The organism is Mycobacterium sp. IDUB_3 (genome assembly GCF_055419585.1).
The window spans coordinates 4163233-4389260 of the sequence record NZ_JBVAXZ010000001.1; the positions used below are offsets into that span (position 1 = coordinate 4163233).

General features: G+C 68.6%; 212 protein-coding genes, 3 pseudogenes and 1 riboswitch (2 of these 216 only partly in view). Of the genes and pseudogenes, 120 read left to right on the top strand and 95 right to left on the bottom strand.

What is annotated here, in order from left to right; all coding sequences use genetic code 11:
• A protein-coding gene (locus ACZYVJ_RS19425) for a hypothetical protein (RefSeq protein ID WP_463832510.1) crosses the window boundary here: on the top strand, positions 1-1208 show its 3' portion. The gene continues 175 nt to the left of window position 1, outside the view; 1208 of the gene's 1383 nt are visible here — the last part of the coding sequence; the start codon falls outside the window, past its left edge; it ends in the stop codon at positions 1206-1208.
• 3 nt (positions 1209-1211) lie between these two features.
• Here the strand turns inward: ACZYVJ_RS19425 and ACZYVJ_RS19430 are convergent, their stop codons facing one another.
• The 4 genes from ACZYVJ_RS19430 to ACZYVJ_RS19445 all read right to left on the bottom strand — a co-directional run bounded on the left by ACZYVJ_RS19430 (position 1212) and on the right by ACZYVJ_RS19445 (position 3782).
• On the bottom strand, positions 1212-2255 hold the full coding sequence (locus ACZYVJ_RS19430) for an LLM class F420-dependent oxidoreductase (RefSeq protein WP_463832511.1): 1044 nt from the start codon (positions 2253-2255) through the stop codon (positions 1212-1214).
• Between the two features lie 38 nt (positions 2256-2293).
• Positions 2294-2644, bottom strand: a complete 351-nt coding sequence (locus ACZYVJ_RS19435) for an ester cyclase (RefSeq protein ID WP_463832512.1) — start codon at positions 2642-2644, stop codon at positions 2294-2296.
• A gap of 21 nt (positions 2645-2665) precedes the next feature.
• Positions 2666-3505 (bottom strand): hypothetical protein, encoded by an 840-nt coding sequence (locus ACZYVJ_RS19440; protein ID WP_463832513.1) that lies wholly within the window; start codon positions 3503-3505, stop codon positions 2666-2668.
• Between the two features lie 82 nt (positions 3506-3587).
• Positions 3588-3782, bottom strand: coding sequence for an Rv1535 family protein (locus tag ACZYVJ_RS19445; protein ID WP_463832514.1), 195 nt, complete (start codon positions 3780-3782; stop codon positions 3588-3590).
• Between the two features lie 533 nt (positions 3783-4315).
• Here ACZYVJ_RS19445 and glmS point away from each other — a divergent pair.
• From glmS to ACZYVJ_RS19515, 14 genes are all read left to right on the top strand, one after another.
• Positions 4316-6202, top strand: coding sequence for a glutamine--fructose-6-phosphate transaminase (isomerizing) (gene glmS, locus ACZYVJ_RS19450; protein ID WP_463832515.1), 1887 nt, complete (start codon positions 4316-4318; stop codon positions 6200-6202).
• Between the two features lie 120 nt (positions 6203-6322).
• Entirely contained in the window at positions 6323-7246 is a 924-nt protein-coding gene (locus ACZYVJ_RS19455; protein WP_463832516.1) for a DUF4436 domain-containing protein, read from the top strand.
• A gap of 105 nt (positions 7247-7351) precedes the next feature.
• Positions 7352-8032, top strand: coding sequence for a rhomboid-like protein (locus ACZYVJ_RS19460; protein ID WP_463833065.1), 681 nt, complete (start codon positions 7352-7354; stop codon positions 8030-8032).
• A 126-nt stretch (positions 8033-8158) separates the two neighbouring features.
• Complete coding sequence (locus tag ACZYVJ_RS19465) at positions 8159-9580, top strand: NAD(P)H-hydrate dehydratase (protein ID WP_463832517.1); 1422 nt, start codon at positions 8159-8161, stop codon at positions 9578-9580.
• 14 nt (positions 9581-9594) lie between these two features.
• Positions 9595-10977, top strand: coding sequence for a glutamate decarboxylase (locus tag ACZYVJ_RS19470; protein ID WP_463832518.1), 1383 nt, complete (start codon positions 9595-9597; stop codon positions 10975-10977).
• 189 nt (positions 10978-11166) lie between these two features.
• Complete coding sequence (gene alr, locus ACZYVJ_RS19475; protein ID WP_463832520.1) at positions 11167-12333, top strand: alanine racemase; 1167 nt, start codon at positions 11167-11169, stop codon at positions 12331-12333.
• A gap of 52 nt (positions 12334-12385) precedes the next feature.
• Positions 12386-13435: an alpha/beta fold hydrolase gene (locus ACZYVJ_RS19480; protein WP_463833066.1), complete on the top strand. Its 1050-nt coding sequence runs from the start codon at positions 12386-12388 to the stop codon at positions 13433-13435.
• Positions 13428-13925 (top strand): tRNA (adenosine(37)-N6)-threonylcarbamoyltransferase complex ATPase subunit type 1 TsaE, encoded by a 498-nt coding sequence (tsaE, locus tag ACZYVJ_RS19485; protein ID WP_463832521.1) that lies wholly within the window; start codon positions 13428-13430, stop codon positions 13923-13925. The genes ACZYVJ_RS19480 and tsaE overlap by 8 nt, the downstream gene beginning before the upstream one ends.
• On the top strand, positions 13922-14545 hold the full coding sequence (tsaB, locus tag ACZYVJ_RS19490) for a tRNA (adenosine(37)-N6)-threonylcarbamoyltransferase complex dimerization subunit type 1 TsaB (RefSeq protein ID WP_463832522.1): 624 nt from the start codon (positions 13922-13924) through the stop codon (positions 14543-14545). The genes tsaE and tsaB overlap by 4 nt, the downstream gene beginning before the upstream one ends.
• Positions 14542-15033: a ribosomal protein S18-alanine N-acetyltransferase gene (rimI, locus tag ACZYVJ_RS19495; RefSeq protein ID WP_463832523.1), complete on the top strand. Its 492-nt coding sequence runs from the start codon at positions 14542-14544 to the stop codon at positions 15031-15033. Before tsaB ends, rimI begins: the two co-directional genes overlap by 4 nt.
• Positions 15030-16055 carry a tRNA (adenosine(37)-N6)-threonylcarbamoyltransferase complex transferase subunit TsaD gene (gene tsaD / locus ACZYVJ_RS19500; protein WP_463832524.1) on the top strand — a complete coding sequence of 342 codons (1026 nt, stop codon included), beginning with the start codon at positions 15030-15032 and terminating at the stop codon, positions 16053-16055. Before rimI ends, tsaD begins: the two co-directional genes overlap by 4 nt.
• 249 nt (positions 16056-16304) lie before the next feature.
• Positions 16305-16607 (top strand): co-chaperone GroES, encoded by a 303-nt coding sequence (groES, locus tag ACZYVJ_RS19505; protein WP_007773431.1) that lies wholly within the window; start codon positions 16305-16307, stop codon positions 16605-16607.
• Positions 16608-16687: 80 nt separating this feature from the next.
• Positions 16688-18307, top strand: a complete 1620-nt coding sequence (gene groL, locus ACZYVJ_RS19510; RefSeq protein WP_463832525.1) for a chaperonin GroEL — start codon at positions 16688-16690, stop codon at positions 18305-18307.
• A 54-nt stretch (positions 18308-18361) separates the two neighbouring features.
• The gene (locus tag ACZYVJ_RS19515; RefSeq protein ID WP_463832526.1) at positions 18362-19879 is read left to right on the top strand and encodes an adenylate/guanylate cyclase domain-containing protein; all 1518 of its coding nucleotides are present in this window, start codon (positions 18362-18364) and stop codon (positions 19877-19879) included.
• 2 nt (positions 19880-19881) lie between these two features.
• Here the strand turns inward: ACZYVJ_RS19515 and ACZYVJ_RS19520 are convergent, their stop codons facing one another.
• The gene (locus ACZYVJ_RS19520; protein ID WP_463832527.1) at positions 19882-20673 is read right to left on the bottom strand and encodes a TetR/AcrR family transcriptional regulator; all 792 of its coding nucleotides are present in this window, start codon (positions 20671-20673) and stop codon (positions 19882-19884) included.
• An 80-nt stretch (positions 20674-20753) separates the two neighbouring features.
• On the opposite strand from ACZYVJ_RS19520, the gene ACZYVJ_RS19525 reads away from it, so the two are divergent.
• Entirely contained in the window at positions 20754-21962 is a 1209-nt protein-coding gene (locus ACZYVJ_RS19525) for an FAD-dependent oxidoreductase (protein ID WP_463832528.1), read from the top strand.
• A 15-nt stretch (positions 21963-21977) separates the two neighbouring features.
• Here ACZYVJ_RS19525 and ACZYVJ_RS19530 read toward each other — a convergent pair whose 3' ends face one another.
• A complete protein-coding gene (locus ACZYVJ_RS19530) occupies positions 21978-22379 on the bottom strand; it encodes a hydrogenase (RefSeq protein WP_463832529.1) in 402 nt (133 codons plus the stop codon).
• Between the two features lie 88 nt (positions 22380-22467).
• On the opposite strand from ACZYVJ_RS19530, the gene ACZYVJ_RS19535 reads away from it, so the two are divergent.
• On the top strand, positions 22468-22890 hold the full coding sequence (locus ACZYVJ_RS19535; protein ID WP_463832530.1) for a Rid family hydrolase: 423 nt from the start codon (positions 22468-22470) through the stop codon (positions 22888-22890).
• Positions 22891-22962: 72 nt separating this feature from the next.
• Here the strand turns inward: ACZYVJ_RS19535 and ACZYVJ_RS19540 are convergent, their stop codons facing one another.
• From ACZYVJ_RS19540 to ACZYVJ_RS19560, 5 genes are all read right to left on the bottom strand, one after another.
• Positions 22963-23727 carry a superoxide dismutase family protein gene (locus ACZYVJ_RS19540; protein ID WP_463832531.1) on the bottom strand — a complete coding sequence of 255 codons (765 nt, stop codon included), beginning with the start codon at positions 23725-23727 and terminating at the stop codon, positions 22963-22965.
• A gap of 38 nt (positions 23728-23765) precedes the next feature.
• Positions 23766-23951, bottom strand: coding sequence for a hypothetical protein (locus tag ACZYVJ_RS19545; RefSeq protein ID WP_463832532.1), 186 nt, complete (start codon positions 23949-23951; stop codon positions 23766-23768).
• A 39-nt stretch (positions 23952-23990) separates the two neighbouring features.
• Positions 23991-24476, bottom strand: a complete 486-nt coding sequence (locus tag ACZYVJ_RS19550; protein ID WP_463832533.1) for a hemerythrin domain-containing protein — start codon at positions 24474-24476, stop codon at positions 23991-23993.
• The gene (locus ACZYVJ_RS19555; RefSeq protein WP_463833067.1) at positions 24473-25324 is read right to left on the bottom strand and encodes a Rieske (2Fe-2S) protein; all 852 of its coding nucleotides are present in this window, start codon (positions 25322-25324) and stop codon (positions 24473-24475) included. Before ACZYVJ_RS19555 ends, ACZYVJ_RS19550 begins: the two co-directional genes overlap by 4 nt.
• Before the next feature lie 210 nt (positions 25325-25534).
• On the bottom strand, positions 25535-25843 hold the full coding sequence (locus ACZYVJ_RS19560; protein WP_463832534.1) for a WhiB family transcriptional regulator: 309 nt from the start codon (positions 25841-25843) through the stop codon (positions 25535-25537).
• A gap of 359 nt (positions 25844-26202) precedes the next feature.
• On the opposite strand from ACZYVJ_RS19560, the gene ACZYVJ_RS19565 reads away from it, so the two are divergent.
• The 3 genes from ACZYVJ_RS19565 (at position 26203) to ACZYVJ_RS19575 (ending at position 28459) form a co-directional block, all read left to right on the top strand.
• The gene (locus ACZYVJ_RS19565) at positions 26203-27033 is read left to right on the top strand and encodes a hypothetical protein (protein ID WP_463832535.1); all 831 of its coding nucleotides are present in this window, start codon (positions 26203-26205) and stop codon (positions 27031-27033) included.
• 90 nt (positions 27034-27123) lie between these two features.
• Positions 27124-27702: a sigma-70 family RNA polymerase sigma factor gene (locus ACZYVJ_RS19570; protein WP_040630965.1), complete on the top strand. Its 579-nt coding sequence runs from the start codon at positions 27124-27126 to the stop codon at positions 27700-27702.
• Positions 27689-28459 (top strand): anti-sigma-D factor RsdA, encoded by a 771-nt coding sequence (locus ACZYVJ_RS19575; protein ID WP_463832536.1) that lies wholly within the window; start codon positions 27689-27691, stop codon positions 28457-28459. Before ACZYVJ_RS19570 ends, ACZYVJ_RS19575 begins: the two co-directional genes overlap by 14 nt.
• 1 nt (position 28460) lies before the next feature.
• On the opposite strand, the gene ACZYVJ_RS19580 is transcribed toward ACZYVJ_RS19575, so the two are convergent.
• On the bottom strand, positions 28461-28874 hold the full coding sequence (locus ACZYVJ_RS19580) for a DUF5319 domain-containing protein (protein WP_007773416.1): 414 nt from the start codon (positions 28872-28874) through the stop codon (positions 28461-28463).
• Between the two features lie 162 nt (positions 28875-29036).
• On the opposite strand from ACZYVJ_RS19580, the gene guaB reads away from it, so the two are divergent.
• Genes guaB through ACZYVJ_RS19595 form a run of 3 tightly spaced genes read left to right on the top strand, consistent with a single transcriptional unit; the run spans position 29037 to position 33558 of the window.
• On the top strand, positions 29037-30632 hold the full coding sequence (gene guaB, locus ACZYVJ_RS19585; protein WP_463832537.1) for an IMP dehydrogenase: 1596 nt from the start codon (positions 29037-29039) through the stop codon (positions 30630-30632).
• 7 nt (positions 30633-30639) lie between these two features.
• Positions 30640-31767 carry a GuaB3 family IMP dehydrogenase-related protein gene (locus tag ACZYVJ_RS19590; RefSeq protein WP_463832538.1) on the top strand — a complete coding sequence of 376 codons (1128 nt, stop codon included), beginning with the start codon at positions 30640-30642 and terminating at the stop codon, positions 31765-31767.
• Positions 31768-31815: 48 nt separating this feature from the next.
• Positions 31816-33558, top strand: coding sequence for a GMC family oxidoreductase N-terminal domain-containing protein (locus tag ACZYVJ_RS19595; protein ID WP_463832539.1), 1743 nt, complete (start codon positions 31816-31818; stop codon positions 33556-33558).
• Here ACZYVJ_RS19595 and ACZYVJ_RS19600 read toward each other — a convergent pair.
• Positions 33555-34457 (bottom strand): TauD/TfdA dioxygenase family protein, encoded by a 903-nt coding sequence (locus tag ACZYVJ_RS19600; RefSeq protein ID WP_463832540.1) that lies wholly within the window; start codon positions 34455-34457, stop codon positions 33555-33557. The two genes, ACZYVJ_RS19595 and ACZYVJ_RS19600, sit on opposite strands and share 4 nt — an antisense overlap.
• Positions 34458-34517: 60 nt before the next feature.
• Here ACZYVJ_RS19600 and ACZYVJ_RS19605 point away from each other — a divergent pair, with 60 nt between their 5' ends.
• On the top strand, positions 34518-35093 hold the full coding sequence (locus tag ACZYVJ_RS19605) for a TetR/AcrR family transcriptional regulator (protein ID WP_463832541.1): 576 nt from the start codon (positions 34518-34520) through the stop codon (positions 35091-35093).
• Here ACZYVJ_RS19605 and ACZYVJ_RS19610 read toward each other — a convergent pair.
• From ACZYVJ_RS19610 to ACZYVJ_RS19630, 5 genes are all read right to left on the bottom strand, one after another.
• Complete coding sequence (locus ACZYVJ_RS19610) at positions 35087-37465, bottom strand: glycoside hydrolase family 65 protein (RefSeq protein WP_463832542.1); 2379 nt, start codon at positions 37463-37465, stop codon at positions 35087-35089. The genes ACZYVJ_RS19605 and ACZYVJ_RS19610 overlap by 7 nt on opposite strands.
• Positions 37462-38211: a beta-phosphoglucomutase family hydrolase gene (locus tag ACZYVJ_RS19615; RefSeq protein WP_463832543.1), complete on the bottom strand. Its 750-nt coding sequence runs from the start codon at positions 38209-38211 to the stop codon at positions 37462-37464. Before ACZYVJ_RS19615 ends, ACZYVJ_RS19610 begins: the two co-directional genes overlap by 4 nt.
• A gap of 76 nt (positions 38212-38287) precedes the next feature.
• Entirely contained in the window at positions 38288-39100 is an 813-nt protein-coding gene (locus ACZYVJ_RS19620) for a class I SAM-dependent methyltransferase (protein ID WP_463832544.1), read from the bottom strand.
• A complete protein-coding gene (locus ACZYVJ_RS19625) occupies positions 39097-39927 on the bottom strand; it encodes a class I SAM-dependent methyltransferase (RefSeq protein ID WP_463832545.1) in 831 nt (276 codons plus the stop codon). The genes ACZYVJ_RS19620 and ACZYVJ_RS19625 overlap by 4 nt, the downstream gene beginning before the upstream one ends.
• Positions 39924-41453 (bottom strand): MFS transporter, encoded by a 1530-nt coding sequence (locus tag ACZYVJ_RS19630; protein ID WP_463832546.1) that lies wholly within the window; start codon positions 41451-41453, stop codon positions 39924-39926. The genes ACZYVJ_RS19625 and ACZYVJ_RS19630 overlap by 4 nt, the downstream gene beginning before the upstream one ends.
• Before the next feature lie 77 nt (positions 41454-41530).
• Between ACZYVJ_RS19630 and ACZYVJ_RS19635 the strand changes: the two genes are divergently transcribed.
• The 4 genes from ACZYVJ_RS19635 (at position 41531) to ACZYVJ_RS19650 (ending at position 46279) form a co-directional block, all read left to right on the top strand.
• On the top strand, positions 41531-42175 hold the full coding sequence (locus ACZYVJ_RS19635) for a winged helix-turn-helix transcriptional regulator (RefSeq protein ID WP_463832547.1): 645 nt from the start codon (positions 41531-41533) through the stop codon (positions 42173-42175).
• 45 nt (positions 42176-42220) lie between these two features.
• On the top strand, positions 42221-43813 hold the full coding sequence (gene guaA, locus ACZYVJ_RS19640; RefSeq protein ID WP_463832548.1) for a glutamine-hydrolyzing GMP synthase: 1593 nt from the start codon (positions 42221-42223) through the stop codon (positions 43811-43813).
• Between the two features lie 192 nt (positions 43814-44005).
• Positions 44006-44692, top strand: a complete 687-nt coding sequence (locus ACZYVJ_RS19645) for a hypothetical protein (protein WP_463832549.1) — start codon at positions 44006-44008, stop codon at positions 44690-44692.
• Between the two features lie 45 nt (positions 44693-44737).
• Positions 44738-46279 (top strand): DNA polymerase Y family protein, encoded by a 1542-nt coding sequence (locus ACZYVJ_RS19650; RefSeq protein ID WP_463832550.1) that lies wholly within the window; start codon positions 44738-44740, stop codon positions 46277-46279.
• Here the strand turns inward: ACZYVJ_RS19650 and ACZYVJ_RS19655 are convergent.
• The 4 genes from ACZYVJ_RS19655 to ACZYVJ_RS19670 all read right to left on the bottom strand — a co-directional run bounded on the left by ACZYVJ_RS19655 (position 46270) and on the right by ACZYVJ_RS19670 (position 50382).
• Positions 46270-47448, bottom strand: coding sequence for an alpha-hydroxy-acid oxidizing protein (locus tag ACZYVJ_RS19655; protein ID WP_463832551.1), 1179 nt, complete (start codon positions 47446-47448; stop codon positions 46270-46272). The genes ACZYVJ_RS19650 and ACZYVJ_RS19655 overlap by 10 nt on opposite strands.
• Positions 47449-47488: 40 nt before the next feature.
• A complete protein-coding gene (gene kasB / locus ACZYVJ_RS19660; protein WP_463832552.1) occupies positions 47489-48742 on the bottom strand; it encodes a 3-oxoacyl-ACP synthase KasB in 1254 nt (417 codons plus the stop codon).
• A gap of 156 nt (positions 48743-48898) precedes the next feature.
• A complete protein-coding gene (locus tag ACZYVJ_RS19665) occupies positions 48899-49351 on the bottom strand; it encodes a hypothetical protein (protein WP_463832553.1) in 453 nt (150 codons plus the stop codon).
• Positions 49348-50382, bottom strand: coding sequence for a nucleoside hydrolase (locus tag ACZYVJ_RS19670; protein ID WP_463832554.1), 1035 nt, complete (start codon positions 50380-50382; stop codon positions 49348-49350). Before ACZYVJ_RS19670 ends, ACZYVJ_RS19665 begins: the two co-directional genes overlap by 4 nt.
• Positions 50383-50421: 39 nt before the next feature.
• On the opposite strand from ACZYVJ_RS19670, the gene cmaA1 reads away from it, so the two are divergent.
• Entirely contained in the window at positions 50422-51309 is an 888-nt protein-coding gene (gene cmaA1, locus ACZYVJ_RS19675) for a cyclopropane mycolic acid synthase CmaA1 (protein WP_463832555.1), read from the top strand.
• On the opposite strand, the gene ACZYVJ_RS19680 is transcribed toward cmaA1, so the two are convergent.
• Both ACZYVJ_RS19680 and ACZYVJ_RS19685 read right to left on the bottom strand, forming a co-directional pair.
• Positions 51310-53316: an SDR family oxidoreductase gene (locus ACZYVJ_RS19680; RefSeq protein WP_463832556.1), complete on the bottom strand. Its 2007-nt coding sequence runs from the start codon at positions 53314-53316 to the stop codon at positions 51310-51312.
• A 56-nt stretch (positions 53317-53372) separates the two neighbouring features.
• On the bottom strand, positions 53373-54089 hold the full coding sequence (locus ACZYVJ_RS19685) for a histidine phosphatase family protein (protein WP_463832557.1): 717 nt from the start codon (positions 54087-54089) through the stop codon (positions 53373-53375).
• A 153-nt stretch (positions 54090-54242) separates the two neighbouring features.
• Here ACZYVJ_RS19685 and ACZYVJ_RS19690 point away from each other — a divergent pair, with 153 nt between their 5' ends.
• Positions 54243-55118 (top strand): MaoC/PaaZ C-terminal domain-containing protein, encoded by an 876-nt coding sequence (locus tag ACZYVJ_RS19690; protein ID WP_463832558.1) that lies wholly within the window; start codon positions 54243-54245, stop codon positions 55116-55118.
• On the opposite strand, the gene otsB is transcribed toward ACZYVJ_RS19690, so the two are convergent.
• Complete coding sequence (otsB, locus tag ACZYVJ_RS19695; RefSeq protein ID WP_463832559.1) at positions 55115-56278, bottom strand: trehalose-phosphatase; 1164 nt, start codon at positions 56276-56278, stop codon at positions 55115-55117. The genes ACZYVJ_RS19690 and otsB overlap by 4 nt on opposite strands.
• Positions 56279-56318: 40 nt before the next feature.
• Entirely contained in the window at positions 56319-57647 is a 1329-nt protein-coding gene (locus tag ACZYVJ_RS19700) for a wax ester/triacylglycerol synthase domain-containing protein (RefSeq protein ID WP_463832560.1), read from the bottom strand.
• Between the two features lie 168 nt (positions 57648-57815).
• Here ACZYVJ_RS19700 and ACZYVJ_RS19705 point away from each other — a divergent pair, with 168 nt between their 5' ends.
• Together ACZYVJ_RS19705 and ACZYVJ_RS19710 are read left to right on the top strand one after the other, a co-directional pair.
• Positions 57816-61112, top strand: a complete 3297-nt coding sequence (locus ACZYVJ_RS19705; RefSeq protein ID WP_463832561.1) for an error-prone DNA polymerase — start codon at positions 57816-57818, stop codon at positions 61110-61112.
• A gap of 17 nt (positions 61113-61129) precedes the next feature.
• Positions 61130-61774 carry a nitroreductase family protein gene (locus tag ACZYVJ_RS19710; protein WP_463832562.1) on the top strand — a complete coding sequence of 215 codons (645 nt, stop codon included), beginning with the start codon at positions 61130-61132 and terminating at the stop codon, positions 61772-61774.
• Here ACZYVJ_RS19710 and ACZYVJ_RS19715 read toward each other — a convergent pair whose 3' ends face one another.
• Positions 61775-62101, bottom strand: coding sequence for a YciI family protein (locus ACZYVJ_RS19715; RefSeq protein ID WP_463832563.1), 327 nt, complete (start codon positions 62099-62101; stop codon positions 61775-61777).
• A gap of 36 nt (positions 62102-62137) precedes the next feature.
• Positions 62138-62602 carry a tRNA (cytidine(34)-2'-O)-methyltransferase gene (locus tag ACZYVJ_RS19720; RefSeq protein WP_463832564.1) on the bottom strand — a complete coding sequence of 155 codons (465 nt, stop codon included), beginning with the start codon at positions 62600-62602 and terminating at the stop codon, positions 62138-62140.
• 18 nt (positions 62603-62620) lie between these two features.
• Here ACZYVJ_RS19720 and ACZYVJ_RS19725 point away from each other — a divergent pair, with 18 nt between their 5' ends.
• From ACZYVJ_RS19725 to ACZYVJ_RS19750, 6 genes are all read left to right on the top strand, one after another.
• Entirely contained in the window at positions 62621-63226 is a 606-nt protein-coding gene (locus ACZYVJ_RS19725; RefSeq protein WP_463832565.1) for a class I SAM-dependent methyltransferase, read from the top strand.
• A 255-nt stretch (positions 63227-63481) separates the two neighbouring features.
• Positions 63482-66289: a sensor histidine kinase gene (locus tag ACZYVJ_RS19730; protein WP_463832566.1), complete on the top strand. Its 2808-nt coding sequence runs from the start codon at positions 63482-63484 to the stop codon at positions 66287-66289.
• Positions 66289-66696, top strand: a complete 408-nt coding sequence (locus ACZYVJ_RS19735; protein WP_463832567.1) for a serine protease inhibitor — start codon at positions 66289-66291, stop codon at positions 66694-66696. The genes ACZYVJ_RS19730 and ACZYVJ_RS19735 overlap by 1 nt, the downstream gene beginning before the upstream one ends.
• 6 nt (positions 66697-66702) lie before the next feature.
• The gene (locus ACZYVJ_RS19740) at positions 66703-67077 is read left to right on the top strand and encodes a DUF742 domain-containing protein (protein WP_463832568.1); all 375 of its coding nucleotides are present in this window, start codon (positions 66703-66705) and stop codon (positions 67075-67077) included.
• Between the two features lies 1 nt (position 67078).
• Entirely contained in the window at positions 67079-67645 is a 567-nt protein-coding gene (locus ACZYVJ_RS19745) for a GTP-binding protein (RefSeq protein WP_463833068.1), read from the top strand.
• Positions 67642-68205: a pentapeptide repeat-containing protein gene (locus ACZYVJ_RS19750; RefSeq protein ID WP_463832569.1), complete on the top strand. Its 564-nt coding sequence runs from the start codon at positions 67642-67644 to the stop codon at positions 68203-68205. Before ACZYVJ_RS19745 ends, ACZYVJ_RS19750 begins: the two co-directional genes overlap by 4 nt.
• A gap of 19 nt (positions 68206-68224) precedes the next feature.
• On the opposite strand, the gene ACZYVJ_RS19755 is transcribed toward ACZYVJ_RS19750, so the two are convergent.
• From ACZYVJ_RS19755 to ACZYVJ_RS19765, 3 genes are read right to left on the bottom strand one after another with little or no spacing between them, the layout of a single operon-like run.
• A complete protein-coding gene (locus ACZYVJ_RS19755) occupies positions 68225-70789 on the bottom strand; it encodes an ATP-binding cassette domain-containing protein (protein WP_463832570.1) in 2565 nt (854 codons plus the stop codon).
• 36 nt (positions 70790-70825) lie between these two features.
• Entirely contained in the window at positions 70826-73468 is a 2643-nt protein-coding gene (locus ACZYVJ_RS19760; RefSeq protein WP_463832571.1) for an ATP-binding cassette domain-containing protein, read from the bottom strand.
• 43 nt (positions 73469-73511) lie between these two features.
• On the bottom strand, positions 73512-74717 hold the full coding sequence (locus tag ACZYVJ_RS19765) for an NADH:flavin oxidoreductase (protein ID WP_463832572.1): 1206 nt from the start codon (positions 74715-74717) through the stop codon (positions 73512-73514).
• A gap of 139 nt (positions 74718-74856) precedes the next feature.
• Between ACZYVJ_RS19765 and ACZYVJ_RS19770 the strand changes: the two genes are divergently transcribed.
• Together ACZYVJ_RS19770 and ACZYVJ_RS19775 are read left to right on the top strand one after the other, a co-directional pair.
• Positions 74857-75702: a bifunctional methylenetetrahydrofolate dehydrogenase/methenyltetrahydrofolate cyclohydrolase gene (locus ACZYVJ_RS19770; RefSeq protein WP_463832573.1), complete on the top strand. Its 846-nt coding sequence runs from the start codon at positions 74857-74859 to the stop codon at positions 75700-75702.
• A complete protein-coding gene (locus ACZYVJ_RS19775) occupies positions 75699-75980 on the top strand; it encodes a DUF3017 domain-containing protein (protein WP_463832574.1) in 282 nt (93 codons plus the stop codon). The genes ACZYVJ_RS19770 and ACZYVJ_RS19775 overlap by 4 nt, the downstream gene beginning before the upstream one ends.
• On the opposite strand, the gene ACZYVJ_RS19780 is transcribed toward ACZYVJ_RS19775, so the two are convergent.
• Positions 75977-76522: a DUF732 domain-containing protein gene (locus tag ACZYVJ_RS19780; protein ID WP_463832575.1), complete on the bottom strand. Its 546-nt coding sequence runs from the start codon at positions 76520-76522 to the stop codon at positions 75977-75979. The genes ACZYVJ_RS19775 and ACZYVJ_RS19780 overlap by 4 nt on opposite strands.
• A 258-nt stretch (positions 76523-76780) precedes the next feature.
• On the opposite strand from ACZYVJ_RS19780, the gene ACZYVJ_RS19785 reads away from it, so the two are divergent.
• Positions 76781-78238, top strand: coding sequence for an FAD-dependent oxidoreductase (locus ACZYVJ_RS19785; RefSeq protein WP_463832576.1), 1458 nt, complete (start codon positions 76781-76783; stop codon positions 78236-78238).
• A gap of 78 nt (positions 78239-78316) precedes the next feature.
• Entirely contained in the window at positions 78317-79681 is a 1365-nt protein-coding gene (locus ACZYVJ_RS19790; RefSeq protein ID WP_463832577.1) for an HNH endonuclease signature motif containing protein, read from the top strand.
• A 28-nt stretch (positions 79682-79709) separates the two neighbouring features.
• Here ACZYVJ_RS19790 and ACZYVJ_RS19795 read toward each other — a convergent pair whose 3' ends face one another.
• Genes ACZYVJ_RS19795 through ACZYVJ_RS19810 form a run of 4 tightly spaced genes read right to left on the bottom strand, consistent with a single transcriptional unit; the run spans position 79710 to position 83406 of the window.
• A complete protein-coding gene (locus ACZYVJ_RS19795) occupies positions 79710-80144 on the bottom strand; it encodes a VOC family protein (RefSeq protein ID WP_463832578.1) in 435 nt (144 codons plus the stop codon).
• Positions 80145-80146: 2 nt separating this feature from the next.
• Positions 80147-80878: a class I SAM-dependent methyltransferase gene (locus ACZYVJ_RS19800; RefSeq protein ID WP_463832579.1), complete on the bottom strand. Its 732-nt coding sequence runs from the start codon at positions 80876-80878 to the stop codon at positions 80147-80149.
• Positions 80879-80881: 3 nt separating this feature from the next.
• Positions 80882-82024 carry a homoserine O-acetyltransferase MetX gene (gene metX, locus ACZYVJ_RS19805; protein ID WP_463832580.1) on the bottom strand — a complete coding sequence of 381 codons (1143 nt, stop codon included), beginning with the start codon at positions 82022-82024 and terminating at the stop codon, positions 80882-80884.
• 11 nt (positions 82025-82035) lie between these two features.
• A complete protein-coding gene (locus ACZYVJ_RS19810; protein ID WP_463832581.1) occupies positions 82036-83406 on the bottom strand; it encodes a bifunctional o-acetylhomoserine/o-acetylserine sulfhydrylase in 1371 nt (456 codons plus the stop codon).
• 162 nt (positions 83407-83568) lie between these two features.
• Positions 83569-83691, bottom strand: a riboswitch (SAM riboswitch).
• A 152-nt stretch (positions 83692-83843) separates the two neighbouring features.
• Between ACZYVJ_RS19810 and ACZYVJ_RS19815 the strand changes: the two genes are divergently transcribed.
• Together ACZYVJ_RS19815 and ACZYVJ_RS19820 are read left to right on the top strand one after the other, a co-directional pair.
• The gene (locus tag ACZYVJ_RS19815; protein WP_463832582.1) at positions 83844-86078 is read left to right on the top strand and encodes an NADP-dependent isocitrate dehydrogenase; all 2235 of its coding nucleotides are present in this window, start codon (positions 83844-83846) and stop codon (positions 86076-86078) included.
• 27 nt (positions 86079-86105) lie between these two features.
• On the top strand, positions 86106-87335 hold the full coding sequence (locus tag ACZYVJ_RS19820; protein ID WP_463832583.1) for an NADP-dependent isocitrate dehydrogenase: 1230 nt from the start codon (positions 86106-86108) through the stop codon (positions 87333-87335).
• Here the strand turns inward: ACZYVJ_RS19820 and ACZYVJ_RS19825 are convergent.
• Positions 87328-88125, bottom strand: coding sequence for an alpha/beta fold hydrolase (locus tag ACZYVJ_RS19825; RefSeq protein WP_463833070.1), 798 nt, complete (start codon positions 88123-88125; stop codon positions 87328-87330). The genes ACZYVJ_RS19820 and ACZYVJ_RS19825 overlap by 8 nt on opposite strands.
• Positions 88126-88286: 161 nt before the next feature.
• On the opposite strand from ACZYVJ_RS19825, the gene trpS reads away from it, so the two are divergent.
• Together trpS and yhjD are read left to right on the top strand one after the other, a co-directional pair.
• Positions 88287-89306: a tryptophan--tRNA ligase gene (gene trpS, locus ACZYVJ_RS19830; RefSeq protein WP_463832584.1), complete on the top strand. Its 1020-nt coding sequence runs from the start codon at positions 88287-88289 to the stop codon at positions 89304-89306.
• Positions 89307-89332: 26 nt separating this feature from the next.
• Positions 89333-90370: an inner membrane protein YhjD gene (gene yhjD, locus ACZYVJ_RS19835; protein WP_463832585.1), complete on the top strand. Its 1038-nt coding sequence runs from the start codon at positions 89333-89335 to the stop codon at positions 90368-90370.
• Here yhjD and nagA read toward each other — a convergent pair.
• From nagA to dacB1, 3 genes are read right to left on the bottom strand one after another with little or no spacing between them, the layout of a single operon-like run.
• On the bottom strand, positions 90367-91491 hold the full coding sequence (nagA, locus tag ACZYVJ_RS19840; protein WP_463832586.1) for an N-acetylglucosamine-6-phosphate deacetylase: 1125 nt from the start codon (positions 91489-91491) through the stop codon (positions 90367-90369). The genes yhjD and nagA overlap by 4 nt on opposite strands.
• The gene (locus ACZYVJ_RS19845; RefSeq protein WP_463832587.1) at positions 91482-92834 is read right to left on the bottom strand and encodes a sugar porter family MFS transporter; all 1353 of its coding nucleotides are present in this window, start codon (positions 92832-92834) and stop codon (positions 91482-91484) included. Before ACZYVJ_RS19845 ends, nagA begins: the two co-directional genes overlap by 10 nt.
• Positions 92835-92839: 5 nt before the next feature.
• Complete coding sequence (dacB1, locus tag ACZYVJ_RS19850; RefSeq protein WP_463833071.1) at positions 92840-94009, bottom strand: D-alanyl-D-alanine carboxypeptidase DacB1; 1170 nt, start codon at positions 94007-94009, stop codon at positions 92840-92842.
• A 335-nt stretch (positions 94010-94344) separates the two neighbouring features.
• Between dacB1 and ACZYVJ_RS19855 the strand changes: the two genes are divergently transcribed.
• The gene (locus ACZYVJ_RS19855; protein ID WP_463832588.1) at positions 94345-94596 is read left to right on the top strand and encodes a hypothetical protein; all 252 of its coding nucleotides are present in this window, start codon (positions 94345-94347) and stop codon (positions 94594-94596) included.
• Here ACZYVJ_RS19855 and ACZYVJ_RS19860 read toward each other — a convergent pair.
• Complete coding sequence (locus ACZYVJ_RS19860; RefSeq protein ID WP_463832589.1) at positions 94571-95902, bottom strand: aspartate aminotransferase family protein; 1332 nt, start codon at positions 95900-95902, stop codon at positions 94571-94573. The genes ACZYVJ_RS19855 and ACZYVJ_RS19860 overlap by 26 nt on opposite strands.
• A gap of 32 nt (positions 95903-95934) precedes the next feature.
• On the opposite strand from ACZYVJ_RS19860, the gene ACZYVJ_RS19865 reads away from it, so the two are divergent.
• On the top strand, positions 95935-96849 hold the full coding sequence (locus ACZYVJ_RS19865; RefSeq protein ID WP_463832590.1) for a sigma-70 family RNA polymerase sigma factor: 915 nt from the start codon (positions 95935-95937) through the stop codon (positions 96847-96849).
• Here ACZYVJ_RS19865 and ACZYVJ_RS19870 read toward each other — a convergent pair.
• Positions 96821-97462 (bottom strand): annotated as a pseudogene (locus ACZYVJ_RS19870) (carboxymuconolactone decarboxylase family protein); the annotation flags it as partial. The gene ACZYVJ_RS19865 and the pseudogene ACZYVJ_RS19870 overlap by 29 nt on opposite strands.
• Before the next feature lie 121 nt (positions 97463-97583).
• Between ACZYVJ_RS19870 and ACZYVJ_RS19875 the strand changes: the two are divergent.
• Positions 97584-98057: a hypothetical protein gene (locus ACZYVJ_RS19875; RefSeq protein ID WP_463832591.1), complete on the top strand. Its 474-nt coding sequence runs from the start codon at positions 97584-97586 to the stop codon at positions 98055-98057.
• A gap of 27 nt (positions 98058-98084) precedes the next feature.
• Here ACZYVJ_RS19875 and ACZYVJ_RS19880 read toward each other — a convergent pair whose 3' ends face one another.
• Genes ACZYVJ_RS19880 through sdhC form a run of 4 tightly spaced genes read right to left on the bottom strand, consistent with a single transcriptional unit; the run spans position 98085 to position 101521 of the window.
• Positions 98085-98909, bottom strand: coding sequence for a succinate dehydrogenase iron-sulfur subunit (locus ACZYVJ_RS19880; protein ID WP_463832592.1), 825 nt, complete (start codon positions 98907-98909; stop codon positions 98085-98087).
• Positions 98909-100663 (bottom strand): succinate dehydrogenase flavoprotein subunit, encoded by a 1755-nt coding sequence (gene sdhA, locus ACZYVJ_RS19885; protein WP_463832593.1) that lies wholly within the window; start codon positions 100661-100663, stop codon positions 98909-98911. The genes ACZYVJ_RS19880 and sdhA overlap by 1 nt, the downstream gene beginning before the upstream one ends.
• A 52-nt stretch (positions 100664-100715) precedes the next feature.
• Positions 100716-101186: a succinate dehydrogenase hydrophobic membrane anchor subunit gene (locus tag ACZYVJ_RS19890; protein WP_463832594.1), complete on the bottom strand. Its 471-nt coding sequence runs from the start codon at positions 101184-101186 to the stop codon at positions 100716-100718.
• The gene (gene sdhC, locus ACZYVJ_RS19895) at positions 101183-101521 is read right to left on the bottom strand and encodes a succinate dehydrogenase, cytochrome b556 subunit (protein WP_064878689.1); all 339 of its coding nucleotides are present in this window, start codon (positions 101519-101521) and stop codon (positions 101183-101185) included. The genes ACZYVJ_RS19890 and sdhC overlap by 4 nt, the downstream gene beginning before the upstream one ends.
• A 259-nt stretch (positions 101522-101780) precedes the next feature.
• Here sdhC and ACZYVJ_RS19900 point away from each other — a divergent pair, with 259 nt between their 5' ends.
• Positions 101781-102182, top strand: a complete 402-nt coding sequence (locus ACZYVJ_RS19900) for a cytidine deaminase (protein ID WP_463832595.1) — start codon at positions 101781-101783, stop codon at positions 102180-102182.
• A 57-nt stretch (positions 102183-102239) separates the two neighbouring features.
• Here ACZYVJ_RS19900 and ACZYVJ_RS19905 read toward each other — a convergent pair whose 3' ends face one another.
• The gene (locus ACZYVJ_RS19905; RefSeq protein WP_463832597.1) at positions 102240-102482 is read right to left on the bottom strand and encodes a hypothetical protein; all 243 of its coding nucleotides are present in this window, start codon (positions 102480-102482) and stop codon (positions 102240-102242) included.
• On the opposite strand from ACZYVJ_RS19905, the gene ACZYVJ_RS19910 reads away from it, so the two are divergent.
• From ACZYVJ_RS19910 to ACZYVJ_RS19920, 3 genes are read left to right on the top strand one after another with little or no spacing between them, the layout of a single operon-like run.
• The gene (locus ACZYVJ_RS19910; protein ID WP_463832599.1) at positions 102466-103407 is read left to right on the top strand and encodes an alpha/beta fold hydrolase; all 942 of its coding nucleotides are present in this window, start codon (positions 102466-102468) and stop codon (positions 103405-103407) included. The genes ACZYVJ_RS19905 and ACZYVJ_RS19910 overlap by 17 nt on opposite strands.
• 15 nt (positions 103408-103422) lie before the next feature.
• Positions 103423-104709, top strand: coding sequence for a thymidine phosphorylase (locus ACZYVJ_RS19915; RefSeq protein ID WP_463832601.1), 1287 nt, complete (start codon positions 103423-103425; stop codon positions 104707-104709).
• A complete protein-coding gene (locus ACZYVJ_RS19920; RefSeq protein WP_463832602.1) occupies positions 104706-105794 on the top strand; it encodes an adenosine deaminase in 1089 nt (362 codons plus the stop codon). Before ACZYVJ_RS19915 ends, ACZYVJ_RS19920 begins: the two co-directional genes overlap by 4 nt.
• A 34-nt stretch (positions 105795-105828) precedes the next feature.
• Here ACZYVJ_RS19920 and ACZYVJ_RS19925 read toward each other — a convergent pair whose 3' ends face one another.
• On the bottom strand, positions 105829-107652 hold the full coding sequence (locus ACZYVJ_RS19925; RefSeq protein ID WP_463832603.1) for an alpha/beta fold hydrolase: 1824 nt from the start codon (positions 107650-107652) through the stop codon (positions 105829-105831).
• Positions 107652-108296, bottom strand: coding sequence for a TetR/AcrR family transcriptional regulator (locus tag ACZYVJ_RS19930; RefSeq protein ID WP_463832604.1), 645 nt, complete (start codon positions 108294-108296; stop codon positions 107652-107654). The genes ACZYVJ_RS19925 and ACZYVJ_RS19930 overlap by 1 nt, the downstream gene beginning before the upstream one ends.
• A gap of 88 nt (positions 108297-108384) precedes the next feature.
• On the opposite strand from ACZYVJ_RS19930, the gene ACZYVJ_RS19935 reads away from it, so the two are divergent.
• The gene (locus ACZYVJ_RS19935; protein ID WP_463832605.1) at positions 108385-109044 is read left to right on the top strand and encodes a polysaccharide deacetylase family protein; all 660 of its coding nucleotides are present in this window, start codon (positions 108385-108387) and stop codon (positions 109042-109044) included.
• Here the strand turns inward: ACZYVJ_RS19935 and ACZYVJ_RS19940 are convergent.
• Complete coding sequence (locus ACZYVJ_RS19940; RefSeq protein ID WP_463832606.1) at positions 109041-109706, bottom strand: GntR family transcriptional regulator; 666 nt, start codon at positions 109704-109706, stop codon at positions 109041-109043. The genes ACZYVJ_RS19935 and ACZYVJ_RS19940 overlap by 4 nt on opposite strands.
• A 145-nt stretch (positions 109707-109851) precedes the next feature.
• Between ACZYVJ_RS19940 and ACZYVJ_RS19945 the strand changes: the two genes are divergently transcribed.
• Together ACZYVJ_RS19945 and ACZYVJ_RS19950 are read left to right on the top strand one after the other, a co-directional pair.
• Entirely contained in the window at positions 109852-110877 is a 1026-nt protein-coding gene (locus ACZYVJ_RS19945; protein ID WP_463832607.1) for a cupin, read from the top strand.
• A 53-nt stretch (positions 110878-110930) separates the two neighbouring features.
• On the top strand, positions 110931-111938 hold the full coding sequence (locus ACZYVJ_RS19950; protein WP_463832608.1) for a VWA domain-containing protein: 1008 nt from the start codon (positions 110931-110933) through the stop codon (positions 111936-111938).
• 4 nt (positions 111939-111942) lie between these two features.
• On the opposite strand, the gene ACZYVJ_RS19955 is transcribed toward ACZYVJ_RS19950, so the two are convergent.
• The 3 genes from ACZYVJ_RS19955 to ACZYVJ_RS19965 all read right to left on the bottom strand — a co-directional run bounded on the left by ACZYVJ_RS19955 (position 111943) and on the right by ACZYVJ_RS19965 (position 115254).
• The gene (locus ACZYVJ_RS19955) at positions 111943-112926 is read right to left on the bottom strand and encodes a VWA domain-containing protein (protein WP_463832609.1); all 984 of its coding nucleotides are present in this window, start codon (positions 112924-112926) and stop codon (positions 111943-111945) included.
• 31 nt (positions 112927-112957) lie between these two features.
• Entirely contained in the window at positions 112958-114259 is a 1302-nt protein-coding gene (gene satS / locus ACZYVJ_RS19960) for a protein export chaperone SatS (RefSeq protein ID WP_463832610.1), read from the bottom strand.
• Positions 114260-114363: 104 nt separating this feature from the next.
• Positions 114364-115254 (bottom strand): alkaline phosphatase family protein, encoded by an 891-nt coding sequence (locus ACZYVJ_RS19965; RefSeq protein WP_463832612.1) that lies wholly within the window; start codon positions 115252-115254, stop codon positions 114364-114366.
• Between the two features lie 92 nt (positions 115255-115346).
• Between ACZYVJ_RS19965 and upp the strand changes: the two are divergent.
• Positions 115347-115964 (top strand): annotated as a pseudogene (gene upp / locus ACZYVJ_RS19970) (uracil phosphoribosyltransferase); the annotation flags it as partial.
• A gap of 7 nt (positions 115965-115971) precedes the next feature.
• Here the strand turns inward: upp and ACZYVJ_RS19975 are convergent.
• Together ACZYVJ_RS19975 and ACZYVJ_RS19980 are read right to left on the bottom strand one after the other, a co-directional pair.
• On the bottom strand, positions 115972-117552 hold the full coding sequence (locus tag ACZYVJ_RS19975; RefSeq protein ID WP_463832613.1) for a phospho-sugar mutase: 1581 nt from the start codon (positions 117550-117552) through the stop codon (positions 115972-115974).
• Between the two features lie 3 nt (positions 117553-117555).
• Positions 117556-118371 carry a purine-nucleoside phosphorylase gene (locus ACZYVJ_RS19980; RefSeq protein ID WP_463832614.1) on the bottom strand — a complete coding sequence of 272 codons (816 nt, stop codon included), beginning with the start codon at positions 118369-118371 and terminating at the stop codon, positions 117556-117558.
• Positions 118372-118484: 113 nt separating this feature from the next.
• Here ACZYVJ_RS19980 and ACZYVJ_RS19985 point away from each other — a divergent pair, with 113 nt between their 5' ends.
• From ACZYVJ_RS19985 to ACZYVJ_RS19995, 3 genes are read left to right on the top strand one after another with little or no spacing between them, the layout of a single operon-like run.
• Positions 118485-119099: a cutinase family protein gene (locus tag ACZYVJ_RS19985; RefSeq protein ID WP_463833072.1), complete on the top strand. Its 615-nt coding sequence runs from the start codon at positions 118485-118487 to the stop codon at positions 119097-119099.
• Positions 119100-119146: 47 nt separating this feature from the next.
• On the top strand, positions 119147-120337 hold the full coding sequence (locus ACZYVJ_RS19990) for a M20 family metallopeptidase (RefSeq protein WP_463832615.1): 1191 nt from the start codon (positions 119147-119149) through the stop codon (positions 120335-120337).
• Positions 120334-121512, top strand: a complete 1179-nt coding sequence (locus tag ACZYVJ_RS19995) for a M20 family metallopeptidase (RefSeq protein ID WP_463832616.1) — start codon at positions 120334-120336, stop codon at positions 121510-121512. The genes ACZYVJ_RS19990 and ACZYVJ_RS19995 overlap by 4 nt, the downstream gene beginning before the upstream one ends.
• On the opposite strand, the gene ACZYVJ_RS20000 is transcribed toward ACZYVJ_RS19995, so the two are convergent.
• Both ACZYVJ_RS20000 and ACZYVJ_RS20005 read right to left on the bottom strand, forming a co-directional pair.
• Entirely contained in the window at positions 121509-122327 is an 819-nt protein-coding gene (locus ACZYVJ_RS20000) for an alpha/beta hydrolase (protein ID WP_463833073.1), read from the bottom strand. The genes ACZYVJ_RS19995 and ACZYVJ_RS20000 overlap by 4 nt on opposite strands.
• A 202-nt stretch (positions 122328-122529) precedes the next feature.
• Positions 122530-123009, bottom strand: coding sequence for a gamma-glutamylcyclotransferase (locus ACZYVJ_RS20005; protein ID WP_463832617.1), 480 nt, complete (start codon positions 123007-123009; stop codon positions 122530-122532).
• Positions 123010-123091: 82 nt separating this feature from the next.
• Here ACZYVJ_RS20005 and ACZYVJ_RS20010 point away from each other — a divergent pair, with 82 nt between their 5' ends.
• The 3 genes from ACZYVJ_RS20010 to ACZYVJ_RS20020 all read left to right on the top strand — a co-directional run bounded on the left by ACZYVJ_RS20010 (position 123092) and on the right by ACZYVJ_RS20020 (position 127210).
• Entirely contained in the window at positions 123092-124522 is a 1431-nt protein-coding gene (locus ACZYVJ_RS20010; protein ID WP_463832618.1) for an NAD(P)H-quinone dehydrogenase, read from the top strand.
• Between the two features lie 73 nt (positions 124523-124595).
• Positions 124596-126353: a glycerol-3-phosphate dehydrogenase/oxidase gene (locus tag ACZYVJ_RS20015; protein ID WP_463832619.1), complete on the top strand. Its 1758-nt coding sequence runs from the start codon at positions 124596-124598 to the stop codon at positions 126351-126353.
• Positions 126350-127210, top strand: coding sequence for a pseudouridine synthase (locus ACZYVJ_RS20020; protein WP_463832620.1), 861 nt, complete (start codon positions 126350-126352; stop codon positions 127208-127210). Before ACZYVJ_RS20015 ends, ACZYVJ_RS20020 begins: the two co-directional genes overlap by 4 nt.
• A gap of 10 nt (positions 127211-127220) precedes the next feature.
• On the opposite strand, the gene ACZYVJ_RS20025 is transcribed toward ACZYVJ_RS20020, so the two are convergent.
• Positions 127221-127607 (bottom strand): helix-turn-helix domain-containing protein, encoded by a 387-nt coding sequence (locus ACZYVJ_RS20025; protein ID WP_463832621.1) that lies wholly within the window; start codon positions 127605-127607, stop codon positions 127221-127223.
• A 494-nt stretch (positions 127608-128101) separates the two neighbouring features.
• On the opposite strand from ACZYVJ_RS20025, the gene ACZYVJ_RS20030 reads away from it, so the two are divergent.
• The 6 genes from ACZYVJ_RS20030 (at position 128102) to ACZYVJ_RS20055 (ending at position 133828) form a co-directional block, all read left to right on the top strand.
• The gene (locus tag ACZYVJ_RS20030) at positions 128102-128476 is read left to right on the top strand and encodes a helix-turn-helix domain-containing protein (RefSeq protein ID WP_463833074.1); all 375 of its coding nucleotides are present in this window, start codon (positions 128102-128104) and stop codon (positions 128474-128476) included.
• 7 nt (positions 128477-128483) lie between these two features.
• Positions 128484-128972, top strand: coding sequence for a hypothetical protein (locus ACZYVJ_RS20035; RefSeq protein WP_463832622.1), 489 nt, complete (start codon positions 128484-128486; stop codon positions 128970-128972).
• Positions 128969-130240, top strand: coding sequence for a DUF6545 domain-containing protein (locus ACZYVJ_RS20040; RefSeq protein WP_463832623.1), 1272 nt, complete (start codon positions 128969-128971; stop codon positions 130238-130240). The genes ACZYVJ_RS20035 and ACZYVJ_RS20040 overlap by 4 nt, the downstream gene beginning before the upstream one ends.
• Positions 130241-130331: 91 nt before the next feature.
• Positions 130332-131138, top strand: a complete 807-nt coding sequence (locus ACZYVJ_RS20045) for an MBL fold metallo-hydrolase (protein WP_463832624.1) — start codon at positions 130332-130334, stop codon at positions 131136-131138.
• A gap of 209 nt (positions 131139-131347) precedes the next feature.
• Complete coding sequence (locus tag ACZYVJ_RS20050) at positions 131348-132490, top strand: PPE family protein (protein ID WP_463832625.1); 1143 nt, start codon at positions 131348-131350, stop codon at positions 132488-132490.
• Between the two features lie 168 nt (positions 132491-132658).
• The gene (locus tag ACZYVJ_RS20055) at positions 132659-133828 is read left to right on the top strand and encodes a PPE family protein (protein ID WP_463832626.1); all 1170 of its coding nucleotides are present in this window, start codon (positions 132659-132661) and stop codon (positions 133826-133828) included.
• Here ACZYVJ_RS20055 and ACZYVJ_RS20060 read toward each other — a convergent pair.
• On the bottom strand, positions 133759-134418 hold the full coding sequence (locus ACZYVJ_RS20060) for a DUF5994 family protein (protein ID WP_463832627.1): 660 nt from the start codon (positions 134416-134418) through the stop codon (positions 133759-133761). The two genes, ACZYVJ_RS20055 and ACZYVJ_RS20060, sit on opposite strands and share 70 nt — an antisense overlap.
• A gap of 145 nt (positions 134419-134563) precedes the next feature.
• Between ACZYVJ_RS20060 and ACZYVJ_RS20065 the strand changes: the two genes are divergently transcribed.
• Positions 134564-135562, top strand: a complete 999-nt coding sequence (locus ACZYVJ_RS20065) for a magnesium transporter CorA family protein (protein ID WP_463832628.1) — start codon at positions 134564-134566, stop codon at positions 135560-135562.
• Positions 135563-135573: 11 nt separating this feature from the next.
• Here ACZYVJ_RS20065 and ACZYVJ_RS20070 read toward each other — a convergent pair whose 3' ends face one another.
• Together ACZYVJ_RS20070 and ACZYVJ_RS20075 are read right to left on the bottom strand one after the other, a co-directional pair.
• The gene (locus tag ACZYVJ_RS20070) at positions 135574-135786 is read right to left on the bottom strand and encodes a hypothetical protein (RefSeq protein ID WP_463832629.1); all 213 of its coding nucleotides are present in this window, start codon (positions 135784-135786) and stop codon (positions 135574-135576) included.
• An 82-nt stretch (positions 135787-135868) separates the two neighbouring features.
• Positions 135869-136234: a DUF732 domain-containing protein gene (locus ACZYVJ_RS20075; RefSeq protein WP_463832630.1), complete on the bottom strand. Its 366-nt coding sequence runs from the start codon at positions 136232-136234 to the stop codon at positions 135869-135871.
• Between the two features lie 191 nt (positions 136235-136425).
• Between ACZYVJ_RS20075 and ACZYVJ_RS20080 the strand changes: the two genes are divergently transcribed.
• Positions 136426-137343, top strand: coding sequence for a CE1 family esterase (locus tag ACZYVJ_RS20080; RefSeq protein WP_463832631.1), 918 nt, complete (start codon positions 136426-136428; stop codon positions 137341-137343).
• 66 nt (positions 137344-137409) lie between these two features.
• On the opposite strand, the gene nei2 is transcribed toward ACZYVJ_RS20080, so the two are convergent.
• From nei2 to hglS, 5 genes are read right to left on the bottom strand one after another with little or no spacing between them, the layout of a single operon-like run.
• Positions 137410-138165 carry an endonuclease VIII Nei2 gene (gene nei2, locus ACZYVJ_RS20085; RefSeq protein ID WP_463832632.1) on the bottom strand — a complete coding sequence of 252 codons (756 nt, stop codon included), beginning with the start codon at positions 138163-138165 and terminating at the stop codon, positions 137410-137412.
• A 1-nt stretch (position 138166) separates the two neighbouring features.
• A complete protein-coding gene (locus tag ACZYVJ_RS20090) occupies positions 138167-142792 on the bottom strand; it encodes an ATP-dependent helicase (protein WP_463832633.1) in 4626 nt (1541 codons plus the stop codon).
• Positions 142793-142830: 38 nt separating this feature from the next.
• Positions 142831-143502, bottom strand: a complete 672-nt coding sequence (locus tag ACZYVJ_RS20095; protein ID WP_463832634.1) for a TetR/AcrR family transcriptional regulator — start codon at positions 143500-143502, stop codon at positions 142831-142833.
• Positions 143503-143548: 46 nt separating this feature from the next.
• Positions 143549-145078 (bottom strand): L-piperidine-6-carboxylate dehydrogenase, encoded by a 1530-nt coding sequence (amaB, locus tag ACZYVJ_RS20100; RefSeq protein WP_463832635.1) that lies wholly within the window; start codon positions 145076-145078, stop codon positions 143549-143551.
• On the bottom strand, positions 145075-146328 hold the full coding sequence (gene hglS / locus ACZYVJ_RS20105; protein WP_463832636.1) for a 2-oxoadipate dioxygenase/decarboxylase: 1254 nt from the start codon (positions 146326-146328) through the stop codon (positions 145075-145077). Before hglS ends, amaB begins: the two co-directional genes overlap by 4 nt.
• 30 nt (positions 146329-146358) lie before the next feature.
• Between hglS and ACZYVJ_RS20110 the strand changes: the two genes are divergently transcribed.
• From ACZYVJ_RS20110 to ACZYVJ_RS20135, 6 genes are all read left to right on the top strand, one after another.
• Positions 146359-146811, top strand: a complete 453-nt coding sequence (locus ACZYVJ_RS20110; protein ID WP_463832638.1) for an Lrp/AsnC family transcriptional regulator — start codon at positions 146359-146361, stop codon at positions 146809-146811.
• Between the two features lie 61 nt (positions 146812-146872).
• Positions 146873-148210 carry an L-lysine 6-transaminase gene (gene lat / locus ACZYVJ_RS20115; protein WP_463832639.1) on the top strand — a complete coding sequence of 446 codons (1338 nt, stop codon included), beginning with the start codon at positions 146873-146875 and terminating at the stop codon, positions 148208-148210.
• Positions 148211-148367: 157 nt separating this feature from the next.
• Entirely contained in the window at positions 148368-148751 is a 384-nt protein-coding gene (locus tag ACZYVJ_RS20120; RefSeq protein WP_463832641.1) for a hypothetical protein, read from the top strand.
• A 66-nt stretch (positions 148752-148817) separates the two neighbouring features.
• Positions 148818-149129 (top strand): protein UsfY, encoded by a 312-nt coding sequence (usfY, locus tag ACZYVJ_RS20125; protein WP_463832642.1) that lies wholly within the window; start codon positions 148818-148820, stop codon positions 149127-149129.
• A 437-nt stretch (positions 149130-149566) separates the two neighbouring features.
• Positions 149567-150004, top strand: coding sequence for an ATP-binding protein (locus tag ACZYVJ_RS20130; RefSeq protein ID WP_463832643.1), 438 nt, complete (start codon positions 149567-149569; stop codon positions 150002-150004).
• Positions 150001-150789 (top strand): RNA polymerase sigma factor SigF, encoded by a 789-nt coding sequence (locus tag ACZYVJ_RS20135; protein ID WP_463832644.1) that lies wholly within the window; start codon positions 150001-150003, stop codon positions 150787-150789. The genes ACZYVJ_RS20130 and ACZYVJ_RS20135 overlap by 4 nt, the downstream gene beginning before the upstream one ends.
• On the opposite strand, the gene ACZYVJ_RS20140 is transcribed toward ACZYVJ_RS20135, so the two are convergent.
• From ACZYVJ_RS20140 to ACZYVJ_RS20175, 8 genes are all read right to left on the bottom strand, one after another.
• Positions 150760-151176 carry an STAS domain-containing protein gene (locus ACZYVJ_RS20140; RefSeq protein WP_463832645.1) on the bottom strand — a complete coding sequence of 139 codons (417 nt, stop codon included), beginning with the start codon at positions 151174-151176 and terminating at the stop codon, positions 150760-150762. The two genes, ACZYVJ_RS20135 and ACZYVJ_RS20140, sit on opposite strands and share 30 nt — an antisense overlap.
• A 195-nt stretch (positions 151177-151371) precedes the next feature.
• A complete protein-coding gene (locus ACZYVJ_RS20145; RefSeq protein WP_463832646.1) occupies positions 151372-153168 on the bottom strand; it encodes an acetyl/propionyl/methylcrotonyl-CoA carboxylase subunit alpha in 1797 nt (598 codons plus the stop codon).
• A 134-nt stretch (positions 153169-153302) separates the two neighbouring features.
• Entirely contained in the window at positions 153303-153722 is a 420-nt protein-coding gene (locus tag ACZYVJ_RS20150; RefSeq protein WP_463832647.1) for a SufE family protein, read from the bottom strand.
• A 10-nt stretch (positions 153723-153732) separates the two neighbouring features.
• Positions 153733-154623: a sulfurtransferase gene (locus ACZYVJ_RS20155; protein ID WP_463832648.1), complete on the bottom strand. Its 891-nt coding sequence runs from the start codon at positions 154621-154623 to the stop codon at positions 153733-153735.
• A 38-nt stretch (positions 154624-154661) separates the two neighbouring features.
• Positions 154662-155153: a pyridoxamine 5'-phosphate oxidase family protein gene (locus ACZYVJ_RS20160; RefSeq protein WP_463832649.1), complete on the bottom strand. Its 492-nt coding sequence runs from the start codon at positions 155151-155153 to the stop codon at positions 154662-154664.
• Positions 155150-155812, bottom strand: a complete 663-nt coding sequence (locus tag ACZYVJ_RS20165; RefSeq protein WP_463832650.1) for a Maf family protein — start codon at positions 155810-155812, stop codon at positions 155150-155152. The genes ACZYVJ_RS20160 and ACZYVJ_RS20165 overlap by 4 nt, the downstream gene beginning before the upstream one ends.
• Complete coding sequence (locus tag ACZYVJ_RS20170) at positions 155809-156063, bottom strand: acyl-CoA carboxylase subunit epsilon (protein WP_463833075.1); 255 nt, start codon at positions 156061-156063, stop codon at positions 155809-155811. Before ACZYVJ_RS20170 ends, ACZYVJ_RS20165 begins: the two co-directional genes overlap by 4 nt.
• Before the next feature lie 76 nt (positions 156064-156139).
• Positions 156140-157780, bottom strand: coding sequence for an acyl-CoA carboxylase subunit beta (locus ACZYVJ_RS20175; protein WP_463832651.1), 1641 nt, complete (start codon positions 157778-157780; stop codon positions 156140-156142).
• Between the two features lie 35 nt (positions 157781-157815).
• On the opposite strand from ACZYVJ_RS20175, the gene ACZYVJ_RS20180 reads away from it, so the two are divergent.
• From ACZYVJ_RS20180 to ACZYVJ_RS20190, 3 genes are all read left to right on the top strand, one after another.
• A complete protein-coding gene (locus tag ACZYVJ_RS20180; RefSeq protein WP_463832652.1) occupies positions 157816-159384 on the top strand; it encodes an FAD-binding protein in 1569 nt (522 codons plus the stop codon).
• A gap of 17 nt (positions 159385-159401) precedes the next feature.
• Positions 159402-160226: a biotin--[acetyl-CoA-carboxylase] ligase gene (locus ACZYVJ_RS20185; protein WP_463832653.1), complete on the top strand. Its 825-nt coding sequence runs from the start codon at positions 159402-159404 to the stop codon at positions 160224-160226.
• A 98-nt stretch (positions 160227-160324) separates the two neighbouring features.
• Complete coding sequence (locus tag ACZYVJ_RS20190) at positions 160325-160843, top strand: PH domain-containing protein (protein WP_463832655.1); 519 nt, start codon at positions 160325-160327, stop codon at positions 160841-160843.
• Here ACZYVJ_RS20190 and ACZYVJ_RS20195 read toward each other — a convergent pair.
• Positions 160798-161457: a GtrA family protein gene (locus ACZYVJ_RS20195; RefSeq protein ID WP_463832656.1), complete on the bottom strand. Its 660-nt coding sequence runs from the start codon at positions 161455-161457 to the stop codon at positions 160798-160800. The genes ACZYVJ_RS20190 and ACZYVJ_RS20195 overlap by 46 nt on opposite strands.
• A 110-nt stretch (positions 161458-161567) precedes the next feature.
• Between ACZYVJ_RS20195 and ACZYVJ_RS20200 the strand changes: the two are divergent.
• The 8 genes and pseudogenes from ACZYVJ_RS20200 to ACZYVJ_RS20235 all read left to right on the top strand — a co-directional run bounded on the left by ACZYVJ_RS20200 (position 161568) and on the right by ACZYVJ_RS20235 (position 171520).
• Positions 161568-162912, top strand: a pseudogene (locus tag ACZYVJ_RS20200) (5-(carboxyamino)imidazole ribonucleotide synthase).
• Positions 162905-163417, top strand: coding sequence for a 5-(carboxyamino)imidazole ribonucleotide mutase (gene purE / locus ACZYVJ_RS20205; RefSeq protein WP_463832657.1), 513 nt, complete (start codon positions 162905-162907; stop codon positions 163415-163417). Before ACZYVJ_RS20200 ends, purE begins: the two are co-directional and overlap by 8 nt.
• A gap of 72 nt (positions 163418-163489) precedes the next feature.
• On the top strand, positions 163490-164659 hold the full coding sequence (locus tag ACZYVJ_RS20210) for an acyl-CoA dehydrogenase (RefSeq protein WP_463832658.1): 1170 nt from the start codon (positions 163490-163492) through the stop codon (positions 164657-164659).
• A gap of 212 nt (positions 164660-164871) precedes the next feature.
• On the top strand, positions 164872-166062 hold the full coding sequence (locus ACZYVJ_RS20215; protein ID WP_463832659.1) for a PP2C family protein-serine/threonine phosphatase: 1191 nt from the start codon (positions 164872-164874) through the stop codon (positions 166060-166062).
• Positions 166059-167660: a sensor histidine kinase gene (locus ACZYVJ_RS20220; protein ID WP_463832660.1), complete on the top strand. Its 1602-nt coding sequence runs from the start codon at positions 166059-166061 to the stop codon at positions 167658-167660. The genes ACZYVJ_RS20215 and ACZYVJ_RS20220 overlap by 4 nt, the downstream gene beginning before the upstream one ends.
• Positions 167657-168106: a response regulator gene (locus ACZYVJ_RS20225; protein WP_463832661.1), complete on the top strand. Its 450-nt coding sequence runs from the start codon at positions 167657-167659 to the stop codon at positions 168104-168106. The genes ACZYVJ_RS20220 and ACZYVJ_RS20225 overlap by 4 nt, the downstream gene beginning before the upstream one ends.
• 306 nt (positions 168107-168412) lie before the next feature.
• Positions 168413-169510 (top strand): phosphate ABC transporter substrate-binding protein PstS, encoded by a 1098-nt coding sequence (gene pstS / locus ACZYVJ_RS20230; RefSeq protein WP_463832662.1) that lies wholly within the window; start codon positions 168413-168415, stop codon positions 169508-169510.
• 21 nt (positions 169511-169531) lie between these two features.
• Positions 169532-171520 carry a serine/threonine-protein kinase PknD gene (locus tag ACZYVJ_RS20235; RefSeq protein ID WP_463832663.1) on the top strand — a complete coding sequence of 663 codons (1989 nt, stop codon included), beginning with the start codon at positions 169532-169534 and terminating at the stop codon, positions 171518-171520.
• A gap of 3 nt (positions 171521-171523) precedes the next feature.
• On the opposite strand, the gene ACZYVJ_RS20240 is transcribed toward ACZYVJ_RS20235, so the two are convergent.
• Both ACZYVJ_RS20240 and ACZYVJ_RS20245 read right to left on the bottom strand, forming a co-directional pair.
• Positions 171524-172729, bottom strand: a complete 1206-nt coding sequence (locus tag ACZYVJ_RS20240) for a CaiB/BaiF CoA transferase family protein (protein ID WP_463832665.1) — start codon at positions 172727-172729, stop codon at positions 171524-171526.
• A 13-nt stretch (positions 172730-172742) separates the two neighbouring features.
• Complete coding sequence (locus ACZYVJ_RS20245; protein ID WP_463832666.1) at positions 172743-173660, bottom strand: class I SAM-dependent methyltransferase; 918 nt, start codon at positions 173658-173660, stop codon at positions 172743-172745.
• Positions 173661-173798: 138 nt separating this feature from the next.
• Between ACZYVJ_RS20245 and ACZYVJ_RS20250 the strand changes: the two genes are divergently transcribed.
• The gene (locus ACZYVJ_RS20250; RefSeq protein ID WP_463832667.1) at positions 173799-174455 is read left to right on the top strand and encodes a cation efflux transmembrane domain-containing protein; all 657 of its coding nucleotides are present in this window, start codon (positions 173799-173801) and stop codon (positions 174453-174455) included.
• A gap of 4 nt (positions 174456-174459) precedes the next feature.
• Here ACZYVJ_RS20250 and ctpC read toward each other — a convergent pair whose 3' ends face one another.
• The 4 genes from ctpC to ACZYVJ_RS20270 form a co-directional block, all read right to left on the bottom strand.
• Complete coding sequence (gene ctpC, locus ACZYVJ_RS20255) at positions 174460-176691, bottom strand: manganese-exporting P-type ATPase CtpC (protein WP_463832668.1); 2232 nt, start codon at positions 176689-176691, stop codon at positions 174460-174462.
• Positions 176692-176701: 10 nt separating this feature from the next.
• Entirely contained in the window at positions 176702-176983 is a 282-nt protein-coding gene (locus tag ACZYVJ_RS20260) for a DUF1490 family protein (RefSeq protein WP_463832670.1), read from the bottom strand.
• 118 nt (positions 176984-177101) lie between these two features.
• Positions 177102-177818: a TIGR03089 family protein gene (locus ACZYVJ_RS20265; protein WP_463832671.1), complete on the bottom strand. Its 717-nt coding sequence runs from the start codon at positions 177816-177818 to the stop codon at positions 177102-177104.
• Positions 177806-179278 carry an LCP family protein gene (locus tag ACZYVJ_RS20270; protein ID WP_463832672.1) on the bottom strand — a complete coding sequence of 491 codons (1473 nt, stop codon included), beginning with the start codon at positions 179276-179278 and terminating at the stop codon, positions 177806-177808. The genes ACZYVJ_RS20265 and ACZYVJ_RS20270 overlap by 13 nt, the downstream gene beginning before the upstream one ends.
• Positions 179279-179376: 98 nt before the next feature.
• On the opposite strand from ACZYVJ_RS20270, the gene rfbD reads away from it, so the two are divergent.
• The 3 genes from rfbD to manB are packed head-to-tail and all read left to right on the top strand — an operon-like array spanning position 179377 to position 182258.
• A complete protein-coding gene (rfbD, locus tag ACZYVJ_RS20275; RefSeq protein WP_463832673.1) occupies positions 179377-180294 on the top strand; it encodes a dTDP-4-dehydrorhamnose reductase in 918 nt (305 codons plus the stop codon).
• Positions 180287-181177: a glycosyltransferase family 2 protein gene (locus tag ACZYVJ_RS20280; RefSeq protein ID WP_463832674.1), complete on the top strand. Its 891-nt coding sequence runs from the start codon at positions 180287-180289 to the stop codon at positions 181175-181177. The genes rfbD and ACZYVJ_RS20280 overlap by 8 nt, the downstream gene beginning before the upstream one ends.
• A gap of 1 nt (position 181178) precedes the next feature.
• On the top strand, positions 181179-182258 hold the full coding sequence (gene manB / locus ACZYVJ_RS20285) for a mannose-1-phosphate guanylyltransferase (RefSeq protein ID WP_463832675.1): 1080 nt from the start codon (positions 181179-181181) through the stop codon (positions 182256-182258).
• Between the two features lie 84 nt (positions 182259-182342).
• Here manB and ACZYVJ_RS20290 read toward each other — a convergent pair whose 3' ends face one another.
• The 4 genes from ACZYVJ_RS20290 to cofD are packed head-to-tail and all read right to left on the bottom strand — an operon-like array spanning position 182343 to position 186808.
• Complete coding sequence (locus ACZYVJ_RS20290) at positions 182343-182879, bottom strand: NUDIX hydrolase (RefSeq protein ID WP_463832676.1); 537 nt, start codon at positions 182877-182879, stop codon at positions 182343-182345.
• Complete coding sequence (locus tag ACZYVJ_RS20295) at positions 182876-184450, bottom strand: Eco57I restriction-modification methylase domain-containing protein (protein WP_463832677.1); 1575 nt, start codon at positions 184448-184450, stop codon at positions 182876-182878. Before ACZYVJ_RS20295 ends, ACZYVJ_RS20290 begins: the two co-directional genes overlap by 4 nt.
• A 10-nt stretch (positions 184451-184460) precedes the next feature.
• On the bottom strand, positions 184461-185810 hold the full coding sequence (locus tag ACZYVJ_RS20300) for a coenzyme F420-0:L-glutamate ligase (protein WP_463832678.1): 1350 nt from the start codon (positions 185808-185810) through the stop codon (positions 184461-184463).
• Positions 185807-186808, bottom strand: coding sequence for a 2-phospho-L-lactate transferase (gene cofD, locus ACZYVJ_RS20305; protein WP_463832679.1), 1002 nt, complete (start codon positions 186806-186808; stop codon positions 185807-185809). Before cofD ends, ACZYVJ_RS20300 begins: the two co-directional genes overlap by 4 nt.
• Before the next feature lie 391 nt (positions 186809-187199).
• On the opposite strand from cofD, the gene ACZYVJ_RS20310 reads away from it, so the two are divergent.
• Positions 187200-187538 carry a WhiB family transcriptional regulator gene (locus ACZYVJ_RS20310; RefSeq protein ID WP_463833076.1) on the top strand — a complete coding sequence of 113 codons (339 nt, stop codon included), beginning with the start codon at positions 187200-187202 and terminating at the stop codon, positions 187536-187538.
• Positions 187539-187607: 69 nt separating this feature from the next.
• Here ACZYVJ_RS20310 and ACZYVJ_RS20315 read toward each other — a convergent pair whose 3' ends face one another.
• The gene (locus ACZYVJ_RS20315; protein WP_463832681.1) at positions 187608-188030 is read right to left on the bottom strand and encodes a metallopeptidase family protein; all 423 of its coding nucleotides are present in this window, start codon (positions 188028-188030) and stop codon (positions 187608-187610) included.
• A 201-nt stretch (positions 188031-188231) separates the two neighbouring features.
• Between ACZYVJ_RS20315 and ACZYVJ_RS20320 the strand changes: the two genes are divergently transcribed.
• From ACZYVJ_RS20320 to manA, 4 genes are all read left to right on the top strand, one after another.
• Positions 188232-188666: a DUF3499 domain-containing protein gene (locus ACZYVJ_RS20320; protein WP_463832682.1), complete on the top strand. Its 435-nt coding sequence runs from the start codon at positions 188232-188234 to the stop codon at positions 188664-188666.
• 121 nt (positions 188667-188787) lie between these two features.
• Entirely contained in the window at positions 188788-190185 is a 1398-nt protein-coding gene (locus ACZYVJ_RS20325; protein ID WP_463832683.1) for a phosphomannomutase/phosphoglucomutase, read from the top strand.
• Positions 190182-191282 carry a TobH protein gene (locus ACZYVJ_RS20330; protein ID WP_463832684.1) on the top strand — a complete coding sequence of 367 codons (1101 nt, stop codon included), beginning with the start codon at positions 190182-190184 and terminating at the stop codon, positions 191280-191282. The genes ACZYVJ_RS20325 and ACZYVJ_RS20330 overlap by 4 nt, the downstream gene beginning before the upstream one ends.
• A gap of 8 nt (positions 191283-191290) precedes the next feature.
• A complete protein-coding gene (gene manA, locus ACZYVJ_RS20335) occupies positions 191291-192517 on the top strand; it encodes a mannose-6-phosphate isomerase, class I (protein WP_463832685.1) in 1227 nt (408 codons plus the stop codon).
• Here the strand turns inward: manA and ACZYVJ_RS20340 are convergent.
• Positions 192495-193919, bottom strand: coding sequence for an FAD-dependent oxidoreductase (locus tag ACZYVJ_RS20340; protein ID WP_463832686.1), 1425 nt, complete (start codon positions 193917-193919; stop codon positions 192495-192497). The genes manA and ACZYVJ_RS20340 overlap by 23 nt on opposite strands.
• A gap of 63 nt (positions 193920-193982) precedes the next feature.
• Between ACZYVJ_RS20340 and ACZYVJ_RS20345 the strand changes: the two genes are divergently transcribed.
• The 15 genes from ACZYVJ_RS20345 to ACZYVJ_RS20415 all read left to right on the top strand — a co-directional run bounded on the left by ACZYVJ_RS20345 (position 193983) and on the right by ACZYVJ_RS20415 (position 211104).
• Complete coding sequence (locus tag ACZYVJ_RS20345) at positions 193983-195500, top strand: amino acid permease (RefSeq protein WP_463832687.1); 1518 nt, start codon at positions 193983-193985, stop codon at positions 195498-195500.
• Positions 195501-195600: 100 nt separating this feature from the next.
• The gene (locus ACZYVJ_RS20350) at positions 195601-196851 is read left to right on the top strand and encodes an alkane 1-monooxygenase (protein WP_463832688.1); all 1251 of its coding nucleotides are present in this window, start codon (positions 195601-195603) and stop codon (positions 196849-196851) included.
• Positions 196848-197027 (top strand): rubredoxin, encoded by a 180-nt coding sequence (locus ACZYVJ_RS20355; protein WP_463832689.1) that lies wholly within the window; start codon positions 196848-196850, stop codon positions 197025-197027. The genes ACZYVJ_RS20350 and ACZYVJ_RS20355 overlap by 4 nt, the downstream gene beginning before the upstream one ends.
• Positions 197024-197209 (top strand): rubredoxin, encoded by a 186-nt coding sequence (locus ACZYVJ_RS20360; protein WP_463832691.1) that lies wholly within the window; start codon positions 197024-197026, stop codon positions 197207-197209. Before ACZYVJ_RS20355 ends, ACZYVJ_RS20360 begins: the two co-directional genes overlap by 4 nt.
• Positions 197210-197255: 46 nt before the next feature.
• On the top strand, positions 197256-197906 hold the full coding sequence (alkX, locus tag ACZYVJ_RS20365) for a TetR family transcriptional regulator AlkX (protein WP_463832692.1): 651 nt from the start codon (positions 197256-197258) through the stop codon (positions 197904-197906).
• A 111-nt stretch (positions 197907-198017) separates the two neighbouring features.
• Positions 198018-199490, top strand: a complete 1473-nt coding sequence (gene ahcY, locus ACZYVJ_RS20370) for an adenosylhomocysteinase (protein WP_463832693.1) — start codon at positions 198018-198020, stop codon at positions 199488-199490.
• Positions 199491-199548: 58 nt separating this feature from the next.
• Positions 199549-200205 (top strand): dTMP kinase, encoded by a 657-nt coding sequence (locus tag ACZYVJ_RS20375; RefSeq protein ID WP_463832694.1) that lies wholly within the window; start codon positions 199549-199551, stop codon positions 200203-200205.
• Between the two features lie 112 nt (positions 200206-200317).
• Positions 200318-201004: a two-component system response regulator MtrA gene (mtrA, locus tag ACZYVJ_RS20380; protein ID WP_007168097.1), complete on the top strand. Its 687-nt coding sequence runs from the start codon at positions 200318-200320 to the stop codon at positions 201002-201004.
• Between the two features lie 46 nt (positions 201005-201050).
• Positions 201051-202727 (top strand): MtrAB system histidine kinase MtrB, encoded by a 1677-nt coding sequence (gene mtrB, locus ACZYVJ_RS20385; protein ID WP_463832695.1) that lies wholly within the window; start codon positions 201051-201053, stop codon positions 202725-202727.
• Positions 202727-204481 (top strand): MtrAB system accessory lipoprotein LpqB, encoded by a 1755-nt coding sequence (gene lpqB, locus ACZYVJ_RS20390; protein ID WP_463832696.1) that lies wholly within the window; start codon positions 202727-202729, stop codon positions 204479-204481. The genes mtrB and lpqB overlap by 1 nt, the downstream gene beginning before the upstream one ends.
• Before the next feature lie 44 nt (positions 204482-204525).
• Entirely contained in the window at positions 204526-205158 is a 633-nt protein-coding gene (locus ACZYVJ_RS20395) for a ComF family protein (protein ID WP_463832697.1), read from the top strand.
• Between the two features lie 333 nt (positions 205159-205491).
• Positions 205492-206160 carry a ribosome hibernation-promoting factor, HPF/YfiA family gene (hpf, locus tag ACZYVJ_RS20400; protein ID WP_463833077.1) on the top strand — a complete coding sequence of 223 codons (669 nt, stop codon included), beginning with the start codon at positions 205492-205494 and terminating at the stop codon, positions 206158-206160.
• A gap of 147 nt (positions 206161-206307) precedes the next feature.
• Positions 206308-209136 carry a preprotein translocase subunit SecA gene (secA, locus tag ACZYVJ_RS20405; protein ID WP_463832698.1) on the top strand — a complete coding sequence of 943 codons (2829 nt, stop codon included), beginning with the start codon at positions 206308-206310 and terminating at the stop codon, positions 209134-209136.
• Between the two features lie 182 nt (positions 209137-209318).
• A complete protein-coding gene (locus ACZYVJ_RS20410; RefSeq protein WP_463832699.1) occupies positions 209319-210869 on the top strand; it encodes an HD domain-containing phosphohydrolase in 1551 nt (516 codons plus the stop codon).
• 67 nt (positions 210870-210936) lie between these two features.
• On the top strand, positions 210937-211104 hold the full coding sequence (locus tag ACZYVJ_RS20415) for a hypothetical protein (RefSeq protein ID WP_463832700.1): 168 nt from the start codon (positions 210937-210939) through the stop codon (positions 211102-211104).
• A 41-nt stretch (positions 211105-211145) separates the two neighbouring features.
• Here ACZYVJ_RS20415 and ACZYVJ_RS20420 read toward each other — a convergent pair whose 3' ends face one another.
• Positions 211146-212867, bottom strand: coding sequence for an ABC transporter ATP-binding protein/permease (locus ACZYVJ_RS20420; RefSeq protein ID WP_463832701.1), 1722 nt, complete (start codon positions 212865-212867; stop codon positions 211146-211148).
• Positions 212868-213055: 188 nt separating this feature from the next.
• Here ACZYVJ_RS20420 and mddA point away from each other — a divergent pair, with 188 nt between their 5' ends.
• From mddA to ACZYVJ_RS20435, 3 genes are read left to right on the top strand one after another with little or no spacing between them, the layout of a single operon-like run.
• A complete protein-coding gene (gene mddA, locus ACZYVJ_RS20425) occupies positions 213056-213823 on the top strand; it encodes a methanethiol S-methyltransferase (protein ID WP_463832702.1) in 768 nt (255 codons plus the stop codon).
• Between the two features lie 56 nt (positions 213824-213879).
• Positions 213880-214362: a cation:proton antiporter regulatory subunit gene (locus tag ACZYVJ_RS20430; RefSeq protein WP_463832703.1), complete on the top strand. Its 483-nt coding sequence runs from the start codon at positions 213880-213882 to the stop codon at positions 214360-214362.
• Positions 214363-214366: 4 nt separating this feature from the next.
• A complete protein-coding gene (locus ACZYVJ_RS20435; RefSeq protein ID WP_463832705.1) occupies positions 214367-215524 on the top strand; it encodes a cation:proton antiporter in 1158 nt (385 codons plus the stop codon).
• A gap of 13 nt (positions 215525-215537) precedes the next feature.
• Here the strand turns inward: ACZYVJ_RS20435 and ACZYVJ_RS20440 are convergent, their stop codons facing one another.
• Entirely contained in the window at positions 215538-216098 is a 561-nt protein-coding gene (locus ACZYVJ_RS20440; RefSeq protein ID WP_463832706.1) for an Rv3235 family protein, read from the bottom strand.
• 214 nt (positions 216099-216312) lie between these two features.
• On the opposite strand from ACZYVJ_RS20440, the gene ACZYVJ_RS20445 reads away from it, so the two are divergent.
• The 5 genes from ACZYVJ_RS20445 (at position 216313) to ACZYVJ_RS20465 (ending at position 221851) form a co-directional block, all read left to right on the top strand.
• The gene (locus ACZYVJ_RS20445) at positions 216313-217734 is read left to right on the top strand and encodes a WS/DGAT/MGAT family O-acyltransferase (RefSeq protein ID WP_463832707.1); all 1422 of its coding nucleotides are present in this window, start codon (positions 216313-216315) and stop codon (positions 217732-217734) included.
• Between the two features lie 41 nt (positions 217735-217775).
• Positions 217776-218636 (top strand): polyphosphate kinase 2, encoded by an 861-nt coding sequence (gene ppk2 / locus ACZYVJ_RS20450; RefSeq protein WP_463832708.1) that lies wholly within the window; start codon positions 217776-217778, stop codon positions 218634-218636.
• A gap of 6 nt (positions 218637-218642) precedes the next feature.
• Positions 218643-219173 (top strand): DUF6912 family protein, encoded by a 531-nt coding sequence (locus ACZYVJ_RS20455; protein WP_463832710.1) that lies wholly within the window; start codon positions 218643-218645, stop codon positions 219171-219173.
• 137 nt (positions 219174-219310) lie between these two features.
• Positions 219311-220471: a ferredoxin reductase gene (locus ACZYVJ_RS20460; RefSeq protein WP_463833078.1), complete on the top strand. Its 1161-nt coding sequence runs from the start codon at positions 219311-219313 to the stop codon at positions 220469-220471.
• Positions 220472-220567: 96 nt separating this feature from the next.
• Positions 220568-221851: a fatty acid desaturase family protein gene (locus tag ACZYVJ_RS20465; protein WP_463832712.1), complete on the top strand. Its 1284-nt coding sequence runs from the start codon at positions 220568-220570 to the stop codon at positions 221849-221851.
• Positions 221852-221858: 7 nt separating this feature from the next.
• On the opposite strand, the gene ACZYVJ_RS20470 is transcribed toward ACZYVJ_RS20465, so the two are convergent.
• The 6 genes from ACZYVJ_RS20470 to ACZYVJ_RS20495 all read right to left on the bottom strand — a co-directional run.
• The gene (locus ACZYVJ_RS20470) at positions 221859-222722 is read right to left on the bottom strand and encodes an ABC transporter substrate-binding protein (RefSeq protein ID WP_463832713.1); all 864 of its coding nucleotides are present in this window, start codon (positions 222720-222722) and stop codon (positions 221859-221861) included.
• A gap of 33 nt (positions 222723-222755) precedes the next feature.
• The gene (locus ACZYVJ_RS20475) at positions 222756-223499 is read right to left on the bottom strand and encodes an SDR family NAD(P)-dependent oxidoreductase (RefSeq protein WP_463832714.1); all 744 of its coding nucleotides are present in this window, start codon (positions 223497-223499) and stop codon (positions 222756-222758) included.
• A gap of 133 nt (positions 223500-223632) precedes the next feature.
• Complete coding sequence (locus ACZYVJ_RS20480) at positions 223633-224457, bottom strand: hypothetical protein (RefSeq protein WP_463832715.1); 825 nt, start codon at positions 224455-224457, stop codon at positions 223633-223635.
• The gene (locus ACZYVJ_RS20485; protein WP_463832717.1) at positions 224454-225062 is read right to left on the bottom strand and encodes a TetR/AcrR family transcriptional regulator; all 609 of its coding nucleotides are present in this window, start codon (positions 225060-225062) and stop codon (positions 224454-224456) included. Before ACZYVJ_RS20485 ends, ACZYVJ_RS20480 begins: the two co-directional genes overlap by 4 nt.
• Positions 225063-225202: 140 nt before the next feature.
• Complete coding sequence (locus ACZYVJ_RS20490) at positions 225203-225691, bottom strand: DUF302 domain-containing protein (protein WP_463832718.1); 489 nt, start codon at positions 225689-225691, stop codon at positions 225203-225205.
• Positions 225692-225695: 4 nt separating this feature from the next.
• Positions 225696-226028, bottom strand: the 3' portion of a protein-coding gene (locus ACZYVJ_RS20495; RefSeq protein ID WP_463832719.1) for a thiolase family protein. It continues 864 nt past the right edge of the window; the window shows 333 of its 1197 coding nt (coding positions 865-1197); the start codon falls outside the window, past its right edge — the gene reads right to left on this strand; its stop codon occupies positions 225696-225698.

The window sequence follows — 226028 nt, forward strand, 5'->3', positions numbered from 1 at the left end:
CGCTGGACCGCGACTGTGGCGAGCTGCGCGCGGCGGCCGTGCTGGCGGCCGAAGCGCTGCGGATGCAGCGGGCCCAGGTGGCCGAGCTGGCCGCGGCGTGGACGGGTCCGGGCGGGGATGCCGCGGTGCAGCTGTTGCAGCGGCACTGCGATACCGCGGACGCCATCGCGACCGAACTGCGCGCGGCGGCCCAACGATGCGAGTCGCTGCGCGACAACCTGTGGTATCTGGTCGATTCGGAGGTGGCGACCGCCGTTGCCGTCGACAATCGCGTTCGTGTTCAGCGGCCGGCGTGGCTGGCGGCCGCCGCCGCGGTCACCGCGGGGGGCCGGGACGGCGCGGCCGACGTGGTGCGCCAGCAGGTAATGCCCTACGTGGACAACGATATTCGCAATGACTGGCTGACGGCGATGCGGTCCGCCTCGGGCGGGGTCGAGACGTCCTACGCCATGGTCATCGACAAGATGACAGCCGTCCCGACAGCGCGCTTCGAATTTCCCGGCGACCTCGGGGCCGGCGATGCGCCGGTGCAGCTCGCACCGCCGGTGGCCCCCGCGCCCGTCCCGCTGGTAGCCCCCGCGCCCGTCCTGGCGGCGGATCCCGCGCCGACGTTGATGGCTGCCGCGCCCAGTCCGGTTGGTGCCGCGCCGGATTCGGTGACCCCTGCGGACTGGGGAGCCGCGCTCGGCGACGCAATGGGCATGCCTATGGGTGATTTGGGTGGTGGTCTCGGCGGAGGCGGCGGTCTGGGTAATGGTCTTGGCGGGGGCGGTGGGCTTCTCGGGCTGGCCGGCCGGATCGTCGATGTGGTGGGTGGGCTGATCGGATCGGCGGGCGACGGGCTGGACGGCGCGGGCGGGCTGGACGGCGAGGGCCCGTTGAACGGCGGTGACGACGTGTTCGACGAAAAGCCGTTCCATGCAGACGATCCCGAGGATACGGTCGCCGACAAGGCCGCGGATGATCCAGCCGATCCCGCCGAAGCCGACCAGGCCCAACCCGTAAACGAACCTCAGCCCGAGCCCGACGACGCGATCCAACAGGTCGGGGCCCCACCGCCGGTGGACACACCGCCGCTCGACACTCCAGCACCGGATGCGCCGGCCGCACCGCCCGCCGCTCCCGTCGCCGAACCGGCACCCGCGGCCGACCCGGAGAAAACGCCATGCGAGATTGCCGCCGACCAGCTTCCGCAGGCGGGGCAGTAACCGCTAGGCGGGCTTCAGCTTCAGGGCTTCCTCGACGAAGCGGACGGATTCGGCGCGGTCGGTGGACAGCGGGTTCAACAGCAGCGTGGTCACGCCGGCCTCGGCGAAGGCGGCCATGCGTTCGGCGACATATCCGGGCGGCCCGATCAGCGACATGCCGCGCACCAGCTCGTCGGGCACCGCGTCGATGGCCTCCTGCTTGCGGCCGGACAGGTACAGCTCCTGAATGCGGTCGGCGACCTCACCGAACCCGTAGCGCGTCGCCAGATTGTGGTAGAAATTGCGGCCTTTGGCGCCCATCCCACCGATGTAGAGGCCCAGCTGCGGCTTGACCCACGCCAGCCGCTCGTCGAGGTTCTCCCCGATGGCCAGCGACGCGTGCACCATCACGTCCAGCGGCCCCAGCGCGGGGTCACGCTTGGCGGCGCCGGCCGCCAGCGCCTCTCCCCAGATCGAGTCGGCCTTGTCCGGCAGGTAGAAGACGGGCTGCCAGCCCTCGGCGATCTCGGCGGTGAGCTCGACGTTCTTGGGGCCCAACGCGGCGATGCTCACCGGAATGCGTTCGCGCACGGGGTGATTGATGAGCTGCAGCGACTTGCCCAGGCCCGTTCCGCGATCCGCCGGTAACGGCAACTGATAGTGCTTGCCGTCGTATTGCACGCGTTCGCGGCGCCACACCTTGCGGCAGATCTCCACGATCTCGCGGGTGCGGCCGATCGGGGCGTCGAACGGAACGCCGTGGAACCCCTCGATCACCTGCGGCCCGGAGGTGCCGATGCCCAGGCGGAATCGCCCGTCGGACACGTAATCCAGCCCGGCGGCGGTCATCGCCAGCAGCGACGGCGTGCGGATGTAGATGGGCAGCACGCCGGACGCCAACTCGACGGTGTTCGTCCTGGCGGCCAGATAGCCCAGCTGGCTGATGGCGTCGAAGGCGTACGCCTCTGCCACCACCACGACCTCGATGCCGGACTTCTCGAGTTCGACCACGCGATCCACGGCCTCGTGAAAGCCGCCCGAATAATTCAGAGCGATCCCGATTCGCATCCATGACACTTACCACGCGGCCGCGCCGGCCGGGACGCTCAGCCCGCCGAAGTGCCCGTCCAGTACTCCGCGAACCGCTGGCCGTCGGCGGCCAGGCGAAGGATGTCGTTGCCGGTGAACGTGACCGGGCCGTCCGGGCCGAGCCCGGTGCCCACCCAGCGCCCGGCGACCAGGTCACCGTCGCGCAGCGGGCCGAGCTCGACGGCAAAGCTCAAGTCCGAGAACATGTTTCGGGTCTGCTCGATGACCTGCGCAAGTTCCTGGGGTCCACAGACCTCTCGGCCGGGCCAGTGACCCACGAAGTCGTCGGTGACGATCTCGGCCGCGATGGGCTGGCCGTTCCACAGTTCGATGATCCAGCGGTCGTAGAGCGCTTGCACGGTCGACATGAAAGGGCGAATACCCCTTCCTCACTTCAGCAGGGCGACGATCTTGTCTTCCAGGGGAATTGCCTCGGCCTCGGGGTCGATCGCGTCGGTGCCCGGCAGGTGCACGTCCGGGTCGGCGAAGTCGCGGTACTTCTTGTCGCCGCCCAGGGTGTAGAGCAGGTAGCCGGTCAGCAGCGCCCGAACCGAGCGCTGGGTGCGCCGGTGCTGACCGGGCAGCCCCAGCACCTTGGTCAGCCGCCGGCCCTCGACCAGTCCGCCGGATTCGGCCTTGCTGACGATGCGCAGCGTCGCCGCGTCCCACACGTCGGCGAGCGCCGATGCGTTGGAGTTGAGCGTTTTCGAATCGCCCGGGGCGGCGAAGATCACCCCGGGCACCTGCAGCGTCGCGGCCGGTTGCTGGGCCGGCGGGCTGGTGACGCTCGGGAAGATCGCGGCCACCGCCGCGGGCTTGGCCGGCATGCCGGCGGCGGCGAACACCGCCGCCGCGCCGCCGAAGCCGTGACCGGCCACGCCGAGCTTGGCCGGATGCACGCTGATCTTGCCGGGGCCCAGGCGCACGCCCGACACGATGTCCAGGGCGGTGCCCAAATCGAAGGCGAGGTTCAGCACCGAGGGGGCCACGCCGCGCTGGGTGTCGGGAGCGCCGGCCACGAGGCCCCACGACGCCAGATGCTCGAGCAGGTTCGAATAGCGGGCCGCGCCGGCCAGCCAGTCGTGGCCGAACGCCACGCCGGGCAGGTTCAGCCCCTGCTCCGGGGTGTACACCACGCCCGGTAGCCCGGCAAAGGCCAGGTCACCACGCAAAACCCGATGCGGACCACGGCGGCTGAGAGCGGCGACGAGCTTGCGGATGCGGGCCACGCGTTGACGTTAGCGCATCGCAATCTGGCGCCGGGGGAGAAGGAATACCGTTCGGCCCGGCCGCCGCGGGCGCGGGACCGAACTAACCCCTGACCTCGATGACACCCATCCGCCACAGCGCCGCATAGAGCTGGTGCAGCGGGATGGACACCAGCTGGGTGGAAATGTCCATCAAGGGGTTCCCGGAGCCGGCCGACGCCTGCGAGCGGGCCTTGGGGGTATGGGCCGGCGGCGCCAGGGGGGCGGGCACCACATCGTCGTAGCGAACTGCGGTCATGATTGCCTCCTCATGGCGCCCGGCGGGCGGTCCAGAAAGTTACGCATCTCAATACGACCCGTTGCACAATTCCCGGTTAACAACCACTGACGGGGAGAATTCATGGCGCGGCTAAAAACGTGGTCCCACGTAGCCAGAATATCTGGTCTATGCCCAATAATAGCCGGACCGTACATCGCTGACCACGGATTCGTAGCTGACACGCTGCGCATTCGTGATCGTGCGGGCTTCACGCAGCTCGTCCTTTCGCTGGATCCGGTCCTTTCCAGTCTTTGCTGATATTTCGAATGTAATGCGGCATGTCAGGTGGGTGTTGTTGCGACACGAAACCGTCGCAAATACATCAGGTGAAAAACATTTCCGTTGTTTATGACGATTGAGTGAATGACGGATGGTCCAGGACACCCGCCCGAGACGCGTCGGATGGAGAACCGGGGTAGGGGAAGGTCACAGCGGGCCTTTGCGCAGGTGGGCGGCCTGACCCCAACCGCGGAGTGCGGGGGTGGTGGCCCGCCTGCACTACCCTGTTCAGAATGTGCGGAATCGTCGGCTATGTCGGGCAGCAGCCCGCCTGTGAGGTCGTCATGGCCGCGCTGCGCCGGATGGAGTACCGGGGCTACGACTCGTCGGGCGTCGCCTTGGTCAACGGCAGTGGCCCCTCAGCAGGCACCCTGACGGTCAGCCGCCGTGCCGGCCGGCTGGCCAACCTGGAAGAGGCGGTCGCCGAGATGCCGGCATCGTCGCTCACCGGAACCACCGGCCTGGGCCACACCCGGTGGGCCACCCACGGACGTCCCACCGACCGCAACGCCCACCCGCACAGCGACGCCGCCGGCAAGATCGCGGTGGTCCACAACGGCATCATCGAGAACTACGCCGGCCTGCGCCACGAGCTGGAGGCCGAGGGCGTGGAATTCGCCAGCGACACCGACACCGAGGTGGCGGTGCACCTGGTGTCGCAGGCGTACCGGCACGGCCCCACCGCGGGCGATTTCGCCGCGTCGGTGCTCGCGGTGCTGCGCCGCCTGGACGGCCATTTCACGCTGGTGTTCGCCAACGCCGACGACCCCGGCACCATCGTCGCCGCCCGCCGCTCCACCCCGCTGGTGATCGGCATCGGCGACGGCGAGATGTTCGTCGGCTCCGACGTGGCGGCGTTCATCCCGCACACCCGCAACGCCATCGAACTCGGCCAGGACCAAGCCGTGGTGATCACCGCGAACAGCTACCGGATCACCGACTTCGACGGCAACGAGGACCTGGGGCCGGCGGCATACCGCGAGTTCCACATCGATTGGGACCTGGCCGCCGCGGAAAAGGGCGGCTACGAGTACTTCATGCTCAAGGAGATCGCCGAGCAGCCCGCCGCCGTGGCAGACACGCTGCTGGGGCACTTCGTCGACGGCCGGATCGTCCTCGACGAACAGCGGCTGTCCGATCAGGAACTCCGCGAGATCGACAAGGTGTTCGTGGTGGCCTGCGGCACCGCGTATCACTCCGGCCTGCTGGCGAAGTACGCGATCGAGCACTGGACGCGGCTGCCGGTCGAGGTCGAGCTGGCCAGCGAATTCCGCTACCGCGACCCGGTTCTGGACCGCAGCACCCTGGTGGTGGCCATCTCGCAGTCCGGTGAGACGGCGGACACCCTCGAAGCGGTCCGGCACGCCAAGGAGCAGAAGGCCAAGGTCCTGGCGATCTGCAACACCAACGGCTCGCAGATTCCGCGCGAATGCGACGCGGTGCTCTACACCCGCGCCGGTCCGGAGATCGGGGTGGCCTCGACCAAGACGTTCCTGGCGCAGATCACCGCCAATTATCTGGTCGGGCTGGCGCTGGCGCAGGCCCGCGGCACCAAGTACCCCGACGAGGTATGGCGTGAATACCACGAACTGGAAGCGATGCCCGACCTTGTCGCGCGGGTCATCGCGACGATCAAGCCGGTGGCCGCCCTGGCGTATCAATTCGCCCAGTCCCCGACGGTGCTTTTCCTGGGCCGCCATGTCGGATACCCGGTGGCGCTCGAAGGCGCGTTGAAGCTCAAGGAATTGGCGTACATGCACGCCGAGGGGTTCGCCGCCGGCGAGCTCAAGCACGGCCCCATCGCGCTGATCGAAGACGATCTGCCGGTCATCGTCATCATGCCGTCGCCCAAGGGGTCGGCCGTGCTGCACGCCAAGTTGCTGTCCAACATCCGCGAGATCCAGGCGCGCGGCGCGATCACCATCGTCATCGCCGAGGAAGGCGACGACACCGTGCGGCCCTACGCCGACCACCTGATCGAAATTCCCTCTGTGTCAACGCTTCTGCAGCCGCTGCTGTCGACCATCCCGCTTCAGGTGTTCGCGGCGTCGGTGGCGCAGGCCCGCGGTTACGACGTCGACAAGCCGCGAAACCTGGCCAAGTCCGTCACCGTCGAATAGGCGGGAAATAGCTTGCGCCGCTTCGCCCGGATACCCGGCGGACGCGCGGCCGATCCATTACATTGCCCTGGGACAGCTTTTGCGGCAGGTGGGTTGGGCTAAGTCCGTACGGGAGGAAGTATGCGGTCGGCCGGGACAAAATACGGCGTCGTGGGTCTTATCGTTCTCGTCCTCGCGGTATACGTGGTGGCGGTCGGGATGTACGCGCAAAGCGGCAACGGCCGGCATCTGGATGTGACCGCTCCATCCGTCGACGGAGACAAGCCGTCGGCGACGATCAACGTCGAAGACATCCAGTCCAACAACAGCGTGCTCGCCGTCAATCTGGCGTTCAATCCCGGATCGGCGTTGCTGGACCCGAAAACCCACCACCTCAAGGACGATCTCAGCCTGCGCGTCAGGTCCGCCGCCATGCCTGCCCGGCACACCTGGACCAAGGGCATGCTTCCCGGCCTGATGGCCGTCCCGCTGACCATCGCCGGCCAGATCGAGCGGTGGCCCTTCGATCAATACCGCTCGGGGCCGATCGAAGTCGAGATCTTCTACGGCCCTGACACCGACCGGGCGCCCGACCACGTGCCGATCACCTTTGTCGATCACCTTTCGGGGTGGCGGCTATCCGCCACCAGAAGCCAGGCGGACGGTCCATACCGGCTGAACGTGCATCGCTCGCTCAGCACCGCGGCGTTCGCGATCGTCATCCTCGGCGTGCTCATCACGATTGCGAGTCTGGCTCTGGTGGTCGCGATTCAGACGGCGCGCGATCGGCGGCCGTTTCAGCCGCCGATGACGACGTGGTACGCGGCCATGTTGTTCGCGGTGGTGCCACTGCGCAACGCGCTGCCCGGCTCGCCACCATTCGGCAGCTGGGTCGACATCACCGTCGTCATCTGGGTGCTGGTCGCGCTGGCGGTCTCGATGATTCTCTACATCGGCTGCTGGTGGCGGCATTTGAAACCGGTGGCCGCCCCCGCGCCGGCGGAACCCGCCCGCGCACCGGAACCCACCCCCGCACCGGAAGCCACCCCGGTACCGGCGAAGTAGCCGGTCGCCGGCGGCGTGTTTGCCGCCGAAGGTGTCCGGCGCCCCGCCCCGCGTGCGAAGGTTGATGTCGTGGTGCATCCATCGGTTCGCAGGCGAGTGCGCAGCATGACGCTGGTGGTGTGGCATTTCGTCACCAGCGCCCCGCTGACCTACGGCTGGCTGTTGGTGCTGATGGTCACGACGTTCATCCAGACCCATCTGACCGGCCGGGAGCTGCACTCGGTACTGCTGCACCGCTCCACCAACATTCACGAGTTGGGCAGCGACCCGCTCGGCGTCCTGTTCTCCAGCCTGCTGTGGATCGACGGCAAAAACTTCGAGCCTTACCTGCTGCTGTTCACCCTGTTTCTCGCGCCCGCCGAACACTGGCTGGGCCAGCTGCGCTGGCTCACTGTGGGATTGAGCTCGCACATCCTCGCCACCTACATCAGCGAAGGCATCCTCTACTTCGCGATCGAGGACCACGAGGCCCCACAGCGGCTGGTGCACGCGCGCGACATCGGGGTGAGTTATTTCCTGGTCGGCGTAATGGCCGTGCTGAGCTACCACATCGTCCGGCCGTGGCGCTGGGGATATCTCGGGGTGTTGTTCATCATCTTCGGTTTCCCACTGATCACGATGGGCAGCGAATTGAACTTCACCGCGATCGGGCACTTCACCTCGATCCTCATCGGCTTGTGCTTCTACCCGATGACGCGCACGAGCTCCAAACGCAGCAGCCCGTTGAGCCCCGCGGGCCTGCGGGCCATGGCGCGCCGCAACGTGCCGCCGGAGACCTCGACCTGATGCCGGCGCCAGCCGGCACCGAAAGACCCTGGGCGCCAAGCCACTCCGCGACGATGCCGGCCGCGGTGCGTGCCGGTGGGGCGAGCGCGGCTGTGCACCGCGACGCTGCCACGTAATCTGACTCTGATGCGGCATTACTATTCCGTAGACGCGATCCGCCAGGCCGAGGCGCCACTGCTGGCCAGCCTGCCCGACGGTGCGCTGATGCGGCGCGCCGCCTATGGGCTGGCCACCGAGATCATCGGCGAGTTAGCCGCCCGCACCGGCGGGGTAACCGGGCGACGTGTGTGCGCGGTCGTCGGCTCCGGAGACAACGGCGGTGACGCGCTGTGGGCAGCCACCTTCCTGCGTCGCCGCGGTGCGGCCGCCGACGCGATCCTGCTCAACCCGGAGCGCACCCACCGCAAGGGGCTGGCGGCGTTTCGGCAGGCAGGCGGTCGTATCGTCGAAAGTGTTTCGCCGACAACCGATCTCGTCATCGATGGCGTGGTGGGCATCTCCGGCTCCGGGGCGCTGCGACCCGCGGCGGCCGAGGTGTTCGCCGCGGTCGACGACGCGAGAATCCCGGTGATCGCCGTCGACATTCCCAGCGGCATCGACGCGGCAACGGGGGCGATCACCGGCCCCGCGGTGCACGCGGCGCTGACCGTCACCTTCGGTGGGCTCAAACCCGTGCACGCGCTGGGCGACTGCGGGCGGGTCAAGCTGATCGACATCGGGCTGAGCCTGCCCGAGACCGAGCTGTTGGGGTTCGAAGCGGCCGACGTGGCCGCCCGCTGGCCGGTGCCCGGGCCGCACGACGACAAGTACACCCAGGGCGTCACCGGCGTGATGGCCGGCTCGTCGACGTATCCGGGTGCGGCCGTGCTGTGCACCGGCGCCGCCGTCGCGGCGACCTCCGGCATGGTTCGCTACGCCGGCAGCGCGCACCGCGAGGTGCTGGCGGTGTGGCCCGAGGTGATCGCCTCGCCCACCCCCGCGGCGGCCGGGCGCGTGCAGTCCTGGGTCGTCGGGCCGGGGTTGGGCACCGACGACGTCGGGGCAGCGGCGCTGTGGTTCGCGCTGGAAACAGACCTGCCGGTGATCGTGGACGCCGACGGGCTGACCATCGTGGCGGCCCATCCCGAGCTGGTGGCCAACCGCACCGCGCCGACGGTGCTTACTCCGCACGCCGGTGAATTCGCCCGGCTGGCGGGTAATCCGCCCGGTGATGACCGGGTGGGTGCGTGCCGCAGGCTGGCGGACGCGTTCGGCGCCACGGTGCTGCTCAAGGGCAACGTCACGGTCATCGCCGACCCGGGCGGCCCGGTGTACCTCAATCCGGCGGGGCAGTCCTGGGCGGCCACCGCCGGCTCCGGTGACGTGTTGTCCGGCATGATCGGCGCGCTGCTGGCGTCGGGCCTGCCGCCGGTCGAGGCGGCCGCGGCGGCCGCGTTCGTGCACGCGCGGGCGGCGGCGTTGTCCGCCGCCGATCCCGGCCCGGGCAAAGCGCCCACCTCGGCATCGCGCATGGTGCCGCACATCCGGGCGGCTCTGGCCGCCCTCTAGGAAGGATTCTCCCAGTGCCCCACCACCCATCCCTGCCCGCCCATTCGATTGCGCCCGCCTATACCGGTCGCCTGTTCACCGCGCCCATACCGGCGTTGCGGATGCCCGACGAGTCGATGGACCCCGACGCGGCATACCGCTTCATCCACGACGAGCTGATGCTCGACGGCAGCTCGCGGCTCAACCTGGCCACGTTCGTGACGACGTGGATGGATCCCGAGGCCGGAAAGCTGATGGCCGAGACGTTCGACAAGAACATGATCGACAAAGACGAGTATCCGGCGACCGCGGCCATCGAACAGCGCTGCGTAAATATGGTCGCCGACCTATTCCATGCCGAAGGCCTGCGCGACGACGACCCGTCCAGCGCCTGCGGCGTGTCCACGATCGGGTCCAGCGAGGCCGTGATGCTGGGCGGTCTGGCGATGAAGTGGCGGTGGCGCGAGAAGGTCGGCAAGGACTGGAAGGGCCGCACCCCGAACATGGTGATGGGCTCCAACGTCCAGGTGGTATGGGAGAAGTTCTGCCGCTACTTCGACGTCGAACCGCGCTACCTGCCGATGGAGGAGGGGCGCTACGTCATCACGCCGGAGCAGGTTGTCGATGCCGTCGACGAGGACACCATCGGTGTGGTGGCGATCCTGGGCACCACCTACACCGGTGAGTTGGAGCCCGTCGCCGAGATCTGTGCGGCGCTGGACAAGCTGGCGGCCGGTGGCGGGGTGGACGTCCCGGTCCACGTAGACGCCGCCAGCGGGGGGTTCGTGGTGCCGTTCCTGCACCCCGAGGTGAAGTGGGACTTCCGGCTGCCCCGGGTGGTCTCGATCAACGTCAGCGGCCACAAGTACGGGCTGACCTACCCGGGCGTCGGGTTCGTGGTGTGGCGCAGCAAGGAGTACCTGCCCGAGGATCTGGTGTTCCATGTGAATTATCTGGGCGGCGACATGCCGACCTTCACGCTGAACTTCTCCCGCCCCGGCAACCAGGTCGTCGGCCAGTACTACAACTTCCTGCGGCTGGGCCGCGAGGGCTACACGCAGGTCATGCAGACGCTGTCGTCAACCGCGCGCTGGCTGGGTGAGCAGCTGCGGGTCGGGGACCACTGCGACCTGATCTCCGACGGCTCGGCGATCCCGGTGGTCAGCTTCCGGCTGCAGCGCGGTCTGGGCTACACCGAGTTCGACGTCTCCCACGAGCTGCGGACCTTCGGTTGGCAGGTGCCCGCCTACACCATGCCCGACAACGCCACCGACATCTCGGTGCTGCGCATCGTGGTGCGCGAGGGCTTGTCCGCCGACCTGGCCCGGGCCCTGCACGACGACGCCCGCACCGCGCTGGCCTCGCTGGACAAGCTCAAGCCGGGCGGTCACTACAGCGCCGAGCACTTCGCGCACTGAGCGGGCCCGTCGGCCGGGTTTAGTCACACCGTCCACCCGCGGCCGGGGCGCATGTGGCGGCTGTGACCACTGCGGCGACGCGAGCCCGGCTGTGTGCGGTCCGCCCGCCGTCGGCGAACGGTGTGTCCGACCGGTTCTGGGACAATGGCTGCTGCGAACTGACAGACACACGAGTGGAGCGCAACTTCCTTGGCCGTTACGCCGATATCCCTGACGCCGGGCGTCCTCGCCGAGGCCCTGGTCGACCTGGGCGCGATTGAGCACAACGTGCGGCTGCTGTGCGAGCAGGCCGTCGGCGCGCAGGTGATGGCCGTGGTCAAGGCCGACGGCTACGGGCACGGAGCTTCCCAGACGGCGCGCGCCGCGCTGGCGGCGGGGGCCACCGAGCTGGGTGTGGCCACCGTCGCCGAGGGGCTGGCGCTGCGCGCGGCCGGAATCACCGCGCCGGTGCTGGCCTGGCTGCACCCGCCCGGCATCGACTTCGGGCCCGCGCTGCTGGCCGACGTCCAGATCGCCGTGTCGTCGGAGCGTCAGCTCAACGAGCTGTTGGACGCGGCCCGCCGCACCGGCCGGACCGCGACGGTGACCGTCAAGGTCGACACCGGGCTGAACCGCAATGGGGTACCGCCGGGGCAATACCCCGCGATGCTGACCGCGCTGCGTAAGGCCGCCGCCGAGGAGGCCATCGTGCTGCGGGGCCTGATGTCGCACATGGTGTACGCCGACCAGCCCGCCAATCCCGTGAATAACCTTCAGGCCCAACGATTCAGCGACATGCTGGCCCAGGCGCGCGATCAGGGTGTGCGGTTCGACGTGGCGCACCTGTCGAACTCATCGGCCACCATGTCGCGTCCCGACCTGGCCTTCGACATGGTGCGCCCGGGCGTCGCGGTATACGGACTGAGTCCGGTCCCCGAGCGCGGCGACATGGGTCTGGTGCCGGCGATGACGGTGAAATGCAGTGTGGCGCTGGTGAAGTCGATTCGTGCGGGGGAGAGCGTGTCCTATGGCCACACCTGGACCGCGCAGCACGACACCAACCTCGCGCTGATCCCGGTCGGCTACGCCGACGGCGTCTTCCGGTCGCTGGGCGGCCGGCTGGAGGTGTTGATCAACGGCAGGCGGCGGCCGGGCGTCGGGCGGATCTGCATGGACCAGTTCGTCGTCGACCTCGGCCCGGGCCGCACCGACGTGGCCGAGGGCGACGAGGCGATCCTGTTCGGGCCGGGCACCAGTGGTGAGCCCACCGCGCAGGACTGGGCCGATCTGCTCGGCACCATCCACTACGAAGTGGTGACCAGCCCCCGCGGGCGGATCACCAGGACCTACCGCGAGGCGCAAACCGTTGAGTCGTGAGGAATCCCGCAGGCGCCGCAAGGGCAGGGCCTGGCTTGCGGGAGGCGCGGGGGTGACCGCCGTCGCCACCATCATCGGAGCCTCCGCCCGCCGGTCGATGACCCAGCGCGCCATGGTCGAAGACCCCTACGCCCATGAGGATTTCAATCGGCTCGAGGACGACGCCAGCCTGGTGGTGGCCACCCCCGACGGGATACCGCTGGCGGTCCGCGAGGCCGGCCCGGCCGACGCGCCGCTGACCTTGGTGTTCATCCACGGATTCTGCTTGCAGATGGGCGCCTTTCATTTTCAGCGCACGCGGTTGCCCGATCAGTTGGGCCCCGACGTGCGGATGGTCTTCTACGACCAGCGCGGGCACGGCAGGTCCGGCGAGGCCGACCCCGAAACCTACACGCTGACCCAGCTCGGTCGGGACCTGCAGACGGTGCTGAACGTGGTGGTGCCGCGCGGAATGATCGTGCTGGTGGGCCATTCGATGGGCGGCATGACGGTGTTGTCCCATGCCCGCCAGTTCCCCGAGCAGTACGGGCGCCGCATCGTGGGCGCCGCGCTGATTTCCTCGGCGGCCGAGGGCGTTTCGAGATCACCGCTCGGCGAGATCCTGAAAAACCCTGCGCTGGAAGCGGTCCGGGTCGCAGCCCGGTCTGCGCCGAAGCTGATGCACCGCGGCCGCAACGTGTCCCGCTCGTTGATCGGCCCGGTGTTACGGGCCGCCTCCTACAGCGACCTGCAGGTCAGCCGCAGCCTGGACGCATTCTCGCAGCGGATGATGAACAGCACCCCGATCCCCACCATGGTGGGCTTCCTCGACGCGCTGGAAAAGCATGACGAAACCGCCGGGCTGTGGACGCTGCTGCGCGTTCCGACGCTGATCGCCTGCGGGGACCACGACCTGCTCACCCCGGACGAGTATTCACGAAAGATGGCCGCCAGCCTGCCGCAGTCCGAGCTGGTGATCGTCGCCGGGGCCAGCCACCTGGCGCTGCTGGACAAGCCCGACGCCATCAACGGCGGACTGGTCCGACTGGTCAGGCGGGCCACCCCGACCAGGGCGGCGCTGCGGATACGACGGATGCGAGAAAGGTTGCGGCGTCGTGGTTAAGGTCAATGGCGGCACCGCGACGCTGGAGCGCGTCGAGGACACCATGGCGCTGGGGTCGCGGCTGGGGCAACACCTGCGGGCGGGTGACGTGGTGGTGCTGTCCGGTCCGCTCGGAGCCGGAAAGACCGTGCTGGCCAAGGGAATTGCCGCGGCAATGGATGTCGACGGGCCGGTCACCTCACCGTCCTACGTGTTGGCGCGGGTGCATCCGCCCCGGCGCCCCGGCGCCCCGACCATGATTCACGTCGACATGTACCGGCTGCTCGACCACACCGGCAACCAGGGCGCAGACCTGCTCGGTGAACTCGATTCGCTGGACTTGGACAGCGATCTCGACGACGCTGTGGTCGTGGTGGAATGGGGCGAGGGCCTGGTCGAGCGGCTCGCCGAGCGTCATCTGGACATCCGGCTGGAGCGCGTCACCGGATCCGACGTCCGGATCGCGACCTGGCAATGGGCCGACAACGCCGACACCGAGGACCATTCATGAGCATCATCCTTGCCCTCGACACCTCCACCCCGGCGGTGACGGCCGGCCTGGTGCGCCGTGCGGATCTGAGCGTGCTGGCCGAGCGGGTCACCGTCGACCCGCGGGCCCACGCTGAACGGCTCACTCCGAATGTCGTTGCGGCCCTGGCCGATGCGGGGCTGACGATGGCCGACCTGGACGCCGTCGTGGTGGGCTGCGGCCCGGGCCCGTTCACCGGCCTGCGGGCCGGGATGGCCACCGCCGCCGCCTACGGTCATGCGTTGGGCATCCCAGTGCGCGGCGTGTGCAGCCTGGACGCCATCGGCGTGCAAACCACCGGGGACGCGTTGGTGGTCACCGACGCCCGCCGCCGCGAGGTCTACTGGGCCCGCTACCGCGACGGCGTGCGCACCCACGGTCCCGCGGTCAGCGCCCCGGCCGACGTCGACCCGGGTACCGCCGCGGCCGTCGCCGGCTCACCCGACCACGCCGGCCTGTTCGGCCTGCCGGTGCGCGAGCCCAGCTGCCCTACACCGGCGGGATTGGTTGCGGCGGTGCCGGATTGGTCCGTCGCATCCGAGCCGTTGGTGGCCCTGTATCTGCGTCGGCCCGACGCCAAACCGTTGGCGGCACGCCAATGACCGCCCACAACGAGGCCGTCACCGTCGGCGGCCTGACCCGGGCCGACGCGCAGCGCTGCGCCGAGCTGGAGGCGCAGCTCTTCGACGGCGACGATCCCTGGCCCGCGGCGGCTTTCCACCGCGAATTGACCAGTGCGCACAACCATTACGTGGGCGCACGGATCGGCGAGACGCTGGTCGGCTACGCCGGTATCTCGCGGCTGGGCCGCAACCCGCCCTACGAGTACGAAGTGCACACCATCGGCGTGGATCCCGCACACCAGGGCCGGGGCATCGGACGCCGGCTGCTCGACGAGCTGCTGACCTTCGCCGACGGCGGTGCGGTGTACCTGGAGGTCCGCACCGACAATGCGCCGGCGATCGGGCTGTATACCAGCGTCGGGTTCGAGCAGATCGGTCTGCGCCGCCGCTACTACCGCGTCAGTGGCGCCGACGCGTACACGATGCGGCGGGTGGGGGCACCTCCCGCTTGCGGGGGAGCCCTGTGAAGACCATCCTGGCGATCGAAACCTCTTGCGATGAAACGGGAGTCGGCATCGCACGACTGGACGCCGACGGTACCGTGACGCTGCTGGCCGACGAGGTGGCGTCCAGCGTCGACGAACACGTGCGGTTCGGCGGCGTGGTACCCGAGATCGCCTCACGCGCGCACCTGGAGGCGTTGGGCCCCGCCATGCGCCGCGCGCTGTCGACCGCCGGCCTGGACAAGCCCGACGTCGTCGCGGCCACCATCGGGCCCGGGCTGGCCGGTGCCCTGCTGGTGGGAATCGCTGCGGCCAAAGCGTATTCGGCCGCCTGGGACGTGCCCTTCTACGCGGTGAACCACTTGGGCGGGCACCTGGCCGCCGACGTCTACGAGCACGGGCCGCTGCCCGAGTGTGTGGCGCTGCTGGTCTCCGGCGGCCACACCCACCTGTTGCACGTGCGCTCGCTCGGCGAGCCGATCGTCGAGCTGGGCAGCACCGTCGACGACGCCGCCGGCGAGGCCTACGACAAGGTGGCGCGGCTGCTCGGGCTGGGCTACCCGGGCGGCAGGGTGCTCGACGAGCTCGCCCGCACCGGAGACCCCAAAGCCACTGCCTTCCCACGCGGCATGACCGGGCCGCGCGACGACCCGTACGCGTTCAGCTTCTCCGGGCTGAAGACGGCCGTCGCGCGCTATCTGGAAAGCAACCCGGACGCCGTCAACGCCGACATCGCCGCCGGGTTCCAGGAAGCCGTCGCCGACGTGCTGACCAAAAAGGCGGTGCGCGCCGCCACCGCGCTGGGCGTGCAGACCCTGCTGATCGCCGGGGGAGTTGCCGCGAATTCGCGGTTGCGCGGACTGGCGGAGCAGCGCTGCACGGCGGCCGGGCTGACGCTGCGGATCCCCAGGCCGCGGCTGTGCACCGACAACGGGGCGATGATCGCGGCCTTCGCCGCGCACCTGGTGGCCGCCGGGGCGGCCCCCTCACCGCTGGACGCGCCCAGCGACCCGGGGCTGCCGGTGGTAAAAGCGCAGGTGAACTGACGTTCGCTGAGCGCGGACACCCCAACGGGGAAGAAGCAGCAGGGCGCCCTTGAGTGCTAGCACTCGCATGTATAGAGTGCTAGGTGGCAATCGGCCAAGCCCTGTGTCGGCACCCGCGACGACGGCGCTCGGGCACGGACGGATGCCGAACACCTGATAACTCGGACGGTTCGGGGTCAACCCGTGCCGGCCGTCAACTCCGGTCCGGGGATGTCCCGGACCCGACCCAAACACTGGAGGGCTCCAATCGTGGCGAAGGTGAAGATCAAGCCACTCGAGGACAAGATTCTCGTGCAGGCCAACGAGGCCGAGACCACGACCGCGTCTGGTCTGGTCATTCCTGACACCGCCAAGGAGAAGCCGCAGGAAGGCACCGTCGTCGCAGTCGGCCCCGGCCGGTGGGACGAAGACGGCGCGAAGCGCATCCCGCTGGACGTCTCGGAAGGCGACACCGTCATCTACAGCAAGTACGGCGGCACCGAGATCAAGTACGGCGGCGAGGAGTACCTGATCCTGTCGGCACGCGACGTGCTGGCTGTCGTCTCCAAGTAATAACCGTGTTCCGCCCCGGGGATCCCCGCGTCCTGCGCGGGTGATTTCCGGGGCGGCATGCGTTTGGCTGAAGGAGCCTGATGAGCAAGATCATTGAGTACGACGAGACAGCACGTCGCGCCATCGAGGCGGGCGTGAACACGCTCGCCGACGCGGTGCGGGTGACGCTCGGTCCCCGCGGTCGGCATGTGGTGCTGGCCAAGGCATTCGGCGGCCCGACGGTCACCAACGACGGCGTGACCGTCGCGCGTGAGATCGACCTGGAAGACCCGTTCGAGAACCTGGGCGCCCAGCTGGTGAAGTCGGTGGCGACCAAGACCAACGACGTCGCGGGCGACGGCACCACGACCGCGACCGTGCTGGCGCAGGCGCTGGTCAAGGGCGGCCTGCGGCTGGTCGCGGCCGGCGCCAACCCCATCGAACTCGGAGCGGGGATCAGCAAGGCCGCCGACGCGGTGTCCGAGGCGCTGCTGAAGGCGGCCACCCCGGTCTCCGGCAAGGAGGCGATCGCGCAGGTGGCGACCGTGTCCTCGCGCGACCAGCTGCTGGGTGAGCTGGTCGGCGAGGCGATGACCAAGGTCGGCACCGACGGCGTGGTGAGCGTCGAAGAATCCTCGACGCTGAGCACCGAGCTCGAATTCACCGAGGGCGTCGGGTTCGACAAGGGCTTCCTGTCGGCGTATTTCGTCACCGACTTCGACGCCCAGCAGGCCGTGCTGGACGACCCGGTGATCCTGCTGCACCAGGACAAGATCAGCTCGCTGCCCGACCTGCTGCCCCTGCTGGAGAAGGTCGCCGAATCGGGCAAGCCGCTGCTGATCATCGCCGAGGACATCGAGGGCGAGGCGCTGGCGACCCTGGTCGTCAACTCCATCCGCAAGACGCTCAAGGCCGTCGCGGTAAAGGCGCCGTTCTTCGGTGACCGCCGCAAGGCGTTCCTGGAGGACCTCGCGGTGGTGACCGGCGGCCAGGTGATCAACCCCGACGCGGGCCTGCTGCTGCGCGAGGTCGGCACGGACGTGCTGGGCTCGGCCCGACGCGTGGTGGTCAGCAAGGACGACACCGTCATCGTCGACGGCGGCGGCCCCAAGGATGCGGTGGCCAACCGCATCAAGCAGCTGCGCGCCGAGATCGAGGCGAGCGACTCCGACTGGGACCGGGAGAAGCTGCAGGAGCGGCTGGCCAAGCTGGCCGGCGGCGTGGCCGTGATCCAGGTGGGCGCGGCGACCGAGACCGCGCTCAAGGAGCGCAAGGAAAGCGTCGAAGACGCCGTCGCCGCGGCCAAGGCTGCGGTCGAGGAGGGCATCGTCGCGGGCGGCGGCTCGGCGCTGCTGCAGACCCGCAAGGCGCTGGAAAAGCTCCGCAAATCCCTGAGCGGCGATCAGGCGCTGGGCGTCAGCGTCTTCTCCGAGGCGTTGGCCGCGCCGCTGTACTGGATCGCCACCAACGCCGGGCTCGACGGCGCGGTCGCGGTGCACAAGGTGACCGAGCTGCCCAACGGCCACGGCCTGAACGCGGACAAGCTGACCTACGGCGACCTGATCGCCGACGGCGTCATCGACCCGGTCAAGGTCACCCGCTCGGCGGTGCTCAACGCGGCGTCGGTGGCCCGGATGGTGCTGACCACCGAGACGGCGATCGTCGAGAAGCCCGCCGCGGAGGCGGACGACCACGGTCACGGTCATCACCATCACCACTAGGTAGTGCCGACGAAACACCCCCGGGTTTATCCCCGGGGGTGTTTCGTTATCGGCATGGATCGCATCTGGCAAGCGGCGTGGGACCGGTACAAAACCAGGTATTCGTGGGCATGCTGGGCGCTCACGCTTGCCCTGGCACTCCCGGTTTATCTCGCCTGGTCGTTGGGCATTGTCGCTTTCGAGAGGTCTGATCACTACACCGAGGCGGCCGCCTTGACCGTGGTCGCCGTGCTCGCGTACCTGTTTGTGGTCGTAGTTCCCGGCGGAAGGGATCCCCGCATCATCGAGCGGTGGGCCGCTGGCGACGGCGTTGATCGAGAGAGCGCACTGCGCGCCACCTACAGCTTTGGCCGGAAGCTGATTGCCAGGGGGGTGGTGGTCACCTTTGTTTCGGTCGCTGCGCTGTTCGTGGGTGTTGGGATGATCGCCGGAGCGAGCGGGTCGCGGCTCATCCAGTACGCGATTCTGGGCGCCGTTGCCGGAACTGCAGGCCAGCTGATCACGGTGCACAGCTACGTCGAATCAACCTTGCGGCCCGCCAGGGCCGCGATCGCCTCGGATACGGAGGTCGGCGATTCACTGCCTCGCTCTCGCCCGGCGTTCGCCACGTGGACCAACGCGGCCATGCTTGCGGTGGGGTTCGCCTTTGCCGTCGCGGGCGCGATTCTGGGAGCTGTGTTAGACGTGGCCAGGCACGGACCCGCCCTCGCCATGGTGATCGGTGGCGTACTGGTGCTCGTAATCGGACCGTCGCTCTGGGCCGGGTATTCGCCACTGCTGCAACCCATTCGCGATCTCGCCGCAGGAACCGAGCGCGTTGCGGCCGGTGATTTCAGTCAACGCCTGCCGGTGGTGCAGGACGACGACCTCGGCGCGCTGGCGGCGTCGTTCAACCGCATGCAGGCGGGTCTGACTGAGCGGCAACGACTTCAGGCCGCGTTCGGGACCTACGTCGACCCGGCCCTGGCGGCACGGCTGCTCGAGCAGGGTGACGACGTCTTCACCGGCGAGCGCCGTGAGGTGACGGTGATGTTCGTCGACATCCGCGACTTCACCCCGTTCGCCGAGGCGAATAGTGCGGAGGATACGGTTGCGCGTCTCAACGCCCTATTCGAAATCGCGGTGCCGGCCGTCGTCGATGCCGGTGGGCATGTGAACAAATTCCTTGGTGACGGCGCCTTGGCGGTCTTCGGTGCCCCGAACGAACTGGCGAATCACGCCGACGCGGCGGTGAATACCGCTGTGCTGATTCACCGCCGTGTGGCTGAGCGATTCGGCGGTGAGCTTCGCATCGGCATCGGCATCAACACCGGCAAGGTGATCGCCGGGACCATCGGCGGCGGAAGCAAACTCGAATTCACGCTTATCGGTGACGCCGTCAACGTCGCCGCCCGCGTCGAACAGCTCACCAAGTCCACCGGTGATGCGATCCTTCTCACTCGACAGACCGTCGACGCGCTGAGTGATCGACCAATAAGCCTGATGGACAGGGGATTTCACGCCCTCAAGGGCAAGTCGGCCGAGGTACAGGTCTTCGGCATCGGCCCGGCGCGCCCACATCGCCTCAGCTGACGCTACGTCGCGACGGCACGCACGAACGCGTCGGCGAAGACGTCGCAGACGGTGTCGATGTCGGGCGGCGACCACGCGGGGACATTCGGCAAAGCCGGTCGGGTCAACACGTGAATCATGATGGGCCCCAGCAGTTGTTGGGCCAGTAACGGCATCGGCAACTCGCGGATGCGCCCGGCACGTATCTCGGCTTCGAACCAGCGGCCGAGGACAGCGAGCATCCGCGGGGGGCCGTAGGACGCCAGCGATTGCACGGCGGGGCTGGTCGGCCGTGCGAAGGCCTCGGCGAATATCGCCGGGGCCACTCGGGGTTCTCTGCCCAGCGCGCTCGCCACTGTCCGGTAGAAACCGCGCACCCTCTCCGACAGGTCGCCGACGGGACGCTCGAGGTATTCCTCGATGTCGCGGATCGGGCTGTGCTGCTCGAACACCGCGCGCATCAGCTCGTCGCGCCCGCCGAACACCGCGTGGAGGCTGTAGACCGAGCAGCCCGCGCGGGCCGCGACGGCTTCCAGCGTTGTTGCGGCGAGCCCGGATTCACCGATCAACGATGCGGCGGCAGCCACCGCCCGGATACGGACGGGGGGCAGCCCGCCAGGGTCGACTCCGGCGGCACGAATGGCGGCATTCAGGGCGGTGCGTGAGCCGCCGAAGCGGCGCAACAGGGTGCTGCGCGAGATCCCTGCCTCCACGGCGATTGATGCGACGGGAACGTCGGCCACATCTTTACCCAGCCTTTTCGCGACGCGTAGCGCGGCCTGAACCACTTGTGGCGTCGACACGTGTCGAGCCATTCCGCCTCCCTGGCCATCGTGATACGTTACTTGATGTAGTCTGCAATCGTATTCCATACTCCACGAGGAGTGCCAGAACGATGACGCAAGTGATGCAAACCCAGGTGTGTGTCGTCGGCGGCGGTCCCGCCGGCATGGTTCACGCCCTGCTGCTGGCGCGGGCCGGGATCCGGGTGGTGGTCCTGGAGAAGCACAACGACTTCCTGCGTGACTTCCGCGGCGACACCGTGCACCCGACCACCCTGCGAATCATGGACGAGTTGGGGTTCATCGACGAGTTCCTGCGGCTACCGCACACCAAGATCGACCGCGTCGCCTTCGACACCGATGGCTCGATTCGCACTTTCGGCAACTTCAAGGTGCTCAAGCGGCTCGGTTTCAGACAGCCCTATATCGCCATGATGCCGCAGTGGGACTTTCTCGACTTTCTCGCCGAAAAGGCTTCTGCCTACCCGGAATTCACCCTGGTCCGCAACGCTGAGGTCACCGAGCTGATCGTCGAGGGCGATCGGGTGGCCGGGGTGCGTACACCGAATCTGGAGGTGCGCGCCGAGCTGGTGATAGCCGCGGACGGACGCAAGTCCGCGGTGCGCGCGGCCGCGGGGCTGCAGACCGCCGAGGCACACTCCCCGATGGACGTGCTGTGGTTCCGGCTGAAATGGCGCCCCGGCGATCCTGAGGAACTGTTCGCGGTGCTGCGTAAGGGCCTGATGATGGCCATGATCTACCGGGGCGACTACTGGCAGATCGCCTATCTGATGCCGAAGGGATCGAACCCCCGGGACGGATCCTTGGAGGAATTCAAGGAGCGGATCGTCACCGCGCAACCGCGGCTGCGGGAACACGTCAACGACCTGAACTCGTGGGACGACACCAGCGAGCTCGACGTGCGGGTGGACCGGCTCGAGACGTGGTGGCGGACCGGCCTGTTGTGCATTGGTGATGCCGCGCACGCCATGTCGCCTGCGGGCGGGGTCGGCATCAACCTCGCCGTCGCCGATGCGGTGGCCGCCGCCAACATCCTGTGCGCCCCGCTGCGCGAAGGCCGACTGGCCGACAAAGATCTCGCGAAGGTGCAGCGGCGGCGCGAGCTGCCCACCAGGATCGTCCAGGCCTTCCAGGTGCTGATGCAAGACAACGCGATCGCGCCCTACTTGAGCGGTGACCTATCCCCGATCCGCGTGCCCAAGATCGTGGGTTTTGGTCCGCTGCAAGCGATTCCGCCGATTTTCGTCGGGCGCGGTTTCCGTCCCGAGCATGTCCGCACGCCGGACGTACACACGGGGTAGACGCGGGGGTCGTCCTCAGAGCCCGGCGATCACGATGCCGACGCCGACCAAGATCGCCAGGGACAGGGATATCAGCAAAAAGCTGACGAGCCCTTCTTTGCCGCCCGAGGCCTCGTGGTCGCCGGTCGCAATCGGCGCGAATCTGCGGCCGGCGCCCCATGCCGCCGCGAGCAGTGTCGCCAACCAGTTCGCGTAGCCGGCGTAAGCGACCAGTGCGATCGCCGCGGTCCCCCACGCGGGGGACAGGTGAAGGTGCGGCCACAGCAGGCCGAGCACCACCAAGAAGATGCCGTTGAGCAACGCCTCGAGGTGGCTCGACAGCGCCATGCGCGGATTCTTCAGCGCGGGCACGGCCAGCCCAGTGAGCAGCCCGAGCAGGAACAGGACCAACCCGAGCGTGAACAGCAGCGTCTGCATGTCAGCACAGTAGGGGCGTGCGGCGACGCCCGCGGCGGATTCGCGTCAAGCGAGTCCCCACCACGCCGTCGCGACAAAGATGGCACACATGGGTAAGCCGATATTTTCTGTCACTCCCGGCTATGGCGACCACCAGCTGCGGGAGTACCACTATTCACAGGTTGTTCGGTACGGGGACCGGCTGGAGACCGCCGGCCAAGGAGGTTGGGACGACCACTGGCGCTATCCCGAGTCGGTCCGCGACGAGGTCGTTCAGGCCTTCGACAACGTCGAACGGACATTGTCGACAGCTGGAGCCCGCTGGCGGGACGTCGTGCACGTGCACTCCTACCACCTGCCGGACGCAGATGGCCGGATCGGGCCCGAGCACCTGGACACCATGGTCCAACAGTTCCGCCGGCGCATGGGCGACCACGCACCCCTGTGGACGTGCATCGGCGTCGCCGCATTGGCGAGTCCGAAGATGCGCGTCGAGATCCAAGTCACCGCCGTCCTTGCGGACCACGACTGAGTGGAGTGGCAGGTGCGAAACACCCCCGGTCCCTTGCGGATCGGGGGTGTTCCCTTCATGGTGGCGTGTGCGTCAGCGTCCGGGCGGATTGTACGGCGGGGTCGTGACGGTCGTGGTCGGAGCGGACGTTGTGGTTGGGGTGCTGGTGACCGTGACGGTGCTGGTGCTGGTGCTCGTGCTCGTCGACGCCGGAGGCACGACGGTGGTGGTGGTGCTGGTCGTGACGCTGGTGGTCGCCGAGGTCGTCGATGACGACGCCGCGATCACGCCGCAGGCCAGCCGCTTGCCGGAATCAGCCGTGGGGGCGGTGCTGCCCAGGTTGTCCGCCGTCTGGTGAATGATCAGCGCGGTGCCCGAGCTGTTCCTCAGGTCGGCGGAGGTGAACGCGTTACTGGTGGTGACCAGCTTCGCCGAGCCGTCGGAGCGCACCTGCAAGGCGGTCAGGTCGCCGCTGGCGGGATAACTCGTGTGATCGGCCGCCTGATAGACGCTTCCGGCGGAATCGAAGTCTCCGGTCGAGCCCCCGTTCGGGGCTGACGAATTGGGCTCGCACTTGCCCACCGCGTGGATCTGCAGCCCGTGGAAACCGGGGCTAAGCACGTGATTCGGACCGGCCTCCACGGTCACCGTCGCGTAGCCGTTGGCGAATTCGAAGGTGGCGTTGGCGACCGGACTACCGTCGGGGGTCTTCAGCTGGGTGGTCAGCCGCTCGGCACCGGGCGTCGAGCTGGTCAGCGGCGAGGTGTTGGGCTGGCTGCTTTGCTGGTTCGAGCATGCGGCGAGCGGAGCGATGGTCGCGGTAAGCGCCGCGACCGCAAAGCATGCGGCCTTGTTCATTTGCGGTGCCTACCCACATTGGCCCGCGCCGAAACGACTTACTTGGCGGGTTTGCGCACGTCGTTGGCCAGGTCGCGGTAGTCCCAGACCAGGTCCACCACCTCTTGCGCGGCACGCCCCGCCGCGCCGGCGATGAGACCCACGATGCGCCCGAGATGCGTCGCCGTCGTGTTCACCGCTTCAAAGATGTTGTCAATAGCGCGATCTGACGCGTTGTCGGCCATCTGAGTTCCCCTCCGTTTAGGCGTCCCCGACGACTAAGCCTACCTGCTCAGCGAGCTCAGCAAGGCCTTGCGGCTTCGGACCCGGAGCCTGTTGATGGGCGACCTACGCAGCTCGGCGATGCGCTCCACCATTCGGTCTCCCAGCGCGTCGAGCATATTCTTGCTCAAATCTATTGGGGCCGGGCATAAGTCGCGTTCCTCCTCGCTGGCATGGGCGTCCAGCACGGTCACGAACGAGTGCCATTCGTCGGCGTAGTCGGGTGCCGCCGGCGGCGTGCGAAGGAGCACCGCCAGCTGATCCCACACCTGCCGGTGTTCGGCATGCGCGATGGCGACCAGCGTGCTGGCTGCCGCGACCGCCGGATAGAAAAGGTCGTCCTCGATGCGCATGTGGATGTCGAGTTCGATCAGCAGTTCATCGAGCGCCTGTTGCCGCTCGTAGGTATTCGGGGGTATGTCGGTAAGCTTCTTGCACAGACCTCGTAAGACGTCATGGTGCTCGAAAAGAACCTCGTAGGCGTTCATTTCGTCATCCCGTGTACTTCGACGAGCCCGTCGCGAATTCGCACCGGGTAATGCGGCAGCGCCGCGGTCGCCGGTCCGCGCAGCACCTCGCCCGATTGGCACGCGAACCTGGAACCATGCCAGGGGCAGACGATGCGACCGCGGTCGATCCACCCGTCGCTCATCGGCGCGCCGAGGTGCGGGCAATACTCACCGACCGCGACGATCTGCCCGTCGTTGCGATAGAGAACGACGCCGACGCCGTCGACCACGACCCGCTGCGGTTGGCCATCGAGCGCGGTGGCCGCCAGCACCGGCGTCCAGCGGTCGCCGGCCAGCCGCGCGCCGGAGCGGTCCACACCGATGCCCGATCCGAACACCAACGCCCCGCCGAGGTAGCCACTGCCCAGGGTCAGGCCATAGCCCAGTGCACTGCTCGCCATCGCGCGCCGATGACGGCCGCGGCGCCTATCCCTCCAGGACGCCGCATACAGCCCGGTTGCGATCGCGTTGAGCGCGCCGTGGACGAGACCGATGCGGCGCGACTCCTCGTGGGTGTGCTGCCAGTCCGTCGCCCCGGTGGCCGCGGCGCCGACGCTCCCCACGAGCGCGACGCCCAGGGCGAACCGTGCCCCGTCACGCAGCCGAGCGGCACTTCCGGGCAGGACGCTGGCTGCGTCCATCACGAGCGTCGTCGCCACCGCGCCGGTAGGCACCGACGTGAGCGCCGGGTGCAGCGGATGACCGAGCCAGGTGCCGTGCAGTGCGTTGCCGACCCGATCGCGGTAGCGTCCGGCGGCCGCGAACAGAAAGGTCAACGCGTGCTCGAGCCGGTAGCTGGGCCGATCCAGCCACGCCTGTCGCCCCAGGGTTGTCCGCACCGCAAGCCCGGCAGCGCGGATCCGATTTTCGAAATGCTGCCACCGATTCGCCACGGCGTCCCTCCGGTGTGTGCGAGAGCCGGCGGGACGCAACGGGCTGGACGCCGCGTCGACTGGGACCGCGACCCGACCGGCCTAGTCCATGACTAGGACACGGGATGGCACCGGGGATCGTTCAACCGCGGAGTCGACGGGTGACTAGGCCGAGCGGCGAATGGTGCGACCGCGCCCGATGTCACCCTTGAGCAGCAGGTCGCGTTCGGACTCCGACAGACCGCCCCAAACCCCGTAGGGCTCACCCACTTCGAGGGCGTGCGAGCGGCACTCCTGGATCACCGGACACTGCCGGCACATTTCCTTCGCGCGCTGCTCGCGTTGCATGCGGGCCCGGCCACGCTCGCCGTCGGGATGGAAGAACATCGATGAGTCAACGCCGCGGCACACGCCGTGCAGTTGCCAATTCCAGATGTCGGCGTTGGGTCCAGGTAGCTGTTCCGGCTGTGGCATTGGCTTGTTCCCTCTCTGCACCCCTCGGCCGAGGTCGGGTTCGTGAAAGCGGTTGGGTGCAACTTAAATTAAGTGGAGTGGGGTCACCGATGACTACCCGTCATGCGTAGACGTTAGGGGGGACGGTGAATTTCCGTCAATAGCCACTTAGCCCGACAAAATATGTGCTCGTTGGAGCAGAATTAACTTTACGTTCACCTCGAATGAAATTGCGAAACCCGTGCCGTGCTACCAGCCCGTTGGCCGAAACGAGATTTCCCAGCTCAGCGCGCGGGAGGGGGATAAGGCGAATTTATCCATGGGCTATAGTGATTAACGGTTCGGTAACATGAAGACCACAAAGTGTTTACTACATCATTGTGATTGAAACTCGTCACACTTCCTTGATTGGACGGCAGTTGGCCGACGCCGCCTTCGGGGAGCGGCCCGGCTGCTGGCCGCTGCCGTCGGCGACCACGCCGGCCCAGCTGTGGCTGCGTGCCGTCGCGGCCGGCGGACAGGGTCGCTACGGCGCCGCCTTCCGGGACCTTGCGGTACTGCGGCGCAGCGCGCCGGGCGGGCGGCTGGCCTCGTTGGCCATGAGCACGCACGGGTCGTTCCTGCGCCAACTCGGTTGGCACGCCCTGGCCCGGGGCTGGGACGGACGCGCCCTGGCGCTGGCCGGCGGCGACCCCGAGGCGGGAGCCGATGCCCTCATCGGCCTCGCCGCCGACGCGTTGGGCGTCGGGCGCTTCGCGGCCGCGGCCGCGCTGCTGGCGCGCGCCGACCCGCTAATGGCGCCGGCGAATTCCGAAACGCCGGTGCCCGACCGGCTGCCGGTGCGCCGGCGGTGGGTGGCCGCGGAGCTCGCGATGGCCCGCGGCGACGGCGACGCCGCCGTCCGGCACGCCGGCGAAGGCGTCGAGCTGGCGGCGGCCATGGCCGTCGCGTCGCCACGGCACCGGGTCAAGAGCGAAGTGGTGCTGGCCGCTGCGCTGTGTTGCGCGGGAAACCCCCAGCGCGCCCGCACGGTCGCCGACGCCGCGCTGGTGACCACCGGCCAATTAGGGCTGCTACCACTTCGTTGGGCGCTGGCCTGCTTGCTGATCGATATCGAAAGTGTCACGTTTCCAGCACATCAGCTGCACGAAATCCGCGATGTCTGCGCAGGCCAGGTGCGGCGCGCCGGTGGAACGTGGCGTTCCGCTTGAAACGGCCCTCGGCCCGTTATTGTCATTTCGTTAGTTAGCCCAGTTGGCCCGCGATGTGTCCGCTTCGTAACGTTGGAGATATCACCGTCGATGACAATTCCAGCAGGGGAACGTCTCGACGCTGTGGTCGCCCAAGCCGTCACCGGAGATCACAACGCATTGAGGGAGGTGCTGGAGACCATCCGTCCGATCGTCGTGCGATATTGCCGAGCGCGTGTCGGCACCGTCGATCGGGGTGGCCTGTCAGCGGACGACGTGGCACAGGAGGTGTGCTTGGCGACTATCACGGCGCTGCCGCGTTATCGCGATCGCGGGCGTCCATTCCTGGCCTTCCTGTACGGCATCGCGGCCCACAAGGTCGCCGACGCCCACCGGGCCGCCGGACGCGACCTCGCCTATCCCACCGAAACGATTCCCGATCGTTGGTCGAATGACGCGGGACCCGAACAGCTTGCGATTGAAGCCGATTCGGTGAGCCGGATGAGCGAATTGCTCGAGATCCTGCCCGCCAAGCAGCGCGAGATTTTGATCCTGCGCGTCGTCGTCGGGCTGTCCGCCGAGGAGACCGCGGCCGCGGTCGGCAGCACCACCGGGGCGGTCCGAGTCGCCCAGCACCGCGCGCTGTCGCGGCTGAAGTCCGAAATGATTGCGGCAGGTGACTGTGCCTGAATCCCTGGATGAATTCGCCCGCACCGACCTGCTGCTCGATGCGCTCGCCCAGCGCAGGCCGGTGGACGTCGAGGACCCCGAGGTCGACGTGCTGACCAACCTGCTGGAGGACTGGCGCGACGACCTGAGGTGGCCCCCGGCCAGCGCGCTGGTGACTCCCGAAGAGGCCGTCAACGCGTTGCGCACCGGATTGGCCGAGCGCCGCCGGAGCCATCGTGGTGACCTGGCGGTCGTCGGCTCGGTCGCCGCGGCGCTGATGGTGCTCAGCGGCTTTGGCGCCATGGTGGTCGAGGCCCGGCCCGGCGGCGCCCTGTACGGGTTGCACGCGATGTTCTTCGACCAGCCCCAGGTGCACGAAAAACAGGAGATGCTGGCCGCCAAGGCCGACCTGGCCAAGGTCCAGGAATCGATCGACCGGGGTCAGTGGGACCAGGCCAAGAATCAGCTGACCGAGGTGAGCAGCCTGGTGCAGTCGATCGACGACCCGGCCAGCAAACAAGACCTGATGAATCAGCTGAAGCTGTTGAACGCCAAGGTCGATGCGCGCGACCCGAACGCCACGCTGCCGGTCGCTTCGCCACCCGGGCCGGCCACCGCGATTCCGGCGGCGCCACCCGCCGCCTCGGTCGCGCCGGCGAAGGACGCGACACCGGCGCCGCTCAGTCCGCCGAGCCCGTCGCCGAGTCCGTCAGTGCGCAAGCACCATCATCACGGCCAGACGCCACCACCGGTGGCGCCGTTGACTCCGAATCAGTGAATCAGTGCCGGCGGTGGAAACCGTCGGCGTCTGACGTCGCTTCGTTGAGCGAGGCGTCGGCGTAGCCCCGGCAGTAATCCCACGTGACGTAGGCATCCGGCTCGGGGTCATAGGCGGGCTCGTGCGGACGCACGGTGCCGTCGATCAGCAGCTGCAGCAGGTTGGCGCGCAGCATGTCCCAGTCGTGGTAATGATCCTGCTGACATTCGTCGCAGCACACTACGAGTCCGCGAATACCCTTGTGCGCCAGCAGCGCTTCGTACACGGCCAGATCGGCGAGGTCGGCCTCGACGGCCATCCGCTCTTGCTGATCCAGGGGCTGGCCCGGCTCGACGGCTTCCAGCGCCGCCGACGGATCACAGGGGTCGTCGGCGAAAGGGTCGGGCGGCAAACCCGGTGGGAGGTGGTCGCGCACGCCTCTAGCCTACGCAGCCCGCCCGGGATAACGCCAGCAGGGAGCCGCCCCCGCCATGCTGGGCCGTTTGGTGCGCGCGGCGCGCCCGAGGAAGCGAACGACAGCGGCAGGCGAGCCGATAGGATGGGTTTCTCACGCCGCATCGTATGGAGGGCCCCACTGATGACCCGTGGCACGTCCCACCTGGAAGACAGCTCTGACCTCGTCGGCAGTGCGTATGTGCGGGTGGGTGGCCTGGTCGACGACCCGGTGCCCACCGGAGGCGACAACCCGCACAAGATCGCCATGCTCGGGCTGACGTTCGACGACGTGCTGCTGCTGCCCGCGGCCTCCGACGTCGTCCCGGCAACCGCGGACACCTCCAGCCAGCTCACCAAGAAGATCAGGCTCAAGGTGCCGCTGGTGAGTTCGGCGATGGACACCGTCACCGAGTCGCGGATGGCCATCGCGATGGCCCGGGCCGGCGGCATGGGCGTGCTGCACCGCAACCTGCCGGTCGCCGAACAGGCCGGGCAGGTGGAGATGGTCAAGCGCTCGGAGGCCGGCATGGTCACCGACCCGGTCACCTGCCGCCCGGACAACACCCTGGCCCAGGTCGACGCGATGTGCGCGCGGTTCCGGATCTCCGGCCTGCCGGTGGTCGACGAGTCGGGTGCGCTGGTCGGCATCATCACCAACCGCGACATGCGGTTCGAGGTCGACCAGACCCGCAAGGTCGCCGAGGTGATGACCAAGGCCCCGCTGATCACCGCGCAGGAGGGTGTGTCCGCCGACGCGGCGCTGGGCCTGTTGCGGCGCCACAAGATCGAGAAGCTGCCCATCGTCGACGGCCACGGACGGCTGACCGGTCTGATCACCGTCAAGGACTTCGTCAAGACCGAGCAACACCCGCTGGCCACCAAGGACAGCGACGGCAGGCTGCTGGTCGGCGCCGCCGTCGGCGTCGGCGGCGACGCCTGGGTGCGCGCGATGATGCTGGTCGACGCCGGAGTGGACGTGCTGATCGTGGACACCGCGCACGCGCACAACCGACTGGTGCTCGACATGGTCGGCAAACTCAAGGCCGAGGTGGGCGAGAAGGTCGAGGTGATCGGCGGCAACGTCGCCACCCGATCGGCGGCCGCGGCCCTGGTCGCCGCCGGCGCCGACGCGGTGAAGGTGGGCGTCGGGCCCGGCTCGATCTGCACCACCCGGGTGGTGGCCGGCGTCGGCGCACCACAGATCACGGCGATTCTGGAGGCGGTCGCGGCCTGTGGCCCGGCGGGCGTGCCGGTGATCGCCGACGGTGGCCTGCAGTACTCCGGCGACATCGCCAAGGCGCTGGCCGCCGGCGCGTCGACGGCCATGCTGGGTTCGCTGCTGGCGGGCACCGCCGAGGCCCCCGGCGAGCTGATCTTCGTCAACGGCAAGCAGTTCAAGAGCTACCGCGGGATGGGGTCGCTGGGAGCCATGGCCGGCCGGGGTTCGGGCAGCGGAAAGTCGTACTCCAAGGACCGCTACTTCGCCGACGACGCGCTCTCCGAAGACAAGTTGGTGCCGGAGGGCATCGAGGGCCGGGTGCCCTTCCGCGGCCCGCTATCCTCGGTGATCCACCAGCTGACCGGCGGCCTGCGCGCCGCGATGGGCTACACCGGCTCGCCGAGCATCGAGGCGCTGCAACAGGCGCAGTTCGTCCGGATCACCGCGGCGGGCCTGCGGGAAAGCCACCCGCACGACGTCGCCATGACGGTCGAAGCCCCCAACTACTACGCACGCTGAGGCCCACATGGTCGAAATCGGGATGGGCCGCGTCGCCCGTCGCAGCTATGAACTGAGCGAAGTCAGCATCGTGGCCTCCCGGCGCACCCGCTCGTCGCAGGACGTGTCGACCGCCTGGCAGCTGGACGCCTACCGGTTCGAGATCCCGGTGCTCGCTCATCCGACCGATGCGCTGGTCTCGCCGGAGTTCGCGATCGAGCTCGCCAAGCTCGGCGGCCTGGGCGTGCTCAACGGCGAGGGGCTGATCGGACGGCACGCCGACGTCGAGTCCAAGATCGCCCAGCTGGTCGAGGCCGCCAGCAAGGAACCCGAGCCGTCGGCGTCGATCCGGCTGCTGCAGGAGTTCCACGCGGCCCCGCTCAACCCGGACCTGCTGGGCGCCGCGGTCGCCAGGATCCGGGAAGCCGGGGTCACCACCGCGGTGCGGGTCAGCCCGCAGAACGCCCAGGCGCTGACGCCGGTTTTGGTACAGGCCGGCATCGACCTGCTGGTCATCCAGGGCACCATCATCTCGGCCGAGCGGGTGGCCAGCGACGGTGAACCGCTGAACCTCAAGACGTTCATCTCCGAGCTCGACGTGCCGGTGGTCGCCGGCGGCGTGCAAGACCACCGCACCGCGTTGCACCTGATGCGCACCGGCGCCGCCGGCGTCATCGTCGGCTACGGCGCGACCAGGGGGGTGACCACCAGCGACGAGGTGCTGGGGATCAGCGTGCCGATGGCCACCGCGATCGCCGATGCCGCCGCCGCGCGCCGCGAGTACCTGGACGAGACCGGCGGCCGCTACGTGCACGTGCTGGCCGACGGCGACATCCACACCTCCGGGGAGCTGGCCAAGGCGATCGCCTGTGGCGCCGACGCGGTGGTGCTGGGCACCCCACTCGCCGAGTCCGCCGAGGCGCTCGGCGAGGGCTGGTTCTGGCCGGCCGCCGCCGCGCACCCGTCGCTGCCGCGCGGGGCGCTGCTGCAGATCGCCGTCGGCGAGCGCCCGCCGCTGCACCAGGTGCTCAACGGCCCGTCCGACGACCCGTTCGGCAGCCTCAACCTGGTCGGCGGCCTGCGCCGGTCGATGGCCAAGGCCGGCTATTGCGACCTCAAGGAGTTCCAGAAGGTCGGCCTGACCGTCGGCAGCTAACCCGGAGGCCGCTGGCTTGTTACCCGTCGGTACGGCCATACTGGTGCGATGAAGCCGGATTACGACGTACTGATCATCGGTTCGGGTTTCGGGGGAAGCGTCAGCGCGTTGCGGCTGACCGAAAAGGGCTACCGCGTCGGCATATTGGAGGCAGGGCGGCGGTACTCCGACGAGGATTTCGCCGAGACGTCCTGGGATCTGCGTAAGTTTTTGTGGGCGCCGAAGCTGGGTTGCTACGGGATCCAGCGCATCCACCCGCTGAAGAATGTGTTGATCCTGGCCGGCGCCGGGGTGGGCGGCGGCTCGCTGAACTACGCCAACACGCTGTACGTGCCGCCCGATCCATTCTTCAACGACCCGCAGTGGAAGCACATCACCGACTGGCGCGACGAGCTGATGCCGCACTACGACCAGGCGCGACGGATGCTGGGCGTGGTGGAGAACCCGACCTTCACCGACGCCGACCGCATCGTCAAACAGGTCGCCGACGAGATGGGCTGCGGCGACACGTTCGTGCCGACACCGGTCGGGGTGTTCTTCGGCCCTGACGGCACCAAGGCCCCGGGCAAGACGGTGCCGGACCCCTACTTCGGTGGCGCGGGGCCGGAGCGCACCGGATGCCTGGAGTGTGGTTGCTGCATGACCGGCTGCCGCTACGGCGCCAAGAACACCCTGCTGAAGAACTACCTCGCTCTCGCGGAATCTGGTGGGGCGCAGGTGATTCCGATGACCACGGTGAAGCGTTTCGAGCAGCGTCCGGATGGGCTGTGGGAGGTCCGCACGGTGCGCACCGGAAGTTGGCTGCGCCGCGACCGGCGCACCTACACGGCGAAGCATGTGGTCCTGGCCGCGGGAACCTGGGGAACCCAGCACCTGCTGTTCAACATGCGCGATCAGGGTCTGCTGCCCCGGCTCTCGAATCGGCTGGGCATGCTCACCCGCACCAATTCCGAGTCCATCGTCGGCGCCGGGAAGCTCGAGGTCGACCCGAACCTCGACCTGACGCACGGGGTGGCGATCACGTCGTCGATCCACCCGACATCGGACACGCACATCGAACCGGTCCGCTATGGCAAGGGCTCCAACGCGATGGGGCTACTGCAGACGCTGATGACCGACGGGTCCGGCCCGGAGGGCACCGACGTGCCGCGCTGGAAGCAGCTGTTGGACCAGGCACGCGACGACCCGCGCCGCATGATGCGGTTGCTCAACGTCAGTCAGTGGAGCGAACGCACGCTGATCGCCCTGGTGATGCAGAACCTGGACAACTCGATCACCACTTACACCAAGCGCGGCAAGCTGGGCATCCGCTGGTACACCAGCAAACAGGGACACGGCGAGCCGAACCCGAGCTGGATTCCGGTCGGGAACCAAGTGACCCGGCGCATCGCCGGGAAAATCGACGCCGTGGCCGGCGGCACCTGGGGAGAGCTGTTCAACATCCCGCTGACCGCGCACTTCCTCGGCGGCGCCGTGATCGGCGACAACGCCGACCATGGGGTGATCGACCCGTATCACCGGGTCTACGGCTACCCGACGCTGTTCGTGGTCGACGGCGCGGCCATCTCGGCCAACCTGGGCGTCAACCCCTCGCTGTCGATCACCGCCCAGGCTGAGCGGGCCGCATCGTTGTGGCCGAACAACGGCGAGAACGATCAGCGCCCGATCCAGGGCCAGCCGTACCGCCGGCTGGAGCCGATCGCCCCGAATGCACCCGTGGTGCCTGCCGAGGCGCCCGGCGCGCTGCGCTGGCTGCCGATCAATCCGGTGCGCACCGCGGACGCCGGCTAGCTCGCAAGCACCTGCAGCGGTGCGCCGCTGACCGCCCGACTGCGTTCGCCGCGCACGTTGACCGGCACATCGCCCATCAAGGTGATGCGGTGCATCAGCCGGGGCTGGTCGTCGTAGTCGTCGATCGCCCGGTGCTGGGTCGCGCGGTTGTCCCACATCGCGACGTCACCGTGTGCCCAGTTCCAGCAAATAGTGTTCTCCGGCAACGTGATTCGGCGCTGCAGCAGTTCCAGCAGGGCGCTGGACTCGTGGCTGTCCAGGCCGACGAAGCCGCGCACGAAGTCACCCGCCAGCAGGGTGCGCTCACCGGTCTCCGGGTGCACCCGCACCACCGGATGCTCGGTGCGAAAGTCCGGCTTTTCGAAGGCCTGGCGAAACGACCGCTGCGTGTCGCTCATCGACAGCGCCGCCTCGGTGGTCACGTAGTCGTAGCGGTTGGTGTGTAGGGCCCAGAGATTTTCCACCAGAGGCTTGAGCGGCTCGGGCAGGTGCTCATAGGCCGCCACGGTCGACGCCCACAGCGTCGAGCCGCCATAGGTTGGCAGCTTGACCGCGCGCAGGATCGATGCCGCCGGATAGTTGGCGGCGAACGTCACGTCGGTGTGCCAGCGGTTGGCTTTGCCGTATTCGGAGTCGATCGGGGTGATCACCGGGGCGTGCCTGGCGACCAGGGCGCCGGCGGCCGGGTGGCCGATGGGCGTGCCCAGCAGCGCGGCGAACGCGAGCTGCTGCTCGTCGTCCAGCTGGTGCTGGTGACGGAAGAAGATCACCTTGTGGGCCAACAGCGCCCGGCGGATCGTCTCGACCGCGTCCTCGTCGAGGTCGCCGCCGAGGCGAACCCCGTCCACCCGGGCGCCGATCCGGCTGCCCAGCTTGGTGACGGTTATCTGACCTGTCATTTTCGTCGTCCTTGCTCAAAACGGGTGTAGTCATCTGACTACATTTGGTAGTGTAGTCAGATGACTACAACTTCCGCAACAGGCCGCGGGAAAATGCCCACCGGGCGCGCGGAAGTGGCCGCGGCGATCCTGGAGGCCGCCACCGACCTGTTCGCAGAGCGCGGTCCGGCCGCGACGTCCATCCGCGACATCGCCGCGCGATCCAACGTCAACCACGGGCTGGTGTTCCGCCACTTCGGCACCAAGGAGCAATTGGTCGGCGCCGTGCTCGACCACCTGGGCGCCAACCTGAGCGCCCTGCTGGGCACGGATGCGCCCGCGGCCGTGCTGCAGAGTTCGCTGGACCGACAGATGCGGGTGATGGCGCGCACCGTCCTCGACGGCTATCCGGCCGGTCAGCTACAGAAACGCTTTCCCAACATCGCCACCCTGCTCGACGGGGTGCGGCCGCTCTACGACGACGACGTCAAGGCCCGGCTCGCCGTCGCCAATGCCCTTGCACTGCAGTTCGGTTGGCGGCTGTTCGCGCCAATCCTGCGCTCTGCCACCGGGATCGAAGACCTGACGGATGACCAGATACGCGAAGCGACCGGCGCCGAGGTGCAGCGGATTCTGGGACCCGCCGACCCTCACTGATTCCGCACTGAATCCGCGATCAGGGCCCGCCGATGCAGCGGTTCGCGCCCCGGCGGTTGGTGCGGCGCCGGCAGGTGCGGCTTGCGGGTACGCACCGCGACGGTCGTCGTCGAGTCGGTGCTCAACTCGAGCTCTTGGCCGGAGTGGCGAATCTTCAGCTCGCCGCCCGGCCCGTCGCGCAGCGTGTAGGTGACGTCGTCGTGGTTGACGTCGACGGTGAGCCGGAAGTCCCGCCACCGCAACCGGAACCGTAGCCGCGAAATACCATCGGGCAGTTGGGGATCCAGCGACAGGATGCCCTCGTCGTCGCGCAGGCCGCCGAAGCCGGACACCAGCGCCGTCCAGGCACCCGCCAACGAGGCCATGTGCAGGCCGTCGCGGGTGTTGTGGTGCAGGTCGCGCAGATCGATCAGGGCGGCCTCATAGGCGTAGTCGTGGGCCAGCTCCAAATGCCCGACCTCGGCGCACATCACCGCCTGCGTGCAGGCCGACAGCGACGAATCGCGGACCATCCGCGGCTCGTAGTAGTCGACGTTGCGCGCCTTCTGCTCGAGCGTGAACGCGTGGCTTCGCCAATGCATGGCCAGCACCAGGTCGGCCTGCTTGATCACCTGCGCGGGGTACAGGCGCACGTACGGGTCGTGCAGCAGCAACGGGTAGGAGTGAGTCTCCCGGAAGTCCCACTCCGCCAAAGTGGTGAAGCCCTCGCACTGCTGATGGACCCCCAGCCCGTCGTCGTACGGGATGTTGGCGGCGTCGGCCGCATCGCGCCAGGCCGCCGCCTCCTCGGTGGTGACCCCCAGCGCCTTGGCCGCGTCGGGGTGGCGGTTGCAGGCGGCGGCGGCGACGTGCAGATTGTGCGCGGCCATCAGGTTGGTGAAGACGTTGTCCCGCACGATCGCCGTGTACTCGTCGGGGCCGGTGACACCGTCGAGGTGCCAGACGCCGTGCCGATCGTGATGGCCGAGCGACAGCCACAGCCGCGCGGTCTCGACCAGCAACTCCAGCCCGCAGTCGGCTTCCAGCTCGTCGTCGCCGGTGACGACGCGGTAGCGCTCGAAGGCCATCGCGATGTCGGCGTTGATGTGCCAAGCCGCCGTGCCGGCCGGCCAGTAGGCCGAGCACTCCTGCCCGCGAATGGTCCGCCACGGGAACGCGGCGCCCTCCAGTCCCAGTTCGGCCGCCCGCTCCTTGGCCAGGTCCAGGGTCGAGGCCCGCCAGCGCAGCGCGTCGGCCACCGTGTGCGGCGCGGTGTAGGTGAGCACCGGCAGCACGTACCCCTCGGTGTCCCAAAAGGCGTGGCCGTCATACCCGGTTCCGGTGAGCCCCTTGGCGGCGATCGCGCGGCGCTCGGCGCGGGCGCTGGCCTGCAACAGGTGGAAGAGGCCGAATCGCACGGCCTGCTGGGATTCCGGGTCGCCCTCGACCTCGACGTCGGCGCAGTCCCAGAAATTGTCCAGATACTTGCGTTGCGAATCAACCAGCCCCTGCCAGCCGGTATAGCGGGCGCTGTGCAGCGCGGCGGCGACCTGATCGCGCAGCGCCGGGCGCGAGCGCATGCTCGACCAGCCGTACGCCAGGTACTTGACGATGCGCAGCTTCTGTCCTTCGCGCAGCCCGCAGATCACGGTGGTGCGCGCCAGGTCGGCGCGGGAATCGGTGCCGACCTCGACGCGCCCCTCGACATCGACCTCATGGTCCATACCCGCGGCCATCATCAGCGCGCTGCTGCGCGTCCGGTGCATGAGAACCGCTCCGGTGTCGGTGTTTTCGTGGTCGACCGCTTCAAGCGGGTTCTCCATGATGGCCGACACCCGGGGGTCACCCGAGGTCTCCGGCTGGTCCTCGTTGGTGACCAGCTCGGACTGCACCGTCACCCGGACGAACTCGCCGACCGCCTCGACGGAGTACTCGATCGCGGCGACGCCGCGCTGGGCCAGCGACACCAGCCGGGTGGATATCACCCTGACCTCTTTGCCCGCGGGTGAGCGCCAGTGCGCGGTGCGGGTCAGCGTCCCGGCGCGCAGGTCCAGATCCCGCTCGTGGGAGAGCAATTCGCCGTAGCGGACGTCGAACGGCTCGTCCTCGACCAGCAGCCGGAGGATCTTGCCGTTGGTGACGTCGACGAGCGTCTGGCCGGCTTCGGGGTAGCCGTAACCGGCCTCGGCGTAGGGCAGCGGACGGATCTCGTAGAAGGAGTTCAGGTAGGTGCCCGGCAGGCCGTACGGCTCGCCCTCGTCGAGGTTGCCGCGCAGCCCGATGTGCCCGTTGGACAGGGTGAACAGGGATTCGGACTGGGCCAGCAGGTTGAGGTCGAGCTGGGTCTCGCGCACATGCCAGGGATCAACGGGGAACGATTCGTCGGTGATCATGACGCCAGCAGCTCGGCGAGGTCGGTGACCACCACGTCGGCGCCGTTGCGGCGTAAGTCCTCGGCTTGGCCCACTCGGTCGACGCCTACCACGAACCCGAAGTTACCGGCCCGGCCGGCTTCCACCCCCGACAAGGCGTCCTCGAACACGGCCGCGGCGTCGGCGGGGACGTCGAGCAGCTGCGCCCCGCGCAGGTAGGAGTCGGGGGCGGGTTTGCCGGCGATGTGTTCGTCGCGCAGGGTGATGCCGTCCACCCGCTGCTGCACGAACCGGTCCAGGCCGGTGATCTCGAGGACGTCGCGGGTGTTGGCGCTCGACGACACCACGGCGATGCCCAGCCCCGCGGCCGACACCGCCTCCAGGTAGCGCCGCGACCCGTCGAACACCTTGACGCCGTCTTCCTTCAAGACCTTCTGGAACATGTCGTTCTTGCGGTTGCCCAGGCCGTAGATCGTCTCGGCGTCGTCGGGATCGTCGGGGCTGCCGTCGGGCAGGTGGATGTCGCGGCTCTCCAAGAACGAGCGGACGCCATCCTCGCGCTTCTTGCCGTCGACGTATTCGCGGTAGTCGGCCGCCTGGTCGAAGGGAACGAACTTGTCGCCGGTGCGTTTGGCCCGGTCCGACAGGTAGGCGTCGAACATGGCCTTCCAGGCTTTGGTGTGCACACTGGCGGTGTCGGTGAGCACGCCGTCGAGGTCGAACAGGCAGGCACGCACTTTCTCGGGCAGACCCAGCGCTGAGCTCACCGGCGGTCCTCTCTGGTCTCGGGGGCTGATTAACCGATACCCACTCCACCATGTCGCCATGTGTGTCGCCAAGCGTTCAGCCGCCGATTGCCGTGGCGACGCCCTGGATCGCGCGCAGTCTGCCATCGGCCAGCGCCCGGGTGAGGTTCTCGGCCTTGCGGCCGAAGTCGGTGACGAACGCGTGCAGGCCCAGCGGTTGGGGCGGCTGGGCCAGCAACGCCTGCATCAGCGAGCTCGCGGTCTCGGTGAGGTCGTTCCAGTGCCGCACCGCGAACCCGGCGGAGCTGACCAGGGTGCGCAGCTCGTCGGGGGTCACCAGGTGGCTGTCGGTGGGTGCGTCGGCCCAGGGCAGCGGGAAGTCGAGGGTGTGACCGTCGCCAATGGTCAAGTCCCACAGCGCAAGCCGGCCTCCGGGCGTGAGGACGCGGCGGGCCTCGCCGTACAGACGAGCCTTGTCGGCCACGTTCATCTGGACGTGCTGACTGACCACCACTTCGACGCAGCCGCGGGGGAGCGGCAGTGCGGTGACGTCACCCTGTTCGACGGTGATCGAATCGTCCAGCCCGACAAGTCGATTGAGCCATCGGTGCGTGTCGCAGTACTCAGCGGTGAGATCGACGGCGGCGACCGCGCAGCCGTAGTGGTCGGCGAGGTAGCGGGCGGTGCCGCCGATCCCGCTGCCGGCGTCGAGAATGCGGCTTTCGCTGGTGATCCCGGCCAGCTCCAGCAACTGGGCGGTGGCGTAGCGGCCCATGGTGTGAAAGTCCTCCAGCGGCCCCAGGTCCGCGGGCGCCAGGTCGTCGACGTCCTTGCCTGCGTCGAGCAGGGCGCGCTCGATGCCGGGTCGCGACAGCCCGGTCGAGTACTGGTTTTCGATGGTGCCGCTCATTTCCGCACCTGCGCCCATGCGGTGATCATCGGGGGCATCGCGATGAGCGCGTTGACGGCGAGCGCCTCCTGACGGAATCGCGGCACGAATTCGTCGATGTCGGCGAGCTCGTCGATGGCGAAGCCCCCTTGTTCGGCGACGGGGGACACCAGCCGCCAGACTTCCGCGAGGTAGGCCAGGATGTCGGTGTCGGCGGGCGTGCCGATCGGCGTGCCGAGGGTCAGCCGCGGCGCGCCAAGGCCGGCGTCGGCGAAGATCGTGTGCAGCGTGGTGCCGAACCGCGGGCTGAGCCCCATGGCCTCGAAAGCGCGAACGATCCCCCCCGTCACCCGCCGGAACATCGGCGTGTCCGGAACGCCGTGCGCACCGGTGATGTCGTTCTCGGAGAACGCGACAACCCCGCCCGGGCGCACGAACGAGACGAGGTGGCGGACGGTGGCGGCCGGGTCGGGCAAATGCATCAGGATCAACCGGCCGATGACGGCGTCCACAGGTTCGTCCAGCGCGATCGCGTCGATCGCGGACTGCGTGAAATGCACCGTGGACAAGCCCTTTTCGGCGGCACGGGCGCGGGCGAGTTCGACCATCGCAGGTGCCGCATCGACGCCGAGAACGGTTCCGGTCGGCCCGACCAACCGAGCGGCGATGAACGACACGTCACCGGGCCCGGACCCGATGTCGAGCACCCGCATGCCCGGGCGCAGCCCGGCGAGCCGCAGCGCATGCTCGGTGTAGTCGTCGTACAGCTGCCCCTGCAGGAGGAGTCGCTGCACCTCCGCGTCGGCGTGGCCGAGAACGTATGTGCTGCCCTGTGGTGCGGTACTCATCGGAGTGTCCTTTCCTGTTGACGCGCCGGTTCCCTGGCTGGGAGAAGCCAGCCGACGACGATCGCCGCGCCCAGCGCGATGCCGGCGCACACCAGCGAGCTGACCCGCAGCCCGTCCAGGAACGCGCGATCGACCGCGGCGCGCACATGCCCGGCTTGCTGCGCGGGTAGATGCTGAATCACCGTGTGCGCCACGGCCATCGAATGGCGCATGGCATCGGCGGGCAGTCCCGTCAGTGCGGACGCACCGAGATGGCCCGAGTACACCGACGCGAAGATGCTGCCTGCGATGGCCACTCCGAGCGTGCCCCCGAGTTCGCGCGTGGTGTCGTTGACGGCCGAGCCGACCCCCGCTTTGTCGGCGGACAGCGATCCCATGATCGCCTCGGTGGCCGGCGAAAAGGTCAGGCCGAGGCCGCCGCCGAGCAGCAGCATCTGTGTGGCTATCTGGACATAGGGCGTCGCCCCATCGGCCGTGGACGCCCAAGCCAGACCGGCCGCGAACACGGCCAGGCCCGAGGCGACGACGGCGGTGGTGCCGATCCGTTCCACCAGCCGGGGCCCCAGGATGCTGGCCAGCGCGATCGAGGCGGCGACCGGCAGTAACCGCACGCCGGCCTGAAACGCCGTGTAGTCCTTGATGAATTGGAAGTACTGGGTGATGACGAAGATGAAGCCGAACAGCGTCAGGAACCCCGCCGTCACCGCCAGGCTGCCGCCGGAGAACCGGCGATTCGAAAAGACCGAGACGTCCAGCATCGGATGGGTGCTGCGCCGCTCCCAGCGCGCAAACGCGACGAGAAAGATTGCGGCGAAGGAGAATCCGGCCATGGTCCGGCCGTCGGTCCATCCCCAGGTGGGCGCCTCGATGACGGTGTAGACCAGCATGGTGATCCCGATCGCGGACAGGGTTAAGCCGGGCACGTCGACGCGCGGCGCTGCGGGGTCGCGCGAGCTCGGAACGAACAACGTGGCGCCGATGATGGCCAGCGCGGCGACCGGAATGTTCACCATGAAGATGGACCCCCACCAGAAGTGTTCGAGGAGCCAGCCGCCGCTGATCGGTCCCACGGCCACCCCGACGCCAACCATGGCCGCCCACAGCCCGATTGCCTTCGCCCGCGGCACCGGGTCGGTGAAGATATTGGTGATCAGTCCCAGCGTGGTCGGGAATATCACCGCCGCTCCCACCCCCATGGCCGCACGCGCCGCGATCAGCTGATCGGCGGAATTCGCCTGTGCCGCAACCGCAGACGTCAACGCGAACAGCGCTAGCCCGGAATTCAGCCAGCCTCGCCTGCCATAGCGGTCGGACAGGCTGCCCGCCGAGAGCAGCAGGCCGGACATCACCAGGGTGTAGGCATCGACGATCCATTGCAGTTGCGCGGTGTCGGCGCCGAGTTCACGCGACAGCGTGGGCAGCGCGATGTTGACGATGGTGGCGTCGACGCTGATCACGAAGACGCCGAGGCAGATGACCGCAAGCGCGGCAATGGGGTGATCTCGGAATGTCGGTTCGGTGCGCATGGACAAAACAGTAAATCTAGAAGACAAACAAATCAAGTAAGAAGTTGAAAAAGATGTCTAACGGCAGGTAGAGTGGCATGGTGGCGTCCCGCAGGAACTACAACCAGAACTGTCCGATCGCCCGCGGGCTCGATGTGCTGGGTGAGCGGTGGACCCTGCTGATCCTGCGGGAGCTGGTCGGCGGCGTGCGTCGCTACGGTGACCTGCGGGCCGAACTGCCCGGCATCGCAACCAATCTGCTCGCCGAAAGGCTCAAGGAGCTTCAGGACGCCAGGCTCGTTGACCGCAGCGACTTGCCGGCCCCGATCGGTCGCACCGTCTACACCCTCAGTGATCTGGGCTGGCAGCGCGTGCTGCCGATCCTGCAGAGCATCGCGTGGTTCGGGCTGGACCACCTGGACCCGATCGGCGATGGGCCGGCGTCCCCGCTCAACGGATTTCTGGCCGGAATCCTGCTGGGCTTCCATCCGGGTAGGGCCGCTGGAGTGGAAACTACATGCCGTGTCGAGATCGACGGTCGCCGTTTCGAATTCGCCGTCACGCAAGGCCGCCTCGGCGCGGCGCGCGGCGAGCCCGCGGTGACGATCACGGCCACGGCGGCGGACCTCGTCACCGCCCGGCTGGGGGCCGAGGAAGGCGAGCGCGACGCCGCCCTGCGGCGAATCGAGTTTCACGGCGACGCGGCGGCCGTCGGCGCGCTGCGTAGCGCATTTGCGCTGTAGCCCTGCGGGGCGGAGGCGACGCGGACAGCCACTAGACTCGCCTGCGTGGCCGACCCCACCGAAACTCTTGAAACCGATGCGTCCGGATCGCCGGCCCGACCGGTGCTCGTCGTGGACTTCGGCGCGCAGTATGCGCAGCTGATCGCCCGTCGCGTCCGCGAGGCGCGGGTGTTCTCCGAGGTGATCCCGCACACCACCACGGTCGAGGAGATCAAGGCCCGCGACCCGCTGGCGCTGGTGCTGTCCGGCGGGCCGTCCAGTGTCTACGCCGACGGCGCGCCCCAGATCGATCCGGCGCTGTTCGATCTCGGGGTGCCGGTGTTCGGCATCTGCTACGGGTTTCAGGCCATGGCGCAGGCGCTGGGTGGGACGGTCGCCCACACCGGCACCAGCGAATACGGCCGCACCGAACTGAAAGTCATTGGTGGCGAACTGCATTCGGGATTGCCGAGTTCGCAACCGGTGTGGATGAGCCACGGCGACGCGGTCACGGCCGCACCGGACGGGTTCGAGGTGGTGGCCAGCAGCTCCGGCGCGGCGGTGGCCGGCTTCGAGAACCGGCAACGTCGCCTGGCCGGTGTGCAGTACCACCCGGAGGTCATGCACACCCCGCACGGTCAGCAGGTGCTCAGCCGATTCCTGCACGACTTCGCCGGGCTGGGGGCGGACTGGACCGCGGCCAACATCGCCGGTGTGCTGATCGAGCAGGTGCGCGCCCAGATCGGCGACGGCCGGGCGATCTGCGGGCTGTCCGGCGGCGTCGATTCCGCGGTGGCCGCCGCGCTGGTGCAGCGGGCCATCGGTGACCGGTTGACCTGTGTCTTCGTCGACCACGGGCTCCTTCGCGCCGGGGAGCGCGCGCAGGTGCAACGCGACTTCGTGGCCGCCACCGGCGCCAACCTGGTCACCGTCGACGCGGCCGACACCTTCCTGGACGCGCTGGCGGGCGTGACCAATCCCGAGGGCAAGCGCAAGATCATCGGCCGCCAGTTCATCCGGGCCTTCGAGGGCGCGGTGCGAGACATTGTGGGAGACGGGGATTCTCACGTCGATTTCCTGGTGCAGGGCACGCTGTATCCGGACGTGGTGGAGTCCGGCGGCGGCAGCGGCACCGCGAACATCAAGAGCCACCACAACGTCGGCGGCCTGCCCGACGACCTGAAGTTCAAACTCGTCGAGCCGCTGCGGCTGCTGTTCAAGGACGAAGTCCGCGCGGTCGGGCGCGAGCTGGGCCTGCCGGAAGAAATCGTTGCGCGCCAGCCCTTTCCGGGCCCCGGCCTGGGGATCCGGATCGTCGGCGAGGTCACCGCGCCGCGGTTGGACACCCTGCGCCGCGCGGACTCGATCGCGCGCGAGGAGTTGACCGCGGCGGGCCTGGACACCCTGATCTGGCAGTGCCCGGTGGTGCTGCTGGGCGAAGTCCGCTCGGTCGGCGTGCAGGGCGACAACCGCACCTACGGGCACCCGATCGTGCTGCGGCCGGTGACCAGTGAGGACGCCATGACCGCCGACTGGACCCGGGTTCCCTACGAGGTGCTGGAGCGAATCTCCACCCGCATCACCAACGAGGTGGCCGAGGTCAACCGCGTGGTGCTGGACATCACCAGCAAACCGCCCGGCACCATCGAATGGGAGTAGCCGGTCCGGCCTAGTTTCGGCAAAAATGCGGCCACATTGCACCCATCAGCCACACCCGTACCGATCGCATAACGCTGTCCCTCACGTCGCTTGACGGTTGTCAGACGGCGGGTGTTTACTTCGAAATGTATCGAACATACATTCGAATACACTCCCCGGAAGCTCCCGGAAAGCTGGTGATAGGAGGCTGTCATGACCGCGGCTTTTGCCTCCAGTCCCCGCCAGGAAACCCGAGCTGAACAGCTGGAATCGCTTCGCAGGCGGATGGCGAGCATCTCCGGGAAGAAGGCCGGGCTCACCGCCGCCGCTGCGGCCGCCGGGGACCTGCTGCCGGACTCGGAGACCCAGCTGGCCCTCCCGCCGTGGCTGGCCGACCTGCTGCCCGCCCCGGTGCCGCGGGGAACGGTCGCGGTGCTCTCGGGTGCCCGGTCGCTGCTGTTGAGCATGGTGGCCGCGGTCACGGCGGCCGGTGGCAACGCCGCAATCGTCGGCCAGCCGGACATCGGGCTGCTGGCCGCCGCGGAGATGGGGGCGGACCTGAGCCGTCTCGCGGTGATACCGGATCCCGGCACCGATCCGGTGGAGGTGGCCGCCGTGCTCGTCGACGGCATGGACCTGGTGGTCCTGGGGCTGGGCGGGTGCCGGGTGCCGCCCAGTCGGGCGCGTGCGGTGGTGGCCCGCGCCCGGAACAAGGGCTGCACCCTGCTGGTCACCGGCGGCGATTGGCAGGGGGCGCCGACGCGCCTTGCCGCCCGGGTCTGTGGCTATGACATCACCGCGGACAGCCGCCCCGGATTCGGCCGGATCGGCGCGGTGCGGCTGCAGGTCAGCGGGACGTGCGCGGGACGACGCGTGATGACCCCGGCGCGAGCCGGGTGAATTCCATTGTCCCCGTCCGATTCCCGGGTTTTGGCGATCTGGTGCATGGATTGGCCCGCGGTCGCGGCGGCGACGGCCGCGGGCCTGTCCGCGACCGCCCCGATCGCGGTCACGCTGGCCAACCGGGTGATCGCCTGCTCGGCGGCGGCCCGGGCGGCGGGTGTGCGGCGGGGGCTGCGACGCCGGGAGGCGGCAGCCCGGTGCCCGCAACTGCACGTCACCGCCGCCGACGCGGACCGCGACGCCCGCTTCTTCGAGGCGGTGATCGCGGCGGTGGACGACCTGGTGCCCCGCGCCGAGGTGCTGCGGCCCGGCCTCCTGGTGTTGCCGGTGCGCGGGGCGGCCCGTTATTTCGGGTCCGAGGTCACCGCCGCCGAACGGCTGATCGATGCGGTGGCCGTGAGTTCAGTGGCCGGCGCCGAGTGTCAGGCCGGGGTCGCCGACCAGCTGTCCACCGCGGTCTTCGCGGCGCGGGCGGGCCGTGTCGTCGAGCCGGGGGGTGACGCGAAGTTTTTGTCGGTGCTGTCCATCCGGCAGCTTGCCACCGAGCCGAGTCTGTCCGGCGCAGGCCGCGAAGAGCTGACGGACCTGTTGTGGCGGATGGGGATTCGCACCATCGGGCAGTTCGCCGCGCTGTCACGCAGCGACGTGGCTTCCCGGTTCGGCGCCGACGGGGTGGCCGCGCACCGGTTGGCCCGCGGCGAACCCGAGCGGCCGCCGTCCGGCCGGGAGCCGCCGGCCGAACTCGAGGCCGTGCTGGACTGCGATCCGCCGATCGACCGGGTCGATGCCGCGGCGTTCGCCGGGCGCTCACTGGCCGGCAGGCTGCATCAGACACTGATGGCCGCCGGCGTGGGCTGCACCCGGCTGGCCATCCACGCCGTCACCGCCAACGGCGAAGAACTGCACCGGGTATGGCGATGCGCCGAGCCGTTGACCGAGGACGCGACCGCCGACCGGGTGCGCTGGCAGCTGGACGGATGGTTGAGCAGCCGCACCGCGCACAATCCCCGTCCCACCGCCGCCGTGACGCTGTTGCGGCTGGGCGCGGTGGAGGTGGTCTCCGCCGAGGCGTTGCAGTTGCCGCTCTGGGGCGGCCTGGGCGAGGAGGACAGGCTGCGGGCCCGCCGGGCGCTGGTGCGGGTGCAGGGCCTGCTCGGCCCGGAGGCGGTGCGCGTGCCGGTGCTGTCCGGCGGGCGCGGCCCGGCCGAGCGCATCACGCTGATCCCGCTCGGTGACGAGCCGGTACCGCGGGCCGATCCCGATCCGCCGTGGCCCGGCCGGCTGCCCGAGCCGTCACCGGCGGTGCTGCTGGACGACCCGGTGGAACTGATTGACGCCCAAGGAAACCCGATACGGGTGACCATCCGGGGGCTGTTCTCCGCCGACCCCGCGCGCATGATCGCCCACGGCCGCGAGGAGCGGCTGTGCTGGTGGTCCGGGCCCTGGCCGGTCGACGAGCGATGGTGGGATCCCGAATTGAGTAAGGGTCGCACCGCCCGTGTCCAGGTGTTGCTGGAGAGCGAGCGTGCGCTGCTACTGTGCTATCGCCAGCGACGCTGGTATGTGGAGGGGAGTTACGAATAGTCCTGCGCTACAGCGTATTCGACGCGTCGCAACGCGTCGGGGGTCAGGTCCTTGAGCGAGGGATATCCGTCGACGGCCATGATCAGGTCCGCTTCGGCCAGCAGCGAGCGCAGCACGTGCACCACGCCTTCCACACCACCGATGGCCAGCCCGTAGGCGTACGGGCGGCCGATCCCCACGGCGGTCGCGCCCAGCGCGAGCGCCTTGATGATGTCGGCGCCGCCACGCACTCCCGAGTCGAACAGCACCGGCATCCCGTCGGCGGCCTCGATCACCGCGGGCAGGCAGTCCAGGCAGGGCAGCCCGCCGTTGGCTTGCCTTCCGCCGTGGTTGGAGCAGTAAATGCCGTCCACCCCAATGTCTTTGGCGCGCCGGACGTCATCGGGATGGCAGATGCCCTTGACCATCAGCGGCAGGTTGGTCTCGGACCGCAGCCATTCCAGGTCCGACCACCGGAACGGCCCACCGAAGATCGGCAGCTTGCGCACCGCCGCCTCGGTGGCGTCTTCGCCGCGGCTCAGGTTGGCGCGGAAAACCGGATCGCTGGTGTAGTTGGCCAGGCAGCCACTGGGCACCTGCGGGTAGTTCCCGCCCTTGAGGTCGCGGGGGCGCCAGCCGGTGACCCACGTGTCGAGGGTGACGGCGATGCCCTTGAATCCGGCCGCCTCAGCGCGGTGCACCAGGCTGGCGGCCATCTTGCGATCCGGCGGCGTGTACAGCTGGAAGAACGCCGGGGTGTCGCCGAGCTCGGCGGCGAGGTCTTCCATCGGGTCGGCCGACAGCGTCCCGACGAAAAACGGCACACCCGTGCGGACCGAGGCCCGCGCGCAGAGCATGTCCCCGTGGCCGTCCGGGTCGCACACCCCGATGACGCCGATGGGCGCCATGAAGATCGGGGAACCGAACCTGATGCCGAACAGCTCGACCGACATGTCCCGCTGCTCGGGGGCGATCCCCATCCGCGGGTACAACCCCCAGTGCTTGAACGCCTCGCAGTTGGCGCGCTGGGTGTGTTCGTCGCCGGCGCCGCCGGCCACGTAGCCCAGCACCTTCGGCGTCATCGCCGCCGACGCCTTCTTCTCCAGCTCCTCGAACCTGATCGGGTACTGCGGCTGATTGCCGTGCAGCGATTGGTCGTACAGCTCGTTTTGATACTCGGCGAAGGCCATACTCGGGGCCGTACCCCCCGCTCCGCCCACCAAACGAGTTTCAGTACCGCCCGAAGGCGATGGCCACGTTGTGTCCGCCGAAGCCGAACGAGTTGTTGATCGCGTACTCGTAGTTGCCGGGGCGGGGTTTGCCTGCCACGACGTCGAGGTCGATTTCGGGGTCGAGGTTTTCCAGGTTGAGCGTGGGTGGGACCACCTGGTCGCGCAGGGCGAGCACGGTCAGGATGGATTCCACGGCACCGACCGCACCCACCGAGTGGCCCAGTGCGGCCTTGGGGGCGTAGACGGCCGGTTTGTTGCTGCCCAACGCATTGTTGATGGCTTTGCCCTCGGCGACGTCTCCGACCGAGGTGCCGGTGGCGTGGGCGTTGACGTGGCCGATGTCGGAGGGGCTGAGGCCGGCGAGCTGGATGGCCCGGCTCATGGCGTGTCCGGCGCGTTCGCCGTTGGGGTCCGGGGCCACCATGTGGTAGCCGTCGGAGGTGATGCTGGCGCCCATGATGCGGGCCAAGATGTTGGCGCCGCGGGCTTTGGCGTGTTCCTCGGTCTCGATGACCATCAGCGCGCCGGCCTCGCCGAACACGAAGCCGGTGCGGTCGCGGTCGAACGGGCGACAGGCGCCCACCGGGTCGTCGTTCTTGGTCGACATCACGATGCGCATCTGGGCGAACGCCGCGATCGCGACCGCCTCGATCCTGACCTCGACGCCACCGCAGATGGCGACGTCGGCCTCGCCGAACACGATGTTGCGCCAGGCCTGCGCCACACCCTCAGAACCCGACGCGCACGCCGACACCGGCGTGATCACCCCGGCCTTGGCGCGGCGCTCCAGGGCCACCGCGACGGCCGCGCCGTCGGGCATGTACTTGGACACGGCCAGCGGCGAGACCCCATTCATGCCGCGGGCGCGCAAATCGTCATAACTGAACACGATCTGCTCGGCGGACCCCAGGCCGGTGCCGATGGACACCATCAGGCGGTTGGGGTCGACCTCGGGGGAGCCGGCGTTCTCCCAGACCCGTCGGCTCAACACGGTCGACATCCGCTGCAGGTAGCCCATCCGGTGGCGTTCGGCCCGCGTCAGCCCGCCGTCGAAGTCCTCCAGCAGATGCCCACCGATACGCACCGGCAGGTCAAACTCCTCGATGAACGAATCCTCGAGTTTGCGGATACCACTTTGCTTGTCCAGCAACAGCTTCCAGGTGGTTTCGGCATCAGTTGCCAGCGCGGTCGTCATGGCGACGCCAGTGACGACCACATTCGGCAACGTTTTCCCGGTAACCAACTCGGTCATGACTCGCGAAACCTTTCATCTGGTCAGGGCTGCCACGCGTGACGCCGAGCCCCGTTCCCCACCAAATCATGAAAACACAATGTGTCATTGTCCCCAACGTCAGAAGCGTTGGATGCGCCTGCCCTCGCTTCGCGGATACCGCGCGCTCGCCGGGCGTTATCCGGCGCGTACCGCCGCCGCGCGCGCCATCAGCCCGCGGCCGCCGGGCAGGGCGCCCACCACGGTGCGGGCCAGTCGGTCGCGGCCGCGCACGCCGTCGGTCCTGGCCTTTCCGGCGCGCAGGTGACGCCAGCCCAACCCCGCCCACGACGCCGCGACGACGGCGTCGGTCACCCCGCCGCGCGCGCGGTGCCGGTCGACCACGGCCAGGCCGAGCGCGGTCGCCGAGTGCACGGTGTCGACCCAGACCCCGGCCGCGAGCACCTCCGGGCCGGGGTTGACCCCCGACAGCAGCGCCTGGGCCAGGTGGCGTGCGCCCAGGATCCGGGTGACGACGAGCGCCTTACGGTCGACCTGCACCCCGTGGATGTGGTCGAGCACCTGGTTGGGGGCGGCGAGCAGCACCGCGCCCCACCCCGCCCGGATCAGCTCGATCGCACGAATCTTCATCCGCCACCCCCTATTTGACGTGCAAAAGGGCCCACCCGTTCGATGAACCGATCGAAGAATGCCGCCGCGTCGACGTCAATCCCGATGAGCGCGTTGGGTTCTCGGCGGTCCGACCAGTCGGTCACCGTCATGGCGCGGGTCAGGGTTCCGGTCAGCTCGATGTCCACCGTCGCCGGGCGCGTCGTGACCAGCTCGGGATCCAGCGCGACGGCGGCGGCCAACGGGTCGTGCAGGTGTGCCTGGTACCCATGGCCGCGTTCGTGATAGGCCTCCAGGTAGAACCGCATTGCGTCCTCGATCACCCGAATCAGCGGGTTGGACGCCGTCGACCGGGTTCCGGCGGGGTCGTGTTCGCTCAGCCGCGTCGTCGTCGACGCCGCGGCCGCCGCGAGCCGCGCCAGATGATCGGGCGTCATCGCCACCTTGCGGGTCAGATCCAGGCCGCACAGGATCGGGAGCCGTTGTCGCCCAGCATTTTCTGGGCACCATGCGGCCAGCACCTCGGCCGCCGCCTCGGGGTCCACGCTGATGTTCCACTCCGCGACCGCGGTGGTGTTGCCCCGGTGGTCGTAGGACCCGCCCATGATCACCAGCCGTTTCAGCAGCGCAGGCAGTTCGGGCTCGGCGCGCAGCGCCAGCGCCAGGTTGGTCAGCGGGCCGGTCGCCACCCCGATCAGCTCACCGGGATAGGCCCGCGCCGCGCGCACCCAGGCCTCGGCGGAGTCGTAGTCGGTGAGCCGGGCAGAACCCGGTGGCAGGTCGGCGTAACCCAATCCCCTGGGGCCGTGGACTTTTGACGGCAGCCGCATCGGTCCGGTCAGAGTTTCCCCGGCCCCCTTGGAGACCGGTATGCCGGTGCGCTCGCACAGCGCCAGCAGGCCCTGGTTGTTTTCGCAAACCTGCTCCACCCCAACGTTTCCCCCGGTCGAGGCGATGCCGATCACTTCGGCGTCCGGGCTGGCGAACAGGTACATCAGCGCCAGCGCATCATCCACGCCGGTATCGACGTCAACGAAGACGGGGGAGTTCATCGATTCCAAGATACTCAATCCGGCGGCTAGGCTGGCGTAATGCCAACGACGTCGGAGCCCCCCGAGGGGACTGATTTAACGCCGCATTTCGACGATGTGCAGGCCCACTACGACCTGTCGGACGACTTCTTCCGGCTATTTCTCGATCCGACCCAGACATACAGCTGCGCGTACTTCGAGCGCGAGGATATGACGCTGGAGGAGGCGCAGATCGCCAAGATCGACCTCGCGCTCGGCAAACTCGGGCTGCAACCGGGCATGACGTTGCTCGACGTCGGCTGCGGTTGGGGCGCCACCATGATGCGGGCCCAGGAAAAGTACGACGTCAACGTCGTCGGCCTCACCCTGAGCCGCAACCAGGCCGAGCACGTCGAGCAGCTGATCGCCCGGTCCGGGAGCTCTCGCTCGGCCCGGGTCCTGCTGGAGGGCTGGGAGAAGTTCGACGAGCCGGTCGACCGGATCGTCAGCATCGGCGCCTTCGAGCACTTCGGGCACGAGCGCTACGACGCGTTCTTCACCCTGGCGCACGACCTGCTGCCCGCCGACGGGGTCATGCTGCTGCACACCATCACCGGGCTGCATCCCAACGAGATGGTCGAACGCGGCATGCCGATCTCGTTCACGTTCGCCCGGTTCATCAAATTCATTGTCACCGAGATCTTTCCGGGCGGGCGGCTGCCGTCGATACCGATGGTCCAGGAGCGCGCCACCGCGAACGGTTTCACGGTGAGCCGGGTGCAGTCGCTGCAGCCGCACTACGCCAAGACGCTCGACATCTGGGCAGCCGGCCTGGAAGCCCGCAAGGACGAGGCCATCGCGCTGCAGTCCGAGGAAGTCTACGAGCGCTACATGAAATACCTGACCGGTTGCGCCGACGCATTCCGAGTCGGATACATCGACGTCAACCAGTTCACGCTGCAGAAGTGACTACCAGTGCACGCCGGGCACCAGGCGGACCAGCCGCTTGACTCCCCGGGGGGTCCGGATGCCCCGGGTGACGGCGCGCACCGGCCGGCTGGGCTTGCGGCGGGCGGTCCGCGGGGCCGCGGCGGGCTCGGTGGTTTGCCCGCGCGCCGCGGCCGAATCCGGATAGCCGAGATAGAGCTGGTGCAGCACGCGCCGCGACGTCCGCGGGGCGAAATAATTGCCTGCCTCGGCGAGTGTGCCCAGCGGGGTGTCGATGCGGGCCGGCTTTTCCACCAGCCCGCGCACCACCATCGCGGCCGCGCGCTCAGGGCTGATCGCCGGCACCGGGTTGAGCCGGTGCGACGGCACGATCATGGGGGTGCGCACCAGCGGCATGTGGATGTTGGTGAAGGTGATGTGGTCGGACAGCACCTCCGAACCCACCACGTCGGAGAACGCGTCCAGCGCGGCCTTGCTGGGCAGGTACGAGCTGTACTTGGGATTGCGCGCCTGCACGCCGGCGCTCGACACGTTGACGATGTGACCGAACCGGCGTTCGCGCCAGTGCGGTAGCAGCGCCAGCACCATCCGCACCGCGCCGAAGTAGTTGACCGCCATCACCCGTTCGTAATCGTGCAGCCGGTCGGTGGAGTTGACCACCGAGCGGCGGATCGACCGGCCGGCGTTGTTCACCAGGTAGTCGACGTGGTCGAAGCGGCCCAGGATGTCCTTGACGGTGTGTTCCACCGAAGCGGAATCGGTGACGTCGCAGGTAAAGGCATGGGCGACACCACCATTGGCGCGGATCTCGTCGACCAGCGCATCCAGCGCCGCGCCGTTGCGGGCCAGCGCGAACACGGTGGCGCCCCGCTCCGCAATGGCGAGGGCCGCGGCCCGGCCGATGCCGCTGGACGCGCCGGTGATGATGACGTGGCGGCCCTGCAACGGTTCCTGCGGATCGTCGCGGCGCGCGCGATCGGGATCGAGGTGCTCCGCCCAGTACCGCCACAGCCTGGGCGCGTAGTCGGCGAACTGCGGAACGCTGATCCCGGTGCCCTGCAAGGCATTTCGCGTCTTTTCGCTAACGAAGGTGGGCGCCAGGTCGACGACGTCGAGCACCTCGGCGGGGATGCCGAGCTGGGTGGCCGCCATGTTGCGCACCACCCTGGCTCGCCCGCGCACCTTGAGCACCGGGGCGGCCGCCGAGCGCGGCAGCGACCCGCGCAGCGGCGGCAGCCCGGCCGCCTTGGCCACGCCGCGGTAGATGCCGCGCAGGCCGATGGTCTTCTCCGCGGTCAGGTGGAACGTCTGTCCGTCACGGCCGTCGGCGTGCATCAGCGCGATCAGGGCGTCGACCACGTAGTCGACCGGCACGATGTTGGTGCGGCCGGTGTCGGGCAGCAGGATCGGGGTCAGCGATGGCAGCACCGCCAGCTTGGCCAGCACGCCGAAGAAGTAATACGGGCCGTCCACCTTGTCCATCTCGCCGGTGCGTGAGTCGCCCACCACCACCGCCGGGCGGTAGATGCGATGCCGCAGCCCGGGCGCCGAGCGCACCAACAGCTCGGCCTCGAACTTGGTCTGGTGATAGGGCGTCGGCAGCTGCTGGCCGACGTCGAAATCGTCCTCGGTGTATTCGCCTGCGAAATCGCCGGCCACGGCGATCGACGAGACGTGGTGCAACGTCGCGTCCAGCCGCTGCGCCAGTCCGATCATCGCGCGGGTGCCCTCGACGTTGCTGGCCCGCTGCTCAGGCTCACCTGCGGTGATGTCGTAGATCGCCGCGCAGTGCACCACGTGATCGATCTCGCCCAGCTCGGCGAGGGCCTCGTCGCTCAGCTCCAGCTCCGGTAGCGCTGCGACCAGCGGTTTCACCCGCTCACCCCAGCGTTCCGCGAGCCGCTCGAAGCGGCCCAGGGACTGCCGTCGCACCAGCACCCACACCTGCGCGTCGGGACGGGATTCCACAAGACCAGACACGACCCGGCGGCCAATAAACCCGGTACCGCCGGTAACGACATACCGCATGAAGACATGGTGGCGGTGGCAGCCGCGCACGTCAACTGCCGATCTTGCGCGGGAGGTCAGTTGTGGAAGTCGCGGATCCCGTCCCAGTCGACCAGCGTCCAGCCGGTCATCGGGTTACCGCTGATCACCACGCGACCCGTGTTCGGAATCGGGTGGCTGTCCATCAGGCTGTCCTTGGCGTTCTGCGCGTTCATCAGCGTCCACACCATGATCGAGTTCCGGTGCGAGAACACCACCGGGTTGCGGTGGCCGCTGTTGTAGATCTTGTTGATGGCCGCGGTGAACTGGTCGTTGAACTCCTTGCCGCTGACCGAGCCGGGGATGCTGTCTGACACATCGCCGTTGATCCAGTTCACCGGCGCCAGCATGTACGTCGACTTCGCCATCGACTCGGGTTTGCCGTTGAACCAGCCGGCGTTGATCTCCTGGATGCCGGGCAGGACCTCGACCTGCTTGCCGAGCGCGGCGGCCAGCGGGGCGGCGGTTTGCTGGGTCCGGGTCATGGTGGAGGCGTAGACGCTGTCGTAGTCCTTGCGGCCGAGTTGGTGCGCGAGCTGCTCGGCCTGCCCCTTGCCCTCCGGCGTCAGGCCCGGGCCCGGCACCCCCGTGTCGATGGTGCCGCTGGCGTTGGCCTCGGACTGGGCGTGCCGGATGAACGTCACCGTGATGGACCGCGCCTGCGGTGAGCCGCCGCCGCAGCCGGCGACGATCATCGTTGCGGTGAGCGCGGCGAGCGCCATCGTGGCTTTCCGGATCATGCTGCGCTTGGGCATGTCGATTAGCCTGCCTTGCCGACGGCTCCGGTGGGAAGGGTTTGCGACGGTTTGTTACCGCGCGGCCTCTCCGGAGAGGGCCTTGGTCGCGCCGGCGTTTCTCCGGATGCCAGAGTGGACCGGGGATCACTACTCAACGATCAGGAGACTTCCATGGCGATTGATCCGAGTGCCGTCGGCGCGGTGACCGAACCCGTGCAGTTCGAATGGACCGACCGGGACACGCTGCTCTACGCGCTCGGTGTCGGCGCCGGGATCGACGACCTGCCGTTCACCACCGAGAACAGCCACGACATCGACCAGCAGGTGCTGCCCACGTATGCGGTGATCTGCTGCCCGGCCTTCGGCGCGGCCGGCCTGGTCGGAAAGTTCAACTGGGCCATGCTGTTACACGGATCGCAGAGCATCCGGCTGCACGCACCGCTGCCGCCCGCGGGCAAGCTTTCGGTGGTGTCCGAGGTCGCCGACATCCAGGACAAAGGCGAGGGCAAGAACGCGATCCTGGTGTTGCGCGGCCGGGGCACCGAGCCGGATTCCGGGCAGCTGATCGCCGAGACGCTCACCACCCTGGTCATCCGCGGCGAGGGCGGCTTCGGGGGCATGCCGGGCCAGCGGCCCGTCGCGCCGGAATTCCCGGACCGCGAGCCCGACGCCCGCATCCCGCTGCCCACCCGCGAGGACCAGGCGCTGATCTACCGGCTCTCCGGTGACCGCAACCCGCTGCACAGCGACCCGTGGTTCGCCCGGGAGCTGGCCGGCTTCCCCAAGCCGATCCTGCACGGGCTGTGCACCTACGGGGTGTCGGGTCGCGCGCTGGTGTCCGAGCTGGGCCAGGGCGTCGCGGCCAACATCACCTCGATCGCCTCGCGGTTCACCTCGCCGGTGTTTCCCGGCGAGACGCTGACCACGCTGATCTGGCGCACCGAGCCGGGCAAGGCGGTGTTCCGCACCGAGGCTTCTTCTTCTGAGGGTTCCGACGGGGCCGATACCCGGGTGGTGCTCGACGACGGCGCGGTGGAATACGCCTAACGTTCGAGACCTTCGAGCTGATCGGCCAGCCGGCCGGTGAATTCGCCGGCCCTGGCCGGGCTGTCCAGCGCGAAGAGCGCGGCGGTGGCGCGGTCGCCGTCGTCGCCGTGCCGCACCAGGATCGGCACGCCCTGAACCGGTCCCGCGCGCACCGCGTCGAACGCGTCCTCGTCGGTGATGTCGTCGCCGAGGTAGACCGGCGTCAGCGGACCCGATCCGGCCTCGTGCAGGTGGTCGATCACCCAGCGCAGCGTTTTGCCCTTGTCCCAGTCCAGGTCCGGGCGCAGCTCGATGACCTCGCGGCCGGTGGTGACCCGAAGCTCGTCGCGGCGGCCCGCGGCGCGCACCGCCGCCAGCACCTCCCCGACGCGGTCGCGATCGGCGTTGCGGTAGTGCACGGCCACCCCGAATCGCTTGTGCTCCACCACGACACCGGGAATCGAGCCGAGCCGGTCGCGCAGCTGGCCGGCCGCCTGCTCCAGCACCGGGATCGCCGCGGCCGCGTCGTCGTTCTGGTGGTGGGTGCCATCTGGCGCGGTCAGCTCGAAACCGTGGCTGCCTGCATACCAGATCCCTTGTACCCCAACCCGTTTCGTAACATCGGCGAGATCACGGCCGGACAGCACCGCGACCGGGCACCGCGCGGCCAGCTTGTCCAGCGCCTCGGCGGCACCGGCGACGGGCCGCGCCGCGTCCGGGTCGTCGACGATGTCCGAGAGCGTGCCGTCGAAGTCGAAGAACACGGCCGGTCGCCGGTCGGCGAGCCCATCGGCCAGGGCCTGCAGCGCATCGGGCAGCTGCGACATGCGGAGGTCGCCGGTCCGCACGGTGACGTCGCGCAGGTCGGTGACCACCGCGTCGGCCCCCGCCTTGCGCACCGCGTCGTCAGCACGGGCCGGGTCGACAGCGATCACCAACGCGAACCCGGCGGCGCGTGCGGCTTCGACGCCCGCGACGTCCCCGGCGACCACGACGCAGCGGCCCGGTCGCACCTGCAGGCGGTCGGCCGCCGCGACGGGACCGTCCGCAGATATGACGGCGGTGCCCACCCCGGTCTTGCGAAGTCGGGTGGCCAGGGTGGATCCCAGCGCGCCTTCGTCGTCGAACAGCACCGCGTCATGGCGGCGCGGATCGATGATGACCGGCCCCGACTTGCCCATGACCAACCTTCTCACGGTGGTCGGCCGCCGGGAGAACGGGTCAGCGGCGCGCGTGCCCCGGCGCCGACGGGTGCGTCGGCGGCACGGGGCGCACCACCGGACGCGCGGAACGCTTGCGGTTGAACAGCAGCACGGAATCGTCGCCGAGGGCCACCAGTCGCGCCATGCCCAGCTCGATGCCGGCGGCCAGCTGCTTGACGTCGAACGCGTCGCCGTGTTCGGCGGTGATGCCGAAGACCAGTTCATCGCCGTAGCTCAGCACCGCGACGCCGGTGTGCAGCGCCGCGGCCGTCGGGGGGATCGGCAACAGCCGTTCCAGCGTCTGGCCCATCACCCGCAGCCGCCGGCGCGGCCCGGGCACGGTGGTGGCCAAGGTGACGATGGCGCGCTGCGGAAGGCGGGAGAGCAGCTGTAAGACGTTGCTGCGCAACACCGTCGGCAGGAAGCCGATCGCCGAGTCCACGATGCCGGGCGGCTGGGCGATCAGCTTGGCCTTCCACCTGTTGTGCACCGTCTGCAACCGGCGCACCGGGTCGTCGTGTTCGACGGGCAGGTGCGAGAGCATCGCCGAGCGGACCGGCATCGGCACCAGGGTGCGCAGCGAGTCCGCCCGCGGTTCCTCACCGCGGCCGAGCAGCGCCGCGCGGAACCCCTCGGTGATGGCGGCGAGCGCGACGTCGTTGGCGCTGACGCCGAATTTGCGGCAGACGCTGTCGACGTCGGTGATCGGGACCCGCACCGTGCTGTAGCGCCGCGAGGCGGTGACCGAATCGGTGCGCACGGCCGGCCACATCGCGCCGACCAGGGCGCCGGCGGCCGACGAAGTCCGCCACAGCGCGTCGACCCAGCCCGGCTTGCCCGCGGCCGGTATCGAAACCGGTTTGGCCGCGGCGCCGTTGGCGAAGGTGTCCGCGTCGGCGTCGTCGCAGAGCCTGCTGATCAGGCGTGCCGCCGAGTTGCCGTCGAGCAGGCCGTGATGGGTCTTCATCAGGATCGCCCACCGGTTGCCCTTCAGGCCCTCGATGACCCAGCACTCCCACGGGGGGCGGTCCAGGTCGAGGGGCCGCTCCAAGGCATGGGCGATGGCCCGGGACAGCTCGGCCTCGTCGCCGGGGCGGGGGATGGCCACCCGGCGCACGTGGTGGGCCAGGTCGAAGTCCGGGCAGTCGATCCACTCCTGGTTCAGCGGATGCGCCCGCAGCAGCTGCGTGCATCGCGTGATCGGCTGGAGACGTTCGGCCAGAAGCCTTTTGAGCCGTTCATAGTCGGGTACGGTGCCGTTGACGATGGCGACCGCGCCGATCGCCAGGCTCGCGTGCTGATCCGGATCGTGGGCTTGAAGGAATGCCGTGTCCAGTGTCTGTGCCATGCCGGCCCCCGCCGTAGTCCGCTTCTTGAACTTGTACCAGTATCTGTGGACCTCGCGATCCGCGGTAGTGCCGCAGCGTTAAGACCTTGTTTAGGAGTTGAAGATCGGTTTAACAACGGTTGTACTGAGCCGCGGTTAAATCGAACACCAGTTCGATATACTCGAACCGTGGGCTGGTTCAACGGGCCGCCGAGCTGGGCGGAAATGGAGCGGGTGCTCGACAGCAAGCCGCGCCATGCCGGGGAGTCGGCGGGCCCGGAATCCGACGGCCCCCTGTCGCGCAGGCGCGCGACGTACCAGCCGCCGGACAGCGGCCGGGCGTCGCGCTCGTCCGTCGCTTATGCCGAACTGCATGCGCATTCGGCGTTCAGCTTCCTGGACGGGGCGAGCACGCCTGAGGAGCTGGTCGAGGAGGCGGCCCGGCTGGACCTGCGCGCCCTGGCGCTCACCGACCACGACGGTTTGTACGGGGCGGTGCGGTTCGCCGAGGCGGCGGCCGAGCTCGACATACGCACCGTGTTCGGCGCCGAGCTGTCGCTGGGCCCGGGTGCGCGCACCGAGACGCCGGATCCGCCCGGCCCGCACCTGCTGGTGCTGGCCCGCGGCGCGGAGGGGTACCGGCGGTTGTCGCGGCAACTGGCCGCGGCGCATCTGGCCGGCGGCGAGAAGGGTAAGCCCCGCTACGATGCCGACGCGCTGACCGAGGCCGCCGGCGGGCACTGGCACATCCTGACCGGCTGTCGTAAAGGCCATGTGCGCCAAGCCCTTTCCGAGGGTGGCCCATCGGCGGCCGAGCGGGCGCTGGCCGATCTGGTGGACCGGTTCGGAGCGCACCGGGTCAGCGTCGAGCTGACCCATCACGGTCAGCCGCTCGACGACGAACGCAACGCGGCGCTGGCCGCGCTGGCCCCCCGCTTCGGGGTCGGCGTCGTCGCCACCACCGGCGCGCATTTCGCGGGGCCGTCGCGGCGCCGGCTGGCCATGGCGATGGGTGCCATCCGGGCGCGGCAGTCGCTGGATTCGGCCGCCGGGTGGCTGGCCCCGCTGGGCGGTTCGCACCTGCGCTCGGGTGACGAGATGGCCCGGCTGTTCGCCCAGCGGCCCGACGTGGTGACCGCGGCCGCCGAGCTGGGCGAGCAGTGCGCGTTCGGGCTGGCGCTCATCGCACCGCAGCTGCCGCCGTTCGACGTGCCCGCCGGGCACACCGAGGACAGCTGGCTGCGGCAATTGACCATGGCCGGGGCGCGCGACCGCTACGGGTCGGCCGAGCACGCGCCACGGGCGTATGCCCAGATCGAACACGAGCTGAAAGTCATTGCCCACCTGACGTTTCCGGGCTACTTCCTGGTGGTGCACGACATCGCCCGGTTCTGCCGGGACAACAACATCCTGTGCCAGGGCCGGGGATCGGCCGCCAACTCCGCGGTCTGCTACGCCCTGGGCGTCACCGCCGTCGACCCGGTGGCCAACGAGCTGCTGTTCGAGCGTTTTCTGTCGCCGGCCCGCGACGGGCCGCCCGACATCGACATGGACATCGAGTCCGATCAGCGGGAAAAGGTCATCCAGTACGTCTACGACAAATACGGCCGCGACTACGCCGCCCAGGTCGCCAACGTCATCACCTACCGGGGAAAGATCGCGGTGCGTGACATGGCCCGCGCCCTGGGTTTCTCGCAGGGTCAGCAGGACGCGTGGAGCAAGCAGATCAGCCACTGGAGCGGGCTTGGCCCCAATTCGAGTGACCCGGCGCCCGACGTCGAGGGCATCCCCGAACCGGTGATCGACCTGGCGAACCAGATCCGGAACCTGCCGCGGCACATGGGCATTCATTCCGGCGGCATGGTGATCTGCGACCGCCCGATCGCCGACGTGTGCCCGGTGGAGTGGGCGCGGATGGAGAACCGCAGCGTGCTGCAGTGGGACAAAGACGACTGCGCGGCAATCGGATTGGTGAAGTTCGATCTGCTCGGGCTGGGGATGCTCTCGGCGCTGCACTACGCCATCGACCTGGTGGCCGAGCACAAGAGGATCGAGGTGGACCTGGCCCGCCTCGACCTCTCCGAGCCCGCGGTGTACGAGATGCTTTCGCGTGCCGATTCGGTCGGCGTGTTCCAGGTGGAGTCGCGCGCGCAGATGGCCACCCTGCCGCGGCTGAAGCCGCGGGTGTTCTACGACCTGGTGGTGGAGGTCGCGCTGATCCGTCCCGGCCCCATCCAGGGCGGGTCCGTGCATCCCTACATCCGGCGGCGCAACGGGCTGGACCCGGTGCTCTACGACCACCCGTCGATGCAACCGGCGCTGCGAAAGACATTGGGGGTGCCGCTCTTTCAGGAGCAGCTGATGCAGCTCGCGGTCGACTGCGCCGGATTCTCGGCCGCCGAGGCCGACCAGCTGCGCCGCGCCATGGGGTCCAAGCGCTCGACCGAACGCATGCGACGGCTGCGCGGCCGGTTCTACGAGGGCATGCGCACGCTGCACGGCGCCGACGACGAGGTGATCGATCGCACCTACGAAAAACTGGAAGCCTTCGCCAATTTCGGCTTCCCGGAAAGCCATGCGCTGAGCTTCGCGTCGCTGGTGTTCTACTCGTCGTGGTTCAAGCTGCACCACCCGGCGGCCTTCTGCGCGGCGCTGCTGCGCGCTCAGCCGATGGGGTTCTACTCGCCCCAGTCGCTGGTGGCCGATGCGCGCCGGCACGGCGTGACGGTGCACGGCCCGGACGTCAACGCCAGCCTGGCGCACGCCACGCTCGAGAACGCCGGCACCGAGGTCCGCCTCGGCCTGGGCGCGGTCCGCCACATCGGCGACGACCTGGCCGAACAACTCGTCGACGAGCGAAAAGCCAACGGCCCGTTCACTTCTCTGCTTGACCTGACGACCCGGCTGCAGCTTTCCGTGCCGCAGACCGAGGCGCTGGCGACGGCCGGGGCGCTGGGCTGCTTCGACATGTCCCGGCGCGAGGCGTTGTGGGCGGCCGGGGCCGCGGCCACCCAGCGGCCGGGCCGGCTGCCTGGGGTGGGGTCGTCGTCGCACGTCCCGGTGCTGCCCGGGATGAGCGAGCTGGAACTGGCCGCCGCCGACGTGTGGGCCACCGGCGTCTCCCCGGACAGTTACCCGACGCAGTTCCTGCGGGCCGATCTGGACGCGATGGGGGTGGTGCCCGCCGAGAAACTGGGCTCGATGCCCGACGGCGACCGGGTGCTGATCGCGGGCGCGGTCACCCATCGGCAGCGGCCCGGCACGGCACAGGGGGTCACGTTCATCAACCTCGAGGACGAAACCGGGATGGTCAACGTGCTCTGTGCGCCGTGGGTGTGGGCACGGCATCGCAAGCTGGCGAACTCGGCCCCGGCGCTGCTGGTGCGCGGGCAGGTGCAAAACGCCAGCGGCGCGATCACCGTCGTCGCCGAACGGCTGGGCCGCATCACCCTGGCGGTCGGCTCGAAGTCCCGCGACTTCCGGTGATTCCGTAGTCTCCACACATGACCCTCAACTTGTCCGTCGACGAATTGCTCACCACCACCCGCTCGGTCCGCAAGCGTCTCGACTTCGACAAGCCGGTGGGCCGCGACGTGCTGATGGAATGCCTCGAACTGGCGCTGCAGGCGCCCACCGGCTCCAATGCGCAAGGCTGGCAATGGATTTTCGTCGAGGATGCGGACAAGAAGAAGGCGATCGCCGACGTCTACCTGAAGAACGCTCAGCCTTACCTCAGCGCGCCGAAGCCCGACTACGACCAGGGCGACACCCGCGGTGAGCGGATGGGCAAGGTCGCGGATTCGGCGATGTATCTCGCCGAGCACATGCACGAGGCGCCGGTGCTGCTGATCCCGTGCCTCCAAGGCCGCGAAGACAAGTCGCCGATAGGTGGCGTCTCGTTCTGGGCTTCGCTATTTCCGGCGGTGTGGAGCTTCTGCCTGGCGCTGCGTTCCCGGGGATTGGGGTCCTGCTGGACGACGCTGCACCTGCTCGGTGGCGGCGAACAGCAGGTCGCGGACGTGCTCGGCATCCCGCACGACAAGTACAGCCAGGGTGGGCTGTTTCCCATCGCCTACACCAAGGGCACCGACTTCCGCCCGGCCAAGCGGCTGCCCGCCGCGCAGCTCACTCACTGGAATGCCTGGTGATCAGGCCTGAAGAGGCCAAACCTCGACGATCCCGTGCGCGACCGCACACGGCGTCTGGCTCACCCGCTCAATCGCCGCGTCAATGTCTTCGGCGTCGATGACCGCGAACCCTGCGATCGGCAACGCCGATCGCAGGAAGGGGCCGGGCTCGATCCGTACCCCCGCGCCGTCCGGATTGCGCACCTGGACGGGGTCTTTAGCTCGGCCCACTAGCGCGCCGGACGCGCGGAGTTCGTCGTCGCGGGCGTGTGCGGCCTGTTTGCGGTCGTCGGTCAGTTGGTGGTATCCGGCCTCGTCGCCGTAACCGATCGTGATGAAGGTAGGCATATCGATGCTGACTCTTCTCCGGTGCAGAACTCGTCGCTACACCGCGCCCGGGTAGCCGTGCTGGCGCCAGGCTTCGTAGACGGCGATCGCCGCGGCGTTGGACAGGTTCAGCGAGCGCCGGCCCGCCAGCATCGGGATGCGCACCTGCGCGGTGATGTGCGGGTCGGCCAGCGTGGCGGCGTCCAGCCCGGTGGGTTCGGGGCCGAACATCAGCACGTCGCCGGCCCGGTAGTCCACGTCGGCGAAAGAGGTGGGCGCGTGCGAGGTGAACGCGAACACCCGCTGCGGTGACAGCGCCGCCCAGGCGGCCGCCAGCGAGGCGTGCACGGTGACCGACGCGAGGTCGTGGTAGTCCAGCCCCGCTCGGCGCAGCTTGGGTTCGGACAGGTCGAACCCCATCGGCTCGACCAGATGCAATTCGCAGCCCGTCGCCGCCACCGTCCGGATGGCGTTGCCCGTGTTGGGCGGGATGCGAGGGGACACGAACATCAGCTTGAACACAACGCCGATAATGGTCGCATGGTCGAGCAGAGCTACTGGATGCAGAAGGTCGCTGCCGATCCGGGGCATTCGCAGTGGTACATCGAGCGTTTCCGCGCCATGGCCCGCGCCGGCGACGACCTGGCCGGCGAGGCCCGGTTCGTGGACGCCATGGCGCCGCGCGGGGCGCGGATTCTGGACGCCGGGTGCGGGCCCGGGCGGCTGGGCGGATACCTGGCCGCGGTGGGTCACCGGGTAGTCGGCGTGGACGTCGACCCGGCGCTGATCGAGGCGGCCGAGCAGGACTACCCCGGCCCGCGCTGGCTGGTCGGCGACCTGGCCGAGCTGGACCTGCCGGCGCGCGGCATCGCCGAACCGTTCGACGCGATCGTGTCCGCCGGCAACGTCATGACGTTTCTTGCCCCGAGCACCCGAATCCAGGTGCTGAGCCGGCTGCGGGCCCACATCGCCGACGACGGGCGGGCGGCGATCGGGTTCGGCGCCGGCCGCGATTACGAGTTCGACGAATTTCTCAACGACGCCGTCAACGCGGGCTTCGCACCCGATCTGCTGCTGTCCACCTGGGACATGCGGCCCTTCACCGACGACTCCGATTTCCTCGTCGCGCTCCTTCGGCCCGCCTAGGGTTTCGCGCTCGGTGGTGTTTGCCAGGGGTGATCGTGCGGGCGCGGCGCCACCTTGGAGGGACCTGTCTGCTCAGTAACGATTCTGGTGGCATGCGCCGCGGGCTGTCATACTCGTCGGATTGCCACACCTACAAGCACACGCCAATCTGGCGCGGGGCGGGCGAAATAAAGCAGGAAGTTTCATGAGCCACTCGTTTCATTCAGCGCTCAGGGTCAGCGCAGCGGCCGGTCGTCCGGCCGCGATGACGTGACCATGTTCACCCGCCCGACCAACCCGGCCGAGGCGGATGTCGTAGAGCCCGCGCCGAAGCCCGGCGCCGACGCCGCGGCGGCCAAACGCCCGCCGACCTGGTCGCTGAGCAACTGGCCGGTGCGCTGGAAGGTGCTGGCGATCGTGCTGGTCCCGCTGATTTTGGCGACGGTTTTCGGCGTGCTGCGCATCCACGGCGCCATGGCCAACTCGGCCAACCTGCGGCTGGCCGCCACCCGCGCCGACGTGGTGCCGGTGATCACCAAGTACATGTCGGCGCTGGACGTCGCCCTGCTGGCCAGTTCCACCGGACACGACGTCGACGGCGCCAAGAAGAACTACGAGGCGCGCAAGGGCGAGCTGCAGGCCAGGCTGGACGACACCGACGTCAGCGCGGACGTCCGGTCCGGCGTGAACAACCTGCTCGACGGCGGCCAGATGGTGGTGAACAAGGCGGCCGACCCGGGTCTCGGTTTGCGGGAGCGGGTGACGCTCTACGCGCCCATCCTGCTGACGGCAGAAGACGCCATCAACGCCTCGGTGCGCGTCGACGACGAGAAGATCCGTGCGCAGGCGCAGGGCCTGAGCCGGGCGGTCGGCGCCCGCGGGCAGATGACGATGCAGAAGGTCCTCGTCACCCGCGGGGCCGAGCTTCCCGAGCCGCAGCTGCGGACCTCGATGGCCACCCTGGCGGGCACCGAGCCGTCGACGCTGTTCGGCATGAGCGAGGTGCTGGGCGCCGGATCGCCAGAGGCCAAGGCGCTGCAGCGGCAGATGGTGAGCCGTATGGCGATCATGTCCGATCCGGCCAGCGTGCTCGTCGACAACGCCGACCTGCTGCGTTCGATCCAGACCACCGACGACATCGCCGACCAGGTCATCAAGAACGCCACCGCGTCGGTGACCAAGTCGGTGCACGCCCAGGCCGCCGAGCGTCGCTCGGCCGCGATCCTGGACACCGTGCTGGTGCTGGCCGCGATCGTGATCGCGTTGGGCATCGTGCTGTTGGTGGCGCGCGCGCTGGTGCGGCCGTTGCGCATCCTGCGCGACGGCGCGCTCAAGGTCGCCCACACCGATCTTGTAGAGGAGATCGCTTCGGTGAAAGCCGGTGGGGCCGAACCGACTCCGAGCCCGCTGCCGGTGTACACCACCGAGGAGATCGGCCAGGTCGCCCACGCGGTGGACGAGCTGCACACCCAGGCCCTGCTGCTGGCCGGCGACGAGGCACGGTTGCGACTGCTGGTCAACGACATGTTCGAGACCATGTCGCGGCGCAGCCGCACGCTGGTGGACCAGCAGCTGGCTCTCATCGACCGGCTGGAGCGCAACGAGGAGAACCCCGACCGCCTGGACAGCCTGTTCCGGCTTGACCACCTGGCCGCGCGACTGCGCCGCAACAGCGCCAACCTGCTGGTGCTGGCCGGCTCGCAGCTCGCCCGCGACCAGCGCGACCCGGTGCCGCTGGCCACTGTGATCAACGCCGCGGTGTCTGAGGTCGAGGATTACCGCCGTGTCGAGCTCGCCGGGCTGCCCGAGTGCGAGCTGATCGGCTCGGCCGCGGGCGGTGCCATCCATCTGTTCGCCGAGCTGATCGACAACGCCCTGCGCTACTCGCCGCCGACGACGTCCGCCCGGATCTCCGCGTCACGCGGCGGCGACGGGGGAGTTGTGGTGCGGATCGCCGACTCCGGTCTGGGGATGAACGACACCGACCGGCGGATGGCGAACATGCGCCTGCAGGCCGGCGGCGACGTCAGCCCCGACAACGCCCGGCACATGGGTCTTTTCGTGGTCGGCCGGATCGCGGCCCGGCACGGCATCCGGGTGGGGCTGCGCGGCCCCGCGGCCAACGAATCGGGCTCGGGTACCACCGCCGAGATCTACCTGCCGCCGACGGTGCTCGCCGGCCGGGCGGTCGCCGAGTCGGCGGCGCCCCGCCACATCCGTGCGGTCTCCTCGCCGAGCGCCAAGCTGGCCAGCGCGAACGCCGCCCCCGCGCAGGACGCCCAGCGCGACGACGGCACGCTCGAGCCGGCGGGCACCGGCCCGGACGCGACCGGCCCGTCGGTCACGTTGTTGCCGCGCCGCAACCCGGGTTCCAGTGGCATCACCGAAGTTCCCGCGGTCCCCGCCCCGGCCGCCGAAAAACTGCCCCGCCGCCAGCGCCGCGAGTTGGCGACGCCCTGGTGGGAGAACGCTCCGAAGCCGGCTCCCGCCCCCGAGCCCGCGCCCGAGCCGAAGCCCGCGCCCGCGCAACCGGCCCGGGCGGCGTCGGACACCTCGGCCTTCTTCTCCGCCCGCTCCCGGGAGGCGGACGGCCGCACACAGACCCGGCAGGACCAGCCTGCCCCGGCGGCGTCCATCCCGCCGGCCCCGAAGGCCCCGGCGGCCCCGGCCGACGACGACGTCATCTACCGGCGGATGCTGTCGGAGATGCTCGGCGACCCGCACGACCTGGTCAACAGCCCCGACCTGGATTGGCAGTCGGTCTGGGACCGTGGCTGGACGCTGGCGGCCGCGGCCGATGAAAAGCCCGTCGAGGCCCACACCACCGACCACGGCCTGCCGGTGCGCACGCCGGGCGCCCGGCTGGTGCCCGGCGGCGCCAACGGCGTCTTACAGGACGAGCCGGCCGAGCCGGACCAGGGGAGCAGCGGCCGGTCCCCGTCGCACCGGGAACCGCAGCACGCTGCCACCGGACCCGTAGCCCGGGACCCCGAGGCGGTTCGCGCCTCGTTCAGTAACCATTTCGGTGGCGTGCGCACCGGACGTTCGCACGCCCGTGAGACCGATCAAGGATCCGACGAATAATGACCTCCCCCGACAACTCCCTGGACTGGCTGGTGACGAGGTTCGCCCGCGAGGTACCCGGCGTCGCGCACGCGCTGCTGGTGTCCGTCGACGGGCTGCCCATCGCGGCCAGCGAGCATCTCCCGCGCGAACGCGCCGACCAGCTGGCCGCGGTGGCCTCCGGACTGGCCAGCCTGGCCACCGGCGCCGCGCAGCTGTTCGAGGGCGGCCAGGTGCTGCAGTCGGTGGTCGAGATGCAGAACGGCTACCTGTTGTTGATGCGGGTCGGCGATGGCTCGCACCTGGCGACGCTGGCCGTGTCGTCGTGCGACATCGGTCAGATCGGCTACGAGATGGCTGTCCTCGTCGAACGAGTGGGCGGCGTGGTGCAGTCGACCCGCCGGTCGGCCGTGCAGCAGCACTCGTGAGCCGCGATGGACACCCCCGAGACCTGGCCCGCACACCGTAAGGGGAACCTGGTCCGCCCGTACACCCTGACGTCCGGCCGGACCGACACCAACGTCGACCTTCCCCTCGAGGCGCCGATTCAGACGCTGCAGGCCGGCCTGGCCCACCGGTGGCCGCCCAACGACGCGCGAGGCAGAATCATCCAACTGTGCGTCGAGCACCCGTCGGTCGCCGAAATCTCCGCCCGGCTTGACCTTCCGCTCGGCGTCGCGCGCGTCCTGGTCGGGGATCTGGTGCTGTCCGGCTACGTTCAAGTGCACAAGACGTTGTCCGAGCGTTCCACCAGAGACGAGCGCCATGAACTCATAGGAAGGACACTGCGTGGCTTACGCGCACTCTGACGTGCAGGCCGATTCCGGCGCCCACGCGTCGACGAAGATCGTGATCGCCGGCGGATTCGGGGCCGGCAAGACCACCTTCGTCGGGGCGGTGTCGGAGATCATGCCGCTGCGCACCGAGGCGATGCTCACCGACGCCTCGACCGGCGTCGACGCGCTCGAGGCCACCCCGGACAAGCGGACCACCACCGTCGCAATGGATTTCGGCCGGATCACCCTGGCCGAGGACCTGGTGCTCTACCTGTTCGGCACGCCGGGGCAGCGCCGCTTCTGGTTCATGTGGGACGACCTGGTGCGCGGCGCGATCGGTGCGGTGGTGCTGGTCGACTGCCGGCGCCTGCAGGACAGCTTCGCCGCCGTCGACTTCTTCGAGCACCGCAACCTGCCGTTCCTCGTCGCGATCAACGAATTCGACGGCGCCCCGCGCTACCCGGTCGCCGAGGTGCGTGAGGCGCTGACCCTGCCGCCGCACATCCCGGTGATCAGCGTCGACGCCCGGGATCGCCGGTCGGCGACCGACGCCCTGATCGCGGTCAGCGAATACGCCCTGGCCAGCCTGTCGGCCAATTGACCACGCGGTGGGTCGACCAGGAATTCGAGGGCCACGACTTCACTGACGACGACCTCAGCCGGCTGCAGACCGAGCGGGTCGTGTTCACCGAATGCAACTTCAGCGGCGCCAACCTCGCCGAGTCGCAGCACCGCGGTTCGGCCTTCCGCAACTGCACGTTCCGGCGGACGTCGTTGTGGCACAGCACCTTTTCGCAGTGCAGCCTGCTCGGCTCGGTGTTCGTGCAGTGCCGGCTCCGGCCGATCACATTCGACGAGGTCGACTTCACGCTCGCGGTGCTCGGCGGAATCGACCTGCGCGGCGTCGACCTGAGCGGCTGCCGGCTGCGGGAAACCAGCCTGGTGGAGGCCGACCTGCGCAAGGCAGTGCTGCGCGGCGGGGACCTGCGCGGCGCGCGGACCGCAGGCACCCGTTTCGACGATGCCGACCTGCGCGGCAGCACCGTGGATCCGGCGCTGTGGACGACGGCCTCGCTGGCCGGTGCCCGCGTCGACGTCGACCAGGCCGTCGCCTTCGCGCTCGCCCACGGGCTGCGGCTGGATGGAGACGTGGACGGCTGAGCCATCGGCGGCTGATCGCTCAGCGGGTGAGCCGGATGCGCCACCGCACCAGTGCGGCGTAGGCGACCGTCAGCACCGCGAGCATGCCCATGTCGAACAGCCACGCCACCGGCGTGTGCTCGAAGTGGCTGTCCCGCGGGCTCTGCGGGCCGGGCGACACCGCCCACAGGTCGACCGTGGACCCCTGCGCCGCGTACCCCCACCGGGAGGGCACCAGCCAGGACAGCTGGTCGAGGAAGATCCGGTGGGTGACCGGCACCATGCCACCAGAGAGCACCATCTGCATCATCAGCGATACCACCAGCAGCGGCATGATCTGCTCGTTGGACCGCGCCAGCGCCGAGAGCAACAGGCCCAGCATCGCCGCCGCCACACACGTCGCGGCGACCCCGGCGAACAGCTCGAGGGTGGCGTTACCGAGCAGCACCGCCGGCCGCGTCGGCGGCCCCTTGCCCACCACCACGATGGCCGTGGCGATGGCCGCCTGGATGACGGCGAACGTGCTGAACACCGCCACCTTGGCCAGCAGGTAGGCCGTGCTCGACAGGCCGACCGCCTGTTCTCGCCGGAAGATCGGCCGCTCGCCGATCAGGTCGCGGATGGTCAGAGCGGTACCCATGAACGCGGCCGCCATGGTGAGCAGGGTCAGGATCATCCCGGCCTCACCGGCCGACTCGCTCACCGGATCGGCGTAGCCGAAACCGACGCTGCCGGGCACGGCCAGGGACAGCGCGCCCATCACGAACGGCAGCACCGCCAGGAACAGGAAGTAGGCGCGGTCGGACACCACCAGCCGGACCTGGCGGCGGGCGATGGTGGAGAACTGGCGGCGCTTGCTGGTGCGCGCCGGGGCGCCCAGCTCGGCCGGCGCCTCGGTGCGCGTGGGCGGCGGGGGCTTGTTCTGGGCCAGGAAGCGGCGATTGGCCTCGTCCGGATCGGCGCCCACCTTGGCGAAGATGTGCGCCCAGTGGGTGGTGCCCATGGCCGCGCCGATCTGGCCGGGCGGCCCGAGGTACGCCGTCTTGCCGCCCGGCGCCATCAGCAGCACCTGGTCGCAGACGTCGAGATAGGTCAGCGAGTGCGTGACCACCAGCACGACGCGGCCGGCGTCGGCGAGCTGCCGCAGCATGGTCATCACCTGCAGGTCCAGCGCCGGGTCCAGGCCGGAGGTCGGCTCGTCGAGGATCAGCAGCGACGGCCCGGTCAGCAGTTCCAGGGCCACCGACGCGCGCTTGCGCTGGCCCCCGGACAGGTTGTCGACCCGGGTGTCCGCGTGCTCGGTCAGGCCCAGCTCGTCGAGGACCTGGGCGACCACCTGCTCGCGGTCGGACTTGCTGGTGTCGGGCGGCAGGCGCAGCTCGGCGGCGTAGCCGAGCGCCTGGCTGACCGTCAGCTGCCGGTGCACGACGTCGTCCTGCGGGACCATCCCGATCCTGGTGCGCAGCGAGGCGTACTCGGTGTGAATGTTGTGGCCCTCGAAGGTGACCGAGCCCGAAGACGGGCTGGCGTACCCGGCGATCAGCCGGGACAGCGTGGTCTTGCCCGCGCCGGACCCGCCGATCAGCGCGGTCAGCGTGCCGGGCCGGGCGACGAACGAGATCCGCTCCAGCAGGTTCTTGCCGTCGACGCGGAAGTTGACCTCGCGCACCTCCAGGCCGCCGGCCCGCGTCGCCGCCTCCTGGCGGCGAACCAGCACGCCGTCGTGGAACACCAGGTCGACGTTGGCGATCGTCACCACGTCGCCTTCGGACAGGACCGCCGAGCCGACCCTGACACCGTTGACGAAGGTGCCGTTGCTGCTGTTCGCGTCGCGGATCTCGGCGCCCGTCGGCGTCGGCGTCAGGTAGGCGTGATGGCGCGAGGCCAGGACGTCATGGATGACGATGTCGTTATTGAGCGCGCGCCCGATCGAGGCGCCGCGGCCGGGCTGCGGCCGGAGTTCCGAGTCGGACCCCGGGACGCCGGCCCACGTGGTGGGGAACTCCCCGGCGCGGCCGGCCCGGGTGGGCGGGTTCAGCCCGGTGGGGTGCGGCCCGGACTGCGGTACGGCGCGGGTCGCGCTGTCCGGCGGGACGGGCGGAGCGGCGGACCTGCGCTTGGGGTCGCGGCGGGGGAAGGGGCGCGACGGCGGCGCGGGCGGCCGTGACGGATGCGCCACCGGGTGGGACGGCGCCGTCGCCGGACGTGGGCCGGTGGCCGGCGCCGGCGCGACGGGCCGCGCGGTGATGATGGGGATCGACTTGGTGGTCGGCGGAAGCAGGCCGACGCTGCCCACGTGCTGGCCCACTTCGAAGGTGATCCGCGGGCCGTCGGGCTTGCCGATGTTGATGGTCTGGCCGTCGTGGATGTCGACGACCGGCACCCGCTGGCCGTCCAGGTAGATCCCGTTGAGCGAGTTGTTGTCGACGGCCAGCCACCGCCCCTGGTCGAAGCGCAGCAGCACGTGCGCGCGGGCGATCAGCGGGTGCGCCACGCGCAGGTCGGCGCGCAGGTCGCTGCCCACGACCACATCGCGGCCAGCGGCGAAACTACCTTCGGAGCGGTCAGATCGAGCCGTCAGCACGGGCTGCGCAGGTCGAGTCATAACATCCAGGTTGGGGGTCGAGGTTGAGGCGCCGGCCTAGCGCTTCAGCCGGATATGCCAGCGGACGAAGCCGGTGTAGCCGATCGAAAGTGCGGCCAGCATGAACATGTCGAACAGGAAAATGTGCTTCGAGTGCTGCCAGATCGGGTCGTTGGTCGGGATCTGCTTGACCTTCACCAGCGACGGGAAGTCGATCGAGGACGCGCCCGCCGCATAGCCCCACCGGGCGGGCGTCAGCCACGCCATCTGTTCGAGGCCGAAGCGCTGATACACCGGGATCATGCCGCTGGAGAACACCAGCTGGGACATGATCGACACCACCAGCAGCGGCATGATCTGCTCGTTGGACTGCGCCAGGGCCGACAGCAGCAGGCCCAGCATGGCCGAGGCCACGCAGGTGCCCGCGACGGTGACGAACAGCGAGAAGGTGGAGTTGCCGAAGAACTGGGGATGCGCCGTCGGGGCGCCCTTACCCAGCCGCACGATGATGGTCGCGATCGCCGCCTGGCCGGTGGCGAACACGCAGAACACCGCGATCTTGGCCAGCAGGTAGGCGGTGGTGGACAGGCCGACCGCCTGTTCTCGCTTGAAGATGGCGCGCTCGCCGATCAGGTCGCGAATGGTGAGCGCGGTGCCCATGAAGACGGCGCCGATGTTGAGCAGCACCATGATGTACTGCGGCTGCGTCGGCGCGGGCCCCATCGGGTCGGCCGGGCCGAGGCCCGGGTGCGGGCCCTTCACCGTAAGCGACAACGCGCCGATGAGAAACGGCAGGATCGCCAGGAAGATCGTGTAGCCGCGGTCGGACACGACCAGTCGGACCTGGCGACGGGCGATCGTGGACAGCTGCCGGAACAGGTCGGTCTGCGGTGGTTCGCCCAGATCCGCCGGGCTCTCCGGGGTGGGTGGCTGCGACGACTGCTGGTTGCGCTCCTTGAAGCGGCGGTTGGCCTCGTCCGGGTCGGCACCCACCTTGGCGAAGATGTCGGCCCAGTTGCGCGTCCCCATCGCGGACTCGACCTGGTCGGGCGGCCCGCAGAACGCCGTCTTCCCGCCTGGCGCGACCAGCAGGATCTGATCGCACACGTCCAGGTACGACACCGAGTGGGTCACCACCAGCACCACGCGGCCCGCGTCGGCCAGCTGGCGCAGCATCAGCATGACCTGGCGGTCCAGCGCCGGGTCCAGACCCGACGTGGGCTCGTCCAGCAGCAGCAGCGACGGCTGGGTGAGCAGCTCGAGGGCGACCGAGGCGCGCTTGCGCTGGCCGCCGGAGAGCTTGTCGACCCGGGTGTCGGCGTGCTGGGTCATGTCGAGTTCCTCGAGCACCTGCGCGACGACGCGGGCCCGTTCCTCTTTGCTGGTGTCCGGCGGCAGGCGCAGCTCGGCGGCGTAGTTGAGGGCCTGGTTGACCGTCAGCTGGCGGTGCACCACGTCGTCCTGCGGGACCATCCCGATCCTGCTGCGCATGGACGCGTACTCAGTGTGGATGTTGTGGCCCTCGAACGTGACATTGCCCGAGGTCGGGCTGGTGTAGCCGACGATCAGCCGCGACAGGGTGGTCTTGCCGGCGCCCGACCCACCGATGATGGCGGTCAGCGTCCCGGGCCGGGCGGTCAGCGAGATGTGGTCCAGCAGCTGCTTGCCGTGGTCGACGGTGTAGCAGACGGAGTTGACCTCCAGCCCGCCGGTGCGCGTCGCCGCCTCGGTGCGCCGGACCAGGTTGTCGCCGGTGAACACCAGGTCGACGTTGCCGATGGTGACCACGTCGCCCTCGGTCAGCACCGCCGAACCAACCCGGACGCCGTTGACGAACGTCCCGTTCACGCTGTGCGAGTCGCGGATCTCGGTGCCCAGCTGCGTCTGGATCAAGAAGGCATGGTGGCGTGAGGCCAGGACGTCCTGGATGACGATGTCGTTGTCGGTGGCCCGGCCGATGGTCTGCGACCCCGCCGGCTTCTGGATCGCACCGGAGCGTGACGGCATCAACGCGTGGAACATCTTCGTCGCCAGGTTCGCTACCTCGGGCGGCTTCGCGGAGGCGGGCGCCATCTGGGTGTGCGGGCTCCCCGAGACGGCGGGGATCTGCGCCAGGGGCGGCGCGTTGTGCGGCGGGGGTGGCGCGGCGGGCGGGAATGCGGGCGGGCGTCCACCGCCGTACATGGTCTGTGCGGGCGGGGCTTGCCGCTGCACGGGCGCGGGTTGCGGTCGCCGCGGCGGCGCCGCCCAGTTGGGCGTGCGCCCGGGTGGCGGAGGAGGCGGCGGGGCGACGGGTGGTGACGGCTGCGCCGACCACGCAGCGGCCTGCGGCGGAGCCGCCATCGGGATGCCCATCGATTCGGTTCGGGGCGGACGCCCGGCCATGCCCTGGTGGCGCCCGACGTCGAAGGTCAGCAGCGGCCCGTCGGGGTTTCCGATGTTCAGGGTCTGCCCGTCGTGGATCTCGACCACCGGCACGCGCCGGCCGTTGACGAAAGTTCCGTTGAGCGAACCGTTGTCGATGGCCAGCCACTTGCCCTGGTCGAAACGCAACAGCAGGTGGGCACGCGAAATCAACGGGTGGGTGATACGCATGTCCGCTCGCAGGTCGCGCCCGACTACTACATCGTGGCCCGCTGCGAAGGTGCGTTCCGATCCTTCGTGATGGACGGTTAGCGCTGGCGGGGCTGGTGCTGACATCGCCACAACTGTAGCTTGCAGCCCTGTGGTTTAGCTCTGAGCGTCAGCGGGTGGCGTCGGGCGCGCCCGTCACCACGCAGTGCGTTCGGGTGTAGATCGTGGGCATGCACTGATTGCAGTGCGTGCACGCCGAATGCACTTGGTGCGCGGCGCCATCAGCGGCGATTCGGTTGATCAGATCCGGCTCGGCCAGCAGCGCCCGGGCCATCGCGACGAACTCGAATCCCTCGGCCATCGCCAGGTCCATCGTTTCCCGGTTGGTGATCCCGCCGAGCAGGATCAGCGGCATCTTCAGCTCGTTGCGGAACAGTTTGGCGTCGCGCAACAGGTAGGCCTCGCGGTAGGGGTACTCGCGCAGGAATTTCTTGCCCGTCATGCGCATGCCCCAGCTCAGCGGCGGCTTGAACGCCCCGGCGAATTCCTTGAGCGGCGCGTCGCCGCGGAACAGGTACATCGGGTTGACCAGCGAGCTGCCCGCGGTGAGTTCGATCGCGTCCAGCCCGCCGTCGGACTCGAGCCACTTGGCGGTGGTCAGCGATTCCTCCGTGCTGATGCCGCCACGAACCCCATCGGCCATGTTCAGCTTGGCCGTCACCGCGATGGGCGTGCCCTCTTTTTCCACCGCCCGCCGGACGGCCATCACCATGCCGCGGGCGACCTTGGCCCGGTTCTGCAGCGATCCGCCGAACTCGTCGTCGCGGCGGTTGATCAGCGGGGACAGGAACGAACTCGCCAAGTAGTTGTGGCCCAAATGGATTTCGACGGCGTCGAACCCGGCCTCGATAGCCAGGCGGGCGGCGTTGGCGTGCCCGGCGATCACCTCGTCGATGTCCTCGCGGGTCGCCTTCTTGGCGAACCGCATCCCGATGGGGTTGAAGAACCGGACCGGCGCCAGGGCCTTCGCCTTATTGGACTTGGCGTTGGCCACCGGACCCGCGTGGCCGATCTGCGCGCTGACGGCGGCGCCCTCGGCGTGGATCGCGTCGGTGAGCCGGCGGAACCCGGGCACGGCCTCGGGTCGCATCCAGATCCCGTTGCCCTCGGTGCGGCCGCCGGGGGAGACGGCGCAGTAGGCGACGGTCGTCATGCCTACCCCACCCGCTGCCGGCAACCGGTGGTACTCGATCAGGTCGTCGGTCACCAGCGCGTCGGGCGTGCGGGCTTCGAAGGTGGCGGACTTGATGGTCCGGTTGCGCAGCGTGATCGGCCCGAGCTTGGCGGGGCTGAACACGTCCGGAGCGGTAGACATACCGGGAGCCTAATGGCGATCGCAAGCGCGGCGAAGCCGGGCGCGGCGGGTCGCCATCATCGATGTCTAATGGCGATCGCAAGCGCGGCGAAGCCGGGCGCGGCGGGTCGCCATCATCGATGTCTGCCAGACTGTCAGCGTGGGAGCAATCACGCTGGACGGCAAGGCCACCCGCGACGAGATCTTCGTCGACCTCAAACAGCGGGTGACCGCCCTGACCGCCGCGGGCCGCACCCCGGGCCTGGGCACCATCCTGGTGGGCGACGACCCGGGCTCGCAGGCATACGTGCGGGGTAAGCACGCCGACTGCGCCAAGGTCGGCATCACCTCGATCCGCCGCGACCTGCCCGCCGACATCAGCACCGCCACGCTCAACGACACCATCGACGAGCTCAACGCCAATCCCGACTGCACCGGTTACATCGTGCAGTTGCCGCTGCCCAAGCAGCTGGACGAGAACGCGGCGCTGGAGCGGCTGGACCCGGACAAGGACGCCGACGGGCTGCACCCGACCAACCTGGGTCGGCTGGTGCTCAACAACCCGGCCCCGCTGCCGTCCACCCCGCGCGGCATCGTGCATCTGTTGCGCCGCTACGACGTTGAGATCGCCGGGGCGCACGTGGTCGTCATCGGGCGCGGTGTCACGGTCGGCCGCCCGCTGGGCCTGCTGCTGACCCGTCGCTCCGAAAACGCCACGGTCACCTTGTGCCACACCGGAACTCGCGACCTGCCGGCGCTGACCAGGCAGGCCGACATCATCGTCGCCGCCGTCGGGGTGCCGCACATGGTGACCGCCGACATGGTGCGTCCCGGCGTCGCGGTGCTCGACGTCGGCGTCAGCCGGGTCGACGGCAAGCTCACCGGCGACGTGCACCCGGACGTGTGGGAGGTGGCCGGCCACGTGTCGCCGAACCCCGGCGGCGTGGGACCGCTGACCCGCGCGTTCCTGCTGACCAACGTCGTCGAGCTGGCCGAGCGGCAATGACCCCCCGCGCCGTGCTGCGGGCCCAATGGCCAATTATGTTGGTGGGCCTGATCTTTGCGGCGGCGCTGGCCTTGGTCGGGGCCAACTTCTGGCGTCGCGGTTCGCTGTTGATCGGCATCGGTGTCGGCGTGGCGGCGCTGCTGCGGCTGGTGTTGTCCGAGGACCGGGCCGGCCTTCTGGTGGTGCGCGGCAAGGGAATCGACTTCATGACCACCGCGACGGTCGGGGCGGCGATGTTCTACATCGCATGGACCATCGACCCGCTGGGCACCCGCTAGTACCTCGGCAGCGAAGGAACCTGCCCCGGCATGCCCGGGATCTGTCCCGCCATGCCCGGCATCTGCCCGGCCATGCCCGGGATCTGGCCCGGCATGCCCGGGATCTGCCCCGGCATGCCCGGCATCTGCCCGGCCATGCCCGGAATCTGCGGCATGGCGCCGGACAGGTTGCCGTTGGCGATGTTCGCCATCTCCTCGGGGCAGTAGGTCTGGATCGCGATCGTGGTGAACATGCGCGCCATGGTGGGTGACATGCCCCGGCCGGCGACGCTGGACGCGACGGCGGCGAAATTGCCACCCGGCTGCGCCAGCATGGGGCACACCGACTCGCCGACGGACATCGCGTTGCCAGGCTCACCGAAATCGATGCCGGCGTGGTTGAGCGCGTCGATGAAGTCGTCGCCGTTCCCGTTCGCTCCGGCCGGCGCCGCGAACGCCGAGGCGACGGTCAGCAGGCCGGCGGCGGCGGCCAGCAGGCGAATGGTGAAGGGCTGATGACGCAAAACCCAGATCCATTGATGAGTTCGTGCAAGTGCCTTCACGCCAGTCTCCCCGTCCGCCATGGAGTGCGTGTGAGCACTCGAATCACGCCTACGAACTCTGCGCCATAACTGTCACGTTTGCGACACGGTGGGGTAAAGGTTCGCGCAATACGCGTTTCGCGAGGTCAGAGTCTCCGCGACGTCGGTTATTACGCGGCCCCGTAGCGCAAGGCCGGGCGGTGGATCGACGCCACACTGTGATGTAACACGGGCGGCGGCACCGGAATTCTGGACGCGAAATGAACCAGAATCCGCCCCATGACGACTAATCGCAGCCGTCCGCCCAGCCATGTGATCTCTCGGCAGGCGTTTCTCCGCGGCGCCGTCACGTTCGCGACGGGAGCGGTGTTCGGTACCGGTCCGGCGGCCGCGGACCCCGCCGCCGGCTGGGCCGGTCTGGCCTCGTCGATCGGCGGGAGCGTGCTGTTGCCGGCCAGCGGCGCCCAATTCTCCACGGGCAAACAGGTTTTCAACTCGTTGTACAACAATTCGAATCCCGCTGCGGTGGTGCGGGTTTCGTCGCAGGCCGATGTCCAGAAGGCGGTCGCGTTCGCGAAGGTCAACAACCTCAAGATCGCACCGCGCGGCGGTGGGCATTCGTATGTCGGCGCCTCCGGCGCCAACGGCACCATGGTGCTCGACCTGCGCGGTCTTCCCGGCGGCGCGAACTTCGACGGCAACAACGTCACGGTGACCCCGGCGACGAATGTGTATGCGGTACACCAGGCCCTGGCCGGCGCGGGCCGCGCCGTTCCCACCGGCACCTGTCCAACCGTCGGCATGGCGGGGCTGGCGCTGGGCGGCGGGGTGGGAGCCGACGCCCGGCGCGCCGGGCTCACCTGCGATGCGTTGCAGTCCGCGACCGTGGTGCTGCCCAGTGGCGACGTGGTCACCGCGTCGGCCAACGACAACCCGGATCTGTTCTGGGCGTTGCGCGGTGGCGGCGGTGGCAACTTCGGGGTGACGACCTCGATGACGTTCGCGACCTTCGCCACCGGCGACAGCGACCTGGTGCGGCTGGACTTCCCGCCGTCGTCGGCGGTGCAGGTGCTCACCGGGTGGCAGTCCTGGCTGGCGGGTGCGGACCGGAACACGTGGGGGATGGTCGACCTGTCGGTCGGTTCGGCGCAAGCGAATTGCCATGTGCTGGCGACGGCGCCGGCCGGCACCGGCTCCGCTGTGGTGGACGCCCTCAAGTCGGCGGTGGGGCTGGCGCCCAGCGCGGTGACCAACAAGACGCTCAGCCACATGGACCTGGTCACCTATCTGGCCGGCGGCAGCGGGACCAGCCCGGCGCGCGGCTTCGTGGCCGGGTCCGATGTGATCGGGCCGATGACTTCGGCTGCGGCCCATGCCATTGCGACCGCGGCCGGGCAGTGGCCGGCCGCCGGGGCGGGGCAAGCCTCGGTCCTGATCGATCCGCTGGGTGGTGCGGTGGCCGATATTGCTCCGGGCGACACCGCGTTTCCGTGGCGCAATCAGTCCGCGGTGGTGCAGTGGTATGTCGAGCCCGCCGGCAACCAGGTTTCCGCCGCGACCAGCTGGGTGGGCAGCGCACACCAGGCGGTGCAACAGTTCTCGGTCGGCGGCTACGTCAACTATCTGGAGCCCAACCCCTCGCCGGCCCGCTATTACGGGTCGAACCTGCCGCGGCTGACCACCGTCCGGCAGAAGTACGACCCGAATCGGCTGATGTTCTCGGGCCTGGATTTCTAGCGAAATCTCTTGTGCAACTTCTGTTCCAACTGTTACATCGGGCCGCTTTTTGTCGGTGGGTGCGGCTAGTTTGGCGGTGTGAGTCCAAGTAGTCAGCAGGATGTCGACGCGGTGTTCGACGCGCTCGAAGCTGACTTGGACCGTGCGTGCGCGCTGTCGTTCGACGCGCTGAACCCCCATCAGCAACTGGCGGTCTTGGAGCGCTGTGAGAAGCTGCGCCGGCGTATCCCGGCCCTAGAGCACCCCCTGATCAATTCCCTTGCTCGCCAAACCCCTTCGCGGGAGCTCGGCGGCACAGTGTCCCATGCGATCTCCGAGGCAACGCTGATCAGCCGCGCCGAAGCCTCCCGGCGCATCAGGGCGGCGCGGGACTTGGGCCCGCGGCATGGCCTGACCGGCGAACAGCTACCTGCGGCGCTGGCGGCCACCGCCGCCGCCCAACGCGAAGGCACGCTGGGGGCCGGTCAGGCTGCGGTAATCCGCAAGTTCTGCCATCGGCTGCCCGGCTGGGTGGACATGGCGACCCGCGAGCAGGCCGAGGCCCGTTTGGCCAAGGAGGGCAGTCGATTTCGTCCCGAGCAACTGGCCGGGCTGGCCGGCACGCTCGCCGATTGCCTCAACCCCGATGGCACCTTCACCGACGAGGACCGGGCGCGTCAGCGCGGCCTGACGCTGGGTAACCAGCAAGCCGACGGCATGTCGGCGCTGCGGGGATGGCTGACGCCCGAAGCGCGTGCCACCCTCGAGGCCGTCTTGGCCAAACTCGCCGCCCCCGGTATGTGCAACCCCCTCGACGACGCCCCGTGCGTGGACGGCGCGCCTACCCAAAAAGCCATCGAGCACGACCCGCGGTCGGCCGGGCAGCGCAATCACAACGGACTCAACGCGGCACTACGCGCGCTGTTGGCCTCCGGAGACCTGGGGCAGCACAACGGTTTACCGGTCTCTATCGTCGTCACCACGACGCTGCAGGACCTCGAAGCGGCGGCCGGGCGTGGGTTGACCGGTGGCGGCACCATCCTGCCGATGAGCGACGTGATCCGGCTGGCCCGTCACGCCCACCACTATTTGGCCGTCTTCGACAAAGGCAAGGCGCTGGCCCTCTATCACGCCAAACGCCTGGCCTCACCCGGTCAGCGAATCGTGTTGTACGCCAAGGACCGCGGTTGTAGTGCGCCAGGCTGCACCGTGCCGGGATACTACTGCGAAGTCCACCACGTCACCGACTACAGCAAGTGCCACAGCACCGACGTCAATGACCTCACCTTCGCTTGCGGCCCGCATCACCGCCTGCTGCGACCCGGCGGCTGGAACACCCGCAAAAACGCCCGCGGCGACACCGAATGGAAACCACCACCCGACCTCGAGCGTGGCCGGCCCCACACCAACACTTTACACCACCCGGAGAAGCTGCTGGGTGAGAACGACGATGACGGGTGGTAACCGAGCTGGGGTACTTGAAGTACGGTGATCAGACGTCTGAGAAGTCGGGCACTGTGACCGAGCCGTCCTCGGCCAGCGCGAATCCAGGGTTGTGGGCGACCTCCCACGCGTGACCATCGAGATCGCGGAATGCACCCGCATAACCGCCGTAGAACGTCTCGGCAGCGGCGCGGGTAATGGCCGCTCCGGCATCTTCTGCCACGGCCATGATCTCGTCCACCTCGGCGCACGACCGCACGTTGTGAGCCAAGGCGATGCCGCCGAAGCCGTCATCGCCTTGGTCGGCGATGCCGAGATCGGCTGAAAGCTTCTCACGCGCCCACAGACCCACAGCGAGACCGCCGGCCTGAAAGAAGACCGTTTCCTGCACTCTTTGACCGTGCCAGCCCAGGCGTTCATAAAAGTGGTGGGCGCGATCCAGATCGGCAACGCCCAGGGTAATCAAACTCAGTCGTTGCTCCATGCTCAGCCGGCCAGCGTCGCCCGCGTGCACATGGTGACGTAGGGCAGCGCCAGGCCCGTCGAATTCGCCAGCGCCGGATGGGTGGCCAGCAGTTGGCGCACCTGGTCGAGCGTCTGGGTGCGGACCTCGGTCGGCGAGGTGATGCAGTAGCTGCGCGACGCGACCAGGTCGATCAACGCCTGGGGCGTAATGTAACTCGTCCACTCGACCCGATGATGAGCCAGGTCGGTGAACGGCTCGGGCAGTGTCACCTGGGTGCGGCCGTCGCCGTCGCTGCCGATGATCCGGCCCAGTTCGCGCACCCAGCCGAGGCGCTCGTCGCGGGTGTTCCACACCAGGCCAAGCCGGCCGCCGGGCCGCAGCACCCGGGCCACCTCCGGAATCGCGCGCTCGGCATCCACCCAATGCCAGGCCTGCGCCACCAGCACCACGTCAACGCTGTTGTCCTCCAACGGAATCTCTTCCGCGGTGCCCAGCAGCGCCCGTGTCTCCGGCAGCGAGGTGCGCAACACCTCCAGCATGTCCTGAATCGGGTCGACGGCCACCACGTCCAGGCCGCGTTCCACCAGCCGGGTGGTCAGTTTGCCGGTTCCGGCGCCCAGGTCGAGCACCCGGCGCGCCCCGATCGGCAACAGCCAGTCGATCGCCTCCGGCGGATAGGAGGGACGCCCACGCTCATACGCCGCGGCCGCGGAGCCGAACGAGAGGGAGCGGTCGTGCCGCGAGCGGGTCATGCGTTACGACGCGCCTTCCCTGTCGCCCGAGTCGGCCAACACCAGTGTCTTACGGATCATTTCGCCGACGGCGTCGGATTCCACCAGGAAGCCGTCGTGCCCGGACAGGGAGTCCACGACGTGTAGCTCGGTGCAACCGGGCAGCTGTTCGGACAGCTCTTGTTGCAATCGCAGCGGGTAGAGCCGGTCGGACGTTATGCCGCCGATCACCACTGGGACCGGGCAGTTTCGCAACGCCTTATGTACCCCGCCGCGCGCTCGGCCGACGTCGTGACTGTTCAGCGCCTCGGTCAGGGTCACGTAGCTGCCCGCGTCGAAGCGCTCCAGCAGCTTGTTGCCCTGGTATTCGAGATAGCTTTGGATCGCGTAGCGGCCGTCGTTGTTCGGATCCTCGTCGTTCTGGCCGTAGTTGGCGAACCGGCTGTCCAGCTCGGCCTCACCGCGATAGGTCAGGTGCGCGAAGCGGCGTGCGATTGCCAGTCCGGCGTCGGGCGCAAGCCCGGTGTCGTGGTAATCGCCGCCCTGCCAGTTCGGGTCGGCCTTGATCGCCGCGATCTGCGTGCACTGGGTGCCGATCTGATCGGCGGTGGCGCGCGCGCCGACCGCCAGCAGCAGCCCGGCCCGGGCCCGGTCCGGGTGACCGACGATCCACTCCAAAGCCCTTGCGCCACCCATGGATCCACCGACCACCGCGGCGACCCGCTCGATCCCCAGCGCAGCGAGCGCGGCGACGTCGGCCTCGACCTGGTCACGAATCGTGATGCGGGGGAACCTTGAGCCCCAAGGCTTTCCGTCCCGGGTCCGCGAGCTGGGGCCGGTGGAGCCGCGGCAACCGCCCAGCACATTGGTGGCCACCGCGCACCAGCGGTTGGTGTCGATCGGAGCGTCCGGCCCGACCATCCCGTCCCACCAGCCGCCGGTGGGGTGTCCAGGTCCGGCGGGCCCGGTGATGTGCGAATCGCCGGTGAGCGCGTGCAGCACCATCACCACGTTGTCGCGCGTCGGCGACAAGTCGCCCCAGCGCTGGACGGCGATGTGCACGTCGTCGATGATCGCGCCGCTCTCGGTGGTCAGCGAGCCGATGTGGACGAAGCCGATTTCGCCTTCGTCGGGCAGCGTCTGGGTCGGGATGTCAGAGATCGCCATCGCCGGGCTCCTTAGAACGCGGCCACGGCTTGCGGATCGGTGCCGGACGCCCCCGCGGTCGCACCGAATTTGCTTGCCGCTGCGAAGCCGAGCTCCAGGTCGGCCAGGATGTCGTCGATGCCCTCGATGCCGACGGCCAGGCGCACCAGCCCGGGGCTTACCCCGGTGCTCAACTGTTCCTGCGCGGACAGCTGCGCGTGGGTCGTGGACGCCGGGTGGATCACCAGGGAGCGCACGTCGCCGATGTTGGCGACGTGGCTGTGCAGCTTCAGCGCGTTGACGAACGCCTTGCCGGCCTCGATGCCACCGGCCAGCTCGAAGGCCAGCACCGCGCCGGTTCCCTTGGGGGCCAGCTTCTTTGCCCGCTCATACCAGGGCGAGCCGGGCAGGCCCGCATAGTTGACCGACAGCACGCCGTCGTGGCCGGCCAGGTACTCGGCCACGCGCTGCGCGTTGGCGACGTGGCGCTCCATGCGCAGGCTCAGCGTCTCGATGCCCTGGGCGACCAGGAACGCGTTGAACGGCGAAGCGGCCGAACCGAGGTCGCGCAGCAGTTGCACGCGCGCCTTGAGCGCGTAGGCCGGCGGGCCGAGCTCGGCGAACACCACGCCGTGATAGCTCGGGTCGGGGGTGGTGAATCCGGGGAAGCGGCCCTGGGTCCAGTCGAAGGTGCCGCCGTCGACGATGACCCCGGCGATTGCCGAGCCGTGCCCGCCGAGGTACTTGGTGGCCGAGTGCACGACGATGTCGGCGCCGTGGGAGAACGGCTGGATCAGGTACGGCGTGGCGATGGTGTTGTCCACGATCAGCGGGACGCCGTTGGCGTGCGCCACCCCGGCGACCCCGGGGATGTCCAGCACGTCGATCTGCGGGTTGGAGATGGTCTCGCCGAAGAAGGCCTTGGTGTTCGGCCGCACCGCCGCCTGCCACGAATCCAGGTCGTCGGGGTCCTCCACGAAGGTGACCTCGATTCCGAGCTTGGCCAGCGAGTAGTGCAGCAGGTTGTACGTGCCGCCGTAGAGCCGCGGGCTCGAGACGATGTGATCCCCGGCACAAGCCAGGTTCAATATGGCGAAAGTCTCAGCCGCCTGTCCGGAGCTCAGAAACAGCGCCGCCACGCCGCCCTCGAGCGCGGCGACGCGCTGCTCGACCACGTCGGTGGTCGGGTTGCCGATCCGGGTGTAGATGTTGCCCGGCACTTCCAGCCCGAACAGGGCGGCGGCGTGCGTGGTGTCGTCGAAGGTGTACGACGTGGTCTGGTAGATCGGCAGGGCGCGGGCGTTGGTGGCGGGGTCCGGGTGCTGGCCGGCGTGCACCTGCTTGGTGTCGAACGACCAGTTCGCGGTCGGATCGGTGTCGTGATCGGCGTTGTCGGAGGTCACGGGGTTGCTTTCTGCTGGTAGGGGATCTGCTAGCGGACGGGCGGGACGCCGGAAGGCGGCGTCAACCGGCGCCGCGAATTAGCAGCGACACACGATGAGGAGCGAATGAGCGAAGCGAGCGCACATCACGTTTCCCTGTCTACTCAGGGGCCCGTCATGGCGGACCCGCGCTTGCCGGATAGCCGGTTTGTGTGGCTACTCAACCTGGTCATCACCCGGGGCACCCCACCGCGGTTGGAGGGTTGCCGGCCAGCAAGCCGGGGCTTGATGCTGGCGCTCATGACCAATACAAAGATTAGCTTACTGTGCCGAGTCGGTGCCAACTATCGCGGTCCATGTGCAGGCCGACACCTGTCCAAACACCCTTGATAACGTGGCAGTCAGAACGCTGAGTCCGCCAAAATTTCGAACCCATCATTGACGCCGGGAGAGGGACCGTGAGCGCCGAACAGCCGACCGTCATCTACACACTTACCGATGAAGCGCCACTACTGGCGACTTACGCGTTCCTGCCGATCGTGCGCGCCTTCGCCGAACCGGCGGGCATCGAGATCAAGACCAGCGACATCTCCGTGGCGGCCCGGATCCTCGCGGAGTTCCCCGAGCACCTGACCGAAGAGCAGCGGGTGCCCGACAACCTGGCGGAATTGGGGCGGCTGACGAAGCTGGCCGACACCAACATCATCAAGCTGCCGAACATCAGCGCCTCGGTGCCCCAGCTGATCGCCGCGATCAAGGAACTGCAGGGCAAGGGATTCAAGGTCCCGGACTTCCCGCACAGCCCGAAGACCGACGAGGACCGCAAGATCCGTGACCGCTACGCCAAGTGCCTGGGCAGCGCGGTCAATCCGGTGCTGCGGCAAGGCAACTCGGACCGGCGCGCGCCTAAGGCCGTCAAGGAGTATGCGCGCAAGCACCCGCACAGCATGGGCAAGTGGTCGCAGGCGTCGCGCACCCACGTCGCGACGATGCGGCACGGCGACTTCTATCACGGCGAGAAGTCGATGACGCTGGACCGCGCGTGCAACGTGAAGATGGAGCTGGAGACCAAGGGCGGCAAGACGATTGTGCTCAAGTCCATGGTGTCGCTGCGCAAGGGCGACGTCATCGACTCCATGTTCATGAGCAAGAAGGCCCTCATCGAGTTCTACGAGGAGCAGATGCAGGACGCCTACGAGACCGGCGTGATGTTCTCGCTGCACGTCAAGGCGACGATGATGAAGGTGTCGCACCCCATCGTCTTCGGCCACGCCGTGAAGATCTTCTACAAGGACGCGTTCGCCAAGCACGGCGCGCTGTTCGACGAGCTCGGCGTCGACGTCAACAACGGATTGTCCGATCTGTACGACAAGATCGAGTCGCTGCCCGCGTCGCAGCGCGACGAGATCATCCGCGACCTGCACGCGTGCCACGAGCACCGGCCCGAGCTGGCCATGGTCGATTCGGCCAAGGGCATCACCAACTTTCACTCGCCCAGCGATGTAATCGTGGACGCGTCCATGCCGGCGATGATCCGCGCGGGCGGCAAGATGTGGGGCGCCGACGGGCGGCAGAAGGACACCAAGGCCGTCAACCCCGAGTCCACCTTCTCCCGGATCTACCAGGAGATCATCAACTTCTGTAAAACTCACGGGCAGTTCGATCCGACCACGATGGGCACGGTGCCCAACGTCGGGCTGATGGCGCAGCAGGCCGAGGAGTACGGCTCGCACGACAAGACGTTCGAGATCCCCGAGGACGGCGTCGCCAACATCGTCGACCTCGACACCGGGGAAGTGCTGCTGACCCAGAACGTCGAAGAGGGCGACATCTGGCGGATGCCGATCGTGCGCGACGAGCCGATTCGCGACTGGGTCAAGCTGGCCGTCACCCGGACCCGGAATTCGGGTATGCCGGTGGTGTTTTGGCTGGACCAGGAGCGCCCGCACGAGAACGAGCTGCGCAAGAAGGTCAACACCTACCTGGCCGAGCACGACACCGAGGGCCTCGACATTCAGATCATGTCGCAGGAACGGGCCATGCGGCACACGATCGAGCGTGCAATGCGCGGCCAGGACACCATCGCGGCGACCGGAAACATCCTGCGCGACTATCTCACCGACCTGTTCCCGATCCTGGAGCTGGGCACCAGCGCCAAGATGCTGTCTATCGTGCCGTTGATGTCCGGCGGCGGAATGTATGAAACCGGGGCGGGTGGTTCGGCGCCCAAGCACGTCCACCAGCTCGTCGAGGAGAATCACCTGCGCTGGGACTCCTTGGGTGAATTCCTCGCTCTCGGAGCGTGTTTCGAAGACATCGGCATCAAGACCGACAACGAGCGCGCCAAGGTTCTGGGCAAGGCGCTGGATGCCGCGATCGGCAAGCTGCTGGAGAACGACAAGAGCCCGTCGCGCAAGACCGGTGAACTCGACAACCGGGGGAGCCAGTTCTACCTGGCGCTGTACTGGGCGCAGGAACTCGCGAAGTCCGACGACGACGAGTTGCGCAAGCACTTCGCCGCGCTGGCCGACTCGCTGGCCGACCACGAAGAAGCCATCGTGTCCGAACTGGCCGCGGCGCAGGGCGAGACGGTCGACATCGGCGGCTATTACCAGCCGGACACCGAGAAGACCACGGCGATCATGCGCCCCAGCAAGACATTCAACGAGGCGCTGGCGGCTTCGACAGGCTAGGGCCGCAAGCAGGAAGCCGGACTCGACATGGCAGGCGAAGGCAAGATCAAGGTCAAAGGCCGCGTCGTAGAGCTCGACGGTGACGAAATGACCCGCGTCATCTGGAAGTTCATCAAGGACATGCTCATCCTGCCGCACCTCGACATCGACCTCGACTACTACGACCTGGGCATCGAGCACCGCGACCGCACCGACGACCAGGTGACCATCGACGCCGCCTACGCCATCAAGAAGCACGGCGTGGGCGTCAAGTGCGCGACCATCACCCCCGACGAGGCCCGCGTCCAGGAGTTCAACCTCAAGAGGATGTGGCTCTCGCCGAACGGCACCATCCGAAATATTCTGGGCGGCACCATCTTCCGAGAGCCCATCGTGATCTCGAACGTGCCGCGGTTGGTGCCGGGCTGGACCAAGCCGATCGTCATCGGCCGCCACGCCTTCGGCGATCAGTACCGGTCGACCAACTTCAAGGTCGACAAACCCGGAACCGTCGCAATCACTTTCACCCCCGCCGACGGCAGCGAGCCGATGGTGCACGAGGTGGTGTCCATCCCTGAAGACGGCGGCGTCGTAATGGGGATGTACAACTTCAAGGACTCCATCCGGGACTTCGCCCGCGCCTCGCTGAAGTACGGGCTGAACGCCAAGTGGCCGGTGTACCTGTCCACCAAGAACACCATCCTCAAGGCCTACGACGGCATGTTCAAAGACGAGTTCCAGCGCGTCTACGACGAGGAGTTCAAGGACGAGTTCGAGGCCGAGGGGCTGACCTACGAGCACCGGTTGATCGACGACATGGTCGCGGCGTGCCTGAAGTGGGAGGGCGGCTACGTGTGGGCCTGCAAGAACTACGACGGCGACGTCCAGTCGGACCTCGTCGCGCAGGGCTACGGCTCACTGGGGCTGATGACGTCGGTGCTGATGACCCCCGACGGCAAGACGGTCGAGGCCGAGGCCGCCCACGGCACCGTCACCCGGCACTTCCGCCAGTATCAGGCCGGCAAGCCGACCTCGACCAACCCGATCGCCTCGATCTTCGCCTGGACGCGCGGCCTGGCGCACCGCGGCAAGCTGGACGACACCCCCGAGGTGATCGACTTCGCGCAGACGTGTGAGAACGTGGTGGTCTCCACCGTCGAGAGCGGCAAGATGACCAAGGACCTGGCCATCCTCATCGGCCCCGACCAGGAGTGGCAGCAGAGCGAGGAATTCCTCAACTCGATCGCCGAGAACCTGGAAAAACAGCTGGCTAGCTAGCCGGTGGCTGTTGCCGGTGGGCCCCGCCGGCGCAGTCGTCGATGAAGTCGGCGATGGCCGCGGTGACCCGCTCGGGTGCCTCGAACATCGGTACGTGCCCGACGCCGTCGAGCTTGGTGATCTTCGTTCCCGGCGGCAGGTAGTCGGTGAAGTGCCGGCTGAACCTGCTCGCGGGCACCACCCGGTCCTTCTCGCACAACACCAGCTGGACCGGCACCGCGGTCTCGGCCAGCTGCAGCAGGCCGGGATCCAGCAGCGACTTGACCAGCAGCTGGAAGTAGGCCGGGCAGTGCGCGGCGTCGTCGACGACACCGCGCAGCTGCTCCTCGCTGATCCCGTCAGGCGTCGCGGTCAGCGGCAGGGTGGCGAGGCGCCGGCTCAGCGGCAGCCGCAGCGTGCGCTGGCCGAGCAGCCGGGCCAGCGCCAGGACGGGCATGCCCGCGATGAACTTGCTGATGACCTCGAATTTCACCGGGCTCCACCGCGTCCATCCGCCCGCGGCGCCGATGCCGGTCACGCTGCGCGCGCGCCCGCGCCGCTCCAGCTCGAAGGCGACCCAGCCGCCCAGCGAGTTGCCCACCAGGTGGGCGGTTTCCCAGCCGAGCTGGTCGAGCTGGCGCTCGAGGTGGTCGGCCAGCACCGACGAGCTCAGCAGCCAGGTGCCCGCGTAGGGCCCGCCGTTGTGCCCCGCCATGGTGGGGGCGAAGACCTCGAAACGGCCGGTCTCGGCCAGCCGCGGCGCGACCGGCTCCCATACCGTCTGCGACATCAGGAATCCGTGCAGCATCACGATCGGCTCTCCGGAACCATCCCTGGGACCGAGGTGGATTGGCGAACGAGTCGTCATAACCCGACATTAAATGCGGTACCGGCGGTACCGCAACCGGCGGGGTTGCGCGGGCCGCCGGTCAGTGCGGCCGCGGCGGCTGCGCGTGAAAAGATCGGTGGATCATGAGCACCGCTACCGGATCCAGCCGGATATTCTCCGGCGTGCAGCCCACCTCCGATTCGCTTCACCTGGGTAACGCGCTGGGCGCCGTCACGCAGTGGGTCGCGCTGCAGGACGATCACGACGCGTTCTTCTGCGTCGTCGACCTGCACGCCATCACCATCGCCCAGGATCCCGAGGCGCTGCGCCGGCGCACCCTGATCACGGCCGCGCAGTACCTGGCGCTGGGCATCGACCCGGCCCGCAGCACCGTGTTCGTGCAGAGCCACGTGCCGGCCCACACCCAGCTGGCCTGGGTGCTGGGTTGTTTCACCGGCTTCGGGCAGGCCTCGCGGATGACGCAGTTCAAGGACAAGTCGGTGCGCCAGGGCGCCGACTCCACCACCGTGGGGTTGTTCACCTACCCGGTGCTGCAGGCGGCCGACGTGCTGGCCTACGACACCGAGCTGGTGCCGGTGGGTGAGGACCAGCGTCAGCACCTCGAGTTGGCGCGCGACGTCGCCGAGCGGTTCAACAGCCGCTTCCCGGAGACGTTCGTGGTGCCGGACATGCTCATCCCGAAGGCCACCGCCAAGATCTACGACCTGCAGGACCCGACGTCGAAGATGAGCAAGTCGGCGGCCACCGATGCCGGGTTGATCAACCTGCTCGACGAACCGGCGGTGTCGGCCAAGAAGATTCGCTCCGCGGTCACCGACAGCGAGCGGGAGATCCGCTTCGACACCGAGGCCAAGCCGGGCGTGTCCAACCTGCTGAGCATCCAGTCCGCGGTCACCGGGGTCGGGATCGATCACCTCGTGCAGGGCTATGCCGGAAGGGGTTACGGCGATTTGAAGAAGGACACCGCCGAGGCGGTCGTCGAATTCGTCACCCCGATCAAGGCCCGGGTGGACGAACTGACCGCCGATTTCGCCGAATTGGAGGCCGTGCTCGCGTCCGGCGCGCAAAAGGCCAACGATGTGGCCGGGAAAACGGTCCAGCGGGTTTACGATCGGCTTGGGTTTCTTCCACACAAAAGCTAGTACCCCTACTCATTTGGAGTCGTGCGATGAGTGAGCCGGCCAAGCCGGGCTTTTTCGACCGGCTGCGCGCCCGCTACGGGTGGATCGATCACGTCATCCGCGCCTACCAGCGTTTCGACGAGCGCAACGGCGGGTTCTTTGCGGCCGGCCTCACCTATTACACGATTTTCGCGTTGTTCCCTTTGCTGATGGTCGGATTCGCGGTCTTCGGGTTCGTGCTGGCCCGCCGCCCGTCGCTGTTGAGCACGATCGACGACCACATCCGCTCCCAGGTGACCGGCACGCTGGGTAATCAGTTGCAGGAGTTGATGAACTCGGCCATCGACGCCCGAACCTCGGTCGGTGTCATCGGTTTGGCCACCGCGGTGTGGGCCGGCCTGGGCTGGATATCGCATCTGCGCCAGGCGTTGACGGAGATGTGGTGGGACACCCACATCGAGTCACCGGGCTTCGTGCGCAACAAGCTCTCCGATCTGCTGGCGATGATGGGGACGTTCGCGGTGATCGTGGCCACCGTCGCGCTGACCACCGTCGGCCACGCCGCGCCCATGGCCGCGCTGCTGAAATGGCTTGGCATGCCGCAATTTGTGGTGTTCGACTGGCTCTTCTGGCTGATCTCGATCCTGATCGCGACGCTGGTGTCGTGGCTGCTGTTCACCTGGATGATCGCTCGCCTGCCCCGCGAGAAGGTCAGCCTGGTCGATTCGATGCGGGCCGGGCTGATCGCGGCGATCGTCTTCGAGGTGTTCAAACAGGTGGCGTCCATCTATCTGAAGACGGTGTTGCGAAGTCCCGCGGGCGCCGCCTTCGGCCCGGTGCTGGGGTTGATGGTGTTCGCCTACATCACCGCGTATCTCGTCCTGTTCTGCACCGCATGGGCGGCGACGGCATCGACCGATCCGCGTAGTCAGCCCGTCGCGCCTCCGGCCCCGGCGATCATCGCGCCGTGCGTGCAGATGGACGAGGGTCTCAACACCCGCCAGACGCTGACCGCGATGGCGCTGGGAGCCGTTGGGGCGCTGACGCTTTCCCGGGTCGCGCGCCTCACTCGCCGAGATCGCTAGCTGGCCAGGTCTCGCCAGGCGCCGCGCACCATGACCTCCGATACGCGCAAATCGCGAGCCAGCACAACAAGATTGGCGTCGTAGCCCGCCCTCAGCTCGCCCACCCGCCGCAGGCCGAGGGCGCGCGCCGGCGTCGCGGCGGTGGTCCGCACCGCGGCGAGCAGTCCGGCGTCGGCATGCACCGCGCGGAAGAGCCGATCCATGGTGGCGGTGCTGCCCGCGATCGTCGACGTCCCGTGCACCCGCGCGACACCAGCGACGACATCGACGTGCACCGACCCGAGCCGGAACGCGCCGTCGGGCCGGCCGGCCGCGGCGATCGCGTCGGTGACCACCGCGACCCGGTCCGCCCCCGCGGCCGAGATCACCGCCGCCACCACGTCGGGGTGCAGGTGCACGCCATCGGCGATCACCTCGACGGTCACCGCCGGGTCGCGCAGCAGCGCCAGCGCCGGGCCGGGCTCGCGGTGGTGCAGCGGCGGCATAGCGTTGAACAGATGCGTGCCGACCGTGGCGCCCAGCGCGATGGCGTGCCGGGTCTGCTCGTAGGTTGCGCCGGTATGTCCCACGGCCACAACGACTCCCGCGCCCACGAAACGGCCGATCGCCGCGTCGGTTCCGGGTAGCTCGGGTGCCACCGTCACCATCCGGATGGTGCCGGCGCCCGCGGCCAGCACCGCGTCGATCTCGGCCGGGTCCGGCTCGCGCATCTTGGTGCGGTCGTGGGCTCCGCAGTGTGCGCGGCTCAGCCACGGCCCCTCCAGGTGGATGCCCGCGACCGTGCCCCGGTGGGTGGCTTCGCCGAGCGCGCGCACCCCGGCGAGCAGTTCGGCCGGCGAGGCGGTCACCAGGCTGCCCAGCGTGGTGGTGGTGCCGTGCCGTAGGTGGAACGTGGCGGCGTCGGCGATGGCGTCGGCGTCGGTGTAGGACGCGCCGCCGCCGCCGTGCACGTGCATGTCGACAAAGCCCGGCACCACAGTGCAATCGGGGAAGTCCCGGTCGGCCGGGTGGGGCGGCGGGCCCGGCGCGCAGGCCACGATCTGTCCGCCGGAGGTCTGCAGCCAGCCGGGGCGGCAGACCTGACCGTCGAGCACCATGGTGCCCGCGGCGATCACGGCCATCGGCCGCCGTTTTCCCAGAAGTGGCGGATGTCCTCGAGCTGGCGGCCCTTGGTCTCCGGCGCGTACCGGTACACGAAGACGAACGCGACGGCCGCGAGCCCCGCGAACAGTGCGAAAGTCCCTGCGCCACCCAGTGAATGGAGCAGGCTCAGGAAGACGGCGGCGATGATGGCGTTAGCCACCAGGTTGGAGGTCAACATCGTGCTCGACCCGATCGAGCGTAGCCGGGACGGGAAGCTTTCGCTGGCGTACACCCAGCCCAGCGAGCCGAAGCCCATCGTGTAGCCGATGATGAACAGCAGGATGCCGGCCAACCCGGCGATCGCGCCGCCGAAGCCCTGACCGAACACGGCCATCAGCACGACGTCGGCGACGATCATCATGGCGGTGCCCCACAACAGGATTGGCCGCCGGCCCACCCGGTCGACCAGCAGCAGCGCCGCGCCAACGGCCGCCAGCCCCGCGACCTGCAGCAGGGCGGGCAGCCCGAGCAGCGCGAAATTGCCGGTGAAGCCCATGGCCTGGAAGATTCGGGGGCTGTAGTAGATGATCGCGTTGATGCCGGTGATCTGGATCAGGAAGCCGAGCACGACCACGAAGGCGGTGGCCCGCAGGTATGGGGGCCGCAGCATCTCGGTGAAGCCGCCCCTGCCGCCGGGCGCGGCCTCGCTCAGGGCGCGGCTGATCTCGGCGAGCTCGTCGTCGACCTGTGCGGTGGGCTGCACCCGCAGCAACGTCCGCCGGGCCTCGTCCATCCGGCCCTTGAGCACGTACCACCGGGCCGTGTCGGGCATCCGAATCACCAAGGGCAGCAACAGCACTGCGGGCACGCAGGCCAGCCCCAGCATCCACCGCCAGCCGTGGGTGTCGGCCAGCAGGTAGCCGGTCACATAGCCGACGATCAGGCCGCTGACGATCGCCAGCTGATAGGCCGTCAGCAGCGAGCCGCGCACCGCCGTCGGGGCCGACTCAGCCACGTACACCGGGACCACCACCACGGTCACGCCGATGGTCAGCCCCAGCAACAGCCGCGCCGTCAGCAACATCGGCAACGAGACCGAGAAAGCCGCCAGCAGCGCGAAAACCGCGTAGGCGAACAGGATCAGGACCACCGACCGTTTCCGCCCGATCACGTTGGCCAGCACGCCGGCGCCCAGCGCCCCGACGATCTGACCGATCACCACCATCGTCGTCAGCAATTCCTGCTGGCGCGTGGACAATCCGAAGTCCTCGGTGACGAACAACTGCGCCCCGGCGATGATGGACAGGTCGTAGCCGTAAATGACGCCCACGCTGGCGGCGGTCAGCCCGACCAGCAGTCCGCGCCGCGATCCGCTTGCCACGGCGTTCAGCGGTGAAGTGGTCGGCGGTTCATCGAGCGGGCCATCATGATCAACGCGAACACGACGATGGTGCCGATCACCGCCACACCCACCCGGATCGGCATGGCGTCCGCCGAACCGATGAACCCGCCGGCCGCGGCGTTAGTCGCCAGCGGATCCGCGGCGGAGTCGTGCTTGGCCGGCGCCAGGGACGGGTCGGGCGCGATCAGCGAGCCGACCTGCGTGCCCTGCGGCGTGGAGAAACCGTAGTCCAGCAGGTGCGCGGCCTGCTCCCACGGCGCGATCGGCACCCGCGTCCCGTGCAACAGCACCGCCACCAGCCGTCGCCCGTCGTGATTGGCCGCGCCAACGAAGGTCTGGCCTGCGTCGTCGGTGTAACCGGTCTTGCCGCCCAGGGCGCCGGGATACTTGTAGAGCAGCTGGTTGTCGTTCTCCAGCTCGTAGCCCGGGTGGTCGCCGTGGCCGGGGAAGTCGAAGGTCCGCGTCGCGACGATGTCGGCGAACGTCGGGTTCTGCCACGCGTAGCGGTAGAACAGCCCGATGTCGTAGGCCGAGGTGCTCATGCCGGGCGCGTCCAGCCCCGACGGCGACGCCACCCGGGTGTCCTGGCCGCCCAGCTTGGCGGCCAGCACGTTGATCTTCTCCAGCGCCTGCTGCATGCCGCCCAGCTGCATGGACAGCGCGTGGGCGGCGTCGTTGCCGGAGTGCATCAGCAACCCGTGCAGCAGCTGGTTGACGGTGAAGACGCCGCCCTCCTCGACGCCGACCTTGGTGCCCTCGGCGGCGGCGTCGTCGGCGGTTCCGGGCACCGACTTGTTCAGGTTGAGCGCGTTGATCGAGGCCATCGCGACCAGCACCTTGATGATGCTGGCCGGGCGGTGCCGCCCGTGCGGATCCTTGGCCGCGATGACGGCGCCGCTGTCCAGGTCCGCCACCAGCCACGCCTCGGCGGAGACGTCATTGGGTAGCGCAGGCGTATTCGGCGCCGCGACGATCCCGCAGCTGCCCAGCGCGTCGCCGCCGACCGGCTTGGGGGGAACCGCCAGCGGGATCGGCGGGTCACCGGCGGTGGGCGCCTCCGACGAGTCCACGGCCTTCGGGGTGTTCACCTTGTACGGGCAGTCCGGGGGTGCGGCATTGGGTTCGGGGCCGGGTTCGGCCTTCGCCAGCGGCATCCCCAGCGGCACTCCCAGCGGCAACGTCGCCGGTGCTGCCAACGTGACCGGGGCGGCCGTCAGGAAAAGTGCCGCTGCCAGGCATGATGCGGAACGTAACAGGGTCATCGTCTGTGCACAGTAAGCGATCGGCGGCCGGAATCCGGGGAGCCGCGCTGTGACTGGTGAGGCGGAAGTTACTGAGCGGCGGCGGAGGGGCCGCGATACGCTGGGCGCGCGGTCAGACCGGAAGCAATCAACCGCCCCGAATCCCAGAGGGATGTGCCATTTCAAACGATCGGTTTTGGTCTCGAACATGGTCTGCGCGGCGGCGCGGCGGCGACGGCCCGCGATCGTTGGAACATCTGCTCAAGCAGGTGGAGAAGGGAAGCCAGGTTCGCAGCTTCGACCATGACCGGGTGTTGAGCGAGCTGAAGCTGCATCGCGACGCCACACCCGAGGGCGACCTGCGGTCCGCACTCACCTGGCTCTGTAACGCGCAAGCGCGGATCACCAGCAACCCGACGGCGGCGCACTCCCGCGAGGTGCTGCTGGCCGCGTACGAGGTAAAGCGGGTCCTGGCTACAGCCGACGGCACTCGTCGCTGAGGACGCTGCGCAGCGCCGCCTCGATGAGGTCGAATTCGGGCTGGCCGCTGATCAGCGGCGGCGCCAGCTGGATGACGGAATCGCCGCGGTCATCGGTGCGGCAGTACAACCCTGCTTCGAACAGCGCCGCACCCACCCGGGCGAGCAGCGGGCCGCGTTCTTCGTCGGTGAAGGTCTGCTTGGTGGCCTTGTCCTTGACCAGTTCCACGCCGTAGAAGAAACCCTCGCCGCGCACGTCGCCGACGATGGGCAGGTCGTAGAGCTTGTCCAAGGTGGCGCGGAAGGCGGGCGCGTGAGTCCGGACGTGATCGTTTAGGCGCTCACGCTCGAAGATGTCGAGGTTGGCCAGCGCCACGGCCGCCGAAACCGGATGGCCGCCAAAGGTATACCCGTGCGGGAACGTGGTGGCGCCGTCGTTGAAGGGCTCGAACAACCTCTCGCTGGCGATCATGGCGCCGATCGGTGAGTAGCCCGACGTCATCCCCTTGGCGCAGGTGATCATGTCGGGCGCGTAGCCGAAGTCGTCGCAGGCGAACATCGACCCGATCCGGCCGAACGCGCAGATCACCTCGTCGGAGACCAGCAGCACGTCGTATTCGTCGCAGATCTGGCGCACCCGTTCGAAATAGCCTGGGGGAGGCGGGATGCTGCCACCCGCGTTCTGCACCGGCTCGAGGAACACCGCTGCCACCGTGTCGGGGCCCTCGAACTCGATGGCCTCGGCGATCCGGTCGGCGGCCCACTGTCCGAAGGCTTTCGGATCGGTGCCGAACGGTTCGGGTGCCCGGTAGAAGTTGGTGTTGGGCACCCGGAAGCCGCCGGGCGTCACCGGCTCGAAGGGCGCCTTGAAGCGGGGCAGCCCGGTGATCGCCAGCGCGCCCTGGGTGGTGCCGTGGTAGGCGACCGCGCGCGAAATCACCTTGTGCTTACCGGGTTTGCCGGTGAGCTTGAAATATTGCTTGGCCAGTTTCCACGCGGTCTCGACGGCCTCGGTGCCGCCGGTGGTGAAGAAGACCCGGTTCAGGTCGCCGGGGGTGTAGCCGGCGAGGCGTTCGGCGAGCTCGATCGCGGGCAAAGTGGCGTATCCCCACAGCGGGAAGAAGGCCAGCGTGCCGGCCTGCCGGGCGGCGACCTCGGCCAGTTCGGTGCGGCCGTGGCCGACCTGCACGGTGAACAGTCCCGACAAGCCGTCGAGGTAGCTCTTGCCGCGGTCGTCGAAGATCGTGACGCCCTCGCCGCGGGTGATGATCGGCGGCGTGATGTCCGGGCCGTGCCGGGCGAAGTGCAGCCAGAGATTCCCAGTCATGTCGTGTGGAGCCTAACGCTAGGCTCGTTGACATGACCTCAGCGCAGCAGGTCAGCGAGTTCGAGTCGCTACGGCCCCACCTCATGTCGGTCGCCTACCGGCTGACCGGCACGGTGGCCGATGCCGAGGACATCGTGCAGGACGCCTGGCTGCGCTGGCACCGGCAGGACCCCGACAAGGGATCAGAGATCACCGACCTGCGGGCCTGGCTGACCACGGTGGTGAGCAGGCTGGGCCTGGACAGGTTGCGTTCGGCCGCGCATCGTCGCGAGACCTACATCGGCAACTGGTTGCCCGAGCCGGTGGTCACCGGCTTCGACACGGCCGATCCGCTGTCCGCGGTGGTGGCCGGCGAGGACGCGCGGTTCGCGGCGATGGTGGTGCTGGAGCGGCTGTCACCCGATCAGCGCGTCGCCTTCGTGCTGCACGACGGGTTCGCCGTGCCGTTCGCGGAGGTGGCCCAGGTGTTGGGGACCAACGAGGCCGCCGCCCGCCAGCTGGCGTCGCGGGCCCGCAAGGCCGTCTCGGCCGAGGCGCCACCCAAGCCCGATCCGGCGCACAGCGAGGTGGTCGGGAAGTTGTTGGCCGCCATGGCATCCGGCGATCTGGAGGCCGTGGTGGCGCTGCTGCATCCCGACGTGATCCTGACCGGCGACGCGAATGGCAAGGCGCCCACCGCGATCAACGTCATCCACGGCGCGGACAAGGTGGCCCGGTTCTTCTTCGGCCTGGCCCAGCGCTACGGCCCGGCGATGTTCACCTCGTATCAGCTGGGGCTGGTCAACGGCGAGCTGGGCGGCTACACGCCCGGCTGCCCCGCCAGCGACGGGTATCGCGAGATGATGCCGCGGATCATGGCCGCGACGGTGCGCGACGGAAAGGTCTGCGCCCTTTGGGATGTGGCCAACCCGGACAAATTCACCGGCTCCCCGCTGCGGGCTCGTTGAGCTGGGTGGCCCAGGGAACGCGGCAGGCGTCACCGGAATTGAAGCCCTGCTCGGTGATGCCCAACGCGGTGTTCATCCGCGCCCGCATGTTCTCCACGCCGATCTGATAGGTCAGCTCGATCACCCCGGCGTCGCCGAAGCGGGCCCGCAGATCGGCGACCTGCTCGTCGGTGACCGTGTGCGGGTCGGTGGTCATCGCGTCGGCGTAGGCGATGGCCGCGCGCTCGTCGTCGGTGAATGCCGTTGATGTGGCGTAGTTGTCGATCTCCTTGAGGCGCTGGATGTCCAGGCCGTCGAGGCGCTGCAGCATGGACCCGAAGTCGACGCACCACGAGCAGCCGACCGTGCGCGCGGTCCAGAACACCGCGAGCTCGCGCACGCTGACCGGCAATGTCTTCGATGCCCGGTCCAGCATGGTCTCGTGCAGGGCGCCGGCGATCATCAGCCCGCGATGGTGCGCGGTGACGGTGAAGGGTTCGGGAACTTGGCCGTAGCGCCGCTTGGCGATCCGGTACATCACCCGGGTCAGCAATCCGGTGCGCTTGGGCGGCAGGGGCTCGATGCGGGTTTTCTGTGTCATACAGATCGGACGAAGCGGGCCCGCGATGTGTGACGGCACGGTCGGTCCGATCGCCGTGAGCAGGTGTTTCCCGTCAGAAGGTCCGGGTACCCGACCCTCACTCTCGCCACGCCAACCGGCGCGGCGGGGCAGCGAGAGGGTGAGGAGACAGATTATGACCTCTCAAAATGATCAACAGCCCGACGATGCGAGGCAGGAGCGCTTCGACGACCCTGAGTTGGGTAGCGGCGCGCGCGACACCGGCACGGACACTCCGGAGCCCGGCGGCGGAGATCGTCCCGTCGGAACCGTGGACGAAGACGCGAATCCGCCGATGAGCGATCCGACCGCGTCGGATACCTACAGCGGCACCGGCGAACTGCCACCGCAAGACACGGGCAGTGCAATCCCGCCGTACGAGGGACGCCGAGAAAGTGCCGCGACGGACACCGAAGGCACCGGCGGTGCTACGGGCCCGGCGACGAATCCCGATTACAAGTCAGCCAGCCCGGCGAGCACCCCTGGCGGTGCGAGTCAGTCTCCGGCCGACGAACAGCCGGCTTCGGAAATGCCGGAATCGGACGGCGACGACGACCGCGTCGGGCCGGGGCACGTAGCGGGTAATCGCCGCGGCGAATCAACGCCCTGATCGGACGACTGGCCGCCGGTCAAGCGCCTAGCGGGAGAACATGATCGCGCGCTTGACCTCTTGGATCGCCTTGGTGATCTCGATGCCGCGGGGACAGGCTTCGGTGCAGTTGAACGTGGTGCGGCAGCGCCACACGCCGTCGACCTCGTTGAGGATGTCCAGGCGCTCGGCGGCGGCCTCGTCGCGGCTGTCGAAGATGAACCGGTGCGCGTTGACGATCGCCGCCGGTCCGTAGTAGCTGCCCTCGTGCCAGAAGATCGGGCAGCTGGTGGTGCATGCCGCGCACAGGATGCACTTGGTGGTGTCGTCGTAGCGGGCGCGGTCGGTCGGGCTCTGAATGCGTTCGCGGGTGGGCGGGTTGCCGGTGGTGATCAGGTACGGTTTCACCGCCCGGTAGGCGTCGAAGAACGGCTCCATGTCGACCACCAGGTCCTTCTCCACCGGCAGCCCGCGGATCGGCTCGACCGTGATGGTCAAGGTTTTTTGGGGCTTGCCCGGCCTACTCTTGGGCAGCAGGTCGCGCATCAGCACCTTGCACGCCAGCCGGTTGACGCCGTTGATGCGCATGGCGTCCGAGCCGCACACCCCGTGCGCGCAGGAGCGGCGGAAGGTCAGCGTCCCGTCCAGGTAGCTCTTGATGTAGATCAGCAGGTTGAGCATCCGGTCGCTGGGCAGGCACGGCACCCGAAAGCTTTGCCAGCCACCGGTTTCCGCGAAGGCGTCGGGCTGGTCGGGGTTGAACCGCGCGATCTTGACGGTCACCATCACCGCGCCGTCGGGAATCGCCGGCAGCGGTGGCTCCAGGCTGGTCTCGACCTCGGCCGTCTCTTCGGTTCCGACGCCTTCGGCCATCAGTACTTCCGTTCTTTGGGTTCGTAGCGCGTCTGCACCACGGGCTTGAAGTCCACCGCGATGTCGCTCAGCAGGTCGCTGCCCTGCTTGTAGGCCATGGTGTGGCGCATGAAGTTGACGTCGTCGCGGTTGGGATAGTCCTCGCGGGCGTGGCCGCCGCGCGACTCCTTGCGATTCAGCGCGCCGACCACGGTGACCTCGGCCAGCTCCAGCAGGAAGCCCAGCTCGATCGCCTCCAGCAGGTCGCTGTTGAATCGTTTCCCCTTGTCGTGCACGCTGATTCGTGCGTACCGCTCCTTCAGCGCGTGGATGTCGGTCAGCGCCTGCTTCAGTGTCTCCTCGGTGCGGAACACCGCGGCGTTGTTGTCCATCGACTGCTGCAGGGCGATGCGGATGTCGGCGACGCGCTCGTTGCCGTGTTCGCTCAAAATGTCGCCGACCCAGCCGACGACCATCGCCTCCGGCTCCGGCGGCATGTCGACAAAGTCGTGCCCCCGCGCGTAGTTGGCCGCGGCGATGCCGGCCCGGCGGCCGAACACGTTGATGTCCAACAGTGAATTGGTGCCCAGCCGGTTGGCCCCGTGCACCGACACGCACGCGCACTCGCCGGCCGCGTACAGCCCCGGCACCGTGGAAGTGTTGTCCCGCAACACCTGTCCGGTGACCGTGGTCGGGATGCCGCCCATCACGTAGTGGCAGGTCGGGTAGACGGGGACCAGCTCGTGCACCGGGTCCACGCCCAGGTAGGTGCGGGCGAACTCGGTGATGTCGGGCAGCTTGGCCTCGAGCACGTCCTCGCCGAGGTGGCGGACGTCGATGTAGACGTAGTCCTTGTGCGGGCCCGCGCCGCGGCCCTCCAGAACCTCCAAAACCATGGAGCGGGCCACGATGTCGCGCGGGGCCAGGTCGACGATCGTCGGGGCGTAGCGCTCCATGAAGCGCTCGCCCTCGCCGTTGAGCAGCCGGCCACCCTCACCGCGCACCGCCTCGGAGATCAGGATGCCCAGGCCCGCCAGGCCCGTCGGGTGGAATTGGTGAAACTCCATGTCCTCCAACGGAAGTCCCTTGCGGAAGACGATGCCGATGCCGTCACCGGTCAGCGTGTGCGCGTTGGAAGTGGTCTTGTACATCCGGCCCGAGCCACCGGTGGCGAGCACGATTGCCTTGGCGTGGAAGACGTGGATGTCGCCGGTGGCCAGCTCGTAGGCGACCACCCCGGTGGCCACCGGACCGCTCGGGGTCTGGGTGAGCACCAGGTCCAGCGCATAGAACTCGTTGAAGAACTGCACGTCGTGCCGGACGCAGTTCTGGTACAGCGTCTGCAGGATCATGTGGCCGGTGCGGTCGGCGGCATAACAGGCCCGGCGCACCGGGGCCTTGCCGTGGTCGCGGGTGTGCCCGCCGAACCGGCGCTGGTCGATGCGGCCCTCGGGGGTGCGGTTGAACGGCATCCCCATCTTCTCCAGGTCTAGCACCGCGTCGATGGCTTCCTTGCACATGATCTCCACGGCGTCCTGGTCGGCGAGGTAGTCGCCGCCCTTGACGGTGTCGAACGTGTGCCACTCCCAGTTGTCCTCTTCGACGTTGGCCAGCGCCGCGCACATGCCGCCCTGAGCGGCCCCGGTGTGGCTGCGGGTGGGGTAGAGCTTGGTCAGCACCGCGGTGCGCACCCGCGGACCCGCCTCCACCGCGGCCCGCATGCCGGCACCACCCGCGCCGACGATCACCACGTCGTACCGGTGTTGCTGGATCACGGCCGCCGCCGACGATGCAGAGCGAGGCGATGAGGAGGTGGCGCAAACATGTTCAGCCTCCGATATTGGGGTCGAATGTCAGCAGCACGTAGGTGCCCAGTACCAACGTGAAGCCCATGGACAACAGCAGCAGGCTGTTGAGCCAGAACCGGGTGCTGTCCTTGCGGCTGTAGTCGTCGATGATGGTGCGCAGCCCGTTGCCGCCGTGCAGTTGCGCCAACCACAGCAGCGCCAGGTCCCAGAACTGCCAGAACGGCGACGCCCAGCGCTGCGCCACGTAGTTGAAGTCGATGCGGTAAACGCCGTCATCCCACATCAGCATGATGAACAGGTGCCCGATCGCCAGTACGAACAGCGCGATCCCGGAGAACCGCATGAACAGCCAGGCGAATTTCTCGAAGTTGGGGATGCCGGCCCGCCGCCGCGGCGAGCGGGGGTTGTCCAGGCTGGCGGGACGGTCGTACAGGCGCTGTTTGACCGGGGCCGCCTCGCCCCGGCCCAGCTGCAGGTCCGGACTGCTCATCGGAAGTGCTCCATCATGTGGATGACCGTCACCACGCCGGCCGGAACCATCAGCAGCAGGAACACGATGCCGACGATCCAGAACATCAGCTTCTGGTGGCGCGGGCCCTCGGACCAGAAATCGATCAGGATCACCCGGATGCCGTTCAGGCCGTGGAAGAGCACCGCGGCGACCAGTCCGTATTCCATCAGGCCGACGATGGGCATCTGGTAGTCGTGGATCACCGCGTTGTAGGTCTGCGGGCTCACCCGCAGCATCGCGGCGTCCAGCACGTGGACGAACAGGAAAAAGAAGATCGTCGCGCCGCTGATCCGGTGCAGCACCCAGGACCACATGCCGGGGTCGCCGCGGTACAGCGTCCGCGGTGGCCTGCGTTTGCGCGAGGGAGCCGATACCGGTGCCGCCGGATCCGCGGTTGTCGGTTGCGTAGTCACCCCAGTCCTCACCGCCTTCTTCCGACTTCAACGTCAGCCACTCCGGGCACTTGAGCTTAGCTCGCACACGGTGTGACTTGCGCCAATGTCCGCCAAGCGAACAGCCGTTTTGCGACTAGGGTGACTGTCGGAATCGGCGATGGGTGAGCGGGGTTTCGTTATGCCTGAGATCGACTGGAAGACGTTGCGGGACAAGGCGATCGATGTCTCAGCGGGGGCTTACGCACCCTACTCGCGGTTCCGGGTCGGGGCGGCCGCGCTGATCGACGACGGCCGGGTGGTCGCCGGTTGCAATGTGGAGAACATCTCATATGGCCTTGGTCTCTGTGCCGAATGTGCGGTGGTCTGCGCGCTGCATTCGAGCGGCGGCGGGCGCCTGGTGGCGCTGGCATGCGTGGACGGGCGGGGATCGGCGCTGATGCCGTGCGGGCGCTGCCGTCAGGTGCTGCTCGAACACGGCGGGCCCGAACTGCTGATCGACCACCCGGACGGGCCGCGCCGGCTCGGCGACCTGCTGCCGGACGCCTTCGGCCCCGACGACCTGGCCGCGGGGCGCGGCTGACCGCCTTCGCCGAGTCGGCGCGCCGCAGCTTGCTGAGCGTTGCCGGTCGGCTTACGGTCATCCGTGTGCAACGGGGAGCGCACCGATGATGCCGACGGGATCGCTGCCCAAATCGTTGCCCAGACTCTTGGTTGCGGTGCTGATCGTGGCGGGAATGGGGGCGGCGGGATGCTCGTCGCAATCGCCCGCGGCGAAGCCGTCATCTTCGACCGCGTCATCTTCGACTGCGTCGTCGGCGCCCGGGTCCTGGATGGAGGACGCCGTCTCGTTCTCGGCGGCGGATATGACCGTGTACGGCACGTTCCGCCATCCGGCGGGGCAGGGCCGCGCCGTGCCGGGGGCGTTGTTGATCGCCGGTAGCGGGCCCACGGATCGCAACGGTGACTCGGCCGTCATGCCGGGTCAGGTCGACACGTTGCGGAACCTGGCGCAGGCCCTGTCCAACGATGGCGTCGCCAGCTTGCGCTACGACAAGCTCGGCACCGGCCAGACCGGCCTGGGCCACTACGCGACGGACCCGACAACGGTCGATATCGACGCGTTCCAAAACGAGGCGACGGCCGCGTTGAACTTCCTGGCCGGCCGATCCGGCATCGACCGGACTCGCCTCATAGTGGTCGGCCACAGCGAGGGCGCCCTGTACGCGATGATGTTGGCCACCGCCGCGCCGGGAACCGCTCCCGCGGTGCAGGCCCTGGGGCTGGTGGAGCCGGCCAGCCGCCGCATCCTCGACCATCTGTCCGAGCAGGCCCACGCCCAGGCCGACGCGGCCGTCCGGTCCGGGCGACTCCCCGCCGCCCGGGCCGCCGAAAGCACGGCGGCGATCGATAAAGCCATCCAGGAGTTCCGCGCGACCGGAACGGTCCCGCCCGACGAACCGCCGGCGCTCAAGCCGGTGATCAACGCCGCGAACGCGCGGGCGCTATTGCAGGAAGACGCAATCGACCCGGCGGCCCTGGCCGCCAAGCTACCTCGCGCCATGCCGGTCTTGATCACCTGCAGCGACGCCGACCTGCAGATCACCTGCCAGGACGTCGATTACCTGGTGCCCGGCCTGACCAGCGCGGGAACGAAGACCGACTATGTCCACCTGACCGGCGTCGACCATGTCCTCAAGGAGGACACCAGCAGAACGCCGGCCAATTACACGAAGGCCCTACCGTTCTCGACACAGCTCACCGGCGCTCTGGCGTCATTCATCACAGAGAACGTGACGGCACCCTGAGCTCCGGGGACGCACTTGACTGACGTCACGTTCGACGCGCCCACGGTGATCAGGACCAAGCGCGACGGCGGCCGGTTGTCCGACGCCGCCATCGACTGGGTCGTCGGCGCCTACACAGACGGCCGGGTGGCCGAAGAGCAGATGGCCGCGCTGCTGATGGCGATCCTGTTGCGCGGCATGGACCCCGGCGAGACCGCCCGGTGGACGGCGGCGATGCTGGCGTCGGGCGACACGCTCGACTTCGGCGACCTGGGCCTGGCCACGGTCGACAAGCACTCCACCGGCGGGGTGGGGGACAAGATCACCCTGCCCCTGGTGCCCGTCGTCGCCGCTTGCGGGGCCGCGGTTCCGCAGGCGTCGGGCCGGGGGCTCGGCCACACCGGTGGGACCCTGGACAAGCTGGAATCCATCGCCGGGTTCAGCGCCGAGCTGTCCAACCGCCGCGTCCGCGACCAGCTTCGCGAGGTCGGCGCGGCCATCTTCGCCGCCGGTGACCTGGCCCCGGCCGACGCCAAGCTGTACGCGCTGCGCGACATCACCGCCACGGTCGAATCGCTGCCGCTGATCGCCAGCTCGATCATGAGCAAGAAGCTGGCCGAGGGGGCCGGCGCGCTGGTGCTCGACGTGAAGGTCGGCTCCGGGGCGTTGCTGGACTCCGAGCGGCAGTGCCGCGAGCTGGCGCACACCATGGTCGGGCTGGGCGCCGCGCACGGGGTGCCGACCCGCGCGCTGCTGACCGACATGAACCGCCCGCTGGGCGCGACCGTCGGCAACGCCCTGGAGGTCGCCGAGTCGCTCGAGGTGCTGGCCGGGGGCGGCCCGCCCGACGTCGTCGAGCTGACGTTGCGGCTGGCCTCCGAGATGCTCGAGCTGGCCGGGATCGACGACCGCGATCCCGCGGACACGCTGCGCGACGGCACCGCGATGGACCGGTTCCGTCGGCTCATCGCGGCCCAGGGCGGCGATTTGTCGGTGCCGCTGCCCATCGCCGGGCACGCCGAGACCGTTATCGCCCCGCGGGGCGGCACAATGGGCGATATCGACGCGATGGCAGTGGGGCTGGGGGCATGGCGCCTCGGTGCGGGCAGGTCCCGGCCGGGCGAACGCGTGCAGTTGGGCGCGGGTATCCGCATCCACCGCCGCCCCGGCGAGCCGGTCACGGCCGGTGAGCCGTTGTTCACCCTCTACACCGACACCCCGGACCGCTTCGGTGCCGCACTCGCCGAGCTCGACGGCGGGTGGAGCGTCGACGACACAGCACCGGCCTCCCGACCGCTGATCATCGATCGGATCGTCACATGACCACACCGCTGGGACTCGAGCAGATCAGAAAGGCCCCCAAGGCCCTGCTGCACGACCACCTCGACGGCGGGCTGCGCCCGTCCACCGTGCTGGACATCGCCGGGCAGGTCGGCTACGACGGGCTGCCCGCCACCGACGTCGACGACCTGGCGACGTGGTTTCGCACCCGTTCGCACAGCGGCTCGCTGGAGCGCTACCTGGAGCCGTTCTCGCACACCGTGGCGGTGATGCAGACACCGGAGGCCCTGCATCGGGTCGCCTACGAGTGCGTGGAGGATCTGGCCGAGGACTCGGTGGTGTACGCCGAGGTCCGGTTCGCGCCCGAGCTGCACATCGACCGAGGGCTGTCATTCGACGCGATCGTCGACGCCGTGCTCGCCGGCTTCGCTGACGGCGAAAAGGCTTGTGCGGCAGCGAATCGCCCGATCGTGGTGCGCCTGCTGGTCACCGCGATGCGGCACGCGGCGGTGTCCCGGGAGATCGCCGAGCTGGCGATCCGGTTCCGGGACAGGGGAGTCGTCGGATTCGACATCGCCGGCGCCGAGGCGGGCAACCCGCCGACCCGGCACCTGGACGCCTTCGAGTACATGCGAGACCACAACGCCCGCTTCACCATTCATGCCGGTGAGGCGTTCGGGCTGCCGTCCATCCATGAGGCGATCGCCTTCTGCGGAGCGGACCGGCTGGGCCACGGGGTGCGCATCGTCGACGACATCGAGGTGTCCGACGACGGGCGAGTCCGGCTGGGTCGACAGGCGTCCATCTTGCGGGACAAGCGAATTCCTCTGGAACTGTGCCCCAGCTCGAACGTGCAGACCGGTGCCGTCAAGAGCATCGCCGAGCATCCGTTCGATCTGCTGGCCCGCGCCCGCTTCCGGGTGACCGTCAACACCGACAACCGGCTGATGAGCGACACCTTCATGAGCCGCGAAATGCACCGGCTGGTACAAGCTTTCGGCTACGGGTGGAGCGACCTCGAGCGCTTCACCATCAATGCGATGAAGTCCGCGTTCATCCCGTTCGACGAGCGCCTGGCGATCATCGATGAGGTGATCAAGCCGCGCTATGCCGTGTTGATCGGTTAGCGGCTGGCATCGATGTTCTAAGCTGCTCCGAAATTCATCGGCTCGGTTTTTGCGCCGCCCCCACATACTCACCGATGAAGCCATTGCGCAACCACCACCTGGGGCTGGTGTGCTTGAAGATCTTCTCGTCGAGGACGCGGGTGCGCACCGACCTCCTGACCGGGAACGGATTCATCCCAGACTTGTACTCGAGGCCGATCATCGCCGGTGCGGTCGGCCGGTCTCGCCTGGTCAGCAACTCGAAACCGGCGGCCTGAAGCAGGCTGTTCAACTCCGCCGGGCGGGGGAATCGCCGAAAGTCGTGGTTGGACTTGTGCAGACCGAACACGTACAGCGGCCCAACCGCGACGAAGCAAAGCCAGGTGAACAGGTTGCGATCCGGCGTGACGTAGAACATCCGGCCGCCCGGCTTCAGCGCGCGTAATACACTGTCGAACAGACGGCGGTGCTCGGTGCAATGGTCGAGGACTCCGTGCAGGTAAACAAGATCGAACCGACTGGCCGCCAACACATCCGCGGTTCGTGCATCGCCGACAATGAACTGCAGCCTGGTGTTGTCGGTGAAGAGCTTGCGGGCTGCGTCGATCGCTTTATAGTCGACGTCGACGCCGACGATGTCCCACTCGCCCAACTCCGGATATCGTTCCAGCAATCCCGCGATCGCCCCGCCGCTGCCGCAGCCGACCACTGCCATCCGCGGGCGTTCGGTGTTCGCGGATGGAAGGTAGTCGCGTAGAAAATCCCATGCGGTGTAGTCGATTTCGCTGACCAGTTCTGCGGTGAAGCGCCACTGTGCGCTGACGTCAGCGTTCGAGAAATAACGGACGCCGCGCTCGATCGTGCCGTTGCAGATCCGCACCAGAGCGCGATCCATCATCGAATAGCGGTACTCGGGCTCACCGGCTGCGTCATTGGCTCGTTCCCGGTCGAGGAACTCGAAGTAGCGCTGCTCTTCGGGTTCGATTGCCGCTTCCCATGATTGGGCGTTGCCGAGCACACGCTCCCGAATCCACGAGTCGATGACCCGGCTGTAGACGGTTCTGTCGAACAACATGAGCTGATGGCCGCCGCCGGGCATCATGAAAAAGTCTTTGGTTCCGCCGATCCGCTCAAAGCATGCGCGGCAGCGCTCGGCGCCGACGATTTCATCGTGCTCGCCGCAGGTGATCAGAACGGGTTTCGAATTGGCGGCGGCGGGCAGACGCGGGACATAGTTGAACACGGAGTGGTAGCTCTTAAATCCATACGACCAGACGTAGAGCGGGTCCTTCTTCTTCGTGTCCAGCAATCCGGGGTCTTCTTGGTAGGCAGCCTTGAAGTCTATGAACCGTCGCAGCGGGACCGGCAGTCGGTCACCTATCCTGGCTGCGGCGCATTGCGCTGGGCGCGACTGAAACAGTCGGATCGCCATGCTCATTGGCGTCTCGTGGTTCAACAGGATGTTCATGCATACACCGGCCGCCACGGCCGGGCACGCGTCGAGCGCGTGAAAAGCGACTTCGCCACCCTGGCTGGCGCCGTGCACGACGACGGGTAGCGAAGTGCGTCGTGCGGCGTAATCGGTTACTGCCCTGGTGTCTTCGAGAAAGTCTTCGAAGGTGAACACACCCGCCATGCCCTCGGTGCGACCGTGCCCGGTGAGGTCGAACGAATAGACCGCCGCCCGATAGTGGCGGCGCATGTGCTCGGCGAACGTGTCGTAACCCTCGCTGTTCCCGGCGGTCCCATGCACCAGCACCAAGACATAGTCGGCGTTGTCATTGTCATAGCGGCGCACGAAAATACGTCTGGCACCGGATCCTGTCACCGCGTCTTCGACCATCAGCGGCACTGGCGCCGTGGTGGTGGTCGGGATCATCAGCTCCTCCGATCCAATCCTTCGGTGATGTGGGTGCCGATCATGCGCGCGAAAGCGTCGAAATCGCTGCGGAAGTGTGAAGTGTCGGAGATGAACGGGCGCTGCATCGACATGCCCAGCAGCACGATTTCGAAGAGATGCACCGTCTCGTCGATCAAACCCGCCGGCGCATCGTCACCAATGATCGTGCGTAGCAGCTCGGCGATCCGCCCGCGCTGGGTATCGCGATAGTCGACATACGCGGTCCGCAAGAACTCGTTGTGGTTGGCCGCTGCGGCGAACTCGACCATGAAGGTGACGGCGTCGAGGTTGTCGATGAACAGGGTGTAGACCAGATCGGCCGCCTTGGTCAGGCCCTCACCCACGGACACCGCATCCGTCAGTCGGGCCGAAGCGGTGGAGAACATCGTCTTAGCCATGTCGTCGATCGCCGCCTGGAAGAGCTTTTCCTTCGTCTCGAAGTGATAGTGCAGCAGCGTCTGCGAAACGCCGGCCTCGTTCGAGATGAGCTTCATCGAGGATTTCTCGTAGCCGTACGCGCCGAAGCACCTCACCGTGGTCCGCAGGATTCGCTGCCGGGCGTCGCCTGCCGTCGCCGCGGAACCAGCGTTGTGCTGAGCCTCCGGAACTGTTGCGGTCAACATCGACTCTTCTCTTCGGCACCGGTTACCCGATAACATACTGTCTGATCGATCAGTCAGGCAACCATGACGTGACGGGTGAGCACCTGCTATGCATGAGAATGTGTCGCCGAAGATCACTTTGACCTTTGACAACGGCCCGACTCCCGGCGTCACGGATCAGGTTCTCGATGCGCTGGCTCAGCGGCGGATGTCCGCCATCTTCTTCGTCGTCGGGGAGAGGGTGTGCGCGCCGCAGGGACGTGAGCTGATGGCGCGGGCCGTGCGTGATGGGCATCGGATCGGCAATCACTCCTTCACCCATGGTCGACCTCTGGGCGAGCTATCCTCGGCGAGAGCCATTCACGAAATCAGCAGTACGCAAAAGCTTTTGGATGATTTCGCCGATGCCGATCGGTACTTCCGACCATGGGGAACGGAGGGCGTGCTCGACCGGCGCTGTCTGAATCAGGCGGCGGTCGATCACCTCATCGCGGAGAAGTACAGCTGCGTCCTGTGGAACAGCGTCCCGCGCGACTGGGCCGATCCCGACGGCTGGGTGAGCCGGGCGCTCGCCGATACCCGCAGGTACCAGCACACCGTGGTCGTGCTGCACGACCTACCCACCGGAGCGATGGAGCCGCTACCGAGGTTTCTCGACGAACTGACCCGCTCCGGCGTGCAGGTCACCACGGAACTCCCCGGTGATTGCATGCCGATCGTCCGCGGCCGGATGCGAACACCCGTCGATCACCTGCGACCCGAGTCCTAGAACACCGACAGCCCCATGGCCCGCACGGTGCTGGCCAAGTGGGTCTGCACCGCACGCACTGCGCGCGGTACGTCGCCGTCGCGCAAGGCTTCCGCGATGTCCGCGTGCTCGGCCATGATCGTGGCCACCCGATCGGGTTCGCGCAGCGCCGATTCCCCGATCATCCGCATCTGGCGGTCGCGCAAGGTCGAGTAGAAAGCCGACAGGATGGCGTTGCCCGACTCTTCCAGGGTGATGGCGTGGAAGGCGCGGTCGGATTCCACGAACTCCCGCCAGTCGGCCGCCGCCACGGCCTCGCGCTGCCGGCGCAGCTCGCCCGTCTGCCGTTCGAAGACCACGGCGCAGACGGCCGGGCCGCGTCCGATCACCTTGCCGGCCGCGAACTGCTCCAGCACCAGCCGGGCCTCCATGACCGCCCGCACCTCGTCGGGCGAGACCGGGACCACCAACGCGCCGCGCTGCGGGTAGAGCCGCAACAGCCCCTCGGCCTCCAGCCGCAGGAACGCCTCGCGCACCGGGGTGCGCGACATCCCGAGCGCGGTGGCGACGTCGCCCTCGCTGATCAGCTCGCCGCCCGGGAGCTCGCCGGTGAGCACCTGCGCCTTGACGTAGTCGAGCGCGCGGTCCTTGGCCGTGCCCGGCCGGGGATCCTTTGCCGCCACGCGCACCCCCGCTTCTGGTAGCTAAGTTGTATCTCAAGCGTGGTCATCACCGTACACCACGGGCTTCTAGCTGCGAGGATTGACGCTGAGATACAAGATAAATACTATTCAGATACGAGATACGACCGAGCCTAGGAGGCCGCAGATGCCCACGACGCAGATATTGACGCCGAACCTGGATCCGACGATCCCGGCACCGATGATCAACATGGCCGAGTACGGGTTCGAGGGGCGTTTCCAGGAGTGGGCGCAGCAGGCCGAATACTTCGAGTACTCCAAGGCGGCCAACCCGATCGGATCCGGGCACGTCCCGCAGGTTCCGCTGCGGCGGTTCGATCCCGAGATCTACCTCGGCGCGCCGACCGGGGTGATCCCGCTGGATCTGTCCGACGAACTGGGCATCGACACCGGCGCGGCGACCAGCCCGGCGCTGCTGGCCAACTTCGTCAGTATCCGGGCCCGGGAGCAGGTCGACACCAGCCCCAACGCCACCTCACAGCTGTACTACGTGCTCTACGGGCGGGGCTTTGCGGCGGTCAACGGCCGGCTAGTCGAGTGGGAGAAGGGCGACTTCGTGACGCTGCCCGCCGGCAGCCACTCGGTGTTCTACGCCGCCGCCGACACGGCCATGTACTGGGTGCACGACGAGCCGCTGATGCGCTACCTGGGCGCCGAGGCCACCCGGCCGCGCTTTGCGGCGACCAAGTTCCGCCGCGCCGACGCGGTGGCCAAGCTGGAGGAGATCGCCTCCCGGCCGGGCGCCAACGACAAGAGCCGGGTGAGTGTGCTGCTGGCCAACGCCAACCAGGAGCAGACGCTGACCATCACCCATGTGCTGTGGGCCATGTTCGGCGTGCTGCCGCCCAACCAGGTGCAGCGCCCGCACCGGCACCAGTCGGTCGCGCTGGATCTCATCCTCGATGCCCCGGAGTCCGGCTGCTACACGCTGCTGGGCACCCGCCTCGACTCCCGCGGCGAGATCGTCGACCCCACCCGGGTGGACTGGCGGGCCGGGTGCGCCTTCACCACCCCGCCGGGCATGTGGCACGCGCACTACAACGAGACCGATGAGCCGGCCCACCTGATCCCGGTCCAGGACGCCGGGCTGCAGACCCACCTGCGCAGCCTGGACATCAAGTTCACCCAGCGCCGCGATCTCGTCGCCGGGTAATCCCCGGCGGCGATCCATGCACCGCTGGAGCTCGACGCCTAGTGTGGCTGGACATGAAGGTGCCCCTGCTGGGACCGGTGTCGCTCACGGGCTTCCAGAACGCCTGGTTCTTCCTGGTCCTGCTGATCGTGCTGCTGGTGATCGGCCTCTACGTCGTGCAGCAATTCGCCCGTCGTCGCCGGGTGCTGCGCTTCGCCAACATGGAGGTGCTGGAGCGGGTGGCGCCGCCGCGGCCCAGCAAGTGGCGGCACGTGCCGACGATCCTGCTGGCCGTCTCGCTGGTGTTGCTGACCACCGCGATGGCCGGGCCGACGTCGGATGTGCGGATTCCGCTCAACCGTGCGGTCGTGATGCTGGTGATCGACGTGTCGGAGTCGATGGCCTCCACCGACGTGCCGCCCAACCGCCTGGACGCGGCCAAAGAGGCCGGCAAGCAGTTCGCCGACCAGCTGACCCCGGCGATCAACCTGGGGCTGGTGGAGTTCGCGGCCAACGCCACGCTGTTGGTGCCGCCGACGACCAACCGCGGCGCGGTGAAGGCGGGCATCGACAGCCTCAAGCCGATGCCCAAAACCGCTACGGGAGAAGGCATTTTCACCGCTTTGCAGGCGATCGCGACGGTGGGTTCGGTGATGGGTGGCGGCGACGGCCCGCCGCCGGCGCGGATCGTGTTGGAGTCCGACGGCGCCGAGAACGTGCCGCTGGACCCCAATGCCCCGCAGGGAGCGTTCACCGCGGCCCGGGCCGCCAAGGCCGGGGGCGTGCAGATCTCGACGATCTCGTTCGGCACTCCGTACGGCACCGTCGACTACGAGGGCGCCACCATCCCGGTTCCGGTGGACGACCAGACGCTGCAGAAGATCTGCGAGATCACCGACGGCCAGTCGTTCCACGCCGACAGCCTGGACTCGCTGAAGAACGTGTACTCGACGCTGCAGCGCCAGATCGGCTACGAAACCGTGAAGGGCGACGCGAGCCTGGCCTGGATGCTGCTCGGTGCCTTCGTCATGGCCGGCGCCATGTTGGCCGGTCTGCTGCTGAACCGCAGGCTGCCCGCCTGAGTGCTCAGCTGGGCAGGCGCCGGTTGATCAGCAGCGCCAGCGCCGTCGCGATCAGGGCGGTCAGCACGGCCAGCCGTAGCCACCCGGCGCTGCCCGGCCCCGGCACGGTGCGGTAGCCGATCTCGTTCTCGATGGCGTTGTAGCTCTTTTGCAGCTCGCCGAGGGTGGTGGCGGTGTAGGACTGCCCGCCGGACAGCTTGGCGACCGTCTTCATCTGGTCGGTCGAGACGGGGACGGCGATGCGCTGCCCGTCCATCTCGATCTCGCCGCCCTTGGTCCCGAACGAGATCGTCGAGATGGGCACGCCCTCGTCCTTGGCCAGCCGCGCCGCGGTGAAAACGCCGTCGTGCGGATCGCTGGGATTGGAGGGCCTGTTCTCGCCGCCGTCGGAGAGCAGCACGATGCGGGCCGGTGGCGGCTTGTCGCCGCCGGCGACCGCGGTGGCGCTGATCGCATGCAAGGCGGTGAAGATCGCTTGGCCGGTGGCGGTGCTGTCGGCGAAGTCCAGCTTCTTCAGCGCGTCGATGGTGGCCTGGTGTTGCGGGGTCGGCGGCACCAGCAGATAGGGCGTGCCGGCGAATCCGACCAGCCCGAGGTTGATGCCGGGCGTGAGCTGGCCGGCGAACTGGGTGGCGGCCTGTTCGGCGGCCTTGAGCCGGTTGGGTTCGACGTCGGTCGCCCGCATGGACTGCGACATGTCGATCACCAGCATGATGACGGCGCGGTTGCGCGGGATGCGCATGTCGTGGGTGGGGGTGGCCAGCGCGATGGTCAACAGCGCCAGGCACAGCAGCGACACGGCAATTGGGAGGTGCCGCCACGGCGACTGCGGCACGGGGGTGTCGGTGTAGCGGTGCAGCCGTTGGCGCCGCCGCGCCTGGACCAGGATGTAGACGGCCAGCAGGGCCAGCGGCACCAAGCCGAACAGCAACAGGCCAGGACGTTGGAACCCGTAGAGCGGTAGCGGGCCGATACCGGGAAGCGACACGTCACCCAACCTATCCCGTCAAACGACGGCGCTACTCGCGGCGCAGGCGTCCGTCGACGAACTGCTCCAGTTTCTCCCACTCGCGCACCGCCGCGGCGTACGGCGGCGACGGCTTGGTGACCGAGTCGGGCTCGAGGACGGCGGCCACCAGCTTGCCCAGCGGCTTGGAAGTCTCGAGGGCCTTGTCGACGGTGCTCTCCTCGGAGTAGTCGCCGATGTCGCGGAGCACCTCGACGGCCAGTTCCAGCTGCTCGCGATCCACGGCGTCCGGTCCGTCGGCCAGGTCGTCGGCCAGCCCGCTGAGCACGTAGATGTTGTCGTCGGTGATCTCGACCGCCAGCGAGCCGTCGGTCGCGGCGGTGCGGATGTCGTCGTAGGTGCTCAGGTCGGCCAGGTCGTGGTCGTGCTCGTCGGCCAGGTAGCGGGCGAGCGCGCGCTCGGACGTGAAGACGCTGATGCGTCCGTTGCGGCCCAGGAAGATCGGCTGTTCGTCCAGGTAGCAGCGCAGCGTGTAGAAGGTGCCAGAACTGGTCATGATCCGGATCGGATCGATGCCCACCTGCAGCCAGAAGTCCTTGTCGCTGCCCAGCACGACGCTGTCGCCGGTCGCGCGGTCCGGCTCGTCGTCGGTGTCCTCGTCCTGCGCCTCGGCGTCGTCCTCCGCGGCTTCCTCGGGGGCCTCTTCCTCGACGGCGTCCTCGGCGTCGGTGTCTTCCTCCGGCTCGTCCTCCTCGCGCTCCTCGGCCAGTTCGTCGGCGGCCTTGTCCGACAGCTTGGGGTCCACCTCGGGGGTGCTGACGATCCCGTCGATCGCGGCGAGCACGTCGTCCCAGCTGCGCCCGATCACCTCGGCGATCGCGTTCCAGCGCTTGGCGCCGGCCTTGCCGGTGAAGTGCTCGATTCCGCCGGCCACGGTGCCCAGGCTGGGGTTGCCGTTGAAGAACTTCGACACCGCCGCCAGCTCGCACACCGATCCGATGGACGACACGATCGACAGTGCGCCGGCCAACGCGGACACCGATTCCTCGGTGGGCTTCTCCGCCACCAGCTCCTCGACGGCGACGAGGTCGAACTGCGCGGCGGCGGCCGGGGTGAAGGTATGCGCGTGCGCCGCCCGCAGCTCCTTCCACGCCGGGTGGTCGGTCAGGTCGTTGTCGTCGTCCGAACGCACGAACGCGACCAGGTCGGCGACGCTGGCGAACCCGAACAGGTCCTCGTCCTTGCCTAGGAACGCCTCCCACTCGTCGCCGGAGTCGCGCCAGCGGGGTGCCCACACGGTGTAGCGGTCACCATCGGACAGGCTCAGGCGGATAGGCACGAGGTCAGCAACCATGCGGCACAGAATAGCGACGAGCGGCGATCGCGAGTGCGGCGGAGCCGGGCGAAGCGGGTCGTCGCCATCGGGCCTGCGGCGATCGCCTGTCGGGCCGTCCGGGACTAGCCCCAGATATCGGTGATGGGCGCGGCGTTGGCGGCGTAGCCCGTCTTGGGCAATCCGTACATCTGCTCCACCGTGGAAAGCACGTTGTAGTGGTTGATCTGTTCGCTGTAGTTGCCGGGACGGATGTGGGCGCCATAGAACACCGTGGGGATCTGGTTGCGGCTGCCGTTATCGTCCTCATCGAACGTCACGATCAGCAGGCTGTTGTTGGCCACCGCCCAGTTCGCGTACCCGGACAGCTCGCGGTTCAGCCAGGAGTCGGCCTGCGCGATCGAGCCGTCGTGCATGTTGTCGTCGTTGTCGGGGATGACGAACGAGACGGTCGGCAGGCTGGAGTAGTTGCCCCTCGGGAACGCGGAGAACGGCAGCGAATTCGCCGCCGGCACGTTGGTGAAGTTGGCCCAGGGCACATGCTTGCGCGCGTACTTGCCCGCGCTGCAGACCGGGGATCCGGCCGCGGGCAGGCCCTCGGCGAAACCGACGAATGTGTAGCCTGCGGCGAGCAATTCGGAGCCGAGGTTCGGCGCGGCGCCGCCGTTGACCGGGCACAGGTCCTTGGTCACGCCGAAGGTGTTGCCGGCGAACAGCGCCAGGTAATTCGGTTCGCTGGGATGGGTTTCGGCGAACGACTGGGTCATGTTGGCACCGTTCGCGGCCAGCGTGGTGATGAAGGGCGACGACTTGTTGCCGATGATGCCGTTCTCGGAACGGTTCTCCTCGACCACGATCACGACGTGTGCCGGTTGCGGAATGGCCGCTGCCGCAAGGCCTATGCGCGGGGTCAACGGGCTGGCCGCCAGAGCCACCAGCGCCCACGCGCCCAGTATCCGCAGGCTCCGGTACGCCCCGCCGATCAGCCTTCTCGGACTTCGAATTTCGCGCGACACGCCCGGAGTATAGGAACGGACGTGGCAGTGTTCCGGGACGAACGCGAGCGTGTCCGAAGGGCTTTGCCCGATCGTTATATACCCTCGACCCCATGGAAATGTGCGTCGTCGACCACCCGTTGGCCGCCGCCCGGCTGACGGTGCTGCGTGACGAACGCACCGACACCGCCGGGTTTCGCGCCGCGCTGCGGGAGCTGACGCTGATGCTGGTCTACGAAGCCAGCCGGGACGCGCCGCGAAAGTCGGTGAAGATCCGCACCCCGGTGGGCCCGACCGTCGGGACGCGCTTGGTCAAGCCGCCGTTGCTGGTGCCGGTGCTGCGGGCCGGGCTGGGCATGGTCGACGCGGCGCACGCCGCGCTACCGGACGCGGAGGTGGGCTTCGTCGGTGTCGCCCGTAACGAGGAAACCCACCTGCCGGTGCCGTATCTGGAGGCGCTGCCCCCCAAGCTCGTGGGCAGGCCGGTGATCGTCCTCGATCCCATGCTGGCCACCGGCGGGTCGATGGTGCACGCCATCGACCTGTTGGCGCGACGCGGCGCAACGGACATCACCGTGCTCTGTGTGGTGGCGGCCCCGGAAGGCATTGCGGCGGTGAAGAAAGCGGCGCCGGACGCGCGGGTGTTCACCGCCGCGGTCGACAAGGGCCTGAACAAGGCGGCCTATATCGTGCCGGGCCTCGGTGACGCCGGCGACCGCCAATTCGGGCCCAACCTGTTCACCAGCTCTGCACCGCAGCGACCAGCTCCTCGCGCAGGGCGCCGGCGCGCCGCCGCGAAGAGCCCAGGTCGTCGTCCACCGCACAGCGAATCTCCAAGTAGCACTTCAACTTCGGCTCGGTCCCCGAAGGCCGCACCACCAGCCTGATCGACGTGTCGTCGTCGCCGCCGGTGAAGATCAGCGCGTCGGTGATATCGGTGAGACTCGCGGTGTAGCCGGCCAGCGCCTTCGGCGGGGCCGCCCTCCATCGCCGCATGAGTTCGACCGCCTCGCTGGGATCGGCGACGCGGCGCGACACCGCGGCGACGTCGTGCACCCCGTACCGCCGGGCCAGGTCGTCGAGCAGGTCGGAGACCGAACGGCCCCGCCGCGCGGCCGCGGCCACCAGGTCGCACACCAGCACCGCCGCGCTGATGCCGTCCTTGTCGCGGACGGCCGCGGGGTCGACGCAGTGGCCGATCGCCTCCTCGTAGGCGTAGATCAGTGTGCCGCCGGGCACTTTCGCGTCGGCCCGGGCCAACCATTTGAAGCCGGTGAGGGTTTCGACGTGGACGGCGCCGTGGCGCGCGGCGATGACCGACAGCATCCGCGACGACACCACCGTGCTGGCCACCACCGGTGTGTCCAACTGGGTCGTGGACAGCAGGTAATCGCCCAGCAGCCAACCGGTTTCGTCGCCCGACAGCATCCGCCACCGCCCTGCTTCGGGAATGCCGACCGCGCACCGGTCGGCGTCGGGATCCAGCGCGATCGCCACGTCGGCGCCGACGTCGGCGGCCAGGCCCAGCAGCGCGTCGGTGGCGCCAGGCTCCTCGGGGTTGGGGAACGCGACGGAGGGAAACTCCGGGTCCGGTGCGAGTTGGCTTGCGACGGAGTGCACTTCGATGATCCCCGCACGGTGCAATGTCTCGGCGGCCACCGCGCCGCCCACCCCATGCAGCGCGGTCAACGCCACCCGCACCGAACCGGTGCCGCGCCGCAAGCCGGCCGTCCGTGCGATGTAGCGCTCGATCAGGTCGGTGCGCGCGGGTTTGACCGGGGCCCTGGCGATCTGGTCGGCCGGCGGGGCGGTGGCCATGGCGGCCTCGATCTCGCGGTCGGTGGGGGAGACGATCTGGATGCCGCCGTCCAGGTACACCTTGTAGCCGTTGTCGGCGGGCGGGTTATGCGACGCGGTGATCTGGATTCCGGCCGCTGCGCCGGTGTGCCGCGCCGCGAACGCCACCACCGGGGTGGGCACCGCGCCGGGCAGTAGCTGCACGGAAAAACCTTGGGCGGCAAGCACTTCTGCGGTCACCGTGGCGAATACCGCCGAGCCGTGCCGGGCGTCGCGTCCCACGATCACCGAGGAGCCGAGCAGGCCGCGTCGGATCAGCACCTGTGCCACCGCCCAGCTGGCCCGCGACACCACCGCGACGTTCATGGCGTCCGGCCCGCCGCGCACCGGGCCACGCAGGCCCGCGGTGCCGAACCTCAGGGGGTGGGCGAACCGCGCGGCGAGTTCGTCGGGGCCGCACGCGGCGAGTTCGGCGGCCGTCGCCGGGTCGGGATCGTGGGCGATCCACTCCTCGGGCGTCATGGCCTAGAACCGGGGAAGCTGCTCGAGGATCATGGCCAGCAGCGCCCCCATCCGGGTGGCCGCTGCGGCGCCGGCGGCCAGCACCTCGGTGTGGCTCAGCGGCTCGCCGCTGATCCCGGCGGCCAGGTTGGTCACCAGCGACACGCCCAGCACCTCGGCGCCGGCGGCCCGGGCCGCGATGGTCTCGTGCACCGTCGACATGCCGACCAGGTCGGCGCCCAGCGTGCGCAGCATCCGGATCTCGGCGGGCGTCTCGTAGTGGGGACCGGGCAGCCCGGCGTAGACACCCTCGGTCAGCGTCGGGTCGGCCTGGCGGGCCAGTGCCCGCAGCCGCGGGGAGTAGGCATCGGTCAGGTCCACGAATTGCGGGCCGACCAGCGGGGAACGGGCGGTCAGGTTCAGGTGGTCGCTGATCAGCACGGGTTCGCCGACGGCCATGTCCGCGCGCAGCCCGCCCGCCGCGTTGGTGAGCACCACCGCGCGCACGCCCGCCGCGCAGGCCGCCCGCACCGAGTGCACGACGTGACACAGGTCGTGGCCCTCGTAGGCGTGGATGCGCCCGACCAGCACCAGCACCCGGTGCGCGCCGATGCGTATCGACAGCAGCTCGCCGGTGTGCCCGACCGCGGTGGGCGGGGAGAACCCGGGCAGCTCGGCCTGGGGCAGCACGGCGGTGGGGGCGCCGAGCGCGGTGACGGCCGGTGGCCAGCCCGATCCGAGCACGATCGCGACGTCGTGCTCGGCGATTCCGGTGCGTTCGGCGATGACCTCGGCCGCCCGGCGCGCGAGGTCGCCTGGGTCGGACGGGGTTTCGGTCACAGTGGGAGCCTATCGGTGGGGCGGTGTCGCCGGTATGTGTCAGGATCTGCCGTATGAATCTTGGAAAGTGGCCGGTGGTTGGCCCGGTCATGGGAGTAGCCGTCGCCGTTGTGCTGTCGGTGGTTTCGATCACATTCGGCCCGGCGCCGTCGGCGAGAGCGGACTGTCCCGACGTGCAACTCATCTTCGTCCGCGGTACCGCCGAGCCGCCCGGTCTGGGGATGGTGGGCGACGCGCTGTTCGCCGCGCTGCAGCCCGCGCTGGGATCGCGCAATGTCGACTCCTACGCGGTGAACTACCCGGCCAGTTACAACTTCCTGACCACCGCCGACGGCGCCAACGACGCCCGCGACCACATCGCGCAGATGGTCGACCAGTGCCCGTCGACGCGGCTGGTGCTCGGCGGCTTCTCGCAGGGCGCCGCCGCGGTCTCGATGCTCGCGGGGGTGCCGCCGGTGGGCCAGCGCATCGGCAACTTCGGCTCGGCGCCCGCGTTGGATCCAGGACTGGCCGGCAAGATCAGGGCCGTCGCGGTGTTCGGCAACCCCGGCAACCGGTTCAACACGCCGCTGTCGTCGACGGGTGCCTTCGCCGGCCGCGCCATCGACCTGTGCAGCGAGGGCGATCCCGTCTGCGTCGTCGGTGGCCGCGACCGCGATGCGCACCACGACTACTCCGAACCGCCGTACCCCGGCCAGGCGGCGGGATTCATCGCCGGACTGGTGTAGCTTTCATCCCCTCAGGGGCGCAGACCGGTGAGTGAGATACTGCGAGAGTGCCAATAACCCCGTTAGACAGCGTTGAAGATGTCGTGCGGCGGCGTGGTGCCGACCTTGTCGAGTTGTCTCATGACATCCACGGAGAGCCTGAGCTGGCCTTCGCCGAGCATCGCAGCTGCGCCAAGGCGCAGGCGCTGGTCGCCGAGCGCGGCTTCGAGATCACCCCGGCGGCCGGCGGGCTGGACACCGCCTTTCGCGCCGACTTCGGCAGCGGGCCGCTGACCATCGGCATCTGCGCCGAATACGACGCGCTGCCCGAGATCGGCCACGCCTGCGGCCACAACATCATCGCGGCGTCGGCGGTGGGGACCGCGCTCGCGCTGGCCGAGGTGGCCGACGACCTGGGGCTGCGGGTGTCGCTGCTGGGCACCCCGGCCGAGGAGGCCGGCGGCGGCAAGGCGCTGCTGCTGAAGGCCGGGGTGTTCGACGACATCGCCGCGGCGGTCATGCTCCACCCCGGACCGGCCGACATCGCGGCGGCCCGCTCGCTGGCTCTGTCCGAAGCGACGGTGAGCTACCGGGGCAAGGAATCCCATGCGGCCGTTGCGCCGCACCAAGGCATCAACGCGCTCGACGCGGTCACCGTCGCTCAGGTGGCCATCGGGTTGCTGCGCCAGCAATTGGCGCCCGGGCAGCTGGTGCACGGGATCGTCACCAACGGCGGGCAGGCGGTCAACGTCATTCCCGGGCACGCGGCGCTTCAGTACGCGATGCGCGCGGTCGAAGCGGAATCCCTGCGCGAGCTCGAGGGCAGGATGTACGCGTGCTTCGCCGCGGGCGCGCTGGCCACCGGCTGCGAATACGACATCGACAACCCCGCACCGCCGTATGACGAGCTGAAGCCCGACCAATGGCTGGCCGACACCTTCCGCGACGAGATGTGCCGGCTCGGCCGCGAGCCGGTGGCCCGCGAGTACGAGGTGGCGCTGCCGATGGGCAGCACCGACATGGGCAACGTGACGCACGTGCTGCCGGGAATCCACCCGGTGGTCGGGGTCGACGCCGGCGGCGCCATGGTTCACCAGCGCGCCTTCGCCGACGCGGCCGCCGGTCCCAGCGCCGACCGCGCGGTCATCGAGGGCGCGATCATGCTGGCGCGCACGGTGGTTCAGTTGGCCCAGACGCCCGCCCAGCGCAACCGGGTGCTGGACGCGCAGGAGCGCAGGCGCGCCGGGACGCAATCATGAGCCTCGTCGACGCCGCCAATTCGTGGCTGGCCACCCATCACCAGGACCTGGTCGAGTGGCGCCGGCACCTCCACCGCTACCCCGAGTTGGGCCGGCAGGAGTACGCCACCACCCAGTTCGTCGCCGAGCGGCTGGCCGGAGCCGGGCTCAACCCGAAGGTGCTGCCGGGCGGAACCGGACTGGTCTGCGACATCGGGCCCGAACACGAGCCCAGGATCGCGTTGCGCGCCGACATGGACGCCCTGCCGATGGCCGAGCTCACCGGCGTTCCGTACTCCTCCACCATGCCCAACGTGGCGCATGCCTGCGGTCACGACGCGCACACGGCGATCCTGCTGGGCACCGCGCTGGTGCTGGCGTCGGTGCCCGAGCTGCCGATCGGGGTGCGGCTGATCTTCCAGGCCGCCGAGGAGCTGATGCCCGGCGGGGCGATCGACGCCATCGCGGCCGGCGCCATCACCGGGGTGTCGCGGATCTTCGCCCTGCACTGCGACCCCCGGCTGGAGGTCGGCAGGATCGCGGTCCGGCACGGCCCCATCACCTCGGCGGCCGACCAGATAGAGATCACGCTGTATTCACCCGGCGGGCACACGTCGCGGCCGCACCTGACCGCCGATCTGGTGTACGGGCTGGGCACGCTGATCACCGGGCTGCCCGGGGTGTTGTCGAGGCGCATTGACCCGCGCAACGGCACCGTGCTGGTATGGGGCGCGGTCAACGCCGGCGTCGCCGCCAACGCCATCCCGCAGAGCGGCGTGCTGGCCGGCACCGTGCGCACCGCGAGTCGGCAGACCTGGGTGGGCTTGGAGGAGATCATCCGCGAGACGGTGTCCGGGCTGCTCGCGCCGCTGGCCATCGAGCACACGCTGCAATACCGGCGCGGCGTGCCGCCGGTGGTCAACGAGGACATCTCGACGCGCATCCTCACCCACGCGATCGAATCGATCGGCCCCGACGCCCTGTCCGACACCCGCCAGTCCGGCGGTGGCGAGGACTTCTCCTGGTATCTGGAGGAGGTTCCCGGTGCGATGGCCCGGTTGGGGGTGTGGCCGGGGGTGGGTCCGCAGCTGGACCTGCACCAGCCGACGTTCAATCTCGACGAGCGGGCCCTGCCGATCGGGGTGCGCGTGATGACGAACATCGTCGAGCAGTCGGCCGCGTTCGAGCCCTCCTAGGCGCCGGTGGCGCGCACGACGTGTTCGGCGATGCGGGCGTAGGTGCGCCGCGTGACGTCTGCGGCCTCGCTCATGATGTTGTAGCCGTGGTCGACGCCGGCCACCTCGTGGTACTCCGTTAACGCTCCGACGGCGCCGAGTTTCCCTGCGTACCTGCGGGCTTCGTCGCGCAGCCGATCGTGCTCGGCCGTCACGACCAGGGCGGGCGCGATGCCGGCGATGTCTTCGGCGTTGTCACCCCAGGCGGGCGAGGCCAGGCGGTCGCGCCGCCGCGCCGGCTCGGGGATGTAGGCGGTGTCGAAGACCTCGCTCATCCACGGCTTCATGATGGCGCGGCGGCCCAGGGTGGATGGCTTGTCGCGGCTGGGCGTGACCAGGTCCAGCGGCGCGTAGTGCAGCACCTGCAGCGCGATGTCGGGGCCACCGTTCTCCAGCGCGAGCCGCGCGGCCGCGGCGCTGAGGTTGCCGCCCGCGCTTTGACCGCCGACGCACAGGCGGGTGCCGTCCCAGTCGCGGCCGGGGCCGGCCGCCCAGCAGACGACGTCGTAGATCTGATGCGCCGCGGTGGGAAAGCGGTGCCGGGGCGCCAGCACGTAGTCGGGGTTGATCACCAGCACGCCCGCGTTGGCGGCGAGGTAGCGGCACCACGGATCGTCCTGCTCGGGGTGCCCGACCACGAACCCGCCGCCGTGCACGTTGACGTAGACGGGCGGGTTCGTCGCCGCCGGCGGGTGGTACACGGTCGCGGACACCGGGCCGTGACGGGTGTCGATCGCGACTTCGGTGGTTCGGCCCGCAATCTCCGGGAAGCGCACGGCGGCTTTGGGGGCGGGCCTGAAGGCAGCGGCGAAGGTGCGCGCCGCCGCGTCGGCGACCAGCGGTGTGGACAGAATGGACAGCCGATTCTCCTTTCCCCGGCGCCACCCCCGGGTCGGGGCGCGCATCATCGGTCTGTCTGTCTACCCTGCCGATCGCCGTCGGGCGAATAATTTTTGCCGGTGCCGCCGGCGAGCGGGGTCAGGCGCCGGTTCCCGGGCCGATGTTGCGGGCCGGGCGGGTCCGCAGCCAATGCACGTATTCGGCTGGTGCCCCGGCGATTTCGGCGGCATCGGCCATCACGCCCAGGTACCGGGCCGACGGCATCCCGCCTTCCCAGGCGTCCAGGACGTACAGCCACGCCAGGACCGGGTCGGTGTCGGTGTCCGAGGAGATGCGCTCCACCCGGCAGCGGATCTTCTTGTGGACGCCGAACTCCGAGCCCTCCCAGCGGTCCAGGTTGTTCTCGTCCGAGGGTGTCATGTCGTAGAGGACGACGAACACCTTCGAATCCGGGTCCTCGACGACGCTTGCCAGCGCGCCCTCCCAGCCGATGTCCTCGCCGCCGAAGGTCAACCGCCACCCGTGCAGCCAGCCGGTTCCGGCCATCGGCGAATGGGGCGCGCGTTTCTGCATCTGCTCGGGATCCATGTTCGACCCGTACGCGGCGTAGAGCGGCACGGGAAAAGCTTAGACGTCCGATGCTGGTGGGTCTTCCCCTGAGCATTCGCAGCGCCTCCGCCGCTTCGTTAGGTTAGGGGCTGTGGTGACCCGCATCGTGATCCTCGGCGGCGGCCCGGCCGGTTACGAAGCCGCGCTGGTGGCCGCGACGTCGCACCCCGACACGACCCGCGTCACGGTGATCGAGTCCGAGGGCATCGGCGGGGCAGCCGTCCTGGACGACTGCGTGCCGTCCAAGACGTTCATCGCCTCGACCTGGCTGCGCACCGAACTGCGCCGGGCGCCGCGGCTGGGGTTCGAGATCGACATCGACGACGCCAAGATCTCCTTGCCGCAGATCCATGCCCGGGTCAAGCAGCTCGCCACCGAGCAGTCCGCCGACATCACCGATCAGCTGCTCAGCATGGGCGTACAGGTCGTGGCCGGCCGCGGCGAGCTGATCGACCCCGCGCCGGGCCTGGCCTGCCACCGCATCAAAGCGACCCATTCCGATCCGGGGTCCGAGGGCCCCGTCACCAGCGAGTACGAGGCCGACGTCGTGCTGATCGCGACCGGCGCCAGCCCGCGGGTGCTGCCGTCGGCGCCGCCCGACGGCGAGCGGATCCTGACCTGGCGCCAGCTCTACAACCTAGAGGCGCTGCCCGAGCACCTGATCGTGGTCGGGTCCGGGGTCACCGGTGCCGAATTCGTGCACGCCTACACCGAATTGGGCGTGCCGGTGACCGTGGTCGCCAGCCGGGACCGGGTGCTGCCCTACGAGGACGCGGACGCCGCGCTGGTGCTGGAGGAGGCGTTCTCCGAGCGCGGTGTCGAGCTGGTCAAGAACGCCCGCGCGCAATCGGTGACCCGCACCGAGAACGGTGTGCTGGTCACCCTGACCGACGGGCGCACGGTCGAGGGCAGCCACGCGCTGATGACCATCGGGTCGGTCCCCAACACCACCGGCCTGGGCCTGGACCGGGTCGGCATCGAGCTGGGCCGCGGCGGCTACCTGACCGTGGACCGGGTGTCGCGGACCTCGGTGGCCGGTATCTACGCCGCCGGCGACTGCACCGGGCTGCTGCCGCTGGCCTCGGTCGCCGCGATGCAGGGCCGGATCGCGATGTATCACGCGCTGGGCGAGGGTGTCAGCCCGATCCGGCTGCGCACGGTGGCGGCGACGGTGTTCACCAGGCCCGAGATCGCGGCCGTCGGCGTCCCGCAGACCATGATCGACGACGGTTCGGTGCCGGCCCGCACGGTCATGCTGCCACTGCGGACCAACGCGCGAGCCAAGATGTCGGGGCTGCGGCAGGGCTTCGTGAAGCTGTTCTGTCGCCAGGCCACCGGCGTGGTGATCGGCGGCGTGGTGGTGGCCCCGATCGCCTCCGAGCTGATCCTGCCGATCGCGGTGGCCGTGACGAACCGGATCACCGTCAACGAATTGGCGCAGACGCTGGCGGTTTACCCGTCGTTGTCCGGCTCGATCACCGAGGCCGCGCGGCGGCTGATGGCGCACGACGATCTGGATTAGCGGTTAGCCTTGGTGCAGCACGTCCTACTGACGAGTAACCGACAGGAGTTTCCCCAGTGCGGAGTCCTCTGCCGTGAGCAACCCGATTCAGGAACCCGGTAGCGCGCAAAGCTGGACGGCTTCCTCTCTGGGACCTAGGCAACGCGCGTTGGCCTGGGAGCGACTGAGCACCGAGCAGTTCGACGTGGTGGTGATCGGCGGCGGCGTGGTGGGCTCGGGTTGTGCACTGGATGCCGCGACCCGCGGGCTCAAGGTCGCGCTGGTGGAGGCGCGCGATTTCGCCTCGGGCACCTCGAGCCGCTCGTCGAAGATGTTCCACGGCGGCCTGCGCTACCTCGAACAGCTCGAGTTCGGCTTGGTACGCGAGGCGCTCTATGAGCGCGAGCTGTCGCTGACCACACTGGCGCCGCATCTGGTCAAGCCGATGCCTTTCCTGTTCCCGTTGACCAATCGCATGTGGGAACGTCCGTATATCGCCGCCGGAATCTTTCTCTACGACCGGCTTGGCGGTGCGAAATCGGTTCCGGCGCAGAAGCATCTGACCCGCGCGGGCGCCTTGCGGTTGAGCCCCGGCCTCAAGCGCAGCTCGCTGATCGGCGGAATCCGTTACTACGACACGGTTGTCGACGACGCCCGGCACACCATGACCGTCGCACGCACCGCCGCGCATTACGGCACGGTGGTGCGCACCTCCACCCAGGTTGTCGCCATGCTGCGCGAAGGCGATCGGGTGACCGGTGTGCGCGTCCGCGACTCCGAGAACGGCGCGATCACCGAAGTCCGCGGGCACGTGGTGGTCAACGCGACCGGCGTGTGGACCGACGAGATCCAGGCATTGTCCAAGCAGCGCGGGCGTTTTCAGGTCCGGGCATCCAAGGGCGTGCATGTGGTGGTGCCGCGCGACCGCATCGTCAGCGACGTCGCGATCATCCTGCGCACCGAGAAGTCGGTAATGTTCGTCATCCCGTGGGGCAGCCATTGGATCATCGGCACCACCGACACCGACTGGAATCTCGACCTGGCCCACCCCGCGGCCACCAAGGCCGACATCGACTACATCCTGCAAACCGTCAACACCGTGCTGGCCATCCCGCTGACGCATGCCGACATCGACGGGGTGTACGCGGGTCTGCGGCCGTTGCTGGCCGGCGAGAGCGAGGAGACCTCCAAACTGTCCCGGGAGCACGCCGTGGCGGTGCCCGCGCCGGGCCTGGTGGCCATCGCCGGCGGCAAGTACACCACCTATCGGGTGATGGCCGCCGACGCGATTGATGCCGCTGCCCAATTCATTCCGGCGCGGGTCGCGCCGTCGATCACCGAGAAGGTCAGCCTGCTGGGCGCCGACGGCTACTTCGCGCTGATCAACCAGGCCGAACACGTCGCCGAGCTGCAAGGCCTGCATCCCTACCGGGTGCGTCATCTGCTGGACCGCTACGGCTCGCTGATCGGTGACGTGCTGGCGCTGGCGGGCGAAAACCACCATCTGCTCAACCCGATCAAGGAAGCGCCGGGCTACCTGAAGGTGGAGGCGATGTATGCCGTAATCGCCGAGGGCGCTTTGCATTTGGAGGACATTCTGGCCCGCCGGATGCGCGTTTCCATCGAATACTCGCACCGCGGCGTCGACTGCGCCCGAGAGGTGGCCGACGTGGTCGCGCCGGTGCTGGGCTGGTCGGCCGAGGACATCGAGCGTGAGGTCGCGAACTACACCGCGCGGGTGCAGGCCGAGGTCCTGTCCCAGGCGCAGCCCGACGACGTGTCCGCCGACGAATTGCGGGCCAGCGCGCCCGAGGCGCGCGCCGAGATCCTCGAGCCGGTGCCCCTCAGTTGAGGACCGCCCCGCTTCCGGTGCGCGACGGATTGGGGCCCGCGCGGGTGCGGCTGCGGGGCGGGCCGGTGCTGGCCGAACTGACCGCCCGGTTCGGCGCGCAGGCCCGCGTCAAGGTGCAGGCCGGGGAGGTGGTGGACGCCGACGGCACGGTAATCGACGCCACCACAGCGCTTCCCGCCGGGGCGAGTGTCTACCTGTACCGCGAGCTGCCGGACGAGGTACCCGTCCCGTTCGACATCCCGGTGCTGCATCGCGACGCCGACATCGTGGTCGTCGACAAACCGCACTTCCTGGCCACCATGCCGCGCGGACGCCACGTCGCGCAGACCGCGCTGGTGCTGTTGCGGCGGGAGCTGGGGTTGCCCGAGCTCAGCCCGGCACACCGGCTCGACCGGCTCACCGCCGGGGTGCTGCTGTTCACCACGCGGCGCGAGGTGCGCGGCGCCTACCAGACGCTGTTCTCACGCGGACTGGTCGCCAAGACGTATCTGGCCCGGGCCGGCGTAGACCCGAAGCTGGAGCTGCCCCGCGTGGTGAAGAACCGAATCATCAAGCGCCGCGGTCACTTGCAGGCCGTCTGTGAACCCGGTGTGCCCAACTCCGAGACCCGTGTGGAGCTGCTGGCCTCGGACGGGCTGTACCGGCTCACGCCACGCACCGGGCGCACCCACCAGCTGCGCCTGCACATGGCCTCGCTGGGGATACCGATCGATGGTGATCCGTTGTATCCCAACGTCATTGACGTTGCGCCCGACGACTTCAGCACCCCGCTGCGGCTGTTGGCGCAGCGCATCGAGTTCGCCGATCCGCTGACCGGCGATCGGCGTGAGTTCGTCAGCCGCCGGGTCGGGCCCTGAGCCTATTGCGCTATTCGGATTGGTCGGCTCGCCGAGACGCGATCGGGGGCAACCGTTCGAGTTCGCGAAGGTGATCGATGATCGCTGCCAGGCTCTTGAGGGCCTGCGGAGTCAGCCCGGACGCCCGAGCTGCCAGGTCGCGCACGCCATTGTCGCGCAGTGCCTGTAGAAGGTTGAGTTGCGCCTCTATCGCCGGGTCCGCGTCGCGATCGATCAGGTACGACGCCGGCACCCCGAAAAAGTCTGCGATCGCCTGTAAATGCGCGACCGTGGGGTTTCGTTTAATGCCGCTTCTCAACTGCCACAGGTAAGCCGGACTGATTGATACGCCGGTCTTCTCGGTGATAGCCGCCGCGGCCGCGGCGTTGGACAGCGGCGCCGTGCCGGCCTTGCGCATCACGTCGAAAAGCTTCGTCAAGCGCGATGCCAGCTCGCCGTTATCCGGCCCTTCGGCCTGGACATCGTCGACTCCCAATGGTCTCCCGTTTCATGCACACGCCCGCGAGTTTTGCCCATGTTACAACTTGGCCGTTTGCGGATGGCCCGCCGAATCGTTGCCCCGGGCGGTTACCGCAGTGCAAAGATGCGATTCCTCAGAGCCGATATCCGCATCCGTCCGCATTTGCGATTCGGAGCCGAAACTCCTTCGCCCAGAAGGAAGTACGTATAGACGATGTGCGTGGCGGGCAAGACGATGGCAACGACCAAGGTCAGACCGGGTAATCGGTGGATTCAACGCTTGCCGGCTGGTAACGTCAGTACACGATTATCGCGCTTGGATGAAATGAGAGTGCATTGGATCGCGGCAGCGGGCCAGACGAAGCGCCAGCCGGTAACGGTGCTGACAACGACTCTGATCTCGCGCTCAGGCTGACCAAGCTTTTCGAGGTGATGCGAAAGGCCGCCACGGCGCCGCTGTCCAACGCCGCGGCCGCGGCGGCTATCACCGAGAAGACCGGCGTATCAATCAGTCCGGCTTACCTGTGGCAGTTGAGAAGCGGCGTGAAACGAAACCCCACGGTCGCGCATTTACGGGCGATCGCAGACTTTTTCGGGGTGCCGGCGTCGTACCTGATCGATCGCGACCCAGATCAGAGGATCGATGCGCAGCTGACCTTGATCCAAGCGCTGCGCGACGTCGGGGTACGAGACTTGGCGGTGCGCACGTCCGGCCTGACCCCGGAGGCCATAACGAGCTTGGCGGCCATGGTCGACGAGGTTCGTAAGCTCCAAGACCTGCCGGTGATACCTCGCGAAGGGCGGTGAGGCCCAGATGGCACCCAAAGTTGACATAGTTGCGTTGGTTCGGAGCCTGCCCGTCCCCGAGCCCTGGGATCGCGCGGCGTTCATCGACGCTGTCGCCCGCTTGCGGGGCCGGCCCATTCGGCTGGTGCCGACGGTAGACGAGCTCACGCTGGGCCCCTGCGGGGTGTGGCTCAAGCGCGACGACGACGACATCATCATCCACGAGGCGGGTACGTCGGAATATCACATCGATCAGATCGTCTGCCACGAAATCGGGCACATGGTGTTGGAACACGACGGCGGGTCGCGAGGGGATGCCAGCGGGGAGTACTACCCCAAAATGATCTTTGGGAGCGCACTGGCCGGTTTCGACCCCGGCACCGGGGTCATATTGGGCCGCACCAGCTTCGATGACGACCGCGAACGCGATGCCGAGATGTTCGCGTCGTTGGTGATGCTCGCCGCCGAAGCCGGTGCGCGACAGTCGATGATGAGCAGCGTGTTCTTCCGCCGGTGAGCGCCTCCACCGTACCGGGCATCATCGCGTGGCCTTTGATCGTGTTCATGATGGTGGTGCTGCTCGGGCGCTACCGCTGGTGCAACGGCAACCTCTTTGAGAAATACTTCAACATCACATTGGCGCTCATGCTGCTGGCTCAGTTGCTGCGCGAGCATCTTGTGCAAGGCTTGCTCGTCCGAACGGCCTTCATGACGATGCCCGGCACGTGGCAATTGGGCACCGCGGTGTTGAGCTACAGCTACGCCGAATTCATCGGGTTCACCCTGTTGTGGTCGGGGATGTCTGAAGCCGAAACCCGGCGTAAGCACAAGTATTATCGCCTGGCGGGTGTGTTGCTTGCCGTCGGGCTGCTCGTCTTTGGTACGCGTGCCCGAATGGCGGCACAGCCCCTGGAGTTCACGATCGGCTGGGACTCCCTGACGACCTTGACTTGCTTTATTGCCATGCCGATGGTGCTGGTGACGCGTGTGATCTGGAATTCCCTGCGCGAGTTACGGATTGCCGCCAGGCGGCGGGAGCACTTGATCGCGATCAGCACACTGGCGATGGGTCTGACGGCGGTTGTGACAGCGCTCCAAGAAGCCGCCCTGCAGATCTCCGATGAACTTGGCTGGACTCACACCGCCGACTTCAGGCAGCAGTACCACGCGTCCTACTTATTCTTCATGATATTCAGCCTGTTCGTGATCGCCCCCATCCCTCTCGCGATGAAGCTGCGTCGTTCCCTCGGACTCGATTACATCAGCCGCAGCTGGCGCGAATTGCAGCCGCTGCGACAGGCCTTGAGAGTTGTTGCCCCAGAATGTGTCTTCAAACCCGACGATGACGAGCCGGGCCGCCGAAAGACGGAGTTGCAGCTGCACCAGACCGTGGTTGAGATCCGCGACGCCATCTTGGGATTGCGCCATTATCTGCGTGAAATACCCGACGATGATGTGATGCACTTTCTCACCGAGCCCCATAAGGTGCCGGCGCGCGACCACGACGCGGCCCTCTCAGCTCTGCGCCTGGCTTACGCCGCCAGAGCCAAAGCTGCCGGCGTCGCGCCGGAACCCCCCGACGTCGACTCGACACGGATCGTCGTGTCCCGAGCCGCGACACTTCGACAGGAAGCGGCCGAACTGACGATGCTGGCGAAATGGTGGCCTGCCGCCTACGCCGCTGCTGAGAAGCTCATCGAAGCCGTGGCCGGGACGAAAGCGACTCGACACCATGGCCCTGCCTGCCGCAACACAGATACCGCGTTGATCGACGACCGGCGATAGGTATCGGCGATGCGGTTTCCTAACTTGCCCATTGCCCCGTAGGCGGGCGCCGGCCGGCATGGACGACGCGGGGACCGGGTAGCCCGCAGCTATGGACATCACCGTCACGTTCGTCGGCAACGCCACCACGCTGATTTCGGCGGGCGGGCTGACGCTGCTGACCGACCCCAACTTCCTGCACCAGGGGCAACGCGCCTACCTCGGCCACGGCCTGGTGTCCAAACGGCTCAAGGAGCCGGCGTTGGGCCTCAGCGAACTGCCGCCGGTCGACGCGATCGTGCTGTCACACATGCACGGTGACCACTGGGACAGGGTGTCGCAGCGGGGCCTCGACCACGAACTGCCCGTCGTCACCACCCCGCACGCCGCCAAACGGCTGCACCGCCGAGGCTTCGCGCGGGCGCGTGGCCTGCGGACGTGGCAGCAGCACATGATCACGAAGGGCGGTAGCACGCTCACCCTCACGTCCTTGCCGGGGCGCCATGCGCCGGGGTGGAGCCAGCACCTGCTCCCGCCGGTGATGGGCACCATGCTGGAGGTCGCCGCCGACGACGGCTCGCCCCGGCGCCGGCTCTACATCTCCGGCGACACCCTGCTGGTCGAGGAGCTCAAGGAGATTCCCGCGCGGTTCGACCCGATCGACGCGGGCATGCTGCACCTCGGCGGCACCCGACTGCCGGCCGGAAACCGGCTTCCGTTCGGACTGACGGTGACGATGGACGGCCGCCAGGGCGCCGAACTGGTCGCGCTGCTGGCCCTCCCGAAGGCGATCCCGGTGCACTTCGACGACTACGCGGCCTTCGCGTCGCCGCTGGCCGACTTCACCCGGGAGATGCAGCAGCGCGGCCTGGGGGACCGGATCATCACGTTGAACCGCGGCGCTTCGGTGACCATTTGATGGACGGCGGGTGTCGCGCAGGTGGCCCGAGCCAGCAAATGTCAAATCGCTCTCAGCCAAAGGTATAGGGTGTCCTAACACGTGGCGGTCGAACTGGGAGGTACCGGCTGCAGGTGACAGGCTTCGATATGCAGAGTTACAGGGTTCTTCGTTGCCTGGTTAACGCAAATTTGCTGGGGACGTTCTCAGCGTGGGCATTGTGAGATGTGATGGATCTTTTTGCACCCCCCGAGGTCACCTCGACGCTCATCCACACCGGGCCGGGAGCGGGCTCGCTGATCGAGGCCGCCGGTGCCTGGCAGCGGCTGGCCGTCGAGCTGGAGAATTCGGTCTCCACCTACGCATCGACGCTGTCGTCGCTCATCGAGTCCTGGGACGGGCCGTCGTCGATGGCGATGCTGCAATCCGTCCAGCCCTACCTGCTCTGGCTGCGTGAGACCGCGCAGCAGTCCGCCCAGATGGCCACCTCGGCCGAGGCCGCCGCGACGGCGTTCAGCACCACACGGGCCGCGGTGGTTCATCCCTCGGTCGTCATGTCCAACCGCACGCGCCTGGCGCAGCTGCTGGCCACCAACGGGTTCGGCACCAACACGGCGGCCATCGCCGAGACCGAAAACGAGTACCAGACCATGTGGGCGAACAACTCGGCTGCGATGACCCGCTATCAGGCCACGGCCTCGCAAGCGACCACCCAGCTGTCTCAGTTCAACTCCCCGCTGTCCATCGTCAACCCGTCCGGGACGGCCAACCAACAGGTCGCGGTGATGCAGGCCGATGCTTCGGGCTCCGGCAATGCGGCCTCGTCGGTGGGATCGTTGCTGAACTCTCTCAACATGCCCGGAGGGTTCGATCCGAACGCCGGCTGGTTCAACTACTGGAGCACCTGGGGCAACCAGTTCCTGTCGTCCGGCTTTCCGATCAACCTGCTCGGTGTGTGGGCGCAGCTGGCGACCGCCCAAGGGGTTCAGTCCGTGGGTGGCGACATCGGCAGCGGCCTGTCCGAAGGCCTGGGCGCGGCCACGGCGAGCCTGTCCAACGCGGTCAAAGGCCTCGGCGCGGGAATGGCCCCGACGGGGGCGATGGGCGTCGGGGTGACGGTGGGCAAGCTCACCGCCCCTCCCGCCGTGGTGGGACTGTTGCCGGGGACCCAGACCGGAGTGCAGCTCGCCTCCGCGGCCTCGCCCCTTCCCGCGGCGGAATCAGGCCTTCCGCTGATGCCGATGATGGTGCCGCCGACGACGGCGTCGGCGGGCACCGGTTGGCGCAAACGTAAACAGCAAAAGTACGAGGACGTCGACTACGGCCAGCAGGTCAAGGGCAAAGTGATGCCCCGAAATCCATCGGCGGGCTGAGTTGTCATGGTGCCCCGCCGCCACGGACACCGCCTGCCGCCACCGAATGGGTCAACGGCGACCAACAGTGGGTCACCGGGATGCCCCGCCGTCATCGATTCTCGAATTGCCGGACTGGCCGACGCGCAGCGTTCGCCCCAGCCGCGTTCTTCCCCAAGGTAAAGGTTCATGGATTTCGGGATACTGCCGCCGGAGATCATCTCGGCGCTGATCCACGCTGGACCCGGCGCCTGGTCATGGATCGAAGCCGCCGGCATGTGGCAGACGCTCAGCGCCGAGCTCGAGCAATCCGCCAACAGCTACACCGCGGAGTTGTCCGAGCTGTCCACCACGTGGCATGGGCCGTCCTCGATGGCGATGGCCCAAGCCTTCGAGCCCTACCTGGACTGGCTGCGCGTCACCGCGCAGCAGTGCCAGCAGATCGCCACGTCGGTGGAAGTCATGACCACGGCATTCGAATCGACGCACTGGACCGTGGTGCATCCCTCACTGGTCGCCGCCAACCGCGCGCGCCTGGCGATGCTGCTGGCCACCAACTTCTTCGGGATCAACTACCCGGCCATCGCCGAAACCGAAGCCGAGTACCACGCCATGTGGGTGACCAACTCGGCGGCGATGTACCGCTACGCCGCGACGGCGGCCGCCTCGGTCAGGTCCCCGCAGTTCTCGCCGCCGCCGCAAGTGGCCAACCCGTCGGGCATCACCACCCAGGCCGCCCTGATGCCGGCCACGACCACGACCAATTCCGGCGTGCAGGCCGCCGCCGCCGGTGCCAGCCAGAGCACCGGCGTCGCCGGTAACCTCCAAGCGGCCTCCCTCGCCTTCTTCGATCCCGACTCGGGCTGGTTCAAATACTGGAGCACGTGGGGATGGCAGACCTTCGCCGCAGGCGGTTACCCGGTCAACATTCTGGGTGTGTGCGCGCAGTTGGCCACCGCGCATGCGTTTCAGTCGCTGGGCGCCGACGTGGGCCCCGGTCTGGCGGATGGCGCTGCCGCGCTGTCGTCGGCGGAGACGCAGCTGCTCGGCGCGGTCAACTCGGCCGGATCCTTGGTTCCCCGCGCGACGCTGGGCGTCGGCATTTCGCTCGGCAACCTGACGATGCCACCCGCGACGGTGGGAATGCTGGGATCGTCGGCGCCGGTGCAACTGGCGTCGGCGGCCTCCGCGCTGCCCGCAGGGGCCGGCCAGACTCCCATGCTCCCGATGGTCCCGATGCGCCCGGCGAGCGGCTCGGCGACCGGTCGCCGGCGTGAGGGTGGACGCGACTACGACGATATTGAATACGGCGCGGAACTGCCCGGCACCGTGATGAACAGGCCGCCGTCGGCGGGATAGCGCTGGTTGGGCGACTCCATCATGCGCTTGCGGACGATGTGTTCGACGAGGATGGGGACGAAGGTCTGCACCGGTGCGTTGATGAATCTTTGCGCCGTCTCCTCGCACCAGCGCCTGATCTGAGCGGTGCGCCGTTCGTCACCGAGCCCCTCCTGACGGGCCAGCTTGTCGGCCACGTCGGCCACCGACCTCCCCACGGTGACGCGGACGGCGGGGGACACCACGGCGTCGGCGGGTGCCCGCACCGCGTCGAGTGCCCGACGGGCGACGTCCTCGTCGGTGTCCGGCCGGATGACATGCAGGGTGATGTGGCGGCCGTTCTCGCCCATCACGATGACGCTGGCCTCCCCGTCGCTGCTAAAGCCCAGTAATTCGATTGTGTGCCCGTCGATTTCAACCAGCGGCGGTGTGTCGTGCCAGGCGTTGCGGCGGTAACCCACCATGACGATCTGTCCCAGCCGGTCGGACAACGACGCCACCAGGCCCGGCAGCTCCTTGGCCAGGTCCGTCGACCGCGGCCACCAGGCGCCGTCGATGTGCTCGGACACAGCCCGATATGTCTTGAGCTGCAACCGGTTTGATTGCTCCATGTCACCCCACCTGCTCGCCGGATCTCGCGGATCGGCCTGACGGCCCCCGGCAATGTCAAGACCATCACGGGTAATCGGCGACCGCGGCGCCAGCGAGTGGCTGGCGGGTTTACCGATCGTGAACAACGATTGAGAAGATGTCGTGGTGCAGATCGCTTCGAGTATCCAGGGCCGGGTGTGGCGCGGCGGCAAGGCGCAGGACGACTTCGAGTTCGACAAGATCTCGGACTACCTCACCGAACCAGACACCCTGGTGTGGGTCGACCTGTGCGAACCGGACCACGACACGCTGTGCGGGCTGGCCGACGAACTCGGCCTGAATCGCTGGGCGGTCGAAGACGCCCTGGCGGCCGCCGAGCGCGTCAAGGCCACCGCCTATGAGAGCCACACCTTCTTCACCGTCTACGCCGTGCACGTCGCCGTCGATACCCCCGATACCGGCGAGCGGATGCTGTCGATGCAACGCATTTCGGGATTCGTGCTGCCGCAGGGGCTGATCACCGTGCGCCTGACGCCTGACTTCGACACGGCGCAGGTGACCCGGCGGTGGCAGGAGATCGGCGGCCAGAGCTACGGCGTCGGCGCACTGGTGCACGGCCTGCTCGACGTGGTGGTGGACAGCCATTTCACCGCCGTGGAGGCCCTCGATGACTGCATCGAAGCCATCGAGGACGAGCTGTTCGACGGCAGGCCCCGCACGGGAGTCTTTCAGCGCCGCACCTTCCGGCTGCGCAGGGACCTGGTGAACCTGCGCCGGGTCGCCCTGCCCATGCGCGAGGTCGTCAATGCGATTGCGCATCATCGTGTTTCGGACGGCTCCGATCGCCGGCTGGACCCGCTGTACGCCGACCTGTACGACCACGTGTTGCGGGTGTCCGAATGGACGGAATCGTTGCGCGACATGCTCACAACCATTTTCGAGACCAACCTGTCGCTGCAGGACGCCCGGTTGAACATCGTCATGAAGAAGCTGACGGGATGGGCCGCCATCATCGCCGTGCCGACGGCGATCACGGGCTTCTACGGGCAGAACGTGCCCTACCCGGGCTTCGGCACGCACGCCGGGTTCGCGGCCAGTACCGGCGTGATACTCGTCTTGATGGTGGTGCTCTACGTGATGTTCAAGCGTCGCGACTGGCTGTAGGCCGCCACGGGTTACCGCGCGACGGACGGGGCCGAAATGCCTTGCTGGATGCCCTGATCGATCTTGTCCCGCAGGGCGGGGCTGCCCGGCGGATCGGAATCCTCACAGGCGCACCTGAGATGGCTGAAGGGATTGGGGTCGGTGCCGGCCGATGCCGTGGCCGCGCTGGAAACGCCGACAGCGACCGCGATACCCGCAACGCCGACCAAAAGTTTCGGAATCATTTTCGGCCTTGAACTTCTTCGTTTCGGATACCTGAAATTTTATCCGCGATTGCATCACGAGCCTGTCAACCGGCGGTAAATTTCAGGACCCGGACGATGCCGCCGCATCCGCGTACTTCGGGCAGTACGCCTTGATGGCGACCCCGACGAAATAGCCGGCGTGATAGCTGTCCAGCGTGCTGCTGGACAACACGTTGTTGGCGACCTGTTCGGGTGTCTGGCCCATGTCGAGTTCGTGACACACGGTGTGCCCGGAATTGACCGCGGCGTCGGATGACTCGTAATTGATGCCCTTGGCCTTCAGCGCGGCCAGGAAGACGTCGTCAGGATTGGTGGCGTGCGCGGTGGCGGACGCGGCCAGCACGCCGAGCAACCCGGCCACCGGCGCCACGCCGATCGCCAGGAGCGACAGCGCCCGGATGGGCTTGCGTATCTGGGTGGTCGTCATTTCTGATACTCCCGTGGAACAGAAGTGCCGTTGCTTGCTGAAGGCGGGGCTAGTTCGAATGTTTGCATGTTGCGGCGCCACCAGGCGCCGTATCGCCGATAATGCGGTTTGTGCCACACAAGCGTTTGCTCCGCCGTCGGACGCGCGTTACCGGCGAGCCCTCGTCGGCGCGCCGTCGGTGATCTGACGACATGGCATACGCGCGGTGGCTGTGGCTCGCTGTGGTGGCGATATGCGTGGTCGGCTGCGATGTGCAGCACGTGTCGGCGGCCAGCGCTCGAGACATTTCCGGCACCTTTCGATCCGGCGGCATGGACCGAACCTACATGTTGCACGTGCCGGCGGGCGACCCCGTCGGGCTGGTGCTCAGTTTGCACGGGGGCGGCGGCACCGGGATCTCGCAGCGCGGCCTGACGGGCTTCGACACCGTTGCTGATGCGCACAACCTGTTGGTGGCCTACCCCGACGGCTACGACAAGAGCTGGGCCGACGGGCGCGGCGCCTCGCCCGCCGACCGCCGCCACATCGACGATGTGGCCTTTCTGGTCGGGCTGGTGAGCAAGCTGCTGAACGACTACGGCATCGCGCCGGGGCACGTGTTCGTCACCGGGATGTCCAACGGCGGCTTCATGACCAACCGGCTGGCGTGCGACCGCGCCGACCTGTTCGCCGCGGTCGCCCCGGTGGCCGGCACGCTGGGCGTGGGGGCGGCCTGCAATCCGTCGCAGCCGGTGTCGGTCTGGGAAGCCCACGGAACCGCCGACCCCCTGGTGCCCTTCAAGGGTGGGACGGTGCGCGGGCGCGGCGGGGTCAGCCACTCCATCTCGGCGGACAGCATGGTGGCCAAGTGGCGCTCGGCCGACGGGTGCCAGGGCGAGCCGGCCATGGAGGCGCTGCCCGACGTCCGCGACGGCACCGTCGTGCACCGCTACGAGTCCACGGGGTGCGCGGCGAACACCGAGGTGGTGTTTTACAAGATCGACAGCGGCGGCCACACCTGGCCCGGCGGCAAGCAATATCTGCCCGCGGCCGTCATCGGCCCCACCACCCGCGCGCTCGACGGGTCCGAAGCCATCGCCCAGTTCTTCCTCGCCCACGCCCGCGACTAGCGGCGATCGCAAGCGCGGCGAACCCGGGCGCAGCGGGTCGCCGTCGTCGGGACTAGAGCGCGTGCCTCAGCGCTGGCAGGACGGGCACCAGTAGGTCACCCGCTCCCCGGAGTCGTCGAAGTTGATCCGGGTGCCGCAGCGGCGGCAGGGCTGCCCGGATCGCCCGTAGACCCACAGCTGCCGTCCGGTCCGGGTGTCGCCGGTGGTGCACCGGTTCCAGCGGAAGCGGTTGAGCCACAACATGTCCCGCGCACGCGAGACCAGCCGATGGGGGTCGGCTACGTCGCGCACCGGCGCGGTGGGCAGGTGCCCGGATAGGAAACACAATTCGTTGCTGTAGACGTTGCCGACCCCGGCCAGCACCCGCTGGTCCAGCAGCGCCTCGGCGATCGGCCGGTCCGGGTCGGCAGTCAGGTTGGCGGCGGCGAGCGCGGGATCCCAATCCTCGCCCAGCAGATCGGGGCCCAGATGCGCGACGGCGTCACCGTCTCGCTCGCGCTCCAAAATCTCGAGCACGCCGAGGTCCACGCCGACGGCGCGGACGCTGTCGGTTTCCAGGATGATGCGCGCGCGGTGGTCGACCCGTACCGCGCGGCTGCCGACCCGCCAGCTGCCGTCCATCTTCAGGTGCGAGTGGATGCTGGCGGCGCCCACCCGGATGAACAGGTGCTTGCCGCGGCTGAGGACCTCGTCGACCACCTGCCCGGTGAGATCGACGGTGGCGAACCGCGGCACCCGGACGTCGCAGCGGGTCAAGGTGCCGCCGACCAGGTGCTCGCGCAGCGCGGCGGCGGTGTGCCAGACGGTGTCGCCTTCGGGCATGTCAGCGCAGCCGCATTCCCCGCGGGGTGCGGGCGAAGCCGGCGTCGGCGAGCGCGTCGGCCGGGCCGGGCCCGCCCGTGCGGGGCCGCAGGGCCGGCACCCCGTCGATGCGTTCGACCAGGATTGACGCGACGCGCCGGGACGCGACCAGGTCGGCCAGCGCCGTCGCCGCGGCGTGATGTGCGGCGGGGTCGTCGGTGAAGGTGAGCAGCGATCGACCGCCCCGTTCGAGGAACCAGCCCAGCTCGCCGTCCACCAGCACCACCAGCGCACCGGCCTTGCGGCCCGGGCGCGCCCCCGGCCCCCCGGACCCCGAGCCTTCGCCGCGGGGGGCGGGCCAGGGCAGCGCGGCGCCGTAGGGGTTGGCCGGGTCCGCGGCGGCCAGCGCGATCGCCCGGTACTCGGGCCGTTCCGGGTCGACGCCGTCGGAGTAGGCGCGCAGCCGGTCGACGGTCGACGCGACCGCGAACTGCGCGCCGCCCAGCGATTCGATGAAGTAGCCGCGCTGGCACCGGCCGGCGTCCTCGAAGGTGCTCAACACCTTGTACAGGGTGGCGAACCCGCCGGGCACACCCTCGGCGGCCACCGCGCCCCGGGTCAGCACGCCGTGGCGGCCCAGCAGGAGCTCGGCCTGGTAGTGGGCGCGCAGCGTGGAGTCCGGCTCCGGGGCCGGCAGGATCGACCACCGGCCGGCCACGGTCGGGTCGGCGGGCCGCGTCTGCGGGTGCGCGAGGCTGTAGCGGCTCAGCCGCGGCGGGCGATGCGATCGGTGCGCGGGCGCCGAGCGCCTGCGGGTGCCGGTGCCCCCGAGCAGGGCGCGCACTGGGGCGAACGTGTCGCCGGTGATCCAGCCGGCCCAGATCAGTTCCCACAGCGCGGATTTGAGCTCGGACTCGGGCATCCCGCCCTGCGTGAGCTGTCGGAAGAAGTAGGCGCCACCCGGCGCGAGCGTGTCCAGGACGGCGCGGTGGGCGTCGCCCAGTTCGATGTCGGCGGGCCCGGGCAGCGTCAACGGCGCGGATTCGCCGGGGTGCAACGCGATCCAGCCGTCTCCGCTGGAGATCGACCCGGCCCCCGACCAGGTGACCTCGCCGGTGGCGAGCAGCTCGTCGAGCAGCGCGGGGGAGTAGTCGCGGACCCGGGGGGCCAGCACCAGCGGCTCGATCGCCGAAGCGGGCATCTTGACCCCGGCCAGCTGATCGATCACGGTCATCAGGCCGTCCAACCCGGAATGGCTTGGCGAGCGCGATGATTCGGCCGCCCCCACCCGATGCCAGGCCGGCAGGAACCGGCCGTATGCGGCCGTGCTGACCGGCTCGACCTGCGCCCGCAGCGCCGCCAGCGACCGCCGCCGCAGGATGCGCAGCACGTCGGCGTCACACCACTGCTCGCCCCCGGCCACCGGAGCGCCGGGCGCCTCGGCCGCGGCGACGAAGTCGCCGCGCACCAGCCGGCCGTCACCGGCCAGCCGGCCCAGGATGTCGGCGGTAACCCGCAGCCCCAGCCCGAACCGGGCGGCGGCCTCGCCGGTGGTGAACGGGGTGTGGGTGCGCGCGTAGCGGCCCAGCAATTCGCCCAGCGGGTCGGCCACCTCCTCGGTGAAGGCGGCCGGCACGCCCAACGGGACCGCGATGCCGATGCCGTCGCGCAGCCGGCCGATGTCCTCGATGGCCACCCACCAGCTGCGGCCGGCGAACGACACCGTCAGCGCGCGCCGGGCCGCGCGCAACCCTTCCAGCCAGCCGCCCACGTCGGCGCCGCCGGCGCGGGCGGCCACCTCCTCCTCGGTCAGCGGGCCCAGCAGCCGCAGCAGGTCCGCGACGCCCTCGGCGTCGCGGGCGGCCCGGTCGGGTGCGAGGTGCTGGAGCTGGCGGCCGGTGGCGGCGATGATCTCGGGATCGAGCAGGTCGCGCAGCTCCACCCGGCCCAGCAGCTCGGCCAGCAGCGTGCTGTCCAGCGACAGCGCGGCGGCCCGGCGCTCGGCCAGCGGGCTGTCGCCCTCGTACATGAATGCGCCGACGTAGCCGAACAGCAGCGAAGCCGCGAACGGCGACGGCCGCTGCGTCTCGACCTCGAGCACCCGCACCCGTCGCTGCGCGATGCCGGTCATCAGCAGGGTCAGGGCCGGGACGTCATAGACGTCCTGCAGGCATTCGCGGATGGTCTCCAGCACCACCGGGAAATCGGGGTATTTGCGGGCCACTTCGAGCAGCTGGGCGGCGCGCTGGCGCTGCTGCCACAGCGGCGAGCGGCGGCCGGGGTGCCGGCGCGGCAGCAGCAGCGCGCGGGCCGCGCACTCGCGGAATCGCGACGCGAACAGCGCCGAGCCGCCCACCTCGGCGGTGACGATCGGGTCGATCTCCTCGGCGTCGAAGACGAAAAGGTCGGCGCCGGGCGGGCTGTCGGTTCCCGTGTCGGACGCGAAATCGGAAATGGTGTCGGGCAGCCGCACCACGACGCCGTCGTCGGACGCGGTGGGCTTCTCGTCGATGCCGTAGCGCTCGCGCAGCCGGCGGCCCACCGCCAGCGCCAGCGGTCCGTTCACCGCAAGCCCGTACGGCGAGTGCAGGATCACCCGCCAGTCGCCCAGCTCGTCGCGGAACCGCTCGACCAGCAGGGTGGTGTCCGTGGGCACCACCCCGGCGGCGCTGCGCTGCTCGTCGAGCAGGCGCAGAAGGTTCTCGGTGGCGTACGCGTCGAAACCCAGGCCCGCGCAGCGGGTCTCGAAGGCCTCCCGCTTGAGCCCGGCCAGCTCGCCGGTGAACGCGCCGAGCGCGGCGCCCAACTCGGCCGGCCGGCCCAGGCCGTCGCCGCGCCAGAACGGCAGCCGGGCGGGCTGGCCGGGTGCGGGGATGACGAGTACCCGGTCGTGGGTGATCTCGGTGATCCGCCAGCTGGTGGCGCCCAGCGAGATGACGTCGCCGGGACGGGACTCGTAGACCATCTCCTCTTCGAGTTCGCCTACCCGAGAGGGCTTTTCAGCTTCGGAGGCGAGGTAGACGGTGAACAGCCCGCGATCGGGGATGGCGCCGCCGGAGGTCACGGCCAGCCGCTGAGCGCCGGGCCGCGCGGTCAGTGTGCCGGTGTCGCGGTCGTAGACCAATCGCGGTCGCAGCTCGGCGAATTCGGTGGACGGGTACTTGCCGCTCAACAGGTCCAGGGTGGCCTCGTACACGCTGCGCGGCAGCGTCGCGAACGGGGCGGCCCGCCGGACGGTGTCGAACCACCGGTCGGCGTCCAGCGGTTCGAGCGCGGCGGCCGCCACGGTCTGCTGCGCCAGGATGTCGAGCGGATTGGCGGGCACCCGCATGGTTTCGATCTGGCCGGTCAGCATGCGCTGCACGCTGACCGCGCAGCCGAGCAGGTCGGTGCGGTGCTTGGGGAACAGCACCCCCTGCGAGACCTCGCCGACCTGGTGGCCGGCCCGGCCGATGCGCTGCAGGCCGCTGGCCACCGACGGCGGCGCCTCCACCTGGATCACCAGATCGACGGCGCCCATGTCGATGCCCAACTCCAGGCTCGAGGTGGCCACCACCGCCTTGAGCAGCCCGCGTTTGAGGTCCTCTTCGACCAGGGCGCGCTGCTCCTTGCTGACCGAACCGTGATGGGCGCGGGCCAGTATCGGGTCGGCGCCGTAGGTCTGGCCGCTGCCCATGATGTGCGCAGGGGCGCCGCCGGCCACCTTCGGGTTGGCGTCCGTGGACAGTTCGACGCCGCTGCGTTCGGTGTGAATCTCGTTGAGGCGGGCGGTAAGTCGCTCGGCCAGCCGCCGCGAGTTGGCGAACACGATGGTCGAATTGTGTGATTCGATCAGGTCGACCAGACGGTTCTCCACGTCGGGCCAGATGGTGGTGTTGGCCAGGTTGGCCATGTCGGGCACCGGCACCTGCACGGTCAGTTCGACCGTCTTGGCCGACGGCGGCGCCACGATGGTCGTCGGCGCCTGCCCGGACAGGAACCGGGCCAGTTCCTCGGGCGGGCGCACGGTCGCCGACAACCCGATGCGCTGGGCGGGTTTGTCCTCCCGCAACGCGTCGAGGCGCTCCAGCGACACGGCCAGGTGCGCGCCGCGCTTGCCGGCGGCGATGGCGTGGATCTCGTCCACGATCACCGTCCGCACGCCGGCCAACGTCTCCCGCGCGGCCGAGGTCAGCATCAGAAACAGCGACTCCGGGGTGGTGATCAGCACGTCGGGCGGGCGGTTGATCAGCTGGCGACGGGCGGCGGGCGGGGTGTCGCCGGAGCGGACCCCGACGCTGATGTCCGGGGCCGGCAGGCCACGGCGCTCGGCGATGCGGGTGAGGCCGGCCAGGGGAGTGCGCAGGTTGCGCTCGACGTCGACGGCCAGCGCCTTGAGCGGGGAGACGTAGAGGACCCGGGTGCCGGGCGGGCGCTCGGCTGAGCCGGCGAGGCTGTCCAGCGCCCACAGGAACGCCGCCAGCGTCTTGCCCGATCCGGTGGGGGCGATCACCAGGGTGTTGTGGCCGTCGGCGATGGCGTTCCAGGCGTCAGCCTGCGCGGTGGTGGGTGCGTCGAAGGTGCTGGTGAACCACTCGCGCGTGATCGCGCTGAACCGCCCCAACGGGTCGGAGCGGCCGGGCGGGCCGGGATCAGCGCGAGTGCTCACCTATCCATGGTGCCAACGGGCACCGACAAGTGCGTCCGTCAGCGCGGCTCGATACGAGCGGTCGACATCGCGTGGGAGAGTTCCTCGGGGATCTCGGGCACCCGGGCGATGGCGTCGAACAGTGAGTGCGCGCACGCGTCGGCGAGGCGATCGGCGTCGGTCGTGGGGTCGATGATGCGCTGCCGGCACAGCTCGAAGGTGAACGCCAACCAGCCGTGGCAGATCACCCGAAGGTCGCGTTCCACGTCGGGCTCCAGCTTGCGCGCGGGGGTCTTGGCGACGAGGTCGGTGATCCGGCTCATGATGTGTTCGAGCTGACGGTTCTTGGCTTCGTCGTCGACGCCCAGCAGAACCGGATCGGAACGGCCCAGCCCGACGTAGGCGGCCCACGCGGCCTCGGGATTCTGCTGGTGATACGCCATGTAGGCCATCACTCCGGTCCGCACCTCTTCGTACATGGTCAGGCCGGAGGCGTCGTCCATGTTGGTGTTCTCGTACAAGCGGTCGGCCTCGTCTTTGACCACCGCCGCGAAGAATGCTCGCTTGTCCGGGAAGTAGTGGTACATCAGGGCCCGCGACACCCCGGCGCGTTCCGCAATCTCATCGATGCGGACGTCGTCGTAGGGCCGCTTCCCGAAGACCTCTGCCCCTAAAGCGAGCAGCTCAGCGCGTCGATCCTCGGGGGATAGGCGCCTGCGGGCTGTCGGCATGTGTCAGATAGTACTCATACGACATGAGACGTCGGCCAGTTTGGATTCATCCGAACTTCACGCCCTGGGCCAGCGGCAACTCGCCGGAATAATTGACGGTATTGGTACTTTGGCGCATGTAGGCCTGCCATGAGTCAGTGCCGGATTCGCGTCCGCCGCCGGTTTCCTTCTCGCCGCCGAACGCGCCGCCGATCTCCGCGCCGGACGTGCCGATGTTGACATTGGCGATTCCGCAGTCGGATTCGGCCAGGAACCGCTCGGCCTCGCGCAGGTCGGTGGTAAAGATGGCAGACGAAAGACCCTGCGGTACAGCATTGTTGAGCGCGATCGCGTCGTCCAGTTCGTCGTAGGTCAGCACGTAGAGGATGGGCGCGAACGTCTCGGCCGCCACGATGGCGGTCTGCGCGGGCATCCGCACCACGGCCGGCGCGACGTAGTAGGAACTCGGATGCTCGGCGACGCCCGGGTGGGTGCGCTCGCCGCCGATGACCTCACCGCCGTCGGCGCGCGCCTGTTCCAGCGCCCCCACCATGTCGCGGTAGGCGGTCTCGTGGATCAGCGGCCCGACCAGCGTGCCCGGTGCGGACGGGTCGCCGATCCGGAGCTGCCCGAAAGCGGACGCGACGCGCGCGACGACCTCGTCGGCCACCGAGCGGTGCACGATCAGCCGGCGCAGGCTGGTGCAGCGTTGACCGGCCGTGCCGGCCGCGGCGAACACGACCGCCCGCACCGCTAGGTCCAGGTCGGCCGACGGCGCCACGATGGCGGCGTTGTTGCCGCCGAGTTCCAGCAGCACCCGCCCGAACCGGGCGGCGACGCGGGGACCGACGGCCCGGCCCATCCGTACCGAACCGGTCGCGGATACCAGCGCGATGCGCGGGTCGTCCACCAGCAGCTCGCCGAGTTCGCGGTCGCCCAGCACCAGTGAGCTCACCGCGGGCGGGGCGCCGACGTCGGCCGCGGCCCGGGTGATCAGCGCCTGGGTGGCCAGCGCCGTCAACGGCGTCAGCTCCGAGGGCTTCCACACCACCGGGTCCCCACACACCAGGGCCAGCGCGGCGTTCCAGGCCCAGACCGCGACCGGGAAGTTGAACGCGGTGATGACCCCGACCACACCGAGCGGGTGCCAGGTCTCCAGCAGCCGGTGTCCGGGGCGCTCCGAGCCGATGGTCCGGCCGTAGAGCTGACGCGACAGGCCGACGGCGAACTGGCAGACGTCGATCATCTCCTGCACTTCGCCGGCGGCCTCGGAGGTGATCTTGCCGACCTCGCACGTCACCAGGGTGGCCAGCTCGTCCTTGTGTGCCGTCAAAAGCTCGCCGAGGCGCGCCACCAGCGCGCCGCGAACCGGGGCCGGGGTGGCGCGCCACACCGAAAATGCTTGCGCTGCTTCGGATATCACCCGCTCGGCCTGCTCGGGTGGGGTGGGCGTGACGGTGAACAGGACCTCGCCGGTGATCGGTGTGCCGGCCGGCATCCCGTGGGCGTTTGGCTCGCCGAGTGCGATGTCGGCTCCCATCGCCCGCAGGGCGTCGCGCGCGCGGGCGCGCAAGTCATCGGCTGTGGGCATGGTCATCGCGGTGCCTCCTGGGAGAGCGCTTCGTAAATCGGGTAGGGATCGTAGATCTCGCGGTCGATGGACCCGGCCAGCCACTGCGCGCCGTAGCCGGAATCGTCGACAGCGCAATGGGTTCCGAAGCCGGTGGGCGAGTCCAGGTTCGACCGGAAAATACCCGCCGCCGACGCGGGCAGGAAGTCCTCATAGACGATCGGCGCCGACGGGTCGCCGCCGCGGTAGTAGGCCAGTCCCGCGGCGGCCATCTCCGCGTCGGTACGTGGGAAGTGGTCCGCCCACACCGCGGCCGGGTCGGCCGCGGCCATCGCGGCGTCGTAGCGTTGCCGGCCCTTCGGTGTCAGCGCGACACCGCGCGCCTCCACCTCGCCGAAGCGCATCCGCAGCGTTGCATCGGTGATGTGGCCGTCGTCGCCGCGGAAGCGGCGCGGTTCGGCCAGGGCACGGAAAGACGTCTGGCGCAACAGGACCGCCGGACCGTCGGTGCGGGGCGGCCCCTGGATGGTGTCGATCATGGTGATGCCGCGCCGGGTCATCCGCTGGTACAGGTCATCGATGTCGAGCACCCGGGGCGTCAGGTGGTTGATGTGGGTGGAACCTACCCCCGCGATGTCGGCGGCCACCGCGGAGACCCGCGCCAATTCGTCGTACCAGGATCGCTCGATCGGCTCGCCTGACAACGCGAAGGCCGCCACCGCCGCCGCGACGAACGGCCGCGCCTCGTCCGCATCGCAGCCGCCCTCGGCGGCGATGACTCGCGCCCGGGCCGACACCGCGGGGTCGAACAGGCGGCGCCGCGCCAGGAAGGTGCCGACGCGGCGGCGTAGGTCGCGGTCGAAGTAACGCGGGTCGCGGGTGGCCAGCATCGAGGTGAACACCCGGAACGGGTTGCGCGACAACTCGGTTGGGTCGATGGGACGGAAGGCGGTCGACACAACAGGGACGGGTGACGCCGCGCAACGCAGGTCGTAGTAGCCCACCGGCAGCATGCCGAACGCGCCGAAAAGGTCGGCGACGGCCGCCAATTCGGCCGGGCTGCCCACCCGGATGGCGCCGTGCCGCTCGGCGGTGACCCGCCGCAGCGATCCGAACCGTTCGGCATCGGCATGACGCGCCGCGTAATCGGCGTTGACGCGCTCGCTGACCTCGACCAGGGTGCCGTAGGCGGGCACCTCGGCCGCATACATCGCCGACAGGCCCGCGGCGAACTGTGCCCTGAGCTGCCAGGTTTCCAGCCATTTCGTGCGGGTCACGACGGGCCGTTCCTGCGATAGTCTCCGGCCATGAGTGAGACGCTCGACGAGGTCGACCGGATTCTGGTGCGCGAGCTGGCCGCCGACGGCCGTGCGACGCTGGCGGAGCTGGCCGCCAGCGCGCGGCTGTCGGTCTCGGCGGTGCAGTCGCGGGTGCGCCGGCTCGAGGCACGCGGTGTCATCTCGGGATACGCGGCGCGCATCGACCCGGAGGCGGTCGGACACCTGCTGTCGGCGTTCGTGGCCATCACTCCCTTGGATCCCTCTCAACCCGATGATGCGCCCGCCCGCCTCGAGCACATCGAGGAGATCGAATCGTGTCACTCGGTGGCCGGCGAGGAAAGCTACGTCCTGCTGGTGCGCGTTCCGTCTGCCCGTGCGCTGGAGGACTTGTTGCAGCGGATACGGACGGCGGCCAACGTCAGGACTCGAAGCACCATCATATTGAATACTTTTTACGCTGATAGACAGCGAATACCATAAAATATACGGCATATGCCTCATGATTCCGTAAAAATCGGCTATTTCCCGTATGATGGGCGCCATGACCGCCACCCTGGAACGCGTCACCCACGCCGAGACTGACCGGGTCCACGAGGTGCTGGCGCGCAGCATTCTGGTCGACGGTTTCGACTTCGTGCTCGATCTGGCCCGCTCCGCCGGCTCCTACCTGTACGACGCCCGCGACGGCCGGCGCTACCTGGACATGTTCACCTTCTTCGCGTCCTCGGCGCTGGGCATGAATCACCCCGCGCTGGCCGATGACCAGGAGTTTCGCGCTGAGCTGGCGCAGGCCGCCCTGAACAAGCCGAGCAATTCCGACGTCTACTCGGTGGCGATGGCCCGGTTCGTGCAGACCTTCGCACGGGTGCTGGGTGACCCGGCGCTGCCGCACCTGTTCTTCGTCGATGGCGGCGCGCTCGCGGTGGAGAACGCGCTCAAGGTGGCTTTCGACTGGAAGAGCCGGTTCAACGAAGCGCGCGGGATCGACCCCGCACTGGGCACCCGGGTGCTGCACCTGCGCGGCGCGTTCCACGGCCGCAGCGGATACACGCTGTCGCTGACCAACACCAAGCCGGTCACCGTGGCCCGCTTCCCCAAGTTCGACTGGCCCCGCATCGACGCCCCGTTCCTGCGGCCCGGCCTGGACCGGGAGGCCGTGGCGGCGCTGGAAGCCGAGTCGCTGCGCCAGGCCCGCGCGGCCTTCGAGTCCCACCCGCACGACATCGCCTGCTTCGTGGCCGAACCCATCCAGGGCGAGGGCGGCGACCGTCACTTCCGGCCGGAGTTCTTCGCGGCCATGCGCGAGCTGTGCGACGAACACGACGCCTTGTTGATCTTCGACGAGGTGCAGACCGGCTGCGGCCTGACCGGAACGCCTTGGGCCTACCAGCAATTGGGCGTGCAACCCGACGTGGTGGCGTTTGGCAAGAAGACCCAGGTGTGCGGCATCATGGCCGGCCGCCGGGTCGACGAGGTCGCCGACAACGTGTTCGCGGTGTCCTCCCGGGTGAACTCGACGTGGGGCGGCAACCTGACCGACATGGTGCGCGCCCGCCGCATCCTGGAGGTGATCGAGGCCGACGGACTGTTCGACCGGGCCGCCGAACGAGGGGCCTACCTGCATGCGCGCCTCGAGGAGCTCGCCGGCGAATTTCCCGGCCTGGTGCTCGACCCCCGAGGCCGCGGCCTGATGTGTGCATTCAGCCTGCCGAGCACCGCCGACCGCGACGAGCTGATCCGCCTGCTGTGGCGCCACGCGGTGATCGTGCTGCCCTCGGGGCACGACGGTGTCCGGTTCCGTCCGGCGCTGACCGTCTCGCGCGCGGAGATCGACGTCGCCCTGTACGCCATCCGGGCCGCGCTGCGGGCCCTGCATTAGGCCTTGACCTGACATCGCTCCCGTTTACCGCGGTTTGCCGCGGGGTATTTGAACCCGTGCGACTTCCGCTGCTACCAGCGCGGTGATGATGCCCGGTAACTAATGCGACGTAGCGAGCGATGAACTAAACGCGGACCCTAAAGGGAGGTGACCAACGATGCAAAAAGCGGACGCTCGATCAGGCGGTGACCGCTTGGGTCAGGAAGACGGCGAGGTGCACGCCGCTATCCGGTTTGCCGTGCTGTCCACGCTGGCCGCCGTCGGCTTCCTCTTGACCGCCGCGGTGTGGGTGAGCACCTGCCCGGGAGTCAGCGTGGACACGGTGGCGTGCGGCGCGCCGCAGCGCACCCTGCTGGCGTTCGGTGGCCCGCTGATCGCGCTCGCCGCCGGGATCTGGGCGTTTGTGCGCACCTATCTGGTGTGGAAGGCCCAGGGCACGTGGTGGGGATGGCACGGCGCGGGCTGGTTCCTACTGACCGCAATGGCGCTGATGGTCGCCATGGGTGTTGCTCCGATCGCCGGTCCTATACCGGCTCTTTAGGCTGGTACTGGCTCTTTAGGTTTGTCCTCCCGCGATCTAACGTTGAGGGTGCGGTGAGGAGCAGTTATGGGAGACACCTACCACGACCCCGTCGACCATCTGAGGACGACGCGGCCACTCGCCGGCGAGTCGCTGATCGACGTCCTGCACTGGCCCGGGTATCTCTTAGTCGTCGCCGGCGTGATCGGCGTCTGCGGCAGTCTTGCGGCCTTCGCCAGCGGACATCACCAGGAGGGCATGACGGCGGGGATCGTCGCGGTGATCGCCGCGGTGCTCGGGCTGGCCTGGCTTGCGGTGGAGCACCGCAGGATTCGCCGGATCGCCGATCGCTGGTACACCGAACATCCGGAGGTGCAGCGGCAGTGGCCGGCCAGCTAGCACCTGCCGCCGACTAGCCGGGGCGCCGGCCCTCATCGCGGGTTTTTCGCCGGTGACCTGCCCCGACACGGGGCCGTGTGAAATTTGACATGACAGCTGATTTTGAGGTTACGGGCGCGAACTTGTGGGTATCAGGTCTGCACCATGATGAGTGCCGGAACGGTTGCGTTAGCGTGGTCACCCCATCGTGGGGAAACAGGATCACGAACACACCGATGTATATATGCCTACTGCAACGACTATCGAAATGACCAGCGTGACCCCGGCGATCACCGCGACACGCCCCCATCGGCGCGCCCGAACTGTGTCGGTCGTGTCAGGGCCGCCCGCGGCGGCCCAAATACCCGGCGGCGATCATGACTAACCGGCTCGAACGCGAGGTCCACGGCGGACTGCGAAGCAGTAGTAGTGTCAGTCAAACATTGCCGGGAGACCATATGAATGATGCTGGATTGCACGCTAACAAGCGTCCGCGCGGCCATCGCGCCGTCGAGCTTCACGTTGCTGCGCGACTGGAGAACCTCGCGATGCTGCGCACCCTGGTCGGGGCCATCGGCACCTTCGAGGACCTGGATTTCGATGCGGTGGCGGACCTGCGGCTCGCCGTCGACGAAGTGTGCACCCGGTTGATTCGTTCGGCCACTCCCGACGCGACCCTGATCGTCGTGGTCGATCCGCAGGATGACCAATTGGTGGTGGAAGCTTCCGCGGCCTGCGACACCCACGATGTGGTGGCACCCGGCAGCTTCAGCTGGCATGTGCTGACGTCGCTCGCCGACGACGTCCAGACTTTCCATGACGGTCGCGAACCCAATGAAAGCGGCAGTGTTTTCGGCATCACACTGACGGCGCGACGGGCGGCCTCCAGCAGGTGACAGCGCGAGCTGCCGGCGGTTCGGTTTCGCGTCCGAACGAATACGCCGATGTTCCGGACATGTTCCGTGAGTTGGCCACCACCACGCCCGACTCGATGGAATTTCAACGTCAACGGGACAAGATCGTCGAGCGGTGTTTGCCGCTCGCCGATCACATCGCGCGCCGCTTCGAGGGCCGCGGCGAACCGCGTGACGACCTGGTTCAGGTGGCGCGCGTCGGGTTGGTCAACGCGGTGGTCCGCTTCGACGTCGACGCCGGCTCGGACTTCGTCTCCTTCGCCGTGCCCACGATCATGGGCGAGGTCCGCCGCCACTTCCGTGACAACAGCTGGTCGGTCAAGGTCCCGCGGCGGCTCAAGGAACTGCACCTGCGGTTGGGCACCGCCACCGCCGACTTGTCGCAGCGACTGGGCCGGGCGCCCACCGCGACCGAACTCGCCGCGGAACTCGACATGGATCGGGAAGAGGTCGTCGAGGGTCTGGTGGCGGGCAGCTCGTACAACACCCTGTCCATCGACAGCGGCGGCGGCGGCGAGGAGGAGGAAGCCCGCGCCATCGCGGACACCCTCGGCGACGTCGACACCGGCCTGGACCGGATCGAGGATCAGGAATCGCTGCGTCCGCTGCTCGAGGCGTTGCCCGAGCGCGAGCGAACGGTGTTGGTGCTGCGATTCTTCGAGTCGATGACGCAGACGCAGATCGCCGAGCGGGTCGGCATCTCCCAGATGCACGTCTCGCGATTGCTGGCGAAGTCGTTAACTCGGCTCCGTGACCAGCTGCAGTAGCGGCCGGGGCTCTTCCTCAACCCACAGCGGTTCTAGCAGCGGCTCGGCCTGCTGCGTCGTCACCGGCAGGGTTCCGTCCGGGTCGCAGACCCGCAGCAACCTGGCCACCGCCGGGCTCGGCGCCATGGCCCAGGACACCTGGGCGCCCGAGCATTTCACGTTGATCCGGTGCAGCGCCGAAAAGCCCGCGGTACCAATGAATTTCAGGCCACGGAGGTCAAGGATGATCCGCCGGGAGCGGCTCGCGCTCTGCTGCACGTACGCGACGAGCTGATCGGCGTTGGCCGCGTCGAGCTCGCCGTCCACCGTGATCAGGGTGCCCGTCGGGCCCCAGCGGGCGGTGAATTGTGCTGTGCGGCTTTGCTGCCACGATTGCGCCACAGACATAGCTGACTCCGTACCATTGAGGTGGATTCCCGCTGTGGATACGTCAGCCACGTGCAAAAAGTTCGATAAGGAGGGAATTCCGCCCACCCCCACGTCACTGACGTACCCCGGGCGGCTGTGAACTCAACCTTGACCGAAACCCTACTCGCGATGGCCAGGGCCGACAACGCTGTCTGACAAAACTCTCAGGCAGCGCTACTTGATCTCGGCGAGCACCGTGCCCTGAGTGATGGCGGCGCCGGGCTCGACCGCAAGTCCGGTGATGACACCGTCCTTGTGCGCGGTGACCGGGTTCTCCATCTTCATCGCCTCGAGCACCACCACCAGGTCGCCCGCGGCGACCTCCTGGCCTTCCTCGACCGCGACCTTGACGACAGTGCCCTGCATGGGGGCGGTCACCGCGTCACCCGAGGCGGCCGCACCCGCGTGCGACCCGCGCTTGCGCGCCTTCGGCTTCTTGCGGATGACACCGGCCGGGTCGGCCGCGCCGCCGCCGGACAGCGCCAAGTCACCGGGCAGCGACACCTCGAGCCGGCGGCCGCCGACCTCGACGACCACCTTCTGGCGGGGCCGGGCGTCCTCTTCGTCCAGCGGCTCGCCGCCGGTGAACGGTTCGATGGTGTTGTCCCACTCGGTCTCGATCCAGCGGGTGTGCACCGAGAAGCCGTCGCCGTCACCGATGAAAGCCGGGTCGGACACCACGGCGCGGTGGAACGGGATGACCGTGGCCAGGCCTTCGACGTGGAACTCGTCCAGCGCCCGGCGGGAGCGGGCGAGCGCCTCCTCGCGGGTGGCGCCGTACACGATCAGCTTGGACAGCATCGAGTCGAACTGGCCGCCGATGACCGAACCGGCCTCGACGCCCGAATCCAGCCGGACACCGGGCCCGGTCGGGATGTCGTAGCGGGTGACCGGGCCGGGCGCGGGCAGGAAGCCGCGGCCGGCGTCCTCGCCGTTGATCCGGAACTCGATCGCGTGCCCGCGCGGCGTCGGGTCCTCGGTGAGGTCCAGCTTCTCGCCGTTGGCGATCTTGAACTGCTGCAGCACGAGGTCGATGCCGGCGGTCTCCTCGGTGACCGGGTGCTCGACCTGCAGACGGGTGTTGACCTCCAGGAACGAGATCAGGCCGTCCTGGCCGACCAGGTACTCGACGGTCCCGGCGCCGTAGTAGTGCGCCTCTTTGCAGATCCGCTTGGCCGACTCGTGGATCTCCTTGCGCTGCGCGTCGGTCAGGAACGGCGCGGGCGCCTCCTCCACCAGCTTCTGGAACCGGCGCTGCAGCGAGCAGTCGCGGGTGCCGGCGACGATGACGTTGCCATGCTGGTCGGCGATCACCTGCGCCTCGACGTGGCGCGGCTTGTCCAGGTAGCGCTCGACGAAGCACTCGCCGCGGCCGAACGCCGCGACGGCCTCACGGGTGGCCGACTCGAACAGCTCGGGGATCTCTTCGATGGTGCGGGCCACCTTCATGCCGCGGCCGCCGCCGCCGAACGCCGCCTTGATGGCGATCGGTACGCCGTACTCCTTGGCGAAGGCCACCACCTCGTCGGCGTCCTTCACCGGGTCGGGGGTGCCGGGCACCAGCGGGGCCTGCGCGCGGGCGGCGATGTGACGGGCGGTGACCTTGTCACCGAGGTCGCGGATGGACTGCGGGCTGGGCCCGATCCAGATCAGGTTCGCGTCCAGGACCGCCTGCGCGAAGTCGGCGTTTTCGGACAGGAAGCCGTAGCCAGGGTGAATGGCGTTGGCGCCCGACTTGGCCGCCGCGTCAAGGATTTTGCCGAAGTCCAGGTAGGACTCGGCCGACGTCTGACCGCCTAGAGCGAACGCCTCGTCGGCCAGACGCACGTGCGGCGCGTCGGCGTCGGGCTCGGCGTACACCGCCACGCTGGACAGGCCCGCATCGCGGGCCGCGCGGATCACCCGGACAGCGATTTCGCCGCGGTTGGCGACGAGCACCTTGGAGATCCTCGAGCTGGCGTGACTAGCCACAGCGCCTCCTGTTTGGCATATCCGCAGACGCAATTCTGCGGGCTTCTCTAAGAGAATTTCTTACAACGAGTTCTCGGGAAGTCTAAGCGGCGCACCGTTCGGCCCGACGAGGCGGTCCGGAATTTTGTGGTTTTTTAGGCACTCTCGCGCAGCCTGCGCTTGATGCGGGCGAGCATCGCCGACAGGCCGCGCAGCCGCAGCGGGCTGATCAGAGCGGCCAGCCCGAGGTCGGCGTAAAAATCCTCGGGCACCGCCAGAATGTCGGCGGCCGGCTGTTCGTCGAGCCCGGTGGCCAGAATCGACGCGAACCCCCGCGTGGTGGGCGATTCGGCGGGCGCGCTGAAGTGCAGCCGCACCCGCTCGGGGTCGCTGGCGTCGACATGCAAAAACAGCGGGGTCTGGCATTCGGGCACCGGTTCCATCGCCGCCTGTTCGAGGCCGGGCGGCAGCGCCGGGAGTTCGTTGGCGAACTCCAGCAGCAGCGCCAGCTTGTCCTGGCCCTCGACCTCGGCGAAGTCGGAGACCACCTCGGCCAGCGGCGCGGGCATGCTCATCGCGGCGCCATCAGATCGCAACGGTGCCCGGCTCTTCACCCGCCACGATCGGCGTGCGCACGGTGTTGCCCCACTCGGTCCACGAGCCGTCGTAGTTGCGCACCCCGGGCTTGCCCAGCAGATGCGTCAGCACGAACCAGGTGTGGCTGGACCGCTCGCCGATGCGGCAGTACACGACGGTCTTGTCGTCCGGCTGCAGGAAGCCGTACAGCTCCTCGAGCTCCTCGCGGCTGCGGAACCGGCCGTTCTCGTCGGCGGCCTTGGCCCACGGGATGGACCGGGCGGTGGGGATGTGGCCGCCGCGCAGCACGCCTTCCTCGGGGTACTCGGGCATGTGGGTGCGCTTGCCGGTGTACTCGTCCGGCGAGCGGACGTCGATCAGCGGCTGGCTGCCGAGAATGCCCAGTACGTCGTCCCTGAAGGCGCGGATGGGCTCGTCGTTGCGGGTGACGACGGGGTAGCCGCTGGACGTCTTGGTGGGCACGTCCAGCGTGGTCTCCCGGCGTTCGGCCAGCCACAGGTCACGGCCGCCGTTGAGCAGCCGCACGTCGGGGTGGCCGAACAGCGTGAACACCCACAGCGCGTAGGCCGCCCACCAGTTGCTCTTGTCGCCGTAGATCACCACGGTGTCGTCGCGGGCGATGCCCTTGCGGTCCATCAGCTGCGCGAACTGTTCGCCGTTGATGTAGTCGCGAACCCGGGGATCGTTGAGGTCGGTGTGCCAGTCGACCTTCACCGCGCCGGGGATATGACCGACGTCGTAGAGCAGGACGTCCTCGTCGGATTCGACGATCGCCAGGCCGGGCGCGCCTTGGTTCGCGGACAGCCAGTCGGCGGTGACCAGTCGCTCGGGGTGGGCGTAGGCCGACAATGTCGGGCTTGGATCGGGTGGTAATGCCACAGGTAAAAGCTTACTCAGTGCCCAATGCCACCGGTGTCTCAGTGCTTCTGCACCGTCCGTTCGGGCCCACCCGGCTTCCAGACGGTGATCTCGAGGTGGTCGCCCCGCAGCTCGATCGCTGATGCGCCAGTGACCTCGGTGCCGAAAAACGCGAATTCCTCGCCGCGCAGATCCAGTCCGGTGTCCTGCATCAAGTCGTCGACGAATCGCCGGCGTTGCGCCGCGTCGGAGCACTCATGCGCGAGTCCCCACAGCTTGGCGTCGCCGTCGGGCAGCCGGGTGTCGACGGTCGCGGTGTGTAGGCAAAACCGTGGATCACGCTCCAGATCACGGAATTTGGTGGTTCTCGGCATTCCCGGCAGCCACAGTCGGCTCTCGAAGATTCGCGGCTCCAACGGGCAAATCCGCGGGAACCCGTCGGATCGGGTGGTCGCCAGCATGCACAGGTTCCCGGTGGCGCGGTGTCGGCGGGTGAAGACGGCCGCGATGCCGGGCGCTTCGGCGGCGAACTCCGTCCAGGAGGCTGTCATGGCACCTGGGAGCCGGGGTCTGCTACGGCGTTGTCCGCCCACAGCGCGGATACCGACAGCGCGACCCGGCCCAGCAGCGACCGCAGCAGCGGCAGGCTGACGCCGATCACGTTCGACGGGTCGCCGTCGATGCGGTCGACGAACCAGCCGCCCAGCCCGTCCAGGGTGAAGCCGCCGGCCACGTGCCACGGTTCGCCGTGGGCGACGTACGCCCGCAGGTCCGCATCCGACGGTGTGGCGAAATGCACTGTGGTGCACAGTGATTCGACCTCACGGTGGGTAATGGCGCCGCCGGTGAGCCGCAGCAGGCAGTGCCCGGTGTGCAGCTCGCCGGAGCGGCCACCCATCAGGCGCCACTGGCTCACGGCGGCATCTGCCGATCCGGGCTTCCCGCACAGCCGGCCGTCGACTTCGAGCATCGAATCACAGCCGATGACAACGCAATTGGCCGCGACGCCGCCGTCCAATTCGGCGGCTACCCGGTCGGCCTTGGCGGCGGCTAGGGCGCACACCACGTCGCCCGGCGACGCGTCCGGGCTCAGCGCGGCGGCGACGGCGTCCTCGTCGACGCCGGACACCACGACCAGCGGATCGACGCCGGCCTGGCGCAGCACCTTGAGCCGGCCGGCAGAGGCCGACGCCAGCACCAGGCGGGTCAATGCCTCATGTGGGACATCTGCTGGAACGTGAGCCGCTGATAGTTGGTCATCGCGAAGCGCAGCCGGTCGACCGGCAGGCCCCAGCGCGTGCGCTCGGGCTGTTCGGGCTCTGGCGCACCGCCGGCGCAGCCCAGCACCGCGACCAGCGCGGCCACCTCTTCGGCGGTGGGTTGGCCCTTGAGGATCTGGATGTGCGGCTCGTGCGGCTGCGGCTGCCCGGTCTCGTCGGCCACCACGTCGTCGGCCACCACGTCGGTCTGCGCGGTCACTGGGCCGAACCGTTCGTCTCGTTCCCGTCACTCACTTCGTTCGTTCCGCTCACTCGACTCACAGGGGTATGTTCCCGTGCTTCTTAGGGGGCAGGTGGGAGATCTTGCGTTCCAGCAGCCGCAGCGCCGTGCCGATGTAGCCGCGGGTGTGCGACGGCGGGATGACCGCGTCGACGTAGCCGCGCTCGGCCGCGACGTACGGGTTGACCAGCGTGTCCTCGTACTCCTGCTGCAGCTGCAGGCGCAGCGCGTCGACGTCCTTGCCCTCCTTGGCGGCCTCGCTCAGCTGCTTGCGGTAGACGAACCCGACGGCACCCGAGGCGCCCATCACCGCGATCTGCGCCGACGGCCACGCCAGGTTGACGTCGCAGCCCATGTCCTTGGACCCCATGACGCAGTAGGCGCCGCCGTAGGCCTTGCGGGTGATGACGGTGATCTTAGGGACGGTGGCCTCGCCGTAGGCGAACAGCAGCTTGGCGCCGCGCCGGATGATGCCGTTGTATTCCTGGCCGGTGCCCGGCAGGAAGCCCGGGACGTCCACCAGCATGATGATCGGAATGTTGAAGCAGTCGCAGGTCCGCACGAACCGCGCCGCCTTCTCCGAGGCGTTGATGTCCAGGCAGCCGGCGAACTGGGTCGGCTGGTTGGCGACGATCCCGACCGGCCGGCCCTCGATGCGGCCGAACCCGACGACGATGTTCTGCGCGTAACCGCCCTGAACCTCCAGGAACTCGTCGTCGTCGAGGATGCGGGTGATCACCTCGTGCATGTCGTACGGCTGGTTGGGCGAGTCCGGGATCAGCGTGTCCAGCTCGAGGTCCTCCTCGGTGAGGTTGTCCTCGATGGCGCCCGGGGGATGCGGCTCGGCGTAGCGCGGCGCGTCGGTGGCGTTGTTGGGCGGCAGGTAGCTGAGCAGGTCGCGAACCCAGTCGAAGGCATCCTGCTCGCCGGAGGCGACGTAGTGCAGGGTGCCCGACTTGGCCATGTGGGTGTGGGCGCCGCCCAGCTCCTCCATGGTGACGTCCTCGCCGGTGACGGTCTTGATGACGTCGGGCCCGGTGATGAACATCTGGCTGGTCTGGTCGACCATCACCACGAAGTCGGTCAGGGCGGGGGAGTACACGTGCCCACCGGCCGCGGCGCCCATGATCAGCGAGATCTGTGGGATGACGCCGGAGGCCAGGATGTTGTTGCGGAAGATCTTGCTGTACAGGCCCAGCGAGACGACGCCCTCCTGGATCCGCGCGCCGGCGCCGTCATTGATGCCGATCAGCGGGCGGCCGGTCTTGATCGCCAGCTCCTGGACCTTGACGATCTTCTCGCCGTACACCTCGCCGAGGCTGCCGCCGAACACCGTGGCGTCCTGGCTGAAGATGCACACGTCGCGGCCGTCGATGGTGCCGTAGCCGGTGATCACGCCGTCGCCCAGCGGGCGGTTGTTCTCCAGGCCGAAGTTCTTGCTGCGGTGCCGGGCCAGCGCGTCGAGCTCCACGAACGAGTCCTCGTCGAGCAGGGCGAGGATGCGCTCGCGGGCGGTCAGCTTGCCCTTGGCGTGCACCTTCTCGACGGCCTCTTCGCCCACCGGGTGCAGCGACTCTTCGCGGCGCTTGTGCAGCTCCGCCAGCTTGCCCGCCGTGGTGTGGATGTCGATGGAGTGTTCGGCGGCCGGTTCCGCAGTGTGGTCGGTAACGCTCGTCATGAGTGTCGAGCTTAGCGGCGCGGTACTCTCCGCTGATGAACGCCCGCCCGTTGGGAACTGTGGACTGGGCGGCCGAATGCGACGTGCTGGTGGCGGGTTCCGGCGGCGGCGGCGTCACCGGCGCGTACACCGCGGCGCGCGAGGGCCTCGACGTGCTGCTGGTTGAGGCGACGTCCAAATTCGGTGGCACCACCGCGTACTCCGGCGGTGGCGGCGTCTGGTTCCCGTGCAACCCGGTGCTGATGCGCGCCGGCACCGACGACACGATCGAGGACGCGCTCACCTACTACCGCGCCGTGGTCGGCGGCCGCACCCCGCGCGAACTTCAGGAAACCTTCGTCCGCGGCGGCGCGCCGCTGATCGAGTACCTGGAGGCCGACCCGAACCTCAAGTTCGTGCCGTTGCCCTGGCCCGACTACTACGGCACCGCCCCCAAGGCGCGCCTGGACGGTCAGCGCCACATCGCCGCCAAGCCGCTGGCGGTCGCCGCCGCACCGGAATTCCGCGAGGCGATCCGCGGTCCGCTGGACACCGACCGGCTCGGCGCCGAACCGCCGTCCGACTACTACGTCGGGGGTCGCGCCCTGATCGCGCGGTTTCTCAAGGCCATCGGGCAGTACCCGACGGCGACGCTGCGGCTCGACACCGCCCTGGTCGAGCTGGTGGTAGCCGAGGGCCGGGTGACGGGAGCGATCGTCGAGACCGCCGGCGAGCGCCGCGCGATCCGCGCCCGTCGGGGGGTGCTGCTGGCCGCCGGTGGTTTCGAGGCCAACGAGGAGTTGCGCCGGCGCTACGGCGTGCCGGGAACGTCGCGAGACACCATGGGCGGCCCGGGAAGTCGCGGCCTGGCGCTGCAGGCCGGCATCGCCGCGGGCGCCGACACCGACCTGCTGGATCAGGCGTGGTGGTCACCGGGCATGACCCATCCCGACGGTCGCTCCGCGTTCGCGCTGTGGTTCACCGGCGGCATCTTCGTCAACCAGTCCGGCAACCGGTTCGTCAACGAGTCCCGGGCCTACGATCGCGCCGGCCGCGAGATCATCGCGCAGCTGGCCGACGGGTCGATGACGTTGCCGTACTGGATGATCTACGACGACAAGGAGGGCGAGGTGCCGCCGGTGAAGGCGGCCAACGTCACCATCGTGGAGACCGACAAGTACGTCACCGCCGGCCTATGGCACACCGCGGACAGCCTCGAGGAACTCGCGGCCAAGATCGGCGTACCGGGGCAGAACCTGGCGGCGACGGTCGCGCGGTTCAACGGCTTCGCCGCCGCCGGCGTCGATGAGGACTTCGGCCGCGGCGACGAGGCCTTCGACCGCGCCTTCTCGGCGGGCGCGTCGCCGCTGGTGCCCATCGACTCGCCGCCGTATCACGCCGCCGCGTTCGGCATCTCCGATCTGGGCACCAAGGGCGGGCTGCGGACCGACGCCTCGGCGCGGGTGCTCGATGCCGCCGGCAACCCCATTGCCGGCCTGTACGCCGCGGGCAACACGATGGCCGCGCCCAGCGGCACCGCCTATCCCGGCGGCGGCAACCCGATCGGAACCAGCATGCTGTTCAGCCATTTGGCCGTGCTGGACATGCGCGACCGCCGGCCCTGAGTTCTAGGCTGGGTGCGGTGACAGAACGAGATCAGCTTCGAGCACCGTTGGACGAGAGCGCATTGCGCGCCGAGTTGATCGGCACCGGGCTGGGCTGGCGCAAGCTCGACGTCGTCGAGGAGACCGGCTCCACCAACGCCGACCTGCTGGCGCGCGCGGCGTCGGGCGACGACGTCGCCGGTGCCGTGTTGATCGCCGAGCACCAGACCGCCGGGCGAGGCCGGCACGGCCGCGGTTGGTCGGCCACGCCGCGGGCCCAGGTCACCATGTCGGTCGGGGTGAGTGTCGTCGATGTCCCGACCACTGGCTGGGGCTGGCTGCCACTGGCCACCGGGGTGGCGGTGGTCGACACCGTGACGCCGCTGCTGGCGGGGACCGGGGCGCAGGCGGGTCTCAAGTGGCCCAACGACGTGCTGGCCGGCCCGCCGGATTCGCCGGGCAAGCTGGCCGGCATCCTCGCCGAGGTGGCCAAGCCCGTCGTGGTTATCGGGTTGGGGCTCAACGTGACTCAGTCCGCCGACGAGATCGACGGCCCCGGCGCGACGTCGCTGCTCGACCTGGGTGTGGCCGCGCCCGACCGCACCCAACTGGTGTCGGCGCTGCTGCGGGAGCTGGGCCGGCGGATCGTGGCCTGGCGCGCCGCGCGCGGGGCCGACTGGGCGCTGGCCGCCGACTACCGGGCGCGCAGCCTGACCATCGGCACCCGGGTGCGCGCGCACCTGCCCGGCGGCAAGCAGGTCGACGGGACCGCCAGCGCCATCGATGACCAGGGAAGACTGTGCCTGGAGAGCGGCGGGCAAACCGTCGTCGTCGCGGCCGGCGACGTCGTGCATTTGCGCTAGTGGCGATCGCAAGCGCGGCGGAGCCGGGTGCAGCGGGTCGCCACCATTTGCTCTAGTTGGCCACGGAATGTCGCGTTACACAGCTAATGTCGGCGGGCATGGGCTACCCGGATAACGTTCTGGCCGCCGGCGAACACGTCATCGTGCATCGCCACCCGCACTGGAAGCGCCTGATCTGGCCGGTGCTGGTCCTCATCCTGGTGACCGGACTGGCCGCGTTCGGTTCCGGATACCTCAACTCGACGCACTTCGAGCAGCTCGCCAAGAACATCATCCACGGCGTCATCTGGGGGATCTGGCTGGTGATCGTGGGCTGGCTGACGCTGTGGCCGTTTTTGAGCTGGCTGACCACCCATTTCGTGGTGACCAACCGGCGGGTGATGTTCCGGCACGGGGTGCTGACGCGCACCGGCATCGATATCCCGCTGGCCCGGATCAACAGCGTGGAATTCCGTGACCGCATCACCGAGCGCATGTTCCGCACCGGGACGCTGATCATCGAGTCGGCGTCACAAGATCCGTTGGAGTTCTACGACATTCCGCGGCTGCGCGAGGTGCACGCGCTGCTGTATCACGAAGTCTTCGACACCCTGGGTTCCGAGGAATCGCCCAGCTGAGTGAGCCGGCTGGCCCGGTTGCGCCAGGCGCGCAGCAGCGTGACGTTGCCGCCCTCGATCTCGTCCTCGAAGATTTCGGCGATACCGCCGGCGGTAAGCGCGGATTCCAGCGCCTTCTCGGGGTCGCGCGCGAATTGGTCGGGGAACACCCAGCGGCGAAATGCCCAGAACCGGAAAGCCATTTGCAGCAGGTTGCCGATGATGTAGGCCGAGATGAAGTCGGCGACGTTTTCCACCGCCAGCGACACCATCGGCTCGCGCAGCTGCAACACGTAGCTGGAGAACCACAGCGGCGCCATGGAGAGCAGCACCCCCACGCCGCTGAACGCGAAGAACAGCAGCGCCTCGTGGTGGCGCTCGCGGCCGCCGCGATTGCGGAAGCTCCATTCCCGGTTCAGCACGTAGGACGCGATGACCGCCACAATGCCGGCGATCACCTTTGCGGTCACCGGTTTGGGTTCGAGAATCGTCAGCTTCAGCGTGTAGAAAATCGCCGAGTCGATGACGAATGTGGTTCCGCCGACGATGGCGAATTTGATCAGTTCGTGGTGGCGTAGCAAATAGGGCTGCATAACCCTAGGCAGACGCGCGATCGTGGCTTCGGCGAAGGACACAACACGTCAGTCTACGGATGGACACAAATTCGACGCAAAATCGTACATAACAATTCGGTGTCGGCCCCGGTCAACATGCTTTTAGCGCCGGTTCGTTCAGCCGTGACACCATGATGGCCGTGCCGAGTACACGCCCGCCAGGGGCAGCCCCCCTCCGAGCGACCCCTGCAGCCCCCCGAGCCGTCCCCGTCGTCGCAATGGTCGGTGGCGGCCAGCTCGCCCGGATGACCCACCAGGCGGCGATTGCCTTGGGGCAGTCGCTGCGGGTGCTGGCCACCGCCGCCGACGAGCCCGCCGCGCTGGTCGCGCCCGACATCGTCATCGGGTCGCACACCGATCTCGATGCCCTGCGCCGGGTGGCCGCGGGCGCCGACGTGCTGACCTTCGACCACGAACACGTGCCGAACGAACTGCTGGAGAAGCTGGTCGCGGAGGGCGTCAACGTGGCGCCCCCACCGCAGGCCCTGGTGCATGCGCAGGACAAGCTCGTCATGCGCCGCCGGCTCGAGTCCCTCGGCGTCCCGGTGCCCCGCTACGCCGAGATCCGCAGCGTCGACGAACTCGACGCGTTCGCGCGGCGCATCGCCGGGCCCGTGGTGGTCAAGGCGGTCCGCGGCGGTTACGACGGGCGCGGGGTGCGGATGGCGCGCGACCCGTCGCACGCCCGCGAGATCGCGACCGCCTTCCTGGCCGACGGCGTGCCGGTGATGGCCGAGGAGCAGGTGAACCTGCGCCGCGAACTGTCGGCCTTGGTGGCCCGGTCGCCGTTCGGTCAGGGCGCGGCGTGGCCGGTGGTCGAGACCGTGCAACGCGACGGGATTTGCGTGCAGGTGATTGCGCCCGCACCGGAGCTGTCCGGCGAACTGGCCGCCGCCGCGCAGCAGCTGGCGTTGCGGCTGGCCGCCGAGCTCAGCGTGGTCGGGGTGCTCGCGGTCGAGCTCTTCGAGACGGCCGACGGCGAGCTGCTGGTCAACGAGCTGGCGATGCGGCCGCACAACTCGGGGCACTGGACCATGGACGGGTCGCGCACCAGTCAGTTCGAGCAGCATGTGCGCGCGGTGCTGGACTACCCGCTCGGCGACACCGAAGCGATCGCACCGGTGACGGTGATGGCCAACGTGCTGGGCGCCCCCGAAGTCCCGCAGATGAGCGTCGACGAGCGGCTGCACCACCTGTTCGCGCGGATGCCCGACGCCCGAGTCCACCTCTACGGCAAACAAGAACGCCCCGGCCGCAAGGTCGGGCACATCAACTTCGCCGGCTCCGGGCCGGCGGATCGGGAAAACGTGGCGAAGCTGCGGGAACGCGCAGACCTGGCGGCACACTGGTTGTCACACGGGCAGTGGACGGATGGATGGGATCCACATGAGTAGCGCCGGCGACGATGCAGTGGGGGCGCCCCCAGGCGCGAAGCGCCGAGGGGGACGACGCGATGAGGAGGGGTGCCATGAGTGAAGCTCCGCGCGTCGCGGTGATCATGGGCAGCGACAGCGACTGGTCGGTGATGCAGGACGCCGCCGCGGCGCTGGCCGAGTTCGACGTGCCGGCCGAGGTCCGGGTCGTCTCCGCGCACCGCACCCCGCAGGCGATGTTCGACTATGCGCGCGACGCGGCCGGGCGCGGCATCGAGGTGATCATCGCCGGAGCCGGGGGAGCCGCGCACCTGCCCGGGATGGTCGCGTCCGCGACGCCGCTGCCGGTGATTGGTGTGCCGGTACCGCTGGCGCGCCTGGACGGCCTGGACTCGCTGCTGTCGATCGTGCAGATGCCCGCCGGCGTCCCCGTGGCCACGGTCTCCATCGGGGGAGCCCGCAACGCCGGGCTGCTCGCGGTGCGCATCCTCGGATCGTCGGACCCGGCGCTGCGCGCGCGGATCGTCGACTTCCAGGATCAGCTGGCGCGCAGCGTGCGGGCCAAGGATGAGGCGCTGCAGCAGCGTCAGGGTAAAGTTACCGGCTAGTAGCCTGGCGGCGAGGCGGCCCGCGCCCGCAGAGAAGCCGGGCATGTCGGCATAGTGCAAGAGGAGGCCGAGATGGCTGGATGGGCCGGAAACCCCGACTTCGATTTGTTCCAACTACCCGAAGAGCACCAGGAGTTGCGCGCCGCGATCCGTGCGCTGGCGGAGAAGGAGATCGCGCCGCACGCCGCTGACGTGGATGAGAACTCCCGCTTTCCCGAGGAGGCGCTTCAGGCGCTGAATTCCTCCGGTTTCAACGCCGTGCACGTGCCCGAGGAGTACGGCGGGCAGGGCGCCGACTCGGTGGCGGCGTGCATCGTGATCGAGGAGGTCGCCCGCGTCGACACCTCGGCGTCGCTGATTCCCGCGGTGAACAAGCTGGGCACGATGGGGCTGATCCTGCGCGGCTCCGACGAGCTGAAGAAGCAGGTGCTGCCCTCGATCGCGGACGGTACGGCGATGGCGTCCTACGCGCTGAGCGAGCGCGAGGCCGGCAGCGACGCGGCGGCCATGCGGACCCGGGCGAAGGCCGACGGGGACGACTGGATTCTCAACGGCGCCAAGTGCTGGATCACCAACGGCGGCAAGTCGAGCTGGTACACGGTGATGGCCGTGACCGATCCGGACAAGGGCGCCAACGGCATCTCGTCGTTCATGGTGCACAAGGACGACGAAGGCTTCACCGTGGGGCCGAAGGAAAAGAAACTCGGCATCAAGGGCTCACCGACCACCGAGCTGTACTTCGAGAACTGCCGCATCCCGGGTGACCGGATCATCGGCGAGCCTGGCACCGGCTTCAAGACCGCGCTGGCGACGCTGGACCACACCCGGCCCACCATCGGGGCGCAGGCCGTCGGCATCGCGCAGGGCGCATTGGACGCGGCCATCGCATACACCAAGGACCGCAAGCAGTTCGGCCATCCGGTCAGCGACAACCAGGGGGTGCAGTTCATGCTCGCCGACATGGCCATGAAGGTCGAGTCCGCCCGGCTGATGGTGTACCACGCCGCCGCCCGCGCCGAGCGCGGCGAATCCCACCTGGGCTTCATCTCCGCGGCCTCCAAGTGCCTGGCCTCCGACGCCGCGATGGAAGTCACCACCGACGCGGTGCAGCTCTTCGGCGGCGCCGGCTACACCATCGACTTCCCCGTCGAGCGGATGATGCGGGACGCCAAGATCACCCAGATCTACGAGGGCACCAATCAGATTCAGCGCGTGGTGATGTCGCGAGCGCTGCTGCGCTGACCGTTTTCCGGCGGTTCGTTTAGAAAGCTAACCGACAACGAATAAGATGTCCCACGGCAACCATTCGGGGCGGTAACGCCACACGTAGAGTCGCCGTCGGCGCGCCCGAGCTAACCGAGTCGGAACGTCGTCACGCAAGGTCTCACCGACGGCCAGGGGGTCACAGTGCAGAACGCGACTTCCCCTGTGCGGCGCCGGGCGACCGGGATCTGATGCCCGTGCAAGCTCCAACCACCCCGACGGCGAGTTGGCAGTCATTGTCGTTGCTGTTGGTCGAGGACGACCGCGCCGACGCGGTGCTGGTGGAAGACCTGATCACCGACGCGGTCACCGACATCCGGGTGGTGTGGGCGAAGTCGATGGCGCACGCCGAACGCGAGCTCGAGTCCGCCCGACCCGACTGCGTGCTGTTGGACCTACACCTGCCGGACGCCAGCGGGATCGACGCGCTGAACCGAATCGCCAATCTCGATGCCACCGTGCCGATCGTGGTGCTGACCGGATTGAACGACGAGTACTTCGGGGCCTCGGCGGTGGCCGCCGGCGCCCAGGACTATCTGGTCAAGGGACGGGTCGAGCCGGAGATGCTGCGTCGCGCGCTGCTGTACGCCATCGAACGCAAGCGCGCCGAACTCATCGCCGCAGACCTGCACGCGACTCGGCTGCGGGCCCGGGAGAACGCGCTGTTGGAACGCGGCCTGCTGCCCTCGCCACTGCTGCTGGACAACCCGGGCGTCGACATCGTCGCCCGGTACCGGCCGAGCCGCGAAGACGCGCTGCTGTGCGGTGACTTCTACGACGTCGTCCAGACGCCCGATCGGGTCGTGCACGTGCTGATCGGCGACGTCGCCGGGCACGGCCCGCACGAGGCCGCGCTGGGTGCGGCGTTGCGGATCGCGTTCCGCGCGCTCACCTTTGCCGGTGTGCACGGCGTCGAACTGATGCGGCAGCTCGAAAGGGTCCTGTATTCGGAACGTACCGACACCGGAATCTTCGCGACGGTGCTCAGCCTCGAGATCTCGCCCGACGGCCCGCGCGTCAGCGTCATCCGCGCCGGCCACCCGCCGATGTTGGTGCAGGCCGGCGGAACCGTGCAGTGGCTCGAGCCGGCGGGCGGCCCGGCACTGGGCCTGCGCGCCGGCGACTGGCCGTCCGAAGAGCTGGAGCTGCCCACCGGGCACGCCCTGCTGCTGCTGACCGACGGACTCTTCGAGGGCTATTCGGGCGAGGGCACGCAACGCCTGGGCGAGGACGGTCTGCTCGCCCTGGCCCGCGGGCACGCGAGTAAGCCCGGCCCCGCCTTCGTCGACGCGCTCATCAACGGTGCGCAGGCGCTCGCCGAGCCACGCGGCGGTTTGACCGATGACATCGCCGTCCTGCGCGTCGAGAGGACTACCCCGTGATCCCATCGCGTCCGCTTCGGCTCACGGAGCTCACCGTGCGGGGATGGCTGGCGTTGGTGCTGTGGATCATGGGCGCGACTGTGCTCGTCGGGGCTCTGGTCGGCGCCGTGCTGCTCCATCGCACCGACGAGGTGTCGCGCCAGATGGCCCAGAACATTCAGCCGGCGCGCGTCGCCGCGGCGCGCCTGCAGGCGGCGCTGCGCGACCAGGAGACGGGCATGCGCGGCTTCCTGATCTCCGCCGACCGGCAGTTCCTCGCGCCGTACTACGACGGGCAGCGCGCCGAACAGGCTGCGGCCGAGGAGATTCGGCGTCTGGTGGGCGGGCGCGCGGAGCTGATGGCCGACCTGGACGCGGTGGAAGCCGCCGCCGCCGACTGGCGGACGAACTACGCCGAGCCACTGATTTCCAATGTGGCTCCCAAGACGCCGAGCTACATCAGCTCCCGCACGGCCGACATGGGCAAGAGCAAATTCGACCATCTCCGTGAGCTTTTCGACACGCAGAACACGCACCTGACGGTGGCCGGCGCCGCTGCCATCGATGAGCTCAACGAGATCAACGGCTGGCGCGATTGGGTGCTGGGCGCCACGGTACTGATCGTGCTCGGAACCGCCCTGCTGCTCGGGCTGCTCAGTCGCGCCGCGATCACCCGACCCATCGCGGCGCTCGCCGCGGCCTGCCGGCGCATCACCGAGGGAAACTTCGAGGAGACGATCTCGCCTCCGCGCCGGCCCAGGGACATTCGCAATATGGCGATCAATGTGGAGAACATGCGCAAGCACATCGTCGACGAGCTCGAGGTGTCGCAGTCGGCGCAGGCGCAATTGGACGAACAGACCGCCGAATTGCGGCGATCCAACACCGAACTCGAGCAGTTCGCCTACGTCGCATCGCACGATCTGCAGGAACCGCTGCGCAAGGTCGCGTCCTTCTGTCAGCTGCTGGAGAAACGCTATGGCGACCAGCTCGACGAACGCGGCATCGAATACATCGGATTCGCGGTCGACGGCGCCAAGCGGATGCAGGCGCTGATCAACGACTTGCTCACCTTCTCGCGCGTCGGCCGGCTGGGCACCACGGAAACGGAGGTACAGCTCGACGCGACGCTCGACGCCGGGCTGGCGAACCTGGCCACCGCGATCGAGGAAACCGAGGCGCAGATCGTGCGCCCGAAGCAGCCGTTGCCGCAGATCGTCGGGGATCCGATGCTGCTGACGATGCTGTGGCAGAACCTGATCGGCAACGCGATCAAGTTCCGGCACAAGGATCGTCGGCCCCGGGTCGTCATCGAATGCGCGCCCGGCGCCGGCACCCATGACGGCGAATGGCTACTGAGCGTGGCCGACAACGGCATCGGCATCCCGGAGGAATTCTCCGACAAGGTCTTCGTGATCTTCCAGCGGCTGCACGGCCGCGACGTGTACGCCGGAACCGGAGTCGGCCTGGCCCTGGTCAAGAAGATCGTCGAACACCACGGCGGCACCGTCCGGATCGACACGTCCTACACCGACGGGACCCGATTCGAATTCACCCTGCCCATCCCCGGACCCGTCGACGAAGCAGACCCGGTCGCTTTGGAAGGAGCGCATCAATGACGACACCAGAAGGCAGGGCGATCGACATCCTGCTCGTCGAGGACGACCCGGGCGACGAGCTCATCACCCGCGAAGCGTTCGAGCACAACAAGCTCAAGAACAGGCTCCATGTCGCGCACGACGGCGAGGAAGGCCTCGACTACCTGTACCGGCGGGGGAAGTTCGGCGACGCGCCGCGGCCCGACCTCATCCTGCTCGACCTGAACCTGCCCAAATACGACGGCCGCCAGCTGCTGGAGAAGATCAAGTCAGACCCCGACCTGGCGCGCATCCCGGTCGTGGTGCTCACCACCTCCTCGGCCGAGGAAGACATCCTCAGGAGCTACAAGCTGCACGCGAATGCCTACGTCACCAAACCCGTTGACCTGGACCAGTTCATGAAGGCCGTCCGGCAGATCGACGAGTTCTTCGTTCAGGTGGTGCGGCTGCCGAGCGGCGGCGCCTAGCTGCGCGACTTGCGCCTCGATAGCCGGGTGACAAGCAGCCCGAGCATGATCAGCAGCAGGAACACGGCCGGTTAGGCGGCCGTGCACGCCGGAAACCGAAACCGGACGCGCGGCTGTTGTTGTTCTGGACTTCTCATCAGCCATCGATGCTACGTGCCGGGGTTCGGCAAACAGCGGGCACACAGTTACCACTTATTGAATGTCAAGGGTTTGTATATTCACGATTGGTTAACTTTTGTTGTCCCGTGGGACAGCAGCCGGCGGCGAGGCGTTCGCATTCGCCGCCGAGACGTCCGAAGGAGTTGCGTGAGGTTCGCTCGATATGGCGCCGCGCTGAGCCTGGTGGCCGTCACCGCACTGGCACTGACGGGGTGCGGCGGCGACTCGAATTCGTCCGGCGCCAAGTCGGCGGTGGACTGCGGCGGCAAGAAGGTGCTGAAAGACAGCGGTTCGACAGCGCAGCAAAACGCGATCGAGCAGTTCGTTTACGCCTACGTTCGGGCCTGCCCCGGTTACACGCTGGATTACAACGCGAACGGATCCGGCGCCGGCCTGACCCAGTTCCTCAACAATCAAACCGACCTCGCCGGTTCCGATATCCCCCTGGACCCCTCGACGGGTCAGTACGACCGGGCGGCGCAGCGATGCGGCTCGCCGGCCTGGGATCTGCCCACCGTGTTCGGGCCGATCGCGGTCACCTACCACCTCACCGGGGTGAACGGGCTGAAACTGGACGGTCCCACCGTTGCGAAGATCTTCAACGGCACCATCACCAAGTGGGACGACCCGGCGCTGAAGGCCATCAACTCGGGCCTCAACCTGCCGTCGACACCCATCGCGGTCATCTTCCGCAGTGACAAATCCGGCACCACGGCGAACTTTCAGAAGTATCTGGACGGTGCCTCCAACGGCGCGTGGGGCAAGGGCGCCAGCGAGACGTTCAACGGCGGCGTCGGTCAGGGCGCCAGCGGGAACAACGGCACCTCCGGTCTGCTGCAGAACACCGAGGGGTCGATCACCTACAACGAGTGGTCCTTCGCGGTGGGCAAGCAGCTGACCATGGCGTCGATCATCACGTCGGCGGGGCCGGACGCGGTGCCGATCACCAAGGACTCCGTCGAGAAGACGATCGCCGGGGCGACCGTCAGCGGCCAGGGCAACGACCTGGTGCTGGACACCTCGTCGTTCTACAAGCCGACGCAGTCCGGCGCGTACCCGATCGTGCTCGCGACCTATGAAATCGTCTGCTCGAAATACCCGGACGCGGCCACGGGCGCGGCGGTGAAGGCGTTCATGCAGGCGGCGATCGGTCCGGGCCAGGACGGTTTGGACCAATACGGTTCCATCCCGCTGCCCGGCTCGTTCACGGCGAAGCTGTCGGGCGCGGTCAATGCGATTTCCTGACGATGCGAAGGAGGCTCGAGGGTGAGCGATAGCGCGCCGGCCTCGCGGGTCGGGTCATGGTTCGGCCCCTACCGGCTGGTGCGGCTCCTGCGCCAGGGCGGCATGGGTGAGGTCTACGAGGCCGAGGACACCCGCAAGGGCCGGATGGTGGCCCTGAAACTGATCTCGCAGCAGTTCTCCGGCAACTCGGAGTTTCGGGCGCGCCTGCAGCGCGAGGCCGATATCGCCGGGCGGCTGACCGAACCGCATGTGGTGCCGATCCACGACTACGGCGAGTTCGACGGGCGCTTTTACGTGGACATGCGCCTCGTCGACGGCGTCAATCTGGCCACGCTGTTGCATAGGGACGGGCCGCTGGCCCCACCGCGGGCGATCGCCATCATCAGCCAGGTCGCCGCCGCGTTGGACGCGGCGCACGCCGCCGGAGTCACGCACCGCGACGTCACACCGGGGAACATTCTGGTCACCCCCAGCGACTTCGCCTACCTGGCGGATTTCGGCATCGCGCGGGCCGCGACCGATCCGGGGCTGACCCAGGTCGGGACCGCTATCGGAACCTATTACTACATGGCGCCGGAACGATTCACCGACGATGAGGTAACCCACAGCGCCGACATCTATTCGCTCGCATGCGTTTTGAGTGAGTGCCTGACTGGATCACCGCCATACCGGGCAGACACCGTCGAACGGCTGGTCGCCGCACATCTGACGAAGACGGCCCCGCCGCCCAGCCAATTACGACCCGGCGCGGTTCCGCCCGCCTTGGATCGCGTGATCGCCAAGGGCATGGCTAAACGTCCCGAGGAGCGCTATCGCACCGCAGGCGAATTCGCCGCCGCCGCCCATGACGCGCTTACCGGATCCCAGCAGCTGCAGGCCAGCACGATTCTGCGCGACGGGGAAAGCGCGGCCCTGGGCGCGGGTGCGAACGCTGCGCGCGTTGCGCGCGAGCCGGATTCCTTCGCCTCGGCGCCGAGCGCGGACACCGTGGCGGGTCCGTGGCCTTCGGGAGGCGGCGGCACTAACAGGAGCGTCCGGTCCGGCCCTGGGCCGTCGCTCATACGTGCCGCCCCAACGACTTCCGGCCGGGTGTATGGACGCGGCCCGGACTTCAGGCATCCCGCGAACGACAACAAACGTAAACAGTGGATCATCGTCGGCGCCATCGCTCTCGTCGCGCTGATAGCCTTCGTCGTGGCCGTTGTCGGCTACCTGTCCACCGAATCGTCGGGACCGTCGAAGCAGGCGAGTGGTCAAAGTGTGTTGCCGTTCACCGGCATTGACTTTCGTTTGTCTCCCGGCGGGGTGACGCTGGACAGTGCCGGCAACGTCTACGTCACCAGCGAGGGCATGTACGGCCGGGTGGTGAAGCTGTCGACGGATTCGAAGGCCACGACGGTGCTGCCGTTCAACGGGCTCTACCAGCCGCAGGGCTTGGCCGTCGACGGCGCGGGCACCGTGTACGTCGCCGATTTCAACAACCGGGTGATCAGCATGGCCGCGGGCTCCAACAGCCAGAAGGAACTGCCGTTCAGCGGCCTGAACTACCCGGAGGGCGTCGCGGTCGACAGCCAAGGCGCCGTGTATGTCGCCGACCGCGGCAACAGCAGGGTGGTGAAACTGGCGGCCGGATCCAAGACACAGATCGTGCTGCCGTTCGACGGGCTCAACAACCCGGACGGGGTGGCCGTCGATCCTGCGGGCAACGTCTACGTCGCGGACACCGACAACAACAGGGTGGTGAAGCTCGACGCGGCATCGAACACTCAGTCGGAGTTGCCATTTCATGACCTGTCCGTGCCCTGGGGCATCGCCGTGGACAACAGTGGCACGGTCTACGTCACCGAGCACGACAAGAGCGACGTGGTGAAGTACGCCCCGGGCTCGTCCACCGGGGCCGTTGTGCCGTTCAACGGGCTCAACACTCCGCTGGCGGTGACGGTTGACAAGGACCAGAACGTCTACGTCGCCGACCGCGGCAACAACCGGGTGGTCAAACTGGCGCCGTGAGGTTTACGGCGCGGGCTGCGGTGCGCCGAGGTACTCCTCAGTGTGCTCGCCGAGGGCGGGCGGGGGTTCGGCGACGGCGGCATCGAAGCTGGAATAGCGTGCGGGAGTCCGGATTACCGTGACCTCGTCCGCACCCTCGCCGACCGGGAGGGCGAGCTCGTTCTCGGCGAACAGCGCGGTGCCGACCACCTGCTTCCAGGTGTAGGCGTGGCAGGCCATCAGGCCGCCCTCCTGGAGCAACTGCACCCATTCGTCCGCGGTCTTGGCGGCCAGGGCCTTCTCGAGTTCCTCGGTCAGTTCGGGATAGTTGAGCGCCCGCGCGCGCTGGTCGGCGAACCGCTCGTCGTCGCGCATGTCGGGCCGGCCGATGATCTCGCACAGCTTGTCCCAGTGCTTGGGCACGTACGCGCTGATCACCAGGTAGCCATCGGCCGCCTTGAAGGCATCCGATGGCTGGGTGGCGAAGCCAACACCCTTGCGCCGCTTGGGCTTTGGTGACTCATCCGGCTTGGGGGACTCGCTCGGTTTGTTGAGGTGGATGGTCAGCTGGCTGGCCTGCAGGCTGACCGCGACGTCATACATGGCGACGCGCACGATGTCGGCCACCCCGTGGCGTTCCCGGTTGAGCAGCGCGGCCAGCACGGCCTGGGCCAGCACGTGACCGCTGGCGGCGTCGACGAGCTGGAACGGGATGATCTGGGGTTTGCCGGTGGGCGTGGGCATTCCGGTGGTCATGCCCGATTCGGCGGCGACCATCAGGTCGACGCCCGGGCGGCTGCCCTCGGGGCCGTTGCCACCGTAGGCGGAAAGGCGCGCATAGATGAGTCGGGGGTTGCGGGACTGCAGCTCGTCGGGGCCCAGGCCCATGCGTTCCATCACCCCGGGCCGAAACCCTTCCAGCACAACGTCGGCCGTATCGACCAGCCGCAGGATCTGCTGCTTGGCCTCTTCGCTGCGCAGGTCGGCCATCACCGATTTCTTGCCCCGGTTGTGGGGGAGGAACAGGGTGGCCAGCGGCGGGCGCCCGGGCAGGACCGCGGTGATGTGCCGGGCCGCCTCGCCGACGGGCGCCTCGATTTTGATCACCTCGGCACCCAGATCGGCCAGCACCTGACCGGCCATCGGCCCGGCGATGTTCTGGGTGAAGTCGAGCACCCGGAATCCGTCAAGTGGCTTGGCGGGCTTGCTATTTGGCTTGCTGTTGGGCACGGCGCCTGCCTTCCTAAGAACCTGACCGGTGCAGCACCGCGGTGCAGTAGTAATTCTGCGCGAAGGGCGCATCGGGGTCGGTCGACTGCAGCGGCAGGCCGTTGTTGGCCAGCATCTGGTTCAGGGGAGTGCGGACCGGCTGCCAGCCCAGCTGCTGCAGATAGGTCGCCACATCGTTGCGCTCGCCTGGGAAACCCAGCTCGCCCAAGGCGATGTCGAGGCCGTTGCGCCGCCACTTCTCGCTCGCGGCATTCAGCGCGTCCCCGCTGATCCCGGTGTTCGCGAAGATCTCGGCCACCAGCTGGCTGCCGTCGGCGGACAGGGCGGTGACGTTGTCCAGCAACCGATCCTGGGCCTCGGGCGGCAGGAAGCCGATCAGGCCCTCGGCCGCCCAGGCGGCGGGCCGGCCGGTGTCGAAGCCGGCCTGCCGCAGCGCCGATGGCCAGTCGTGACGCAGGTCGATCGGAACGTCGCGCACCTCGGCGGTGGGTTCGGCGCCGAGCTCGGCGATGGTGGCCGCCTTGAACTCCAAAACCTGCGGCTGATCGATCTCGAACACCCTGGTGCCCGGCGCCCACGGCAGCCGGTAGGCACGCGCGTCCAGGCCGGAGGCCAGGATGACCACCTGGTCGATGCCCGCCGCACCCGCCTCGGCGAAGAACGCGTCGATGTAACGGGTGCGGGCGGCCATCATGTCGGTCATGCGTTGCATGCCCCACGGAGCGTCCGGCTCGTCGACGTCGGCGGCGGCGAGCTCGCCGGCGGCCCACCGGGTCATGAAGTCGACGCCGACCGCGCGCACCAGCGGCTCGGCGAACCGATCGTCGATGAGCCCGTCCCGGGTGGCCCGGGCTCGCCCGGCGGCCACCATGGTGGCGGTCGCTCCCACGCTGGTCGCCAGGTTCCAGGTGTCGTCGTCGGTGCGCGCCATCGAGGAAATCCCTTCCGATCTACTGGTTAGCCACAATAACTACCAGCGGGCGGTGCCCCGGCGCGAGGTGCGACACAGATCGATCATGGCCGGGCGTTGCGGGCGCGGTCCCCGCCGCGGCGCGGCTAGCCTCGCGCCATGACCACTCCGGTTGCCATCACGCACGAGTGCCGGGGCATCGCCGCGCGCGACGCCGACTGGCGGCGCGGCGCCGACTGGGCGCGGCGGCTGGCCTGGGTGAGCCTGGCCGTGGTGCTCGTCGAGGGCGTCGTCGGGCTGTGGCAGGGATTCGCGGTCTCCTCGGTCGCCCTGACCGGGTGGGCCCTGGGCGGCGCATCGGAGGCACTGGCCAGCGCCATGGTGGTGTGGCGGTTCAGCGGGATGCGCGCGTTCTCCGCAACCGCCGAGCGGCGCGCGCAACGCGGCGTCGCCGTGTCGTTCTGGCTGACCGCCCCGTACATCGCCGCCGAGTCGATCCGTGAGCTGGCCGGTGGACCGCACGCCGAGACCTCGGTGATCGGCATCGGGCTGACCGCCCTCGCGCTGGTGCTGATGCCGGTGCTGGGCCGGGCCAACCACCGGTTGGGCACCCGGTTGGGGTCGGGGGCCACCGCGGCCGAGGGGGTGCAGAACTATCTGTGCGCCGCCCAGGCCGCCGGGGTGCTGGCCGGCCTCGCGATGACGGCGCTGTGGTCCGGCGCGTGGTGGATCGACCCGGCCGTCGGGCTGGCCATCGCCTGCGTCGCGGTCTGGCAGGGTGTGCGTGCCTGGCGCGGCGAGGATTGCGGCTGCTGATTTTTCAGCCGGCGCGCTCGCCGTTCGCCGCGCCGCGCGGCGCGTCCAGCCGGTAGCGGATCAGCCGCGAGCTGTTGGCCACCACCGCCACCGACGACGCGTTGTGCAAAATCGCGGCCAGCACGGGAGACAGCGCACCGCCCGCGCCGATGATCAGCCCGGCGGCGTTGACGGCGATGGACATGCCGTAGTTCTCCCGGATGACGTCGACCGCGCGGGCACCCAGGTCCCCCACGTCGAGCAGGCGGTGCAGGTCGTCGTTGGCCAGCGCCACGTCGGCGGTCTCGACGGCGACGTCTGTTCCGGCCAGCCCCATCGCTATCCCGATGTCGGCGGCGGCCAGCGCGGGCGCGTCGTTGATGCCGTCGCCGACCATGCCGACGGTGTAGCCCTCGTCCTGCAGGTCGCGCACCGCCGCGAGCTTGTCCTCCGGCATCACCTCGGCGCGCCATTCGTCGATCCCGAGCTCGCCGGCCACCACCTCGGCGATGTCGGGGTGGTCGCCGGTGAGCATGACGATGCGGCGAATACCGTTGGCGCGCAGCTTGTTCAGCACGGCTGAGGCCTCGGGCCGCACCTCGTCGCGCAGGCTGATCAAGCCCACCAGCTTGCCGTCGACGGCGAGCAGCAGCGGGGTCTCGGCCTGGCCGCGCAGCCGGTCCACCCACTCCGACGCCTTCTTGGACACCCGCACGTTTTCGGCGCGCAGCAGCCCGGGGCTGCCCAGCAGCAGGGTTCGGCCGTCCGCCCAGGTCCGCATGCCCAGGCCCACCAGGACCTCGCACTCCTCGTGCGGCGGGATGGTGATGTGGCGTTCCTCGGTGGACCGAATCACCGCCTCGGCCAGCGGGTGCCGGGAGTGGATCTCGGAGCTGGCCGCATACGCCAGCACCTGTTCGGGCTGCCAATCCTTGTGCAACGCAATGATATTGGTGACCACCGGGCGTCCCACGGTCAGCGTGCCGGTCTTGTCGAACACGATGGCGTCCACCCGGCCGGCCTGCTCGAGGTGCGAGCCGCCCTTGATCAGGATGCCGCGGCGCGCACCGTTTCCGATCGCCGCGCTGATCGCGGTCGGGGTGGCCAGGCCCACCGCGCACGGGCAGGCGATCAGCAGCATGGTCATCGCCCGTCGGACGTCACCGGTGACCGCCAGCGTGATGGCCGAGACGATGAACGAGGTGGGAACGAAACGGCGGGAGAAGTTTTCGCCGACGGTCTGGATCGGCGCTCTGTCGTGCTGGGCCTCCTCGACCCGGGTGATGATGCGGCCGATGGTGGTCTGGTTGCCGACGGCGCGAGCGCGCACCACCAGGCGTCCGCGCACCACCACCGAACCCGCGTGCACGTGCGCGCCGACCACCACGCTGACCGGCAGATTCTCCCCGGTGATCGCGGACTGGTTGACGATCGCCTCGCCGTCGACCACCTCGCCGTCAACCGGGATCGCGACGTGGTCGTGGACCACGACCTCGTCGCCGATCTGCACGGTATCGATCGGCACCTGAACCTCGGTCCCTGCCTCGGGGCCGTCCGTCAAACGGATCCAGGCCGTGTCCTGGCTGCCGCGCAGCAGTTCGGAGATGGCGCGGCGGGTCCGGCGCAACGTCAGATCCTGAAGGTACTCACCGATATTGAGCAGCCACAGCACGGTGAGCGCGACGACGTTCTCCCGCAGCACCAGGCTCGCCACCGTCGCCGCCGACACCAGCGCGTCGGTGCCGGCCTTGCCGGAACGCAACGAGCGCACCGCGCCGCGCAGGAAGGGATAGCCGGTGAACACGGTGACGCCGGTGGCGAACAGCCGGCCGCTGGGTCCCAGCAGCGGCGGCCGCGCGAAGACGTAGCGGCGCACCCCGAGCAGCGCCAGCGCGGCGCCGCCGATGACCATGCGCAGCACGTCGGCGTTGCGGATCTCCTCCGAATGCGGCGCGCGGGCCGGGATCAGCTCGGCGGCGACGTGCAACGCCTCGCCGATGGCGGCCAGCACCGCGGAGCGGTCGCAGCGCCGCGGCGAGTACCAGACGACTACCGACCCGGTGCGCGGGTAGGCGTGCACCACGCGCACGCCCTCGCACTTGGCGACGGCCTCTTCGACCGCCACGGCGCGCCGGGAGTTGGCGCGCACCCAGTCGACGCCGACCCGCACGCGTCCGGCCGCATCCGAAATGACTTGCAGCGCGGGGTCTTCGGTTCGCGCCTCGTCTGTGATGTCGGGGACTAGGGCGAGGTCCATATCGCTTCGATCAGTGGTCGTGGTCGTGGGTGTCGGCGATCGAGGGGGTGGGCGCCTCCTCGCCGATGCGCTCGCGGGCCTCGGCCATGACGTCGGCGAGCTTGAGGCGCGCCGACTCGGCGGCCTCCTCGGCCTTGCGGGTGCCGCGCAGCCCCAGCTCGGCGCCCTTGACCGCGGTCTCGTGCAGGGGCGCCTTCGCCGCGGCCTTGCGCACCACCTCGTAGGCTGTCACGCCGACCAACCCGGTGACCACCGTGCCTGCCGCCTTCGCCAGGAGCCCGTACACCGCCATTGCCGCAACCTTCCTATCGTATGAAGCGTTTAAGCCCATGCTTGCACGACGTTAACATCGCAATATAGCGATATCAATATGTATTGCGACGGGGCTTCTGCCGGCCGGCCAGGGCCCCTTACAGCACCCTGGTGACTTTTTCGGCCTCGATGCGGCGCTCTTGTCCGGCCGGGTCGGCGTGGGCCACCTGCACCAGCGAGCCGCCGACGGCCATGATCGCCAGCAGGCCGTCCACCAGTTCGGCGGGCCCCGACCAGGACGCGCCGGACAGTACCCGGTCGCTCGACGTCAAACCCCGTGCGGCCGCGGAGCTTTGGCAGTCGGCCAGCACCTCCTCGACCGACCGCCCGCCCAGCGCCGGTCCCGGGCTCGGCTCGGGCACGATCTGATCGCCGTGCACCCGCACGGCGGTCGCGTAGTCCGTCACGCCGATCGGCAGGTCGGGTGCCGGGCGACCGAACGGATCCAGCGACAGCACCGCCACCTCACCGCCGGCCACCGCGTCGTCCGCCTCGTCCAGTCGCTGCGCCGTGCACAGGGCCACATCGGCCGGGCCCGCCAGCACCGCCTCGGCACCGATCCACCACACCCCGAACAGCACGGCCGCCGTCTGCCAGTGCGCGGGCAACAGGATCGCCACCCGGCTGCCCGGTCCGGCGCCCAGCTCGTCGCGCAGCAGGTTGCCCGTCTTGGCGGCCCAGTTGGCCAGCGTCACACCGGACAGTTCGATGCGCTCGCCGGTCGCGTCGTCGTAGTAGGTGATGCGCGGGCCGACCGGATCGGCCCGCAGCATCGGATCGAGGATGGCCCCGCTCAGCGTGCTCAGTTGATGCACTCCGGCTTGTCGGAGCCCGCGGTCAGGATCGGCGACGGCGCGGGGACCTTGGGGTCGGCCGCCACCGCGCCCGCGGTGGACACCTTGGCGGGCATGATCGTCGCGTCTCCGGACAGGCCCGAGCCCGGACCGCTGTAGTCGTTGGCCAGCACCACCCGCACCGCACCCGGCGCCAGCGAGGTGTCGGCGACCACCGGCAACCCACCCAATTCCTTGGAGACCTCCTTGGCCCCCAGGTCGTCGCTGTTCGCCGCGCGTACCTGGCTGGCCTTGACGTGCCCGCTCTCGTTGTTGCCCACCGTACCTGTGGCAAAGCCCTTGGCGCTCAACACGTCTGACACTGCCGAGGCCAGGCCGTTGATGTCGGTGTCGTTGACCACGCTGGCCGTGGTCTTGGCGGGCGTGTAGGCGATCTCCTCGGTCTTGCCCTGTTCCTGCTCGTGCAGCAGGCCACCGACCCAGTCGGCGACCTGATGCGGGTCCAGCCGCACCACGCTCTGCATGCCGTCGTCGCTCCAGCCGGCGCCGTCGAGCACCGGGATGGTGGCGAAGGCGACGTTACCGCCGGCCAGCTTCTGCATCTGCTGCACGAAATCCATGACGTCCCAACCGGCGGAGATCACCACCGAGCGCTGGACGGCGGCCTCCAGCCGCCTGACCGTGGTGGGGCTGGACAGCGTCTTGCCCGAGATGACCCGGTGGGCCAGCGAGGCCATCACCACCTGCTGGCGCACCACCCGGTCCAGGTCGCCGCGCGGCAGCTCGTGGCGCTGGCGCACGAAGCTGAGCGCCTCGGGACCGCTGAGTCGCTGCGGGCCGGCCGGGAAGTCGGCGCCCGACAGCGGTTCGAACACCGGCTCCTTGAGGCAGACGTCGACCCCGCCGAGGGCGTCGGTGATCAGCGAGAAGCCGAGCAGGCCGATCTCGGCGTAGTGGTCGACGGTGACGCCGGTGAGGTCGGCGACGGTCTTGATCAGCGCCTCGCGACCCGCCTCGGTGCCCCGGGCCGCCGCCTCGGTGGCGGAGGCGCCGGCCTTGACCAGGGCGGTGCGCTTGGCCTCCCGGGTCTGGCCGTAGACGCCGTTGATCTTGGTCTTGCCCAGGCCGGGGGCCGCGACGTAGGAGTCGCGCGGGATCGAGATCGCGGTGGCCGACTTCCCGTTGTTGGGGATGCGGATCAGGATGATCGTGTCGGTATTGGTGGCTTCCTCGTCGCCGGCCTTCAGCGCCTCCAGTTCCTCCCGCGACAACGGGTTGCCGTGCGCATCGGTGCGGCTGTCCAGCCCCACCAGCAGGATGTCGATCGCGCCGTCGTCGCCGCCCTTGCCCAGCGAGGGCGCGGACATGTGAAAGATGCCGTCTTCGAAAGACCGGACATTGCTCCACGCGATCCCGGTGCCGAGGACGACCGCGAGCGTCAGCACAGTGGCAATCACACGAACCACACGTTGCACAGGCATCCCACTACATTACTTGCGACACAGTAGCTTCACGGGTAGCGAACCCCCGCGCGCCCCGGGCTTGGCCCCTGGTCTTCGGGCCATGCCAAACTCGAACCATGTCAGGCAGGATCGTGATCACCGGCGCCGGTGGGCAGTTGGGTCGCTATTTGACCTCGCTAACGGCAAGTCAGGGCCGCGACGCCCTGGCGCTCACGTCATCGCAGTGGGACATCACCGACCCCGCGGCCGCCGAGCGGATCGTCGCGCCCGGCGACGTGGTGATCAACTGCGCGGCCTATACCAACGTCGACGGCGCCGAGAGCGACGAGGCCGTCGCGTTCGCGGTCAACGGAACCGGACCCGGGCAGATCGCCCGCGCCTGCGCGCGGGCCGGCGCGCAGCTGATCCACGTCTCCACCGACTACGTGTTCAACGGGGACTTCGGCGGCGCGGCGCCCCGGCCGTACGAGCCCACCGATCAAACCGCGCCGCAGGGTGTGTACGCCCGCAGCAAGGTCGCGGGGGAGCGGGCGGTGCTCGCGGCACTGCCAGAGGCGGTCGTGGTCCGCACCGCCTGGGTCTACACCGGCGGCACGGGCAAGGACTTCGTCGCCGTCATGCGTCGGCTGGCCGCCGGGGACGGCCCGGTGGACGTGGTGGACGACCAGATCGGTTCCCCGACCTACGTCGGCGACCTGGCGGCCGCGCTGCTGCAGATCGTCGACTCCGGTGTGCCCGGCCCGATCCTGCACGCCGCCAACGAGGGCGCCTGCTCGCGGTTCGAACAGGCCCGCGCCGTCTTCGAGGAGTGCGGCGCCGATCCGGAGCGGGTGCGACCGGTCACCACCGACCACTTTCCCCGCCCCGCGCCCCGGCCGGCCTATTCCGCGCTGTCCAGCGGCCAGTCCGTGGCGGCGGGGATGCAGCCCCTGAGGCCTTGGCGCCCTGCGCTTGTCGCGGCGCTGGCCGCCTCTGAAACCAACGCAGCTGGCGCTGTTGTGTCCGATCGACCGTTACCCTCTACGCGTGACTGACGTCCTGCCGGTCGTGACGGTGACCTACTCACCAGGCCCGCACCTGGAGCGCTTCCTGGCCTCGCTATCGCTGGCCACCGAGCGAGAGGTGTGCGTGCTGCTGGCCGACAACGGGTCCACCGACGGCACCCCCGAGGCCGCCGTCGAGCGTTATCCCAACGTGCGGCTGTTCCACACCGGAGCCAACCTCGGCTATGGCACCGCCGTGAATCGCGCCGTCGCCCAACTGGACCGCGACGACGACTGGGTCATCGTGGCCAACCCCGACGTGCAATGGGGCCCGGGCAGCATCGACGAACTGCTGGACGCCGCGTCGCGCTGGCCGCGCGCCGGCGCGCTGGGCCCGTTGGTCCGCGATCCCGACGGATCGGTCTATCCGTCGGCGCGGCACCTGCCCAGCCTGATCCGCGGCGGCATGCACGCGGTCGTCGGGCCGTTCTGGAAGAGCAACCCGTGGTCGGCGGCATACCGCCAGGAGCGGCTGGAGCCCAGCGAGCGGGCGGTGGGCTGGCTGTCGGGGTCGTGCCTGCTGGTGCGCCGCTCGGCGTTCGGCCAGATCGGCGGATTCGACGAGCGCTACTTCATGTACATGGAGGATGTCGACCTCGGCGACCGGCTCGGCAAGGCCGGCTGGCTGTCCGTCTATGTTCCGTCCGCAGAGGTGCTGCACCACAAGGGCCACTCCACCGGCGGGGATCCGGCCAACCACCTGGCCGCCCACCACAAGAGCACTTATATGTTTCTGGCCGACCGGCATTCCGGTTGGTTGCACGCTCCGCTGCGCTGGACCCTGCGCGCCTCGCTGGCGGTGCGGTCTCGCCTGATGGTGCGCAGCGCGCTGCGTGCCTCCGGACGGCGGAAACTGGTAGAAGGGCGACGCTGAGGTGGCAACTCCGCAAGTCGATGTGGTGATCCTGGTCGGCGGCAAGGGCACCCGGTTGCGGCCGCTGACCCTGTCCGCACCCAAGCCCATGCTGCCCACCGCCGGGCTGCCGTTCCTCACGCATCTGCTGTCCCGGGTCGCCGCGGCCGGCATCGAGCACGTCATTCTCAGCACGTCGTATCAGGCCGCGGTGTTCGAGGCGGAGTTCGGCGACGGCTCCAAGCTGGGCCTGCAGATCGACTACGTTACCGAGGAGCACCCGCTGGGCACCGGCGGCGGCATCGCCAACGTGGCCGGACACCTGCGGCACGACACCGTGATGGTGTTCAACGGCGACGTGCTCTCCGGGTCCGACCTGGGCCAGATGCTCGACTTCCACTCCGCCCAGCAATCCGACGTCACCCTGCACCTGGTGCGGGTGGGTGACCCGCGGGCGTTCGGCTGCGTGACCACCGACGACAACGGCCGGGTCACCGCCTTCGTGGAGAAGACGCAGGACCCGCCGACCGACCAGATCAACGCCGGCACCTACGTCTTCTCCCGCCAGGTGGTCGACCGGATTCCGCGCGGCCGGGAGGTCTCGGTGGAGCGTGAGGTGTTCCCCGCGCTGCTGTCCGACCCCGGCGTGAAGGTGTGCGGCTACGTCGATGCCAGCTACTGGCGCGACATGGGCACGCCCGAGGACTTCGTCCGCGGCTCGGCGGATCTGGTGCGTGGCATCGCCCCGTCGCCGGCGCTGCACGGCCACCGCGGCGAACAGTTGGTGCACGACGGCGCCGCGGTGTCGCCGGGCGCGGTGCTGGTCGGCGGCACGGTCGTCGGGCGCGGCGCCGAGATCGGTCCGGGCGTCCGGCTGGACGGCGCGGTGATCTTCGACGGCGTCAAGGTGGAGGCCGGCAGCGTGATCGAGCGCTCGATCATCGGCTTCGGCGCGCGCATCGGCCCGCGGGCGCTGATCCGCGACGGCGTGATCGGCGACGGCGCCGACATCGGGGCGCGCTGCGAGTTGTTGCGCGGCGCCCGGGTGTGGCCCGGTGTGTCGATTCCCGACGGCGGCATCCGGTACTCGTCCGACGTCTAGGCTCGCGCGGCCTATTCGGCCGACTGTGAACCCAGCCGCACACTCGGCGTCGAATGTGAACCCAGCCGCACACTCGGCGGGTAGCTAAAGGCGGGTGGCCCGGGCGACCAGGTAGGCCAGCGCGTGATCCGTCCCGTCCGGCAGGGCGTCGGCGGGCCACCATCGCAGGTCCTCGGACTCGTCGCTGATCGCGATCCGCGCGCCGGCCGGCGCATGCGCGACGAACTGCAGATCCAGATGGCGGGTCGGCACACCCAGCGAGCAGGTGACCGGATGCACGTGCACCGCGACCAACCGGGGCTCGATGCGCAGCCCGTCGATCCCGGACTCCTCGGTGGCCTCGCGCAGCGCCGCCGCGAGGATTTCGGCGTCGTCATCGTCGCAGTGGCCGCCCAGCTGCACCCAGCGGCCCAGGCGGCGATGCAGGGTCAGCAGCACCTGTGTGCCGGTGTGGTCGAGCACCAGCGCCGACGCGGTGACGTGGCCGGGCACACACTCGCGCAGGCACGCATCGGCGCGGGCGTGCACGAAGGCCAGCACGGCGTGCCGCAACGAATCCTGGGCCGGGTCGGCGGGCTGCCAGTCCGACAGCACGGCGATCGCCGATTCCCGAACGCTCACCGTGACCCCCGCCGTTTCCGCCGATCCCGCAACGACACCCACGCCGCGCGGCAGTCCGCCACCGCCTCGGCGGGCAAGCCCAGTCCGTCGATCAGCACGCGGCGGTCGACGACGTCGAGGGCCTTCTCGACCTCGTTGGCCTTCAGCAGCAGATCCACATCGGAGGCGAGCTCGGCATCGGCGTATGCCGGCGGCGCAATGGGCAGCCGCTCGGCCTCGCGGGGCTCGAGCTCCAGGACGCCGCCACCGTAGCTGCGACCCATGATCTCGGCGAACGCGAACGTCACGCTGTTGTGGAACGCCGCGGCCAGCGCGGCCGGCTCGACCCGGGCGGTGAGGCGCACCCGGTGCACGGTGTCGGTGCTCGTGGCCGCGGCGGCGTTGACGGTCAGCCGCGGCGCCCGGTGGATCTGGCGCAGCAGGAACAGGTCGGGCATCCACAGCGACGGTGTGGCCCACCACGGCTTGCGAATCGAGCACTTGTAGCCGCGGTGCACCCCGGCCGCCTCGCCGGCGCGCAGGTGGGCTCTCAACTCGGGATCGACCGGTTCGCGCGGCGCGTTGAGCAGCCAGCTGCGCTGCCCGGCGGCGAGATCGCTTGCCCGGCAATCGCTGTCGTAGACCAGCCCGGACAGCTGGGCGCTGCGCGAGACGAGCGGGACGCAGTGCGGCCGCAGCCCCAGCTCGCCGGCCTGGGCGTCGGTGAACGTGAAGAAGGCGTTGCGCCCGGTCACGATGCCGACGTCGACCTCGGCGACCGACCCGAGCCGGGTCAGGCTGCCCGAGCTCCTGAGCGCGCGCAGCAGCCGGATCGCGGCGGGGTCCAGAAAGTACTTGGTCCACTTCTCGTCGTCGTGCAGCAGCGCCGGTGCCGATTCGACGTCCAGGTCGGCGTCGGCCAGGGCGTCGGCGTCCCTGAGGTGGACGGTGCGGATGCGCGCGGGGCCGGTGCCGACCACACCGCAGAACAACACGACCTCCTGCAGGATGCCGTCGAACACGAGGCGCTCGAAGGTCAGCAGGGTGATCTCGCGGAATCGGCTCAGCAGGAAGTCGCGCAGCTGCGCGGCGTAGGTGACCTGGAGCAGCTCGGCCGGCAGCACCAGTCCGACCCGTCCGCCGTCGCGTGCCAGCGCGGTGCTCGCCACCACGAACGGGACCCAGGCGTTGGTCAGCCGGGTGGGGCGCAGACCCTTGCGTCGCATCAGGTCCAGCGCCGGATCACGCTGCTGCGACGACCAGTTGCCGAACCGGATGTAGGGCGGGTTGCCGGCGACCCCGTCCCAGCCGCCCGCCTCGGCGGTGGCGAGCCAGCCGAACAGGTTCCCGGCGTCGACGGGCGCGAACCGGCGGGCCTTGGCCGCTTCGTCGGCGATCAGCTCGACGCCCCGCACCTGGTCGCTGAGCCCGGCCAGCTCGCGCAGGATGGCACCGTCGCCGCAGGCGGGTTCGACGATCTTGGGGCCCGCCGCGCGGACCCAGGCGGCCAGGAATCGGGCCACCGGCGCGGGGGTGTAGTAGCCGCCGCGGACCTTGTCGGCCGAGGCCGCCGCCTTGCCCGCGAACTTCATGGGCTCAGTATTACTTGCGGATCAGCAGATCGCCGGGGTCCGCCGGACCGCGCGGCCCGGCCGGTTCGGCGGCATAGCCGATGGCGATGGCGCCCAACGGCTCCCAGTCGGCGGCCAGTTCGAGCTCGGCGCGCACCAGGTCGGCGGCGAAGATCGTCGAGCCGATCCAGCAGCTGCCCAGCCCGCGCACCGCCAGCGCGACCAGCAGGGCCTGCACGGCCGCGCCGACCGCGACGGTGAACATGGTGTGCTCGGCGTCGGTGCGGGCGGCGTCGGGATAGGAGTGGGCGCCGTCGGGCACCAGGATCGGGATCACGACTTCGGGCGCGTCGTAGAGGATCTGGCCGCGCGCCAGCCGGCGGTCGATGGAGTCGGCGGGGCGGCCGTCGCCGGCGAGGTCGGCGCGCCACTTGTCCTTCATGCGGTCCAGCAGCCGGGTCCGGGTGGCCGGGGTACGCAGCCAGACGAACCGCACCGGGCGGGTGTGGTGCGGTGCCGGTGCGGTCAGCGCCTCGGCGACGGCGGCCTCCAGCAGGTCGGCGGGCACCGGCTCGGCACTGAACCGCCGCACCGATCGGCGCAGCAGCTGCGCCTCGCGCCGCCCCATCTCCAGGGCCTCGGCGGTGCCGAGCCAAAACAGGTCCTCGGTGCCCGGCCGCAGCAACTGTCGCGCCGTGGAGCCGTCGTCGGTCACGGACAGGCCGCGCACCACCGCCACAGGCATCCCGGTCAGTTTGCCCTTGACCAGATCGGCGGCCGCGGCGATCTCGTCGGCGATCGCGACCTCGGTGACCAGCAGCTCGTTGCCGTGCTGGTCGACGGCCCCCGAATAGCCGTGCAGCACAGCCAGACCCGCCGCGCCCACGGCCGCGTCGGTCTGGCCGTTGCGCCACGCGCGGCCCATCGTGTCGGTGATGACCACGGCGACCTCGACGCCGAGCCGCTCGCGCAGCCCGGCCCGCAGCGCCGCGGCGCTGCCGTCCGGGTCGACCGGCAGCAGCGCCAGTTCGTCACGATCGACGTTGGATCCGTCCACGCCCGCGGCGGCCTGCACCAGGCCGATCCGGTTCTCGGTGATCAGGGTTCGGCCCTTGCGGGCGAGCACCCGGACGGCTTCGTCGTCGACCAGCTTGCGCCTCAGCTCGTCGCGCTCCACGGGATCGCGCGGCGCCGGCACCAGCCGGCCCTCACACTTGGACACCGCCTTGCTGGTGACCACGACGACGTCGCCGTCGCGCAGCCAGGGCGCGGCCGCGGCGACGGCCGCGCCCAGATCGTGGCCGGGCCGGAACTCGGGCAGCCCGGGGACGGGCAGGATTTCGATGGCGGCGGCGGTGCCGTGCTCGCCCCGGGCGGTCACCCCGGCACCCCGGCGAGGTCCAGCCCGGCCCGGACCATCTCGGCCGTCGCCGCCGGGTCGGTCATCACCAGCGGCGCCGAGCGCACCTTGACGCCGTCGATGTCGGCGCGGTCGTCCTCGCTCACCAGCCAGCCGTCCAGGATGCCGGTGTCGCGGCGCGCGCCGTAGTGGCGGCCGACCGCCTCGGCGGTCGACTCGACCCCGATCACCGACAGGCAGGCATCGGCCATGCCGCGCAATGGCTTTCCACCGATTATGGGCGAGTAGCCGACGATGGGTGCGCGCGCCGCGCGCAACGCGCCGCGAATGCCGGGGACGGCAAGGATGGCGCCGACGCTCACCACCGGGTTCGACGGCGCCAGCAGGATCACGTCGGCGTCCGCGATGGCCGCCGTGGCATCAGTTGTGGCGGCCGCCTTTTCGGCACCGACGAAGGCGAAGCTGTGGGTGGGCACCTGGGCCCGGTAGCGGACCCACCACTCCTGGAAGTGGATAGCCCGCCGGCTGCCGTCGTCGGGATCGGTTATCACCACGTGGGTCTCGCACCGGTCGTCGCTCGCGGGCAGCAGCCGCGCGCCGGGTTGCCAGCGGTCGCACAGCGCGGTGGTGATCTGCGACAGGGAGTAGCCGGCGTTGAGCATCTGGGTGCGCACCAGGTGGGTGCCCAGGTCGCGGTCACCGAGTCCGAACCAGTCCGGCTGCACGCCGTAGCGCGCCAATTCCTCTTTGGCGTGCCAAGTTTCGTTGCGGTGCCCCCACCCTCGCTCCGGATCTACACCTCCACCTAAGGTGTACATGCAGGTGTCCAAATCGGGGCAGACTCGCAGTCCGTGGATCCAGGCGTCATCGCCAATGTTGACGATCGCCGTGAGCTCGTGACTGCCGGCCTCGGTGCCCGGGTGCCGTTGCGACTGAAATTGACCGAGCCCGAACAGCTGTTGAACCCCCAGCAGGAAGCGGGCGCCGCCAACCCCACCGACCAGAACGGTGACCTTCACATTGCACGACAGTACTGCCCTGCGGTGGTGCTGTGACTGGCCCATCAGGGGTGCCTCAAAGTTGCGGTTCCCCAGCGAATGTGGGCGACTCGTGGGAAAGTTGAGGGCCCTGTGATCGACACGCCGAACGCTCAAAACAACAGAAACGCCGAAATTCGATCACGAGATGGTATGGAAATGCGCCGAAGTGCTTGACCCGGCAGATCAACCCGTGTCTAATCACATCAGTGTCATTTCCCGGTTGGCCGGCCGACTCCGGTGTCGCAGACCGAGATTCGATCACTTGTTCGAATTGTCTGTACATCAGAACAGTGGGAAACCAATCACTCTCTCTCTCAATCAAGCTGAGGAGGCGGACGACCGTATGTCTTACGAAACTTTTCGAAGCGCCATGGCGAGCACGCCGCACATCGACATCGACCCGGCGCTGGACCGCCCCGCTCGGCCGCATTTGACCGTGGTCCCTGATGCGCCAATCGCTTTCGAGCCCGAGCCCTTGCCGGAGCCGGCCGCCGACCAGTGGCAGGACCGGGCGCTGTGCGCCCAGACCGACCCGGAGGCCTTCTTCCCGGAAAAGGGTGGTTCCACCCGCGAGGCGAAGAAGATCTGCCTGGGTTGCGAGGTGCGTCATGAGTGCCTCGAGTACGCCCTCGAGCACGACGAGCGCTTCGGTATCTGGGGCGGTTTGTCCGAACGCGAGCGCCGCCGCCTCAAGCGCGGCATAATCTGACGCACACCGATCGCAGCGCGCGCTGAGCGTTAAGCCTCCAGCGCATAACGCGCGCCGCGCAAGGAGAAGTTATTCGTCGTCGATCGTCGGATCGATGACCGTTGGCTCAACGTCGAGGTAGATGGCGACCTGGGCCACCAGGATTTCGTGGAGCAGGTCGCCGAGTTCGACGGTGTCTTTGGCCCGTCGCTCAATTGGCTTGCGGAACAACACAATTCGCGCCCGCGTGGAGTTGCCGCGGATGTCGACGCCGGCCGGGATCAACCGCGCCAGCGGGATCGGCCCGTCGGCGATCACCTCGGGTGGCCACTGCACACTCTCGGGATCCTTCGCCGAGATGCGCGGAATCTCGTCGACCGCCACGTCCAGTTCGGCCAGCCGGTCCTGCCAGCTCCGCTCGATGGGTTCGTAGGCCTCCAGCACCGCCATGTCGAACCGCTCGGCGCGGCTGCGCCAGCCCGGCACGGTCGGGGGCAACAGCGGGCCGCGCATATCGCGGCCCCTGCGGAAGAGTCGATGGCTCGCGGTTCGCCGCGGAGCCGAACCGTCAGAAAATTGATCTCTGTTCGGGGAGTTGCGCGAATCGCCGCGGGATTCACTCATTGGGCCGATGGTAACGGTTGCACATCGAGGGCCCGGGAGATGCGCGTGTCCGGCGCTTCGGCGACGTTTGCGCACGATAGCCTTTCGAGCGTGAACGTTCCCCGTCGCTGTTGCCGGCCCGGGTGCCCGCACTACGCCGTGGCGACCCTGACGTTCGTCTATTCGGACTCGACGGCAGTCGTCGGTCCGCTGGCGACCGCGCGGGAACCGCATTCCTGGGATTTGTGCGTCAACCATGCCGGCCGGATCACCGCGCCCCGCGGGTGGGAGCTGGTGCGCCATGCCGGGCCGCTGCCCACCCATCCGGACGAGGACGACCTGGTCGCCCTGGCCGACGCGGTGCGCGAGGGCGGCGATCGCGGCGCGCCATACGCGGCGACGCCGGTGAACGGCTTCGCCGACGCGCACATCCATCACGGCGGATCCCAGGCCACCGCGCCCAGCAGCAGCCTGGTGGCGCCGCCCGAGCCTCGCTCCGGACGGCGCCGCGGACATCTGCGCGTGTTGCCCGATCCCAGCGACTAGCCCCGATGGTGGCGACCCCCAGCGCCCGGCTCCGCCGCGCTTGCGATCGCCACTAGGCGGCTCCAGTTCTCCTTGGCCCGATAGGCTGACGGCCAAGAGTTCACGTCGTCAGGAGTCCCGCATGTCCCGGCCCGCCGCGACTGTCCACCGTGTCGTCAAGGCTTACGACGTGCGTGGGCTAGTCGGCGAAGAGCTCGACCAGCCGTTGGTCACCGATCTCGGCGCGGCCTTCGCCAACCTGATGCGCGGCGAGGGCGCCCGCCAGGTCGTCATCGGCCACGACATGCGGGACAGTTCGCCCACGCTGGCCGCCGCGTTCGCGGCCGGGGTCACCAGCCAGGGACTGGATGTGGTGCGCATCGGCCTGGCGTCCACCGACCAGCTCTACTTCGCCTCCGGGCAGCTGGACTGCCCCGGCGCCATGTTCACCGCGAGCCACAACCCGGCGGCCTACAACGGCATCAAGCTGTGCCGGGCGGGGGCCAAACCGGTCGGCGCCGAGACCGGGCTGCGCGTCGTCGCCGAGGACGTGATCGCCGGCGTCGAGGGTTATGACGGCGAACCCGGCGCCGTGAGCGATCGCGACGTGCTGGCCGACTACGGGCAGTTCCTGCGGTCGCTGGTGAACACCTCCGGGCTGCGCCCGCTGCGGGTGGCCGTCGACGCCGGCAACGGCATGGCGGGGCTGACCACGCCCGCCGTGCTCGGTCCGATCGGCTCGATCACGTTGGAGCCGTTGTACTTCGAGCTCGACGGCTCGTTTCCCAATCACGAGGCCAACCCGCTCGACCCCGCCAACCTGGCGGACCTGCAGGCCTATGTGCGCGAGACCCGCGCCGACATCGGGCTGGCCTTCGACGGCGACGCGGACCGCTGCTTCGTGGTCGACGAACGCGGCAACCCGGTGTCGCCGTCGACGGTGACCAGCCTGGTGGCCGCCCGCGAGCTGGGCCGCGAGATCGGCGCGACGATCATCCACAATGTGATCACCTCGCGCGCGGTGCCCGAACTGGTCGCCGAGCGCGGCGGCACTCCGTTGCGGTCCCGGGTGGGGCACTCCTATATCAAGACGCTGATGGCCGACACCGGCGCGATCTTCGGCGGTGAGCATTCGGCGCACTACTACTTCCGCGACTTCTGGGGCGCCGACTCCGGGATGCTGGCCGCGCTGTACGTGCTGGCCGCCCTCGGCGAGCAGGACCGCCCGCTGTCGGAGCTGACCGCGGACTACCAGCGCTACGAATCGTCCGGCGAAATCAACTTCACGGTTTCCGACGCCGGGCAGTGCACCGAGGCGGTGCTGAAGTCGTTCGGCACCAGGATCCATTCCCTCGACCACGTGGACGGGGTGACGGCCGACCTGGGCGACGGCAGCTGGTTCAACCTGCGCAGCTCCAATACCGAGCCGTTGCTGCGGCTGAACGTGGAATGCCGCACGGCCGAGGACGTGGCCGCGGTGGTCGCCCAGATCAGTGCCGAAATCGCCACGATTACCTCGGGCGTGAAGGCCGCCCCGTGAACGCCACCCGGGCGATCGATCTCGAGGACACCGAGGGCCTGCTGGGCGCCGACCGCGACGGCCTGCTGCGGGCCGCCTCGTCGGCCGGTGCCCAGGTTCGTGCGGTCGCCGCCGCGGTCGACGAGGGTGCGCTGGACCCGCTGCGCGCCGACGACCGTCCGCGCAGCGTCGTCTGGGTGGCCGGGCGCGGTACCGCCGAGACCGCCGGGACGATGCTGGCCGCGACCATGGGTGGGACCGCCTCGCAGCCCTTCACTCTCGCCGACGAGGCACCGCCATGGGTGGGCCCGCTCGACGTGCTGGTCGTCGCGGGCGGCGAACCGGGTGATCCCGCACTGGGCGCCGCCGCCGCGACCGGGTTGCGCCGGGGCGCCCGGGTGGTGGTGGCGGCGCCGTACGAGGGCCCGCTGAGGGACGCCACCGCCGGGCGCGCCGCGGTGCTGGCGCCCCGGCTGTCGGTTCCCGACGAGTTCGGCCTGTGCCGGTACCTGGCCGCCGGGCTGGCCGTGCTGCATGCCGTGGACCCGCGACCCAAGGTCGACCTGGGGTTGCTCGCCGACGAGCTGGACGCCGAGGCATTGCGCAACAGCGCCACCCGCGAGCTGTTCACCAACCCCGCCAAGCTGCTGGCCGCGCGGGTCGCCGAGCGTCAGGTGGCGCTGGCCGGCGACGGTGCCGCGACGCTGGCGCTGGCCCGGCACGGCAGCTCGGTGCTGTTGCGGGTTGCGAACCAGGTGACGCCGGCCACCGGGCTGGCGGACGCGCTGGTCGCGCTGCACGCCGCGGCCTCGGACGGCTTCGAGGATCCCGACGCCGCCCTGTTTCACGACCAAGAGATCGACGGGCCGCTGCCGGAGCGGTTGCGGGTGCTGACCATCGTCCTGGCGGCCGAGCAGGCGGGTGTGGCCGCCCGGACCGCCGGGCTGGACAACGTGTACCTGCTCGCTGCCGAGGATGTGCCCGACGGGCCCGGCGGCTCGGCCGGCTACGGCGTTTCTCCGGCGCTGGGGGGTCCCGGGAGCTCCGAGCAGCAACTGGCAGTATTGGCCGTCCGGTTGGAGATGGCCGCGGTTTATTTGCGACTGGTGCGGGGATAGATACAACAGTGGAACTGCTTCGCGGGGCGTTGAGAACGTACGCCTGGGGTTCGCGTACCGCCATTGCCGAATTCACCGAGCGTCCGGTGCCGGCGGCGCACCCCGAGGCCGAGCTCTGGTTCGGGGCGCATCCCGGGGATCCGGCGTGGCTGGAGACGGGCAATGGCGAAATCACGTTGCTCGAGGCGCTGGGTGACGATCCGGAGGGGCAGCTCGGGCCGGTGTCACGGGCCCGCTTCGGCGACATGCTGCCGTTCCTGGTCAAGGTGTTGGCCGCCGACGAGCCGCTGTCCCTGCAGGCCCACCCGAGCGCCGCGCAGGCGGCCGAGGGTTACCTGCGCGAGGAGCGGGTCGGCATCCCGCTGAACTCGCCGGTGCGCAACTACCGCGACATGTCGCACAAGCCCGAGCTGCTGGTCGCGCTGCACCCGTTCGAGGCGCTGGCCGGATTTCGTCAGGCTTCGCGCACCGTCGAGTTGTTGCGGGCCCTGGCCGTTTCCGACCTCGATCCCTACATCGATCTGCTGAACGACCAGTCCGACGCCGACGGTCTGCGCGCGCTGTTCACCACCTGGATCACCGCCCCGCAGCCCGACATCGACGTCCTGGTGACCGCCGTGCTGGACGGCGCCATCGCGTACCTCAGTTCGGGCGCAACCGAATTCGCCGCCGAGGCGAAGACGGTGCTCGAGCTCGGCGAACGCTATCCCGGTGATGCGGGTGTGCTGGCGGCCCTGCTGCTCAACCGGGTCAGCCTGGCGCCCGGCGAGGCGATCTTCGTCACCGCCGGCAACCTGCACACCTACCTGCGTGGTTTCGCGGTGGAGGTGATGGCCAACTCCGACAACGTGTTACGCGGCGGCCTGACCCCCAAGCACGTCGACGTGCCGGAACTGCTGCGGGTGCTGGACTTCGCGCCCACCACCGAGGAGCAGCTGCGGCCGCCGATCCGTCGCGAGGGCTTCGGACTGATCTATCAGACACCGACCGACGAGTTCGCCGTCGCGCTGCTGGAGCTCGACGAGGAGTACGTCGGCCACGAGGTGGACGCGACGTGCAGCCACGACGGGCCGCAGATCCTGTTGTGCAGCCAGGGTTGCACGACGGTGTACGGCAAGTCCGGCTCGCTGACGCTGAAGCGGGGGATGGCCGCCTGGGTGGCGGCCGACGACGCCCCGATCCGGCTGGTCGCGCACGAGTCCACCAAGTTGTTCAGGGCGACGGTTGGGTTGTGACGGCCCGTTCGTCGCCGGCGCGCCGCGACTCGCGCCGCTCGCGCAGCCACAGCCGCAGGTTGTGCGCCATCGTGCGCCCAATGATCCGCGGCGGCGGAACCATATAGAGGCTGTCCAGCAGGGAGAAGCGCCGCAGGAACCATTCCGCCAGCACGCGATCGGTCTCGGCGGCGCCCAGGAATTGGTCGAACAGCGCGCCTGAGGGCCGCCACCACCAGGGGATCGGCCCATTGGTGCCGGCATGGTGGAACGTGACGTCGCCGATCGCGTTCATTGTCCAGACCGGGTAGGTGCTCTTGGCGGTGGCCCGGTTCAGCGCGGCGGCAACTTGATCGTCGGGCAGTTGCAACGCGCAGCGCAGATGCCCGGCCTGCAGCGAGGTCATCGTCATGCCCTGCCCGAAGGTCGGGTTGAAGCTGGCCACCGCGTCGCCGAAGGCGAGGATGCCGGCCGGGAGGCGCTCCAGCTTGTCGTAGCGCCGCCATTTGCTGGCCGGGAAGGCGTGAAACGCCGGATCGCCCACCGGTTCGGCGCGTGTCAGCGCGGCATTGAAGTGCTCCGGAAGCAGCCGTTGCGCCAGTGCCAGCATCTCGGGAAAGGTCTTCGGCGGTTTGGCGTTTGCCACTCCGAACGTGGTCAGGACCCAGGTGCCGTCCTCGTAGCACAGCATGCCCAGCCCCAGGGAATCGTCGTGGGAGGCGCCGGCGACCACCACCTTCTCCGCGATCAGCCCGTCGGGGATGCGGAATTGCTGGGTGGCGTAATGGATGCCGATGTCCATTTCTTGTTCGACCGGACGCGGAAATCCCCATTGGGTCAACCACACCGGCAGCCGGGTGCCCCGGCCCGCCGCGTCGACGACCAGGTCCGCGGCCACGAACTCCTTGTCGTCGCCGTCAGGGTCGGCCGGATCCAGCAGCACACCGGTCACCCGTTGTCGCGCCCGGTCGAAGCGCGGCTCGGCCACCGAGCGCCGCGCCACGGTGACGTTGTCGATGTCGCGGACCCGGGTGCGCAATTGCCATTCCAAATGCGGGCGGCTGGGCACATAGGCGGTGAACTCGTCGCGCAGTGTGTGCCCGGTGCCCAGCACGTGGCCCGCCGCGCCCAGGTGGATGCAGTCGGGCCGATTCTCCAGTTTGGGCACTCCGGCGGCCACCATGTCGTCCAGCAGGCCGGGAAACAGGTCTTCGAATTCCATCGCTCCGCGCGCCATCAGCATGTGCAGGTGCCGGTCCTGGGGCACCGTCGCCCGGTTCGCCGGTTCGGCCGGCAACTCGTCGCGCTCGTACACCGTCACCCGCGAATACGCATCCGAGAGCACCCGCGCCGCGCAAAGGCCCGCGATGCTTCCCCCGATGACGACGGCGTGATCCCTGGCCGTTGCTGTGCTGTCCGGCATTGGCGGAGAGTACCCAGTACTGTGACGGACCAATGACTCCCAGCGTTGGGGAAGGGCGAATGCATGGCCAATCGATGGCGGACCAAGTCGATCGAGCAATCAATCGCCGATACCGACGAGCCGGACACCAAGCTGCGCAAGGACCTGACCTGGAAGGACCTGGTCGTTTTCGGCGTCGCGGTGGTGATCGGCGCCGGCATCTTCACGGTCACCGCGTCGACGACCGGCGACATCACCGGCCCGGCCATCTGGGTGTCGTTCGTGATCGCGGCGGGCACCTGCGCGCTGGCCGCGCTGTGCTACGCCGAGTTCGCCTCGATGCTGCCGGTGGCCGGTAGCGCCTACACCTTCTCCTACGCCACCTTCGGCGAGTTCCTGGCCTGGATCATCGGCTGGAACCTGCTGCTGGAATTGGCGATCGGTGCCGCCGTGGTGGCCAAGGGCTGGTCGAGTTACCTGGGCACGGTGTTCGGATTCGCCGGCGGCACGGCCAGATTCGGCGGGATCCAGGTGGACTGGGGGGCGCTGGTGATCGTCGGGGGGGTCGCGACCCTGATCGCGCTGGGCACCAAACTGTCGTCGCGGTTCTCCGCCGTGGTCACCGCGATCAAGGTGTCGGTCGTGCTCTTCGTGGTGGTGGTCGGCGCCTTCTACATCAAGCGCGCCAATTACTCGCCGTTCATCCCGGAGGCCGAAGCCGGTGGCGAGGCCAAGGGCATCGACCAGTCCGTCCTGTCGTTGCTGACCGGAGCGCACAGCAGTCACTACGGCTGGTACGGCGTGCTGGCGGGGGCGTCCATCGTGTTCTTCGCGTTCATCGGGTTCGACATCGTCGCCACCATGGCCGAGGAGACCAAGAATCCGCAGCGCGACGTGCCGCGGGGAATCCTGGCGTCGCTGGGCATCGTCACCCTGCTCTACGTCGCCGTCGCCATCGTGCTGTCCGGCATGGTGCCCTACACCCAGCTCAAAACGGTTCGGGGGCACGGGCAGGCGAACCTGGCCACCGCCTTCACCGCTAACGGCATCCACTGGGCGAGCAAGATCATCTCCATCGGCGCGCTGGCGGGGCTGACCACCGTGGTGATGGTGCTGATGCTCGGCCAGTGCCGGGTCCTGTTCGCGATGGCGCGCGACGGCCTGTTGCCGCGGTCGCTGGCCAAGACGGGCTCGCATGGGACCCCGGTGCGGATCACCGTGCTGGTCGCCGTGGTGGTTGCCGTGACGGCATCGGTGTTCCCCATCACCAAGCTGGAGGAGATGGTGAACGTCGGAACCCTGTTCGCCTTCGTCCTGGTGTCGGCCGGCGTGATGGTGCTGCGCCGGACCCGGCCGGACCTGGAGCGCGGGTTCAAGGCGCCGTGGGTGCCGGTACTCCCGATCGCCTCGATTGCCGCTTGCCTGTGGCTGATGCTCAACCTCACCGCGCTCACCTGGGTCCGGTTCGGGGTGTGGTTGGTGGTCGGCACGGCGATCTACGCCGGCTACGGCTACTGGCACTCGGTGCAGGGCCGGCGGGGGGAGGGGGAGACCGAGCCCAGCGACGCGCTCGAGGGCGACTCGCCCAGTCCGGTGCCCTAGCCCTCTGCTTTACAAATCAGCGTCTTTTGTCTAGACAGAAGACGCGAGCGTCGGTATTGTCCAACCTCAACGTGGTGTGACTCACAAGGAGGTTTGGCATATGACCACATTCGAACCGCGACTGAGCCAGGAATCCGAGCCGCTCACCTGGCGGGACAAGAAGCGCCGCCTATGGCTGATGGGGCTGATCGCCCCGACGGCGTTGTTCGTGATGCTGCCGCTGATGTGGGGCCTGAACCGGCTGGGCTGGCACGCCGCCGCGCAGGTGCCGCTGTGGATCGGGCCGATCCTGCTCTGGGTCCTGCTGCCGATCCTCGACATGCGTTTCGGGCCCGACGGGCAGAACCCGCCCGACGGGGTCATGGAGCGGCTGGAGAACGACAAGTACTACCGCTACTGCACCTACGTCTACATCCCGTTCCAATACCTCAGCGTCATCGTCGGCGCCTATCTGTTCACCGCCTCGAACCTGGGCTGGCTCGGCTTCGACGGCGCGCTCAGCTGGGCGGGCAAGCTGGGCCTGGCGCTGTCGGTCGGCGTGCTCGGTGGCGTAGGCATCAACACCGCCCACGAGATGGGCCACAAGAAGGACTCGCTGGAGCGCTGGCTGTCCAAGATCACCCTGGCGCAGACCTGCTACGGGCACTTCTACATCGAGCACAACCGCGGCCACCACGTGCGGGTCGCCACCCCGGAGGACCCGGCGTCGGCGCGCTTCGGCGAGACGTTCTGGGAGTTCTTGCCGCGCAGCGTGTTCGGTAGCCTGCGCTCGTCGCTGCGGCTGGAGGCGCAACGGATTCGCCGGCAGGGCGCCAGCCCGTGGCATCCCAAGACGTACGCGTCCAACGACGTCCTCAACGCCTGGCTGATGTCGGTAGTGCTGTGGGGGGCGCTGATCGCGATCTTCGGCCCGGCACTGATCGGATTCGTGATCATCCAGGCGGTCTTCGGCTTCAGCCTGCTGGAATCGGTCAACTACCTGGAGCACTACGGCCTGCTGCGGCAGAAGAATTCGAGCGGCCGCTATGAGCGCTGCACGCCGGAGCACAGCTGGAACTCCGACCACGTGGTGACCAACCTGTTCCTCTACCACCTGCAACGGCACAGCGATCACCACGCCAACCCGACCCGGCGCTACCAGACGCTGCGCAGCATGGCGGGCGCCCCCAACCTGCCCAGCGGCTACGCGTCGATGATCTCGCTCACCTACTTCCCGCCGTTGTGGCGCAAGGTGATGGATCACCGCGTGCTGGCGCACTACGACGGCGACATCACCCGGGTCAACGTGCAACCCCGGCTGCGGGAGAAGCTGCTGGCGCGCTACGGGGCCCCGCAGGCGGGTGCGGCATGAGCGCGTATCGCTGCCCCGGCTGCGACTACACCTACGACGAAGCGAAAGGCGCACCGCGGGAAGGGTTTCCCGCGGGCACGCCCTTCGCCGACCTCCCCGAAGACTGGTGCTGCCCCGATTGCGCGGTGCTCGAGAAGGCCGATTTCATCGAGATCCGAGAAGGAGTGAACCGATGAGTGAGGACTACAAGCTCTTCGTCTGCGTGCAGTGCGGATTCGAGTACGACGAGGCCAAGGGCTGGCCGGAGGACGGCATCGCTCCCGGGACCCGGTGGGACGACATCCCCGAGGATTGGAGCTGCCCGGATTGCGGTGCGGCCAAGACCGACTTCGAGATGGTGGAGATCGCCCGTTCGTGACCGCCGGCGACGATGCAGAGCGTAGCGATGAGGAGGAGCGGCGCTGATGATCGCAGCCAACGCCGCGGTGAAAGCCGCTATTGTCGCGCCTGTGAAGCGGATGCCCTACGCCGAGGCGTCGCGTGCCCTGCTGCGTGACTCGGTGCTGGATGCGATGCGGGATCTGCTGCTGACCCGCGACTGGTCGGCGATCACCCTGTCGGACGTGGCCCGCGCCGCGGGCATCAGCCGGCAGACTATCTACAACGAGTTCGGCTCCCGGCAGGGCCTGGCGCAGGGGTATGGCCTGCGGCTGGCCGACCGGCTGGTCGACGCCGTCAACGCCGCGCTGGAAGCCAACGTCGGCAACATTTTTGAGGCGTTCCTGCAGGGCTTCCGCGACCTGTTCACCGAGCTGTCGGCGGACCCGCTGGTGATCTCGCTGCTCACCGGTGTGGCCAAGCCGGACCTGCTGCAGATCATCACCACCGACAGCGCCCCCATCATCAACCGCGCCTCCGAGCGGCTGACCACGGCGCTGACCCACAGCTGGGTGGCCACCAGCGACGAGGACGCCGGGGTGCTGGCGCGGGCCATCGTGCGGCTGGCGCTGAGCTACGTGTCGATGCCGCCGGAGGCGGACCACGATGTGGCGGCCGATCTGGCCCGGTTGATGACGCCTTTCGCGGAGCGTCACGGCGTCATCAACGTTCCCTGAGCCCTTCCCTGAACCGAGGTGCGGACCGACCCGCGACTACAGTGGCGCAAGAACATACCTAAGCTAATTACCGCTTGGATCCGAGCGAGCCGAAGAAGGAAGAAACACGTTATGACGACGACCGAAAACGCACTCACCCCCGACGTTCGAAACGGCATCGATTTCAAGGTCGCCGATCTGTCGTTGGCGGATTACGGTCGCCGGGACATCGAGCTCTCGGAGCAGGAGATGCCGGGTCTGATGTCGCTGCGCCGCGAGTACCACGACGTGCAGCCGCTCAAGGGCGCGCGCATCTCGGGTTCGCTGCACATGACCGTGCAGACCGCGGTGCTGATCGAGACCCTCGTCGCGCTGGGCGCCGAGGTCCGCTGGGCGTCCTGCAACATCTTCTCCACCCAGGACCACGCCGCGGCCGCGGTGGTCGTCGGCCCACACGGCACCCCGGAGGAGCCCAAGGGGGTCCCGGTGTACGCGTGGAAGGGCGAGACGCTCGAGGAGTACTGGTGGGCGGCCGAGCAGGTTCTGACCTGGCCCGACGAGCCGGCCAACATGATCCTGGACGACGGGGGCGATGCCACCATGCTGGTGCTGCGCGGCGCGCAGTACGAGAAGGCCGGCGTTGTGCCGCCGGACGAGGAAGACGACTCGGCCGAGCACCGGGTGTTCCTCAACCTGTTGCGCAAGCGGTTCGAGACCGACAAGGACAAGTGGACCAAGATCGCGGCGTCGATCAAGGGCGTCTCCGAGGAGACCACCACCGGCGTGCTGCGCCTCTACCAGTTCGCCGCCGCCGGCGATCTGGCGTTCCCGGCGATCAACGTCAACGACTCGGTCACCAAGAGCAAGTTCGACAACAAGTACGGCTGCCGGCACTCGCTGATCGACGGCATCAACCGCGGCACCGACGTGCTGATCGGCGGCAAGAAGGTGCTGATCTGCGGCTACGGCGACGTCGGTAAGGGCTCCGCCGAGTCGGTGGCCGGCCAGGGCGCGCGGGTGACCGTCACCGAGATCGACCCGATCAACGCCCTGCAGGCGCTGATGGAGGGGTTCGACGTCAAGCGGGTGGAGGACGTGATCGGCGAGGCCGACATCATCATCACCACCACCGGCAACAAGGACATCATCACCCTCGAGCACATGAAGGCGATGAAGGACAAGGCGATCCTGGGCAACATCGGCCACTTCGACAACGAAATCCAGGTCGCCCGGCTGGAGAAGTCCGGCGCCACCAAGGTCAACATCCGCCCGCAGGTCGACCTGTGGACGTTCCCGGACACCGGCAAGTCGATCATCCTGCTGTCCGAGGGTCGGCTGCTGAACCTGGGTAACGCCACCGGCCACCCGTCGTTCGTGATGAGCAACAGCTTCTCCAACCAGGTCATCGCGCAGATCGAGCTGTGGACCAAGAACGACGAGTACGACAACGAGGTCTACCGGCTGCCCAAGCACCTGGACGAGAAGGTGGCGCGCATCCACGTCGAGGCGCTCGGCGGCGAGCTGACCAAGCTCACCAAGGAGCAGGCCGAGTACATCGGTGTCGACGTCGACGGCCCCTACAAGGCCGACCACTACCGCTACTGAGCCGCCCGACCGCCGAGTGTCGCGCCAGCGTGGCACTCGGCGGCGATAGGCTCGCGCCGTGCTGATCGCGATAGAAGGCATTGACGGCGCCGGCAAGCGGACGCTGACGGACAAGCTTCGCAACCTTTTTCAGGCGGACGGCAAGTCGGTGGCCATGCTGGCCTTCCCGCGATACGGACGATCGGTGACCGCCGACATCGCGGCCGAGGCCCTGCACGGCGAACACGGCGACCTCGCGTCCTCGGCCTACGCGATGGCGACACTCTTCGCGCTGGACCGTGCCGGGGCGGTCGATGACATCGAGGCGCTGCGCCGCGAGCACGACGTGGTGATCATGGACCGCTACGTCGCATCCAACGCGGCCTACACGGCCGCCCGTCTGAACCAGGACGCGGGCGGGCCGGCCGTGGAATGGATACACGCGCTGGAGTACGGGCGGCTCGGACTGCCCGCGCCCGACTGGCAGGTGCTGCTCGCGGTGCCGGCCGAGCTGGCCGGGCGGCGCGCCCGCAGCCGGGCCGAGGCCGATCCGGACCGCGCGCGCGACAGCTACGAACGCGACGACGGGCTACAGCAGCGCACCGCCGCGGTCTACGCCGAGCTGGCCGCGTCGGGCTGGGGCGGTCGCTGGCTGAGCGTCGACGCGGACGTCGATCCGGGGCGGCTGGCCGCCGTGTTGACCGGCGCCGAGGGCGCCGCGGCGGCGCGGGACTGACGCGCCCGGGGCGGCCGAATCAGCGAATTTAACGGAATTTGCATCCAAAATTGGCCATCGGGCCAAGAAACGCCCGTGTGGCGCCCCAATTTTGTCCCGATCTGGTGACACCATGGACTCCATGAGGCAAAGGATTCTCGTCGTCGATGACGACGCTTCGCTCGCCGAGATGTTGACCATCGTGTTGCGGGGTGAGGGTTTCGACACTGCGGTCATCGGTGACGGTACCCAGGCCCTGACTGCGGTGCGCGAACTGCGCCCCGATTTGGTGCTGCTGGACCTGATGCTGCCCGGCATGAACGGCATCGACGTGTGCCGGGTGTTGCGCGCCGACTCCGGCGTGCCGATCGTGATGCTGACCGCCAAGACCGACACCGTCGACGTGGTCCTGGGCCTCGAGTCGGGTGCCGACGACTACATCATGAAGCCGTTCAAGCCGAAGGAGCTGGTGGCCCGGGTGCGGGCGCGGCTTCGGCGCAACGACGACGAGCCCGCCGAGATGCTGTCCATCGCCGACGTCGAGATCGACGTGCCGGCGCACAAGGTTACGCGCAACGGCGAGCAGATTTCCCTGACACCGCTGGAGTTCGACTTGCTGGTGGCGTTGGCGCGCAAACCGCGGCAGGTGTTTACTCGTGATGTGCTGCTCGAACAGGTGTGGGGCTATCGTCACCCGGCGGATACCCGCCTGGTGAACGTGCACGTCCAGCGTCTGCGCGCCAAGGTTGAGAAAGACCCTGAAAACCCGACCGTAGTGTTGACCGTTCGAGGAGTGGGTTACAAGGCCGGACCTCCGTGACCGGCGGCGACGTTGTAGCGCGTCGCGTTGGGGAGGAGCGCCGGCAGTGATCTGGGGCTCCCGGCGACGAACTCGGAGCCGCTGGGGACGTTCAGGCCCCATGACTCGTGGCATGGGCGCGGTGAGTCGCGCCGTGGCCATTGCCTGGCGACGCTCGCTGCAGCTACGGGTGGTGGCGCTGACCCTGGGGTTGTCCCTTGCGGTCATTTTGGCTCTCGGCTTCGTATTGACCAGTCAGGTCACCAATCGCGTGCTGGACGTCAAGGTCAAGGCCGCCATCGAGCAGATCGAGCGGGCACGCACCACCGTGGGCGGGATCGTCAACGGCGAAGAGGCGCGCTCGTTGGACAGCAGCCTGCAGCTGGCGCGCAACACGCTGACCTCCAAGACCGACCCGGCCTCGGGTGCGGGAATGGCCGGCGCCTTCGACGCGGTGTTGATGGTGCCGGGCGACGGCCCGCGCGCGGCGACCACGGCCGGGCCCGTCGACCAGGTGCCCGGTTCGCTGCGCGGCTTCGTCAAGGCGGGGCAGGCGTCCTACCAGTACGCCTCAGTGCACACCGACGGGTTCTCCGGGCCGGCGCTGATCGTCGGCACGCCGGCGTCGTCTCAGGTGGCCAACCTGGAGCTGTACCTGATCTTCCCGCTGAAGAACGAGCAGGCCACCATCCAGCTGGTGCGCGGCACCATGATCACCGGCGGCGCGGTGCTGCTGGTGCTGCTGGCCGGGATCGCGCTACTGGTGTCGCGCCAGGTGGTGGTGCCGGTGCGTTCGGCGTCGCGCATCGCCGAACGGTTCGCCGAAGGGCATCTGTCCGAGCGCATGCCGGTGCGCGGCGAGGACGACATGGCGCGGCTGGCCATGTCGTTCAACGACATGGCCGAGAGCCTGTCGCGCCAGATCACCCAGCTGGAGGAGTTCGGTAATCTGCAGCGCCGCTTCACTTCTGACGTGAGCCACGAACTGCGCACCCCGTTGACCACGGTGCGGATGGCCGCTGACCTGATCTATGACCACAGCGCCGACCTGGACCCGACGCTGGCGCGGTCCACTGAGCTGATGGTCAACGAGCTGGACCGGTTCGAGTCGCTGCTCAACGACCTGCTGGAAATCTCCCGGCACGACGCCGGTGTCGCCGAGCTGTCCGTCGAGGCGGTCGACCTGCGCACCACGGTGCAGAGCGCGCTGAGCAACGTGGGACACCTGGCCGAGGACGCCGGCATCGAGCTGAAGGTGGACCTGCCGACCGAAGAGGTGATCGCCGAGGTCGACACCCGGCGGGTGGAGCGCATCCTGCGCAACCTGATCGCCAACGCCATCGACCACGCCGAGCACAAGCCGGTGAAGATCCGGATGGCCGCCGACGAGGACACGGTCGCGGTCACCGTCCGCGACTACGGCGTCGGGCTGCGACCGGGTGAGGAGAAGCTGGTGTTCAGCCGGTTCTGGCGGGCCGACCCGTCGCGGGTTCGCCGCTCCGGCGGCACCGGGCTGGGCCTGGCCATCAGCATCGAGGACGCGCGCCTGCACCAGGGCCGGCTGGAGGCGTGGGGCGAACCGGGCGACGGCTCGTGCTTCCGGCTGACCCTGCCGCTGGTGCGCGGGCACAAGGTGACCACCAGTCCGCTGCCCATGAAGCCGATCCCGCAACCCGCCCCCGGCGGCCCGCAGCACGCGAAAGACCGTACGCGCCAACGAGAGCACGCCGAGAGAAGCCTGTGATGCGCCGACTCGTGGGCCTGCTGATGCTGGCCATGCTGCTCGCGGGCTGCGCGGGGGTGCCCAGCTCGTCGGCGCCGCAGGCCATCGGCACCGTCGAGCGGCCGGCGCCGTCGAACCTGCCCAAGCCCACCCCGGGCATGGACCCCGACGTGCTGCTGCGCGAATTCTTCAAGGCCACAGCCGATCCCGCGAACCGGCACCTGGCCGCCCGCCAGTTCCTCACCCAGTCGGCGTCCAACGCGTGGGACGACGCCGGTAGCGCCCTGCTGATCGACCACGTGGTGTTTGTCGAAACCCGTGCGGCCGAGCGTGTTTCGGCGACCATGCGGGCGGACATCCTGGGTTCGCTGTCCGACGTGGGGGTGTTCGAGACCGCCGAGGGGGTGCTGCCCGACCCCGGGCCGATCGAATTGGCCAAGACCTCGGGGGGCTGGCGCATCGACCGGCTGCCCAACGGTGTCTTCCTGGACTGGCAGCAGTTCCAGTCCACCTACAAACGCAACACGCTGTACTTCGCCGATCCGACCGGCAAGACGGTGGTTCCCGACCCGCGTTACGTCGCGGTGCCCGACCACGACCAGTTGGCCACCGAGCTGATCTCCAAGCTGATCGCCGGGCCACGGCCCGAGATGGCGCACACGGTCCGCAATCTGCTCGCCCCGCCGCTGCGGCTGCGCGGGCCGGTGACCCGGGCCGACGGCGGCAAGAGCGGCATCGGGCGCGGATACGGCGGGGCGCGCGTCGACCTGGAGAAGCTGTCCACCACCGATCCGCACAGCCGGCAATTGCTTGCGGCGCAGATCATTTGGACCCTGGCCAGGGCCGACATCCGGGGCCCGTACGTGATCAGTGCCGACGGCGCGCCGTTGGACGACCGGTTCCGTGACGGGTGGACCACCTCCGACGTCGCGGCCACCGATCCCGGCGCGGCCGACGGCGCGGGCGCGGGGCTGCACGCTTTGGTCAACGGCTCCCTGGTGTCGCTGGACGGCCAGCACACCGTAACGGTGCCTGGCGCGTTCGGGCGCGTGGGCGATCAGACGGGCGCCGCGCTGTCGAGAACCGGCCGGCAGGTGGCGTCGGTGGTGACACTGCACCGCGGCGCCCCGGACATGGCGGCGTCCTTGTGGATCGGTGACCTCGGCCAGGAAGCCGTGCAGGCCGCCGACGGGCACAGCCTGTCGCGCCCCACCTGGTCGCTGGACGACGTGGTCTGGGTGGTGGTCGACGGCAACAACGTGTTGCGGGCCATCCAGGAGCCGGCCTCCGGGCAACCGGCGCGCCTTCCGGTGGATTCGGTGGCGGTGGCCACCCGGTTCCCGGGGCCGATCACCGACCTGCAGCTGTCCCGCGACAGCACCCGCGCCGCGATGGTGATCGGCGGCCAGGTGATTCTGGCCAGCGTCGAGCAGACCCAGGCCGGGCAGTACGCCCTGACCTTCCCGCGCCGGCTCGGTTTCGGGTTGGGCAATTCGGTGGTGTCGCTGTCGTGGCGCACCGGTGATGACATCGTGGTGACCCGCACGGACGCCAGCCATCCGGTGTCCTACGTGAACATCGACGGGGTGAACTCCGATGCGCCGCCGCACGGTCTGCAGATGCCGGTGACGACCGTGGTCGCCAACCCGTCGACGGCCTACGTCGCGGGACCCCAAGGGGTGCTGCAGTATTCGCCGTCGGCCGACGGCCAGCAGGGCTGGTCGGAGGTGCCCGGGCTGACGATTCCCGGGGCGGCCCCGGTGCTGCCGGGCTAGCGGCGAGGGCCACAGATGTCACACCCGATCAGCAGACTGGCGCCATGCTCGACCTGTTCCTACCGACCGAATGTGGCGGCTGCGGCGCGCCATCCACCCGCTGGTGCGACGCCTGCGCGCTCGAGCTGTCGGTGGCAGCCGATCAGCCGCACGTGGTGAACCCGCGCATCGATCCGGGGGTCCCTGTCTTCGCGCTCGGCCGCTACGCCAACACCCGCCGGCACGCGATCCTGGCGCTCAAGGAGCAGGGCCGCGCCGACCTCGTCGACCCCCTGGCGCGTGCGCTGGCCATCGGTGTGCACCGCCTGCTGTGGTGGGGGATCGTGCCGACTCCGTTGACCGTCGTGCCCGCACCGACCCGGCGTTCGGCAGCGCGCCGACGCGGCGGTGACCCCGTCGCGCGGTTGGCGCGCGCCGCGGTGGCGCGGCATCCGGACATCACGGTCGCGCCGGTCTTGCGGCTCAAGGCACTCGCCCGCGACTCGGTGGGTCTGGGCACCGCCGCGCGCGAGCGCAACGTCGCCGGCAGGGTGGTGCTGCGCGGCCGGCCGCCCCGCGCCGAAGTCATGGTCGTCGACGACATCGTGACCACCGGAGCGACGGCGCGCGAGTCGGTGCGGATCCTGCACGCCGCCGGGGTCCGGGTCGCCGCGGTGCTGGCGATCGCGGCGGTGTGATCGCCCGCGGCCGCGCCCAACCCATGAACTAGCCAAGAGCATGTGAAGAACTCGCAACAGCTCGACCAAATTAGTGGCATCGGCAGGCGAACACGAGCTAACGTCGAAAACAACGAAGAACGACTCATCGGTCTGACTCACTGGTCGCAAAATCTCCAGGTGAGACCCATCCGCGGGAAGGGGTGAGTAATCGACACCTTGCTCCGGCGGGCAGCCTGCGGCGGTAGCCAGTCTCGAACCGCTCCCACCTCGTCGGCGCATCAAGCAGCCGGGCACGCAGGGCGCGTGTGACGTGAAGAGAGAAACGAGTTGTCACGTATGTCAAGGCTATCCGTGGATTCCGGTCAGATTCTGGACCAACCGCCCGTCACCGATGGGCAAGCCCAACCGACAACCACCGCCGACGTTGTGTTCAAGGGCCGCAACGTAGAAATTCCCGATCATTACCGTCTGTACGTCTCGCAAAAACTCGCCCGTCTCGAGCGATTCGATCGCTCCATTTATCTTTTCGATGTCGAGCTCAAGCACGCGCCCAACCGGCGTCAGCGCAAATCCTGTCAGCGCGTGGAGATCACCGCCCGTGGCCGCGGCCCGGTGACGCGGGCGGAAGCCTGCGCCAACAGTTTCTACGCCGCGTTCGAGTCGGCGGTCGACAAGCTGGAGAACCGGCTGCGCCGGGTCAAGGACCGCCGCAAGGTTCACTACGGGGACAAGACCCCGGTGTCACTGGCGGCCGCGACCGCGGTGCCGCCACCCGTCCCGCCGCGCAGCGCGGCGCAGGCCCCGTCGACCGAGCACGACGGCGCGGACGCCGACCACGAGCCCGGACGGATCGTGCGGACCAAGGAACACCCGGCCAGGCCGATGACGGTCGACGACGCGCTCTACGAGATGGAGCTCGTAGGACACGACTTCTTCTTGTTCCACGACAAGCAGACCGAACGGCCCTGCGTGGTCTACCGACGGCACGCCTACGACTACGGCCTGATCCGACTGGGCTGATCAGGCTCTCCTGACGGGGTCTTCGGGCGGCGACCGCTACGCCCGGCGTTGCCGTGCTTGCGATCGCCGCTTCGGCGGCCATCACCTGGCCGTCGCCTACCATGGGAGTCGCTCAATGCAAGACTCCTACCAACAGGGGACATAGCTGTGCTGTCGAAGTTGCTGCGCCTTGGCGAAGGTCGCATGCTCAAGCGTCTCAAGCGGGTGTCTGACTACGTCAACACCTTGTCCGACGAGATCGAGAAGCTCACCGACGCCGAGTTGCGGGCCAAAACCGACGAGTTCAAGAAGCGGCACGCCGACGGCGAAAGCCTCGACGACCTGCTGCCCGAGGCCTTCGCGGTGGCCCGCGAGGCGGCCTGGCGGGTGCTCGACCAGCGTCCCTTCGACGTGCAGGTGATGGGCGCGGCGGCGCTGCACTTCGGCAACGTCGCGGAGATGAAGACCGGTGAGGGCAAGACCCTGACCTCGGTGCTGCCGGCCTACCTCAACGGCATCGGCGGCAAGGGCGTGCACGTCGTGACCGTCAACGACTACCTGGCCAAACGTGACAGCGAGTGGATGGGCCGCGTGCACCGCTTCCTCGGCCTGGACGTCGGCGTGATCCTCGCGCAGATGACGCCCGACGAGCGCCGGGTGGCCTACAACGCCGACATCACTTATGGGACCAACAACGAGTTCGGGTTCGACTACCTGCGCGACAACATGGCGCATTCGCTCGACGATCTGGTGCAGCGCGGGCACAACTTCGCGATCGTCGACGAGGTCGACTCCATCCTGATCGACGAGGCCCGCACCCCGCTGATCATCTCCGGTCCCGCCGACGGCGCCTCCAACTGGTATCTCGAGTTCGCCCGGCTGGCCCCGCTCATGCAGAAGGACACCCACTACGAGGTGGACCTGCGCAAGCGCACCGTCGGCGTGCACGAGCTGGGCGTGGAGTTCGTCGAGGACCAGCTCGGCATCGACAATCTCTACGAGGCCGCCAACTCGCCGCTGGTCAGCTACCTCAACAACGCGCTGAAGGCCAAGGAGCTGTTCAACCGCGACAAGGACTACATCGTGCGCGACGGCGAGGTCCTGATCGTCGACGAGTTCACCGGCCGCGTGCTCTACGGCCGCCGCTACAACGAGGGCATGCACCAGGCCATCGAGGCCAAGGAGCACGTGGAGATCAAGGCCGAGAACCAGACGCTGGCCACCATCACGCTGCAGAACTACTTCCGGCTCTACGAAAAGCTCGCCGGCATGACCGGTACCGCCCAGACCGAGGCGACCGAGCTGCACGAGATCTACAAGCTGGGCGTGGTGCCCATCCCGACCAACAAGCCGATGATCCGCGCCGACCAGTCCGACCTCATCTACAAGACCGAGGAAGCCAAGTACATCGCCGTGGTCGACGACGTCGTCGAGCGCTACGAGAAGGGCCAGCCGGTGCTGATCGGTACCACCAGCGTCGAGCGCTCGGAGTACCTGTCGCGGCAGTTCCAGAAGCGCCGCGTGCCGCACAACGTGCTGAACGCGAAGTTCCACGAGCAGGAGGCGACCATCGTCGCCGTGGCCGGCCGCCGCGGCGGCATCACCGTCGCCACCAACATGGCCGGCCGCGGTACCGACATCGTGCTGGGCGGCAACGCCGACTTCCTCGCCGACCAGCGGCTGCGGGAGCGTGGTCTGGACCCGGTCGAGACGCCCGAGGAGTACGACGCGGCGTGGCACGAGGAACTGCCCAAGGTCAAGGAGGAGGTCAGCGCGGAGGCCGCCGAGGTGATCGAGGCCGGCGGGCTCTACGTGCTGGGTACCGAACGCCACGAGTCCCGCCGCATCGACAACCAGTTGCGCGGCCGCTCCGGCCGGCAGGGCGACCCGGGCGAGTCGCGGTTCTACCTGTCGCTGGGCGACGAGCTCATGCGCCGGTTCAACGGCGCCGCGCTCGAGGCGATGCTCAACCGGCTGAACCTGCCCGACGATGTGCCCATCGAGGCCAAGATGGTCACCCGGGCCATCAAGAGCGCACAGACGCAGGTGGAGCAGCAGAACTTCGAGGTCCGCAAAAACGTCCTGAAGTACGACGAGGTGATGAATCAGCAGCGCAAGGTCATCTACGCCGAGCGCCGCCGCATCCTGGAGGGCGAGAACCTCAAGGAGCAGGCGCTGGACATGGTCCGCGATGTGGTCACCGCGTACGTCAACGGCGCGACCGCCGAGGGCTATGCCGAGGACTGGGACCTCGAAGCCCTGTGGACGGCGCTGAAGACGCTGTACCCGGTCGGCATCGACCATGCGACGCTGACCCACCACGACGCCGACTCCGACCGCGACGACCTGACCCGCGAGGAGCTGCTTGAGGAGCTGCTCAAAGACGCCGAAAAGTCTTATGCCGCAAGGGAAGCCGAGCTCGAGGAGATCGCGGGCGAGGGCGCGATGCGCCAGCTGGAGCGCAACGTGCTGCTCAACGTCATCGACCGCAAATGGCGCGAGCACCTCTACGAGATGGACTACCTCAAGGAGGGCATCGGGCTGCGCGCGATGGCGCAGCGCGATCCGCTGGTGGAGTACCAGCGCGAGGGCTACGACATGTTCATGGCGATGCTCGACGGCATGAAGGAGGAGTCGGTCGGGTTCCTGTTCAATGTCACCGTCGAGGCGGTGCCCAGCCCGCAGGTCGCCCCGGTCGAAGCGCCGGAGGGGCTGGAGGAGTTCGCCACTGCCGCGGCCGGGCAGCAGGGCGGTACCGCGACGGCCGTGCGCGAAGAGGCTCCAACCCAGTTGCGCGCCAAGGGAATTGACAACGAAGCGCCGGCCATGACGTATTCCGGACCGTCCGAGGACGGCACGGCGGCGGTGCAGCGCAACGGCGGCGACGCCAAAGCGCCGGCCGGGGTGCCCGGCGGGGCCAGCCGCCGTGAACGGCGCGCCGCGGCGCGGCAACAGGGCCGCGGTACCAAACCGCCCAAGTCGGTCAAGCGGCGCTAGCGGGGCCCCACCCCCACTCGAACGTGCGGCTGGCCGCACACTCGGCACCGAACGTGCGGCTGGCTTCACGCTCGGCGATAGCATGCGGCTGGCAACCCCCATGCCCTAGGCTTATCAGGCATCGGCTGTTGTGTGGCTATAGTGACGCCGCGCCGATGAGGGTCGAGAAAGGGACGAGTTTCATGCCCTTCGACGGAGCCGTGTCGCGGACTGACGTTCTGGCGGCGTTATCTCTGGCGATCGACCTCGGGCTCGGACAGCCGATGGATCACATGCTGCGGTCGGCCACGATGGGCTCGAGATTGGCGACGCGGCTGGGATTCGACGAGCGCGAGTGCGGGACCGTTTTCTACACCGCCCTGGTGATGTGGATCGGCTGTCACGCCGACTCGCACGAGTATGCGCAGTGGTTCGGCGACGATATCGCGGTGCGACATGACAGCCACTACATCGACTGGTCCGGCGCCCCTTTCCGTCGGTTTCTCATGACCAATTTGGGCCGTGGGACGACGTTGCCGAAACGAGCCCAGTTGGCGGCCAAAGTTTTCTGGGACGCACGCGGGAATCTCGGCGCGTTGGTGCACTCCCATTGTCTGTCGGCTGCGCTGCTCGCCGAGGAGATCGGGTTGGGCGCCGATGTGTGCAAAGCCCTGCCCTACGCGTACGAACGATGGGACGGCAGCGGTCTTCCCGCCGGAGCCGTCGGAAACCAGATACCCGTGGCGATGCGGGTGGCGCAGATCTCCGACATCGCCGACGTGCACCATCGCGCTTACGGCGCGAGCGCGGCAATCGCGGAGATCCGCCGTCGCAGCGGCAAACAGTTCGACCCGGATATGGTCGCGGTGTTCGCTGCCGCCGCCGACGACCTGCTGCGCGAGGACGAAGACGTGTGGTCGACCGCTGCCGAGCTGGTTCCAGATCCGGGCGAAGCGCTGAGCGGGCCCGCGCTGGACCGACTCCTGTGCGCCATGGGTGACTTCGCGGATCTGAAATGCCCTTTCACCCTTGGCCATTCGCGTGCCGTCGCGCAGTTGGCGGAGAGCGCAGGCCAGTGCGCGGGGCTGCCGCAAGACGAGATCGATATCCTGCGTCGCGCAGGCTACGTTCACGATATCGGTCGCATTGGTGTGTCGAACCGGGTCTGGGAGAAGTCCGGCGCACTGACCCACGTCGAACGCGAGCGAGTGCATTTGCATCCATATTTGACAGGCAGGATTCTGGCCCGGGTGGGTGGGCTGAAGGCCGTCCGGGAGGTCGCGGTGAATCATCACGAGCGACTGGACGGCTCGGGCTACCCGAACGGCCTGCGCGGTGATGACCTGTCGGTTCGCGACCGTCTGCTCGCTGCCGCCGAAAGCTATTGCTCCTCAACGGAACCGCGGCCTTATCGCGATGCCCGGGACGCGGACGCCGCGGCCAGGAAACTGCGAGATGAAGCCGTGCGCGGCCGCCTGGACGGCGACGCGGTCGAAGCCGTCCTGCAGGCCGCGGGTCACCGGCCGTCGCGCAGAGCCGCCAGGCCGGCGGGTTTGACTCGGCGCGAGGCCGAGGTGTTGCTTCATGTCGCGCAGGGCCTATCCAATAAGGAGATCGCGTCGGCACTCTGGATTTCCGAGAAGACGGTGCGCAATCACGTCGAACACATCTACGCCAAGATCGACGTCTCGAACCGGATCGGGGCCAGCTTGTACGCGACCCGGCACGGCCTGGCCGGCGGCGTACCCAACTGAGGAAGCCTCCGCGATGTATGGGGTGAATGCCCATGTCCCCGCGGCGAATCGAGCCGAACATTTCCGCATGACTAACAACGCCAGAGGTCCCTCGGCCGCCGCGTCGGAACGGCAACTGACGCCCTCGTCGGTGCTGTGGGACAGGGTGCTCAACGACGGCCACGCGTCGCTGGTCAGGGCGCGGCATGCGTTTCGCTACCTGCCCTCGGCGCCGCGATGCATCCACCAAGCCTGAGCCCGCGATCCCGGTAAAGGATCGCGGGTCCGGCGTGGCCGTCATCGCATGGATGCGCCGGGCCGGGATCGCCGATCCAGTAACCACGCGGTCGCCAGCGTGAGGACGACGGCGAATGACGCAAGCGCGATGAGGCTTACGGCGTTGCCTCCCTGAAAGGTCTGCCGGTAGACGGACATGGCCGGCAGCGTATTGGTGTAGCGGTCGAGTTGCAGGTCGCGGCCCAACGCGTCGAAGGCGTGGCGGTTGGACAGCACCAGGCTCATCAGCCGCCCGGGGGTGGCCATCTGGTCGACGGGCACGATGGCACCACCGAACAAGACCTGGGGGAAGCACAGCATCGGCAGGGCGAGGGCCGCTTGTGCGGCGTTGGAGACGGCGGCCGATGCGAAAAGGCCCAGGGCCAGCGCCGAAATCGCCTCGATCACAATCGTCGCGAACAGCAACGCGTACACGTGCCACCCGAGCGCGGGGAGCCGACCGAGCGCGCGCAACACCACCAGCAACACCGCGCTCACTCCAGCGAGAACCGGAAGCAGCGCCGCCACCTTCGATGCCACGTAGGCGCTCACGCTGAGCCCGGCCAGGCGTTCGCGCCGGAAGACGGCCATCTCACCGACGATCTGCAGCAGGCCGTACGTCAACCCAAAGAAGAAGCCGTCGAAGGCAATCCAGAAGACGATCTGGGCCGGACCGACGCCGGCGGGGGCACTGTTATCGAACGCACCCGGCTTGAACAACGTCGCCATCATCGCCGTCACCAGCACCGGTGAGCCGAGCAGGATCGCCAGGGTCAGCCGATTACGCAACAGAACGTCGACGTTGCGACGGGTGAGTAGCCACCATTGCCGGACCATGCCCGTGCGATTGACGTCGGACGGCGTGGCCGAGACCCCGTTATGAGTGAAGCCCGGCCGGGTCGGCGGCTTCTCGCGGCTGTCCGCGAATCGATCCGCCCAGATCCGCGGCGTGTGCTCTTGAGCCAGGCGCTCGTACACCTCGGTGAGGCCTTCCACGCCGAAGTAGCGCCGGGCCGCGTCGGGGGTGCCGGCGAAGGCAAGGTGGCCGTCGCGGGCCAAGAAGACGACCCGGTCGCACTGGTCGATGCCGGCCGGCTCGTGGGTGGTGAGGACGACGGTGACACCGTGTTGGGTGAGCCGGCGCAGCAGGCGCATCACGTCAGCGGCGGTCGAGGGATCGAGCCCGGAGGTCGGCTCGTCGAGGAAGAAAAGGCGTGGCCGGGTCAACAGCTCCACGGCGATGCTGGCCCGCTTGCGCTGACCGCCGGACAGCGCACGCACCGGCACGTCGGCCCGGTCGGCCAGGTCGAGGCTCCGCAGAGTCTCATCGACGATCCGTTCCGCTGCGGCCGCGGATGTGCCGGCGGGCAGCCGGAGCAGCGCCGCGTAGCGCAGGGTGCGGCGCAGGGGCATCTCGAGGTGAATGATGTCGTCCTGGGGCACGTAGCCGACCGTCGCGCCGGCGCGGGTACGGGGGACGACACCGTCGTGTCGAACCTCCCCCGCAGACGGCGGTTGCAGTCCCGCAAGCACTTCCAGCAAGGTGGTTTTGCCGGCTCCGCTACCGCCGGCGATGGCGACCAATTCGCCGGGCTCCACCGAGAGCGATATGTCCTGCAGGAGTTGCCGGCCGCTGACGCGCCGGCCGACATCGATTGCGTCGATCCGGGCGCCGTCGGGCGCTTGCGCCGGGTGAGCACCGAGCAGCTCGATGGCTGGAGCGGTGCATGTCGATTCGCTCATGATTTCGTCTCCGTATTTTCTCGAGGTAGGTCTGTCACGAGCGATCATCGGTCCAACCGCTTGCGCCCTACATGGGGCGTTTGCCTCAAATGATCGAACGGGCCGGGCAGCAACGCCCAGGTCACGCCGGCTGAAATTGGGGCAAATGACCTATATGTGTGGGCGCCGATCAGGCGCACAATCAGCTAATGAAGCGTTACCTGACGGTTGGCTACGGCGCCGCCGCTTATCTGCTCTTTCTTGCCGTATTCCTGTACCTTGTCGCCTTCCTGGGCAACTTCTGGGTGCCGCGGACGGTCGATCACGGGCTGTCGGCGCCCATCGGCCAGGCGGTGTTGGTCAACATGGTGCTGGTCGGCCTGTTCGGCCTGCAGCACAGCGTCATGGCGCGCCCCGGGTTCAAGGCCTGGTGGACGCGGGTGGTGCCGTCATCGATCGAGCGCAGCACCTACGTGATGCTGTCCAATGCCGTGCTGGTGCTGCTGTATTGGCAATGGCGAACGATGCCGGCCGTCATCTGGAAGGTGGAACTACCGGCCGGGCGCCTGGTGTTGTGGACGCTGTTCTGGCTCGGCTGGGCAATCGCCCTGGCGTCGACGTTCATGATCAACCATTTCGACCTGTTCGGGCTCCGGCAGGTGTATCTGGCATGGCGCGGAAAACCCTACACGCACATAGCTTTTCACATTCGGATGTTGTACCGGCTGGTGCGCCACCCGCTCATGCTCGGTTTCATCATCGCCTTCTGGGCGGCCCCCACCATGACGGCCGGGCATCTGCTGTTCTCCGTCGCCATGACGGGTTACATCCTGGTCGCCACCCGGATCGAGGAGCACGACCTGGTGGAGGCGTTGGGCGATGACTATGTCAACTACCGGCGCGAGGTACCGAGGTTGCTGCCGCTGGGCCGTCGGCCGCGCGGTGGCCCCAGGCAACCGGCGGACGCCCCGGGCTGACGATTTTTGCATCCAGCCGCTTACCGCAGGCCGGGCGACCTGTCAGGATTGACGGTATGGATGTCAAGGAGGTGTTGCTCCCCGGGGTCGGTCTTCGCTACGAATTCACCGATCACAAGGGCGACCGCATCGGCATCATCGCGCGGCGCAGCGGCGATTTCGACGTCGTCGTGTATGCCCGCGACGATCCGGACGAGGCCCGGCCGCTGCTCCACCTCAGCGACCAGGAGGCCGAGGCCGTGGCCCAGATCCTGGGGGCGCCCCGAATCGCCGAGCGGTTCACCGAGCTGGCCCGCGAGATCCCCGGGCTCGAGACCGGCCAGGTGCACATCTTGGCCGGCAGCCCCTTCGTGGATCACCCGCTGGGCGACACTCGGGCGCGCACCCGCACCGGCGCATCCATCGTGGCGATCGTGCGCAACGAGGAAGTGCTCGCCTCACCCGGCCCTGCCGAGATGCTGCACGTCCAAGACGTTCTGATCGTGATCGGCACCGAAGACGGCATCGCGGGCGTCGAGAAGATTATCGACAAAGGCTGAGCCGGTGCAGATTTCGGGGACGCTGCTTTTGCAACTCGGCGCCCTCCTGGCCACTCTGGCCGTATTGGGCGCCGCCGCAAGGCGATTCGCGTTATCGCCCATCCCCGTGTACCTGCTGGCGGGCCTGGCCCTGGGCAACGGCGGCATCCTGCCGCTGGCCGCCGGTGGCCAGTTCATCACCACCAGCGCACCCATCGGCGTCGTGTTGCTGCTGCTGACCCTGGGCTGCGAGTTCTCGGTGGCCGAGTTCTCCAGCAGCATGCGCCATCACCTGCCGTCGGCGGCCGTCGACATCGTCCTCAACGCCGCGCCCGGCGCGATCGCCGGCTGGCTACTGGGTCTGGACGGCGTGGCCATCCTGTGCCTGGCCGGCGTCACCTACATCTCATCCTCGGGCGTCATCGCGCGGCTGCTGGAGGACCTGCAGCGGCTCGGCAACCGGGAGACGCCGGCGGTGCTGTCGGTGCTGGTGCTCGAAGACTTCGCGATGGCCGCCTATCTTCCGCTGTTCGCGGTCCTGGCGTCGGGCGGGGGATGGCTGCACGCCGTCGGCGGCATGGCCGTGGCGGTGGGCGCTCTGTTCGCGGCGTTCGCCGCGTCCTACCGGTGGGGTCACCACGTAGAGCGGCTCGTGCAACACCCCGACTCCGAACAGCTGATGCTGCGGGTGCTGGGCATCACCCTGATCGTGGCGGCGATGGCGGAGTCCCTGCACGCCTCGGCGGCGGTCGGCGCGTTCCTGGTGGGCCTCACGCTGACCGGCGAGACGGCCGAGCGGGCCCGCCAGGTGCTGAGCCCGCTGCGCGACCTGTTCGCCGCGATCTTCTTCCTGGCGATCGGCTACTCGGTGGACCCGCACGAGTTGGTCCCGATGCTTCCGGCGGCGCTGATCCTGGCCGCGGTGACCGCGGCCACCAAGGTGGCCACCGGAATCTTCGCCGCGCGGCATGACGGCGTGGCGCGGCGCGGGCAGCTGCGCGCGGGCACCGCGCTGATCGCGCGCGGCGAGTTCTCGTTGATCATCATCGGGTTGGCCGGCAAGTCGCTACCCGCCGTCGCGGCGCTGGCGACGTCCTACGTTTTCATCATGGCGATCGCGGGGCCCATCCTCACCCGCTACACGGGCGGTCCGCGGCCGGCGGGCGCCGCACCGGTGGCCTGACCGGTGGCCGCCGTCAGCCGATGTGCAGGGCCACCACCATCCAGCGGGTGCCGCCCGCGGCGCTGACCTGCTCCACCCGGCAGGCGATGGCGTGGATCCGGTTCCCGCGGCTGTAGGAACCGAACACCTCCGCCGCCGAGTCCGGGTCGCGGTGACCGGCCGCCTGCAGCCGCATCCGGCGCAACACCGCGGCGCCGCGGTTACGGCCCGCGGCCGAACGACCAACCGCGGCCACCGAATCCACCAGGCTGGGCGCCAGCAGCGGATTCAACTGGGCGGCGGGCCGGCGTCGGTCGATGACTTCCAGCACCCGGCGCAGCGCGGCGTCGGCGAAGACGCCCGCCTGACGCAGCCGCGGGGACATGACGGCGCCGGGGTCCGGTGCCGGCGCCCTGCTGGGCTGCCCGGTGTAGGACCGCGGCTGCGCGTGGCCGCTGCGGCCGCGCAATGCGGACCGCGGGGGTTGCCGGCACTGCGCGACGGTGTGCGCCAGGTCCTGCGTCGGCGGCTCGTAGTCGACGACTGGTATGACGGTGAAAGCGTCAGATGGATTCGCAGCAGGACTCGTGTTCAACGCGCACTCTCCAACTCTCGGCCGGACATTCAAGCCTGCTGGAGAGGGGCAGACGGTGGTTGGTCAGTGGTCATCATGGCATAACTCGACTGCACGCGTACCCACGCTGACCGGTGCACGGCCCACCCGGTTACCGTGGGCAAGACATCAGGCTGCAGGGGCCCCGGGAGCCCCGAGCGCACGGGCGACGAACTTGCCAGGAGGACAGCGCCGCATGGTGAGTCGCTTGTCGCCGCCGGACGCGTCGTTCTATCGGATGGAGAACACCGCGACCCCCATGTACGTCGGATCGCTGTCGATCCTGCGTCGCCCCCGTGCCGGCCTGAGCTACGAAACGCTGCTGGCCACCGTCGAGCAGCGGCTGCAGCAGATACCGCGCTACCGGCAGAAGGTGCGGGAGGTGCGGGTCAGCACGGCCCGGCCGGTGTGGCTCGACGACAATGACTTCGACATCACCTATCACGTGCGGCGCTCGGCGTTGCCCTCCCCGGGCAGCGACGAGCAGCTGCACGAGCTGATCGCCCGGCTGGCCGCGCGGCCGCTGGACAAGTCCCGCCCGCTGTGGGAGATGTACCTCGTCGAAGGCCTGTCCAAGAACCGGATCGCGCTCTACACCAAGTCGCATCAGGCGCTGATCAACGGCATGTCGGCGCTGGAGATCAACCACGTCATCGCCGACCGGACGAAACGCCCGCCACCGTTCCCCGAGGACATCTGGATCCCGGAGCGCGATCCCGGCACCACCCGGCTGATGTTGGGCGCGATCGGTGACTGGTTTGCGGGTCCGGGCGCCCAGCTGCAGGCCGTCGGCTCGATGGTCGGTGGCATGTTGACCAATAACGGCGAGCTGCTCGACGCCGGACGCCGAGCCGTCGACCTGGTGCGCACCGTGGCCCGGGGCACCGCCCCCAGCAGCCCGCTCAACGCCACCGTGTCGCGCCACCGGCGCTTCACGGTCGCGCGGGGCAGCCTCGAGGATTACCGCGCCGTCCGTGCGCGGTACGACTGTGACGTCAACGACGTGGTGCTCGCGGTCATCGCCGGCGCGCTGGGTAACTGGCTGATGTCACGGGGCGTGGCGGTCTCACCCACCGCGACGGTGCGGGCGATGGCGCCGCTGCCGGTGTACGACGACGGCGACCTAGACGCGAGCGGGCCCGGTCAGGCGATCAGCCAGGTGATGCCGTTCCTCGTCGACCTGCCGGTGGGGGAGCCTAATGCCGTGGTGCGGCTGTCGCAGATCGCGCACGCCACCGAATCGAACCCGACTGCCGCCCATCTGGTGGACGCCAGGACCATCGTCACGCTCTCGGGTTTCGCCCCACCGACGCTGCACGCGATGGGCATCCGGGTGGCGACCAGTTTCCCGAGTTTCTCCAAGCGCACCTTCAATCTGCTCATCACCAACGCCCCCGGCGCCCAGTCGCAGATGTACATCGCCGGCACCAAATTGCTGGAGACCTACGCGGTGCCGCCGCTGCTACACAATCAGGCGCTCGCCATCGGCGTGACGTCGTACAACGGCGAGCTGTACTACGGAATCAACGCCGACCGCGAAGCCATGAGCGATGTCGAGTTGCTGCCCGGACTGCTGCGCCAGGCGCTCGAAGAACTGCTGGAGGCGTCCCGGTCCTAGTCGGCGGTGAAAACGCCTGCGTGGGGCTATTATTCGTTGCTGTGAGTACCGCGAAAAGCCATGGCGCGCCGGCCAAGCCGACCAAGAAGGAGTCGGCACGGTCGGCCGTGCCCAAGATCTCCGACGAGGTCTACGAAGCCGAATTGTTCCGTCTCCAAACGGAATTGGTGAAGCTGCAGGAGTGGGTGCGGCAGTCCGGGGCGCGGCTGGTGGTGCTGTTCGAGGGCCGTGACGCCGCGGGCAAGGGCGGCGCTATCAAACGGATTACCGAATACCTCAGCCCGCGGATCGCCCACATCGCCGCGCTGCCGGTGCCCTCGGATCGTGAACGCGGCCAGTGGTATTACCAGCGCTACATCGCCCACCTGCCCACCAAGGGCGAGATCGTGCTCTTCGACCGGTCCTGGTACAACCGGGCGGGCATCGAGAAGGTCATGGGATTCTGCACGCCGCGCGAGTATGCGCTGTTCATGCGGCAGACGCCGATTTTCGAGCAGATGCTGATCGACGACGGGATCCTGCTGCGCAAGTACTGGTTCTCGGTCTCCGAGGCCGAACAGCTGCGCCGGTTCAAGGCGCGGCGCAACGATCCGGTCCGGCGCTGGAAGCTGTCCCCGATCGACCTGGAATCGGTATACCGGTGGGAGGATTATTCACGCGCCAAAGACGAGATGATGGTGCACACCGATACCCCGGAAAGTCCGTGGTACATCGTGGAATCGGATATCAAGAAGCACGCGCGACTGAACATGATGGCCCATTTGTTGTCCACCGTCCCGTACCACGATGTCGAGACGCCGAAGGTCAAGCTCCCGGCGCATCCCGTGGTCACTGGTAACTACCAGCGCCCGCCGCGGGAGCTGTCGACGTACGTTGACGACTACGCGGCCACGCTGATCTAGCCGCCCATGACGGTCGTCTATATCCCCGCCACGCTGCCCATGTTGGCGCAGCTCGTCGCCGACGGCTCGTTGTGGCCGGTCAGCGGTACCGCATTCGCGCTGACGCCGAGGCTGCGCGAGGCCTACGCGGAGGGCGACGACGACGAGCTCGCCGACGTGGCGTTGCGCGAGGCGGCGCTGGCGTCGCTGCGGCTGCTGGCGGCCGGGGCAGCCGGGGAAGCGGGAGGAGGCGGCGAGTCGTCGGCGCCCCCGCCGCCCCGCCGCGCGGTGCTGGCCGCCGAGGTCAAGGACGTCACGTACCGCCCCGACCTCGACGACGCCGTGGTCAGACTGTCCGGGCCGGTGCCGATCGACGACGTGATTGCCGCCTACGTCGACAACGCCGGGGCCGAACCGGCGGTGGCGAGGGCCATCGAGGCGGTCGACGCCGCCGACCTGGGCGATGAGGATGCCGACCTGATCGTCGGCGATGCGCAAGACCACGATCTGGCCTGGTACGCCAACCAGGAGCTGCCGTTCCTTTTGGAGCTGATGTGACCGCCGAAGTGAGGCAAACCGGGCAGCAGCGCTAGCTACGACACCGTAGGTTACGGTACCGTAGGTTTCGTGAAGCACACAGAATCGATCACAATGTGAGCGCAAGCCAGACGCCGCATCGTGAGCAGGAGCTTCCCCTGGGCAGACGTAACCCATCGATCACGGGCAACGTCGTCGATACCACGCGACCTGTTGTCGCCGGCGCGGACCGGCACCCCGGCTGGCATGCGCTGCGCCAACTCGCCGCGCGCATCACGACGCCGCTGTTGCCCGATGACTACCTGCACCTGGCCAACCCCCTCTGGTCGGCGCGCGAACTGCGGGGCCGGATCCTGCAGGTGCGCCGCGAGACGGAAGACTCCGCGACGCTGGTCATCAAGCCGGGCTGGGGTTTCAACTTCGATTACCAGCCGGGCCAGTACATCGGCATCGGACTGCTGATGGACGGGCGCTGGCGCTGGCGGTCGTATTCGCTCACCTCGGCCCCGGCCGGCGCAGCCTCGCGCTCGGGCTCCGGTTCGACGCGCACCGTGACCATCACCGTGAAGGCGATGCCGGAAGGGTTCCTGTCGTCGCACCTGGTGGCCGGTGTCGAGCCGGGCACCATCGTCCGGCTGGCCGCACCGCAGGGCAACTTCGTGTTGCCCGATCCGGCGCCCGCGTCGATCCTGTTCCTCACCGCCGGCTCCGGGATCACGCCGGTGATGTCGATGCTGCGAACCCTGGTGCGCCGCAACCAAATCGGTGACATCGCCCACCTGCATTCGGCGCCCACTCAGTCCGACGTCATGTTTCGCGACGAGTTGTCCGCGCTGGCCGCCGAGCACCCCGGCTATCGGATGCGCCTGCGCGAGACGCGTACCCAGGGCCGGCTGGATCTTTCGGTGCTGGACCAACAGGTGCCGGACTGGCGCGAACGCCAGACCTGGGCCTGCGGTCCGGAAGGCATGCTCGCCGAGGCCGAGCAGGTGTGGTCGGCCGCGGGTATCGGTGAGCGCTTGCACCTCGAGCGGTTCGCGGTGTCCAAGGCCGCACCCACCGGCGCCGGCGGCACCGTCACCTTCGCTCGAAGCGGACGCACCGTCGATGCCGACGCGGCTACGTCGCTGATGGACGCGGGCGAGGGCGTAGGGGTGCAGATGCCCTTCGGGTGCCGCATGGGGATCTGCCAGTCGTGCGTGGTCGGTCTGGTGGAGGGTCACGTCCGTGATCTGCGCACCGGGCAGGAGCACGACCCGGGGACCCGGGTGCAGACCTGCATTTCCGCCGCGTCCGGCGATTGCGTGCTCGACATTTAAAGGCTACTCACAGGTAACCTACGGCTTCGTAGGTTACGATAGCGTAGGTCTGGAACACGTTAAGGACCGAAAAACTACCGCAGGGAGATCACGACGATGGCGATCACAGACGTCGACGTATTCGCCCATCTGACGGACGTCGATATCGAAAACCTGGCCGTTGAGCTCGATGCCATCCGCCAGGACGTGGAAGATTCACGGGGCGACCGGGACGCTCGCTACATCCGCCGCACCATCGCGGCCCAGCGCGCGCTGGAGGTGACCGGCCGGCTGCTGCTGGCCGCCAGCTCGCGCCGCTCGGCCTGGTGGGCGGGGACGGTGACGCTGGGCGTGGCCAAGATCGTCGAGAACATGGAGATCGGCCACAACGTCATGCACGGCCAGTGGGACTGGATGAACGACCCCGAGATTCACTCCTCGACGTGGGAGTGGGACATGAGCGGGTCGTCCAAGCACTGGCGCTACACCCACAACTTCGTGCACCACAAGTACACCAACATCCTCGGGATGGACGACGACGTGGGCTACGGCCTGCTGCGTGTCACCCGCGACCAGCGCTGGAAGCGCTTCAACATCTTCAACCTGGTGTACAACACATTGCTCGCGCTGCTCTTCGAGTGGGGAGTCGGCTTGCAGCACGTCGAGCTCGGCAAGATCGCCAAGAAGCGGATGGACAACGACGAGGCCCGGCAGCGGACCGAGGAGTTCCTGGCCAAGGCCGGGCGGCAGGTGCTCAAGGACTATGTCGCATTCCCGGCGCTGACCTCGTTGTCGCCCGGTGCGACCTACATGTCGACGTTGAAGGCCAACGCGCTTGCCAATGTGATTCGCAACGTGTGGGCCAACGCGGTGATCTTCTGCGGCCATTTCCCCGATGGCGCAGAGAAATTCACCAAGACCGACATGATCGGCGAGACCAAGGGCCAGTGGTACCTGCGTCAGATGCTGGGCAGTGCGAACTTCGAGGCCGGCCCGGCTTTGCGCTTCATGAGCGGCAACCTGTGCCACCAGATCGAGCACCACTTGTACCCCGACCTGCCGAGCAACCGGCTGCACGAGATCTCGGTACGGGTGCGCGAGGTATGCGACAAGTACGACTTGCCTTACACCACAGGATCTTTCCTGCTCCAGTACGGCAAGACGTGGCGCACGATAGCCAAGCTCTCGCTGCCGAACAAGTACCTGCGGGACGACGCCGACAACGCGCCGGAGACCCGCAGCGAGCGGATGTTCGCCGAGCTCGAGCCAGGTTTCCTGGGCACCGATCCGGTCACCGGCCGTCGTCGTGGGCTCAAGTCCGCGATCACCGCGGTGCGGGGCTGGCGGCGCGGGAAGCGGGCGGCCGCGGCGCGGCGTGCCGACGAAGGTCTGGCCGCTTAACTGGCGATTACCCGGGCTGGTAGAAGTCCGCGGCGGCTATCGGGGCGACACCCAGTTCGCCCGCGACCGCGTCGATCGCCTGCTGCGCGATGCCCAGGTCCACCTGGTAGTCGGGGGTGAAGTACGGGCCGACATAGCGCTCGTAGTGTCGTCGCGCCTCATCGGCGGTGAGCCGGTCGAGGAACCAGTTGATGTAGTCGACGGCGCGGCCGGGTTGTTCGACGAGCAGCCGCAGCGCCCGCTGATGGGCCCGCATCATGGCCTGCAGCGCCGGGCTGTCCGGTGGGATGTGGGCGGGGTCGACGGCCACGCCCACCGTGGGGATCCGGAAATGATCGCCGACCCAGGCCAGCAGGTGAAACCCCTCTTCGGTGGCGACCTGTTCGGGGGACAGGGTGCTCCCGACATAGGCCGCATCGATCGTGCCGTCGCGCATCCGGCGCAGGTCCATCTGGTAGTCACCCGGGTGCCGCACCACGCAATGCAGGTCGCGGTCGGGGTCCAGGCCGTGCTTACGCAGGACGATCCGGGCGAACGTGCCCGGCGGGTTGTCGGCGGCGTGCACGGCCAGGCGTCGCCCGTGCAGATCCGCCATGGACTTCACCTCGGCGTTGCCGAGAAACCAGAACAACGGACGATCGGTGTTGACGCTCAACGCTTTCCAGCCGATCCCGTCGTGCAGCCGCGACAGCAGTGCCCGGCCCAGGCCGATCACCGCGACGTGGCGAAGCCGCTGCGCGCTCCAGCCCACCCCGTCGCGGATGGCGACGTGGACACCTTCGTCGCGGTAGTAGTCCTCCTGATCGGCGACATGGGCGATCAGCTCCTCGTGAATGCCCCGCCCGACGTAAGCGAGATCGATCGTCTGCACGCCGAACCTCTTTCCCGGTCGCAGAATCCGCTGTCAATTCATGGCGAGGCCGCCGTTGACCTCCAGGCAGTGGCCGGTGATGAAGCCGGAATCCTCGCCGGCCAGGAACGCCACCGTCTTGGCCACCTCCTCGGGACTGACGAGCCGCCCCATGGGGTTCGTCGCGCCGAGCTGGTGTATCTCTTCGGCCGTCAACAGCGCGTTCGCGGTGGGATCGGCGACGGTGGCGGGCGAGACGAGGTTGGCGGTGATCTGGTTCGGAGCCAGCTCGAGGGCGACGTAGCGGACAAACTGGTCCATTGCCGCCTTGGCGGTTCCCACCGTGATCATGCCCTGTCTGGGCCGGCGGGACAGCACCGTGGTGAGATAGATCAGTCGGCCATATTCTCGTGAAACCATATCGGGAACAACGGCTTTGGTCACCAGGAAGGCGGCATGCAGTTCGCGGTCCAGTTTGCCGCCGAGCTGCTCCCAGCTCAGATCGGCGAACGAGGTGACGTCGTAGGGGATCAGCGCGTTGTGCACGAGCACGTCGACGCCGCCCCACCTCGTGTCGATCTCGCCGACCATTGCGGCGACGTCGTCGGGTTCGGTGACGTCGGCCCGGATCGCGACGGCCTCACCACCGGCCGCGATCGCGGCGGCCACCACCTCGTCGGCCTCCGCGGCGCTGGACCGGTAGTTGACGACCACCCGAAATCCCTGCTCCGCCAAGACCAATGCGGTCGCCGCGCCGATGCCCCGGCTGGCTCCGGTGATCACCGCGACACGACCCATCGGCGTTACCTCCGACCGTGCCCACCGCCTGGCTGGCACGCGCGAACGATACTCCCGCGACGCACCTCGGTAAAGCTCTGCGTTGGATGCCCGAGGGTGACTGACTCCGGGATCCCGGGGGGCGCATTCGCTGTCAGGGGTGGGTGACGAGGTAGGTCTCGTTGTCCAGGTCGGCGGTGAGTTCCTCGACATCGAAGGGGCGGTCGAGGCGTGCGTGCAACGCCGTGCGATCGATGAGCCGGCTTATCTCCGCGGTTTGACGGGCGAACAGTCGCCCGATGAGTGGATAGATTCGACGCATGACCGCCCGCTCCGCAGAGGTGCAACGCGACGCACAGTAGCCGACGTGGCCGATCTCGTCGGTCAGGATCTCGCTGTAGAGCAGTTCGATTCGTTCGGCGACGTGCGGTTCGTCGGCGAAAAGCCTTCTGCCGGCACGGCGTAATTCGTCGAACAGGATGCAGCCCGCCATCTCCGCGGCTCCGACGAACATGAAGCCGAGCCGTTCGGGCACGAAAACGCTCACTTTGACGAACTGGCGCATGACGAAGGGCGGGGGGACCACTTGGAAGGTCAAGTCGAACGCGTCGAGCGCGTACGCCAACAGCCGGGTGTGGTAGTGCTCTTCCAGCTCGAGGTAGACGCGCTCGGGCGGCACGCTCTCGTCGCTGTTGCGCCCGTAGGTTTCACCCAGCCCCACGCCGAATCGCTCCGCCTGATTCAGCTTTGCGGTTGCCAGCAGGAAGAGCATCTTGTCATCCAGGCCGGGTTCGGGGCGCCGACGGCGAAGGTTTCGCAGGAAAACGGCTCGGTCGGCCGGACGGGCTGACCGGATGGGATTCGCCTCCAGATCGTTGAAGAACCGCTCGCGATTGGCCAGCCGTCTGTTGAGCAGATCGGCTTCGCCGTCACGTTCGGCCAGGAAGTCCCGGTAACCCTCGATGCCGGTGCGATTCATCGCTTCTCCATCCCTTTGACAATCGTTGCCACGTAACGACTTAACAGCGCGGCATCGTGGGCCCCGGTGGCCAGCAGGGCGAAAAGCCCGGTGAGGAAGAACGTTGCGAGTTCGGTTGCGTCGAGGTCGGAGTTGACCTGCCCCGTGTCCTGCGCTCGACCGATGACGTCCACCACGAATTGTCCGAGCGGGTGCTGCGCGAACTCGTCTTCGATCGGACGAGTCGAGGAGAAATGCAATCCGAGCATGTCCCGGAAAACCGCTTCTCCCAAACGGCTTTCGGCGCCGAGCACGTGGTGAATCAGTTGGGAGAACACCGACGCCAGGTCACCCTCGGCTTTCCCGAGTTCGCTGATAATGCGGGTCTCCTCGAGGCGCTCCACCTCGATGAGGACGTGCTCCTTGGTCGGGAAGTGAAAATAGAACGTCCCCCGGGCCACGCCCGCATCGGCGACGATCGCGCTGACGTCGGCGGCGGCCACGCCGCGCCGCGAAATCTCGGCCAGCGCCGCGTCGAACAGGCGCGCACGGGTTTCCAGCCGGCGGGTTTCGCGCACGCCGCCGCCCGGCGATCCGGTCGCCGACGGCGCCCGTGGTGACTCCATGGGGGCACCGTACGCCCTTTCGCTGACGGCCGTCAATGACGGTCGTCAGTGAGCGTCAGCCGATGATCCCGGCCCCCGGGTGCTGCCCCGCGTCGTCAACCACCTGATGCACGTCCGCGGCGATGACATATGCCACTGGTTCAGCCGGTGACCTTCTCGGCCAGCGCGGCCAGCTTGGCGTCGAGTTGGTCTGCGGCGCCGAGCAATTCCGGATTGGGCTGCACGACCATCAGCGACGACGGCTTGACGTAGGTCAGGCTGCTACGGCCGTCGTCCTCCTCGAGCAACAGCAGCTCGACCGGGGCGAACAATCCGGCCGCCACGTCGTGGCGCAGCATGGTGATGGCGATCAAGGGGTTGCCGAGGATGACGCGCAAGGCCTTGCGGTCGATGCCGGCCTTGGTGATCCAGGCGCCGTGGTCGACGGTGCCGAACAGCATGAATCCGCTTGGGCCGACGTGGGGTTCGACGCGCTCCTGATAGGACTGCCAGTCGTCGGTGGATGTCGCGATGTCGTTGATCGGCACCGGTTGCTCGCCGATGTCGGCGAGCAACGCGGCTACCAGTTGGTCGTAGCTCTTGGCGCTGTCGTAGTGCACCCGAACGCCGTCGAATTTCGTTTCTTGCATGATCTCATCCCAATCGCTCGATGATGGTGGCGTTGGCCATGCCGCCGCCCTCGCACATCGTCTGCAGCCCGTAGCGTCCGCCGCGCTGTTCGAGCGCGTTGACTAGAGTGGTCATCAGGCGAGCACCGCTGGCGCCCAACGGGTGACCGATGGCGATCGCCCCGCCGTTGACGTTGGTCTTGGCCAGATCGGCACCGGTGTCCTGCGCCCAGGCCAGCACGACGGGCGCGAACGCCTCGTTCACCTCGAACAGGTCGATGTCGGCCAGCGTCAGACCCGCCTTCGACAACACCTTCTCGGTGGCCGGTATGACGCCGGTCAGCATGTAGAGCGGGTC

Excerpts from the sequence above, each read along its gene's own strand:
- ACZYVJ_RS19430 (WP_463832511.1), bottom strand. The coding sequence starts at position 2,255 with ATGCGAATCGGGATCGCTCTGAATTATTCGGGCGGCTTTCACGAGGCC.
- ACZYVJ_RS19435 (WP_463832512.1), bottom strand. The coding sequence starts at position 2,644 with ATGTCGACCGTGCAAGCGCTCTACGACCGCTGGATCATCGAACTGTGG.
- ACZYVJ_RS19445 (WP_463832514.1), bottom strand. The coding sequence starts at position 3,782 with ATGACCGCAGTTCGCTACGACGATGTGGTGCCCGCCCCCCTGGCGCCG.
- glmS (WP_463832515.1), top strand. The coding sequence starts at position 4,316 with ATGTGCGGAATCGTCGGCTATGTCGGGCAGCAGCCCGCCTGTGAGGTC.
- ACZYVJ_RS19455 (WP_463832516.1), top strand. The coding sequence starts at position 6,323 with ATGCGGTCGGCCGGGACAAAATACGGCGTCGTGGGTCTTATCGTTCTC.
- ACZYVJ_RS19460 (WP_463833065.1), top strand. The coding sequence starts at position 7,352 with ATGACGCTGGTGGTGTGGCATTTCGTCACCAGCGCCCCGCTGACCTAC.
- ACZYVJ_RS19465 (WP_463832517.1), top strand. The coding sequence starts at position 8,159 with ATGCGGCATTACTATTCCGTAGACGCGATCCGCCAGGCCGAGGCGCCA.
- tsaB (WP_463832522.1), top strand. The coding sequence starts at position 13,922 with ATGAGCATCATCCTTGCCCTCGACACCTCCACCCCGGCGGTGACGGCC.
- rimI (WP_463832523.1), top strand. The coding sequence starts at position 14,542 with ATGACCGCCCACAACGAGGCCGTCACCGTCGGCGGCCTGACCCGGGCC.
- groL (WP_463832525.1), top strand. The coding sequence starts at position 16,688 with ATGAGCAAGATCATTGAGTACGACGAGACAGCACGTCGCGCCATCGAG.
- ACZYVJ_RS19515 (WP_463832526.1), top strand. The coding sequence starts at position 18,362 with ATGGATCGCATCTGGCAAGCGGCGTGGGACCGGTACAAAACCAGGTAT.
- ACZYVJ_RS19520 (WP_463832527.1), bottom strand. The coding sequence starts at position 20,673 with ATGGCTCGACACGTGTCGACGCCACAAGTGGTTCAGGCCGCGCTACGC.
- ACZYVJ_RS19525 (WP_463832528.1), top strand. The coding sequence starts at position 20,754 with ATGACGCAAGTGATGCAAACCCAGGTGTGTGTCGTCGGCGGCGGTCCC.
- ACZYVJ_RS19530 (WP_463832529.1), bottom strand. The coding sequence starts at position 22,379 with ATGCAGACGCTGCTGTTCACGCTCGGGTTGGTCCTGTTCCTGCTCGGG.
- ACZYVJ_RS19535 (WP_463832530.1), top strand. The coding sequence starts at position 22,468 with ATGGGTAAGCCGATATTTTCTGTCACTCCCGGCTATGGCGACCACCAG.
- ACZYVJ_RS19540 (WP_463832531.1), bottom strand. The coding sequence starts at position 23,727 with ATGAACAAGGCCGCATGCTTTGCGGTCGCGGCGCTTACCGCGACCATC.
- ACZYVJ_RS19545 (WP_463832532.1), bottom strand. The coding sequence starts at position 23,951 with ATGGCCGACAACGCGTCAGATCGCGCTATTGACAACATCTTTGAAGCG.
- ACZYVJ_RS19550 (WP_463832533.1), bottom strand. The coding sequence starts at position 24,476 with ATGAACGCCTACGAGGTTCTTTTCGAGCACCATGACGTCTTACGAGGT.
- ACZYVJ_RS19560 (WP_463832534.1), bottom strand. The coding sequence starts at position 25,843 with ATGCCACAGCCGGAACAGCTACCTGGACCCAACGCCGACATCTGGAAT.
- ACZYVJ_RS19570 (WP_040630965.1), top strand. The coding sequence starts at position 27,124 with ATGACAATTCCAGCAGGGGAACGTCTCGACGCTGTGGTCGCCCAAGCC.
- guaB (WP_463832537.1), top strand. The coding sequence starts at position 29,037 with ATGACCCGTGGCACGTCCCACCTGGAAGACAGCTCTGACCTCGTCGGC.
- ACZYVJ_RS19590 (WP_463832538.1), top strand. The coding sequence starts at position 30,640 with ATGGTCGAAATCGGGATGGGCCGCGTCGCCCGTCGCAGCTATGAACTG.
- ACZYVJ_RS19595 (WP_463832539.1), top strand. The coding sequence starts at position 31,816 with ATGAAGCCGGATTACGACGTACTGATCATCGGTTCGGGTTTCGGGGGA.
- ACZYVJ_RS19600 (WP_463832540.1), bottom strand. The coding sequence starts at position 34,457 with ATGACAGGTCAGATAACCGTCACCAAGCTGGGCAGCCGGATCGGCGCC.
- ACZYVJ_RS19605 (WP_463832541.1), top strand. The coding sequence starts at position 34,518 with ATGACTACAACTTCCGCAACAGGCCGCGGGAAAATGCCCACCGGGCGC.
- ACZYVJ_RS19610 (WP_463832542.1), bottom strand. The coding sequence starts at position 37,465 with ATGATCACCGACGAATCGTTCCCCGTTGATCCCTGGCATGTGCGCGAG.
- ACZYVJ_RS19620 (WP_463832544.1), bottom strand. The coding sequence starts at position 39,100 with ATGAGCGGCACCATCGAAAACCAGTACTCGACCGGGCTGTCGCGACCC.
- ACZYVJ_RS19625 (WP_463832545.1), bottom strand. The coding sequence starts at position 39,927 with ATGAGTACCGCACCACAGGGCAGCACATACGTTCTCGGCCACGCCGAC.
- ACZYVJ_RS19630 (WP_463832546.1), bottom strand. The coding sequence starts at position 41,453 with ATGCGCACCGAACCGACATTCCGAGATCACCCCATTGCCGCGCTTGCG.
- ACZYVJ_RS19635 (WP_463832547.1), top strand. The coding sequence starts at position 41,531 with ATGGTGGCGTCCCGCAGGAACTACAACCAGAACTGTCCGATCGCCCGC.
- ACZYVJ_RS19645 (WP_463832549.1), top strand. The coding sequence starts at position 44,006 with ATGACCGCGGCTTTTGCCTCCAGTCCCCGCCAGGAAACCCGAGCTGAA.
- ACZYVJ_RS19650 (WP_463832550.1), top strand. The coding sequence starts at position 44,738 with ATGGATTGGCCCGCGGTCGCGGCGGCGACGGCCGCGGGCCTGTCCGCG.
- ACZYVJ_RS19655 (WP_463832551.1), bottom strand. The coding sequence starts at position 47,448 with ATGGCCTTCGCCGAGTATCAAAACGAGCTGTACGACCAATCGCTGCAC.
- kasB (WP_463832552.1), bottom strand. The coding sequence starts at position 48,742 with ATGACCGAGTTGGTTACCGGGAAAACGTTGCCGAATGTGGTCGTCACT.
- ACZYVJ_RS19665 (WP_463832553.1), bottom strand. The coding sequence starts at position 49,351 with ATGAAGATTCGTGCGATCGAGCTGATCCGGGCGGGGTGGGGCGCGGTG.
- ACZYVJ_RS19670 (WP_463832554.1), bottom strand. The coding sequence starts at position 50,382 with ATGAACTCCCCCGTCTTCGTTGACGTCGATACCGGCGTGGATGATGCG.
- cmaA1 (WP_463832555.1), top strand. The coding sequence starts at position 50,422 with ATGCCAACGACGTCGGAGCCCCCCGAGGGGACTGATTTAACGCCGCAT.
- ACZYVJ_RS19680 (WP_463832556.1), bottom strand. The coding sequence starts at position 53,316 with ATGCGGTATGTCGTTACCGGCGGTACCGGGTTTATTGGCCGCCGGGTC.
- ACZYVJ_RS19685 (WP_463832557.1), bottom strand. The coding sequence starts at position 54,089 with ATGCCCAAGCGCAGCATGATCCGGAAAGCCACGATGGCGCTCGCCGCG.
- ACZYVJ_RS19690 (WP_463832558.1), top strand. The coding sequence starts at position 54,243 with ATGGCGATTGATCCGAGTGCCGTCGGCGCGGTGACCGAACCCGTGCAG.
- otsB (WP_463832559.1), bottom strand. The coding sequence starts at position 56,278 with ATGGGCAAGTCGGGGCCGGTCATCATCGATCCGCGCCGCCATGACGCG.
- ACZYVJ_RS19700 (WP_463832560.1), bottom strand. The coding sequence starts at position 57,647 with ATGGCACAGACACTGGACACGGCATTCCTTCAAGCCCACGATCCGGAT.
- ACZYVJ_RS19710 (WP_463832562.1), top strand. The coding sequence starts at position 61,130 with ATGACCCTCAACTTGTCCGTCGACGAATTGCTCACCACCACCCGCTCG.
- ACZYVJ_RS19715 (WP_463832563.1), bottom strand. The coding sequence starts at position 62,101 with ATGCCTACCTTCATCACGATCGGTTACGGCGACGAGGCCGGATACCAC.
- ACZYVJ_RS19725 (WP_463832565.1), top strand. The coding sequence starts at position 62,621 with ATGGTCGAGCAGAGCTACTGGATGCAGAAGGTCGCTGCCGATCCGGGG.
- ACZYVJ_RS19730 (WP_463832566.1), top strand. The coding sequence starts at position 63,482 with ATGTTCACCCGCCCGACCAACCCGGCCGAGGCGGATGTCGTAGAGCCC.
- ACZYVJ_RS19735 (WP_463832567.1), top strand. The coding sequence starts at position 66,289 with ATGACCTCCCCCGACAACTCCCTGGACTGGCTGGTGACGAGGTTCGCC.
- ACZYVJ_RS19740 (WP_463832568.1), top strand. The coding sequence starts at position 66,703 with ATGGACACCCCCGAGACCTGGCCCGCACACCGTAAGGGGAACCTGGTC.
- ACZYVJ_RS19755 (WP_463832570.1), bottom strand. The coding sequence starts at position 70,789 with ATGACTCGACCTGCGCAGCCCGTGCTGACGGCTCGATCTGACCGCTCC.
- ACZYVJ_RS19760 (WP_463832571.1), bottom strand. The coding sequence starts at position 73,468 with ATGTCAGCACCAGCCCCGCCAGCGCTAACCGTCCATCACGAAGGATCG.
- ACZYVJ_RS19765 (WP_463832572.1), bottom strand. The coding sequence starts at position 74,717 with ATGTCTACCGCTCCGGACGTGTTCAGCCCCGCCAAGCTCGGGCCGATC.
- ACZYVJ_RS19775 (WP_463832574.1), top strand. The coding sequence starts at position 75,699 with ATGACCCCCCGCGCCGTGCTGCGGGCCCAATGGCCAATTATGTTGGTG.
- ACZYVJ_RS19785 (WP_463832576.1), top strand. The coding sequence starts at position 76,781 with ATGACGACTAATCGCAGCCGTCCGCCCAGCCATGTGATCTCTCGGCAG.
- ACZYVJ_RS19795 (WP_463832578.1), bottom strand. The coding sequence starts at position 80,144 with ATGGAGCAACGACTGAGTTTGATTACCCTGGGCGTTGCCGATCTGGAT.
- ACZYVJ_RS19800 (WP_463832579.1), bottom strand. The coding sequence starts at position 80,878 with ATGACCCGCTCGCGGCACGACCGCTCCCTCTCGTTCGGCTCCGCGGCC.
- metX (WP_463832580.1), bottom strand. The coding sequence starts at position 82,024 with ATGGCGATCTCTGACATCCCGACCCAGACGCTGCCCGACGAAGGCGAA.
- ACZYVJ_RS19820 (WP_463832583.1), top strand. The coding sequence starts at position 86,106 with ATGGCAGGCGAAGGCAAGATCAAGGTCAAAGGCCGCGTCGTAGAGCTC.
- trpS (WP_463832584.1), top strand. The coding sequence starts at position 88,287 with ATGAGCACCGCTACCGGATCCAGCCGGATATTCTCCGGCGTGCAGCCC.
- yhjD (WP_463832585.1), top strand. The coding sequence starts at position 89,333 with ATGAGTGAGCCGGCCAAGCCGGGCTTTTTCGACCGGCTGCGCGCCCGC.
- nagA (WP_463832586.1), bottom strand. The coding sequence starts at position 91,491 with ATGGCCGTGATCGCCGCGGGCACCATGGTGCTCGACGGTCAGGTCTGC.
- dacB1 (WP_463833071.1), bottom strand. The coding sequence starts at position 94,009 with ATGCCGCTGGCGAAGGCCGAACCCGGCCCCGAACCCAATGCCGCACCC.
- ACZYVJ_RS19860 (WP_463832589.1), bottom strand. The coding sequence starts at position 95,902 with ATGACTGGGAATCTCTGGCTGCACTTCGCCCGGCACGGCCCGGACATC.
- ACZYVJ_RS19865 (WP_463832590.1), top strand. The coding sequence starts at position 95,935 with ATGACCTCAGCGCAGCAGGTCAGCGAGTTCGAGTCGCTACGGCCCCAC.
- ACZYVJ_RS19875 (WP_463832591.1), top strand. The coding sequence starts at position 97,584 with ATGACCTCTCAAAATGATCAACAGCCCGACGATGCGAGGCAGGAGCGC.
- ACZYVJ_RS19880 (WP_463832592.1), bottom strand. The coding sequence starts at position 98,909 with ATGGCCGAAGGCGTCGGAACCGAAGAGACGGCCGAGGTCGAGACCAGC.
- ACZYVJ_RS19890 (WP_463832594.1), bottom strand. The coding sequence starts at position 101,186 with ATGAGCAGTCCGGACCTGCAGCTGGGCCGGGGCGAGGCGGCCCCGGTC.
- sdhC (WP_064878689.1), bottom strand. The coding sequence starts at position 101,521 with ATGTGGTCCTGGGTGCTGCACCGGATCAGCGGCGCGACGATCTTCTTT.
- ACZYVJ_RS19900 (WP_463832595.1), top strand. The coding sequence starts at position 101,781 with ATGCCTGAGATCGACTGGAAGACGTTGCGGGACAAGGCGATCGATGTC.
- ACZYVJ_RS19910 (WP_463832599.1), top strand. The coding sequence starts at position 102,466 with ATGACCGTGTACGGCACGTTCCGCCATCCGGCGGGGCAGGGCCGCGCC.
- ACZYVJ_RS19920 (WP_463832602.1), top strand. The coding sequence starts at position 104,706 with ATGACCACACCGCTGGGACTCGAGCAGATCAGAAAGGCCCCCAAGGCC.
- ACZYVJ_RS19925 (WP_463832603.1), bottom strand. The coding sequence starts at position 107,652 with ATGATCCCGACCACCACCACGGCGCCAGTGCCGCTGATGGTCGAAGAC.
- ACZYVJ_RS19930 (WP_463832604.1), bottom strand. The coding sequence starts at position 108,296 with ATGTTGACCGCAACAGTTCCGGAGGCTCAGCACAACGCTGGTTCCGCG.
- ACZYVJ_RS19935 (WP_463832605.1), top strand. The coding sequence starts at position 108,385 with ATGCATGAGAATGTGTCGCCGAAGATCACTTTGACCTTTGACAACGGC.
- ACZYVJ_RS19945 (WP_463832607.1), top strand. The coding sequence starts at position 109,852 with ATGCCCACGACGCAGATATTGACGCCGAACCTGGATCCGACGATCCCG.
- ACZYVJ_RS19950 (WP_463832608.1), top strand. The coding sequence starts at position 110,931 with ATGAAGGTGCCCCTGCTGGGACCGGTGTCGCTCACGGGCTTCCAGAAC.
- satS (WP_463832610.1), bottom strand. The coding sequence starts at position 114,259 with ATGGTTGCTGACCTCGTGCCTATCCGCCTGAGCCTGTCCGATGGTGAC.
- ACZYVJ_RS19975 (WP_463832613.1), bottom strand. The coding sequence starts at position 117,552 with ATGACGCCCGAGGAGTGGATCGCCCACGATCCCGACCCGGCGACGGCC.
- ACZYVJ_RS19995 (WP_463832616.1), top strand. The coding sequence starts at position 120,334 with ATGAGCCTCGTCGACGCCGCCAATTCGTGGCTGGCCACCCATCACCAG.
- ACZYVJ_RS20025 (WP_463832621.1), bottom strand. The coding sequence starts at position 127,607 with ATGCGCAAGGCCGGCACGGCGCCGCTGTCCAACGCCGCGGCCGCGGCG.
- ACZYVJ_RS20030 (WP_463833074.1), top strand. The coding sequence starts at position 128,102 with ATGCGAAAGGCCGCCACGGCGCCGCTGTCCAACGCCGCGGCCGCGGCG.
- ACZYVJ_RS20035 (WP_463832622.1), top strand. The coding sequence starts at position 128,484 with ATGGCACCCAAAGTTGACATAGTTGCGTTGGTTCGGAGCCTGCCCGTC.
- ACZYVJ_RS20045 (WP_463832624.1), top strand. The coding sequence starts at position 130,332 with ATGGACATCACCGTCACGTTCGTCGGCAACGCCACCACGCTGATTTCG.
- ACZYVJ_RS20050 (WP_463832625.1), top strand. The coding sequence starts at position 131,348 with ATGGATCTTTTTGCACCCCCCGAGGTCACCTCGACGCTCATCCACACC.
- ACZYVJ_RS20055 (WP_463832626.1), top strand. The coding sequence starts at position 132,659 with ATGGATTTCGGGATACTGCCGCCGGAGATCATCTCGGCGCTGATCCAC.
- ACZYVJ_RS20060 (WP_463832627.1), bottom strand. The coding sequence starts at position 134,418 with ATGGAGCAATCAAACCGGTTGCAGCTCAAGACATATCGGGCTGTGTCC.
- ACZYVJ_RS20070 (WP_463832629.1), bottom strand. The coding sequence starts at position 135,786 with ATGATTCCGAAACTTTTGGTCGGCGTTGCGGGTATCGCGGTCGCTGTC.
- ACZYVJ_RS20075 (WP_463832630.1), bottom strand. The coding sequence starts at position 136,234 with ATGACGACCACCCAGATACGCAAGCCCATCCGGGCGCTGTCGCTCCTG.
- ACZYVJ_RS20080 (WP_463832631.1), top strand. The coding sequence starts at position 136,426 with ATGGCATACGCGCGGTGGCTGTGGCTCGCTGTGGTGGCGATATGCGTG.
- nei2 (WP_463832632.1), bottom strand. The coding sequence starts at position 138,165 with ATGCCCGAAGGCGACACCGTCTGGCACACCGCCGCCGCGCTGCGCGAG.
- ACZYVJ_RS20095 (WP_463832634.1), bottom strand. The coding sequence starts at position 143,502 with ATGCCGACAGCCCGCAGGCGCCTATCCCCCGAGGATCGACGCGCTGAG.
- amaB (WP_463832635.1), bottom strand. The coding sequence starts at position 145,078 with ATGACCATGCCCACAGCCGATGACTTGCGCGCCCGCGCGCGCGACGCC.
- ACZYVJ_RS20110 (WP_463832638.1), top strand. The coding sequence starts at position 146,359 with ATGAGTGAGACGCTCGACGAGGTCGACCGGATTCTGGTGCGCGAGCTG.
- lat (WP_463832639.1), top strand. The coding sequence starts at position 146,873 with ATGACCGCCACCCTGGAACGCGTCACCCACGCCGAGACTGACCGGGTC.
- ACZYVJ_RS20120 (WP_463832641.1), top strand. The coding sequence starts at position 148,368 with ATGCAAAAAGCGGACGCTCGATCAGGCGGTGACCGCTTGGGTCAGGAA.
- usfY (WP_463832642.1), top strand. The coding sequence starts at position 148,818 with ATGGGAGACACCTACCACGACCCCGTCGACCATCTGAGGACGACGCGG.
- ACZYVJ_RS20130 (WP_463832643.1), top strand. The coding sequence starts at position 149,567 with ATGAATGATGCTGGATTGCACGCTAACAAGCGTCCGCGCGGCCATCGC.
- ACZYVJ_RS20140 (WP_463832645.1), bottom strand. The coding sequence starts at position 151,176 with ATGTCTGTGGCGCAATCGTGGCAGCAAAGCCGCACAGCACAATTCACC.
- ACZYVJ_RS20150 (WP_463832647.1), bottom strand. The coding sequence starts at position 153,722 with ATGAGCATGCCCGCGCCGCTGGCCGAGGTGGTCTCCGACTTCGCCGAG.
- ACZYVJ_RS20160 (WP_463832649.1), bottom strand. The coding sequence starts at position 155,153 with ATGACAGCCTCCTGGACGGAGTTCGCCGCCGAAGCGCCCGGCATCGCG.
- ACZYVJ_RS20175 (WP_463832651.1), bottom strand. The coding sequence starts at position 157,780 with ATGACGAGCGTTACCGACCACACTGCGGAACCGGCCGCCGAACACTCC.
- ACZYVJ_RS20180 (WP_463832652.1), top strand. The coding sequence starts at position 157,816 with ATGAACGCCCGCCCGTTGGGAACTGTGGACTGGGCGGCCGAATGCGAC.
- ACZYVJ_RS20190 (WP_463832655.1), top strand. The coding sequence starts at position 160,325 with ATGGGCTACCCGGATAACGTTCTGGCCGCCGGCGAACACGTCATCGTG.
- purE (WP_463832657.1), top strand. The coding sequence starts at position 162,905 with ATGAGTGAAGCTCCGCGCGTCGCGGTGATCATGGGCAGCGACAGCGAC.
- ACZYVJ_RS20210 (WP_463832658.1), top strand. The coding sequence starts at position 163,490 with ATGGCTGGATGGGCCGGAAACCCCGACTTCGATTTGTTCCAACTACCC.
- ACZYVJ_RS20215 (WP_463832659.1), top strand. The coding sequence starts at position 164,872 with ATGCCCGTGCAAGCTCCAACCACCCCGACGGCGAGTTGGCAGTCATTG.
- ACZYVJ_RS20225 (WP_463832661.1), top strand. The coding sequence starts at position 167,657 with ATGACGACACCAGAAGGCAGGGCGATCGACATCCTGCTCGTCGAGGAC.
- ACZYVJ_RS20245 (WP_463832666.1), bottom strand. The coding sequence starts at position 173,660 with ATGGCGCGCACCGACGACGACACCTGGAACCTGGCGACCAGCGTGGGA.
- ACZYVJ_RS20250 (WP_463832667.1), top strand. The coding sequence starts at position 173,799 with ATGACCACTCCGGTTGCCATCACGCACGAGTGCCGGGGCATCGCCGCG.
- ctpC (WP_463832668.1), bottom strand. The coding sequence starts at position 176,691 with ATGGACCTCGCCCTAGTCCCCGACATCACAGACGAGGCGCGAACCGAA.
- ACZYVJ_RS20260 (WP_463832670.1), bottom strand. The coding sequence starts at position 176,983 with ATGGCGGTGTACGGGCTCCTGGCGAAGGCGGCAGGCACGGTGGTCACC.
- ACZYVJ_RS20270 (WP_463832672.1), bottom strand. The coding sequence starts at position 179,278 with ATGCCTGTGCAACGTGTGGTTCGTGTGATTGCCACTGTGCTGACGCTC.
- rfbD (WP_463832673.1), top strand. The coding sequence starts at position 179,377 with ATGTCAGGCAGGATCGTGATCACCGGCGCCGGTGGGCAGTTGGGTCGC.
- ACZYVJ_RS20295 (WP_463832677.1), bottom strand. The coding sequence starts at position 184,450 with ATGAAGTTCGCGGGCAAGGCGGCGGCCTCGGCCGACAAGGTCCGCGGC.
- ACZYVJ_RS20310 (WP_463833076.1), top strand. The coding sequence starts at position 187,200 with ATGGCGAGCACGCCGCACATCGACATCGACCCGGCGCTGGACCGCCCC.
- ACZYVJ_RS20315 (WP_463832681.1), bottom strand. The coding sequence starts at position 188,030 with ATGCGCGGCCCGCTGTTGCCCCCGACCGTGCCGGGCTGGCGCAGCCGC.
- ACZYVJ_RS20325 (WP_463832683.1), top strand. The coding sequence starts at position 188,788 with ATGTCCCGGCCCGCCGCGACTGTCCACCGTGTCGTCAAGGCTTACGAC.
- ACZYVJ_RS20340 (WP_463832686.1), bottom strand. The coding sequence starts at position 193,919 with ATGCCGGACAGCACAGCAACGGCCAGGGATCACGCCGTCGTCATCGGG.
- ACZYVJ_RS20345 (WP_463832687.1), top strand. The coding sequence starts at position 193,983 with ATGGCCAATCGATGGCGGACCAAGTCGATCGAGCAATCAATCGCCGAT.
- ACZYVJ_RS20350 (WP_463832688.1), top strand. The coding sequence starts at position 195,601 with ATGACCACATTCGAACCGCGACTGAGCCAGGAATCCGAGCCGCTCACC.
- ACZYVJ_RS20355 (WP_463832689.1), top strand. The coding sequence starts at position 196,848 with ATGAGCGCGTATCGCTGCCCCGGCTGCGACTACACCTACGACGAAGCG.
- ACZYVJ_RS20360 (WP_463832691.1), top strand. The coding sequence starts at position 197,024 with ATGAGTGAGGACTACAAGCTCTTCGTCTGCGTGCAGTGCGGATTCGAG.
- alkX (WP_463832692.1), top strand. The coding sequence starts at position 197,256 with ATGATCGCAGCCAACGCCGCGGTGAAAGCCGCTATTGTCGCGCCTGTG.
- ahcY (WP_463832693.1), top strand. The coding sequence starts at position 198,018 with ATGACGACGACCGAAAACGCACTCACCCCCGACGTTCGAAACGGCATC.
- mtrA (WP_007168097.1), top strand. The coding sequence starts at position 200,318 with ATGGACTCCATGAGGCAAAGGATTCTCGTCGTCGATGACGACGCTTCG.
- lpqB (WP_463832696.1), top strand. The coding sequence starts at position 202,727 with ATGCGCCGACTCGTGGGCCTGCTGATGCTGGCCATGCTGCTCGCGGGC.
- ACZYVJ_RS20395 (WP_463832697.1), top strand. The coding sequence starts at position 204,526 with ATGCTCGACCTGTTCCTACCGACCGAATGTGGCGGCTGCGGCGCGCCA.
- ACZYVJ_RS20410 (WP_463832699.1), top strand. The coding sequence starts at position 209,319 with ATGCCCTTCGACGGAGCCGTGTCGCGGACTGACGTTCTGGCGGCGTTA.
- ACZYVJ_RS20415 (WP_463832700.1), top strand. The coding sequence starts at position 210,937 with ATGACTAACAACGCCAGAGGTCCCTCGGCCGCCGCGTCGGAACGGCAA.
- ACZYVJ_RS20420 (WP_463832701.1), bottom strand. The coding sequence starts at position 212,867 with ATGAGCGAATCGACATGCACCGCTCCAGCCATCGAGCTGCTCGGTGCT.
- mddA (WP_463832702.1), top strand. The coding sequence starts at position 213,056 with ATGAAGCGTTACCTGACGGTTGGCTACGGCGCCGCCGCTTATCTGCTC.
- ACZYVJ_RS20430 (WP_463832703.1), top strand. The coding sequence starts at position 213,880 with ATGGATGTCAAGGAGGTGTTGCTCCCCGGGGTCGGTCTTCGCTACGAA.
- ACZYVJ_RS20445 (WP_463832707.1), top strand. The coding sequence starts at position 216,313 with ATGGTGAGTCGCTTGTCGCCGCCGGACGCGTCGTTCTATCGGATGGAG.
- ACZYVJ_RS20455 (WP_463832710.1), top strand. The coding sequence starts at position 218,643 with ATGACGGTCGTCTATATCCCCGCCACGCTGCCCATGTTGGCGCAGCTC.
- ACZYVJ_RS20465 (WP_463832712.1), top strand. The coding sequence starts at position 220,568 with ATGGCGATCACAGACGTCGACGTATTCGCCCATCTGACGGACGTCGAT.
- ACZYVJ_RS20475 (WP_463832714.1), bottom strand. The coding sequence starts at position 223,499 with ATGGGTCGTGTCGCGGTGATCACCGGAGCCAGCCGGGGCATCGGCGCG.
- ACZYVJ_RS20480 (WP_463832715.1), bottom strand. The coding sequence starts at position 224,457 with ATGAATCGCACCGGCATCGAGGGTTACCGGGACTTCCTGGCCGAACGT.
- ACZYVJ_RS20485 (WP_463832717.1), bottom strand. The coding sequence starts at position 225,062 with ATGGAGTCACCACGGGCGCCGTCGGCGACCGGATCGCCGGGCGGCGGC.
- ACZYVJ_RS20490 (WP_463832718.1), bottom strand. The coding sequence starts at position 225,691 with ATGCAAGAAACGAAATTCGACGGCGTTCGGGTGCACTACGACAGCGCC.